Below are 230,686 nucleotides of genomic sequence, written 5' to 3' on the forward strand. Positions count from 1 at the left end.
GTCGGCGTCGTCGAGGAGACCACGGGCACAGTCTATGCAGTGGCGTTGGCCAGCTACCAGACCTGGTCGCGATTCTTCTACCGGATCAACGTCGTCTACGGGCCCGTGTTCGCCGCGGACGCTCCCGCCAGCGCCCGGCGCATGTTCTACACGGGCCTGAAAGCGCATGCGAAGCGCAACCCGCGCGTGATTTCCGTCCGCGTCACGCCCCCCGAATTCCGGCGCGTGTACGACGACGTCACCCCGGGTGACGAGCTCACTTCCGCCCGCGAGCTGGATGGGACGATCGCCGAACTGGGCGGGCACCGCGTCGTCGGCGACTTCGTCACCCGAGGCGACATTCCCATCACCTATTCCTACGTCAAGGACATCGGGGGGATGGACTTCCCGGCGATTCAGAAGTCGATGGGGCAGCAGGTACGCACCGCCTTCAACCGGTGGGGAACCAACGGCGTGGAGGTGCGCTTCGTGGGCCCCGACCAGATCGACATCCTCGGCCGAGTGCTCGAGCACACGGCCGAGCGGACGCAGATGTCGGAGGTCTCCCCCGGGCAGCTCGCATACTACAAGCGACTCGTCGAACAGTTTGGGCCACAGAACGCATTCTTGCCGGTGGCCTTGCTGCACTGCAGGAATTACCTCGCCCAGATCGGCGACGAGCGGGCGCAGATCGAGGCGAAGGTGGCGGACCTGGTCGCGCGCCGCGGCGCGCTCGAGGCCGAGGGAAAGGCACTGGGCAAGAAGCAGAGGAACCAGCTCAAGGAGCTCGAGGAGCGCCTCGCGGTTCTCGCACGCCGCGAGGAAGAGACCCGAACGGTGCAGGCTAGCCACGGCGACGAGGTCGTACTTGCCGCCAGCCTGTTCGTCCGCTCACCCAACGAGTTGCTTTACCTGGTCTCGGGCGCATACGCCGAGTTCACCTCGTACTACGGCATCTACCTCATTCACCGCGCCATGTTCGAGTGGGCGGCCGAACACAACGTGACGTACTACAACTTCTACGGCATCTCCGGCGACTTTTCCCAGAGCGCCACCGACGCCGGGGTGTTGCATTTCAAACGCCAGTTCATCGGCAACGTGGAGGAATTCGTCGGCACCTACGATCTGCCGATCCGGCCGCGCCTCGCAAAGGCTCTCAAGGCGCTGGATTGAGATCGAGCGGGGTCTGGCCCGCGCCACGGCGGGCCACGCCCCGGCCGCCTATCGCTCCCGGCTGGCCCCGATCGCGGCGCGTGCGGTGAACGCGGCGTACTTGTCCTGGTCGAGCACCACGTCGATGTTGCCGATCCAGTACACGATGTTGTCCTCGGTGAACTTCTTCTTGAAGTGGGTCAGGGTATCGCTGTCGTCGTCGGAGAGGATGCCTCCCATGTCGTAGGTTTCGCACCCGGCCTCGACGGCGTGACGCACTTCCTCAAAATCGAGCTGGTAGGACTGGCCCTTCTGGAATTCGTGGGTGTCCCCGCCGTACATGGCGAAGGCCCGCTTGCCCTGGATGACCATGAGCGACGTCGAAATTGCGCGCCCCTCGAACATGGAAAAGCTCAGCCGGGTGGTGTCGGGGAAGGCCTCGTACAGGCGCTGGAAGTAACTCATCGGGCGGCTCGAGATGCCGTGGTGGTCGTTGGAGATGCGCACGATCTTGTAGAACTCGGGAATATCCTCGATCGTGCCCACGCGCGTGCTCACCCCGTATTTCTCACCTTTGCGGATGTGCTTGCGGGTGTTCTTGGAGTAATCCATGAGGATCTGCTCGGCGCTGCGTCCGCGGATCTCGAGGACCACGTTCATCAGCGGCTGGCTGGACGAGTACGGGTCGCGCGTGAAGGTGATGCCCTTGGCCGCGTAGGCGGCTTCCACCGCGTCGTCGCGGGCGAGGGCCGGGTCGACGCGCAGGAGGAAACCCCCGGCGGCACGGGCGTGGTCAGCGGCTTCGTTGACCATGGCGACGACGAGGTCGACGTCGCGGGGGTCGCAGACCGGGCCGCGGCTGGCGTAGAAGAATCGCCCGCCGATCTGGGCGTCGTCGACGGCGAGGACCTGCATGGCGGCGTCGATCTTGCCGTCGGTGCGATGGATGAAGTGGTAGGCGTCCCAATTGTTTTTCACGTGGGCCCAGCCACGTGTCTGGAAGATAGTGGCGTGTGGGGAGGAGTCCACGAACTCGTCGTACTCGGCGAGGAGGGATTCGTCGTCATGAGGGATCAACATTCTTCCACCTTACGGGAGAACGCTGGCGGCGCGCAGTGTCCTGCGCCAGTGTCGCGCAGACTTGTCGGAGCGCCTGCTTTAGAATGGGTGCGTTTACGTCGTCCAGCGTTGAGGGGCCAATGTTCAACCGTTATAAGCCGCGTCACGGACGCCAGCTTTCCGACGTCGTCCCTGGGCCCGAGGGCGCCGTCTCCTCGCCCGACGACGTCGCCTCCGCGCCCGGCGAGGAAACCTTCGCGCAGTCGAAGCAACGATCGGCTCGGGCCTCGCTTGTGATGTCCCTGGGGACGCTGACCTCGCGCCTGCTGGGGATGGTGCGCTCTCCGATGCTGATTGGTGCCGTGCTGGGCCTGAACTCGCTGGCGGGCAACTCCTTCGACATCGCCAACAAGCTACCGACCCTGCTGTACATGATCATCGCGGGCGGGCTCGTCAACGCGGTGCTGGTCCCGGCGATCGTCAAGGCCACGCGCACATCGAAGGACGCCGGGGCGGCCTTCATCAACAAACTCCTGACGCTCTCCATGGTCACGCTCGGCGGCATCACGATCCTGCTGACGCTGGCGGCGCCCATCATCGTCAAGATTTACGCCGCCACGTTGGATGAGCAGTGGTACCGGCTCACGGTGCTCTTTGCGCTGTGGTGCCTGCCCCAGATCTTCTTCTACGGCATGTACACGATCTTCGGTCAGATCCTCAACGCCCGGGAGAACTTCGGCCCGTACATGTGGGCGCCGGCCCTGAACAACGTGATCGCGATCGGCGGCTTGGCGATGATGCTGTGGATCTGGGGCCCGGCCGACGTCACCACCGCATCCGACGCCGCGACCTGGTTCTCGGCGCGCGGCAACATGCTCGCCGGTATCCACACGCTCGGAATCGTCGCCCAGGCGGGCATCCTGCTCATTCCGCTGCGCAGGGAGGGGATCCGCTACCGCCCCGACTTCAGGTGGCGCGGCTCGGGGCTCGGCCAGGCGGGCAAGGCCTCGCTGTGGGTCATGGCGATGATGGGTGTGGGCATGCTGCCAACGATCGCACAGTCGAATGTGGCGGCGGGTGCCACGATGCGTGCCCAGCAGGCCGGCATGGACCTCGACGCCGTCGTCGGCAACCTCGGCTATTCCACGGCCTACACGATCTACTCGATCCCGACCTCGGTGATTACCGTTTCCATCGTGACCGCACTGTTCACCAAGCTGGCTCAGGCCGCGGTGAATCGGGATTTTGTGCGCGTTCGGGCCGAGGCATCCTACACGTTGCGGGTGACCTCGACGCTGATGTTCCTGGCGGCCTCGCTCCTCGTGGTGTTGGCGGTGCCGGTCACGCGCGTCCTCTCGCCGGGGTCGTCGCCTGAGGTCATTTCGTCGATCTCGAACGTCGTCGCCGTGCTCGCGATCGGTCTTCCGGGTGCGAGCGCGATCGCCGTCCTCGACCGCGTCTATTACGCGCTTGAGGATACCCGCGCGGCATTCCTCGTCGGCCTGCCCTGGCAGGTGGTCGGCATCGTCGGCTTTATGGCGTGCGGTTTCCTTCCTCCTTCGTGGGTGGTTTTCGGCGTCGGCGCGGTGATGGCGACGACGAACATCCTCTCCGGGGTCGTCACGTATTTGCTGGTACGACGCCGTCTGGGCGGCTTGGACATCAACCGCATGTGGCGTACGCACGCCAAGCTGGTGGTGGTCGCGAGTGTCAGCGCGGCGATCGGCTACGCGGTGGTGTGGGCGGTTGGCGCCGACGCCCTGGCCTCCTCACTGTGGAAGTCGGGCGCGGCTATTGCCGTGATTTCGCCGGTCGTCGGCTTGGTGTTCTTCCTCCTTATGCGGGCACTGGGCATGCCGGAGGCCGCGGGCGTGACGATGCTGGTGGGTAAGGTGGCCGGCCGGTTGCGCCGGTGAGCGTTGCCCCACATTTGCCGCCGGACTGACTCAAAGACCCGCAAGTCCCTTCCCTATTTAGGGCGCCCTTGGCAGACTTGAGGCATGAGCATTTCTACCTCGAAACTGTCAGTGATCGGCGCCGGTTCTGTCGGGACCGCCCTCGCATACGCGGCGATGATCCGCGGCTCGGCCAAAGTTGTCGCCCTCCAGGATCTGAATGAATCCAAGGTGGAGGCCGAGGTTCTCGACCTCGCCCACGGCACTCAGTTCATGCAGTCCTCCTCGATCATCGGCGGCGCGTCCCAAGACGTGACGGCCGATTCCGACGTCGTCGTCATCACCGCCGGCGCGAAGCAGAATCCCGGCCAGACGCGCCTGGATCTGGCGGCGAAGAACGTCGCCATCCTCGAATCAATGTTGCCGGGCCTCATCGAGCGCTCCCCGAACGCGGTGTTCATCCTGGTGACGAACCCGGTGGACGTGCTGACGTACGTTGCCACGAAGATCGCGGGCCTGCCGGAGGGCCGCGTGTTCGGCTCAGGCACGGTGTTGGACTCCTCGCGCCTGCGCTGGCTACTCGGCCAGCGGCTCGGCGTCTCGGCCCGCTCAGTCCACTCAATGATCATCGGCGAACACGGGGATTCGGAGTTCGCGATGTGGTCCACGGCCACCGTAGGCCAGATCCCGCTACACGACATCGTGACCCCGCAGGGCGAGGCATTCACCACCGCCCAGCTCGACGAGATCGAGCACGAGGTGCGTAGCGCGGCCTACAAGATCATCGAGGGTAAGGGCGCCACGAACTATGCGATCGGCGTGTCGGGCGCGCGGATCGTGGAGGCCGTGCTCGGCGACCAGAAGGCCGTGCTCCCCGTCAGTTCGCCCCTTCACGGCATCCCGGGTGCCTCGGATGTGTCGCTGTCCGTGCCGTCGATCGTGGGCAACACGGGCGTGGAGCGGGCGCTGCCGCTGTCGCTAAATGAGTCGGAGGAGGAGCGCTTGACGTCCTCCATCGAGGCCCTGCGCCAGACGATCAAGACCGTCGGCTACTAAGGTCGACCCCCTGTCCGCGGGCCCGCCTGACGGCGGGCCCGCCCTCCCAGGCGCGCCACCGCCAAGCGACAGCGGAACCTGGAGTCCGGCCTCGTTGAGCCGTATCACGAGCTAGCGACGTTGCAGATACGGATAGCGGTCGAAATAGGTGGTCGTTCCGTGCGAAAATGAGGGACAAAGCAAAGGAGTTCTCGTGACTGAAAAAGAACCACTGACGCCACAGGGTCCCGCCACGCTCTCGGGCAAAGGTCCGAAGGCCGCGAGTGGCCTATCGATCGGCGAGCTCGTCGCCAAGATCACCGCCCAGTTTTCGGCTCTGGTGCGCGACGAGATCCGCTACACCAAGCTAGAGGCCACCTCTAAGGTCAAGAAGCTCGGGATCGGGGGCGTGCTGCTCGCCGTCGCCGGCGTGCTCGCCCTTTACATGCTCGGCACGCTGCTGCTCGCCGCGGGCTACGGACTGGCCACGGTGATGCCGACGTGGGCGGCGTTCCTCGTCGTCTCCGGTGGCCTCCTCCTCATCATCCTCATCCTCGCGCTCATCGGCATCCAGCGCTTCAAGGCGGCCCAGAAGCATATCGTGGACCCCAAGGGCGGCCTGGAGAAGGACATCGACGCGGTTAAGAAGGGAATCAAATGACGAACGCGAGCCAGAAGAAAGCTGTTGATTACGAGGCGCCCAAGGGCATCGAGGACACCCGCACCGCGGAGCAGATCGACGCCGACATGAATCGCGTGCGCGAGGAGCTGACGGCCACCGTCAACGAACTCGCCGGCAGGCTCCACCCGGACAACCTGAAGGAAGAGGCACGCGCCTACGCCGAGGACAAGCTCAACCAGGGCAAGGAGCAGGCGATGGGACTAGTGGACGACGCCAAGGCGGGCGACACGAAGGCGCTGGCCATCATCGGAACCGCGATCGCCGTGGTCGCTATCTTCGTCATCCGTAAGATCATCAAGTAAACGTAGGTAGACGTGGCGGTGGGGCGGCTCAGCGCCGCCCCACCGCCACGTCTACCTGCACCACGGTTATTCTTCTTCGTGCTGCGGTAGCTGAATTTTCTCTAGGACTTCCTTACGAGGAAAGCGTCGGTGGCCTCCGAGCGTGCGAATCGAGGGCAACTTGCCGCTGTCCGCCCATCGCGCCACTGTCTTGGGATCAACCCGGAATAGCGCCGCGACCTCAGCTGGGGTCATCAAGTCTGTTTCTAAATCCATCTTATTCCTCGTGTGTGGGGGTGACCAGCGATTCTCAGGTTCTTTTCTCATCTCTCCCGCTCCGGTTTGACGAGCCCGCAAGTATCGAAAACCAATGTCCATCTTATGACCGTTGGCGTCCGTCTCACAAGCCTAAACATAATTTCTACACCCCAAAATTGCAGGTCAGCGCACTAGCTATTGCAGGTCAGCGCGCTCGCTGCGAAGCGACTTGCACCTTCGAGAGACGATATCGACCCGGCGCCGGCCACCGGAACGGTTTCCACTAAGGGCGTACACCGCCGCACACATGTCGCTTCACGTAGAGATTCCTACCCCTTTCGGGGTAAAGTATGTGCCACGAACCATTATTGAGATAAAGCGGAGCCGCACACAGTGCCTGCTCCAAGACGAGTTGAGGGGGGTCGAGCCAATATGGGGCGCGGCCGTCAAAGAGCCAAGCAGCGAAAAGTCGCACGGAACCTGAAGTACTTCAGCCCGGAGACCGATTATGAGGCCCTTGAAAGGGAACTCGCAGGTCGCTCCGAACCGAAGGACGAGCCGGACGACTACGATTCCTGGGACGAGTACGATCCCGAATCCTACGAGATTCCTCCGGCAACCGACGATTGAGGCGCCAGTCTTCGACATGAGGCGCTGAGCCTCTAGCTATCCTCGCGGGGAGCCAGCTTCACGGCTGGCTTTTCAGTGTGCCTGCATTCGGGCGACATGGGTTGGACCACGGCCGAAACCATCGGAGAGTGGGAGCTACCTGCACGTCGGCGGCGCGGTGGGATTCCTCCCGCAGACCTCCGCCCGCGGTTACCGCGCACCCACGTTGCCGTCGTCGGTGCTCGTGTAGATCGCAGACCTCCGCCCGCGGTTGCCGAGCACCCACGAGGCGGGCTAGACGATGACGAAGGTGGGCTTGAGCTCCTCCGACAGCCCGGTCAGCCGCACGCGCACTTGTTCCCCCACCGGCATGCGATCGCCGGTCGCCACGCCCTCCATGGCCGGCTCTGCGATGGATATCCGCCCCCGCTTGAGCTTTCCGTCAGCCTGCCTTTCTTCGACGACGACGGCCGTGAACTCCTCCCCCACACGCCCGCGCAGGGTCAGCCCTTCGAGCGCGTCGAGCGCGCGGCCCTGCAGGGCGTTGGCTCGTCGGGTGCCCGCACCCATGAGGGAGGGTAGCTCCGGCAGCGCCTCGGTCACCCAGGATGGCACCTCATCGCCCGCGAGCACGCATCGGCACAGCTCCAGGCCGAATCGGTCCACGAGCCGGCGCAGCGGCGCGGTGACGTGGGCGTAGGGCGCCGCGATGGCGTGGTGGCGCAGGTCGACGTCGTCGGGGCGCGTGACCGGGAGCGCGAGGTAGCCCGCGCCGCGAAAGAGCCTCGCTGCCTCGTACAGGAAGGCAAGCGCCGCCGGGCGGGATGGGTCGAGGCCGCGCACGAAGGATGTGTAGTCCTGGCTGAGCGGCCAGTCGTGCCCGAGGCTTCGGGCCACCCGGCGGAGCCGCTCCAGATCCTCCTCGCGCGCGGCGGGGAGCGTGCGCAGGATGCCGAGGTTCGCCCCGATCATGATCTTGGCCGCCTCCATGCCCGTCATGAGCGAGATCTGGGAGTTCCACTCCTCCGCGCCCGTCACCTCGCGCAGCTTGAGCAGGTATCCGCCCGCGTCGTGCTCCACCCGCTGCTCGGGCAGGTTCAGCGAGATGCCGCCGCGCTCCGCCTCCAAGCGTTGGCGCTGGCGCCCCACGCGCGCCAGATCCTCCGCCAGACCGGGCGGCACGTTGATCGGAAGCTGGCCCGCCCCGTCGTAGGCGGCCTGGACCTGTTGGTAGGTGAGCTGGGCGCGTGAACGCACCCGGGCCAGCTCGAGGTCGGTGCGAGCCACCTCTCCGGCGTCGAGCTCGAAGCGCCACACGTACGCAGGTCGAAGCTGACCGGCGAGGAGCGAGGCGGCGTCGTTTGATAGTGCTTCTGGATGGAGCGGGATCGAGCGATCCGGCAGGAAGATGGTGGTGGCCCGCTCGCGGGCCACGGCGTCGAGCGCCCCGTCCGGCCGGACGAACAGGCCCACCGCGGCGATCGCGTAGTAAAGGACGTCACCGTCGATGAAGATCGCCTGGTCGAGGTCGCGCGAGCCCTCCGGGTCAATCGTGACGAACGGCAGGTCGGTGCGGTCCGGCAGTTCTGGAAAGTCCCGCCTGGCCGACGCCGCCTCCGCCAACGCCTCGGGGGAGAACGCGGCCGGGGCCTCCGCCTCGACCAGCTTCGTAATCGTGGAAGAAATCTGCCGAGCTGGAACCACGTTCGGATTGATGAACCGTTGCCGCACAGCTCACCTCATCGTCGCACGCCCGGGCGCGTGCGCCTAGGCTCTGCCGGTCCGGGGCTTGCCTGCCCAGGCTCTACGTTCTCGGGCTCTGCCCGCCCGGGGCTTACCTGCTCGGGCTCTGCCGGTTCGGGCTCTGCCTTCCCGGGGCCCTCGTCCCGGTCGTCCTTCCGTCCCGGAGCGGCCAGCTGTGCCCGGCCGAACAGCGGGAAATAGCGGCCTAGGTCAGCCCGCGTGCCAGAATGGGAAATCTTGGACTCATCCACCGGCCGACCAAGGGTAGCATCCAGCCACGTGCCACCATCCAACTCCACAACGTTCGGCGGGGTACCCCTCGTGTGAACCGGTCCGGCTATCGCCTGCACGGCCCCCACCCACGGGACTCGAATCTCCACGCTACGACCGGGGTGACGCGTGGCGAATTCCTCCAGCGCGAAACGCACTGCCGTTGCCAGCTGCGCACGGCTCAGCTCCGCGCCCGAGGCATAGGCCCGCACCAGCTCCATGCCCTGCGACTCGTCAATCCGCCGTCTCATGAAATGATCCTACCCATCGGGGCGGGCCAGGGGAGCAGCGTTGCTGCTCCCCTGGCCCCCATCCCACTTAGCGAACGATTGTCATGGCGTGCCAGCCATGACCAATCTGGCTCGGCTTCGCGAACCAGCCGTTGCCGGTATTCTCGTAGAGGTACATGACTCCGTCACGCACGCCCACCAGATCGTGGGCGCCGTCGCCGGTCAGGTCACCCGGGACGAATACCTGCGTAAAGTCAGCCCAACCGTGACCCTTGGGGCCGACAGTGCGTAGCACTCCCGAGGCCATCGTCTCATAGGAGATGAGCTTGCCGTCAGCGGTGGTAGCCAAGATGTCCCAGTCCGCACTACCCGCAGTGTTGCCCACCGAGACGATATTCGTGATCGCAGCCCAACCGTGGCCGACCTTACCGGCGCTCGTCACGCCCGCCGAGGTGACCGTGTAGCGGTAGAGCTCCCCCGTCGCGCTCTGGCGCGCGACGATCGAATCCACCCCGCCAACCTTGCCGGCGTAGGAGACCAGATCCATTCCGTTCCAGCCGTGGCCAACCCGCGCACCCTCCTTGAGGTGGCCGTTGCCCGTCGAGGCGTAGACGAACATGGCTCCATCGGCGGTGGTCACGAGGAAGTCAGAACGCTTGTCACCGTTGAGGTCGTTGACCTTGACGATGTTCGTCGCTTCGAAGCCGGACGCGAGCAGGCCCATCGTCTTCAGCGTCTGGCCGCCCTGGTAGAAGTACAGTTCACCCGCGCCGTTCAAGCCCCAGATGTCCGCCAGCTTGTCGCCGGTGGCCTCGCCGTAGATGTTAGACGCGGGGGTCGGGACGGTCGAGCCGGCGGCCCTGACGGAGATCGGCAGGTCAACCGTGGAGCTGTCGTCGGTGGAGATCATCAGCACGCCGTCGCCAGCCACGGCATCTTCCGGCACCACGAAGGACACGGACGCCTTGCCGGTCTCGTCGAGCTGCGGGACAACGGTCGTATCGATCGTAGCGGTGGCAACCTCAGTGCCGTTGAGCGCGACCTCAACCTTGGTCGGCAACGGTTCCGTTGACGTCATCGCGAGCGAGGACAGTTCCGCCGTGACCGTCTCACCCGGGGCGAAGGTCCGCGGGCCAGTGTAACCGAAGGAACGCTGCGTGTAGTCGGGCTTGACCGCGCCGTCCGCGGCCCACACCTTAGCGACTTCGTTGAACGCGGCGTGGTCGATGATTCCCGTGTCCACCACCGGATTGCCGGCGTTGGCGAAGGCGGTGAAGTCGTCACCCGCGTCGAGCAGGAAGGACGAAGAGGCAACCGTCAGTTCCCTGTCGTCCTTAGCCAACAACTTGCCATCGAGGTAAACCGCGAGGATGTGCGAGCCGTAATCCGCGGCAGGATCGTAGACGTACTTGACGTTGTCCGACAGGCCCAGGCGCAGGATCGGGCGCGAACTACCGGGCTTCCACTGCTGCTCAAGCAGCTCGTAGAGGTCCGACGCGTGAATGACGCGCGTGCCGTAGGAGTTGCCAAATGGTTGGACGCTGAAGGACTCCTTGAACGTCACGACCCCGTCCCCATTCGGGTCGTAGTCGGCGCGGATGCCGCCCGAGTTCATGACGCCGAAGTCCGCCGGCTTGGCCAGGGTTCGGCTGTACTCGTAGAAGGCCTGGGCGATGAGGTTTCCTGCGGAGGACTCGGTGCCACGGTTGGCGCCCTCATCCCCACTGCGCTTGTCGGTACCCCGGTTGGCGACACCGTCGATCCGGAAGAGCTCCTCGGCGCCGAGCTTGTCGGACTCCGCGAGCTTCTTATCCACCAGCGCCTTGATCTCAGCATTGACGGGGACCTGCGGGGCACCCTCTTTGCTGCTTTGAACGGGGACAGCTTCGTTCGCACAGGAGCTAGACACGCCGTCGGGCGAAACGCTCAGAGTCGCGAAAGAGACGGTGCTCCCGGAGGCGCCTGGCTGGCACACGGCTGCACCCGAGGCGGTCTTCGCCTCCCCCGCCACATGCGTGTGGCCGCCGAAGGCCAGGTCCACATCCGGGCCCAGGGTCTCGACCTTGGAGATACCGTCGTGCATGAGCGCCACGACCGCGTCGGCCGTGCCATCAGCCTTGATCTTCTTCGCGATCTCGTTCGTCACCTGCACCGGATCCTTGAAGGTCAGGCCCTCGATCGCCGACGCCGAGGTCAGCGACGGGGTCTCAGCCGTGACCGTGCCGATAAAGGCAACCTTCACGCCGCCATACGTGCGCACCACGTAGCCCGGATCCGCGATCTCCTTCGCGCCCTCCACGTTCGCACCGAGGTAGGTGAACTTCGCCAGACCCAGGATACGATCGCGCAGATCGGAATAGCCCTGATCGAACTCATGGTTGCCCACCGACGACGTCGTCAGCCCCATCGCGTTGAGCACCTCAAGCGTGGGAACGTCCTTGGCGATGGCCGACTCGAACGTCGAACCACCGACCGAGTCGCCCACGGCGAGGAAGTCAAAGTTTTCGGCGTTGGCGCGGCGATCATCGAGCATCTTCGCCATTGCCGGCGCGGTCTTAATCGCCCCGTGGAAATCGGAGATGACACCGAAGTCGATGACCACGGCGCCGTCAGCAGCACCGGTGGCTTCCGCCGCCGCGGTGCCCTGGGCGCCGTCCGGCGCCGCGCCCGAGCCCTCGGTTCCCCCATCGGTATCCGCGGACTCGCTAGCAGCCGGTGCGGCTTCGGATCCGGCGGCCTCAGATTCGCCAGCCGTCGGGGTGGCTTCGGATCCGGCCGCCTCAGATTCGCCAGCCGCAGCGCTCCCCTCCGACCCCGCGGGGGCTTCGGACTCGGCAACGTCAACGACACTCGAGGAGGAGGTATCCTCCGGGACCGCCGCTGCCGGGACGGCGAGCGCCGCCGTCCCCAGCATGATCGCTGTCGCCAAGCTCACCGAGCGCAGCGACGATCTGTTCGTTTTCGACATGGAAAACATCCCTTCTTCTGTCCATCAACAAGATCCATTCTAGGCATCAGCCTCCGACAATTTTTCCCACTACCCTTATCCAGCACGTTAACGGATCGATAACGCGCGCCAGATCACGAGGTCAACCAACCGAAAGGGGCGGTGTGGGCCGCATCCTCGCATGTACGAAGATGCGGCCCACACCGCCCCTCATGGATAGCCAGACGAACCGGACTAGATCACGCCCTGCTCGAGCATCGCGTCGGCCACCTTCATGAAGCCCGCAGCGTTGGCCCCCACCATGTAGTTGCCGGGCTTACCCAGCTCCGCCGCCGTCTCCAGCGAGGTGTGGTGGATATCGTGCATGATCGCCGCAAGCCGCGCCATGACGTCGTCGAAAGACCACGACTGCAGCTCCGCGTTCTGCTGCATCTCCAGCGCCGAGGTAGCCACGCCACCAGCGTTGGCCGCCTTGCCCGGCGCATAAATGATGCCCGCCTCCTGCGCAACCTCGATCGCACCCGGAGTCAGCGGCATGTTCGCGCCCTCGGCGATGAGTCGGATTCCGCCCATCTCCATCGCCCGGACATCCTGGGCATCAACCTCGTTCTGCGTGGCACACGGCAGGGCGATGTCGGCGTCGATACCCCACACCTTGCCGCCCGCGTGGTAAATCGCATTCGGGCGGGCCTCCGCATACTCCGAGACGCGCCCGCGGCGCACCTCCTTGATCTCCTTCAGCAGCGGCACATCGATCCCATCCGGGTCAAACACCGCGCCGGAGGAATCCGAGATCGACACCGCCTTCGCGCCCACCGCCTGCAGCCTTTCGATCGCATAGATGGCCACGTTTCCAGATCCGGACACGATCGCCGTCTTGCCCTCCAGGTTCTCGCCGACCTCGCCCAGCATCTCGTCGACGAACATCACGAGGCCGTAGCCTGTGGCCTCCGTGCGGCCGCGCGAGCCGCCCCAGCCAATGCCCTTGCCTGTCAGCACGCCCGCCTCATTACGACGAGCGAGGCGCTTGTACTGGCCGAACATGTAGCCGATCTCGCGCGCACCCACACCGATATCGCCCGCCGGAACGTCGATATCCGCACCGATGTGCGAGGACAGTTCATTCATGAACGCCTGGCAAAAGCGCATGACCTCGTTGTCGGACTTGCCGTGCGGGTCAAAATCCGACCCGCCCTTACCGCCGCCGATCCCCTGGCCCGTCAGCGCATTCTTAAAAATCTGCTCGAAGCCGAGGAACTTAATAATCGACAGCGTCACCGACGGGTGGAAACGCAACCCACCCTTGTACGGGCCCAGCGTCGAGTTGAACTGGATGCGGTAACCGCGGTTGACGCGCACCTTGTTGTTATCGTCCTGCCAGGCCACGCGGAACATGATCTGACGCTCAGGCTCGATAATGCGCTCGAGGATCGCCGCCTCCTGGTAGTCCTTCCGCTCCAGCAGGAGAGGCTCGAGGCTCTCGATCACTTCACGAACTGCCTGCTGAAACTCAGGCTGAGTGGGATTACGCTTCAGTGCCTCTTCATAGACACGCTCTAGCTGTACATCCATTCCAACTCCTCACATTGATCAGCGGGATCCTTCAGACCCCGGACGTTTGCCAGAATAATTGACCTCAAAAGGATGGCATAGAGATTCTCATAAATTGGCCAGTGTTTTCGACCTCAGTTTTACCCTATGACAGCCAGCCAAGAGAAGCCGCCCTCCCCAGGGCTTACCTTGCTGCACCCGAGTCGGGCTGGCGGGTCTGCGCTCGTCAAGGCTTCCGGCTCTTCCCAGCTGAGAATGTATTGGGGAGGTGGGGCGCGGGCCGAGGGTGTGGGTGCCGCGGTGAGAGGGCCGGCGAGTGCCGCGGTACGGGCCGCCGGTCGGGCGCCGGAGGACTCCAACCCAAACGCCCAGACCGGGAAGAGGCGCTAACCCTCTTCCTCTTCCGTGGGATCCTCGCACAGGAGCATCTTCTCCACCAGGCGGTAACGCGAACCCATCTCCTCCACCACGTCGGCCGTCAAGATCGGCGCCGGCCCGTGGCCCTTGATCCACTCGGCAGCCCTCTTACGAACCGCGTTACGCACGTACTCCTTGCCGAAGGCCCGCGGCAAACCTTCCTTTGCCTCCAACTCCAGCCAGTACGTCGCCGAATCCGGCGTAAACGCCTGATCGCCCAACACGAACTCACTATCGCCCGAATCGTAGGATGCCCCAAACTCGAGCTTGCACTCCGCGATAATCAGGCCCCGCGCCTTCGCGATCTCAAAGGCCCGCTCGTACAACTGCAAAGAAATGTCGCGCAGCTGCTCTGCCTGCTCGTGACCCACCATGTCGCACGTTTCGGTGAAGCTGATCGTCTCGTCGTCGTGACCGGCCTCCCCCTTTCGGGAGGGTACGAACAGAGGTTCCGGGAGCCGATCGCCCACCTTCAGCCCTTTCGGCACATCCTGACCGCCGACAGTCCCCGCGCACGAATACTCCTCGAATGCGCCCACAGTCATGTAGCCCACCACCGTGCATTCAATCGGATACATCCGCAGCCGCTGCACCAGCATCGCGCGACCCGCCACCTCATCCGGCACGTCAGTGGAAAGGAAGTGGTTGGGCACCACGTCCTCCAGCTTGTCGAACCACCACGCGGCAATGGCCGTGAGCGTCTGCCCTTTGCCCGGGATCACACTCGGCAGCACCCGGTCGAGCACCGCAATGCGATCCGACGCAACAAGGATCACCGTATCCCCAGCCGTGTGGGCCAAGGTATGAACGGGCTGATAGACGTCATGAACCTTGCCCGTGTAGACACGGGTCCAATTCGGAATGATCGACGGTAGTTGCACGTGGCCTCCTTCCGGCCTCTGCGTCCTTCCAGTGTAGCCCAGTTACCACCCGAGCGATATCCCCATTCCACCTTCTAGCTCGAGAAATGCGGCCAGCGAACCCCCCGCCACCCGTCACCCCGCGCGGCACGCAGAACTCACGGCACAGAAAAGGGAGGGCCGAAGCCCTCCCTCCCCTAGGCGCCTAGCGCTTAGCGAGCCGCGGCGATACGCTCACGGAACTTGTCCAGCTGCTCAAGGATCGGAGCCGGAACCTTGTCGCCGAACTGAGCGAAGTACTCCGCAGTCGAATCGATCTCGGCCTCCCAGGCATCCGGGTCGGTAGCGAAGAGCTTGTCCCACACCTCGTCGGTGATCTCGTCGAGACCGTCCAGGTTGAAGTCCTTCTTGTACGGGTAGTTGCCGGTCATGCCATCGATGGCGTCAACCTCGCCCGCCACGCGGCGGATAACCCAGTCAAGAACGCGGGAGTTCTCGCCGAAGCCCGGCCACATGAAGTGACCCTCTTCGTCCTTACGGAACCAATTGACCTGGAAGACGCGCGGGAACTTGTCGCCCAGCTTGTCCTGCATCTCAAGCCAGTGACCCCAGTAGTCGGCCATGTTGTAGCCGCAGAACGGGAGCATCGCGAACGGGTCGTGACGCAGCGAGCCGGCCTTCACGTCCGTCGCAGCGGCCGTGACCTCGGACGCGACCGAGGCGCCGATGAACACGCCGTGAGCCGGATCCTTCTGCTCGGCAACCAGCGGGACGTTCGTGGCGCGGCGGCCACCGAACAGGATCGCGTCGATCGGAACACCAGCGGGGGCCTCCCAATCGGGGCAGATGATCGGGCACTGCGAGGCGGGCACCGTGAAGCGCGAGTTCGCGTGAGCGGCCGGCGTGCCGGACTCCGGGGTCCAGTCGTTGCCGTGCCAGTCGATGAGGTGATCCGGGGTCTCGCCGTCGATGCCCTCCCACCAGACGTCGCCGTCGTCAGTCAGCGCAACGTTGGTGAAGATGGAGTTCGCGCGGGCGGTCTCCATCGCCATCGGGTTCGTCTTGTAGGACGTACCCGGGGCGACGCCGAAGAAGCCGGCCTCGGGGTTAATCGCGTAGAGGCGGCCGTCCTCACCCGGGCGGAGCCAGGCGATGTCGTCGCCGATGGTCTCGACCTTCCAGCCCGGGATGGTGGGCTGGAGCATGGCGAGGTTGGTCTTGCCACACGCCGACGGGAACGCCGCCGTCACGTGGTACTGCTTGCCCGTCTCCTCGTTGGTGAAGCGCAGGATGAGCATGTGCTCGGCCATCCAGCCGTCGCGGCGAGCCATCGTCGAGGCGATGCGCAGCGCGTAGCACTTCTTGCCGAGCAGGGCATTTCCGCCGTAGCCGGAGCCGTAGGACCAGATCTCGTTCGTCTCCGGGAAGTGGGTGATGTACTTTTCGTCGTTGCACGGCCAGCTCGTGTCAGGGCGCTCGTTGCCCTCGGCGTCGATGAGCGGATAGCCCACCGAGTGAACCGCCGGAACCCATATGCGGCCCTCGCCGATCAGCTTCAGGGCCTCGGTGCCCATGCGCGTCATGATGCGCATGTTGACGACGACGTACGGAGAGTCGGTCAGCTCAATGCCGAGCTGCGAGATCGGGCCACCGAGCGGGCCCATCGAGAACGGGATGACGTACATAGTACGACCACGCATCGAGCCACGGAACACGCCGTTGGGGCCGATGAGGGTCTCCTTCATCTCCTTCGGATCGGCCCAGTGGTTGGTCGGGCCAGCATCCTCTTCCTTCTCGGAGCAGATGAAGGTACGGGACTCAACGCGCGCCACGTCGGACGGCAACGAACGAGCCAGGAAAGAATTGGGGCGCTTCTCCGGGTTCAGGCGGGTGAACACACCGGCCTCAACCATCTCGCTGGTGAGACGATCCCACTCTTCGTCGGTGCCGTCTGCCCAGTAGATGTCCTTCGGCAGAGTGATGTTGGCTACCTCAGCCACCCACTCCACAAGATCGTTAGGCGCAACTTCCGGCGCGCCTGCGCGGACGTCCTCAACAGTGAACGCAGTTTCAGTCATCGCATTTCCTCCTAGAGACCGGCGATGTTGGATTACTTCCACATCCCATTATTGTTAAGGAAAGGGTATTTCCCATGGGACTAACGGGCATTGAGCGGTTAGCGCAATTCCCTTGTCTCATCCTAATGTGGGCCACCAACGATCCGCCTGCGCTACGATGCAACGCGGTACAAACGGCGCAAATCCGCCGCGTAGTCGACGACGCCGAGACGCCGGCGGCCCCGCACCGCGGGGCCGCGCCAGGCAGGCCGACGCCCACCTCACGTCTGTGCACGCATTCCTAGCCGAGCAAGCGATGCCGCACGATCGTCTGCGCCCTCTCCGGGCCCACCCCGATCGACGAGATCCGGCACCCGGACAGCTCCTCCAGCCGCAAGATGTAGGCCTGCGCATTGGCCGGAAGATCCGCAAACTCCCGGCAGTGCGAGATGTCCTCCACCCAGCCCGGCAGGTATTCGTAGATCGGCTTGGCGTGGTGCATGTCCGACTGGTTCTCCGGCATGTCCTCCACGCGCGCCCCGTCGATCTCGTAGGCCACGCACACCGGAATCTGCTCGATCCCCGTCAACACGTCCAGCTTCGTTACCACGATGTCCGTCAGCGAATTGATTCGCGTTGCGTAGCGTGCCACGACGGCGTCGTACCACCCGCACCGCCGCGGGCGCCCCGTCGTCGTGCCATACTCCCCGCCGACCTCGCGCAGCCGCTCGCCGGCTTCGTCCAGCAACTCCGTGGGGAAGGGCCCCTCGCCCACACGCGTGATGTAGGCCTTCGCCACTCCGACCACCCGGTCGATCCGTCGCGGGCCCACGCCCGAGCCCGTGCAGGCGCCGGCCGCCGTCGTCGACGACGACGTCACGTACGGATACGTCCCGTGGTCGATATCCAGCATGACAGCCTGCCCGGCCTCGAACACCACCGTCTTGCCCTCGTCCAGCGCGCGGTTAAGCTCCGCCGAGGAATTGAAAAGCATCGGACGGACCCGATCCGCGTAGGCGAGCAGCTCCTCCGTCACGACGTCGACGTCGAACGTGGCCTCGCCCAGCGCTGCCAGCTGCGCGTTCTTCTGGTGCAGCGCGCCTTCCACCTTTTGCCGCAGGATCGAGGGGTCAAACAGGTCCTGGACGCGGATGCCGATCCGGTTCATCTTGTCCGCGTAGGTGGGGCCAATGCCCCGGCCCGTGGTGCCGATCTTGCGCTTACCCAGCAGGCGCTCGTTCGCCCCGTCAATCTTCTTGTTGTAGGAGGGGATGATGTGGGCGTTCGAGGAAATCCGCAACCCCGACGTGTCCACGCCGCGCGCTGCCAAATCCTCCAGCTCTTCAAACAGCACGTCCAGGTCGACCACCACACCATTGCCGATCACCGCCGTACATCCCGGCGTCAGGATGCCCGCCGGCAGCAGGTGCAGGGCAAACTTTTCCTCGCCCACGATCACCGTGTGGCCGGCGTTGTTGCCCCCGTTAAACTTGACGACGTAGTCGACCTCTGCGCCGAGCTGGTCCGACGCTTTGCCTTTACCCTCGTCTCCCCACTGGGCCCCGACGATCACGATTGCTGGCATGCTGTCCTCACTTGTCTCGGCTTGTCGGTCTCTTCCCATGGCAGGCCAACCTCTCAGCCTACCGACCTAGTCTAATGCGTACCACCATCCGGGAGGCGGTGGTCCACATTTTGAGGGAATATGTCCCGACGCTCGGACAACCGCCCCGCCACGCTCACGCCCGGGCGTGGCAACATCGCGAGCCCACACCGCGTAGCATCCGCCGGCACACAGGCGCCGACGCCGCACACGAAAATGGGGCGGCCGAAGCCGCCCCATTCCTTCGCCTGAATTACTTCATGCGCTTGCCAGCCGAGCCCAGACGCTCAGCAGCCTCGACCACGCGAGCGGCCATGCCGGCCTCAGCCAGCTTGCCCCACGAGCGCGGGTCATACATCTTCTTGTTGCCGACCTCCTGGTCGACCTTGAGCACGCCGTCGTAGTTGCGGAACATGTGATCCACCACCGGGCGAGTGAAAGCGTACTGCGTATCCGTGTCCACGTTCATCTTGATGACGCCGTTGCGGACAGCGGTGGCGATCTCCTCGGCGGAGGAGCCGGAACCACCGTGCATGACCAGGTCGAACGGGGACTCCTTGCCGACCTTCGCGCCGACCTCAGCCTGGATCTCGCCCAGCAGCTCCGGGCGGAGCTTGACGTGACCCGGCTTGTAAACGCCGTGGACGTTGCCGAAGGTCAGAGCGGTCAGGTAACGACCGTTCTCGCCCAGGCCCAGTGCCTCGACGGTCTTCAGCCCATCCTCAGCGGTGGTGTACAGCTTCTCGTTGATCTCACCAACGACGCCGTCTTCCTCGCCACCCACAACGCCGATCTCGATCTCGAGGATCGTGTTCGACTTCTGCGACAGGGCGAGCAGCTCCTTGGCGATCTCCAGATTCTCGGCGAGCGGCACCGCCGAGCCATCCCACATGTGCGACTGGAAGAACGGCTCACGACCAGCGGCGACCTCCTTCGCGGAGAGCTCCATGATCGGACGGATCCACGAGTCGATGTTCTGCTTGGCGCAGTGATCGGTGTGCAGGGCGATCGTCACGGGGTAGTTCTTGGCGACCTCACGAGCATACGCGGCCAGGCCAAGCGAGCCCGCCACGCGATCCTTGATCGTGGAGCCGGAAGCGTACTCTGCGCCGCCGACCGAAACCTGGATGATGCCGTCCGACTCCGCCTCCGCGAAACCCCGGAGGGCCGCCGTCAGGGTCTGCGAGGACGTCACGTTAATAGCCGGGTAGGCGAACTTGTTGGCCTTCGCCCGATCCAGCATCTCGTCATATACTTCACGCGTTGCGATACCCACGTGTGCTCCTTTGCGTTGGAAACCTAACGCCCTAATTATCTCACGGATTTGGTAAAGCGTGTAGCCAATTAGTCCCCGGCTGAAAAGTGTTGCACGACGACGGCGCCGCGCCTCTAGACAACGCGCGCCACCCTCCGCGCCCTGCGACCGGAGAGCGTAGGATCAAAAAAGAGAGGAGGATCATGGTTATTTCAGATCCAAACGAAGCAGCCGCCGCGCTCGCGCAGGTCATGCGCGGAAAACGTACGCTCGCCATCACCGGTGCGGGCGTGTCCACAGACTCCGGCCTGCCCGACTACCGCGGCCAAGGCACCACCGAAAAACCCTCCATCGACTACGACATGTTCACCGCCGACCCCGTCTGGCAGCGCTGGGTCTGGCAACGCAATCACGAAACGTGGCGCCAGTTCCAGGCCCTCCAGCCCTCCGGGGCGCACACCGCCCTCGCCCGGCTGGAGACCGCCGGCCTGATCGGAATCGCCACCCAAAACATCGACGGGCTCCACACCAAGGCCGGCTCGAAGCGTGTATGGGAACTGCACGGCTCCTTCGACCGCGTGCGCTGCCTCGACTGCGGCGCGCGCTTCCCGCGCGCCGATTACGCCGCCGACCTCGAAGCCCTCAACCCCAACTGGCCTCAATACGACCGTGACCCCGCCGTCCTCGCCACCGCCGACCGCCCCGAGGCCGAAGCCTCCACCTTCAAGGTCGCCCCCTGCCCGGTGTGCGGCGGACTCGTTAAGCCCGACGTCGTCTTCTTCGGCGAATCCCTGCCCGCCTCCATGGGCGACGCCATGGAGGCCGCCCGCGAGTGCGAGGTCGCGCTCGTGGCCGGCTCCTCGCTCGTCGTGAGCACAGGGATGTGGATCGTGCGGCAGGCCTACGCCGCCGGTGCCACGCTCGCCATCATCAACTACGGCCCCACCGCCGCCGACACCGTTGCCGACATCCGCATCGACTGCGGGGTCTCCCCCACGCTCACCGCGCTCGCCGATGCCCTCTGCTAAGCCGATGCCAGCACAAGGATGCCCGCATACACCATCGGGGACCAGCGTCTCAGCGCCATCCGAACGTCGTCGTCAAAACAACCATCCGGTAATCACTACGTAACCGTAGCTCTAAAAGTTTTGGCGCATAGCGAACCGCCAATTAGTCTTGAACAGTCATCTCCGTCGGTTGCACATGAAAGGCAAGATGATGGCCCACAGCAAGGATGCCCACGCGCACATTGACCTCCCAAGTCTCCCGCAAGGCGTCAGTCCCGTCCTCCAGCAAGAACGCAACCTCCCGTGGCACATCTTCTTCGGAGGGCTACTTGCGATCACCCTTGTCGTCTTCACCTTGTGGTCCGAGGACTACGTGGGCGCCGGCCACCGGGCGATCCTCATCACCACCATCATCTTCGCCTTCTTCATGGCGTTCAACATCGGCGGTAACGACGTCGCCAACTCCTTCGGCACCTCCGTCGGCGCGGGCACCCTCTCACTCAAGCAGGCACTCGTCATCGCGGCGATCTTCGAGGTCTCGGGCGCCGTCTTCGCCGGCGGGGAAGTGACCGACACCGTCCGCTCCGGCATCGTCGACCTAGGCGCCATTTCCGGCCTCGACCCCCTCGAGTTCGCCTACATCATGATGGCCTCCCTCCTCGGCGCCGCCATCTGGCTCCTCCTCGCCACCCGCATGGGCTGGCCCGTCTCCACCACCCACTCCATCGTCGGCGGCATCGTCGGCGCCGCGCTCACCGTTGGCTTCATCACCGGCAAGGGCGGCTGGTCCATGGTCCAGTGGGGGCAGGTCGGCCAGATCGCCATCTCGTGGGTGCTCTCGCCCGTGCTCGGCGGCGTCGTCTCCTACCTCCTCTTCCGCGGCATCAAAAGCTCCATCCTTAGCTACAACGAGGCTGCCGAAGTACAGCTCGAGGCCGTCCGTGCTCAGAAGAAGGAGCTCAAGGCCCGCCACCGCGAGCTCTTCGACTCCCTGAGCGAAAAGGAACAGAAGGAGTACACCAACGCCCTCACCCGCGACCTCGCCGCCATGCGCGAGGAAGACTGGGAGGTCGACGACCTCGAATCCGACTACTTCAAGGAACTCCACCAGATCCAGGTGGAAAAGGCGCTCATCGAACCGCGCCGCGCCATCGAGACATGGATCCCGCTACTGGCCGCCGGCGGGTCCCTCATCATCTCCGGCATGATGCTTTTCAAAGGCCTGAAGAATCTCCACCTTGGCGTAACCAACGTGGGCAACCTGCTCATCATGGGTATGATCGCCGCCGTCGTCTACATGTCGGTCTATATCTTCTCCCGCACGATGAAGAAGAAGAACCTCGAGCGCTCCACGTTCCTCCTGTTCTCCTGGATGCAGGTGTTCACCGCGTCGGCTTTCGCCTTCTCCCACGGTTCGAACGACATCGCTAACGCGCTCGGCCCCTTCGTCGCTGTGCTTGACGTTCTCAGGAGCGGATCGATCGTGGAGGAATCGACCGTGCCTATGGCCGTCATGGTTGCGATGGGCATCGGGCTCATCGTCGGCCTGTGGTTCATCGGTCGCTATGTGATCCGGACCGTCGGTTCCGGCCTCACCGAGATGCACCCCGCCTCCGGCTTCTCCGCCGAGCTTTCGGCCGCCGCCGTGGTCATGGGTGCCTCCTTGCTGGGCCTGCCCGTGTCCTCCACCCACATCCTCATCGGCGCGGTACTCGGCATCGGCATGGTCAACCACAACACCAACTGGGGCCTGATGAAGCCAATCGGCATGGCCTGGGTGATCACCCTGCCGGTATCGGCGACCATCGCCGCGGTTGCGGTGTCGATCATGCGGGTGGTTTTCTAAGCTGGCAAACGGCAACCCCGTCCCTCCGTGGGACGTTTTGGGCCGCATCTTCGTATATATGAAGATGCGGCCCAAAACGTCCCGCTAAAGTCTACCAACGAGCGGTACCGGCGGCTTGAGGTGCTTGCGCTCGCGGATGAGCGCCAATAAATAAGCCTGCGTTTCCTCCCAATGCTCAAAAATCTGGGAATAGCTCAGCGAGACCGTCTCATACCCCAGCATCCGGGCGCGCTGAATCCGCATATAATCCCTGTTGCGTTGCTCCCTGGTGGAGTGTGCGAAGTCGCCATTACACTCCACTATCAGTGAGCTACCAACCACCATGTCCACCCACCCCACCGTAGGGATTTGCACCTGGGGGCGCACGGGTATCCGGTTCGAAAGGAAGAACAACCGCACTCGGGTCTCCAGGCCTGATTGGGAGTGGTCGGTGGCCCATCCCAGCACACGTTGCTTCTTGTAGGGCAGATCGCGAATCAATGCCTCGACCTCCGCTACCTCGATCAGCCCCATGTTCAGCGCGGACTCTAGCACCATAAGCCCGGTCTCTGCGTCGTGAAAGCGTAACACTTGGTGAACAGCATCCCAGGGGGCGGGGATGAGGTCGGGGGCGTGGCGTCGGCTATGAACGGTGACATTTCGGGCTTTGACGATCGCTTGGTTCCGGCGGGTCAGAATGTGCAGATCCCGGTGAGGAACCCACATTCCGTACAGCTTGCACGCACTTTCGCACGCAATCGCCCCGCCGAGCCCGACCGCCCGAACCGCATCGGCATTCGCGTGAGGCAGGGCGTAGATACCGCGGCCGAGCCGGAGCAGGTGTCCAGCCTTTACCGCTTTGCCGCGAGCGCTTTTAGACTGCAGGCCTATGAGCGGGAGGTCTGCCGCAGTCGCCAGACCGAACTTCCGCCTGGCCAACTCGGGGGTCCAGATCTGTGAATGAGCAGGGGCGATGAATTCGCCCTGCCCGCCCGGACTACCGAAAAAGGGAGGCTCGTTGACTAGCCAGGGAGGCGGGCTTTCTTCCGCGTTGGCGAGCCAGGCCGCGCCGGCAACTTCAGTGTTGTGATGATTGAACATCCTTCAAGTGTGGCCGGTCGAAGTAGACCAGCTCCCCGGCGAACGGGCGAAATGTGAATAGGCGGCGCACCTGAGTGGGCCGTGGATAACTTTCCGCTAAATCAGCGGTATCGCAGCGGCACAATCGGCCCGCCCTGACGGGGCTGGCGGAGTTGTCCGCCCTTGGCGGGACGATTTGAGCCGCATCTTCGCATATATGAAGATGCGGCTCAAATCGTCCCACGAACGGACGTCAGCCGGCCGAGAGGCGGCGGCGCAGCTCCGCCAAGATCGGAAGGTCGGCCGGTGCCCACTGGACGTCCCCAAGTTCCTCGACCCCAAGCCAGCGCGCCTGCGCGTGCTCGGTGAACTGCGGCTTCGGTCCGACCAGGTCGCAGAAATATGCATCCAGGATGACCCGCCCGAACGGATAGTCATAGATCCCGCGGCCGACGAACTGCTCGACCTCCGTCTCCGTCAGCAGCTCCTCACGGATCTCGCGTGCCAGCGCCTCCTGCGGGCTTTCCCCGGGCTCGACCTTCCCGCCCGGAAACTCCCAGTAGCCGGCCATGTTCTTGCCCGGCCCCCGCTGCGCCGCCAAGATCTGAGTGCCCCGCTCGCCCGCATCCCGGCAGAATACGGCCCCGACCACGTGGATCGTCTTCGTCGGCGCGCTGTCGCCCGCGCCCGTATCAGCGCCACCGGCACCACCAACGCCACCGGCACCGCGAAGCGGCCGGTGCTGCCTGACCCACTCGTGCTGGGCGATGGCCGCGGCGGCGGCCACATTGAGCGAGCGCGTGGAGCCGTATTGCGGGATGTAAACCGCCTGCGGGCACACGGCCCGCAGCTCGTCGGAGATTCCCACGGATTCCTGTCCGAACACGAGCACGGCCTTCTGTGGTAGAGCGGCGGTCTCGATGGGTTCGGTGTCGCCCGTGTTGTCGACGGCCACGAGCGTATACCCCGCCTCCGCCGCCCACTGCGCGAGGGCTGCCGCGTCGGGCCTGTGGTAGATGTTGAGGTAGCGGTCGGTGACGAGTGCGCCGCGCCGGTTCCACTTCTTCCGCCCCACGATGTGGACGCCACCCACGTTGAATGCGTTCCCCGTGCGCACGATGGACCCGATGTTGAGGTCGTGCTCGAGGTTTTCGATGGCGATGTGTAGTGCCGACCTGCTCTTTTCAAGCTCCGCGTGGATCTCCTCCACGCTCCAGTAGCGGAAGCGATCGGTGACGTTGCGCCGATCGCCGGCCGCCAGGAGTTCGGGGTCGTAGCGGGGATCCTCGGGTAGCGGTTCGCCTGGGTGCTCCTCGACCCACGGCCCGACCCCGACGATTCCCCCGATCTTCTCCCCGTTTCCCCAGGTCAGGAAGCCGTGCGGGTCGTTGTCTGTCACTTTTCCTCCTCGAGGTCGGACGCCTCAAAGAGCGCCAGGTTCACGACGCCGTCTTCGCCCGGTTCGCCGGCCCTGCCAGTCTTAGCCGCCCTCACGACGACGGCGAGGCCTGCCACCTGCGGATCGCCCACCTGCGGGCCATTCTCCCCCAACGCATCCGGCCCGGCGGACGGCCCGCCCGGCACCTGGGCGGCGTCGAAGCCCACCACGACCACTGGCCCGCCGACCGCCGGCACGATGGCGCCAGCCTCGACCGTGAAGGCATCGAGGTACTGGCCGCGCGATGCCGCCGCGTGGAGGATGGCTGTGGAGATCGCGAGCGCGAGCGGCCCCTCGCCCCCGATGGCCTCGATGTTGCCGGGGCCGAGCCCGGCTTCTTCGAGGAGGTCGAGCATGGCGTGGCCGAGGAGGGGCGCGGCCTCGCGGTGTAGTGCGGCGGTGAGGGGGTCGAGTTCGCGCAGGTAGTGAGCGAGGCGCGCTTTGGGTGCGTCGTTAATGTCCATGCTCACAGCATACGACTACGGGGTACGGAGCACGGCAACGGGGTCGCGCCGGGAGGCCCACAGGGCGGGCGGGAAGGCGGAGGCCGCGGTGGCCGTGAGCGTCAGGATGACCACCGAGATGGTGACGGTTAGCGGTATCGGCGCATGTGTGTGGTGAAAGTAGGCGCCCACTGCGAGTGCCGCGATGGCCGCTCCGCCGACGGCCGGGATGAGGGTACGCAGGATCGTCAGCAGGGTGAGGTCTGCCCGGGAGATGCCGAGTGCGCGACGCCGCCCGATGTCGCTCCGGTTGAGTAGCACGTCGGCGAGGACCACGGCGCTGATAAGTACGATCCCGCCGCCGAGCGCGATGAGTAAGGTGGTGCGATTGTGCTGGCCGACTTCCCCGGCGAGGGATTGGGCGTGCAGGTCGAGGCCGTCGGGCATGTCGATGGTGACCGCTTCGGTGCTCGGATTGCCGAGGATGCCTAGGATTTCCTCGCGGGCGTTCTCAGCGTCGGCGATGGACCTGACGAGCACCTGGACCTCGGCGAACGTGCTCTGATCGGTCGCAACAAGCCCGCCGACGAAGCGCTCATAGCCGGGCTTGGGCTCGAACACGCCCACCACGGGGTATTGGCGCCCTTCGGCCGATTCGAGGTAGCCGCTCGGCGCGGCCAGCCGCTGGCGGTCCAGCGCTGCGGAGGTGACGATCGCTTCTCCAGGGTTCGGGTATCGGCCCGAGACGAGGTCCGCCGCCGTGGTGGCGTCGGAGATCTCCCAGATGGGGATCGGGTCGACGGCGAGCCGCCCGTTGCGCACGTCGCGCGGCAGTCCAACGCCGACGCCGCTCTCAACCGCGGACAGTCGCACGATTGCGCCCATGGTCTGCGTGTTGACGAAGCCCTGGCTCGCTTTGTCGCGCACGGTGAGCACGCGCGCGGGTGGGCTCTCCATCTCGTTTAGCAGACGTTGCTCGATCGCCGCGGACCGCCCCACCGTGGAGAGCACTCCCGCACACAGCATCCCGACCACGAACGCGATGAGCGCCGCTGCCACCGGCTGCGATCGCGATGCGAGTAGCGCCAGATGGAAGATTCGTTGCAGTTTCATAGCTCGAGCACCTCGTCGGAGGCGTCGGGGACGAGCGGGTCATGGGTGGCGATGAGGACCGTGCGGCCCTCTTGCGCGGCCTTCCTGATCGCTCCGAGCACATGCTCGGAGTTGTTTCGGTCCAGGTTCCCGGTCGGTTCGTCGGCAAGGATGAGGTCGGGGTTGGTCACGAACGCGCGACAAATGGCGACCCTTTGGGCTTGCCCGCCAGAAATCTGCCCCGGCTTGTGGTCCGCACGGTCGGCGAGGCCGAACGCTTCCAATAGTTCACGCGCTTGCTTTCGCAGTTCGACACGCGGTGTTCCGCGGTAGAGCCCTGGCTCCATGACTGATTCGATGATGGGCACCCGCGGGTTGAGCTCGGCGTTTTGGAAGATGAAGCCGACGCGCGAGGCGCGCATGGCGGAGGCCTGGGTGTCGCTGATGCGGGTGAGGTCAGTGCCGTCGACTAGCACGCTTCCCGCGCTCGGTTGTAGGAGCAGACCGAGGATGTAGAGCAGGGTGGACTTTCCGCGACCGGAGGCGCCGGTCAGTGCCGTGACCTTGCCGGGTGTGAACTCGTGGGTCAGGCCCTCGAATAGCTCCGGCCCTTGCGTGGTGTATGAGAAGCGAAGGTCACGGATTGCCCACACGCCCGGCCTAGTCACCCTCACTGGGGTCTCCGATTCGCACTCGTGTGCCCGAGGCGATGCCATCGACCAGCGCGAGCCCGTCCTGCGAACCAAGCACAGTGACGGGGGTATTCACGACGCCGCTCTCACCCTCCACAACGAGCGTCGCGGCGCCGTTCACATCCACAGTGATCGCGGAGACTGGCACGAGCACACCGGTTTGTGCGGGCACCACCTCGGCCAGTGCGCTCATCACCACTTTCTCCTCGGCGGGCAAAGCGTCGCATTCCGCGCCACACAGCAGGCCGTCATCTGCGAGCACATCGGCGTGGATGACACCCTGGTCGTCGGGGGCTGCGGAGCCGATCCTGCCCTGCCAGGTCCTGTCCGCATAGGTGACGGAGACTGGTGTTCCCTCGGGCACGAGCGAGACCTGTTGTGCGGTGAGGATCGTCCGGAAATGAGGCTCACCGACGACGGCGAATACGAGTCGTTCACCGCCGGTCAGGACGGCGCCCACCGCGCCGTCGTCGTGAAGGAAGAGCCGGGCGGGGAGGCTCGGGACCGCGATGAGCTCGCCGAGGGGGATCTCTCCCGTTGCCTCTCGGCCCTGGTCCTTGTGCCATTGGCGCACGCCGGCCGCGGTCTGATCGGTGAACGTGGCTTCGCCGCCGGCCGGGTAGCCGAGGGCGGTGAGTGCGGCGTTGAGTTGGCTGACGTCGTCGCCGATCAGCCCCTCATACAGGTCCCGGTAGAAGGGGACGCTGCCCTCGACCACTCGCACGGCCTGCCCGTCAACGAAGTAGACGGGATCGCCCACCGAGAATTCGGTTTCGTTCGAGCGTGCGGTGACCGTGCCCGGAAGGCGGTTGACTGCGACGGCGCGACGCTCCTGGATAGCCTCGACTGACAGGGCGATCGTTCGCCCGATACTTCCCTCGCTTGCCTCAGCCCAGATCGGCTCGACCGTTGGGGCTTTGCTCGAGCCGATCCCGTTGACGGTGTATCCTGCCCAGAACGCCGCGCCGATCATGGCGAGCACGCCGAGGGCTGTCAGGAGTCGTTTGGATAGCATGTCACTGGCCGTAGTAGTACTGGGCGGGCGGCAATGCCGGGCATGCCTCGTACAGGTTGCGCAGGGCTTCGCTGCCTTCTTTGAAGCGGGTTCGAGATTCAGGCGACCAGGCGTCGCCGACGACGTCGGGCATCCACGGTGACTCTTCGCTGTTCACGTCGTCTAAACTGGCGATCCAGGCCTCCTTGCTGGGCGCCTCCTGGACAAACTTCACGCCTTGGGCTTGCGCGCACGGGACGAAGAACGTGGTGTAGTACTCGTACTTCACGGCGCGCTGCTCCGGCGTTTCCTCAGGATAGCCAAAATCGGCGGGGGTGTATTGGGCCATGCACAGCCAGACCTGGATCCGTGCGCTATCGCTCAGGTCTTTCCCGTTAATGCCCCGACCGTCAGCGGACAGTTCAACAGGGTAGCCGGCCGCGATCATGCAGTCGGCCACCGGCTGCATGTCCTCACCGAGGTCGAGCCGGCGGACGAGGTCGGGAACTGGCAGAGCCGGATCGACCCCGAACGTGGCCCGGGAGGTCTCGAGCGCGTCGAGACGAGCGCGCTCGGACTCCTCCTCGCTCATCTTGGGAAGGGAGACCACAGTCTCCGGCTTCCACGCGGAATAGTCGAAGGTAGCTACCGTGCTCTCCTTTGCGGAGGCCTGGTTGCCCGGCCCGGCGTCACCGCAAGCGGCAAGACCAAGGCATACGGTCAGAAGGAGGGCGCACCGCGCTATCATTAAGCGGGCACAACGCATTTCAGGCATTTCTGACTTAACCTGTCAGCTCGCTACTAATCGTTCGGATTGCAGTACTGCTTGGTCTTGGACAGATTTAAGGAAGGTGCCCGAACATAGCAACGCGGCGATCGTCTGTCGCAGAGTCTTCATCGGCTCTTCCTCTCAAGGACCATAGATCGCCCCCGTTGGCGATCTGTGCCAAATGTAACATGATCGCGCCGGATTCGTCTCCGTTTTCCCAAAAACTGACCACTTATCGGCCAGACAGGCTCGGCCCCGCGATCCTCCGCACAAGCGCACGCGGCATCAGCTTCACGACGCCGGCGGCCGCCTTATAGAGAGGAGTGGGCGTGAGAAGCACCCGGCCGCGGCGGGCCGCCGCGAGCGCTGCCGCGACCACCTGGGAGGGCTCGGCGAAGACGGCGTCGGGCCACTGGCTGGAATCGACGTGGGAGCGTTCGTGGAACTCGGTGCGGATGAGGCCGGGGGTGACGGCCGTGGCGGTGACCCCGCTGCCTGCGAGCTCGGCGGCGAGCCCCTCGGTGAAAGTGCGCACCCAGGCCTTGTGCGCGGAGTAGGTGCCCTGGGCAGTCAGTGCGGTCAGGGATGAGACGTTGATGATGGCGCCGCGGCCGCGGGCCTTCATGGAGGCGGCCGCGGCGTGTGACAGGACGAGCACGGCCCGCACCATGACGTCCAACCCGGCCAGCTCCCGCTCGAGCGAGCCGCCCACGAAGTCCTGCCCGAGCCCGAATCCCGCGTTGTTGACCAGCACCGACACCGGCGAGGACGTAATCTTGGCCGCGACCCGGTCCACGGCGTCGTGATCGGCGAGGTCGGCCGGGAGGACTTCGACGCCGACCCCGAATTCCGCGCGCAGTTGCCCCGCTACTTCCTCGAGTCGGGATGCGTTGCGGGCGACGAGGATGAGGTCAAGGCCGGAGGCGGCGAGCTGGCGGGCAAATTCGCGGCCGAGGCCGGCGGAGGCGCCGGTGATGAGTGCGGTGGTCATGGGACGAGTCTAGCCGGAGAGAATATGTCGGAGGCCGGCGGTAGGCTGAAGGCATGAAGCTAGCGACGTGGAATATCAACTCGGTTCGTGCGCGCGCGGACCGCGCCGTGGAGGTGCTCACGCGGCACGACCTCGACGTGCTCGCCCTGCAGGAAATCAAGTGTAAGCCGGAGCAGTTCCCCCTCACGCCCTTCCGCGAGGCGGGTTACGACGTGGCCCTTCACGGGCTGAATCAGTGGAATGGCGTGGCGATCGTGTCGCGCGTGGGGATCGCGGGCGTGCGCACGGCCTTCGAGGGCCAGCCCGGCTTCGCCAAGGGAACGCCCAGCGAGGGGCTCTTCATCGCCGGCGACGTCGAAGCGCGGGCCATCGGCGCCACCTGCGCGGGTAGCGCGGCCGGCTCGGGCGTGGAGGTCTGGAGTCTGTACGTACCCAACGGGCGCGCGGTGGCGGACCCGCACTACCACTACAAGCTGGCGTGGCTTGCCGCGCTGAAGGACGCGATGTCCGCGCGCTTGGCGGCGGACCCGGAGGCGAAGATCGCCCTGGTCGGGGACTGGAACGTGATCCCCACGGATGCGGACGTGTGGGACACCGGCGCAACCGGCGGCCTGTACCTGAGTGAGCCGGAACGGCGGGCGTTTTTTGCGTTCGAGGAGGCCGGCTTTGTCGAGGTCACTCGGCCGCGAGTCACGAACTACACGTTCTGGGACTACCAACAGCTCCGATTCCCCAAGAACGAAGGGATGCGTATCGATTACGTCTACGCATCGCCGGCGTTGGCGGCCACCGTCACCTCGGCCGTCATTGATCGGGATGAACGCAAGGGAAAGGGGGCCTCGGATCACGTGCCCGTCGTCGTGGAGTTCGCGCTATAGGGCCGGCTACGACGCCGGTTCGCGGCTCGCCCGCGCCCACCGCGAACCGCACAGCTGCGGCCCCCGACCGCGCAACTACGGCTCCTGGACGCGCAACTACAGCTCCCGGCTGCACAGCTGCGGCCCCGACCGCGCTAGAGCTGGATCATCTCGTCGGTGAGAGCCGGCCAATACTGCACGTGTTCCTTGCCGAAGTCCTTGACCCCCAGGAACGCTCCCCCCTTGCCTTGGGACAGGTCCATGTAGAAGAAGGAGCCGGACATTCCGAAGTGACCGACCACGTGGTTGGAGAAGTGTGGGCCGGTCCAGTGTGGCTCGCGGGGGTTGCGGATCGAAAAGCCGAGCCCCCACGGGCGGTTCTGCGAACGCCCGTATCCCGGCGTGATGCCGCCGATGCCGGGGAACTGCACCTGGAACGCTTTCTCGGCAAGATCGCGAGGAATGAGGGTGGGGCGCAGGATCTCTCGCCCGAACTTCACCAGGCAGTTTGCCGCGCCCGTGCCGGAGTATGCGATCGAGCCGACGATCCGCACCGAGGACATCTCGAGTGGGTCAAGCACCTCGGACTGGATCCAGTCTTGGATCGACATGCCGATGTACTTCTCAGCCTCCTCGCCCATAACCTCGAAGCCGTAGTTGGAATAGATTCGGCGTCTGCCGGGCTTGGCGATCGGATCGCCGGGCTCGGCGGGCAGGCCCGAAGCGTGGGAGAGCAGATGCCGGAAGGTGGAGCCCTCCGGGCCGGCAGGGGTGTCAAGGTCGAACTTGCCCCGCGCGATCGCGACTAGAATCCCCCACGCCGCGATCGGCTTGGTCACCGACATGTAACGGTAGATCTTCGTCGGGTCGCCCACGGCCGCCAGGACGTCGTGAGCATCGAAGGCAACATAGACGTGCTCGAAGTCGAACTTATCTGCAGGAAGAGGATCGGTGATCATGCCTCCCACTCTGGCACAAAGCTCCCCGCGCCGCAGGGGCGAACCGGGTTTCGGCCTGCGCGGGGAAAATGGTTACTATGTACATATGGACGAGACATCGAGGTTGAGCTCCTTGGCGGATGGCGTTCATTTTGAACAGTCGCCAGATCCGCTTCTTTCCTTGCGCACGCCACCTGGCCCGGATCTCTACGCTCCGGGGAACCTCGGCGAGTTCGCGCGCGGCTTCACACCAGCCGAGGCGCGCCTTCGTCACGACGCCGTCTCTCGCACACACCCCTCCTTCGGGGCCGGCCTCGCCCCCGCTTCCTGCCTCCATGCCAGCCGCCGCACCGCGTTGCTCTCAGGCAAACGCTGGGTTGCCGTCGTCCTCGCGCTTATCTTCGGCACGCTGGGCGCCCACAACTTCTACCTGGGCCGCACCGACCGCGCGGTGGTCAACGTCCTTGTGTGGTTTGCTGGCACGCTGGGCATGACCGCCACGGGCTCGATCTTCATGATGCTGCCGATCATCGCCCTGGTGTTGGTCGAGTGCACCCAGATTATTCGCCGCACGGGCGCATACGCGGATCTGCGTTAGCGAAGTCGGGGACTTCCTCCGCCGCCGAGTAGCGCGCGTTCACAACCTCACGGAGGGGTACAGCTGGCACCCGAGCCAGCGCTATGTGGGCTTGAATCGGCCGCGTCTTTCAGCATGTTGACTCTCCTTGACAGGTGAATCCCCCTTGCAATAATTGGCGTCAATAATTGTAACCTGTATCACAACCGCGGAAATGGGGTACTCGTGATATGCGACCTCGCACGCACAATCACTGCGCATCGTTGTTGGGTGAGCACATGAGGCGAGGCCCCCTCGCCCTCGCAGGCGTGCTGCTCCTCGGGGTGTCGGCCTGCGGGGGCGAGACTTCCGCGCCCGGCGGCGCGGCGTCGTCGGTAACCCCCTCGCCAGTATCGTCAGCCTCGGAAAAAGCGGAGTACACCAACCTACCCGAGGTGGTCGTGGACGACAACGGGATGCGCTCGTTCCCCGATCAAACGCACCAGGAGTATCTCAACATCAAGTGGAGCAACCTGCTTCAGAGCCTCGCCCCTGACGAAGCGGCGGCCCTTACCCGCCCGGATGTCCAACTTGTTCAGACGTTTGACGATTTCGCCCAGTACGCACAGGCCTACGTGCCATGCATGCACGACGCCGGATGGAACGAGGTCACGTTCAACACCACCGATCAGACGATCGACGCCGAGGTGCCGCCCGAGCAGATGAGCGCATACCAGCTTTCTGATTACGTGTGCAGCGGCCAGTACTACTATCACGTGCCGCCCATGAACGAGGAACAGATCGGCATGCTGTGGGACTACAACAACGACGTCGTCCTGCCCTGCCTGGCCAAATATGGATACACCGACGTCCCCTTCGATTCTCGCGAGGCGTTCATCGACCGCTACTTCGCCCAGCGCACCTACACCCTGCCCATCACCGCACTCGGGCTGGACCAGGCCGGAGAACGGCACCCGTGTGACACGTTGCCCAGCTTCCTCGACAAGTAGCCATGAAGAAGCGTTCGATCCTCACGGCACTCGGGGCGCTCATCGCCGCCGTCATCATCTTCATCGTCGGCTGGTGGGCGGCTCGCGCCACACTGACCACCACCACTGAGCCGACGCCCACGGCCGAGGTCCTCACGGCGGAAGCGCGTGAGGGCAGGGTGGGGCGGACCTTCAACTTTTCCGTGACCATCCAAACCCCGTTCCTGCCGGTGGCGGTCAACCAACTGAGCGGTGTCGTCACCAAAGTCGGGCCGGCCGAGGCGGCGGACGGTTCGGTGCTCGTCGTCGTCGGCGACCAGGGCATCATCGCCGTCGAATCCGCCCTCCCGTTCTACCGCGACCTCGGCCCCGGCGTTCGCGGCGAGGACGTGCGGGCACTCCAGAGCACACTTATTCACACCGGGTACCTCGCCGGCGAGGCCGACGGCGTGTTCGGCAGCCTCACCGCCCGTGCCCTCAGCGCCTTCCAAAAAGATAACGGCCTCGCCCAGACCGGTGACGCCCCGCTCGGCACCCTATACGCTTTCCCGTCCCTGCCCGCCACGGTCACCTACGGCGAGGATTTACGTCCATCCGCCGTCGTTGCGGGAGGAGAAACCCTCATCAGCGCGCCGAGCGGAGAGCGCACATTCACCATCACCGTCAGCGAGTCCCAGCAGGAGTTCGTCCCCGCCGGCGCGACGGTCACATTCACGGTTGGTGACGAGGAGTTTGTGGCAACCATCGCCGAGGAGCGCACCATGACCGAGCAAGGCGATGTCACCGTCCATCTCCTCGGCCCCGACGGCGCGAGTGTCTGCGACACCCGGTGCGACCTCCTGCCCAACCGGCCGAAGACCACCGTGCTCGCCCAGGTTCAGCCAGAAGCGCCCGTCACCGGCGTGACCGTGCCGGTCGCCGCGGTCCGCACCACCCCCGACGGCCAGGCATTCGTCACCCTCGCCGACGCTACCACGCAGGAGGTCACGGTGCGCGGCTCCGGCCAGGGCCTCGCCGTCGTGGACGGAATTGACGTCGGAACAATCGTCCAGATCAGCCAGGCGGGTACGTCGACGCCCGCTGCCGGGGCGCCGGAGCCCTCGCCAGATACCGGGTCCGAGCCGGCTCCAGAACCCGCGCCCAGCGAGGGCTAACATGCTTGCGGTACACGACCTCCACTTTTCCTACCCGAAATCTGAGGAAGCCCTGTTCGGCGGCCTGAACTATTCGTTTAGCGAAGGTAGCCTCACCGTGGTCACCGGCCCGTCCGGGTGCGGCAAGTCCACCCTGCTCTACATCCTCGGGCTTATGCTCAAGCCCACTCGCGGCGCCGTCATGCTCGGCGGGAAGGACGTCTCACACGCCTCCAACGACGAACGCGCACGGGCGCGCGCCAAGAGCTACGGCTTCGTCTTCCAGGACTCCGCCCTCGACCCCACCCGCCCCATCATCGACTCCGTCATCGAACCCGCGCTCTACGCCGGGTGGAGCCGGCGTAGAGCGCGGGCCCGGGCGCGCGAGCTCCTCGAGCTGACGGGGGTCGCCCACCGCTGGAATCACCAGCCGGGGGAGATCTCGGGCGGCCAAGCCCAGCGCGTGGCCCTCGCCCGTGCGCTCGTCAACGACCCGCCCGTCATGCTCGCCGACGAACCCACCGGCAACCTCGACCGGGCCAACGCCGCCGCGGTCCTCGGCCTCATGCACGAACAGGCGCGGGCCGGCCGCACGGTCGTCGTCGTCACACACGACCCATACGTGGTCAGCCGCGCCGACGAACTCGTTGAGCTGTCATGAGAATCCGCGAGCTCATCCGAGAGATCCGCACGGGGGCGCTCTCCCAGCGCGTGCCCACCGTGCTCATCTTCCTGCTCGCGGCGCTGATCTGCCTGGCCGCCGTGCTCACGGTCGGCCGCTCCGTGGCGGCCCACCACCAGCTCGAACGGCGCCTCGAGGATGCCGGCACCCGCAGCTTCACCATCGTGGACGTCCACGGTTACGGCTTCCTCACCCCCGCAGTCATGAACGGCATTGATTCGCTGTCCTACGTCGAACGGGCCGTGGCCTTCACCATCGCCGCCGACGCCTACAACACCTACATCGGCCCGGGCGCCACCCCCGTTGCCTCGCGCTTCGTCAACGGCGACCTCACGGGTCTTATCACCCTCGACGCCGGGCGCATGCCCAAACCCGGCGAGGCGATCGTCACCACCGACGACGCGCGGGCACTCGGCTTTGACCAGCCCTTCGGCTCGATCACGGTTCGCGACGGCGGGCGGGAATTCCCGGTGGTGGGCGCATTCAGCTCCCCGGATTCGATCCCCGAACTCGACGCGATCCTCATCAACGCGCCCGATGTTCAGGCGACGGTGGCGCGCGTCGTCGTCACACGCTCCGACCTCGTCGACCAGGCGATGCTCGCCGCCAGTGGCGTCATCTCCGCGGACGACCCGCGAAACCTGCGCTTCGACTCGCCCGTGTCGATCGCGCAGCTACGCACCCAGATCGTTGGTGATCTGCAGGCATATTCAGCCTCCATGCTCTACGGAGTCCTCGCCGGCAGCGCCATCCTCAGCGCGCTCATCGTGTTCGCGGACGTGCTCGGCAAGCGCGCCGACCTCGGCCGCCGCATGGCGCTCGGCGCCACCCGCCGCATTATCGTGACGTTCACGGTCGGCAAAGCCGCGCTACCCGCGATCTTCGGCAGCCTCGTCGGCGCCGGCGTGGGACTCGTGGCCGCAAGCCGCATGGGTTCGAGTGTGCCGCCCAGCTTCGCCGTCGGCACCGGCGTTCTCGTGTGCCTCGTCATGATGGTCTCCGCCGCGCCGGGAGCGGTGTGGGCGGCCGCGCAGGATCCCGTGCGGGTGTTACGCACGCCGTGACGCCGGCGCCCGCAGGCCAGGCGGCGCCCTCGGAACACAGTTCCCGCGGGCGCCGCGGCGGGCAGGCGCCTCCCCCGCTGCGAGCGCTACGCTTGAGGCATGCATTATGACCTCTTGATCCTAGGCTCCGGTTCCGCCAACACCATCCCCGGCCCCGAATTCGAAGACCAGAGCATCGCGCTCGTGGAGGAGGGCGTCTTCGGCGGGACGTGCCTCAACGTGGGGTGTATCCCCACCAAGATGTTCGTCCACACCGCCAACGTGGCCCGGCAGGCGAGGGATGCGGGGCGCCTCGGCGTCGACCTGCGCCTTGAAAGCGTGGACTGGTCCGCCATCCGCGAGCGCATTTTCGGCCGGATCGACCCGATCTCGGCCGCCGGCAAAGACTACCGGGAGAGCAGCCCGGACAACCGCAACCTCACGCTCTACACCGGCCACGCCACCTTCGTCGCGCCCAAGACCGTGCAGGTCACCCTCGCCGACAGCGCGGCGGGCACGCGCGGGCAATCCGCCCGCGAGACCCCAGCCCGCACTGTCACCGTCAGCGCCGACCGCGTCGTCATCGCCACCGGTTCACGCCCCGCGATGCCGGACGTGCTCGGGCTGGAGGGCGTCGGCCCGCTCGACAACGCATCGGTCATGCGGATGGAGGAGCTACCGGCGTCGTTGCTCGTGCTCGGATCGGGCTACATCGCGGCCGAAATGGCGGACGTGTTCAGCGCGCTCGGCGTGGAGGTGACCGTGGTGGCGCGCAGTGAGCGGATGCTTCGTCACCTGGACGCAGACATCTCCCGCGCCTACACCGACGCCGTCAGCTACCGGCTCGTCACCGGGTTCCAGGCCTCCTCTGCCACGCGAGAGGACGGGACGGTCCGCCTGACGGGCACGCGGGCCGGCGCGGAGGCCACGCTCGAAGCCGAGCAGATCCTCGTCGCCACCGGGCGCATCCCCAACGCCGACACGCTCAACCCCGCCGCCGCGGGCATCGCCGTGGAGGGCGGGAGGATCCGCGCCGACCGCTACCAGCGCGTCCTCGGCACGGACGGCCACGCGCTCGACGGCGTCTTCACCCTCGGCGACGTCTCATCCCCCTACATGCTCAAGCACGTGGCCAACCACGAGGCCCGGGTGGTTCGGCACAACCTGCTCCACCCGGAGGCTATGGTCGAGGTCAATCACGACGCCGTCCCCGCCGCCGTCTTTAGCCACCCACAGATCGCCACCGTCGGGATGACCGAGGAGCAGGCGCGCAAGTCGGGCGCGGACTATGTGGTGGGGGTGCAGCGCTACGCCGACATCGCCTACGGGTGGGCGATGGAGGACACCACGAACTTCTGCAAGATTATCGCCGAGCGAGGCAGCACACGGATCCTCGGCTGCCACATCATCGGGCCGCAGGCGCCCACTCTCATCCAGGTGATCGTACAGGCGATGGCGAGCGGCCAGACCGCCGCCGACATCGCCCGCACCCAGTACTGGATCCACCCCGCCATGCCCGAGCTGGTGGAGAACGCGCTCCTGCAGGTCCTGTAGCCGGCTGTCACAGAATCGTTGCCTCATGAGACGGGTGTGGGCTTATCCGCGAAGTCAGCGCAGATAAGCCCACAGTCCGTCCGGGTGCCACAGTAAGGCCCGAGTCGGCTTCGGCCGAGCTCGGCCCGCTTGGTCGGGCTCGGCCCCGGCGGGTTAGGCCCGCTCGGTCGACTTAGACCCGCTCGGCCGACTTCGGCCTCACCACCAGCCGGTGCGTGGGCGCCCCGTCAAGCGCGGAGGTGTCAAGGTCGGCCGAATCGACCAGCACGACGTCGCCGTCCTGCGCCTCGCCGGACAGCAAGAGCCTGGCCAGCTGGTCGCCGATTTCGCGCTGGATGAGGCGGCGCAGCGGGCGGGCCCCGTAGGCCGGGTCATAACCCTCCATCGCGAGCACCGACTTTGCTCCCTCCGTTACCTCCAACGTGATCCTGCGCGAGGCCAGTCGCTTCATCATCTGCCCGATCTGCAGATCCACAATCTGCGAGATCTCGGTGAGGGTCAGCGGGTCGAAGACGATGATGTCGTCGAGCCGGTTGAGGAACTCGGGCTTGAAGTGCGCCCGCACCCCCGCCAGCACCGATTCCTTCTTCTCGTGTTCATCGAGCGTTTCGTCCATGAGGAACTGGGAGCCGATATTCGAGGTGAGGATGAGGATCGTGTTGCGGAAGTCGACCGTGCGGCCCTGGCCGTCCGTCAGCCGCCCGTCGTCGAGCACCTGAAGCAGGATGTCGAAGACTTCCGGGTGCGCCTTTTCCACCTCGTCCAGCAGCACGACGCCGTAGGGCCGGCGCCGCACCGCCTCCGTCAACTGGCCACCCTCCTCGTAACCGACGTATCCCGGAGGGGCTCCCACCAGGCGCGCCACCGAGTGCTTCTCCGAGTACTCCGACATGTCGATGCGAACCATCGCCCGCTCGTCGTCGAAGAGGAAGTCCGCGAGCGCCTTCGCCAGCTCCGTCTTACCCACGCCCGTGGGGCCGAGGAACATGAACGAGCCGGTGGGGCGGTTCGGGTCGGCAACCCCCGCCCGCGAGCGGCGAACGGCGTCCGCAATAGACACGACGGCCGCGCGCTGGCCGATGAGGCGCTCACCGATATGGTCCTCCATGGTCAACAGTTTCTCGGTCTCGCCCTGCATGAGCCGGCCCACCGGGATGCCCGTCCAGGCGGCCACCACCTCGGCAATACCGTCCGCGTCCACGCGCTCCGCGATCATCGGCTCGCCGCGGTCCTCGCTACGCTCCGCCGCCTCGCCGGACTCGATCTGCTCCATCACCTGCGGGATGTCGCCATTCTGAATGCGTCCAGCCTCCTCGTAGCGACCCTCACGGATCGCCTTCTCCAGCTCGGTGCGCAGCTCGTCGAGCCGCACGCGCAACTCGCCAACCTTGTTCCGCCCGGCCTTTTCCGCCTCCCAGCGGGCGTTGAGCGCGGCCAGCTCCTCGGTCTTGTCAGCCAACTCCGCCTTGATGCGTTCCAGGCGATCGGCCGCGCCGGCGTCGTCGTCGTCCTCCTCCGTATCCTCAAGGTAGGTTTTCTCCATCGTGAGCCTGTCCACCTGGCGCTGGAGCACGTCGATCTCCTCCGGGGAGGAGTCGAGCTCCATACGAAGCCGGGAGGCCGCCTCGTCGACCAGGTCGATCGCCTTGTCCGGCAGCTGGCGGCCCGAGATGTAGCGGTCCGAGAGCGTTGCCGCGGCCACGAGCGCGCCGTCGGAGATCGTCACCTTGTGGTGAGCCTCGTATTTCGGCGCGATTCCGCGCAGGATTGCCACGGTGTCCTCCACCGACGGCTCGCCCACGTAGATCTGCTGGAAGCGCCGCTCGAGCGCCGGATCCTTCTCGATGTGCTCACGGTACTCATCGAGGGTCGTGGCGCCCACCAGGCGCAACTCGCCGCGGGCTAGCATCGGCTTGAGCATGTTGCCCGCGTCCATCGAGGAATCCCCGCCGGCCCCTGCTCCAACCACCGTGTGCAGCTCGTCGATGAACGTCACGACCTCGCCGTCGGAGTCCTTGATCTCCGCCAGCACCGCCTTGAAGCGCTCCTCGAATTCGCCGCGATACTTCGCGCCCGCGAGCATACCCGCGATGTCGAGCGCGATGAGGCGCTTGCCGCGCAGGGATTCGGGCACGTCGCCGTCCACGATGCGCTGGGCCAAGCCCTCGACGACGGCCGTCTTGCCCACGCCCGGCTCGCCGATCAGCACCGGGTTGTTCTTCGTACGCCGGGATAGGACCTGCACGACGCGGCGGATCTCGGCGTCACGGCCGATCACCGGGTCGAGCTTGCCTTCGCGCGCCATCGCCGTCAGATCCGAGCCGTACTTTTCGAGCGCCTGGAATGTTCCCTCCGGGTCCGGGGAATCCACCTTGCGATTCCCGCGCACGGTAGGCAGGGCAGTCGTGAGCTGGTCATGCCCCGCGCCGGCGGCACGCAGAATCTCACCCGCCGAGCTCTGGGAGCTGGACAACGCCAGCAACAGGTGCTCGGTGGAGATGTACGAATCGCCCAGGGCTGTCGCCTCCTTGCCCGCATCCGCCAGCACCAGGGACGTGTTACGCGAGGCCTGCGGCTGGGAGTTCGATCCCGTCACCCCCGGTAGGGTGGCCAGCTGGGCGCGCGTTCGCTGCGCGATGTCGCCACGGTTGGCACCCACCGCCTCCAGCAGCACGTTCGCGATGCCGTCCTTCTGATCGAGCAGGGCAGCAAGAATATGGGTTGGTTCGAGTTGCGGGTTACCCGCCTGAGTGGCAGAAGTGAGCGCCTGCGCGATCGCCTCCTGCGATTTCGTCGTCAGTTTGTCCATTGAGACCTCCAAAAATGTCCGGGCGTTGCGGGCGGGGTTTCGGACACGTTCCCGGCGGCGCGCTTCGGGCGTTCGCGGGGCGTTTCCGTTCGCGTTGCCTTGGGCGGCCGGGTGAGGTGCGGCGTCCGAAGTAGTCGTCCACAACATCAACTAAGTTGAGTCTATCGCGCTCAAGTTAGTACGTCTAGAGGGAAGCTGGTTTTCCCTGCCGCGACCTCGCCCCTAGACTGGATTCATGCCAGAAGGACACTCCATCCACCGACTCGCCCTCGTGCTAGGCGAACTCTTCGCCGGGCAGATCGTGCGCGCCAGCTCGCCGCAGGGCCGATTCACCGCCGGCGCCGACATCCTCGACGGCTCTCTCATCCTCCCCGCCCAGGCCTGGGGCAAGCACCTTTTCGTGCCGTTCGTGGTGGGAGGTCAGAACGCCGGAGCCGGAAGCGGACGCGCCGGCGAGCACGCAACGCAGCTTCCCGATGCCGCACTGGACCCAGATCTCCTATGGCTCCACGTACACCTGGGCCTATACGGCCGTTGGGTTTTCAACGGCGACGCCGCCTTCCTCTCCTCTCGCCTCCTCGGGGCGCCCCACATCCTCATCGGCGAGGAGGCCACCGAGTTGCGGGCAGCGGCGCCCACCGCCATTCACGTGACCGGGCCGGCCACCACTCGCGCCTCCGGGCCCGGAAACCACGACGTCGAAGCTTGGCGCCCGCCGGCACCGCGCGGCGCGGTTCGCCTGCGTCTCCTCACCGAGCACGGCTCGGCCGACCTGTCCGGCCCGAACCAGTGTGCGATCAAGACGGGCGACGAGGTGGCCGCCGTCGTCGGCCGGCTCGGTCCCGATCCGCTACGCAACGCTCCCGGCGACCGCGAGCGCTTCATCGAGCTGGTCCGCGCACGGCGCTCGCCGGTGGGCGCGCTCGTCATGAACCAATCTGTAGCGGCCGGCCCGGGCAACATCTACCGCGCAGAGTCGCTCTTCCGCGCCGGAATCCACCCCTACCGGGTGGGCGCGCGGGTCGGCGTCGGCAGGCTCGCCGACCTCTGGGACGACCTCGTCTCCCTCATGGGCGACGGTCTCACCCGCGGAACCATCCGCACCATCTCCCCCGAGCTTGCGCCCGCCGAGCCTCTCCCCGGTGACCCCGAAGCCTCCCGCTTCGCCGTCTACCACAGGCAGGGCCGGACCTGCCTGCGCTGTGGAGCCACGGTACGCGAAGCGGAGATGCAGGGACGGCGCCTGTTCTGGTGCCCAGGCTGCCAGCATTAGTCCGCGGCGTCTGAGTCCGCCGGCCCCCGGCACGAATACCCCGGCACGAATACCTGGGCACGCAGCCCCACGGCCGCAGACTCCGCAACAAAGCCGCCCGCACGTGCGAGTGTGCAACTGGCACCAGCACCCCCTTCACTCACGGCGCAATCCTGCCCTTTTCCTCGTTCTCGGCACTCGCTAGGATGTTGGTAACCGGGTGAACCGGCGTCACCGAAGAGAAGGGCGGACCACATGGGTATTTTTGACAAGGCCAAGGAAATGCTCACCAGCGACCAGGCGGAGGAGTACTCGGACAAGGCCCTCGACCAGGCGGAGAAGTTCGTCAAGGACAAGGTGGGCGCCGAGCACGCCGACAAAATTGCACGAGCCCGCGATGAGATCGATGCCCGCGTGGGCAACGAGAGCTCAATCGCAGCTCAGTCCCCGGTTGCAGACGAGTCGTAGCATTCTTTAGCCGGGTGGGGCGCGGACCGTGGGTCCGCGCCCCACTTGTATGCCCATTCGAGAGCGCGCGCATGAAGCGGGCGATTCGGCTCAGAAATGGGCGGTCAGGGACAAGGCCGCCAACCGGCCGACCTTTCCACGCACCCCAGATGGGCGTCAGGGACAGGAGTGTGGCTCGCGCTCGAGCGCTGCGACATCTAAGAGCCAGGGTTCGCGCGGGATCGCCTCCGGCACGATGTCGTCCGCGCCGGCGTCCGCCGGCAAGCCAAGAGACTCGAGGAGCAGTGCGCGAACCGCCTCGGGCCGCCAGCCAAGATCGGCCAGGGTCACCGCTCCATCGCGCTTGGCCAGCCGCACTCCGTCAAGATTGAGCACTAGTGGTACGTGGATATACTCGGGACTCGTATAGCCGAGAAGGCGCTGGAGGTAGACCTGACGTGGAGTAGAGGGCAGGAGGTCGTCACCGCGGACGATCTGTGTGACGCCGTAGTCCCCATCGTCCACGACGGAGACGAAGTTGTAGGAATAGGTGCCGTCGCCGCGGCGGATCACGAAATCGTCGACAGCACCGACGTATCGGCCGGCCAGCCGGTCGGTCACCTCAAGCTCGACGACGTCAGTCCGCAGCCGGTAGGCGGGACCGCGGTTCATCCCCGCGAGCTTGGCACGGCCGGCTTCCCTTTCCGCCTCGCTCAACTCACGGCACGTGCCCGGGTAAGCTCCCGGCGGCCGGTGGGGTGCGGCGGCCACCTCGGACAGTTCGCGTCGGGTGCAGTAACACTCGTAGAGGAGGCCGCGGGCGGCGAGCCCTGCGAAGATCTGGTCGTAGCGGGCGGTGCGAGTGGATTGGTAGAGGACGTCGCCATCCCAGTCGACCCCGATCGCCGCAAGGTCGGCGAGCTGGCGTTCGTAGTACTGGGGCCGGGCCCGGTCGTCGAGATCCTCCATCCGCATGTGGAAGCCTAGGCCCGCGCGGCGGGCAAAGCCCCAGGCGAGCAAGGCGGTTCGAAGGTTTCCAAGATGAAGGTCGCCCGTGGGCGAGGGTGCATAGCGGCCGGTCACGGCGCCAGTCTACCGCGCCCTACCCCGTTTACGGCTGATTGACGCTAGCGCTACGCGGCCCGCTCCTCGTCGTGCCGCGAGGCGCGCCCTCATCGCCGGGCTCCTTGTCCGCCGGTCCGCCGGGGTCGTTCTCCGCCGGCCCGCCGGGCTCGTTGTCCGCCGGCCCGGTGCCGGGTGGTGAGTGTGGGTGTGGGCCCGGAAAACTCCGGGCCCACACGTACCTAGCATGGCGGGCAGGACCCATTCGTGGGCCCTGCCACCGGTCCGCTAACTGATCGCAACCATCGCCTGCCAGCCATGGCCAACCTGGCGGGCAACACCCCACCAGCCATTGGTCTGGTTCTTGTAGGCAAACATCTTCCCATCCTCGCGGATACCGATCAGATCAAGGCGCCCATCACCATCGACATCACCAGGAACACTGCTTTGAACAAAGTGATCCCAGCCATGACCAATCCGGCCCACACCATAGACCCCACCATCAGCACTACCCGCATAGGCATACATCGAACCATCAGCCGCAATCGCCACCAGGTCACTGTAAGAGCTGCCCACGAACTGGCCCGGGGCCAAAATCGTGGTCATCGCCGACCAGCCATGACCAATCTTCGTCCCCCCAAACAAGCCACCATCACCGACCTGGTAACGGTACAAGTCACCACTAGCCACCTCACGGGCCACCACATAATCCGCGCTCGAGGCACCAAGCTTGCCGGCATAGACAATATTGTCCATACCATTCCAGCCATGGCCCGCCTGAACGCCCTTAGTCAAGAACCCATCACCTCGCGAGTGGAAGTAGTACAGGTCCCCGTTGTCGTAGCGCACCAGGAGGTCGGCGCGCAGGTCGCCGTCAAGGTCCCGGATCGCGCTGATGTGTGTGATCGGCCGCTCGGCGCAGCCCACGATGCCCTTATGGTAGAACCCACCCGTGCCATCGTTGACGTAGAAATGGATAGCCCCAGACTCATCTACCGACCACAAGTCAGCAAAACGATCACCCGTAGCATCACCCAACACGCCACTCCCGCGCGCCGGCGACACCGGACGATCCATCACCTGACACTGCCCCGGCTCAGGCTCGGGCTCCGGCTCAGGTTCCGGAACCACTGCCTTCGCCTGGAACTCCCAGGACGTTGTCGCGCCCTCAGCTAGGACAAACCCAGCCTTAGCCTCAGCCGTGACCGTCACCGTTTGGCCAGGCTCGACCGCCACCGTGCCAGTAACGATCTCACCGCCAACGCGGTATGCCACTCCATCAACCGACGGAACCGTCACTACACCAGAATCCTCATTGAAACTCGGGGCGACAGGCGTCACCTGCATCGGCTTGCCGAGGATGTTGAGGTTGATCTTGATCGGGTCGTGGTCCGAGGAACGGAACGCCGTCGTGTCGTAGAGATCCTTGTACTTGATGTTGTAGTTGTAGCGCGAGTACTCGAAGGCGAGCGGCTCGTCCGCGTTGATGACCCAGACGCCGCCGCCGGCTACAAGCTCATAGGCCTTCTCGTTGGCGAACACGTGGTCGAGTGAACCGTGGTAGCCGGAGAACTGGTAGGTCTGCTGGTCCGGTGCGAGTTCGGCGGCGAGGTCGGTGTAGTGGGCGCTCTTGATCGTGAGGACCGGGTCCTCGGCCGAGTAGGCGTTGAAGTCGCCAAGCAGGAAGACCGGCTTGCCAGCGAACTGTTCGTCCACCCATACGAGGAGGGCCTGGGCCTGCTTCACGCGCAGCTTGTTGTTGTTACCCTGGTAAGCGTCGGTATCCGAGCTGTTGGCAAGGCTGCCCTTGGACTTGAAGTGATTCGCGACAGCGACAAACGACTTACCCGAGGCCTTGCCGCTACCGTCCAGAGCCTGGAACTCCTGTGCCAGCGGCTCGCGCGCGTAACCGGTGAAGTCCTTGTTGCCGATGAGGATCTTGGACTCGCCCACCGGCTCGACCTTCGCGGGCTGGTAGATGAACGCGAGGCGGATGGCGTCCTCACTCGCGGGAACCTGCGACGGGGACTTGACGGCGGCCCACTTCTCCGTGCCGGCCGACTTGTTGAGCTCGGCGACAAGCTTGTTAAGGGCGGCGTCGCGATCCTTGTTGAACCGCTTGGAATTCTCGATCTCCTCGAGGCCAACCACGCTCGCATCGAGCTGGTTGATCGCGGTGACGATCTTGTCCTGCTGACGCTTGAGGTTTTCGGCGTCGGCGGCGCCACGGGCGTCGCAGCCCTTCGCGGTAATCAGGTTTCCTTCACGATCGGCGTAGCCCTTGCAATTCAGCTGGTCACCCGTGGTGATGAAGTAATTCAATACGTTGAAGGTGGCTAGCGATAGGTCGCCGCTGTTTGCGGGAGCGGCAGGACGCTCGTTGTTGGAGAACGACACCCAGGTAGAGGAATTGTCGGTGAAGTTCTCCTCGGTGCCTTCCACGTTGATCGGTTCGGTGGGCTGGATCTTCCACGTGTTGTCACGGTAGTCGATAATCATCGGCTTCTTGAACGTCACATGGGCGCCTGCGCGCGCGGGGGTCTTGACGTCGAGGTAAGACACCGGGATTCGGTGGTTCTTGTAGCGGAAGTTGACCAGATCGTAGGAGATGCCGTCGTCGAGGTTGACGAGCTTGGCCTCGTTGTCGGCGTTAAGCTTGGCGATCTCGGTGGGGTTCTGGTTCGGGTTGTAGACGTCGGAGGGTTGGCGCAGGGGCTCCGTGCCGGGGGTAAGGCCGAGCTCGCCCCACCGCGCCGTGAAGATGGTCTTGTTCTTGCTGGTGTTGTTCTGCAGGTAGTTGTTCGTGATCGTCATCGGCGCCTGGATATCGACCAGCATGCCCTCGTACTTCTCACGGGCCTCGTTGCCCACCGGGAACGTGTCGAGAACCACTGGGGTGGGGACCACGACGTTCGTGTTGTCCAGTTTCTCCACAGCCGTGAGGTTCGCGATCTGGGTCAAGTTGTAATACTCGGTCGCCGTGCCGCTCACGCGCACGAAATCGCCCTTGGCTAGGTTCTTGGCGAACTTCAGGCCGCCGTCGTGGACGAAGATGCCGTGCGAGGCCTTGCCCTCATGGGTGGCGCCAGTGCCCGCCGTCTGTATGTAGAAGCCACTGAAACCGCCCGTGGTGTAGAGCGCCGTGATGACGCCCTCGGTCGTCACAACCTCCCCGTTCAGCGGGGTCGACTCGCCCTCACCTTGGATATCCGCGATGGCCGTGATCTTCGCGGGCTGCGGCTCCGGACTGGGATCCGTATCACCGCTCGGTTCTGGACTCGGATCGGGGTCGACCGCCCCCGAACCAGTCATCGTGTGCTTGCCAAGGTCGGAGATGTCGTCCTTGGGCATCGTGTTCCACTCGATCGTCGCGTCGAACGCGTCATTGGGGTTCGTGTCGCCCGCGGTCACGGCGGGCTTGCGGATGAGAGTCTTATCTTTGCCGTATTCAGTCGAATCGCCGATCTTGCCGAGGGAATCGACCACCTGGTCGCCCTTCTTCAGCACGAGCACGTCGTCGCCGTTGAAGTTGGCAACGGCGCTGGGCAGAACGGTCAGCGACGAATCGTGGATGTTGGCCTGGGAATGAGCAAGCACGAATGTCCTACCCGGCGCGAGCACCGACGACAGCGTCTGCTTGCTGCCCGTCGTGGTCGCGCCGTTTGAATAAAGCTCGACCGTGTACTGGCTGAGATCGATCTCGGAATTCGTGCCGTTGTACAGCTCGATGTACTTATTCTGGTGCGAGCCCTCAACATATTCGCTGATGATGAGGTCAGTGGCGCCCGCGGATTCCGCCTGCGCCGGCAGCGTGGCCAGCGGCACGGCAAGCACCGTTGCGGCAAGGGCCGCGATCAGTGAATGTCTACGTTTCAACAGAGTGTCCCTTCGTGTGGTGGGTCATGCGTGTTTGCACGCCTTAGTCACGACAATATTGACCGTCTCCGACAAATTCGTGTCCGTGCGGTTAACACCGTTGTTCCCTGAGGCATCTAACAAGCTTACACGCTGGCAAACGAACTATAAGATGAAATTGGGAAGGACTTATATGGACATATTTCGCCACGGCGTCGCCATCATTGGTGCCGGTCTCATGGGCCTGTCGCTTGCCGAACGCCTCATTTCCATCGGCACGACGCCGTACGTCGCCGCGCGTCGTCCCGCCGCCGAACTTGCCGCCACGCTGGGCACGCAAGCCCGCGCGATCGACGTCGCCGACATCGCGGATCTTCCCCCGAAGGCCCCGGTTTTCCTCGCCATCCCGCTCTCCGCACTCGAGACGATCCCCGCCGCCGCGCTCGACGGGCGGCTCGCGATCGACGTCGCGAACTATTGGCCGCGGCTCGACGCCGCCGGCCGTTTTGCCCAGGATCCGCGCGGGACGAGTCTGGTCACGCAGGAGCTGTTTCCCGCAACGCGCGTCGTCAAGACGCTCAACCACCTGGCATACTCGGATCTTTCTTTTGACGCGCGCCCTTCCTCCGCCGACTACCGCCGCGGGCAGTGCGTTGCCGCCGACGACGCCGAGGCCCGGTTTGCGGCCGCGCTAATCGTCGACGCGCTCGGGTTTGCACCGGTAGACGCCGGGGCGCTGGCGAATGGACGGCTATTTGGGCCGGGTACGCAGATCTTCAACGGCGGCTGGCGGACGGCGGAGCAGCTGACCCGCATTTTGCGCCGGCTCGGTGATCACCAAGCCGCGCCCTTTGACCTGGGCGAGCACGGAGATTGCCCTGGGCGCGAGCGGCAAAGTGGGAGTTCGGAAAAATATGTCGGTGGGGCGAATTAGGATGAGGGCATGACGATGTTCGATTCGATGGAAAGCTTCATTGCGCAGCCGCGCGTGACCTCGCTTGTGACGAAGCACGGGCGCACGGTCGCCACCGTGGCGCGCCTGTCCAAGAAGAAGGATAAGTATGTCTCCACGCTGGTGGATATCACTGGCGCCGCGCCACGCACGCTCACCCGTTCGGCGAAGGGTGAGGGTCTGATGGAGATCGGCGAGCGCGGGGAGATCTATTTCACGTCTGGGCGTGATGACGACGGCGGCGAGGGCGAGTCGAACGCACTCTGGATGCTCCCGCCTGCCGGGGAGGCGCGGGTGGTGCTACGCACGCCGGGCGAGATCGCCTCGGTGTCGGCCGAGGGTGGCAAGCTACTGCTCACGGTGGCGGTCTTCCCCGGCCGCTCACTGGAGGAGGACGCGCAGCTTGTGGCCAAGCGTAAGGAACGCGGCGTCAGTGCGATCCTGCATGAGGGCTTCCCCGTGCGTTTCTGGGATCACGACCTCGGGCCGGCCTACCCGCAGCTTTTCATCGCGGACGCTCCGCAGCTGGAGGACTTCTCACCCGAGGGGCCGGCGGCTTTCGGCGAGGCGGGCGCCGGTGACAGCGCAGGCCATGGCGATGGCTCGGGCGGCGCGGGCAATGATACAGCGGAGGGCGCGGCGAAACTGCCTGCCTCGGAGCTGACGCTTCGCCCCGTCGCAACGCCTCCGGGCCGACTCCAGGATGCGAGGCTCTCCCCGGACGGCGCACGGGCGCTGGTGACGATCGGAAAGACGGTCAAGGATTCCACCGAGGAGGTCTCCTCGGTGTGGGAGATCGAGTTGGCCCCGGGCGAGGCGCGCGAGGTGGCGATTGCCCCGCGTGAGCGGGAGGATGCACCCAACCATCTGTCCTATTCGGGAGGTTGCTATTCGCCGGACGGGACGAAGGCGATTGTCTTCGCGGAGTCGGGCAACGTTGACGGCCAACCGCTGCAGTTCTGGGCACAGGTCTGGGATCGAGCCAGCGGCGAGCACACGCGAGTGAATTTTGACGACTGGCCAAGCGATATCGCGTGGCTGAGTGAGTCCTCCTTCGTGCTCGGCGCCCCGCGGAGGGGCCGGCAATCCCTTTACGTGGTGGACCTGGCAGGCGACTCGGTCTCGCTTTTGACGGAGGACGACTTCGCATACACGAACATGGGCGTGCGCGACGGGGCGATCTACGCCCTACGCTCGGCGATTAATCGGCCGCCCAGCCCGGTGCACGTGGCGCTGGACGGCACGGTCACGGAGCTCGCGCAGCTCACCCCGGTCGTCGAGGCTCCGGGCCGGCTTGACGAGGTGACGGCCCGCGGCGAGGACGGCACGCAGGTGCGTGCCTGGCTCTGGTTGCCGGAGGGTGCCGGCGCGGCGGAACCCGCTCCCCTGCTCGTTTTCGTCCATGGTGGCCCGTGGGGCACGTGGAACGACTGGACGTGGCGATGGAACCCCGGTCCGTTCGTTGCCAAGGGCTACGCCGTACTCCTGCCGGACCCTGCGATCTCTACCGGGTATGGCCAGCACATGATCGACCGCGGCAATGACGCGATCGGGGATGCTCCCTACACCGATATCCTCGCGCTCGTCGGCGCGGCGGAGGCCCGCGCTGACGTTTCGGGGAAGCGCACCGCCCTGCTCGGCGGTTCCTACGGCGGATACATGGCTAACTGGATGGCAGGCCACACGGGCACCCGATTCTCCTGCATCGTCAGCCACGCCTCGCTATGGAACGTCGGTCAGATGGCAGGCACCACCGACAACGGCGGCTGGTACGAGTGGATGATGCCCTCCCAGGAGGCGATCTACTCCCCGCACCGCTTCGCAGACCAGATCGAGGTGCCGATGCTCATCATCCACGGGGATCGCGACTACCGCGTGCCGATCTCGCAGAGCCACGCACTGTGGCAGGCCCTTAACCGGGTGGCGAAGGTGCGCGGGCACAAGTTCCTCTACTTCCCTGATGAGAACCACTGGGTGCTCAAGCCCTCGAACTCGCTCGTGTGGTACCAAACCGTCATGGCCTTCGTGGATGAACACGTGCTCGGCAAGGATTGGCACACGCCCGAGTTGCTCGGCTAAGCCCGGCGCGGGTGCGCGTACCGGCCGGAGTGCTGGGGCGTGTACCGGCGGAGTGCAGGGGCTGGATAGGCCAAATAGGTAGGTGCCGCGCCGCGCGGGGTTCAGGTCGAAGCCGAACCCCGCGCGGCGGCACCTTCTACGCCGAACATCATTTCGTCGAATTGACCGCTTTATGCACCTTTTCTCATCGTGGCGACATCGGTAAAAGCGCGGCTCACTGCACGGTTATGCTGAGTCAGTCATTTTTCGTCGTTCCACAAAGGAGTGTGAACATGGAGCAGCGTATCTTTGCGCACCGAGGAGTCAGCGGGCTCAGGCCCGAAAACACGATGTCGTCCTTCCAGGAAGCCGCCGACCGCGGGTTGACCTGGATCGAAACGGACGTTGACATCCTCGGAGACGGCACACCCATCCTCATTCATGACACCACCCTCGATCGAACCACCAATCGCTCGGGCTCGTACTACGGACTCACCCGGGCCGACCTTGCCAACATCGACGCCGGGTCCTGGTTTGGCCCGACATACGCAGGTGAACGGATCCCCACACTGCACGAGCTGGTCGACTTCATGAATGAGACTGGCATGAACGCCAATATCGAGTTCAAGTCGAATGAGGCTGGCGCGCGTATGAGCCACCTCTTGGTGGACAACGTCCTGAAGGAGCTTGAGCGGCTCGACGGCCCCGAGCTCATCATCTCCTCCTTCAACCACCTGCTATTGCGGGAGATCAAGACGAAGGCCCCCGAGCTCTCCATCGGCGCCCTCTTCGTCAAGGACAACCTCTGGCCCGATTGGCGATCCATCCTTGAGCTTCTGGAAGCTGACTACATCCATCCGGATTCTGACGGCCTCACCCCGGAGATGGTTCACGCCTTCCGCGAGGCTGGCTACGGCGTCAACGTGTGGACGGTCAACAGCCCGGCCCGCGCCAACGAACTATTCAATTGGGGCGTCACGGGCGTCTTCTCCGACGTCCCGCACCTGCTCGCACATCTGGCGAAGTAAGCACTCACATTTTTATCTAGAGCGCTGCTCGCTCCTCGGGCCGCGCTCATCTAACCCATCCACGTAACTCACCACCCAAGGAGAATCATGTCCACACCCAGCGCACTTCAGCAACCCAAAAGACGTAGCCGCATTCCCGTCTTCCTGAGGAAAGGGCGAGCCGCGCCATTCTTGACAGTCGTGCTCGCTGGCCAGCTCACCTATTCCGCCTTTGAGGCGTTCAAAGGATCGCTACTATTGCCCCTAACCGACGTGCTCGGCATCTCCATCGGCCAGTTCGGCACCCTCATGGGATGGCTTGGCATTGCCATGTTCCTGTACATACCCGGCGGGTGGGTCAACAACCGATTCACGATCCGCCAGATCCTGGTCGCCTGGTCAGCCTGGCGCATGGGCACAGCTCTCGCGCTCTATCTGATCCCCGGCCTATCCTTCAACATCATGGTGGCAATCGCAATTTCCTGGGGCATTTGGGATGCTATCGGCTGGCCCGCCGTCGTCAACGGAATTGCCTTCCTTTCAAAGGACCAGGATAAGGAGGGTCGCGGTCTAGCCATGGGTCTGCTTGAGTCGATTCGCCGCGCGGTCGAATTCACGATGAATATCGCCGTCGTCAGCCTTCTCGCTATCTTCGCCGACCAGGCAACCACCGTAATGCGAATCGCTGCGATCACCTACACACTTATCCTCATCCCCCTCATCCTCGCCATCCTCAGGTTCGTGCCGAAGAACGCCACCGCGGAGCCTGAGAGTTCTAACGATACGGCGAACATGGCCGCCCTACGTGGCCTCATCCATGTTCTCGCCAAGCCACGCGTGTGGATGGCCGGAATCGCTGCCATGTGCGTGTACTGGTGCTACGTCAACCTCATCTACTCTTCGGCGCCGTACCTCTCACTCGTGTACGAGGCAAGTGCAGCTCAGGCCGGCGCCTTCGGCATCTTCAATACTGGTCTTGTGGGCATCTTTGCCGGACTGGTCGCCGGTCTCCTCGCCGACTATGTTTTCAAGTCCTCCACGCGCATGATGGCCGTTGCCTTGACGATTATCGCTATCGGGACCGGCATCCTCTTCCTCATACCGGGCACGAACGTCATCGTAGCAATGTTACTGCTGATCGTTATGGCTTTCGGCGTCTTTATGGGCAAGGCAGTCATTCTCGCCCCGATCGCCGAGTTGGACCTGCCAGATTCGATTAACGGCTCTGCCATGGCCGTCGGATCCTTCCTTGCCTACGCCTCCATCTTCTGGGGCAATCCACTCACCGCTGGCCTTGTGGAGCGCGCCGGCGACAATCCGACAGCCGGCTACCAGCAGGTCTTCATGATCACGATCGCGGTCGCCATCGTGGGCGCGGTCGCCGCCTGGACGCTGGACATTATCAACCGTCGTGCCGCTCGCGCGGATGCCAGTCGCGCATAACGGCGGGCTCGCTCTACGAGTAGAGAGTCGGGACAGTCCCAGGGCTGTCCCGACTCTTCGTCTACGCACACCGACGCCGGTCATAGGCATCGACGACAACCCCGCCAAAGATCGCAAGCCCATAGGCGATAAGCATCCGCGTTGCGCCGAGCGTGCCGGCCGCAGTTGCACTGTTGGTCAAGTCGAACGCCAGAAGTGTGATCGCAAAAGTGGAAATTGCCCCCGCGTAACGTTCAGAAAATGCCGAAACAAGCCATGAAGGATAGCCCCGGACTTGGAAGAGATTGGACGATGTAACCATAAACAAGAGCTACACCCCCACCGTCAACATGTCCAGCAATTTGGTCGTGATGAAAGGCTGAATCCGCCAGACCACGATCTGGCGATGGCGATGGCAGAGGGTGCGTTCTCCGATCGTCGGCAAACCGTGCGGAAGACTCGGCCGTCTAGTCCCAACCGCCGAACCTCTTCGGCACCCCAATCGGACGGTGTGCATCCCACGGCTCGGACCACCCTGCCACCTCCAGCAGGCCATCGAGCAACATCGCCGTGAATCCCCAGATCACCAGGTCACCCACCCGAAATGCTGCGCCGGCGTGCACGCTGCCCGCCACCTGCCGCTGCCAGCTCCCGCGGTTGGCAGGGTTGGCCAGATCGGCCACTTTCACCAGGTGAATTGCCTCCACCTCCGCGGGGCTGGGCACCGGCTCCAGCGCCAGCGCCGAATCCCACACACCTACCACGGGCGTGACCGAGAACGAGGTCACGGGCAAGGAGCTCGCCGGAAGCTGACCCCACACCTGCACGCCCGCGCTGGGGATCGCACACTCCTCCCACGCCTCGCGCAACGCGGCCTGCTCTTCGCTCTCCCCCGGGTCCATGCTGCCACCGGGAAAGCTCACCTGGCCGGCGTGTGTTCGAAGGTTCGCCGCCCGCTCGGTGAGCAAGACGGCAGGGTCCTCCACGGCATCGAGCAGGATCAGCACCGCCGCCCGGCGCATGCCGCCCTCAGGCACAGGGTGCCCCGCGTCCACGATAGCCTCCGGACTCGCCCGGAGCGCCGAGCGTAACCGGCCGCCAGTCAGCCGCCCGCAACCCGGCTTTGACTCCGGCTTACCAGGCACACCTGCAAGCCCGCCCGTGGGCATCCCGCCCATGGTTCTAGAACAGCCCCTGCGGCACGAGGTAGCGCGGACGCCACAGCACGACGTCGTTGCCGGCCTCCATCCGCTCGCGCTCCATCTGCTCGCGCAGCGCGGAGCGCAGGTCCTCGAAGCGCTCGGCCATGAGCACGTCGCCAGACGGGGCCGCGGCGAAGACCCTGTTCAGGCGGGCGTCGCGCCGGGTCAGCTCGTCACGTAGCAGCCCGAGCGCAGTGCGCAGCTGAGCGTTCTCACGCTCCAGACGCTCGCGCGCCCGCTCCGCCTTGTCCAACTTGGCCTGCAACGCAAAAATCTTCGCGATGCCGGCCAGGCTCACGCCCTCCTCCTGGGACAGGCGCTGGATCTCAACCAGCTTGTCGACGTCGGCCAAAGAATAGCGCCGACCCCCGCCGCGCGTACGGTGAGCGGTGACAAGCCCCATCCGGTCATACTGGCGCACCGTCTGGGCGTGCATTCCCGCCAGTTCGGCGGCCACCGTCACTGACAAAATGGGCGCCGACTTCGATACCTTCGCCATCACTCACCTCCTTGTGCTGGCCGGCTTAGCGGCGGGCCGCCTCGCGGCCCGCCGGCCTCCCGGCGGGCGCCTGCCTAAATCTTAGCCATTTGCGCGAAGTCGCGGCGCGGATCGGCATCGGCGGTCACGTCGCGGAACTGCTCGACGACGGCACGCGCCTCCTCCGACAGCCGCTTCGGCACCACGACCTTCAGGCGCACGTACATGTCGCCCTTTGGCCCGTGATGGCGCGCCAGCCCCTTTCCGCGAACGCGCATCACCTTGTCCGAGCTCGAGCCGGCCGGAACCTTGACCTTGACCGTGTTTCCCTCAAGGGTAGGCACCTCGATCGTCGCACCGAGCGCCGCCTCGTCGAACGAGACGGGCACGTTGACGTACACATCCCGCCCGTCCAACTCGTAGACCGGGTGCGGCTCCACGGCTACCTTGACCAGCACGTCCCCGCGCTCGCCGCCGTTTTGCCCCAGGCCGCCCTTGCCTTTGATACGGATCTTCTGGCCGTTCGCGATCCCAGCGGGAATCTTCGCCGTGACCTTCTCCCCGTTGCTCGTCACGGTGACGGTGGTGCCGTCCACCGCCTGCCGCAGCGGGATCGAGATCGAGGTCTCCACGTCGGCGCCACGCTGCGGGCGGCGTCGTGAACCGAAGAACCCGTAGCCTCCCTGCGAGTTCGCCTGCGGCGCGCCCTGACCGAACATCTGCGACAAGATGTCCTCGAAGCCCGGGTTGGCCCCGTTCGTCGTAAAGCGGACGTTGCCGCCGCCGAAGTTTGAGAAGATGTCCTCAAACCCGCCGGCACCCGGTGAGAATCGCGCGCCGCCACCGGCCATCGAACGAATCGCGTCGTACTGCTTGCGGTCCTCCGCATTCGACAGCACCTGGTAAGCCTCGGAGGCCGCCTTGAACTTTTCCTCCGCCTCCTTGTCACCAGGGTTGCGATCCGGGTGGTATTTACGGGCGTAGGTGTTGTAGGCCTTCTTAATCTCGGCCTCGGTCGCATCCTTCTTCAAACCCAGCGCCGCATAGAAGTCCTTCGACATCCAATCCTGACTAGCTGCCATTCTTCACCTCCTTGCCTTCGTCACTGTTCGTCTTCTATTCCGGGCTCACGACGCCGACGCGCGCCGGTCGCACAACCTTCTCACCCTGCTTGTAGCCGGGCTGGATGATGTGCGCCACTTGCTGAACCTCCACGTCCGCGGACGTCTGGTTCATCAGCGCTTCGTGATGCTCGGGGTTGAACTCGTCGCCCGGTTCGCCGTAGCGCACCAGCCCAAAGTTCGTCTGGAGCGTCTGCTCCAGCTTGTCCACAACCGCGCCGGCCGGACCCGTGAGGTCCCCATGCTGACGGGCAAGCGCGGCGTCGTCGAGCACCGAAAGCAACGTGTCGATCACCTTCGTGATGCCCGCCTCGTACTGTGCGCGCGCCTCCGCCTTCGACCGCTTGACGTAGCCGTTGTACTCCTGACCGAGGTTGTACAGGTCCGCCTTGCGGCGCGCCAGCTCCTCCTCCAGTTCGCTCACGCGCAGGAGGGCCTTGTCCAGCTCGGACAGCTCCTCCTCCACGACGTTTGGCTCCTTGTCTTCGCTCTCGCCCGCGGCGGCGACGGGCTGGGTTGCGGCGTCGTCAGCCCCTGCCCCCGTGTCAGGGGCGGGGTTAGCACCGGCCGCTACGCGCTCGTCGTCGGGCTGGCCCGTAAAATCCTCGTTCGTCATGCCCATTCCTTTCTCCGAAAGCCTGTACGGACAAGGGGGCGGCGAGCCCGCCGCCCCCTTGAACCCGCGTTACTTCTTCGAATCCTCGTCGTCAACGATCTCGGCGTCGACAACGTCATCCTGGGCATCGCGAGCGGCGTTCGCGGCGTCCGTCCAGCCCTCAGCGCCGGGGGCGGCACCCGCCTGCTGGGCCTGGGCGTAGAGCGCCTCACCGATCTTCTGGGCCTTCGTGTTCAGCTCCTCCTGGGCGGACTTGATCGCCTCGACGTCGTCACCCTTGAGCGCCTCCTTGACCGCCTCGGCGGCGGCGCGGACCTCGCTGGTGACGGAATCGTCGAGCTTATCCTTGTTCTCGTCCAAGAGCTTCTCGATCGAGTAGGCCTGCTGCTCCGCAGAGTTGCGGACCTCGGCCTCCTCCTTGCGCTTGGCGTCCTCGGCCGCGTTCTCCTCGGCCTCCTTCACCATGCGCTCGATGTCCTCCTTCGACAGCGCCGAGCCGCCCGTGATCGTGACCGACTGCTCCTTGCCGGTGCCGCGATCCTTCGCGGAGACGTGGACAATGCCGTTGGCGTCGATATCGAAGGTGACCTCGATCTGCGGGATACCGCGCGGGGCCGGCGCAATACCGGACAGCTCGAACGTGCCGAGCAGCTTGTTGTCACGCGCGAAGGTGCGCTCGCCCTGGTAGACCTGGATGAGAACCGAGGGCTGGTTGTCCTCAGCCGTGGAGAAGACCTCCGAGCGCTTGGTGGGGATAGCCGTGTTGCGCTCGATGAGCTTGGTCATCACGCCGCCCTTGGTTTCAATTCCTAGCGACAGCGGGGTGACGTCGATGAGCAGCACGTCCGTGCGGTCACCCGTGATGACGCCAGCCTGCAGGGCCGCGCCCACAGCCACGACCTCGTCCGGGTTGACGCCCTTGTTCGGCTCACGCCCGCCCGTCAGCTCCTTGACCACCTCGGTCACCGCCGGCATACGGGTAGAGCCGCCGACCATCACCACGTGATCGATCTCGGAGAGCTTGATGCCCGCATCCTCGATAACCTTCTTGAACGGGGCCTTCGTGCGCTCGAGCAGGTCGCGCGTCATGTCCTCGAACTTGGCACGGGTGAGGGTCTCATCCAGGTGGATCGGGCCGTTTTCCGACATCGACAGGTACTGTAGCGAGATGTTCGTGGACGTCGCGGACGATAGCTCCTTCTTCGCCTGCTCAGCCGCCTCCTTCAGGCGCTGCACGGCCACCTTGTCCTTCGACAGGTCGACGCCGTAGGCGTTCTTCGTCTGCGAAACCAGCCAGTCAACGATGCGCTGATCCCAGTCGTCACCACCGAGCTTGTTGTCTCCCGAAGTTGCGCGAACCTGGATGATCGAGAAATCGTCGTCGTCCTTGCCGACCTCCAGCAGCGAGACGTCGAACGTTCCACCGCCCAGGTCGAAGACGAGGATCATCTCATCTTCCTTACCCTTCTCCAGGCCATAGGCGAGCGCCGCCGCCGTCGGCTCGTTGACGATGCGCTGGACGTTGAGGCCCGCGATCTGACCCGCATCCTTCGTTGCCTGACGCTGCGCGTCGTTGAAGTAGGCCGGGACCGTGATGACGGCGTCCGTGACGGGCTCACCCAGGTAGGTCTCGGCGTCCTTCTTCAGCTTCTGCAGGATGTAGGCCGAGATCTGCTGAGGGGTGTAAGCCTTGTCGTCAATGTTGACCTTCCAGGACGAATCGCCCATGTGGCGCTTGACCGACAGGACCGTCCGATCCGGGTTCGCCACCGCCTGACGCTTTGCGATCTCACCAACCAGCACCTCGCCCGTCTTCGAGAAACCGACCACCGACGGCGTGGTGCGCATCCCCTCCGCGTTTGCGATGACCGTGGGCTCGCCGCCCTCGAGGACCGCAACCACGGAATTGGTGGTACCAAGATCAATACCAACTGCACGTGCCATTTTTGACTCCTTCTACTGGGTTCGAGCCCGCGTGGACCCTCGCCCTCTACGATTTGTTCCAAGTACAGGATACGGCACTCGAGAAAGTTTCGTCAAGAGGTGTGACTAATTCTTGAGCGCCTTAGACTCAACTTTTGGGAGTGGGCCCGGGCTGGCTGCCCGCGATGCTTCGGCAACGACGACGCGGGCGCGGTGTGGCGCCCGCAAAGCTGGCCCCTGCGAGACCCCGGCCGCGCGTCGTGGGGCGTGGCGTTCCGGCACCGCCCCACCCCACCGGAGACTAAGAACGGGCCGAGCGGACGAGCCTTGCCGGTAGACTGGTGGCACAGGCCGGACCACACCGAAAGGTGCACACATGTTCTTCTCACTCGACAATGCAGCGAAGGTGGCCAGCGCGGCCGTGACGGCGTCGGAGGCGTTCGGCTACCAGCGAATCGCGCGCCCGCTTCTGTTCCGCAAAGACCCCGAGGAGATCCACAACCTCACGATCCGGGCGCTCGCCTCCTGCAGCCCTCTGCTCGGCAACTTCGGCGCTCAGATCTCCTCCAACTTGCCGGTGCTACGCGTGCCGGACAACCCGGTGCGGGCGGGCGGAGTCGACTTCCGCCACCCCGTGATCCTCGCTGCCGGACTGGACAAGACGGGCGAGGCGGCCCGGATGTGGTCGGCGCTCGGATTCGCGGGCGCAGAGCTCGGAACCTTCACCCCTCGCCCACAGCCCGGCAACCCGGCGCCGCGCATGTTCCGCATGCCGCAAGACCAGGCGATCATCAACCGGATGGGCTTTAACAACCCCGGCGCCGCGGCCGGCGCCGGGCTCTTACGCGCGTGGGGCGTGGCGCGTGGGAATAATGCACTCGGGGCGCGCATCGGCATGAGCATCGGGAAGAACAAGACCACCCCGAACGAAGACTTCATCGCCGACTACGTCGACTGCCTACGCGAGGTTTCCGACGTCGCCGACTACGCGGCCATCAACGTCTCCAGCCCCAACACCCCAGGGTTACGCGACCTTCAGGACCCGGCCGCCCTGCGCGACCTCCTCCAGGCGCTCAACGAGGTGCGCGCCGGAGAATCGCCCCTGCCCCTGTGGCTCAAGATCGCCCCCGACATGGGGTGGCTCGACATCGACGCGATTCTCGGCGTCGCGGAGGAGATGGGGGTCGACGCGATCATCGCCACCAACACCACCAACGCCCGGCCGGCCTCCCTGCGCTCTGCCGCGGCAGCCGAGACCGGCGGGCTCTCCGGCGCGCCGCTCACTTTGCGTTCCCTCCAAGTCATCCGCTACGTCGCCGCGCACTCGCACGTCGACGTGGTGGGCTCGGGTGGGATCATGACGGCCGCGGACGCGGCGGCCGCCCTCGACGCCGGCGCCAAGGCCATCCAGCTCTATACCGGCTTCATCTATCGCGGGCCGGCCCTGATCCGCGAGATCGCAGCGCTTTAGCGGCTTTTGACGAACCGCCAAAACTTCTGAAGATGAGGAGCCAACACGATGCCCACCCCATGCACAACATCGCTTTCTAGCCGACGCCAAAAACCATGACATGCCGGTCGCGAGTCCGACGTATTACGCCCTGTGGCCTTCCGAGGACATTCATAGTGCCAACATCTGCGCGCTCGACAACCCCGACTGGGACTATCTCGACACCGACCCCGCCAGGTGGAACTCCCGCCTGACCCGCTAACCGGCGCATCCACCGATGCCACATGCGGTGGGCTCCCGGCATGGAGAATGTGGAGATGGTCTTCCAGTCGGATCCCGGGCATGTGCTGAGACCGCCGACGTGCGACGAAGGGATCATCAGTTTCACCACCGACGATTTCACCACCAGCCCGATCTCCACCCGCGTCCTGTACCTGGACGCTCGCGAGCTGGACGCCGCCACCTAGTGCTGCGCGAGCGGGTGGCGCCGCACGACGCGGGCAGCGAACTTCCCACCTAACATAACACCCAACTTCCCACTGTGGTATGTCGAGTGGGAAGTTAGGTGGGAGGTTCGGCGTGCTGCACGACGCGGGCCGACCTCACCGGAATCGTCCAGAATACTTCGATCGCCCGCGAAGGGACGTTTTCGACCGTATCTTCGTATATACGAAGATACGGCTCAAATCGTCCCGCGAAGGGACGCCCTCGGCAGGTACAACCCGGTACCGGCCGGCTACAGCCGGCGGCTGCCTGGCGAATCGAGCTCCTCGCCCGCCGCACACAGCCCACATTCCGCCGGTTCCCACGACTGCGTGGGCAGAGTGAGCAGGGGATAGAAGGGCGCGGTGAACTTCCGTTCGCTCTTGCGGTCGATGAGCGCGACCACGCCGACCACCTCGGCGCCCGCCGCCTCGACGAGCACCACTACCTCGGCCACGGACCCACCGGTGGTGACCACGTCCTCCACCACGAGCACGCGCGCCCCGCGCGGGATCTCGAAGGAGCGCCGCAGGCGCATGACCCCGTCAACCCGCTCGCTGAACACGAAGGGCTTGTGCAGGGCCAACGCCACGGCGAAACCGAACAGCATGCCGCCCACCGCGGGCGAGGCCACCACGTCGACCTTCATCTCTGCCCGCCGCACCGCCTCCTGGGCCAGTGCCACCGTCACGTCCGGCGACTCCAGCACCCGCGCGCACTGAATGTAGGTGTCGGAGTGACGCCCGCTTGTCAACACGAAATGGCCGCGGCGGATCGCGTCCGTCTCGCGTAGCTGGTCCAGAATCTGCTCGTCAGTTAGCATCGCTCCTCCTTATGTCCGCGGCGATCGCCTCGAATGCCGCCGCCGGGTCCGCGGCTTGCGTGATGGGTCTGCCGACGACGACGTGGCTCGCCCCGTTCTTGATTGCCGCGCCTGGCGTGGCTACGCGCGTTTGGTCGCCGGCATTGGCGCCGGCTGGCCGCACGCCAGGGGTCACGATGAGTGCCTCCGGCCCGAGGGCCGCCCGCAGGTCGCGGGCCTCGAGGGGAGAGCACACGACGCCGTCCGCACCCGCCGCATACGACCCGCGCGCGAGCTCGCGCACCTGGTCTGGCAGGGGCCGCCCCACACCGATCTGCGCCAGAGCTGCGGCGTCCATCGAGGTCAGAACGGTGACGGCCAGGATCTTCGTGGCCGCCCCAGCCCGGTCGAGGCCCTCGCGGGCTGCGGCGACCATGTCCGCCCCGCCCGAGCCATGCACGGTGAGCAGATCCGCGCCAAGCTCGCCGAGCACGGCGCTTGCCTCGCGGACCTGGTGGGGGATGTCGTGTAGTTTCAGATCGAGGAAGACGCGAAAGCCGCGCGCCTTTAGCTCCGCGACGATGCGCGGCCCGGCCGCGTAGAACGCGGTCATGCCCACCTTCAGCCACGTCCCGCGCGGGAGCGCGTCCGCGAGCGCCAGCGCCTCGCGCTCGGGTAGGTCCAGCGCGACGATGATGCGCTCGGCGCCAGCCGCGCGGCCGTTGGTTTCGCTCACTTCGCTACCTCCCCCTCGCGGTAGGTGAACTCGCCGCGAAGCAGGGTCCCCCACACGTTGCCGTGAAGCACGCGGCCCCAGAACCCTGAGTTGGCGGACTTGGAGGCGAGGTGTTCGCGGTCCACGGGCGTGGTGCCGGCGGGGTCGAAGACGCACAGGTTAGCCTCTGCCCCGGCTTCGACTTTTTGGGGCGCGAGGCGCAAGATCTGACGCGGGCGGGCCGCCATCAGCTCGACCACGCGGTCCCACCCGATGCGTCCCGGCTCGACCAGCCCGGTGAACACCGCCGGCAGCGAGGTTTCCAGGCCGATCATCCCGAACGGCGCGTTCTCGAATTCGAAGTCTTTTTCGTGTGCGGCGTGCGGGGCATGATCGGTGGAGATGACGTCGATCGTCCCGTCCACTACCGCGTCGGCGAGCGCCTCTGCGTCGCCGTGGGCGCGAAGCGGCGGGTTGACCTTGAGGTAGGTCTCGTATTCGGTGGTGATGTCGTCCTCCGTGAGGAACAGGTGGTGCGGCGTCGCCTCGGCGGTCACGTCGAGCCCCGCGCCTTTCGCCTCCCGCACGGCCGCCACGCCGGCCGCCGTCGAGATGTGGGCCACGTGCATGCGCCCGCCGGTGAGCTTGACCAGCTCCACGTCGCGCAGGATCTGCACCACTTCGCCTTGGGCGGGCCACCCGGCAAGTCCCAGTCGCGTTGAGACCGCCCCCTCGTTGACGACGCCGGAGCCTACCAGCGCGTCGTCCTGCGAGTGGGTGATGATAGGCCGGTCCCACACCTTGGCGTAGTCGAGCGCGAGCCGCATCAGGCCGCCGTTCTGGATACCGTGCCCGTCGTCGGAGAAGGCGACCGCACCGGCCTCGGCCATCTGCCCCATCTCGGCGAGCTCTTCGCCCGCCAGCCCCTTGGTCACGGCGCCGATCGGGTAAATGTCGACGAGCCCGACCTCCGCGCCGCGCTCGATCTGCCGCTCGATGAGCTTGGCGTTGTCGATCACCGGGTTCGTGTTGGCCATCGTCGCCACCCCGGTGAACCCGCCGCGCGCCGCGGCACGCGAACCGGTGAGGATGTCCTCCTTGTGCTCCTGTCCGGGCTCGCGGAAGTGAACGTGCATGTCGAACAGGCCCGGTAGCACCACTTTCCCGTGCAGGTCCACCCGTTCGGCGTCGGACCAGTCGCCCACGACGCCGTCGTTCCCGGCCGCGCCAGAAGCGCGGGCCGCGCCGTCCACGGGAAGCACCGCGACGATTCGGGCGTCGCGGACATAGATGTCGGCGACGGCGTCCAGACCCACCTGGGGGTCGACGATCCGCGCGCCTTCCAAGATCTTAAGCATTGACCAGCTCCTTGTCGGCAATAGGGGTCAGATCCTCGGCGCAGTTGGCGAGGAGAAGTTCCATGACGGCCATCCGCACGGCCACGCCCGAGTTGACCTGGTTGAGCACGCGGGCGGGGATGGAGTCGGCGACTTCCTGCGTGATCTCCACCCCTCGGTTCATCGGGCCGGGGTGCATGATGACGGTGTGCGGGGCGAGGGCCGCCAGCCGCCGCGAGTTCATGCCCCAGAAGCGGGCGTACTCGCGCAGCGAGGGCAGTAGGTGAAGATTACCGAGCCGCTCGAGCTGGATGCGCAGGAGATAGACGACGTCGGCGCCGTCGATGGCCTCCTCCACGCTGGAGGCGACCTCCACGCCGAGCACGTCGGGTCGGGTGGGCAGGAAGGCGGGCAGCCCGGCCACCACCACGCTCGCCCCGAGCCGGCTCAGCACCGGGCCGAGCGACCCGACCACGCGCGAGTGCGCGACGTCGCCGACGATCGCCACGCGCAGGCCGGCGATGCGGCCGAAGTTGGCGCGCATGGTGTGCAGGTCGAGCAGGGCCTGGGTGGGGTGCTCGTGCTTGCCGTCGCCGGCGTTGATGACGGATCCGCGGATGTTGCGCCGCACGATCTGCGGGCTGCCGGCGGCGCGTGCCCGGATGATCACCATGTCGGTATCCATCGCGTCGAGGGTCTGGGCGGTGTCGACGAGCGACTCGCCCTTGGCGATCGAGGAGGCCGATCCGGAGATGTTGATGACATCCGCGCCCAGGCGCTTGCCCGCGATCTCGAAGGAGGTGCGGGTGCGGGTGGAGGGTTCGAGGAAGAGGTTGACCACCGTCTGCCCACGCAGGCTGCCGTGCTTCTTGGCGTCCGGGCCGGCGGCGTTCGCGGCGGCGTGAAGGTCGGCGCGATCGAGGATCGTTTCAATGTCGTCGATGGACAGGTCGTCCATCGTCATGAGGTGGCGGGTGGATAGGATACTCATCGGGAAACCTCCACAACCTCAACCGAGGTCTTGTTGTCAGTGGGTTCGATGTTGACCACGACCTTGTCGGCCGCGTGCGTGGGCACGTTCTTGCCCACGAAGTCTGCGCGGATGGGAAGCTCGCGGTGACCGCGGTCCACGAGCACGGCCAGCCAGATCCGCGAGGGGCGCCCGCTGGAGAGCAGGGCGTCCATCGCCGCGCGTGCGGTGCGGCCGGTGTAGAGCACGTCGTCCACGAGCACGGCTTTCTTCCCCGTCAGGTCCGGGATCACGACGTCGCCCCCGCGGTGTGCGCCGGCTTCTCCGCTCGCGTCGTCGGTGGCCGGGCGCGCGTCGTCGCGAAAAGCGGTGATGTCGAGGTGGATGACCGGGACCGACACGCCCTCGATCGTCTTGATCATGGCGGCGAGATGGCGGGCGAGGGTGTCGCCGCGGTTGATGATGCCGACCAGCACGAGGTCGTCGGTACCGCGGGTAGATTCGAGGATTTCGTGGGCGATGCGGGTCAGTGAACGGCCGATCGCCGGAGCGTCGAGCATGGTCGTCATGGATTCTCCTTCCCTGGGTAGCGGAAAGAGACGCGCCGTGCCGCGCTTCGCGGGCGATGCCGCGTCAGCCCGTGCCGTGCTCCTGGCAGTAAAAAAGCCCCGCCAGAAGGCAGGGCAGAAGCGAGGCGTCTTGCCGGTTCTCTGACCGCCTTAAAGACCACCCACAGCCTAGTCGGCAGCCCACCCCGTGTCGAGTCCGCGCCCCGTGACGCAGCCGACATCTGGAGCGCGCCTGTCGGCGCGGGCCGGACGGCGTTGGCGGCGCGGGCGGAGGCTACAGCCTGCGCTCGCGAGCGCCCGCCACGATGTCAGAGATGGCGCGCAGGCGGCGTAGCGAGACGGTGCCGTCGGCCTGGAAGCGCGCGAGCTGCCAGGGCGGGGCGAGGGAGAGGTAGGTGTTGACCACCACGTCGGGGCTCTCCTTCATGTCCGTGCCCAGCCACGCCACGAGCACCGCGATGAGGTTGTAGACCTGCTGGGTGGTGGCCATGGCTGTCCACAGGTCCGAGACGGTTTCCTCCTTGAGGTGCGACTTGAACTCGTCCACGTAGGAGTCGAAGGTGAGGGTGAGACGGCGGGTGATGTGGCCGACCACCACCGGCTGAGTCGGCGTGAACAGCGCGCTGAGGAATCCGCGGTGCTCGCGCAGCTCGGTGAGCATGCGAACGTAGGTTTCCCGCCAACGCAGGAGGTAGTTCTCGTTGGGGCTGGCCACCGCGTCGATAAGATCGTCGAGGTAGGGCTGCAGGACGTCGACCACCATGTCGGCGATGAACTGCGCGGGGCAGTCCCCGTGCTGGTAGAAGGTGGTGCGCGAGACCCCGGCCTCGCGGGTCAGCTCGGCGACCGTGATCGCGTCGGCTGGCTTGGCAGGCACAAGCCGACGCGCGGCCTCGCGCAGTTGCCCGCGCACGCGCACGTAGCGCGGGTCGTTGTTCATCTCCATCGCGCCTCCCTGTGGGGATTATACCGACGTCGCCTCACCCGCCCGGCCGTTCCACGCCGCCCGTGACGCTGTTGCGACACTCGCGGGCGGCGCGCCCCCGCGTGATCGGGAGGACGGCGCGTACCTATCAGCCGAACAGCTTCGACAGGAGGGAGCCGCCCTCCTTCGCGTGGCCCTGGCAGCGTTCCGATTCGGGAACGCCGGCGAGTGCCTGTTCAATGTGGTTGCCACAGCCGGCCCAGGTGGGCTTGCCGCACTTGGGGCAGGTAACGCGCTGGCACATGGTTCTTCCTTTCTTCCCGGGCCTTCACCCCGGGATTGCCTAGGCTCTTCCCACTTGAGAGTGTAGTGAGGTGCGGTGGGGGGCGCGGGCGGCGCGCCCCGACACTTCACTTGAACATACCGGCTACCGGTCGCTATATGGGCCTGGTGGGCCTCAGATTCATGATTTGTGTCAGCCTTCGTCAGCCACCCCCACACGACCGGGGACGTACCGCTTGGCATTACGAAACTTAACTCTCACGTAACGCGAAGGCGCCTTTGACAAGGCGCGTCGCTTTTTCACCCGCCTCGGGACCTTCGTCTAACGAACACCCGTCGTTTAAGCCAAATACTGGCAGTAACGGCCGGAGATTCCGGCTATCTATGTTCATTAGGGGCGACGATGACTCAGACTCTCTCACCCGGCACGGCCGCGCAGCCGCACGGCCCCTCACGCCGCACGTTCCTCAAGTGGTCCGGCGTCGCCGCGGGAGTGGCCGGCCTCGCGGCCACCACCAGCCTCGGCACTCCCAAGCCCGCCACCGCATCCACCGAAGGCATCGCCGACGCCGACCGCACCGTCTGGTCGGCATGCACCGTCAACTGCGGCTCGCGCTGCCCGCTGCGCCTGCAGGTCAAAGACGGCACCGTGGTCCGCGTCCTGCCGGACAACACCGGAAGCAACGAGCTCGGCAACCAGCAGGTGCGCGCGTGCGTGCGCGGGCGCTCTATCCGCCAGCGCATCTACAACCCCGACCGCCTCAAGAGGCCGATGAAGCGCAAGGAGGGCACCAAGCGCGGCGAGGAACAGTGGGAGGAAATCTCCTGGGATCAGGCTCTCACCGAGATCGCGGAGAAAATGAAGGACATCAAGGCCCGCTACGGCAACGAGGCCTTCTACATCCAGTACGGCACCGGCACTCTCGGCGCCGTCATGTCCTGCTCCTGGCCGCCGAACAACACGCCGATGGCCCGCCTGCTTAACGCGTTTGGCGGCTATCTCGACCACTACTCGGACTACTCGACCACCGCAATCACGCAGGCTTACCCGTATTTCTACGGCACGTGGGTCGACTCCAATTCCTTCGACGATGTGGCCAACTCCAAGCTGCAGGTCATGTTCGGCAACAACCCGATCGAGACCCGCATGTCGGGCGGCGGGCACACGTTCGTCACCCAAAACATCAAGCGCGAGCACGGCGTGCGCACGATCGTCATCGACCCGCGCTTCTCGGAGACCTCCGTGGCACTCGGGGACGAGTGGGTGCCCATCCGACCCGGCACCGACGCCGCGCTGATCGCCGGCATGATCTACGTGATGGTTGAGGAAAATCTGCATGACCAGGCCTTCCTCGACAAGTATTGCCTCGGCTTCGACGAGGACCACATGCCCGAGGGAACCCCGAAGAATGCCTCCTACCGCGCCTACCTTGAGGGCAAGGGCGCCGACGGCGTCGCGAAGACCCCCGAGTGGGCCGCGGATATCTGCGGCGTTCCGGCGCCCGACATCCGGCGTCTTGCCCGCGAGATCGCAAACGCCAAGCCGTGCGCCATCACCCAGGGTTGGGGCCCGCAGCGCCACGCAAACGGCGAGAACGCCGCGCGCGCAATCTTCCTCCTCGCCTGCGTGACCGGCAACCCCGGCATCCCGGGCGGCGGCACGGGGGCGCGTGAGGGCGCGCGGGGCCTCGCGGTCGGCTCGTCGTTCTACTCAGAGTTCGTCAACCCCTCCAACAAGATCATCTCCTGCTTCTCCTGGCTCGACGCGATCGACCACGGCCCGCAGATGAACACGTTCAACGCGGGCGTGGGCGTCAAGCCAGCGCCGGGGGTGCGCGATCTGAAGATCCCGGTCGATGAGAACATGCAACCGGAGAACACCTCGCTCGAGGTGCCGATCAAGGCGGTCTTCCAGTACGCGAGCAACTCCCTCGTCAACCAGACGGGAGACAACAACGAATCGGTGCGCATCCTCGAGGACGACTCGAAGTGCGAGCTGATCGTCACCACTGACATCATGTACACCGTCTCGGCCCGCTACTCGGACTACGTGCTTCCCGGCACGTCGACCTCGGAGGAGTTCGACTACCACGCCGGCGCCAACGGCGGACCCATGGCCTACGGAATCGTCTCCCAGCAGGCGATCGAGCCGATGTACGAGACGAAGTCGATCTTCGACATCTGCACCGCGCTCGCCGCCAAGCTTGGCCTCGAGCAGGAGTTCACGGGCGGCAAGAGCCGCGAGGAGTGGTTGCGCCAGGCCATCGACGAATCCCGCCAGGCCGATCCGAATCTGCCCACGTGGGACGAGTGGAAGGAGATGGGAATCTATCGGCGCAACGACGGCCCCGTCGTCACCATGGCGGACTTCCGCGAGGATCCGCAGGCCAACCCGGTGCCGACGCCGTCGGGCAAGATCGAGATCTACTCGCAGCGATTGGCCAATCTCGCCAAGGCGTGGGAGTTCGGCGTCTTCCGCCCAGCCCTGACCGGCGACGTCATCACCCCGCTTCCCGAGTTCGTCGCCACCTGGGAGGATGCGCTCGAGGCGCGCGAGAACGCCGACTACCCGTTGCAGGTGATCGGTCACCACTTCAAGGGCCGCACGCATTCCAGTTACGGCAACCTCAACCTCCTCAAGGAGGCACACACCCAGACCGCGTGGCTCAACCCCGCCGACGCCGAGGCGCGCGGGATCGCCAACGACGACGCCGTCTACGTCTTTAACGACCGCGGCACGGTTCAGCTCCGTGCTCGCGTGACGCCGAGGATTATCCCCGGCACGGTGTCGATCCCGCAGGGCGCGTGGTACAAGCCGTTGCCCTCGGCTGACTTCTCGCTGCCCAAGGGTGCGAACGGGGAGCGGCCGGTCGACGTCGGCGGGTCGGTCAACACCCTCACCTCCCTTCACCCCACCCCGATCGCGAAGGGGCTGCCCAGCCACACCGTGCTGGCGCAGGTCGCCAAGGCGGAGAAGGGCGCGTTGGAGAAGATCGAGGCGGCCTACTACAAGCCCTATAGCGCGGATGCCGCGGGCGTTAGCAAGGAGGACTAGTCATGAGCGAAAACCTCACCCAGGCGGGAGCCAACTACGGATTCTTCTTTGATCAGGAGCTGTGCACGGGCTGTAAGGCCTGCCAGATCGCCTGCAAGGACAAGCACGATCTGCCGATCGGCGTGAACTGGCGCCGGGTGGTGGAGTACGCGGGTGGAACGTGGACGGCGCAGGGCAACACCCTGACGCAGAACGTGTTCACCTACTACACCTCGATCGCGTGCAACCATTGCGAGGACGCGATCTGCATGCAGGTGTGCCCCACCACCGCGATGAGCAGGCGCGAGGACGGCACCGTCTACGTCGATTCTTCTAAGTGCGTGGGTTGCCGCTACTGCGAGTGGGCCTGCGCGTACGGCGCTCCCCAGTTCAACGCGGAAGAGGGGCACATGTCCAAGTGCGACCTGTGCTACGACTACCGCACCACCGGGCAGGATCCGGCGTGCGTGGCGGCTTGCCCGTCGCGTGCGCTCGGGTGGGGACCCGTCGACGAGCTGCGCGCACAGTTCGGCACGAACGACGCCGTCGCCCCGCTCCCCGATCCTTCCATCACCAAGCCGCGCCTGGTCATCCACCCGCATAAGGATGCCCAGCCGTGGAACTCCGCCAACGGCGAGATCCTCAATCCCAAGGAGATCTGATGAACCTCCACGAACTACCCATGATTATCTTCACCGTGGTGGCCCAGCTGTGCGTGGGGATGTTCCTCATGCTCGGTGTGATCCAACTGTGGCTGGCTACCCGCGCCGATAACCGTACGGCTGACCGGCTCACCACCCCGATCCTTTACGTCATCGGCCCGGTGCTGGTTTTCGGCCTCGTCGCCTCCATGTTCCACATGAATGACGTCACCCACACCCTCAACGTCTTTCGCCATGTCGGATCGTCGTGGCTGAGCCGGGAGATCGTGTTCGGCGTCGGCTTTGCGGGGCTGGGCTTCGTGTTCGCCGCGATGCAGTGGTTCAAGATCGCCGCGTTCCGCGTGCGTCAGGCGGTGGCGGCGCTGGCCGCGCTGTTCGGTATCGCGCTCATTGTGTCCATGTCGATGATCTACGCGAGCCTGCCGACCGTGCCCGCGTGGAACACGTGGGTGGTCCCGTTCCAGTTTTTCATGACGGCGATCGTGCTGGGGAGCGCCGGGGTGACGATGTCGCTTGTGCTCATGACGCTCGTGCGCCAGCGGCCCGCCAAGGTCGCCCCCGTTAAGGTGCCGGTGCGCAATTCCGCCGACCCCAACGCCGGCAAGACCTGGAAGGATGCCCTCGGTTTGACCGCCAACAAGCGCGAGATCAACGCCCCGGCCACCGCCGACGAGTGGCGTTGGACCGTGTCGATCATTCGGCTGTGCGCCGCGCTGGCGGCGCTGGCCGCCGTCGGCGTTCTCATTTCCTACATCGCTCACCTGCAAAACCTTGCGATGAACCTCGAGCCGGCCGCGGCTGTCTCCGCCGCCGTGTTCACGGGCGCGTTCTTCTGGGTCAGGCTCATCCTGGTGGGGGTGGGCGCCGTCGCGGTCGGTTTCGTCGCTTACAAGATGGCCGACGACGACGCTCTGGCCCGTCCCGTCCCGCTCGCGGCTTGGGTGACTGCCGGGTTCGTGGTGCTGCTGGTCGCGGAGCTCATGGGGCGTTCGCTCCACTATGATTCCCAGCAGCTGATCGGAATTGGCTGAGGCTGAACGAATGGTGCCCCCGGCGAAAGCCGGGGGCACCGCGCGCTCGAAAAGTGTCGGAGGGCGCCCGTAGGATGGAAGCATGAAGAAGCCACAGGCTACGGCCACAGATTTTTCGGATCCTTACCTGCACTTGGAGGACATCGACGCCTCGCTGGAGTGGGTGGGTGACCAGTCCGAGCGCACACTTGCCGCGTTCGGCGGCGGGATGTTTAGCGAATACCGCGATGAGGTCGCGGCCATCCTGTCGGCCACGGATAAGCTGGACACCGGCACCAAGCGCGGGGAGTGGATTTACAACTTCTATACGGATGGCGACCACCCGCGTGGCCTGTGGCGCCGCGCGCGGTTCGCGCAGTACGTGGCCAGGGCGCAGGCTGACGTCGAGTGGGAGGTGCTACTTGACGTCGGTAAGCTCGGCGAGCAGGAGGGCGAATCGTGGGTGTTCCGCGGCGCCTCCCTCCTCTACCCCAGCTACGACCTGGCGCTTGTCACGCTGTCGAAGGGCGGGTCGGACGCGAATGTCGTGCGGGAGTTCGACGTGGAAGGGCGGCGCTTCGTCGCGGACGGGTTCGTCAAGTCGGAGTCGAAGGGCTCGATGAGCTGGGTGGACCGCGATACGGTGGTGATCGGCGCGGACTTCGGGCCGGGCACGCTCACCGACTCGGGTTACCCTGCCAGCGCCCGGCTGTGGCGGCGCGGGGAGGATCTTGCCAGCGCTCCCGTTATCATCGCGGGCGATCGGGCGGACGTGCTCTCTGGCGCGTACTTCGACCACACTCCGGGCCACGAGCGCCTGGTGGCCTACCGGGCCACAGATTTTCGCACGACGATCAACTACGTCGTTGACCGCGACGCCGTCGTAGCAGGTCGCGGCGGTAGCACGGCTGGTGCGGAGGACGGCGGGGAGTTGCCGGCGGCGCTGAGGGAGGTCCGCCTCCCGCGCTCGGCGGAGGTTGGGCTGGTGCGGGACTGGGCGATCCTGACCCTGCGTCATGATTGGGCGCTCGGCGAGCGTGTAATCCCGGCGGGTGCGCTGGTGGCGGTACCGGCCGCGGCGGCGATCGCGGGCCCAGATGCGGCCGATGTTCAGGTGCTCTACTCCCCCACGGGCTCCACCTCCTTCCTTGCGGTGACCGCCACGGCCTCCGGGCTCGTGATGACAGTGTTGGATAACGTCAAGACCCGCATTTTCTTTTGCGCCGATCCAGCAGGCGGGCAGCGTTGGGAGATCGCCGAGGTCACCCCGGAGGCTGCCGAGTTCGCCACGGTGGATATCGCGGCGGTGGATGCGTTGGAGTCCGACGACGTGTGGATGACGATCTCGGATTTCCTTACCCCCACCACGCTATATATGGGACACGTCGGGCCGGGCGAGCTGGCGGCGCGCAAGCTGCGCTCGGCGCCCGCGCGCTTCGACGCCGCGGGGCTTCAGATCCGCCAGCTGTGGGCCGAGTCGAAGGACGGCACTGCGATCCCCTACTTCGTGATCGGGGCGGAGGGCGCGCTGTCGGGCGATCAGCCCACCCGCACGTTGCTTGACGGCTATGGCGGGTTCGAGGTCGCGCGCCTGCCCGCCTACCTCGGCGCCTATGGCAAGTTGTGGTTGGAGCGGGGCGGCGTTTACGTCGTCGCCAATATCCGCGGCGGGGGCGAATTCGGGCCGGCGTGGCACCAGGCGGCCCTCAAGGAACATCGTAACAAGGCCTACGAGGACTTCGCCGCGGTGGCGGCGGACCTGGTGACACGCGGGATCACCACCGTTGCGCAGCTTGCGGCGATCGGCGGCTCGAACGGCGGGCTGCTCATGGGCAACATGTACACCACGTATCCGCAGCTCTTCGGGGCCATCGTGTGCCGCGTGCCGCTGCTGGACATGAAGCGCTATTCGCACCTGCTCGCGGGGGCGTCGTGGGTGGGCGAGTACGGCGATCCGGACACGGCGGACTGGTCCTACATGGAGCGCTACTCGGCCTACCACAACGTCGGCAACGGCCCCCACCCGCCGATCCTGCTCACCACCTCCACGCGCGACGACCGCGTCCACCCCGGCCACGCCCGCAAGTTCCACGCGTTGCTGACGGACATGGGCCTCGAATCGTGGCTGTACGAAAACACCGAGGGCGGCCACGCCGGCGCGGCTGACATCGAGCAGGTCGCGCTCATGACGGCCCTGATCTTCTCTTTCCTCGACCACAAGCTGGCCAAGTAGAGCGGAGGAGCCATGCTTAACGAAGATCGTATCGACGCCCTCGCGGCCGCTTTCCTCACCCTCGGGCGCCTGCACCTCGACGCCCCGGATGAGGACACGCTCGCCCAGTTGCGCCAGTTGTACACCCAGTGGCCGCTTGCCAGTTCGGACTCGGCCCACACCTCGGCCGGCCTGCGCGAGTGGGCCGACTCTTTCGGCGCGGGCGAGAGCACCGATCTGCTTCGCGCGGATATCAACGCCCTCTATGGCCGTACCGCCACCGCGCTCGTCCCGCCCTTCGAGTCGGTTCACCGCGGCAAGGACGGGCTGGTCTTCGACGAGGAGACCCTGCAGGTGCGTGCCGCCTACCGCCAGCTCGACTTGCAGGCCCCCTACCTCCACAAGGAGCCAGATGACCACGTGGGGCTCGAGTTCGACTTCGTCGCGCAGGGGCTCGCTCGCACGCTCAGTGCGCTCGACGTCGGCGCGTTGACGGACGCCCGCCGCTACCTCTACGTCGTCGAAAGGTTCTATCGCGAGCATCTGGCGCTGTGGGCGCCGCAGATGCTGTCCGCCGCACGCGAGCACGCCGCCACGGCCTTCTACCGCGGGGTGGCCGCGCTCTCGCTCGGGGCGCTGGATGAGCTCGGCGCGCTGTTTGAGCAGGAGAAGCAACTGTGAACGACGCGACCCGACTTCTTGTCATGACCGGCCTCGGCGTTGCCGTGATGGTCGCGGTCACTCTTGGACTGCAACGCTGGGCGGGTCTGCGGGTGGGGATCCAGCCGCTGACTGCGGCCCTGCGCGCGATAGTCCAGCTGGCGGCACTCGCGCTCATTTTACAAGGCATATTCCAGTACCCCTGGACAGCCGGACTCATGCTGGCCGTGATGATGACGGTCGCCTCGCTCACTGCGGGCAAACGGCTCAAAGAACTGTCCTATGGGCGGCGTGCCGCAGTCGCGGGCATCGTCACGGCGGCCCTGACGGTCGTCACGGCGATCTTCGCGATGCGGATGATGGAGCTGACGGTATCGAATTTCATCGCCATCGGCGGCATCATCACCGGCAATTCGATGTCAGCGGCGACGCTATCCGGGCGGCGATTCCTTGCCAGCTCCCAGGCGCAGCGTGGCGAGGTGGAGGGCTGGTTCGCACTTGGGGCACGCCCGCCCCAGGCTTTTGCCCAGGTCCGTAAGACGGCGATCGAGGAGATGCTTCTTCCCACGATCGACAAGACGAAGTCCACCGGCCTTGTCACGATGCCGGGTGCGTTCGTCGGCGCGTTGATCGGCGGGGCCTCCCCGGTGGAGGCCGCCCGGTTCCAGCTTGTCGTGCTGGTGGGCATCATGCTTGCGGAGACGATCTGCGGCATCATCGTCACCCGCGTGCTCTCGGGCGCCACGGTGATCGTCTTGGACGAGCAGCCTCCGGCCAGGCCCGACTCCGGCGATGATCCTTCCGGCTCCGATGAAGCCTCCTCCGGCTCCGATGAAGCGTCTTCCGCCTCTGACGTTGATTCTTCGGACCCGGCTGGCGCGTATTCCGGCTCTTCCGCTAGCTCTGACTCTTTGGGCCACGGTGGCGCCGCGTCAAGCTCCACGCAGCGGCAACAACACTCCGCCGGTGCGGCTGAGGGGCAAGAAGAAGGTTGTGTCCGTTAGGTTTACTCTCCAGGGAGGTTGTGAACATAGAAAACAGGTGAATACCCATGTATATGCCCAGGATCCTGGAGGGGCGTCGCCGTCTTCCTACGCTCGTCGTTGGTGAAGCCTGGTCGCTGGGTTACGTCCATCAAGGCTCAGATCATCATGTTGATGGGGATCATGGGCATGTGGTGGCATTAATGCGATGGCCGAGTCGTTTTGGGCCACCCTCGAAAGTCGAGCATTTCTACCGTTACGCTTTCGTTACCCGTAAACAGGTATACGAATCGGTCGCGGAATGGATCAAAGTGTTCTACAACCGCACCCGGATCCACACCTCAATCAACGGCTATTCGCCGGTCGAATACGAACTGAAAACAACGGCTCCACTATTGGAAGTCGCCTAAAAAACTGTCAACAACTTGCGGTTAAGCCCACCTTTGCAGGTTGCCACATTCGATGAAGAAATCGAGCGCTGAAGTCATTTGTGCTAGTGATAGTCTAGCCTTCTCACTCGGGCCTGATTCCATAAGGCAGTGAGCGCATCTCGCCTGACACTCGTCCGTAGTGACTATTGCTAGTCGTCGAGTATTCCGGATACTTTCTGCTAGATCGAATCTGTGAGGCTTCTTAAAAGAGATGCACTTTTCGGCTTTCATCCCGACTCACCTTCATGATCTTCGTCTTGGTCATGGCGAACAGATCGCTTTAGTCGAAAATAGGGAACCCAAAACCACACCGCGGCCATAGAAAGGATAGCCAGGACCGCCAGCAATAGATTGTCAGATACTTGGTAATCTGAACAAAAGAATTCTACAGTAGCACCTATGGCAACGATAACGCCGGCAGGAATGGCGATGTAACCAAGAAGCATCGTAGGCACGGCAGTGCCTCTCTGAACACGATACCAATTCTCCTCCGATTCAAGAGAATATAGCGTCCTTGTCCCGAAGATAACGTTAGGGGGCAGTTGATCATTTTTCATCCGTCGCCCTAGAAATATAGCCAAAATGCCAGTCGCCACCAGAACTCCCCCCAATAGCAGAAGCACCGCGAGTTCAAGTCCACTCATAACTCAGAACACCTCCGCCTCTGGTACCATCAGCGCTGAACTGTTGTCTGAAAACTCTACGAGAATTCTTATCTTCTTGTCGCGATAAGGCGATTCGCATCGTAACCTGCTTCCTTCAAGAACAGGCTCCTCCGCTTGACTAAGCAGCCTAGGTACCGCCATTTTCTCACGAGATGGACCATACCCTCGCTTCTGAAGGAACTTGTGCCACGTGCCGTTCAGATAACGCTTGCTAAATACTATCGAGTGGCGAACGGTATTGAGATCGTCGTCCAAATCTGGGAAGCTACCTGAGCCTTTGAACTTAGCAACTTTACTGATAGCTGCAGCGGCACCGACCCATAGAACAGCTCCAACCTGGTGATAAACCGCAAGATTCTGTAGCACTGCGAGATTGAAAACTGCCGCCAGGTTGACAACCGCCAAAACACCCTTCGGTTCAATCTCTGGGTCATCGTCCGAAGCTCTCATATTCTCGACGCTAGAAAGAATATAATCCAGAATAACAAGCCTGATTCCCGCGGGTGTTTGATCAAGAACTTCGGCGATCTTCCGATTTCCAAATAAAGTCCCTGTAAGGGGAATATCGCCTAAAGACCCGATTACCGCGCGCGGACGCACTTCAAATTCATCCTGAAGCTTGAAATCGCCGACGATCGTTGCCCGCAATCTACTTAGGGCTCCCCACTGCGAACCTGTGAAACGAGCCTGCTGTTGTTTGTCGGCTCCCATGTTTATCTCCCTCTTCATTTATCGGCGACTCTGCCTTGCTACTAAGGTATCCTGATTGGGTCTCCGAATCTGCGGTTTACCGCGTATTCGCGGCGGTTTGGGGTTACCCTGTGTTTGTTGACACTTGATTAAGCTAGTTTGTCTGGCTTGGAAAGGTGTTGGGAGACACATGAGTGAGAAGAAGACGAGGCGGTCTTTTACCCCGGAGTATCGGCGTGATGAAAGCAAGCAGATGATTGAACTGCCTGACTTATGTGGAAGATCGTGAGAAAATACGGCCATGAGTAAAATCATTGGCGTTGATGTAGGCGGAACGAAGATTGCCGCGGGGCTCGTTGATGAGCAGGGCACGATCTTGAGAATGACCCGAAAGCCCACCGACACGGCCACCCCGGACTCGGTGGTAGAGACGATCTTGGAGGCTATCGCAGAATTGCGCGACGGCGGCGCTTCAGCCGTGGGTATCGGCGCCGCGGGCTTTATCAATTCTGACCGTTCGACTGTCAACTTCGCCCCGAACCTCAACTGGCGAAATCTTCCCCTCGGCCAGCGTGTGGCTGAGGCGACTGGCCTACACACCGTCGTCGAGAACGATGCGAACGCGGCCGCCTGGGGCGAATTCCGGTTCGGCGCGGCGCGCGAATACGGTTCGGCCGCCGTCATTACGGTAGGTACAGGCATCGGCGGTGGAATCATCCTCGGCGGGAAACTCCTGCGCGGCTTCAGCGGTTTCGCCGGCGAGATCGGGCACATCAACATGGTTGAAGGCGGCATCCCGTGCGGGTGCGGGCTACGCGGCTGCTGGGAGGTCTACTCTTCCGGAGGGGCCCTACTTCGGGCGGCCCGCAAGATCGCCCGCCAGGATCGCGAGCATTCGGCTGGCATGCTGGAACTGGCCGGGGGTGACCCGGAGGCGATCACCGGGACGATGATCACCCAGGCAGCCCAGAATGGGTGCAAGGGCGCCAACGACGCGTTCGCCGAGATCGGCAAGTGGCTCGGCCAAGGCATGGCCGATCTGGCGGCCATCCTCGACCCGGAGGCCTTCGTGCTGGCCGGCGGCGTTTCCGAAGCCGGCGACGTCCTGCTCCGCCCCGCCCGCAAGGCATTCCTCGAGCGGCTCACCGCTCGCGACTACCGCCCCGAGCCTCCGGTACTTCTTGCCTCCCTAGGCAACCACGCCGGCCTGATCGGAGCCGCTGACCTCGCCCGCGAATAGGTTTACCCGTAGGAAGGTCTGAAACCCTTGCCGGCCCTACATTGACACCGCTCGCCCAGCGCGCCTGTCACGCCCCGTAGGAACGCGAGCCGCGCCTTTGCTTATTCTTCGCCACCGGCTCCCAGCCGCGCGGAGTTTGGGCACCGCGCACGCCGTCCTCGCGCGAGCGATACACCACGTAGGGCCGAGTGGGGTACGCTACTGGCGCGGAGACAACATGGACCAGCCTCGTAAACGGCCAGATGGCGAAGAGGAGAAAGCCCGCGACCACGTGGAGCTTGAAGGAGGCGGGCACGCCGGCCATCAAAGCGGCATCAGGTTGGAAGGAGAGCACCGAACGCAACCACGGGCTGATCGTCTCGCGGTAGTCATACCCACCCGCCAGCACCTGGTTTTGTAGCGTAGCTATGAAACCGAGCGCGATGGGCAGGCAGAGCAGGGCGTACATGACGACGTCGTTGCGAGACGTCGCCAGTCGCACGGACTTGGTGACCAAACGGCGGTAGAGCAGGCCGAGGAGGCCGAGCACGGTCATCACGCCGGCCGTCATGCCACCCACCGTCGCCAACAGGTGGTAGGCATGCTGGGAGACTCCCGCCGCTTCCGTCCACGACTTAGGCACCAGCAAGCCCATCACGTGCCCCACGCCCACGAACAAAATACCCACGTGGAACAGCGGCGAAGACAGGCGCAACAGTTTCGATTCGAAGATCTGCGAGGAACGCGAGGTCCAACCAAACTTATCGTAGCGGTAGCGCCATACTAGACCCACCACCAACAACGCGAGCGCGAGGTAGGGAAAACCCGACCAGAGGAATGTTTCAAAAAGGTTCATCGAGCCGACTCCTTCGTCACCGGAAATGGCAGATCCTGAATACCGACAAGTTCGGAAGGTGGTCCCTCCATAACAAGCTTGCGAAAAGCGGCGGCGGCCCGGTCGTCGATCGGACCAAGCGTGGCCAGTACAGCGCGCATGACACTGGCCCACGGACTGTCCAAAGACTCGAGAGCCGCCCGTAGCACTTCAAGCCCCTCACGATTGACACCCAGCAGGTGCTGGGCGAGTTCGTCTCCGGTACGGGCAGACAGCTCAAGGACAGCCGGTAGATAATCCGGCAACTCCCCCTGCGCAACCCGCCATCCCGCGGCCTCAAATGCCTGCTGGAAAGTCACCAGCGCCATCCCGCGTTGGCGGGTGTCGCCCGTCGTGTAATAAGACAAGTACAGTGAACACTTGCGTCTGCGGTCGAAGGTGTCAACGTATGCCGCTTCGATCTGATCTAGGCTGAGCTGCTCGGCCCAGTCGAGGAATGCCTGAAACTCGTCGGCCACCTGCTCGTCCAAGGCCTCCAGTTCTCCCCGAATCACCGGGATCTGCTGCGCAAACGCGGCATCCGGGTAGTCCAGGAGCACGGCGGCGATCATGTGGGCTGTGCGGGCGGGGCCGGCCTGGTCGGCATTGAGGGCCTCCACGACGGCGTCGGTACTCATCTACGCACCTCCAACGGGATGAAGGTCTTCGTACCGGTGTTGCCACCCACTCCACCCATCCCGGGCCCGCCGAGGGAATCGAGCAAGCAGCCAAGCTCAAGCAAACCGCGTGGAGTCTCGGCCGAGGTCGTGGGGATGACATAGCGGTCGTCATACTTGGCAATAGCAAGCAGACGGTACATCTCCTCAAGGTGGGAGTTGCTCATGCCGACGGCGTCACTCGCAATATCAGTGCGCTCAAGGCCCAGGTTGACATCGCGCATATGCGAACGCATCGCGGCGAGCCGACGCAAGTAACGCTCCACGGGCCGAGTGTCGCCCGCGGTAAACAGACCGGCAAGGTAATCGAGCGGGATACGCATCGTGGCGATGGAGGTCAACAGGATTTTCGCGTCCTCACCGTCGGCGCCGGATTGAGTGACAGCATCGACAACCGGGGACAACGGCGGGATGTACCACACCATCGGCATCGTCCGATACTCGGGGTGAAGGGGCAGGGCCACCTCGTATTCCTCGATGAGCTTGTAGACCGGGGATTCTGCTGCAGCCTTGATCCAGTTTTGTGGCACGCCATTAGCCTCTGCCGCTTGGCGGACATGCGGATCCGTCGGGTCGAGGATGAGCGAACGCTGAGCCATGTACAGGTCACGCGGATCCTCAGTGGCGGCCGCCTCTCCTACACGGTCGGCGTCGTAGAGGAGAACACCAAGATAGCGCAGACGACCCACGCATGTCTCCGAACACACCGTGGGTTCACCCGCCTCAAGACGCGGATAGCACAGCGTGCATTTCTCGGCTTTTCCGGTGTAATGGTTGAAATAGACTTTCTTATAAGGGCAGGCGGAGATGCATTGACGCCAGCCGCGACACCCGTCTTGATCCACGAGCACGACGCCGTCCTCGGCGCGCTTATACATCGCACCCGACGGACACGCCGAGACGCACGTAGGGTTGAGGCAGTGTTCGCAAATGCGTGGCAGGTAGAACATGAAGGAGTCTTCGATCGAACGCTTGACCGCGTGTGTCATCTGCTCCAAGATCGGATCCTGGTGCATCGTCTCCATCGAGCCACCCAGGGAGTCATCCCAGTTCGGCCCCCATACCGGAGCGTCCATCGGATCGCCGGTCAGCTGCGACTTGGGCGGTGCAGTCGGTAGATTCTTCTGGCCACGTGGCGCCTGAAGGAGTTTGTCGTAGTCGTAGGTCCACGGCTCGTAGTAGTCCTCGATGCCGGGCAGGTCAGGGTTGGCGAAGATAGTGGCGAGCTTCCTCAGCCGCCCGCCCCCGCGCGGTCTAAGCTTGCCAGAAGCCGTGCGCTCCCAGCCGCCCTTGTACCTGTCCTGGTTTTCCCATTCTTTCGGATAGCCAACGCCGGGCTTGGTCTCGACGTTGTTGAACCACACGTACTCGGTTCCTTCACGGTTTGTCCAGGCCTGTTTACACGTGACCGAACAAGTGTGGCAGCCGATGCACTTGTCCAGATTCATCACCATTGCGATCTGTGCCATGACTTTCATCAGAACGTCACCTCCTGGGTGCGCTTGCGCAGAAGAGTTACTTCGTCACGCTGGTTTCCGGTGGGGCCGATGTAGTTAAAGCCGTAGGTCAGTTGGGCATGCCCGCCGGCCATATGGGTGGGTTTGAGCAGGATGCGGGTAAGCGAGTTGTGGATACCTCCGCGCTTGCCGGACACCTCCGAAATCGGGGTGCCGGTCACGCGCTCTTGGGCGTGGTGCATGTAGACCGTCCCTTCGGGCATCCTGTGGGAAACGACCGCGCGGGCAACGACAGCGCCATTACGATTGTAAGCCTCAACCCAGTCATTATCCTTGACGTCAATCTTGTCTGCGTCCTGTGGACTGAGCCAGATAGTCTGGCCACCACGACCGAGGGTTAGCATGTTGAGGTTGTCAAAGTACTGGGAGTGAATGGACCACTTGTTATGCGGGGTCAGGTAGCGTACGGCCACCTGAGCCACCCCATCCTCGTTCGATAGCTCGCCCACGACGGCGTCGCCATAAATACGCGCCAGGTCAAGTGGCGGTCGATAGACGGGAAGGGACTCGCCCATGGCGATCATCCAGTCGTGGTCGAGGTAGTAGTGCTGGCGGCCGGTGAACGTGTGGAAGGGCTTGAGGCGCTCGATATTGATGACGAATGCGCTGTAACGCCGACCGCCATGCTCCGATCCGGACCACTCGGGAGAGGTGATAACCGAACGAGGCTGGATCGTCGCCTCCCGGAAGGTGATGAGCTTTTCCTCTGCGCCTTCGGCAAGGTCGGCAAGGCGTTGACCAGTCTGTTCCTCGTACTGCTTGAATCCTTGCACGGCCAGGCGGCCGTTCGTGGCGCCTGCCAGGTGCATGACGGTGTCCGCAGCCTTGACCGCGGTGTCAATAAGTGGCCGCCCCGCGCCGGCTCCTTTGGTAGAGATGCCGTTGAGCGCACCCAGCTTACCGATCTCTTCGTCCGGGTGTAGAGCGATTCCCTTGATCGGTAGTCCCAGCTTCTCAGCCAAGGGCCCGAGCGCAACAAACTTGTTGTAAATCTCGGTGTAGTCCCGCTCCACGGGAACAAACTTGGGCAAGGTCTTGCCCGGAATGAGTTCGCGTTCGGCAAGCGGAGCGACGACGCCGTGCGGGAGGGCTAATTCGTCGGGGGTATCATGGCTGATGGGTGCCATGATAACGTCCCGACGAGTTCCCAGATGCTTGACCGCCATCTGTGAGACGAGGGCAGCAAGGGTTTTGAAAATCTCGAAGTCTGTACGCGCCTCCCACGGTGGGGTGACGGCTTCATTAAATGTGTGGACAAAGGGGTGCATGTCCGTCGAGGATATGTCCTCCTTCTCATACCATGTCGCCGCCGGTAGAACGACGTCGGAATAGAGCGTGGTGGAGGTGTTGCGGAAGTCAGCGGTGAACATCAGGTCAAGCTTGCCGACGCCGGGATTGTCCCGCCACGTGATGAGCTTGGGACGATCTTCCGGCGCAAGTTCGTTGGCTCGCACCGCATTATCGGCACCGATCATGTGCCGCTGGAAGAACTCGGCGCCCTTGGCTGAGGAACCCATGAGATTCGTTCGCCAGTTAGCCAAGATACGGGTGAAGTTGACCGGGTTATCCGGGTCAGTGCAGGCAAAATGGAGTCGATCCGCCTTTAGTTCGGCCACCACATACTCCCCCGGGGTCAGCCCGACCTCTTGAGCAGACTCCCCGATTTCCAGCGGGGAGCGGTCAAACTGCGGGAATGAGGGCATCCACCCCCGCTGGCTTGCTTCGATCAGCGTGTCGGCGTTTGTTAGCCCTTTCCAATCGGCCAGCGGGGAGCCAATCGCGTCCGCTTTCGCGCCGTCATAGCGCCACTGATCAGTCAGCAGGTACCAAAACCCGGTCGAAATCATCTGCCGGGCTGGCCGTTGCCAGTCCAGAGCCATTGCATACTGTTGCCAGCCGGCAATGGGGCGAACCTTTTCTTGGCCGACGTAATGAGCCCAGCCCCCGCCGTTCTTCCCCTGTGTGGCGCACATCGTGGTCAGCGCGAGGAAGGTGCGATAGATCGTATCGGAGTGGAAGAAGTGGTTTGTTCCGGCGCCCATGACGATCATCGACCGTCCGTCCGAATCGATCGCATTCTGGGCGAACTCGCGCCCGATGCGAATGGCTGCGTTCATCGGCACACCCGTGTGCTCCTCTTGCCAAGCGGGCGTGCCGGGCACGGTGGCATCTTCGTAACCCGCAGGCCACGTGCCCGGAAGGCCCTCTCTGCCCACACCATACTCGGCAAGGAGGAGATCGTAGACGGTGGTGACGTAGGTGTCTGCCACTTTGATCGCGGGCACGCCACGGGTAATGACGCCGCCGCCCACCGATTCGGTTGCGGAGTCCGGCAGGTCAAAACGCGGAAGAAGGATCTCTACGCCGGTCGCATCGGAACGGGAAGCTGCGGTGATGGCGGGATCGACGCCGTCGAGGGCAAGATTCCACCCTCCCTTGACAGAACTGTAACGGTCGGCGATCGTACCGCCCGGATCCACGATCTCCCCTGCCGTGTTGAGGACAAGCCCGCGGTGTTCGGGGTAGTCCTTCTCCCCCAACTCTCCCGGTTCGGGCAGATCAGTCACGGTGAGGAACTTTCCTGGGACGAAGGCGCCCTCGTGCTTGTCAAGCTTGACGAGGAAAGGAGCATCTGTAAATCGCTTCATGTAGTCGAGGAAGTACGGTTCCTGGCGCTTAACGTGGAACTCGTTGAGAATGACGTGACCCATCGCCTGCGCAAGTGCACCGTCGGTACCGGGGTTAACGCGCAACCATTCGTCACCAAACTTCGTGTTGTCCGCGAAGTCGGGCGAAATGGCTACGACCTTCTGCCCGTGGTAACGGGCCTCGGTCATGAAGTGCGCATCGGGTGTGCGGGTCACCGGGATGTTCGAACCCCACATAATGAGGTACTGGGCGTTGAACCAGTCGCCAGATTCCGGCACGTCCGTCTGATCGCCGAATACCTGCGGAGAAGCCGGCGGCAGATCCGCATACCAGTCATAGAAGGACAGCATCGTGCCGCCAAGCAACTCATAAAAGCGCGAGCCCGCCCCGTAGGAGATCATCGACATCGCGGGAATCACAGAAAAGCCGGCCATGCGGTCCGGCCCGTAGGTCTTGATTGTGTAGACGTGGGCGGCAGCGATCAGCTCATTGGCCTCATCCCATCCGACCCGCACCATCCCGCCCCGGCCACGCTGGGACTTGTATGCGCGCGCCTTGTCTGGATCTTCGACGATCGCACCCCAAGCCTCGACCGGGTCTTTCCCATCTGCCAGCTCGGCGCGATAGAGCTTGAGCAGCTCCCCGCGGATGTAGGGGTAGCGGATACGGGTGGGCGAGTACTCGTACCAGGCGTAGGACGCACCGCGCGGGCAACCGCGCGGTTCATATTCGGGCATCTGCGCACCAGTGGAGGGGTAGTCCGTCTCCTGGGACTCCCACGTGATGATACCGTCCTTGACGTAGACCTTCCAGGAACACGAACCGGTGCAGTTCACGCCGTGCGTTGAGCGCACCACCTTGTCATAGGCCCAACGGTCACGATAGAACCTATCCGCCTCCCGGCCGCCATCGAAAAAGATTTGCCGGGCGTCGGGTGAGATGTTGCCGCGCCGTAATTTCGAGCCGAGGGCAAAGACGCCAGCGGCGCTTTCCTTGTAGGTCATGTCGGGTCTGCCTTTCTATCCGCGCAAGGGTGCATTCGGCCGGGCGTAACGTACCCAGCAAACGATCGAACAGATGACGCAGAAAACCGCTGCGCCGAAGTAGAAGGTAGAGGCGGGCATGAGGGTCAGCGCCACGCCAACGAGGAACGGCCCGGAGGCGGCGATCGCGCCGGTAAAGCCAATCGCCCCGCCCGACTCAGATTTGGGCATGATCATCGGCATCTGCTTGAACGTTCCAGCGTTACCGATTCCAGCGAAGAAGAACATGGCCAGGCTGGACCATAGGTAGACATGAAAGTCACTCATCGTTTGCGGATCCATGAGCGCCCAGGCCGACAGGGCGAGAGTTAGCGCCATCCCCACACCAGATACCCAGGTCCACAGCCCACCCGTAAAACGGTCACACAGAGGACCCCACACGACGCGCACCAACGACCCGATGAGCGGGCCAAGAAAGGCGTAGGTGGCTCCTGCGACCGCGAGCTTGATGGCCGACGTCGGACCATAGTTGTTATTAATCAGCAAGCCGAATTGAGCCGACAGACCCGAAAAAAGGCCGAAGGTCATGACGTACAGGAGCGTCATATACCAGGTGTCGGGATTCTTGAGGAACACAAGCTGCTCGCGAATGTTCGCGTGTGCGGGAACGTCCTTGAGGCAGCAAAAGGCCAGTACGGCGGCCACGAGCGCCCACGGAACAAAGAAGATCGCCGGGTTGTAAACCCATATCGGTTCTCCCGCTCTGTCCATCTGCGGGGCGATCCACGTGATGCCAAACAGTGATGTGCCCATGAGAATTGGGCCGACGATCTGGATGATCGACATACCAAGGTTTCCAACACCGGCCTGCAAGTTGAGGGCCGTGCCAGCGATCCGCTTAGGGAAGAACATCCCCGTCGAAGGCATGTATCCGGAAAACGCTCCGCCACCGATCCCACACATGAAGGACAGTGTGAGCATCCACCAGTAGGGCGTATTCGGATTCTGAACCGCGAAGAACTAGCCGATCATGGGGACGGTGAAGAGGATGGAGGAGAGCCCTACCAGCTTGCGAGTTCCGATAATCTGCGGCATGAAAGTGTAGAGAATACGGAAAAGACAGGCTGCGAGGCCGGGCATGGAGGCAAGCTAGTAGAGCTGAGCCTTGGTCAGGTCGAAGCCGATCTCGTTCAGTTTCGGCGCTAGAGCCGAAACGAGGAACCACACACAAAAGCCAAGAATCATCGAGAATGTGGTGATGATGAGGGTGGACCAAGCTATCTTTGCGTCCCAGTTTTCTGGTCGCTCAGGAGCCCAGTTCTTCAGGGTCTTCCCCGAGGTATCGAGATGCCCGACTTCGCTCATGCCGATTCCAAACTGTCAGTAAACCATGCCCACATGGCACAAACCTCCACCATCATTGTCGCGCGTCATTTCTGCCCCTCATGACGCAACCACGCTAATATTATGCCACAATTACACCACGATTTATTGAGCTATTGTTCGGAATTACGCCAGTATCGCATGCTGTAATTGTAGATATGGAGCGCAAGCGAGGCAGAGACGCCAAGCCAGATACAATAAATCCGCACCCTCACGCAAGGACCTCACAGTGAATAAAATGCATAAGTCAGAAGCCGACAAGATCCGCGCAGCCATCATCACGGTCGATTCCCGCGTACTCGACGGCGTCAAATCCGATGCCGGAGCGCAAAAGGCTCGCCAGATCCTCGACAAGTCGGGCTACGACGTCGTTCGCCAAGCGATCATCGGCGACCTCGCCTCGCCCCTGCGCGGCGAGTTTGACCGGGCTCTCGAAGCCGGCGCTCGCCTCATCATCACAATCGGCTCAACCGGCGTCTCCGCACGTAACATTGCGCCAGAAACAACCGAGCGCCTCTGCGACGTTCAGCTACCAGGGGTGGCCGAACAGATCCGAAGCGAAGGCTTGAAAAACACCCCGCTGGCCGGCCTCAGCCGCGGAATCGTAGGAATCACCAGTCGCACGACGCGCGGCGCTGTCATCGTCAACTGCCCCTCCTCCACCGGCGGGGTGAAAGATGCGCTCACGGTTCTCCTGCCCCTCCTGCCCTACATCTACGAGCAGATGGATCAGACCGAAGCCTAGAGCCTAGCCGCAAAGCCTAGAGCCTAGCCTCGAGCGCCGCGAGGTCTTGTGGCGTGTCAACGTCTATGCACCAGTTCAGCGGGTCGGCGTTCGTCACCACGTCGAGGCCGGCGAACGCTGACCGAATCGACTTATCCCGCTCAAACGGTAGCGCGCGCAGCGCCCCGATCCTGTAGATGCCGTGCAGGTACTGTAGCCAGCCCTGGTCGGCCGCGGGCACGACGCCGCAGGGCGGGACGCTCCCCCCAGCCGGCCCCGCGCCCACGAGCTCGAGCCGCGCCAGTAGCTGGGGATAGAGCCGCGGCGCTAGCGGGGCGTCGCATGTTCCAAGCCCGACCACGGCGTCGTCGGAGAAACCGCACAACCGCTCCAAGCCGGCCGCTATACCCGCGAGCGGTCCGCCGTGGGGCGGGTCTTCCAGCGTACGGATGGCGCCCGCCGGCACCGCGACCCCTTCGGGGGCCACCACCACCGCCCGCCCGGAAAAACCGACACTCGCGAGCTCGGCAAAGAAGATGTCAAGCAGGCGCCGCCCACCCACCACGACGTCCGGCTTCGAGGCGCCACCCAGGCGCGCCCCCGTTCCCCCAGCTTGGACAATGACCGCGGCGAGTTCCATGCCATCAGATTACCGGCTCTTCTCACCCGGAGGCGTGGTTTGGGCTGGAATCCGCCGGTCGCGTGGCCGTACGGGGGTGCAGGTGCCCGACGTAACTCAGGAATCTGGAGCCTACCAGGCCCATATAGCGATCGGCAGCCTAAATCCTCAAGTGAAGTGTCGGGGACACGCCCGTAGGCAAGTCCCCTGGCGGCCATACGGCCGCCAGGGGTGGTAGCTGTCAAGAACCCGCACCCGTTGCCACACACGAATTGGGAAGGGCCAGATTCTGCAGGCACGAGCGGGGCAAGAAGAAGGCGGGGAATCCGGAAATTCCCCGCCTCATCAGCACCTGATTACCCGTGGGCCGATCGGTCGATTAATCCTCGTTCGGATCGGCCTCCGCGTCGGCCTGGGTCTGGTGAACCGTGCCCGGCTCGTGGTCCGGCACCGCGTAGATGGTGTAGAGCTTGAGCGGCTCATCACCAATGTTGGTCACGTTGTGCCACGCGCCGTCCGGGACGAAAATCGCGTCGTCGTCCTCCACGATGCGCTCGAAGTCCAGGTTGTCCTCCGCCGGACCCATCTGGCACTTGCCCTTGCCCTGCTCGATGCGCAGGAACTGGTCGATGCCGTGGTGGACCTCGAGGCCGATGTCTCCGCCAACCGGGATCGACATGACAGTCATCTGGAGGTGCTTGCCGGTCCACATCGTGGTACGGAAGGTGTCATTCTTGAGGGTCTCGCTCTCCATGTCGAGAACCCATGGCTTCTTGCCCTGGTCGTCATATACGCCTGCGTACTGCATTGTGCTGTGTCCTCCTCTAAAGACTTGCTTGATTCCATTATCCCGTGCGTACCCGTCCCCTGGCACACACTTCGCTAACGAAATAATTAGGCAAGCCTAAGCCCCGCCCCGCCCGGACTCACGCACACCCACCACCCAAATCAACGCCGCAACCAGTAGGATCGCCCCAGAAAAAACGTAGGCCAGCAGGTATCCGGAGTGGTCGATCATGAGCCCCGCGGCGATCGGACCGAGGATCTGGCCCAGGTCGGAGGACTGTTGGAAGAAGGATACGACGTTCGACCCCGGCCTATCCCCAATAATGTCGGCCACCGCGCCCTGCTGCGATGGCTGGATCGCGCCCGAGCCGAAACCGCCCATGAACGACGCCACCAGGATCAACAACGTCGAATCCCACACGCCCATGAGCACCGTGAAGACGCCCGAGATGACCAGGCCTGCCACCACCAGATACTTGCGCCCGTACAGGTCGGACAGGTAACCCGATCTCGTCAGGGCCAGTCCGTTGCCCGCCGCAAACGCCATGAGTGCCGCGCCCGCCAGCCACGTTGGCGCCCCCGGAATGGCCGACGCCAATAGCGGCACCACCGCCACGCGCACCCCGAAGTTCGTCCATCCCTGCGCGAACGCCGTCAACAACACGATCTTGAAGCGCCGCAGTTGAAAAGCCTCGCGGACCGTCATCGGCTTGGGCTCATGTATCGCCTCGCCGACGCCGGCCTCATTCCCAGCGCCAGTGCCGAGTCTCGCCCCGCCCTGAGCGACGGACGCCGGGATGGCCACGAACACGATCACGGCGGCGACCAGCAACATCGCCGCGTAAATGACGAACGGCCAGCGGAAACCGAGCGGGGCGAGCACGCCGCCCACAGCCGGTCCGAGGATCGAGCCGAGGAGGAATCCAGACCCGTAGGCCGCCGAGGCGCGCCCGCGCGCGTGCACGGGCGAGAGCTTGATGATCAGCGACATTGCCGCCACGGTAAACATCACCGAGCCCACTCCGCCCAGCGCCCGCACCACGAGCAGCTGCCAATAGCTCTGCGCAGCGGCGCTCGCCGCAGAGGACGCCGCGACGATCACAATCCCGGCCATGTACATACTCCGTTCGCCGAAGCGTGCGGATAGCGCGCCAGATGCCGGCGCAAAGGCGAGGCGCATGAAGGCGAAGGCTGAGACGACAACCGTGGCGAGCGTCGTCGTGACACCAAAGCTCTTAGCAAACTGAGGTAGGACGGGGGCGACGATGCCGTAACCGAGCGAGACCGCCAGCGCGGCGGCGACGAGCACCCAAATCTCGCGGGGAAGTTCTAACCGTGACACACGGTCATTCCTACCACTCGCCGGCAAGCAAGCCAACCGCGCGGGCGGCCCTGATCCTAGGGCGAGTGCGGGGTGTCCGGCTTTGCCAAGTTCGCGAAAAGATTCGGCAGGGCCGCGATCCGAGGTGCGGCTTCGTCGCCCTCATTTTTAAAAAACTCAGGCAGGAAGGTTTCCGCCTTGGCCGCGTCGGCGAGTACGAGTCGGAGGTGCTCCTGCATTCGCGAGGTCGCAAGATCGACGTCGCCGGCGAGGACGGAGTCGAAGATCGCCCTGTGTTGCTCGTAATAAAAGCTAATTGGGGAGACTTCTTTAAAGCCGATGATGCGCGCGCGATCGAGGTGCACCTTCGTTTCGCTGATGATCTCCCAGGCGGCTCCGTGACCGGCAATCCGCATGAGGGTCGCATGGAACTGTTCGTCGAGGAGGAAGAAGGTATCCGTCTCGCCGTCGGCAACCGCGCGCTCCTGGGCGGCCAGGTTCTCCTCGACCTGCGCCACCTGCTCCGCAGAAAGCGGCAGGCTGAGCTGGCGCAGCGAGGCGCATTCGATCGCCTCGCGCGCAAACTGCGAGGCGCGCACGCGCGTCATGTCCACACGTGAGACGTAGGTGCCCACGCGCGGGACGACGTCCACGAGGTGCTCCTCAGCCAGCCGGAGGATCGCTTCCCGGACCGGCGTACGCGAGACCCCTAGCTGCGCGGCGAGGTCGTTTTCCGAGATCGGCATACCAGGCAGGTAGACAAGGTTGATGATGCGCGAACGAACGACGTCGAGCACCCGTTGCCGAACACTCTGTGTGGATGCCATGCCACCTCCTCCCAATCACTCGTGCCGCCCGATGGCGCCTTTGACGCGACGGGACACGGCATATTGTGCGGCGGGCACGCCGCTATGTTACTGTGTGGCGGGCGCGCCTCCGCGTTTCGATCCTACGGCATGAGCCCGGCCTCAATTCTTCAATCCTGACACTACGCGGGCCAACTGGAAGCCACAAAAGGGACTATTTCGCCTACCAGATTCGACCCGATAGTGACTTTGCCGACACAGCTTCTCATTTCTTGTATACAAGACTAGTATTTCACGCGTAACGGCACATAGGGCTTAGTACACGACGACGTCGTCAGCCCGAAGTTATTGCAAAGGAGCAATCGTGAGCGCACCCGAACGCGCCGAGATGGCAGAGTCCACCACTCTTTCCACCTACGCAGACCCCTACAAACTCCACGAAGAAAACATCCTTGAGCCGCCCACGTCATGGCGCGGTGCATTAAAGTTCCTAGGCCCCGGCATGATCACTTCGGCGGCCGTCGTTGGCTCCGGAGAGCTGATCACCGCCACCACGCTTGGCGCAAAGGTCGGCTTTATCCTCTTCTGGCTCGTCTTCGTCTCCACCTTCGTCAAGGTGTTCGTGCAGATCGAGCTGGCGCGCTTCTCGATTTCCACCGGCAAACCCGCGATCACCGGCTTTGACGAAACCAGCCCCAAGATCGCTGGCCACGGCTGGATGGCATGGCTCGTCCTTTCCATGTTCATCCAGTTCGTTATCGGTCAGGCAGGCGTGCTCTCAGCCGCCGCGTTCGCCTTCTCCTCGCTCATCCCGATTGTGGGCGATCCGCTATCGTTCGCATCGGTGGGCGTGTGGGTGTTCATCCTCGCCGCTATCGCGATCGGCGTCCACTGGTTTAACCGCTACTCGATGCTCGAGAAGATCTCCACCGTGCTCGTCCTCATCGTCACCTTCTTCGCCGTCCTCGCGGTGTTCCTGCTGATCGGAACGGAGTTCTCGTGGACGGTGTCCGACATCGCCGCCGGCATGCGCTTCCAGATCGGTGCTGGCGCCGCCGGCATCGCCCTGGCCATGTTCGGCATGACCGGCGTGGGCGCCGGCGAGGTCACCACGTATACCTACTGGGTTGTGGAAAAAGGCTACGCCGCATGGTCCGGCCCGAACGACGGCTCCGAGGCGTGGATTAACCGCGCCCGCGGCTGGATCAAGGTCATGAAGCTTGACGCTTGGGTGTCCTGGTTCGTCTACACCATCTCGACCGTTGCCTTCTACGTACTCGGCGCGGCGGTGCTACACCCGCAGGCCCTCGAGCCGTCCGGCAACGAGGTTATGACCACGATCTCCTCGATCTTCGACAACATCTTCGGCCAGCTCGGCGGAACTCTCTTCCTCCTCGGCGCCGGCGTGGCACTGTTCAAGACGATCCTCGCGAACGTCCCCGGCTTTGCCCGACTCGTCACCAACACGCTGTCGGTCTTCGGCGCCTTCGACTGGAAGGACTCCTCCAAGCGCGACGCCTGGATGCGCGCCACCATGGTGATCCTCCCCCTTGCCTGGGCGATCCTGGGAACCGTCGCGAAGTCCCCGCTCGCGCTCGTCGTGCTCGCCGGAATTCTCAACGCGATCTTCCTTATCGGCGTCGCGATCTGCACGCTCCAGCTCCAGAAAAACCAGACCGACCCGAACGTCAAAGACGGTTCGGTGTTCCAGGTCTTCCTGATCATCTCTGCGATCGCGATCTTCGCAGTCGGCGTCTACTCGCTGTGGGGCCAGATCCAGGGCCTCATTGGCTAGAAGCATCCAGGACCTCATCGGCTAGATAATGGAAGGGAATACCATGAAAGCAGTTGTTGTACACGGCAAGGATGACCTTCGGGTCGACGACGTTGCGGAGCCCATCTGCGGGCCCGACGACGTGCTGGTTGCCATCGAATGGGGCGGCATTTGCGGCTCCGACATCTCCTACTGGAAGAACGGCGCCTCGGGAACGGCTGTGCTCTCTGAGCCGCTCGTGCTTGGGCACGAGGTGGCGGGCCACGTGGCTAAAGTGGGCAAGAATGTGACCGGCGTTAAGGAAGGCGCCCGCGTGACGATCCATCCGGCCACCTACGTCGGTGATCACGAGATGCCCGCCGACATCGCCGAGCGCACCAACCTGTGGCCGGAGGTGCGTTACTTCGGCTCGGCAGCGTTCAAGCCGCACGAGCAGGGCGGGTTCTCGGCGTACCGCGTTGTTCGCCCGGATCAGCTACGGTATCTGCCCGACGCGGTGTCGACGAAGGACGGCGCCCTCGCCGAGCCCTTCGGCGTGGCGATCCACGCGGTCAAGCGTGCCGGGGAGGTTTCGGGGCGCACGGTGCTCGTCAATGGCGCGGGTCCGATCGGCGTACTGGTCGTGGCCGCAGCGAAGGCGGCCGGGGCAAAGAAGATCTACGCTTCCGACCTCTCTGCCGCCTCGCTCGAGATCGCCGCAAAAATGGGTGCTGACGAGACGATCAACGTGGCCGAAGGCGAGACGCTCCCCTCCGACGTCGACGTCGCCCTGGAAGCTTCCGGCGCCCCCGCCGCCCTTGGCAACGTGGTTGCAGCGACGCGCCGCGGCGGCACGGTCGTTCAGGTGGGCAACCTCCCGGGCGGTGAGGTCAAGGCCGTGCTCGGCAACATCGTGACCCGCGAAATCGACTACCGCGGTTCATACCGATTCATCGACGAAATCACCGACGCCGTGGAGCTCATGGCCAACGGCGTTGACGTGAGCCCGCTGCAAACCCACGAATTCGGGATCGACGACGCCACACAGGCCTTCGCCACCGCCGCTGATCGGTCCACCGGGTCGTCAAAGGTGATGCTCAAGCTCAGCTAGGTCACGAGGCGCTGGCGCGGCCGGCGCGCCGTGGGCATAGTTCGTCCATGCACGCAGGCGCCGGCAACCGCTGGTGATGCGCCGGCACGGGCACGAAGCAAGCCTTGGCAATGGGGAGGGCGCCCCTCGCGGGTGCCCTCCCCATTGCCAAGCCCCTGGGTGGCGCGTCTCTTTCCTGCCCTGGCTGGCGCGGGCCGCGCCGATCCCCGTGCGGCCCGCCGGCCAGCATATCCCGCGCCCTCTCGCCTTGTGCTCGCGGCTGAAAGATATTGCTCAACGCAATAACTCCAAGGTTGCCGGGACTCGCCTTGAGAAATTCTCCTAGCATTGAACATGTATCAGATTGGCCGTTGCGGGCGTCGAGTAGCGCGGTTTGGTCTTTCAGACGCAGACCGGCGCGCCCTCCAGTCCGCGAACACCCCACCGCAAGGAGAAACTATGACCGACTACCGCGTATTAGTGGAAGTAACGCAATACCCTCAGGCTGTGCGCATCGTCGACGGGCTTTCGGACGCCGGCTTCCCCGTAGAGCACACCCGCATCGTTGGTACCGACATCGAGACCGTCGAGGACGTTCACGGCCGAAAAACTGTGTGGACCTCCGCGCTCATGGGTGCACTATCCGGCCTCTGGTTCGGCATCTTCGTCGGCCTGATGTTCTGGATCCTCGCCCCGGGCCTTGGCCTGCTCGCGAACTTCGGCTGGCCTGTGCTGTTCGGAGTCCTTTTCGGTGGCTTCTGGGGGCTCATCGCACACGCACTGACGGGCGGACGGCGCGACTTCACCTCGACGCACGGGCTTCGTGCTCACCGCTACGAGGTTCAGGTTCGCGCCGAGTACCTCGCTCGAGCCTACGAGCTACTCTCGGAGAAGGGTATTCGTCCCACCGAGACTGAGACCTCTTACTAAAGCAACTACGAACCTCGCTGCCACCCGCCCGCACGCTGATAGAATAGAGCGGACGCCGAAAGGATATGTGCATGCAGCCGTACGAGACCTTCGCTGAACCGCTCACCATCATGGCCGATGGGACGATCAAGCAGCTCAACCCATTTTCGGGAACGGAGGTGTGGACTGTACCGGGGCGCGCGAACCGTCCGCTGGGTATCAAGAACCCGGATCCGCAGCCGCTCGACCCGGCGCACGACGGTCGCCACTGCGCCTTCTGTACTCAGCGCGTGCTGGAGACCCCACCGGAAAAGTCTCGGCTGATCCGCAAGGGCGAGGATGCCGAGATCATCCAGACCGACTCGGTGGACATGCTCTCCAAGCAGTGGGAGTTCCGGCGCGTGCCAAACCTGTTCGAAATCCTGTCTTTTGACTATTGGGCCGCGAACTACGACTACAAGCTCCCCTCGGCCGCCCAGCGCCGGATGGATCACTACGTTGCAGACCCGGCGGGCCGCACCCACGTCATGGCCGTGTTGCGCAACAAGTTCGCTTCGAAGATGAGCCCACAGGAATTCGACGATCTGCCGGAAGACGAGAAGCTCAAGGGCGCCTACTCCTTCTTTGGCGGAGGCCATGACCTGATCCTCAGCCGGCGCCACTTCGTGGATGGAGCGACGGACGATACGCAGCTGGCGGCGTCGGGAACGCTGACCCCGCAGGAGCATGAGTGGTACATGCGCATGACGATCGAGGCTATGCGCGACCTGTATGAGACGAACCGGTACGTGCGTTACGTGCAAGTCTTCCAGAATTGGCTTAAGCCGGCCGGCGCCTCGTTCGACCACCTGCACAAACAGCTGGTGGCCATCGATCAGCGCACTGTTAACGGGCGGATGGAAGTGGTCAAGGTGCGTAACAACCCGAACCTCTACAACGAGGCGGGCGTCAATTACGCCAGCTACCACAACCTGGTGATCGCGGAGAACAAGCACGCGGTGGCGATCGCGGGATTCGGTCACCGCTACCCCACGTTGGAGATCTGGTCGAAGTCACCGCATATCCAGCCGTGGGAGCACACCCGCGATGAGCAGCGCGCCATGTCCGACCTCGTCCACGCGATGCACGCCGCCACCGGCGCCAACGTGCCCACGAACGAGGAGTGGTACACGAAGCCGATCGATTCCGACGTCAACATGCCGTGGCGGATCCTGCTCAAGTGGCGCGTGTCCACCCTCGCCGGCTTCGAGGGCGGGTCGAAGATTTACGTCAACACGATTGACCCGTGGACTCTTCGCGACCGCGTGGTGCCAAAGCTGCTCGAGCTACGTGCGGAGGGCAAACTCGCCGCCGGCATCTCGGTGGCCACCGAGTGCTCGTGCGAGGTCAACTGCCTCAAGTACAACCCGGCGCTCTAGGGTTGACGCCGCCCGGGCGCAAGCGGCTAGCCCCGCGTGCCCGTCCCCGACAGTTCACTTGAGGATTTAGCCCAGCACGCGACACTTCAATTGAATATACCGGCTACCGATCGCGATATGGGCCTACTTGGCCCCATATTCATGACTTGTGTCGAGCGCCTGCCGGCTAAGAGATGAGGCGGCGGACCGTGTCCGAGGCCGGGTATGCGCGCAACTCCTCGGCGGTGCCGACCTGGACGAGTCGCCCGGCGTCCATGACGCCGATGCGGTCGGCCACGTTGAGGGCCTCCTCGCGGTCGTGGGTCACGTAGATCGCGGTGGCACCCACGCCGGCGAGGACCTGGCGCAGCTGGGAGGACAGGCGCGTGCGCAGGATGCGGTCGAGCGCGGAAAGCGGTTCGTCAAGCAGGATGAGGTCCGGGCGCGGGGCCAGCGAGCGGGCGAGCGCCACGCGCTGAGCCTGACCGCCCGAGAGCGTGGAAATCGGGCGGCTACCATAGCCGGCCAAGCCCACCAGCTCCAACAGCTCAGCGACGCGCTTCTTGCGCTCGGCCTTGGCAACCTTCGCCGCCTCCAGCCCGTAGCCGATGTTGCCCTCCACTGAGCGGTGCGGGAAAAGCTGGCCGTCCTGGAAAACCATCCCGATGTTACGTAGATGAACCGGAACCCCGGTGAGGTCACGCTCGCCCAAGATCACCCGGCCCGTCGCAGGCTCCAAACCCGCCACCGCCCGCAGCAGCGAGGACTTCCCCGAGCCCGACTCACCTAGGAGAGCCAGAATCTGGCCCGTCTGCACAGTGAATGACACCCCCTTAACCGCGTGAACCGGCGGCTGATCGTAGGACAGGTCGACGTTCTCTACATTCAGCATTGTTCCCCCATTTTAGAAAGCTCCCCTTGCCCTGCCCGGACGCACGAGATCCGTCACGAACATGATCGCCCCCGTCAGCCCCGCCAGGACCACCGAGCCCGCGAGCGCCATGCCGTAGTTGTCCACCCCCGGCCGGCCAAGCAGCTTCGAGATGAGCACGGGTAGCGTCTGGTAGTCGGGGCTGGCCAGGAATGACGTCGCCCCGAACTCCCCGAGCGAGATCGCGAACGCGAACCCGAAGGCGATCCCCAGGCCGCGCGCCATGATGGGCAGGTCGATGGTTGCCGCCACGCGCACCGGGCTCGCCCCGAGCGTGGCGGCCGCCTCGCGCATTCGCGGATCGATCGCGCGCAACATGGGCACCAACGAGCGCACCACCAGCGGCAACGCCACCACCGCCTGAGCCAGCGGCACAATCAGCCCGGTCGGCACGCCCTGCACGCGCCCCCACGTCACAAGGAAGCCGAATCCGACAGTCACCGCGGAGATGCCCAGCGGCAACAGCACGACCCCGTCGGCCACCCGCTGGGCCGTGCGCGCGAGGCGAGCGCGCGGATGCCGCGACAACGCGAAAGCAAGAATGGCGCCCACGACGAGCGAAAGCGTCGCCGCGTCGAGCGCAATCCGCACCGAGTGGTCAAGCGCGTCAAGGACCGAGGTTCCACCCGCGAAGCCAGCGCCGGGGGTGGCCAGCACCCGGTAATTGCGTAGCGACCACTGCCCGTCGGAGCGCAGCGAGCCTGCCAGCAGGCCGAGGAGCGGCGCCGCGAGGAAGACCAGCACGGCCGCCGTCGTGACAATTGCGGGGATCGCCGCGCGCGTGGGGCGCGTGGGCGGGCGTGGCGTCACATCTAGGGCTCGCTCAGTGCGCGAGGACGTCGCGGTCGAGACGACGAGCGCCGCCACCACGATGACCAGCTGGAGCACCGACAATACGGCGGCGTGTCCGAGGTCAAGGTAGGCGGTGGACTGGACATAGATCTCCGACTCCAGCGTGCCGTAGCCGGGCCGACCGAGGGTCTGGACAATCCCGAAGCTCGTGGAACAAAACAGGAAGACGAGCCCACCACCGGCCGCTATCGCCGGGCCGAGCTGCGGTAGCGTCACCGTAAAGAAGGCACGCGTGGGGCTCGCGCCGAGGGTGCGCGCCGCGTCGGTGAGGTCGGCGATCCCCGCCCACATCGACCCCACCGTCCGCACCACCACGGCGTAGTTGAAGAACACCATCGCGAGCACCACGGCCGTCGTCGTCTGGCCAAGTTTCAGGAAGCCGAGCGGACCGGCGTCGTCGAGCAGGGCGCGAAAGGCGACACCCACCACCACGGTCGGCAGCGCGAACGGCGCGGTCGCGAACGCGCGCGCCACCCGCGCCCCCGGAAGTCTCAGCCGGTAGAGCACGTAGGCGCCCGGAACCCCCAACACCACCGAAATGGCGGTGGCCGCGACCGCCATGCCGAGCGTCTGCCCGACGATTCGCCAGGTGCGCCCCTGCCCCAGAACCTCGCCGAACTGCGCCGGATCCCCCAGGCCCATGCCAAGCATGCGGCCCACCGGCCACAGGAAAAACAACACAAGGAAGAGCGCCGGCACCGCCAGCGCCACCACCCATCCGACATGGGCGACTCTCCCTTTCATGCGTTAGCGGCCTTCGCGCAGCTCAGACCATTCCTTCCGCCAAGCTTCGCGGTTGCCCACCACCTTGGGGTCGGGCGTGAGCGAGTCGGCGGGCCGCTGAGCATAGGTCTGCCACTCGCTCGGCAACGCAACGTCGGCCACCGGGTACATGTACATCGTCTCCGGGATCTCGGACTGGACCCGATCGGAGAGCATGAAGTCGATGAACTTCTGCGCCCCTTCTCGGTTCTTCGCGCCCTTGACCACGCCGGCGTACTCCGTCTGCGCCACGCACGTGCCGGGAACCGTGACGAAGGCGCCCTCGCCGTAGGCAGGCGAGGAGGCGTAGGACAGGACGAGCGGGTATGCCCCCTTGCCGTCCGAGGCGGAAAAGTCGGTGTAAAAGGCGTCAGACCAGGAGTCGGCCACCTTCGTGCCGTTGTCAAGCAGGTCTGTCCAGTACTGCTGCCAGTTATCGCCAGCCTCCTCGATCGTGCCCACGAGGAAGGCCAGGCCGGGGCTGGAGGTGACCGGGTTCGTCACCACCAGCAGATCCTTATACTCGGGCTTGGTCAGGTCCGCAAACGAGGCGGGCAGCTCGAGGTCGTGATCCTCGAAGTAGGTAACGTCCGCGTTGAGGCACACGTCGCCGTAGTCGATCGCGGTCAGGTCGCCAATGCGGCGATCCGCGCCCGGATCCGGTTGGGGCACGTAGGCGTCGATGACGCCGGCGTCCAGCGCGGTCTGGGCGGAGAAGTTGTCGATGCCGAAGACGGCGTCCACGGTCGGATTGTCTTTATTGAGGATGAGCTGGTTGAGGACCATGCCGGCGTCGCCGGGGGCGGTGGTCTTCAGCGTCATGCCCGTCTCTTCCTCGAAAGCCGCCTTGGCTTCGTCGGAGATGGTGAACGAGTCGTGGGTGAGGACGGTGACCGTCTCGCCCGTCGTCTTGACTTGGTCAACGGCAGAACATGCCGCCATCGTCGCGGTAAGTGTGGCCGAAAGCGCCACGACGAAAAGGCTCTTCGCCTTCATTTTTCCTCCCAATAGTTCGGGAGGGCCCGGGCGTGCCCGGGGAGAGCTCGACTTCCTTCGCCGGTGCTAACCGGAGCAGGTTCGAGGGTCTGCGTTGCCGCACTCTCAGCGCTGATGCGCTCCCCTGTCGTATGCTCCACGCTACCAAATCGGCGCCGACGACGTCGACCGGGTCACGATACGCACACGTCGGCGCCTCGCGGGGCGCCTCGGTCAGTTCGGGAGCGTTTCAGGAGCGCTTCGCCGTCGCCGCGCTGAGCGCGCCGGGCGCGGGCTCTCAACGCGTGACGCGCACAAGGGCGAGAGCTAAGCCCCGTACCACTGCGCCGCCTTGCGCTTGAGCGCCGCGGACACAACTGCCGAGACGACGGCTGTCACCGCAGTGAAAACGACGACGTCTCGCATCGGCATCTGCATCATCTCCGCCTCGTCGGCGGGGCGGTGCTTGCCCAGCCCCTTCTCCCACACCTGGTTGACCACCAGGTTCGAGGCGGCGCCCGCCGCTCCAGCGATTCCGAGCGTGATCAGTCTCCATCCGATGTTCATCATTCCTCCATAAGTCTGGTTGGTCTCATACTAGTATCTGGCCGATCTATCCGCCGAGGCGAGGGCCGCCCCGGTTCCGCAGGGCGTCCGGCGCGCTCACCCGCGGTCGTCGCCGGTGGTCATGTCCTCGCCGAGCTCGTCGATAACGAGCGCGCTCTTGTCGATCCGGCCCGTGCGATACCCTGCCCGCGACATCATGTGCGCCGAAATTGGCGCCGTGATCAGCTGGAATCCAATCACCAGCATCATCGTCCACGTCATCGTCGAGCTGCGCACGATGAGCGAGACCCCCACCATGAGCATGATGAGCGAGAACGTCTGCGGCTTGGTGGCCACATGCTGAATCGAGAGCAGGTCGCGGAAGCGGAACACCCCGATCGCGGCGATGAGCGTAAACAGTGAGCCGATGACGATGAGCGTGATACCCACCCAGTCTGCGATGAGTTCCCAGTTCACGGCCGCCTCCCCTCGTCGACGACGCCCGTGCGGCCGGTCTCGCCGCGCGCGGGGATACCCGGGCCGGCGCCCCCTTGCCGGGCGCCCTCCCGGTCGGGCAGACGTTTGCCGCCCACGGAGGGGGCGAGGAAGCGGGCGAGCGTGGTCGAGCCGACGAAACCGACCAGGGACAGCGCCACAAACAGCGCGAGCAGATCCGCGCGTCGGGTGAGCGCGGCGAGCAGGGCGACCGCGCCGATGACCACCGAGGTCATGACGTCGAGCGCGACCATGCGCTCCAGCGCCGTCGGTCCGCGAAAGATGCGCATCAGTACCAGTAGCGCCGCGACGAACAGCAGCGCCATGCACGCGCCGAGCAGGTAGGTCATGGGTTCACCTCCAGGGAGCCGCCGGGCGCGCCGGCGTCGTCGCGCGGCTCACCCGTGGCCGGCGCGTAGGGGACGGGCAGGCGCCCGTAGCGGCGCGTGGGCCCAGGGACGTAACCGGCGTCGACGAGCTCGTCGTGCGAGGCAAATGCCCGCAGGATCCGCTCCTCCAGCTCGAGCACGGTACGGTGGACGCCCTCCACGCCACCGGCGAGCTCAGTGTCGAAGACGTGGACGTACAAGGTGCCCGTCACCCGGTGCGCCTCGACGACGACCGAGCCCGGCACCAGCGCCGTCATGCCGGCGATCGTGGCGAGGTAGACGTCCGAGTGGGAGCGCAGGTGGACGCGGATGATCGCGGCACGGGGATGCTTGCCGCGCAGAATAAAACTGGCGATCTGCGCGGAGGAGATGACGATGTCGAGGAGGAAACGCAACGCCAGCACGACCACGGCCCTCGGGCGGGAGCGCCCGTCGAACGGCGTGTAGGGGAAGGGCGCCACGGTGGTGATCGCGAGCGCCACGATGAGGCCGGCCAGCACGTTGCCGGCCGAGAACTCGCCCCACAGCAACACCCACACCGCCGTCAGCCAGGCGAGCATGCCGACCGAGGCGTGCGGGAAGCGGCCCGGGCGGCGGGTGGCGCGGTAGATGGCGCGCGCGGAACGGGTCCGGTGGGAACGAGTGGGTGTGCTAGCCACGGCCGCCTCCTTCCGCCGGCGCGCTCCGGCCGGGCGTGGGCACGGAAACGCCGGGGCTGGGCACGCTTTCGCCCGGCCTCGCCTCGCCCGGCACTTTCGACTCCCCGCTGCCGCGCCCGTCCTCGGGCAGGACGGCAACGATGTAGGGCGAGCGGGACCGAAGCTCGAGGGCCGCACCCTCCGTGAACTGGTAGATAGGCCCCGCGAAGAACGAGATGACCAGGGAGAACGCCACGAGCGCGCCGGAAGCCGCCGTCATCCCCCAGGGGATCGGCTTGGCCGAGAGCGGCTCGGGCGCCGTCTGCCAGAAGGCCATGTTCCACGCGCGCGAGACGGCGTACAGCGTCAGCAAGGAGCAGATGATGCCGGTGGCGATCAGTGCCCAGTCGATGAGCGAGCCGCGGTCCACCGAAGCCTGGATCAGCCCGACCTTGCCGAAGAAGCCCGACCCCGGCGGGATGCCTGCCAAGTTCAGGGCCGGCACGATGTAGAGCGCCGCGATGAGGGGCGAGACCTTGGCCAGGGAGCCAAGCCGAATGAGCGAGGTGGTACCGCCGCGTCGTTCGACAAGTCCCACCACGAGGAAGAGCGCGGTCTGGACGGTGATGTGGTGGACGGCGTAGTAGATGGTGGCGCCCAGCCCGTGCACCGAATACAGCGAAATACCCCAGATCATGAAGCCGATGTGGGATACGAGGGTGAAGGACAGCAGACGCTTGATGTCCTGCTGGGCCACCGCGCCGAGGATCCCCATGAGCATCGTCATGATCGCAACGACGCCGATCACCACCGTCAGCCGGTTGTAGGGGAAGAGTAGCGTCTGGGTGCGGATAATCGCATAAACACCCACCTTTGTCAGCAGGCCGGCGAACACGGCGGTGACGGGCGCGGGGGCGGTCGGGTAGGAGTCGGGCAACCAGGCCGACAGCGGGAAGACGGCGGCCTTGATGCCGAAGCCGACCAGTAGCATCACCTGGATCGCGATCCGAACGCCAGGGTCGATCTCGGGCAGTCGCAGCGCCAACTGGGCGAGGTTGACCGTGCCCGCCGCCGCGTACGTCATCGCGATCGCGATGAGGAAGACCACCGACGAAATCAGCGAAACCACCACGTAGACCGTGCCCGAGCGAATGCGGTCGCGGGTGCCGCCGAGGGTGATGAGCACAAACGACGCGGTCAGCAACAGCTCGAATCCCACGTAAATGTTGAACAGATCCCCGCTGAGGAAGGCGTTGGACACGCCGGCCGACAGCAGGAGGAAGGCGGGGTGGTAGACGGCGATCGGGGCGGCGTCGTCGCCGTCGGCGGCGCCCTGCGCCAGCGAGTAGAGCAGAACCGTGAGCGTGACGGTGACCGAGGTGAAAAGCATGATGGCGCTCAGCCGGTCAGCGACGAGCGAGATGCCGACCGGGGCTGCCCAGTTCGCGACGTCGAGCACGATCGGGCCCGAGGCCGACATGACGAGCAGCGTGCCCGCCACCAGCCACACCACCGCTAGGATGCCGGCGGAGAGGAAGCCCTGCAGGCGGCGCACCGAGGCGAAGGCCAGCGACAGGCCCGCGCCGAACAACGGTAGCGCCACGGGCAGAGCGACAAGGAAATCCCAGCTCATGCGTCCCTCCCCTCCGGATTGGCGGCGTGCGGCTCAGCACGCATCGGGTCACCGGCGGATCCCGCGTCGAGGGCGGCCGCGGGCGCGGCGTCGTCGGGCGAGTCCGGTTCATCGTCGGTCTCGTCGCGGATGTCGGGGGCGTCGTCCTCGAGGTCGGCCGGCTTATCGGTGCGGGCCTCGAACTTGGCCTCCTCGGTGCGGTTAGCGATACGTCGATCCTCGAGATCATCCTGAACCTCGTCCGAGGCGTTGAGCTGCCAGGAGCGGTAGGCGAGCGCGAGGAGGAAACCGGTCAGAGCCAGCGAGATGACGATTGCGGTGAGCATCATCGCCTGGACGAGCGGGTCGGCCATGTCCTCTTGGGCGGCCTCCCCCACCATCGGCGGCGCGCCGGAGGGGCCGCCTGCGATGAGCATGAGGATGTTGACACCGTTAGTCAGCACCGCCAACCCGAGCACGATCCGCGAAAGGGAGCGTTCGAGCACCAGGTAGACGCCGACGGCGACGAGCACGCCGGAGACGATCGCTAGCGCAAGCGAGAAACTCATGGTCTCTCCTCCCGTCCGGTCAGGGCCGTGGAGGTGGTGGCCGGGTCGGAGGCAATCGTGGTCAGGCCCGTGGTGTCGATGTCGAACTCACTCTCAGGTGTGTGGTGTGCGGGCGACGCCGGGGCGCCAGACCCAGCTCCAGCCGCCCCGCCTTCGCTGGCCGCCGCGGGCACAACCGGCGCAACTGGCGCCCCCGCGGGGATCGCTTCGGGCGCCACGTGGGGGACGCCGTCGTAGGAACGGGCCTGCTCGGCGTCGGAGGTGTCACGGCGCGCATCGGTGGAGGGGCGAATCTCGTAGTGCGGCTCGTCGGCCGCCTCGACCTCGCCGTGCCGGTCGATCTCGGCGCCAAGCGAACGCAAGACGTCGAGCACGAGGCCGATAACCACCAGATAGACACCAATGTCGAAGAAGATGGCGGTGGCGATCTTGACGTCCCCGAAGCCCCACAAGACCAACTCGATCTTCGCGGACTGCAGGATCTTGCCGCCGAGCGCCACCGGAACCAGCGCCGCCACGCCCGCGGTGGCCAGACCGGCGCCCATGAGGTGGCCAGGGTGGAGCGGGATCGCGGCGCCCAGTTCGTAGCGCCCACCCGCCACGTAGCGCACCACCAGCGCGATTCCCGCGAGCAACCCGCCCGCGAAACCGCCGCCGGGAGCGTTATGACCGGCGAAAAGGAAGAAGACGGACACGGCAAGGATCGTGTGGAACACCAGACGGGTGCCCACCTCGAGGATCACCGAGCGGTGCCCGAACGGCACCTGATCCGTGCCCACGAGCCAGCGCCGGTTGCGCCCAGGGGCCACCACCGACGACTCGATGGTGCGCGCCCGGGTGCGACGCCAGGTCGGCCCGGCGGCGTCGTGCGCGGGGGCGATAAGCTGGCCGGCCACGTTCACCCGGGGCGCCTGCAGGTTGCGGAAGCGGTCGATGCGTCCGCCACGGTCGCGGATAAAGAGCAGGGAGGAGATGCCGATCGCGCAGGCCACCACCACGGCGATCTCACCGAAGGTGTCCCACGCGCGAATATCCACCAGCGTCACGTTGACGATGTTCTTGCCGTACCCATACGTGTAGGCCTCGTCGTGGAAGTTCACCGAGATCGGGGTGTGAATGCGGGCGCCTGCGGCGATCACGCCGAGCACCACCGTCATCACGCCGAACAGGCAGGCCACCGTGATCCGCCAAACGCGCGAGAAGCGCAACGGCCGGCGCGAGAAGTAGGGGGGAAGGCGGCGCAGGACAAGGATGAAGACGACGAGCGACATCGTCTCCACCAACACCTGCGTCAACGCCAGGTCCGGCGCGCCGTAAAGCTCGTACAGCAGCGCGACGCCGTATCCCGAGGCACCCAGGAGGAGCACAGCCTTCATGCGGTGGCGCGCCGTGGCGCCGAGGAGCGCCGCCGCGACCGTCACGACGCCGACCACGGCCTGGGCCACCGAATCGTAGGGGCGCATGCCCACGCTCCCCTGCCAGTTGCCGAATGTGAAAGCCGCCAGCACCGCGACAGCGGTGAAGGTGAAGATCGTGGACAGGTACGCCGGCAGTGAGCCACGCTGGGTGAGGGCAGTGACGGTGCCCGAAAGATCCTCAAGCCCCGAGATGATCCTATGGTAGGTTCGGCCAGCGGAGACGGGGAACTCGTGGGCGCGAAGGACGGGCTCGAGCGTGGCGCGGGCCACGAAGAGAACGACGCCCGCAGCGAGAATCACGACCGTGACCAGGAACGGCGCCCCGATCCCCGGCCAGGACGCGAGATGCCCAGACTCGCCCGGAAGGGCACGGACGTAGGGCTGGAAAACGGCGTCGAGAAGATGACCGGCAAGCCCGAAGACGAGGCTCCCGAGCGAGAGCACCACCACCGGGGCGGTCAGCAGAGCCGAGCGACGCTTGACGGGCGTGTGAACACCTGGCTTGTCGAGAAACGCGCCCCACCAGAAGCGCAACGTGTAGGCGACCGTGAAGATCGAGCCGGCACCGATAGCGAGCCAGGTGAGGGTGTCGAGCGCGTCGCCGCCGATGAGCGCGTGAAGAGCGGCCTCCTTCGCCACGAAGCCGGCAAAGCCGGGTACGCCCGCCATCGACAGGCCGGCAAGCGCGGCGGCCCCCGCCGTCACCGGCATCTGACGCCCGACGCCGGAAAGCTCGCGCAGGTCACGAGTACCAGTGGCCCAATCCACCTGACCGACCGCGAGGAAGAGCGTGGACTTGAACATCGCGTGGGCCACCAGCATACCCAGGCCCGCCAGCAGCATCGCCGGAGTGCCGTAACCAACCATGAGAAGGATCAGGCCCAGCTGGGAGACAGTGCCGAAAGCGAGAACGAGCTTGAGGTCGTACTGCTTAAGCGCGCGATAGCCACCCAAGAGCAGGGTGCCAATCCCGCCGACGAGGATCATGTAGCGCCAAGCGGCGATGTCCGCAAAGCCGGGGGCGAGGCGAGCCACGAGGTAGACGCCGGCCTTCACCATCGCGGCGGCGTGCAGGTAGGCCGAGGTCGGAGTGGGGGCCGCCATCGCCGCCGGGAGCCAGAAATGGAAGGGAATGATCGCCGACTTCGCCATCGCGCCCACCAGCACCAACGCCACCGCCGTGGCAATCACAACGTGCGGGGTGGACTCCGCACCAATCGGGGCGACGCCGAGAGTGCCGCTACTCGCCGAGGCCACCAGCTCCGAGATCACATAGGACCCGCCCGGGATGTTGCCCAACGTAATGAGGCCCGCGAGCATGGCCAAGCCGCCCGCCGTCGTGACCATGAAAGCCTGCATCGCCGCGCGGCGGGATGCCTGCTTATCGTAGTTAAAGCCAATGAGGAGGAAGGAAAAGACCGAGGTCAGCTCCCAAAAAAGGTACAGCGCGAGCGTGTTGTCTGTCGTGACGAGGCCGAGCATCGCGCCAGCGAAGGCCACGAAAACCCCCGCGAAGCGCCCCATGCCGTGCGCGGAGGCGGAGAAGTAGCGCGCACAGTAGAACAGGACCGCCGTCCCCACGCCCGTCACGATCAGCGACATCACCCACGACAGGTAGTCAAGCCGGAAGGTCAGCTCCAGGCTGACCTGCGGCACCCAAGCGTAGCTCTCCCACGGAAAGTCGCCGCGCATCACCGCCGGGCCCTGCGCAACGAGGTAGATGAAGGACAGCGCGGGGATCACCGACAGGAACACGTAGCCGTGCCGGCCCACCCGCATGATCGCGGGCGCCGCAAGGGCACCTGTCGCGAAAGCGGCCAACAAAATCAGCATGCGTCTCCCTGTGCCCTGGCAACGAACAGACCTATTACTCCCCTAATTATTCTAGTGAAAATATCAGGGGTTGTCGCGGTACACCGCCGATACCATAGCAGGCTGCCCAAGGCGCCGGCCGGCTAGCCCGGTGACCTGCCAACGGCTAGGCGTTAGAAATGGTGGTCCGATACGTCAATCCTGTGGAAATTCAGCTCCGAGCGCGACGCCGTCGGGCCGCGCTGACCCTGGTAGCGCGAACCGTTCGCCCCCTGACCGTAGGGGGCCTGCGCCGCCGAGGACAGTTGGAAGAAGCAGAACTGCCCCACCTTCATCCCCGGCAGCAACATGATCGGCATCGTGGCAGTGTTCGACAGCTCGAGCGTCACGTGGCCGGAGAAACCCGGGTCAATGAACCCCGCCGTCGAATGCGTCAGCAAACCGAGCCGACCCAAACTGGACTTACCCTCGAGCCGGGCGGCGACGTCGTCGGCGAGCGTGATCTGCTCATACGTCGAGCCGAGCACGAACTCCCCCGGATGGAGGACGAGGCTGCCGTCCGCCGGGACTTCGACCAGGCGCGTGAGCTCCGGTTGCGCCTGGGAGGGGTCAATCATGGGGTACTTGTGGTTGTCGAAGAGGCGGAAGAAGCGGTCAAGGTGAATATCCACCGACGACGGCTGCACCATCTCGGGATCCCACGGATCAATGGCGATTCGTCCGTCCGCTACATACGCCCGGATGTCACGATCAGAAAGAAGCATGGCCCCATTCTTTCACGACGCGCGGGGGCGGGCGTCCTATTCCAGCAACTGGCTCGGGCCGGGCGGGTTCCGTTGGCTCCGGCCGGGCCGATCGCGCGACGCGGCGGCCTGTCGGCGCGCCGCTCCCGCCAGCTCGGGCCGGACCGATTGGCGTCTGCGGCGCCGGGTCGATAAGATGGTGACACCCATGCGGGCGTAGTTCATCGGTAGAATGGCAGCTTCCCAAGCTGCAGAGGCGGGTTCGATTCCCGTCGCCCGCTCCACTAGGACGCTCATTTCGATACAAAATGAGCGTCCTTTTGTTTTGGGTTAATAGACAAAAAATGTGTCTTATCCGGGCGTGTCGTTAGTGTCCTGCCCAGCCTTGGTGGATGGTCAGGCCGTCGTCCCAGGGGGCTTGGGTGTTGATGGCGTTGTCGATGTAGGCTGGCCCGTCGGGCTCAGGTTCGGGTTTGGGCTTGGTGGTGGCGGGGGTGTTGTTGATGAACGTGGCCAGGGGTTGGGGGTCGATGGAGCGGGTGTAGAGGAAGTAGTCCAGGGCGGTCTTCATGTGCTCTTCGGATAGGCCGCGGTGGGCTCGTAGGTAGGTCTTCAGCACGGCGTTCGTCCCGCCTTCTAAGGAGTTCGTGGTTGAGGCCAGGGGGCTTGTCGCGCCTGTGGTGGGGTCGAGGTAGGTAAAGAGCACCCCGGCCTTGACGTAGCCGTCTAAGGCTCTGACCAGGCGCCTGGTGGCGTGGTGGGTATACCACCAGGACTTGTTGTTCTGGGCAAAGCGCGGGATCTGTGAGGGGGCGACAGTGGCCTTGTAGGTGCGTTCGGCCAGCTAGGTGTCGTAGAGGGTGTGGAAGGCTGCGAGGCCTTTTTGCCAGGCGATGGCTTGGTCGGCGGTGGTGATCTTGGTCAGGTCCAAGGCCAGTTTGTATAGGGCCTTGTGCTGGTCGGTCTTGGGGCGGGTGGTGGTCAGGGTGCGGATGTTGCGCTGGATGTGGACTAGGCACCGTTGCAGGCGGCTGGTAGGCCAGCAGGCCTTGATCGCGGCCAGGGCCCCGCGGTCCCCGTCGGTGGTGACCACGGCCGGAGCAGGGATACGCGACAGTAAGGCCGTGTAGGCGGCTTTGGATTCTTTGGCGCATAGCTGGTAGGCGATAACACCGTCAGTGGTAGCCGCCACCAAGACGCACCAGCCGTGAGCGATGTAGGTCCCGTCGATGAAGATCTGGTCATGAACCTCTCCGGTGATGTCCCAGATCGGGCGGGTATCCCAACACCAAGCGTGATCGCGATCCCACGTCCGAGTAGAGCCGGTTAGGCGACGTTTGGGTTCAGTGTCGGTAATGAATTCAACGAATTCGCGGAACTGTTTTTCGCGTTGCTGGCGCCGATGAGTGCTGGTGAAGCTGTGGCCACAAGCCGGGCATCTCCAGCGCTGCCGGCCAGCACTCGTTGAGCCGTTCTTCTTCGTGGCGGTCTGACAAATCGGGCAGCGGCGGGCGTGCGGGTTTGGTCTTCTCACCCCATGCACGTAACCGTGCAGATGTCAACGAAGCAACCACTTTCAGCGTCTCAACCTTAAGAACCCTGACTTTCCCTTATTACACCAACGAAAAACTCGATCATAAAACACATTTTTTGTCTATTGACCCTTTGTTTTGCCCCCGGATGGGTGGCGTTGTTGCTTGTCAGGGGCGGTTTTCTGGGGAGCAGCCGCCTGCTGGGTGGGCGCAGGGGACGGCAGCTCCGGGTGCTCCCGGTCGCGAATCCGGAGTGAGGAGGCGGATCGAGGTACCTCGACCCCGAGGGCGTCAAATGAAGCGTACTGAGTTTTGTTCCTACCTGTTTTTGGGAGGATTAGGAACATGGCCAAGAGGTATTCACTAGAGTTTAAGGATCGCGCGGTGCGGATGGTTGCGGATCGTCTAGGCGATGACCCGAGCATGAGGCAGTGGCAGGTGATTTAAAAGATCGCCCCGAAGCTTAGGGTATCGAATGAGTCATTGCGGCGCTGGTATGACCAGCACCTGATTGATTCGGGTAAGAAAGGCGGAATAACACGTGAAGAACACGAACAGATCAAACGGTTAAAACGCGAGAACGCGGAATTACGGCGGGCGAACGAGATTTTGAAACTCGTGTCAGCTTTTTTCGCACGAGAACTCGACCACCCCGGGAGCACATGATCGCGTTCATTGACGAATATCGTGATCGTTTCTTAGTCGAGTTCATCTGCCGGATACGGGGCGAGCATACGATTGGCGGGTTTATCACCTCCCGTGGCTACCGGCTAGCTAAAAGCCGGCCTGCCAGCGCTAGGAGCATACGAGACCGGATCCTAATCGAGGAGCTAAAGAAGATCCATGCTCGCAATTATGGCGTGTATGGGGTACGGAAAATGTGGCACGCAGCCCGCCGTGCCGGGCGGGATATTGGCCGTGACCAGGTCGCCCGGCTCATGAAAATCGCCGGAATCTGCGGTGTTCGCCGCGGCCGAGTGCCGGTGACCACCCGGCCAGCACCAGTGCCAGATTCTCGTCCGGATCTAGTTGGCCGGCAGTTCAAGGCCAGCAGACCCAACGAGTTATGGGTCGCTGACATCACCTACGTACGCACCTTGTCAGGATTCGTCTACACAGCCTTCGTCACCGACGTCTTTAGCCGCAAGATCGTGGGCTGGGCGACCCGCTCATCCATGACCACCGAAGCTCTTCCACTAGAGGCGCTCGAGCAGGCCATCATGGGTGCGAAAGAGGGTCTTGATGGCCTGGTTCATCACGCCGATCACGGCTCGCAATACACATCGATTGCTTACAGCGATAAGCTCGCCAACTACGGGATTAAGTCATCAACCGGTTCGGTCGGCGATTCTTACGATAACGCCCTAGCTGAAACAGTCAACGGCCTATACAAGAGCGAGTTGATCTACTCCCAGTCCTGGGCATCCCTGACCGAGGTCGAATGGGCTACCTTGAACTGGGTCCACTGGTGGAATACTGAACGGCTCCACGAATCACTCGACTACACCACCCCACAGGAGGTCATCACAAGATACAATCAAACCCGGTCAGCCAAACTGACCCCCGTATAAGAAGCGGAACAAAACTCAGTACGCTTCAAAACCAAATCCGGGAAGCATTCACCCAAGCCCTCACCACTCTGGCCCCACCACCCAGTCAAGAAGCACTTGACGCGATCATCACCCACACCTGCGACACCACCGAGCTAGAAGAACAACTCGCTCAAGTGGCGCTCGCCCGGGACGCAGTATTAGCCAGGCTCAACCAGCTCATCACCACCAACGCCACCCTCACCCAAGACCAAGACACCTACCAACACGCCTTCGACCAGCTACACGCCGACCACGAGCACCACACCCAGCGCTACAACGATCTCGAGAGGCGGATCCGCCAGACCCACGAAAAACGCCACCGCATCGAACAAACCCACACCTACCGAACCAACCACCCCGAGCTCGCCTACAGCGACGACGCATGGAACGCCCTGATCGACCACGCCACTATCGATACCGATGGTTTCCTCCAACTCACGTTCAAAGACGGGAAGATTCTCACCGTGTGGTCGAGTTGAGCCACCTTGGTTTGAGGGGGCGCGCAACGAAGCCACATGTACCAGACATGAGAGAAAAATAGATTGGAGCTAAAAACAAACTCTGCAGGGAGTCCCTGTCGCGTCTGTATGATAAACGGAAAATCCTATAAAGAATCAAATCACTGGGGGCAATGCTGCCAGTGTGATCGCTATGTTCTTTGTCGACGATCTTCGGAATCTGTTGACATGGGGTCGGCGTTCTGCTAACCTGCCGACGACTACCTTAATTACGAAGGAGCCAAAATGACGACAGATTCAGTGTTCAACGCACTTTCGGGTCTGCCTGAGCGCGTCCGCGCAACGGAAGTCCAAATGGCGGCAGTAGCATACCTGGAGACGAGAACTATCTTTGTTTCGGGTGTATTGGAAACATCCGACCGGGCTGTTATGGTGACCTATGATCTGCCCACCGTTGGCGAGTGGAACTTTGTAAAAACCGAAACAAATTTGTCTGATCAGGTCTGGAGCTCCTGGATCATGAGTGTTGATGAGGGTGGGCGCTTTATTGACGATCCTGAAAGGCCAAATCGTTCGATGCAGTTCGCCAAGTCTGCGATTAGTAGTGACGGAAAGCGGCTCGGATTCTATGACGGTGAGGTGCGTCCTGGCGAGTCGATCCTAAAACAATTCACAATCGACAGTCCTTCGCGACGTTTCTACATGTCGCACGGAAAAAGGGGTAGGCCCACCTTCCTGCCTTCAGAGGTTGAGCTTCTGGATGAGATTGAAAATGGGTATGAGTTAGATCCGGCATATGAACTCTTCGTACCTGTCGAAATTCGATTCTGAGTGTGGGAATTCATTCCGCTACCATTTCACGCCTCCGGCTGAACTCCTTGATAGTCCTCTAGGGCGGTTTTCAGAATCTTCTCAGTGCTGTCAAGCATTCTCGGAAGTGCAGAACAAATTTTCTTCTTATACTGAATGCACCATAGTCGGTGGAGGTTTATCTGCGGTAACTCTAGCTTGCTATTTGTCGCATTCAGGGATTGACTTCCGAATAATTGATCCGTATAGGGACCTGGCTTCGGAGTTCAGGCAACGAGTGTTTGTGACAGGTCAGCGAGTTATGCGTTCACCATACGAGCACTATGTTGGTTGCCGTAGAGTCTATGACTATTCGTTACTTGACTTCGCGAAGCTAAAGTACTCTTCTCTGACCGAGCGTGAGCGAGAGCAAGTCTTACTCGCTACCGCTGGTCACAGAAGTGTCGTTCCGGTTGATGTCTTTTTAGCTCACCTCGCGCACCAGATTAGAATCCATGAGTTAGATCAGCATCATATTGTCGACACTGCAGCCTCGATAAGTCGAAGCTCTGACGACCTTATTGTCAGACTCAAATCGGGAAGGGAACTGAGAACTGCCTTCATCGTTTATGCGACAGGGGAACAAGCCCGTACGATTGATAGTCGTGATTCCCGAATAGTTGCGTGTTATTCGACAAAGCTTACTGATATTGAGAGTTCAAAAGTATTAGTCGTGGGAGCAGGGCAGACGGCTGCGAATGTCGTTGAATCTCTTATGGAAAAGGGTTGTAGAATTGATCTGGCTTTTCCTGAGTCGAAAATTCACTACCGGTGCGTTGATTCAACTCCGCACTTTTTCCGGCCAGCGGGCCGCATAGAGGCTTTGCGGAACTTGGATGCTGTACGCTTTCCGCCTTCTATTATGATTGAATATGAAGAGCGTTTTCTGAAGTATATTGATAGAGGGGATCTTCGGCTCCTTGCTGGATCAACCCTTAAAGTGTGCGGAGATAGTAAAGAACCCGTACTCGTGCGATCAGGCGAACTAGTTGATCTTGCGCACTATCAGTATATTGTTCCGTGCATCGGTTTGGAGCAGAACACTAATTTTATCAATGATCGAGTTGCAGATTTCGACTGTGCCATTGGGGAGAGAGAATTCGTTATTGGTGCGGCTGCGCGGAGTAGTGTTGGGCCGATTGCTCGTAATATTGATGGCCACAGGGTTGCTGCCGAACGAATCACTACAGCGATTACTGAGAGAATGCGGAGCATACAGTAGTGAGTGACGATGTGCGTTATGAAAATATTCTCAGCGAGCTCGACAATCAATCTCCGGTCTCGTTTGAAGAAAAGATACTCCTTAGTACCCCTAAATATAGATTGGCGCTAGCGGTACTTCATGGTTGGGGATGTTCCCAAGTTGAGCTATCTCATCTTCATACTCATCTTCTTACGGCCGAGATGATGGAACATAAAATGCAAGAGTCGGAGCTCTTCGACGCAAGGAGTGAGGCTATCGCCCGCATTTCCGGGCTACACCTAGAGCCATCGGTGGCAGTATTCAATGGGAGATACCACTACGACGTTTATCGTTCATTGGTGTCTAAATTGTCGACACACGATGTACATACTTGTTCATCTAGGCTCATTGCTACAGCTTTGATGTATCTTGTGAGGTGACGTCTCGTGACGCAAGAATCATTTGGAGTTTACCGCAAGCTTTATTCGACGACGCTGATCAATCTGATCGCTGATGCGGTTGTGCAGGTGGCGCTTCCGTTAGCATTTTTGTCTGCCACTGGTTCGGTTTCTCTGGCTGCGCTACTTGCAGGAGCTACCCTGCTAACCCAGTTAATTCTTACGCTACCGCTAGCGGCTGTTGCCGATATGCTTCCCCGGCGGCCGATTGTGATCGCGGGCTACGTAGCGGAAGCTAGCTGTCTTGCGTTTTTAGGGGTAATGCTGTGGTTCGGGGTTTCCAACATTATTGTCTTCATAGGGGTTGGATGTCTCAGGGGTGCTGCTTCACAGTTCGGGGTTGCTGCCAGTTCGGGTTATATTCCACAGCTACTGGGTAGGGAATCGCTGCTTCGCTATAACTCTCGGGTGGAGACCATTGAAGGTGTCGCAGCTATTGGTGGGCCGACTCTCGCTGGTGGGATCGTGAGTTTGCTTGGCGGTCCGATTGCTTTAGCCGTACCCGCCTTGATGTCTGCAGTCAATGCCGTGGTTTACCGGGCGCTACCGGATCGTCCTGCGCCCTCGCCAACAAAGATGAGCCTAACTGGTGCGATAGCCCCGCGACGCATCGTCACGCAAATTACTGATGGATTTACCTATGTGCTTCGCTCTCGGTTGCTCGTATCTGCGCAGCTTGTACAGTTTGCTTTGGGGGCTACCACTGCGGGATATATCTACGGGGTTGTGGTATATCTGAAGTCCTCACTGGATGTGCCTTCGTGGCAAGTTGGCTTCCTCCTCGCAGCTTCAGGTGTCGGTGGTATTGCCGCCTCGTTAATGTTAGAACGCTTTATCCCCATTGATCGCTACCGGATCGTCATCATCATCGCTCTGCTGGGCGTATTAACGATCCTCATTGGATTCACGTTCGTAGAAAACCTCTTCATCTTAGCGACTGGCTTATTCTTGCTTGACTGCTGCTGGGTGGCGGTATTCATCTATGTGGGCACACTCAGCCAATACGTAACCGACGATGCGCATCTGGCTCGCGTGGACTCGGTTGAAACGCTAGTGTTCTTGGGCGCATCCAGCCTATCGACACTACTAGCAGGTACGATAATCCCCACTCACGGAGTCACCTGGTATCTAACCGCAATCTCACTGGCGACCCTGCCCGCGGTAGCAAGCTTGATGCTACTACCTAAGACTACGCCCGCTAAGGGTGATGATCCATATGGCGATGTCTCGCATACGTAGATCCAACCCGAATTATGGTGAAGCGTTCTTAAGGCACTTGGAGTACAAACCTTTCGGTCTAGGTTTCCAATTACCGCATTGCTGAGAGTGCTCTTTGACGGCGGAACCTTGTAAGCCCACTATCAGGCAACTGCACCCACCCTCGCGAGTTTTGCACCCACCACTCCGTCAACTGCACCCACCCAGCTCCTTGTATCCAAATGGGTCACTAAACATCCAATAGAACGTCACTTTGGATACAGAGGATTTCCGGCCCCGCCGGGAAGTGTCCGGAGTGGCGTTTTCGCTGTTCGGTGGCGATTTTTGGGGTGCTAGGGTTGGAGGTGTGGAGCTGTGGAGCGGCTCCCAGTGCGGGTTGATCGGAGTCTCGGAGGGGCGTCTCAGGGGCTCGCTCGGTCCGTCGAGGCTGGGTTAAGGGTTAATGGACAAAAAGGCATACGCCGCCTGTGTTGGACACGGGTTCTCATACGCCCTGTGGCTCGTCCGGCTCTGCCTTGTTCAGTACAAGGGCGGCGATACCGCAGGCAAGGCCGCCGATGACCCAGGCTAGCCAGAAGTTCGCCACGATGACACGGGCGATCACGTGCTCAGAGGCCCACGGCGCTGCGAGGAACATGGCGGTGAGCGCGATGATGGTGGCGATCAGCATGATGACCCCACACACCCGCTCCACCCTGGCGCTCGCAGCCCGACGGGCCGGATCGGTTTCCTGGCGCTGCTCCTTGTTGTATCCGCTGACGTCGAGGCGCCAGTATCGGATCCCGCCCCGGATTAACAGGCCCGTCCCGAGGGCAGTGCCGAACAGCACAGCAGCCGTCCACCAGCCGTCCTCCCGTCCATGAACGGCATCGCCTAAAAGCATCAGCCCGATCCCGCCGAGGATCACGGCAATCCCGCTGACGATGCTCGCGGTTAGCTCTCGGATGGCGCGGGCACGGTCGGCGCTCGTGTAGAAGTCCTCGACATACGGGTGCTCCCTACGAAAGGCGGCATGGCTCAACCCGGCGGGAACCAGCAGCGCCAGTCCGCACACGGTCCCCAGAGCAATGAGCACGAACTCTGCAGTGTCCTTGAGCGAGCCCAGCGCCAGACCATCCACCAGGACAGCCAAGGCCGCACCGGCGATGATCGTACTGACGCCTGCCGCAATCTTCCAGGCAAATCCACGCATGTGTGCGTCGTACCCGGTGTAGTCCTGCACCGGCCCCACGGCCTGCGGTACCACAGGCTCCTCCTGCCTGCCACTGTCGGCAGAACGGAGGTCCCCGGTGACCAGCTCATCAAGGGTACAGCCGAAGAGATCGCAGATGGTGAGCAGCTTGTCCATCTCCGGATAGGCACGGTCCGACTCCCACTTGGAGATCGCCTGACGCGATACCCCGAGCAGGACAGCCAAACGCTCCTGGGTGAGACCACGAGTGGACCTCAGGTACTGAAGGTTCTCACGAAATGACACAGCAACTCCTTTCACTATGGCCGCGGACGACACAACTGCCATCGCATTCCCCTGCGGCGGTTCACCCTCCACTTTGCCAGTGAGAACGCGGCACATCCACCACCCGACGGTTGCAATCCATCAAGCAACCAAATTTCTCCCGCAACCGCTGGTTGCATCCACTCGTACGGTCCTTCAGGTGATCTGCTCCGATCCCAAGGCACGTGTTCCAGCACAAACTTTCGTGTTGTGAAGGGTATCCGGGATAAAAATGGCACCTGGCAGCCCGGAAAAAACGACTCCCGAGGGACACCTCGCAAGGAGATTCCATAGTTCTTGACGGTTACTACCTCAAAATCAGGGTCCTTTGGAGTCGGCAAGCCGAATTCTTAATTGCTCATGACACCTCACCAATTTCACATCCGGTTCGTTGCACCTCTGAATCACAGTCACTCGTGTGGCATCAGGAATTTGACCCATGTTCCACGGTGAAGATATGTGTGAAAATGACGGGTACCGCCAGCGGTTGCTCAGCATCGTGACACCGAGTGACCCCAGTAGCGACAGGCACATGGAGGTGGATATGGAGGCTCTTAACACTCCGAGGCTCATGCTGAGGCCGATGTAGCTCACCGACCTTGAGGAGTTGTACGACATGAGCTAGATGTCCAAGGTCAATCGCTTAGACCCTGCTGACCCCGACCTGGACGACGCCCCGGACACCGGCGATGTCAACCTCTTCCTGTTCCTGTGACGCCAAGAAGCACGCGCCAATAACTCACTCTCTGGTGACGCCCGCTCTACTGGTGCTCCCAACGACAACACCTCAGACAAGGCATAACCCTGGCGATGCAACCGAAGCTCGTGATCGTTCGGGGGCTTCATCGTTTTCACGCAACGACATGCACCCACCCGCACCCAGAGATGCACCCACGAGGCTGAACCATGCACCCACCTGGCTTGGTTCTGCACCCACCCCAGCCTTTGTATCCATCGTGACCACGTTTGGTCTCCGTTTCCATGTGGGGCGCCTAGGTTCACCCCGCCACCCCCGCTATACCGCACGTAGTTGCGCATCGTTCGCTGGCACCCACTCTGGCTACCTTTACTCCCCGCGCACCCATGTTTCACGCATCCATCTTCCGCGCACCCATCTTCCGCACACCCACGCCCACTCGCGGCGCTCTTCTGACATCCGCGCGCACAATTTGCCGTCGCGCGCGTCAGACCAGCGTCCCGGATGCAGAACTCCACCCGGAGAGTCTTCGCCGGAGGCACTCCCGCGAGGGAGGATGGAGCTCGCCGAGACGGCGGCGGAGCTAAACCCGGCCGAACCACACACTTGCCCGTTCACACTAGTCACAATTGCCACACCCGCATCATCTGTCACGGACTCTCGTCGGTCGTCGCAACTAACTCGTGAGTTTCAGCCCCAAAATCGCCGTTTTCACGACGAAACCCTCCTAAACTCACCAGTTGACAACACGCCCCCGACCATCACCACCGTGCAACTCCCGGGCCGCTGTAACTAACTCGTGAGTTTCAGCCCCAAAATCGCCATTTTCGCGACGAAACCCTCCTAAACTCACCAGTTGGCAACACGCCGCCACTCACCGCCCCGGCACAGCCCCCGAGCAACTTCAAGAGTGGGAAACTTTAAACCCTGAAAAGCCCACTTTTACACTCTGAGACTTGCACTGTTGCACTCTGGATTCTCACTGTAGAAACGGAGTTACACTCTGCCATCCAACACGGAAGGATGCCCCGGCAGCTCAGTGACAGTATGGTCTTGAGAAACGATGCGGTACGTCGTATCGCGGTGGCCCCAACCTCCGTCCCGGTCCACCCTACCGGCCTCCCTGAGCCTATTGAGCGCGTAGCGCAAACGCCCGCCATTCAGCCCGGTGCGGGCGCGGAGCTCCTGGAAGGAAAGCGACCCATCGGCGGCAAGAGCCTCAAGCACGACCTCCCCGTTCTTCGTCACGAAGTCGGTCACCGCAGGACTGACGACCGGTCGCTTCGAATAGATTCTCTCCGCTTCCTTGTCCGCCGACGTCGACACGGGCGTCGTCGCCGAAATCTCGGCGCGAGTGACGGGAGTGCCGTAGAGAATGGCAGTGAAACGCACGCCGTTGTCAGCGAAAGTGGGATCCGGAAGGCCAGCCAAACTGAGCTGACGGTACACCTCAGCCACTCCGCCGCCCTCCCCTTCGATCACACTCGAACCGGAATCAGTTCGCAGGCGCTTTGCCATGTCGTACAGGCGGGGGTTCACGGCGTTTTTCGCGAGTGCCGGGCTTGCGAGCTGGTCTTTCGAGATGCCACGCAGCCCGCCGGGATTGACGACAATCAGGCGATCGGCCGCGATGCGCACTTCCACCCACTGACCTTCCGAGTTTGGGGAGAGATCACGGTGGACAAGGGCGTTCGCGATGATCTCGCGAACCGCGACGGGCGGGAAGAGCGGCTCTTCCACCATGTTGCCATCATCAAGGTAACGGTTGTGGCGCGGCGCGTTCTCCTCTACCCATCGCATGGCAGAATCGAGAAGGTCGGGAAGCGGGCCGTCGAAATCCTGCAGGTTGCGCGTGCGCACGCTCCCTGAGCGGCTCCGTGGTAGCTGCACTGCTGCCGTCACTCGAAGCTGCGGAGCCTTCGCCTGCGGGTAACGCCCGAGCGAATACAAGCCGGCAAGCGTGACTTCACCGCTGGGTGCGAGCACGTTTGTCAGCTCCAGAAGTTCGGCGTCGTCTACCACCTGGGCGAGTCGTCTACTTGCCTGGCGCGCTTTTGCACAGAAGTCTGCCGTCGCGCGCGGATCGAGATCGTCGATCGACGTGCTGGAAACGGCGGCGGAATCGAAGCGATAGAGCTCAGACTGTCCCAGCTTTTGTATCTCGACGAGTGCGCGATCGGCGTCGTTCATCACGTAGTCGCCATCCGATTGCCGCAGGTAGGCGCGGCCGCGATGCACTGCCGGTCGCTGCGACAGAGGCAAGGGGGTCACCTCGACGACGAGGATCTCCTTCCCCTCGTAGGTCAAGACCGTGGGCGAAAGCTGCGGGGCCGGGGCCACAGATGAGCGGGTTTGATCTACGACTCGCGCCGCCAGCTCGTGTGCATTTTTCACCCCGACGACGGCGAAGTCATTGCGTTCGTCGATTCCAAGGATGACCGTGCCGCCGCTCGGCATGTTCGCAAATGCACACATAGTCTCTGGAAGGTTTTCCGGCAGGCGGGAGGCACGCTTGACCTCAATGTCAGTCGCATCACGCTTGATCTGACGAAACTCTTCAAGAATGCGAAGGAGCCGTTCTACCGTCCATTTCATACTCTACAGTATGAGTAGTTTCACTCTAGAGTGCAACTCTTGTGTGGGCAAGTTTCGCTCTATCGGTCCGAAGTCGCACTCTGGAAGGAGAATTGCACTCTCCCACCGGACACGGACGTGGTCTTCCATTCAGCAGTACGCGCGGACCTATTCTGGGGAGCAAACCCGCCGCCTCAAATCAAATAAACGAGTCCATGACGCACCTCCGACACGTATGATCGAGTTGTTGGCGAGAATTGACAGAAGGAAGTGCACATGAACGGCAACTCCTGTATTGGATTTGACGACGAACCGACTACCGAAGATCTCATTAATGCTAAACCCTACATTCAGGGCTTTGTCAGCTTCATTACCCAGTGCCCAACTCCGATGACAACTGCCATTCAGGGTGATTGGGGCAGTGGCAAGACGTCGTCGCTCATTGCAATCAAGAACGAGGATAAGCTCAAGGATGCGTGGGTACTTGAGTTCAACACGTGGCAGTACTCGCAGTTTAACCTCGGCGAACAGCTGGTGTTTTCTCTCATTGGCGAAATCCTCACGCAGCTAAGGACGAAGATCGAGCAGTCATCGAACGAGGGTCTTCAGTCTGAAAAGGAGCCCCTTAAGGAAAAGCTCACGCGGGTAGCTCGTACTCTGTCCCCATTGGCCAAGTTCGGGGCAACAGTACTGGGATTCGGAGGCGCCTACGAAGCCCTCGAGCAAACACACTCCAAACACGTAGCAGAGTCGCACTCGGAGGATAACCTCGGCCCAAATCAACTCATTCAATCCATTTCCACCCTTCGCTCGGATCTCCAAGATCTCGTAGATGCGATTACGAAGAGTGGTCCGGATAGAATCTATATCTTTATTGATGACCTTGATCGTCTCGAGCCAGAACGGGCTGTCGAGGTCATGGAAGCTCTCAAGGTTTTCCTCAATCTCCGCGGTTGCGTTTTCGTGCTCGCAATTGATTTCTCCGTCGTTCTTCGGGGTGTGCGCTCTAAGTACGGTGCAGATTTCAGTGAGGATAAAGCGCGATCCTTCTTCGACAAGATCATCCAGATCCCGTTTAATCTGCCAGTTAGCGCATACGAAATTGAAGGAATCCTCGAAAGCGGCCTGAATAGCCTGGGGGTGGAGTTTACAAAAGATAGCCTCCCGCAGTACGTCGATCTCGTGAACCATTCAATCGGAACAAATCCGCGGTCAATCAAGCGTATCCTCAATACGTTCGCACTGATTCTCGAAATATCTAAGGTAAGAACCGAAGACACTCCCGAAGAACTCAGTCGGTCACAGTTGGATGTTTTTGCGGTGCTCTGCCTGCAAACGGGATACCAGAAACTGTTTAGAGAGCTTTTGCGCTATATGGGAAGCGGAAACTCTGCGGCGGACTTCCTCGAACAATCGTTGGATATGACCCGCTCTGACGATGACGAGACCGATCGTTTTAGCGAAGCCCTGGAGAGGTGGGGGCTAGAGCCAGTCCAAGGGCCCGTCCTAGCAAGGTTCTTGGGTATCCTGGAGGAACTCTTCTCTGACGGCAAGCGGAATAACCTCAATGATCAACGGATCATGGACGCCTTAGCTAACGCGGCAATTACCGCTGTGGGCCTCGGACATGAATCAGACACTGTCATATCGGATGGCCGCATTAGCAAGCTAGAAGACATCGATTCCCGTCTTGCAGCTCTGCCAAACGAGAAGGTGAGTATTGCGACGAAGAACAATTTGCGAGCTTTCGAAGATGAACTGACGCGTGGGCTTGGCGCCGTAGTCGCTGGTGACACGGGTAAGTATTGGGGCTACGCCATCGGGGAAGGCGGAGAGACAAATGCGCGCATTGGGGGGAACCGATTCGCCGAACTTCACTACGGCGTCAAATCTTTCCGCGTAGAATTTGGGAACTTCCTTTCGAAGGAAAAACAGCACGACCTCTGGGAGGAAGCCAAGCGGGCCGGTTTGGAGACCAGAGCGCCTTCAACATCAAAGCCACCAATGAGTATGAAATCGATTGCTTCCGAGGAAGCAGCACGCAAAGCGGCAAGGATAGTGGCCAAGGCGTACCGACTCGGTGGACAGTAGCGGTTATTCCGACGCGCCTTCTCCTACCCACTCAGTCGGGTGCGGGTACTGATCGTCGGGCAGGATCCCTACCCCACGCCCGGGCACCCGATCGGGCTCAGCTTCGCCGTTGACCGGGACGTCAGGCCAATCCCACGGTCGCTGGCCAATATTTACCGCGAACTACACGACGACCTCGGCATCGCCCCCGCCCCCCACGGCGACCTCACCCCGTGGTGCGAGCACGGCGTCATGCTGCTTAACAGGGTGCTCAGCGTCCGGCCCGGCAAACCCGCCTCGCACCGAGGAAAGGGATGGGAGAAGATCACCGACCACGCCATCCGCGTGCTCGCCCAACGCGAGCAACCGCTCGTCGCAATCCTGTGGGGGCAGCAGGCCCAGGAGCTCGCGCCCCTTCTTCGCACGACGCCGAAAGTGACCTCCGCCCATCCCTCACCGCTGTCGGCCACGCGAGGATTCTTCGGCTCCAGGCCCTTCTCGCGCGCGAACGCCCTGCTCGAGGAGCAAGGCGCGGAGCCGATCGACTGGCGCCTGGAATAGGCCGGGTATGGGCCGCCGGCGATTGGCTGACTAAACCGGAGGCGGAAAGCTACATGGAGTCACTCCGAACAAAACCTTTACAGGCCCACGACCGCAGGTTAGAATCATCACAATTCGCGACGAAAGGAGTGGTCCCATGACCATCGCAACATTGACAACGATGGTAGCCATCGCCATGGCCGCACCATTTGCAGGAATAAACCAGGACACGAGTGCCGACCAGAGCCAAGATCTTCAACAGTCAACAGTTCTTCAAGATGCCTCCGCCTACTCGCCGAAACTCAACGAAGAGAGTCTCCGGCCAGAATGGCCAGAACTTGTCACTACTCCTCTATCGTCGATGAAGCCGACGACGGAAGGTGGCGGAATCATAATCAAGAACTACCCACGCGTGACGGCAAAGCAGGGTTGTTGGCAGGCTCGACTGGGAAATCTCATCTGGAGCATCGGCTGGGAGGGACTGGTGTGCATCCCATTTAGCGTTGCAACCGGCCCCGTCGGTAGCCTCGCCTGCGGTGCGGTCGGTAGCGTCGCATCAATATACATCCCATTCAATAGCGTGTGTCGATAGGGAGAAGAACACATGCCAGTCATATTGAAGCGGATAGCCTATTTTCTTACGCTCGCCACGGTCTCGCTATTGATCGTGGCCTCCAAGTCACTGGTCACCGGAGAGAGCCCAATAGCCACCCTCCACGACAACACCTGGGCGATCATTTGTGTCCTGTTGGGAGCTGGCCTCCTTTCAGCGGCATACGATCCACAAAGAGACGTCCCAGACACCACCAAGAGACGGCAGCTACTCATCTTCTCAGGCATCAGCGCCGTCGCCCTCATTGCTGTTGCACTGGTCTTCGTGTTTCTTTAAGCACCCTCAGTCCCAGGAAATCTTCTCAGCCCCAGGCGGTCTTCTCATTTCTGTCAGTCTCGTTGCTTTTTGCGCTTGGAGTCCTCGGACTTATTTGACTTGGGGCCCGACAGTTCACTTGAAGATCTGACCCACCTGGCGACACTTCACTTGAATATATCGGCTACCGGTCGCTACGCGGGCCTGGTAGGCCTCAGATTCATAACCCGTATCGGGCGGCCGCTTTCTAGTCGGGTTCCGTGCTGAGGCTCATCAACATATCGACGTCGCGTAAAACAACCGCATTTCCTCGCCGCTCGATAATGCCGCTCGATTCTAACCGGGCGAACTGACGCGAGAGGGTTTCCGGCGTCGTGTCGAGCAAAGACGCGATGTCCTTTTTCGTCAGCGGCAGCACGACGGCGGTTGCATTCCCACGCCGCATGGTCGGCAATCCCAGGAGATAGTCCGCCAGGCGCTGGCCGACCTCGGCTGAGACGATTGCGGACAGCCGCGCCTCCGTTTCGGCCAGCCGCTCCGAGACCTGAACGAGCATGTGCAAACCAACCGAGGGATACTCGGCGAAGATTGTGATGAGCTCGGAGTGGTCGAATACGCATGCCTGCGTGTCTTCCAAAGCGACCGCCGTGTGCTTGGCGCGCATCCGTTTCAAAAATGCCCACTCCCCAAGGAAATCGCCGGGCCCGATGACCCGCACCAGCTGTTCGTGCCCGTCGGCGTTCGTTCGGGTGAGCTTCACCCGGCCCTTATGGATCACAAAGAGCTGGGAAAGATCGGCGCCTTGGGAGAAAAGCGTGGTGCCGGCCTCCAGCTGCGTCGGCTGGGCAACCCGGGCAACCTTGAGCTGATCCTCATAACGCAAGCCTTTGAAGATCGGCACGATCGCAACGCAGGTGTCGCCGACGCTTTCGTGGTCTAGTTTCTGGCTATGCACAAGCTCCTCCGTCCTTTCACGCAACACTAACTCAATTGTGCCGGGCGGGACTTGACCTTGGTCAAGGCGCGATCCGCAAATCCATTGTTGTATGAGAGCGCAAGTCCATCAAGAACGACAACGACGAAAGGTATCTCATGACTCGTGCAGATTTCTCTACCAGCCCGTTCACCTGCCCCAGTTGCGTGAAGAAGATCGAGACCAACGTTGGGAAGATGGCCGGCGTCAACGACGTGCGCGTCCTGTTCAACTCCAACAAGGTCAAGGTCAACTTTGACGAGGCCGGCGTCACCGCCGACGACATCTCGGACGTCATCACGAAGCTCGGCTACCAAGTCGAATCGGTGAAGCTTTCTTAATCACGACGGCGGAGGCGGGGGCTACCTGCCCCCGCCGTCCCCTTGAAAGGACCTGATGTGTTCACCCAATGGCTCACTTCACTCCAGGCGAAGAAGTACATCTCGCTGGGATCAGCCACCCTGCTGGTGGTCGTCTTCCTCCTATCGCGGGCAAACACCGCTGCGCAACTGCAAGAGGGCATTCTCATCGCGGTGTCCGTCGCGGCGGGAATCCCGATCCTCATTTCCGCCGTGCGAGCACTGACGGTTAAGGCATTCTCCATCGATCTGCTCGTGACGATCGCGGTGGCAGGGGCCCTGATCATCGGCGAATACGTCGAATCGGCGGTCGTGGCGTTCCTTTTCATCTTCGGCACCTACCTCGAGGTTCGCACCCTGGCAAAGACCCGCGAATCTCTAAAGAACCTCATCGACATGGCCCCCAAGGAGGCCGAAGTCATCCGCCACGGCGAAAGCGTCGTCGTCAACATCGACGACGTCGAAGTTGGCGACCGCGTGGTTGTGCGCGTCGGCGGGCAGATCCCGATCGACGGCACTGTCGTCAAGGGTGAAGGCGCCATCAACGAAGCCGCCGTGACCGGCGAACCCGTCGCGGTCGTCAAGTCGCGGGGCGATTCCGTATGGTCGGGAACGGTCGCAGAAACCGGCTACCTGGAAGTGCGCGCCGACCGGGTGGGCGAAGATACGACGTTCTCCCAGATCATCGAACTCGTGGAAGAAGCCCAGGATTCTAAGGCGCCCACCCAGAAGTTCCTCGACAAGTTCGCCAACATCTACACCCCGGCAATCATCGTAGCCGCCATCGTGGCGTGGGCAGTGACCAAGGACGTGCGCTTCGCGCTGACCCTGCTCGTCATCGCTTGCCCCGGCGCGCTCGTCATCTCCACACCGGTCTCCCTCGTAGCCGGCTTGGGCAACGCCTCCAAGCATGGTGCTCTGATCAAGGGCGGAGACGCCCTCGAACGATTCGCCAAAATCGACACCCTCGTCATGGACAAGACGGGCACCGTGACCGAGGGGCGCCCCGAGGTCAACGCCGTCGTCACCTTCAACGGCTTCACCGAGGCCGAGGTGCTCGCCGCCGCCGGCTCTCTCGAACAGGCCTCCGAGCACCCCCTCGGCCGCATGATCGTCGCCTCGGCCCGCGAGGCCGGCCTCGACCTGAGCGCGACGCCGAGCGAGGTCACCGTGATCCGCGGCAAAGGAATCGAAGGCCGCCTGGCCGACCGCGCCGGCACGCCGCTACACGTCGTCGTTGGCTCGGCTCGCATGTTTGCCGATCTGCCCTCCGATGCGCGCCAGCAGGCAGCGGCCCAGGAGCAACTCGGCAACACCGTCTCTTTCGTCGCGCTCGATGGCCGCCTCGCCGGATTCATCGCCATCTCGGATCGCCTTCGCCCCGAAGTGGCCGACTCAATCGCCGCCCTGCGCGATACCGGCATCCGCGCGTTCGTCATGCTCACCGGCGACAACCGCCACACGGCCAACGCCGTCGCGCAAGCCGTTGGCATCGACGAGGTCTACGCCGAGCTGATGCCCGCCGACAAGGTCAGCGCCGTTGAGAATCTCAAGGCCGGCGGCCACACCGTGGCGATGATTGGCGACGGCGTCAACGACGCCCCGGCCATCGCCACCGCCGACCTCGGTATCGCGATGGGCGGGGGAACGGACGTGTCGATGGAATCGGCCGACGTCGTCCTCGTCGGCAACCGCTTCGACCAGCTGCTGCAAGCCCGCGCCACGGCGCGAGCCACGGCCGCGAACATGCGGCAAAACACCGCCATCGCGCTGATCACCGTGTTCTTCTTGATCGCCGGTGTCCTCTTCGACATGGTGCACATGGGATCGGGAATGTTCATCCACCAGGCGTCGGTGATCATCGTGGTGCTCAACGCGATGCGTCTGATTACGTTCCGCAACGCGAGCGCGCAGCGCATCGCATCGCGCCCTCGCACCCCGGAGCCAAACGCGCAACGGCACGTTACCCCTGCGGCTAGCCCGGTTATCGGGAGCCAGGTCCAGACAACAGTCAAATGACCGGAGCGGCAGTTTCGATCCTCGGGGCACGACGTGGGGCACGACGTGGAGCAGGAGGAAAGGGGTTTCGAGCGGAGGGGATCAAAATTGGGCATTAGCGCAGGCACGGGCGGTAGGCCACGACGAGGACCGCTCGAAAACCAGATGTAGAGCGCGCAATCAGCCGGTTGGGCTCGCGAGGAGCACTCCTGCGCGAGCCCAACCGCATTGCGGGTGGCCAACGCCTATCCGCCGTCGCACTTGTCGCAACTGCAGCGTCCAACGCGGCGGCGGACACATTACCATTTGCCTCGTTCTCACGTTTACCATGTGCAGTATTCTTCTTCCATGAAGAATGATGAAACATTTTTGGACCTTGATCTTTTGGTTATAGGTTTTGGTAAAGCAGGTAAGACCCTGGCGATGACGCGCGCGGCGGCAGGCGATCGCGTGGCTATTGTCGAAAAGTCTCCAGCCATGTACGGCGGCACGTGCATCAACGTGGCGTGCGTTCCAACGAAAACACTACTGACCAGCGCAGAACGCGTACATGACGCCATGAAGCAAGGCGTTCTTTCGGTGAGTCTGGACGAGGCTTTTGCCTCCGCGCAGGAACATCGCGACGCTTTCATCGCCAAACTCAACAGCGTCAATAAGGCGATGGCGGAGGGCAAGAACGTAGCCATTATTGATGGTTTCGCACGTTTTGTAGCGCCGAAGACGGTCGAGGTAACCCAGGCAGAGGGCGCTCCGCTTCAGATTATGGCGGACACGATCGTTATCAACACGGGCGCTGAGCCGCGCAAGCTCAACGTTCCTGGAGCAGACGGGGAGCGCGTTTACGATTCGACCTCTATCCAGTTCGTGGACAAGCGCCCCGGCGAGCTCGCCGTCATCGGCGCGGGGCCAATCGGCCTCGAATTTGCCACCATGTTTGCCCACATGGGCACGAAAGTCACGGTTGTGGATGCAGGGTCGAAATTCCTGCCGATGTTTGATCGAGATGTTGCCGATCTGCTGCGCGCCGATCTGGAAGATCTCGGCGTGCATTTTGTGCAAGGTGGCGTTCAATCGCTCACGCATGAGGGCGATCGCGTGAGTGTTGAGCTCGACCAGGGCAGCGTTTCTGCCGACGCTGTTCTCGTTGCAATCGGGCGCGTGCCGGCCACGGCCGACCTCGGACTCGAAAACGCAGGCATCGAAACCGAACGTGGATTCGTTACGGTTGATGAATACAGGCGTACAAACGTTGATGGCATTTACGCGGTAGGTGATGTCAATGGCGGGCCGCAATTCACCTACATCTCCTACGACGATTACCGCATCGTGCTCGATCACAAGTGGGGAGAAGGCAAGAAGAGCGCGAACGGGCGCATCTTCCCAACATCGACGTTCATCAACCCGCCGCTGTCGCAAATCGGCATGAATGAGGAACAGGCTCGCGCCTGGGCGGAAGAAAACGGCAAGGAGCTAGACATTCGCGTCTCAAAGATCGCCGATCTGGCGATCGTGCCGCGTCCAAAGATTCTCGGCAACCCGCGCGGCATGGCGAAGTTCATCATAGACAAGGCGAACGGCCTGATTGTAGGAGCCGTCATCTACTCGGTGGATTCTCAGGAACTCATCAATACCGTCGCACTTGCGATGCGTGAACAGATTCCGGCCGCTCGAATCGGCGCCGGCATTTACACCCACCCCTCCACTTCTGAGCTGTTTAACGCAATGCTCGCCTAGAATCTCGGCTTGACCCGCACGGGTTGGCCGGTTTTACGAAAAAACGCCGCGTGCGTACTACTGTCAGCGATCCGCATAGGCGGGTCTTTGATGATCTTCTCGGGCGTGATTTCACCGCGGCCAGGCCTAACGAGAAGCTTGTCGGGGACATTACGTATCTTCCCCTTGCCGGGCAGAAAAACATGTATCTAGCTACTGTGATTGACTGCTTCTGCCGGAAACTGGTCAGTTTTGCGATTGCAGATCACATGCGTGTTGAACTCGCCCGAGGAGGCATTACTGATGGCCGCAGGCCAGCGAGGATCCTTGCGTGGTGTGCTCGGTATAACACGAAACGATTGCACACCTGGTGCAATTACCAGGCCCCCGACACCTTCGAACACCACGCGTCAGCTACACTCGACCTTGCAGCATAAACACCACACCCATGTCCACTTCCTGGGAGCCGGGCCCGTAATCAGCATCAACAAATAGTGTTCCAAGTGGACTAAAACAGCACTACACCGGCTTTTGTGCGATGTCTCGGAAAATCATGAACTCTGGAACGTCATGTTTGAGACCGTTAATCTGGATGTCTTTGATGATCTTCCCAGTAGTTTTGTCAAAAACCACGATCCGGGGCTGCGCCAACGGGTCTTGGGTATCCTCAACTAGCACGGTGGCAGTGTTCTCATCGGAAGAGAAGTGATACAACCATTCGGGTGCATCAGGTTGTAAATCTCTCTCGAGCTCATCGCTCAGTATCGAGGTTTGCCCCGTCGCAACATCGGTACGATAAAGCACTCCGTTACCACCGAACCACACGAAGTTGCCCTTATCATCCAAGGAATGCGCATCGTATACGGAATAATCATCCTCGTCTGACCCCAGATCCAGGCTTGCACCATTTTCCGTCGTTAGCGGCAGCCAGTTCAACTCGCCAGTGGTCGAATCCACTGATACCAGTGCAAGAGCTTCATTGTTTCCCCACGTGTTGCTTTGCATATGGGGAGCGAGGAGCTCGTCGACAACCCGCTGCTCGCCGTCGTAGTTAATAAAATTGCCTAAGAAATAAATGCGATCTTCAACGCAGGGAGCATCATTGGCAAAGTAACCAAACTCAGAAAAGGGCACACTGTACGTCCCCACGCTCACGTGCTTTAGGGCTCCGTCTTCGACGATCTGATCGAAAATGAAACGCGCGTCGCCGTCTTCTGGCGTCATCGAATAGGCGGCGTAAACGTCGTCCTTACAAACTGAAATCATCGGATAGAAACCAACCGTATTCAATGCGTGCCGCTCACTTGAATCAGGCCGGGAAATCACAACCTCTTCTCGATAACCGTCTTCTTGGAAACCTCCGTTATATACCCCCACCCGGGTCACGCCATCGCTGAGAGTAACAAGCCCATCCATCAGTCCAACTCGGTCTTGTTCGACGGCGGCGCCGCCATCCGCAGTCATCCAATGATCGCCCTTAACATCAGCAAAGTTGATCCCATGCTCCGTCCACGAGATCTGACCTTGATCCATCCCCTCGTGCTCAATCAGATCATAGCTACCGTCGGCGCGCACCAAGGCCACATATCCAATGAGACTTCTGGGCAATAATCCGGTGTTTCGGTACTCGCTCATGAAGATGGCCCACTCATAATCGCCTAAATCGACCTCGTGGTCGTCGCTATTATTTGAGCAACCACTCAATAATGTGGTTGCGGCGACGAGTATTGCCATTGCCCCCGCTACCACACGTGTCCTCATATGACGTCTCATCGCGTTCTTAGAACCTTTGATAGCTCACGGTATACTTAGAGTCCCGGATATCCGACGGATACACACCATGGCCACCATCGGAATCGAGATCAATCCCGGTAGCCGTCTTGTACGCCGCCCACACCACTTGCGAACAGTTCATCGACCCATTCGCGGTTTTGTTAAACGCGAAATTATAGTTGTAACTACGTCCCCTATATGTGCGCGCTCGGTCAGCGGCTTTGTCGCGGTTTGCTTGACTAGTGGAAACATACTGTTTGTGAGCTCCCGATGCCACCTTAACGGATGTATACCAACGCTCTACAACACCGGTACTGGTATCTGCCTCAACGATCTTTGTTGTATAGGAATATATTCCCGAATGACCATGGTTAACGCCAGCGGTCGACGACGGGGTGTAGAACACGTCACCTCGATTGCGGGCGGTACCGATTCTCTGATTCGCTTTTGGCTTAGACCCTGATCGAGGCTGGATTTGCACAAATCCAGGAGGATCACCAGCCTCACTTAACGCCTCACGCGCAACTTCTGTTGCAGATGCACCGGTTGCCAGTGCCGCATCCTTAACCGCTTGCTCCATTTCTACAAAAGATGTGCCAGGGTTCCTTTCGACCAACTCAACGATCAGCGCACTAACATCACTGTCATCCGCTGCGGCACTGGAAACACCCTCCGGCTCAGCGTAAGCAACACCGGGTAGCGGCAGAGCCAACACTAAGCTGATAGCGACTGTGCCTATCATCCTTGAGATCTTCATAGGTCTTCCTTTCGTCATGCCATCACCTTTGATGGCGAGTGTCACAGCGAGGGAATCTGGGCTGTGGACGCTTCTTAGAGACAGGACAATGATAAAGTTAGGCGACCCTTAGTGTCAATAGTTTTTATAACGATCTCAAAGCACCAGTAGCCCACGCTCGTCGTACGCCGACCACCCGTTGGCCTTGCCCAAAGGGGAAGGCAATGGCGCGACCCGATGTTTCTCGTCCGACCCGTAGGGCGGGCACTGACGCGAGTGGCGCGCCACGACGTCGATACGATCCGGGACCGGACCCACCCCAACCGTCACGCAGGGCACGAATCATCCATAGGTCCGATTTCCTTCGTCTATGAGGTACGTAGAATTTGCTGCAGGATAGGAGGCAGACATGCGATTGAGCTCGTACCCTGATCTGGCATCGCGCGCGTTGACGCTTGCGCTACTCATTGGTGGTGGGTTCGCCACCGGCCTTGGAGTGGAGGCGATCAGCGGACACTCGGGCTTGTCGCTTTGGTTTCTTGCTGTGGCGTGCGTGATCTACGTGGCCGCTTACCTGGGTGTGCGTCCCCTTGCCACAACGGTGACGGGTGCGTGTGGCTTTGCACTTGATGCCGTGATGAGCGTTCCTCTGGGGTTGTTGTTCGCGGCAAAAGAGCTTGTTTTCCCCATCACCGAATGGGGATGGTCGATGTTCTTCAACGGTGTCTTCATCGGCTTCTTCATCATCTTTCTCTCGGACTACTTCTATCGCCGTCACCCGGGAAGGAACGACGACGACGCCGACGACGCCGATCGAGAGTCCGCCCTTTAACGCTAGTTAGGCTGACGCGTCGATAGATGAGAATGAATGGGCAGTATTCCCCGCTATGGTGAGGAGAACGCGCAACGGCTCGGCGCATGCGCCGGCTCAGCCTTCTATCGTTGCGTTGGACTCTTGCTGGTTGTTGCCGCTGGCAGCACGCCCGTGAGCGTCGACCCGCGCCTCTATCGTATTCTCGCCGTCGTGTTCCAATAAGATATGGCCAGAGCTAAAACGAAAACGGAACTGTTGAATGCCGCCGTCTCTCGATGGGAGGCACTGCAGGCGTTGATTGACTCCATGCGGCCGGAGATAGAAAGTGCCGAGCTCTTCTTCGGCACTGGCGTTGAGCGCCCTGAAAGCCCACTGGAGAAGGGACAAGAGTCTGCGCGATGTCCTCGCCCACCTGCATGCGTGGCAGACAATGCTGCTCGACTTCGTTGCAGCTAACCAAAACGGGACGAGCAAGCCATTCTTGCCCGCGCCTCACACCTGGCGGACCACGCCAGCCCTGAACATGGAGATTTGGGGGCGGTACCAGGACACGCCGCTGGCAGAGGTGCAGAGACAAAGGGCTGTCCAGCCCCGCGCGAAGGGTTGTCCAGCCCCGCCCTAGGCAAGACCGAGGTGCTGAGCAACCACCGCAAGATGCATCCGTACGCCAGTAAGGAGGGCGGCGTCGTTCGCGTAAAACCGCGGGGAATGATTCGGCGCGAAACCGCGACCCCCGGCAGTTGCCCGCGGCAGACCATTGGGCACGGACTCCACGTCCTGCACTCCGAGCAGCGCATACATGCCGCCGAAAGCATTGATGAATTCGGAGACGTCGTCGTAGCCAAGTGAGGCGGGGGCGGCAAAGACTCGATCTTCACCACCAGCGGCGGCGATAAGGGCCGGTTGAAGGGCGGCGACCGTCTCGGGAGCATTCACAACGGCCGGAACCTGCTGATGGAATTCCACCTCGCCCCTACAGTTATACGCGGCGGCGATATGGCGGCAGGTACGCGTGATCGCCGCGTTGATATCGTCCATGAGGTTAGCGTTGAGGCAACGTACCGTGCCAAAGAGGGTAACCTGTTCGCCGACGATGTTGAATCGGCCCTGGTCCTCAACGTGCCCGATGCTGATCGAGAACGCGTCCTTCGCGTCGAACTGCCGGTAGAGCTGCCCCATCGCGGAAATGATGTCGGCTGCCGGGGGTAGCGGGTCGCGCCCGGCCCACGGAGACGAGCCGTGCACCTGTTCCCCAACGACTGTAATCTTCACCATTTCTGAAGCAGCGTGCTGCACATTGGTGGTCCAGCCGACCATACCGGTGGGAGCGGGGGTAACGTGCATCCCAAACGCTAGGCTCGGGCGCGGACTCAGCTCTTGAAACTCGGGGCTGGAGAGCATGAATGCGGCGCCGCCTTCTTCGCCTTCGGGGGCCCCTTCCTCGGCGGGCTGGAAAGCGAAGTACACGGTTCCAGGGATCTGCGCCCGATGTGAGGCGAGTACCTGTGCGGCACCGAGCAGCATCGAGGTATGGCAGTCGTGCCCGCATGCGTGCGCCACGGGGAAAGGCCCACCCGGGTAGTCCTGGACTTGGGTTGACTTATAGGGCAGGTCGGATTCTTCCTTCACCGGCAGTGCATCGATGTCGGCGCGCAACAATACTGCCTTATCGGAATGGCCGGAGCGCGTTCCGGTGAGGCGCGCCAGCACTCCCGTGCCGCCTACCCCTTCGTGGATGTCCTCCTCGCGGAAACCAAAATCTCGTAGCCTCTGCGCGATGTATTCAGCGGTTTTCACCTCTCGGTTTGAAAGCTCTGGGTATTGGTGCAGATGGTGGCGCCAGGAAATAACATCCGGCTCGATTGCTTGCGCCGCGTCGAATAGTTCATCACAACTGAACGTCGTCTCACCCATATCTGCATCCTTCACTAGCGGCATCGGCGCTGGAGGCTCAGCGCTACGGTGTCGGCATCCTCTTTCTTCTGTCGCCACCATACACCCAAGCAAGGCACATGCCGGCGAAACCACGCTGGCATCCGAACCGCTAGCGCCCCTCTGGTAAGCTCATAGTCGTCGGAGATACGCCAGAGGCGTTGCGCTAGCTACAAGGAGGCTCCCCGTGCCGGTTCAAGTGCCCCAAACGTCTGCGATTCGCGCCTTGTTCCAGGAGCATCCCGAAGTTGGCACGGCTGGGAGTGTCGCCGCGCTCAGCACCCTCTACTACGCCTTGCCCGATTTTCTCCGCCGCCGACCGCTCAGAATCGCGGCACGCGTGGGATGCATAGCTGCCATCACCGCCATCGCCACCCACGAGACGACGACGCGTCTCAACGACGACGACACCCTCACCCCCGACGCGCCCGCGCCCGAAAACCCGGAAAGCCCGGAAGACCCGAGCAGACCGGAAGACCCGAGCGGCCAGGAAAGCCCGGAAGACCCGGGCTTTCCGCAGAAGCCGATAGCGCTGGCCGGCATGATCGCCGCCGGCATCGCCGCGTTGGCGGGCTCAATTGCGCTCGATGCCGCTTTGGAGCGGAAAATCTTTGCTCGCGGCGAGCGCCGCCGCGCCGCTGGCGTCCGCCTGGCCCACACCCGGCAAGCCCTCTGGATCGGCCCACTGTCGGGCGTTGCCACGTATTTGTCATTGCGTGACGCCGATCGCGCGCTAGCTCGCTCCGCAGAAAACGACTGAGCGCCCGATCCGAATACGGCGACAGGAAATAGGCGCCTACCTCTGATCGTTCTCCGGGACGTCGCCGTCGATCTTCGTCGCTACTGAGCCGGAACCGCTCGCCGTCACCTCGCCAAGCGAGAGCTCCCCGATCGATCCACCTTCGAGGACCTCGAAGGTCACAAGATCGGCGCCCCCGGTCGCCACCGTCCCACCGACCTTGAGGGAGGCCACCTCCGCGCCGGGCTTGATGGAGACCGCCGTCGCCTTCAGCTTCATTTGCACGCCCTTGACGAGGCTCATGCCCTCGCCGCCCGTCGTGCGCACGTCACCACGCACCACGATGGGGCCCGTCGGCTTCGAGACCTGGATGCCAATAGCGCCGTCGCCATGGGTGGTGATGGAATCGAAGGTCGCCGATTCTACCGAGCCATCGTAGACGTTGAACCCGCGGGCGCCCAGGCCCGTCGTCGCAATTGGGGCGTTAATCTCGAGGCGGCCCATCTGACCAAAGTTGACGAAACCGATACCGGAGGCACCCGTGGTTGTGACCGGGGCGTTCGCCACCCACTCCAGGGTCTTGCCCCACAGGTCAAGCGCCATGTCATTCGCGCCGTGAGTGACCGTCGCGCCATTGTTCTCGACGCGATCGACGACGGCTCCGCCGAGGACGAACACGGCTCCAGTGATCTTGTCACCCGTGCCCTGCACGATACCTCCGTCGGTGATGACCGTGCCGGTTTCGAGCACGTCCGCGCGCAGAGCACCGCCAGTCAGCTTGCCCTCGCGATCCGTGTAGCCGTCGAGGAAGACGCCCGATCCGCGGACCGGCGTCAGCGGCGTGCCGATGTTGATGCCCTTGAGGGTGGCAGTGAACTCCGTGTCAGCATCCGGCTGCAGATTCCACAGCGTCAAGCCGCCCTGGAGCACGTCGACTCCAAAGCCGTGCGGCTGACGGGAACGCCCGCGTACGTCGGCCGCCTTGACGTGCACCTGATCTGCCTCCACGCGGATCCTGCGCAGGTTGTCGTCAGCCACAAGGTAGATCTGGCCAACCGTCGTCACATTGTGCAGGACGAGAGTTCCGGCGTCGTCGATACTTGTGTCGTTATAGACGGCGACCTCGTAGTCGACCGTCGTGATTGTGATGTCCTTGAGCGCATTGTTCCTTGTCAGCCGAACACCTTTCCCGGTGAACTCGAGCGTTCCTCCTGACAGGGTGGCGCCCTCGGGGAGGGTGATGGAGGGGGAGCCGGCAATGGTGCCCTCGACACGAATGTCCATGAAACCGTCTGCGATGGCGTTGGCGAGTTCGTCTGCGGTTGACACTGTTATTGCACTCATGATTACTTCCTTCAGTTGAGCTGGATTCCCAGAAATATTGAACGGTAGGAGGTGCTCCTACCGACGAAATGGGAAGTGGCGTCACTTTATTCCCAGCAGTGGCAGTCCTCCGCCACCCGCAAATATGAACCGGCTCACTTACCGTGCGCTAGCGCAGGTGATACGTTCAAGACGCCCCGCCCAGGTTAGCTCCATCGCGGGCGTGTAAGCTCCGTCCGGCAAAGGTTCCCCATGACACTGACATTGACACGCGGTATTCACGCCGCGCTCACGATCACGTCGGGCTCCACAACACTCGTCGTCGACCCCGGCGCCTTCGGCTTTCCCGCCTCTGTTGCAAGCGCTGACGCGGTGCTCGTGACGCACGACCATTTCGATCACGTCGACGTCCCGGCCCTCGCTGGCGCCCTCGACGACAATCCCGACCTCCGCGTCTACACTCCGACCCAGCTCAACCTTGATACTCACGCCGATCGGCAGACCCTCGTCAGCGAGGGGGACGAGTTCATGGTGGGTGACATAAGCGTTCGCGTCATCGGGCGCGAACAAGCCACAGCCAGCGTCGACGACGACGTCATCGTCAACGTCGGATACCTCGTCGCGGGCCTTGTCCTCCACCCGGGCGACGCTCGCCCGGAGATCAAGGGCCTTGACACCCTTATCGTTGCCCTCGCGGCACCGTGGCAGAACACCCCGCAACTCGAGGAATACCTGCGCGCGGTGACGCCCGCGCGCGTCATCGGGCTCCACGACGGCACACTCAATGATCTCGGCCGCGATTTCGGCCAGAAGACCCTCGCCCGCATCGCCCGCAGCTACGGGGGCGAGGCGATCAGCCTTGATCCCGGAGAGTCGGTCACGCTGCCGCGCTAAGCACCGCCGGCGATCAACCGAGACCGTGAGCACACCGGGAACAAGCGCCGAACGCACGGCGTTCACCCAGCATGACTCACATTTCTGATACCACAAACGGTTCGATCACCGTCCGCCCCATGGCCGAGGCCGACATCGACGCAGTCGCCAAGATCTACGCAGCCAATGCCCGCGATGCTCTGAGCCCTGATGAGCGCGCCAAGCAGGGCTTCGTTCAGGGACGCATGAGCCCCGAGCGTCTCCGCTCCTTCACCACTGGCGGATCCGGATTCGTCGCAACCGACGGCGAGGAGGTTTTTGCCGCGACCGTCATCCACGCCCCCGACGCCTTCACCGGCAAACCTAGCGCACAGCGTCCGGGCGAGAGCCCGGCAGCGCGCACGGTGGAGCTGGCTCAGGCCGCCCGCCTCGACTCCCCCGTGCTCTACGGCCCGAGCGTCGTCGCCGAAAACTATCGCGGCCGCGGCGTCCTGCGGCAACTCGTCGAGGCGGTTGCCGACGAGGCGCAAACGAAGGGCTACTCGCACCTCCTGGCGTTCATGGAGGACGAGAACGCACCGTCATTCGCCGCTCACGAACGCCTCGGTTTCCTCCCCCTCGGCGGCTTTCGGGTTGAGGATCGCGACTACCAGGCTGTCATGCTCCCCCTCGCCTGAGCTCCGCGCGTCGTCGACCCCGCGACGTTGCGCCCGCGGGGATCCTCGCCCGGCCTCTGGCCTGCGGCGCCGCCGATACCCCACGCTGAACGTCTAGTCCTGGAAGGTATCGAGCGGGACGCAGCCCTCAGCGGGTTCCATCGCCGCCACGAGCTGCTCCTCGGTCGGGGCGGCAACGAGGTCCGAGTACCCCTCGCCCAGCACCACGTCCACGACCTCAGTGGTGATATTGGGGTCGATGTGCACCTGGGCCTCGGGGAAGAAGGCCCGCAGGGTGTAGGCGTTGGTCACGCCGTTGAGGCTCGAGTAAAGGCGCACCGGCTCGGTGACCTCCTCCCCGCCCCAGTTCGCCGTCTCCGACACGGAAACCCCTGCCGCCGACAGCGACGACGCCACGCTGCTTGCCAGCCCGGTGCGGGTGGTGGCGTTGTAGACGTTCGCGGTGATCGTGGCGGGATCGACGTGCTCCGCGCCGTCGATCGGGCACACGACGGCGTCCGTGTCCGGCGGCCTTGAAAACTCTCGCTCGAACGGGAAGGGCAGCAGCCCCGACCACGTCAGCGTCCCCAACACAAGGAGCACCGCCATGACGGCGATGATTGAGCCGAAGATGACAGTCTGGCGTTGCTGCGTGTGCTTGCGGTACTCCGCGCGGGCGTTAGAACTCACCCGTCCAATCTAGCGGATATCACCGGCCTCGCGCACGAATCTTAGGGGTACTGAGGGATGACGACGACGCCCGAGCCCGCGCGCCCCGCCTGGCGGTGGGTGCGGGCGACCAGACGCCCCCCACCGCCAGGGAACGCGTTAGAGCTTCGGCTCCCGGTTGAGAGCGCCGGGCTCCAGCTCGGCGCCGGCCGGCGCGGAGGCGGGAGTGGCGGGCTCGATCGTCGTGCCGCGCCAACGCGAGAGAGCGCGCATCGCGTGGTAGATGACGATCGCGGCAAACGAACCAAGCGCGATGCCCTCGAACGTCATGGAACCCCAGTGCCAGGTGTAGTTCGCGATCGCGATCACCATCGCCACGGCGGCCGTGTTGAGGTTGACCGGGTCGGAGAAATCGACGCGGTTTTGGACCCAGATGCGGACGCCCAGCATACCGATCATGCCGTACAGGACGGTGGCGGCGCCGCCGAGCACCCCCGGCGGGATGGTGGCGATGAGCTGACCGAACTTGGGTAGCATCGACAGCCCGAGCGCGATGAACGCCGCGATGACATAGGCAACCGTCGAGTACACGCGGGTCGCGGCCATCACTCCGATGTTCTCCGCGTAGGTGGTGGTGCCGGAGCCGCCGCCCGAGCCAGCGAGCATGGTTGAGACGCCGTCGGCGAAGAGCGCCCGACCGGTGATGTCGTCGAGGTCCTGGCCCGTCATCGCAGAAACGGACTTCACGTGGCCGACGTTCTCCGCGATGAGCACGAGCACCACGGGCACGAACAGGCCCAAGAGGGTGACGTCAAAGTCGGGGGCGCGGAAGTGCGGCGCGCCCACCCAGCCGGCGGACGAGATCGCGTCGAAGCTCACCTCGCCGCGCAGCACCGCCGTAATGTAGCCGACCACCACGCCGATAAGGATCGACAGGCGCCCGATGATTCCCTTGAATAGCACCGTGACCAGCAGGATCGTCACGATCGTCACGACGGCTGTGACCGGCGCCTGCTGCACGTTCCCCCACGCGGCCGGCGCGAGGTTGAATCCGATGAGCGACACGATCGCGCCCGTCACGATCGGCGGCATGAGCTTGTCAATCCATCGCGCTCCCGCGAAGTGCACGACGACGCCGACCAGCGCCAGCGCCGCACCCGCCGCGATCACGCCACCCTGGGCGAGGGAGGCCTTCGCGGCGTCGACCGGCGCTCCCCCGCCGGCCACATACCCGGTGACCGCCCCGATCGGCGCGATGAGCGCAAACGAGGAGCCGAGGTAGGAGGGCAGGCGGCCCGCCGTGATAAGCAGGAAGAGGACCGTGCCTACGCCGGTGAAGAAGAGGGTGGTCGACGGATCGAACCCGGTGAGCAAGGGTACTAAAAAGGTGGCCCCAAACATGGCCACCACGTGTTGTGCGCCGATGCCGAACGTAATCGGCCACGACAGTCTTTCGTTTGGAAGAACAACCTCCCCCGGCGCGATCGAATGTCCATCGCCGTGGAGCTTCCATGTAAATCTAGCCATACGAGCCTCCATTGAGTAAACGTCGAGGACCCGCGAATCCTGTTCACGACCCCGATCGATAGTACTCAGCCCCGGCGCATATCCGAAATCGTCTCACCATCCAATGAGACGCCCGCCCACGCCTCGGACTCGCGCGTTCAGCCGGCGTAGAGCACAGTGAAGAACTCGATCACCACGCCGCCAGCCGGGTCGAAGGCGTAGCCCAGTTCGGCGCCCTCGGACTGGAAGAACTGCTCGTGTTCGGCGCGCCAAGAGGGCAGATCCGCGGCACCCTCCGCGCGGGCGACATCCTGGCCCACCTCGTTAAACGGGACGACCTTGACCTCGGTGTTGCGTAGCAGCGCCCGTGGGCGCCCCTCCCCGTCGCAGAGGATCCACATGTCGTCCACACCCGGGAACGATTCGCCTTCCGTGCCGTAAGCGGCACTGTAGCTGCTGGTGGCCGTCTTCCGGCCCGCGATCACGAGCTCCGCCAGCTCGTTCGCAGCGCTCCGCGTCTCCCCGAATGCAAAGGCACCCGGGCGCAGGGAGACCAGATCGGTCTGCCCACCGACCGCGTCGATCGGGTTGAGCCGGCCCGCGATGATCGCGTGCGTCCAGAACGCCTCAAGATCCGCCTCGGCAGGCGCCAGCGGCGCGTCCATGCCGCCCGGCGCGGGCTGTTCGCCGAAGGCGTCGCCCACGCCCGACCCTCCTGGCTCCAATTCAGCCATGGTTCTCCTGCCAGTTATGCATCCGCTTCCACGTGTCGATCTCGTTCTGCTTCTGCCGCACAAGTTCCGCGGCATACGCGGTAGTCAAAATGCGCGTCAAACCGGAGACGACGACGCCCCCGCCGACCAGCGCCCGCATCCTCCACGACATTCCACGCCCGGACCTACCGAATGCCGAGGCCAGCATCGCCCCGCCAACCGCTGCCTGCGCGGCGGAAGTGAATGCCACGGCCCACGGGCGCTCCAGGTACACCTTGCGGTATACCCCGGCCACGTTCGGTTCGACGAAGCCCTCGCCCGCCAGCTCGAAAGCGAGCCGATCCTCGAAGGCCGCGCCCGCGCTGCTCGGCTCAAAGAGCCGCGAGTTCGGGATCTGCGCCAGTTCGCCGGTGCCCTCCAGCACGTCGGCCACCTCGCCGGGCAAGCCAAAGGCGTCAACGAGCGCCCGCGGCCCCTCCTCGCTACACAAGGCCGCGCGGATGTCACCGAAACGGGCCGCGATCACGTCGGCCACCATCTTGCGGGCAACCGCGCCGGCGCCCGTCTCATCCACCACGAACTCATAGGCCTCCGAGTCAGGATCGATCCACGGGAAGACAGGTAGCTCCCCGCTCCAATCCCACGTCAGATACGAGTTATCCCGGCGCACGTACAGGGTCGGATTCTCCTCCACCTTCCCCGCAGACACCATGATCTGAAACGACGGGCGCGGGAAAATCTGGCGCACCGAATCGAGGCTCGACTTAGCCACCATCACCAGCGCCTCGCCCAGCTTGGACACGGCCATCGGCTCGTCCTCCGCCTTGACGATACCCGGCACCTCCGACAGCGGCAGGTCGATGATCACGAGCATCGCGCCCTCACGGTCGAAAGCGGCGTCGTGGATCTCGGCGTCGCTGGTAGGACCCTCATCGTCAACGTCCTCCGCCAGCGCCTCATCCGAGATGTCAACCGAGCCAAGATCAATCGGGCCATGGGCGACCGTGCCATCCAGGTCAACCTCCACCTTGCGCAACCGCTCCGAGAGCTGCTCCACCAGGTCATTGACCGAGCGCCCCCGGAAGACCATGCCCGCCTCGTCCAACGTGGCTATGCGACGACGCCGGCCCCCGACGGCCACCTCAAACGTGTAGCCACCCTCGCCGTCCGGCTTTCCGCGGCCAAGAATACGTTCCTCAGCGAAAAACGCCTCAATGTCCGCGTCCGTCACAAGCGTCTGGTCGAGCCTGTGGATATGCCCGTGAACTGTTCGCCACGATGCCATGTCGCCTCCTTCGCCGGTCTACTTTCGTTTCTCAGCCTATCGCAGGCCTCCGACAGAATTTTAGACCTGCACGTCTTTTCGATCGGAATCAATCTGGTAGAGCGCAATCCCGGTGGCCACCGCCGCGTTCAACGACTCCGTGGCCGAATCGATCGGGATGGAGACGATGAGGTCGCACGTCTCACGCACGAGCCGCGACAACCCGGCCCCCTCCGACCCCGTCACCAGCACCACCGGCACGTCCGCCATACCCGCGTGGGCGACGTCGACGTCGCCGTCCCCCGCGAGACCCAACACGAAATATCCCTGCTCCTTGAGCCAGCTCAGCGAACGAACCAGGTTCGTCTCCCGCGCGACCGGCAGTCGTGCCGCCGCCCCCGCCGAGACCTTCCACACCGTCGCATTCACCGACGCCGACCGCCGCTCCGGGATGAGCACGCCATCGGCGCTAAAGGCCGCCGCCGAGCGCATGACCGCACCCAGGTTGTGCGGGTCCGTCACCGAATCCAGCGCAACAATGAGGCCGGGCCTCCCCGCGCGCTGCCCGATCGCCACCAGCCGCTCCACGTCCACATACTCATACGGGGGCACCTCGATCGCGATACCCTGGTGAACCGCGCCGCCCGTCATCATGTCAAGCTCCGTGCGCGTGACCTCCACGATCGCCGTACCGGCGTCCATCGCGGCGCGGGCGACCTCGGCCACCCGCTCGTCGTGAGACATCGCCCCCACAAGGAACACCCGCTCATACGGAATCCCAGACTGGACGGCCTCGTAGACCGGGTTGCGGCCCGCGACCAACTCGTATCCCTCCGGCTGGTGCAGGTGACCGCGCAGCTTCGGCCCTTCGGCGCGCTTCGCCGCCGCCTCACGCTCGATCTTCTTCTTGTAGGCAGGGTGGTAGGTGCGGTCCTCCGCCTTCGGGGTCGGGCCCCTGCCCTCCAGCCGCTTGCGGGAGTGCCCGCCCGTTCCCTTGCCGCTGCCCTTGCGGGTGTTCTTGCGCACGGCCCCCGGCCGCCCGCGATGAGTTTTAGCCAAGGTCGCCCACCTTCCAACGCGCGCCCTCCGCCGAATCCTCGACCGTGATGCCGGCCGCCGTCAGCGAGTCGCGTAGCGCGTCCGCACGCGCCCAATCCTTGTTCGCCCGAGCCTGCGCGCGCTCCTCAAGCACCCGGTTGACGAGCGAGTCCAGCGCGTCGTGCATCGTCGACGTCGCTACCCCGCGCCGCCACGGCTCCGCCATCGGATCCAGCCCCAGCACATCCAGCATCGCGCGCACAAGCACCTGCTGCGCACGGGCCTCCACGTGATCGTTATCCGCGAGCGCATTGTTGCCCACCGTCACGTGCTCGTGAATCTGGGCCAGGGCGGCCGACACGTTGAGGTCATCATCCATGGCTTCCGCGAACTCCTCCGGGAAGTCGTCGTGGCCGAGCGCCGCGATCTCCTCAAGCGGGACCTCGCCCACCGTATCCACCGAGCGCTGCACGAATCCGGCCAGGCGCTCCCAAATCGCGCCGGCCTCCGTCAACGTCGAATCCGAGTATGCCACCATCGAGCGATAGTGGACCGTACCCAGCGCCAGGCGCACGATCACCGCCGGGTGCTCCCGAAGGATGTTCTCCACCGTGAGCGAGTTCCCCAGCGACTTGCTCATCTTCTCGCCCTCGATAGTCACCCAGGCGTTGTGCATCCAGTACCGGGCAAATTCCCGGCCCGCCCCGTGCGACTGCGCCTGCTCGTTCTCATGGTGCGGGAAACGCAGGTCGATGCCGCCGGCGTGAATATCGAAAGCATCGCCCAGGTAGCGCCCCGCCATCGCCGAGCACTCCAGGTGCCAACCCGGACGCCCGCGACCCCACGGCGTCTCCCACGACGCCGTCTCCGGCTCGTTCGCCTTCGCCGCCTTCCATAGCGCGAAATCGTGCGGGCCGCGCTTGTCGGAGGCCGCCTCCTCGTCGTCGTGAAGATCCTCCACCGACTGGTTCGTCAGCGATCCGTAATCCGGCAGGGAAGTCACATCGAAGTAGACGTTACCCGGCTCGCCCACGTATGCGTGCCCCCGCTCGATCAGGGTAGAAATCAGCTCAATCATCTCGGGCACGTGGCCCGTGGCGCGCGGCTCATAGGTGGGGTCGAGCACCCCGAGGTCGCGGTAGGCCTTGGCAAACTCCCTCTCGAAGCGGTACGCCCACGCCCACCACGGCCGGCCCGCCTCCGCCGACTTGGCCAAGATCTTGTCATCAATGTCGGTCACGTTGCGCACCATCGTCACGTCATACCCGCAACGGCGCAACCACCGCACCAGCACATCAAATGCCAGCGCGGAGCGTATGTGGCCGATGTGAGGCGCGCTCTGGACCGTCGCGCCGCACAGGTAGATGCCCACCTTGCCCGGTTCGATCGGGATGAATTCGCGCAGTGACTTGGTCTTCGAATCAAAAATCTTCACCCCTCCAGCCTACCGGTTCACGCCGACACTCGCCCATTTCATCCCCAGCGGTTGCGCGCCCATTTTCTTCGCCAACAACGGGCCTCCGGCGTCGTCGACCGGCGCGGCGCACACAAGGCGCAGGGCGCACACGAGCCGTAGGGCGGGCACGAGCCGTAGGGCGGACGCAAGCCGCAGGACGCACGCGAGCCGCAGGACGGCGTCGTCGGATTTACCAAACAGTCACAAAAAGGACGTATGTTAAGACTATGAACCACGCAACCGCGGTCGAGACCGCCCCAACATCCGGCAAGATTCTGACGAAAACCGTATGGGCCTGGGGGCTCTGGGACTGGGGCTCCGCAGCGTTCAACGCCGTAGTCACCACCTTCGTCTTCGCCGTCTACCTCGCCAACGCCAACCTCTTCGGACCCGACGCCAACCGGCTCCTCGGCTACGCCCTCACGGTCGCCGGCATTCTCGTGGCAGTCGTCGCTCCCGCCCTCGGTCAGGCCGTGGACCGCAGCGGCAAGCGCGCCACCGTCCTGCGCATCACCACCACCGCCACCGCAATCATCATCGCCTGCCTCTACTTCGTCATCCCCGGCCAGTCCGGGCTGTGGCTCGGCCTCTTCCTCATCGCCGCCGGCAACATCGTCTTCGAGACCGGCTCCGTCATCTACAACGCCATCATCTCCGACCTTGCCGAACCACACAACGTCGGGCGCGTCTCCGGGTTCGGGTGGGGACTAGGCTACCTCGGCGGGATCGTGCTTCTGCTGATCCTCTTCGTCGGATTTATCAGCCCCGAGGTCGGCTGGTTCGGCGTGACCAGCAAGGACGGGCTCAACATCCGAGTCGCCATGCTGCTCGCCTCCGCCTGGCTCCTCCTCTTCTCCCTGCCGCTGTTCTTCACACTGTCGAACAAGCCCGCGCGCACGGATACCCCTCGACTCGGCATCATCGAGTCCTATCGCCAGCTGCTTAAGTCCATCGCCACGCTGTGGCGCTCCGACCGCCAGGTCGTGTGGTTCCTCCTGTCCTCCGCCGTCTACCGCGACGGCCTCGCCGGCGTCTTCTCCTTCGGCGCCGTCCTCGCCGGCACCGCCTACGGTTTCAGCCCGGACGAGGTCATCGTGTTCGGCGTGGCCACCAACGTGGTGGCCGGCATCGCCACCATCGGCTTTGGCTGGCTCGACGACAAGCTCGGCGCCCGCGCCGTCATCATCATCTCCCTGACCTCGATGGTCGCCATGGGCCTGTGCGTGTTCTTCTTCCACGCCGGGGTCGGGCCGCTGTCGCCGAAGCAGGTCTACTGGGTCTTCGGCCTCATCCTGTGCATCTTCGTCGGGCCCATCCAGTCCGCCTCCCGCACCTACCTGGCCCGCATCGCCCCGCCGGGGGAGGAGGCCGAGATCTTCGGCCTGTACGCCACCACCGGCCGCGCCGTCTCCGCGCTGGCGCCGTTCATGTACTCCACCGCGATCACCGTGGGCGCCGCGCTACTCGGCATCGGCGTGGACGAGGCCGCCTACTTCGGCATTCTCGGCATCACGCTCGTGCTGGTCCTAGGCCTGCTCGCGTTCCTGCCGGTCAAGGCGCAGCCGAAGGTTGAGATGCAGCCAGAGGCCAAGGCGTAGCCGCGGGCTTGCTACCCGGCTCAGCCCCGAGGCCGGCCGCCGGCCTCCCGGGGTCTTACCCGCGCAACCTGTAGCTAACTGGTGAATCTGAGAGCTTTCATCACCAAAACCGGCCCTTTCCAACCCAAAACTCACCAGTTACCTACAGCAACGCCGCCGGCGACCCGAGATTCAGGCCCGGTACCCGGGCTGGGGCGGGCGTGCAGGATGTGCAACGGCAAACTGGTTGCCGCGCTGGTCTACGAAAACAGTCGCTTCATGAGCACGGGCATCATCGTGCCCGGACAGGGCGGATAATCCGTGTCCTTTTCCGGCACTCGCCCGTTGGAAAGGATGCACCATCCCACGGCATCTTTCCAGTTGTCGAACGGGAAATCCACCGGCAAGCGTTTGTCCTTTGGGTCACCGCCATGTACCTGCGCGTACTGGTTCTGAGCCTGACTTTGAGTAGCTACGTTGCCGATGCGCTGGTAATGCGCGCATAGCCAGACCTCAAAACACGGATCAGAGACCACCGCACGGATCTTCTGGCCCTTTGCCCCGCTCCTAAGACACTGGTCAACGAAGCCCCTCCTGTCCTTGCCATCGGCGTCGACGACGATCCACACCTCGTCGTAACTCGAGGTATCACCGGCCGGGGCGGTCAGCTTTTGCAGCACCCGTTCTGGTTCCCCATCGACCGCCTGCACTTTGACGGAGAGTTTCTTCGCTGGATCCTCGTGAACCCTCTTCTGAACCAACGTTAGGTACTCTCGTTCGGTGATCTTCCCATTCGTGGCCAGCAAGATTGTCGTCTTCTCTGTACGCCGACGCCGGCCCGGCTGCCTCCTACCCATCGCTCGGCGCTCAATTCTCCAGCCAGCGTACGAGCGACCGGTCGTCGATACTCGGAATTGCGCCGTACGCGCCGGCCAGGTAGCGCTTTTCGAAGTTGCTATTCGGATGAATGGGGTAATCGGCCAGGCTGAAAAGCTCCGAACGCCCCTCATCGTTTTTCTCGGTGAACCACACACTCGCCGGTTCAAGTAGGCGAACTGGCGAGTTACCCAGGAGCCCAGAATCCTGGGTCGTGAAGATGATCTGCGCATGCTTCCGGTTGTATTCCGGATTGAGAAAAAGCTCGACAAGGAACCGCACGAGGCTCGGATGAAGGCTCTCGTCCAACTCGTCGACGAGGAGGATGCCACCGTTCTTCATCAAAGTCAGCGCCCGCCAAGACATGACGAGCCATACCTGGGTGCCAGCACTTTGGGCGTCAAGCGCTAACTCAAACGTCTTACCTCCCGCGCCGCGATGAACAAAAACCACCTTCGATCGCATCTCCGGGACGTTGGGAGCCATCTCATCCTCGACAGCAGGGTCGCCCATCGAGCGCCGCATCCGTTCAAGTAACGCTGGCGGTATGCGTTCTTGTTTGACCTTCACACTTTCGATGCCGACATCGGCGACACGCAAGAGGGCTTCGGCCAAGTCCTCCGCATCACTGCCACCCGCAAGCATCTCTTGGATTATCCGTTCTGTTATGGCGAAACGCGAGCGCGAGTTGGCGGGGAAGGATTGAATGCCGCGGCCCGCTGCGAGCGCCTCAGCAATAGATTCCAGCCCCGCGTGCCCGTAATCAAGCGCTACAGCTAGATAGAGCGCTGAGGCCTTCGTCAGTTTCCGTACCTCATCCGAAGGTCCACGGAGCGCTGCACCTTTCGAGAACTTCATCGGCATATCCAGGCTCTCTTGAGAACGAGAGAAAATCTTGCGCGGCCATCGATTCTCGTAGGAACGCAACTCTTCGAACGCTACACCCCAGTCGGCGGCGCGAACCGTGTACCGATAGCGGATACCATTGACAACAAAATCAGCTTCGTAGTTCGTGGTCGGAGATGGCTCAGCGCAGGCTAGTGAAGGCTGATAAAGGAACCGACCCGCGCGTTGCTGCCACACGGCACGACCGAGGACCTCAATAGCCATAATCAGCGTCGACTTGCCGGAGGCATTCGCCCCGAAGATCGCCGTCACCGGGGACAGCACATCCGTCCACGACTTGCCTTCGCGTGGAAGAACCGTGTCAAATCCAGGGCACGCAAAATCGAGCTCCGCGCGATCCGCAAAAGCACGGAAATTCTCGACAGCGAAGCTAATAAACATATCATCAGGATATCAAACTAGCCGCGATTCGTGACATTTTTTCTCAATACTGCCCCAGTTTTTGATTCAGAGAGCGAAACACTATCGACTAGGCCTCTCCATTAAGACGACGTGGCCCCCAACGACGCATGTCGCTCCACCCGCGAACCCCGGCTGGCGGCCACCGGCTAGCGCATGAGAGCTACCCGCACGTTGAGCTCGCACTCGCCGCCCACCGGAACCATCATGCGCGCTTTCTCCTCGGGCCGGTTGAGCATGTTGGCCATGGTCGAGCACGGTTCAATCGCGATCGACTTCATCGGGTCGCGCTTGAGCGGCGCCCCCGTGAAAACGTGGAAATTGGCGCGGCAGGGCGCGGGCTTGGCGGCCCGGTCGGCCTGAGCCGACCCGGACGGCGAGCCCGCGCACCCGGCAGGCAGGCTTCGGGATCGGCCCATCGCGATCGACAGTCCGTAGCCGAGGCCGGTGTCCACGTAGGCGGTGGCCGCACCTCCATCAAAGTGAAGGCCGGTGAAGGCGGAGTCGAGAGCATCGTGGAGGTTGATCTCACGGAGGAAGTCGGCTGCCGGAACCCACGCGGGTGCGGGCCGCACGGGCACGCCCGCACCCGCCACGGGGGCCGCACGCGTCCCAGTCCCCTCGTCGATCGGGACGAAGGCCGCCTCCCCCTCGAGCGGCAACAGCCTGCCATCCACCACAATCCGTTCCGTTGCCGGCAACCACAACCGCGCCTCCGCCAGCGAGGCCACCGTGAAGTAGGGGTGCCAGCCCAACCCGATCGGCACCGGGCGGCCGGCACCATTTCGAGCGAAGACCGTCACGCCCAGTTCGCCAGGAATCGAGATGTCGTAGCGAATCCGCACCTCGATCGGGCCGCGGAAAGCCGACGAGTCGGGAATCGTGGCGACCAGTTCGACATGGTCGGCCTGAGCCGCATCCCCGTCACCCAGCTCCAGCCCGACCGGCGTGAATTCCAGACCCCACACCAGCCCGTGCAGACCCTCCTCGTTCGTGACCCCGAGGGTGGAGCGGGCCACGCCGTCGTCGTCCCAGAGAGCGTTGGCGGTCCGGTTCGGCCAGGGCACGAGCACGGCGTTGCGGAACCCGTCGAGTTCCTCCTGCTCGGCGGCGCTCCGGTACCCGTCCAGAACCGACGAGCCAAGACCGGGATCCCAGCCCAGGATCATCGCTCCGCGGGTCGACAGCCGAAGCCGCTGGTCACCGTGCGAGATCTCGATGAACATTCCTAGCTCCTCACTCTTCGAATCCGGGCGCCGTTCTCGGTTACGCCCTACTCACCAACGCGGTCGCAATCGCCGCCAGCCCCTCGCCCCGCCCGGTGAAGCCCATCCGATCCGAGGTGGTGGCCGACACTGTCGCCGGCGCCCCCAGCGCAGCGCTCATTGCGGCCTCCGCCTCAACCTTGCGCGGCGCGAAACGCGGCCTCTGCCCAATGATCTGCACCGACACGTTCTCTATCCGCCAGCCAGCCTCGCGCACCAGCCGCACCGATTCCGCCAGCAACGCCTCCCCCGAAGCGCCCGCCCACTCCGGGCGGTCCGTGCCGAACACCGTGCCCAGCTCGCCCACGCCACTGGCCATGAGGATCGCATCGCACGCCGCGTGAGCGGCCACGTCTCCGTCCGAGTGTCCCTCCAGCCCTCGCTCACCGTCCCAGCGCAGGCACGCAAGGTAGAGCGGGGTGTCGTCATCAGCGAACCGGTGGGCATCAAAAGCCGTGGCCACACGCATCAACGCCCTCTTTTCTCCAACAGCATCTGCGCCACCGCCAAATCCCAGGCGGTGGTCACCTTCATCGCCTCCGGCGATCCCTCCACGAGCACGACCTCGCTGCCCATCGCCTCCACCAGCGCTGCATCATCTGGCGCCGCGCTCAGCTCATCCGCCCCGCGCTCGCGCCCGACCCGATGCGCCTCACGTACCAGCTGCGTGCGAAACCCCTGCGGCGTCTGCATCGCCCGCAACCGGCCCCGCTCGAGGGTCGCAACCACGGGCTCCACATCCACTTTTCCGACGACGTCGGACGCCCCAGCCGCGCTCACAGCCGCCCGCCGCTCGCCGACCTCCTTGATCGTGTCCGTCACCGGCAGCGCCGGCACCACGGCGTCGTAACCCGCCTCCAGAGCGGCCCGCACGCGATCAATGACGGCCACCGGCGTCAGCGCCCGAGCGGCGTCGTGAATGAGAACGAGATCGCTGGTGACGGCCTCCAGGCCGTTGGCCACGGAGCCCTGCCGCGTCTTCCCACCCACGACGAGTCGCGCGCTCACACCGCCGTCCGCGAGCGCCCTCTCAAAATCTTCCCGCGTCCGCTGCCCGGCGGGAATGGTCACGACGACGTCGTCCACCCCCGCGGCGTTCATCCCTCGGATCGCGTGGACCAGCAGGGGGACGCCGGCGAGCGGTACGAGCGCCTTGGGCATGTTGGCGCCAAGCCGGGTACCCGAGCCGGCGCCGGCGATGACGGCGGCGATTGACATTAGTCTGCGGATTCGGCCGACTCCGGGGTGGCGGCCGTTGCCGCCGACTCCGCGTCAATCCCCATCACTTCATCGAGCAGGACATCGGCCTCTTCGTCCGTGATGTCGCGGGCCAGCGCCACCTCAGAACCCAGGATCGCGCGGGCCTGGCCAAGCATGCGCTTCTCACCAGCCGACAGGCCACGGTCAACGTTGCGGCGAGAGAGGTCACGGACCACCTCAGCCACCTTGTTCACGTCGCCCGACGTCAGCTTCTCACCGTTGGCCTTGTAACGGCGCGACCAGTTCGCCGGCTCTTCCACGTCCGTCTCGCGTAGCACGTCGAACACACGCTCGAGCTGCTCCTCATTCGAGACGTCGCGAACACCCACTTGTTCAAGCGCCTCCTGTGGCACCTGAATAATGAGATCGCCCTGCAGGATTCGGAGCGTCAGGTACGTGCGGGTCTCTCCACGCATCGTCTTCTCTGAGATTTCCTCAATGTAGGCCGCACCGTGGTGCGGGTATACGACGGTCTCGCCAACTTTGAAGCTCACTGGGGGATCACTCTTTTCTGAATCGATTTCCCACCCATTCTACCATTGAGCTTTGCCCGCTCTCGTTCCAAAAGTTTCGCCGAAAAGAAAACCTAGCCTTCCGGATTCGACACGAGCTTGTAGCCCAATCCGCGCACCGTCACCAACGCCCGTGGATTCGCCGGCTCCACCTCGATCTTCGAACGGATCCGCTTGACGTGAACGTCCAGCGTCTTCGAATCACCAATGTAGGCCATGCCCCAGATGCGGTCGAGGATCTGCCCGCGCGTGAGCACCCGGTCCGGGTTCTCCATGAACAGCTCCAGCAGCTCGAACTCGCGCAACGGCATCCGGATCGGCTCACCCGCGACGCGGACCACGTGTGCATCCAGGTCCATCTCGATTCGTCCCACGCGCAGCAGCTCCGCGGACTCCTCGCGCAGCGGGGCATCGGCCACCCGGCGCAGGATGGCCCGGATGCGGGCCACCAGCTCACGGTAGGAATACGGCTTAGTCACGTAGTCGTCCGCGCCGATCTCCAGTCCCACCACCTTGTCGATCTCCGCGTCCTTCGCGGTGAGCATGATAATCGGAACCTGGGACTGGGCGCGGATCCGCCGGCACACCTCGTTGCCCGAGATCCCCGGCAGCATGAGGTCGAGCAGCACCACATCGATGCCCTCCCCGAACTTCTCCACCGCCGCCAGGCCATCTGACGCCGTTTCCACCTCGAAGCCGTCCCGCGACAGGTTAAACTCAAGCATGTCTCGATAGGTGGGTTCGTCCTCCACCACAAGTATCCGCGTCATCGTGCGCCCTCCATATCCACAACCTCCTGGCTCTTGACGCCCTCCGGCGTGTGTGCCCCGGCGCTCTCCGGCACGTATGCCTCGGGCAGGATCATGGTGAACGTCGAACCCTGCCCCCTCTTGCTCCACACCTTGACCCGACCACCGTGCTCGGCCGCCACGTGCTTGACTATCGACAACCCTAGCCCCGTTCCCCCAGTTTCACGCGAGCGGGCCCGGTCACCGCGGTAGAAGCGCTCAAAGATCCGCTCGCGGCTCTCCTTCGGGATGCCTTCGCCCTGATCAATCACAGAAATATGGACCTCCCCCGACTCCGCAGCCACAGCCACCGACACCTGCCCAAAATGGCGAGAGTAGCGCACCGCGTTGTCGAGAAGGTTACGCACCGCCGTCGTGAGCAGGGCCCGATCGCCGTACACCTGCAACCCAGACGCGCCACCCGAAACTAGGCGCACGTCGCGCGCCTCAGCCTCCACTCGCACCCGGTCCAGAGCCTCTGTCACGACGTCGTCCACCTCCACAAACTCCGAATCGGCCAGCGCATTCGAATCCTGCAGCCGGGAGAGCTGGATGATCTCCTGCACCAGCTGGGAAAGCCGCTCCGCCTCCGTCGTCAGCCGCGCCGAAAACCGCCGCACGTTCTCCGGCTCATCGGCCACCTGCGCCAGCGTCTCCGACAACAACCCGATCGCGCCCACCGGCGTCTTCAGCTCGTGCGACACATTCGCCACGAAATCCCGCCGCGTTTCCTCCAAGCGGCGCTTTTCCGTGTTGTCCTCGAAAAGGATCAGCACCTTATCCCCCGAGATCGGGGTGGCCCGTACCGACAGGCGCAGCTCCGGCACGTCCGCATCCAAGCGCGGAAGTCGCAGGTCCAGCACCGAGACTGCACCCGCTGAACGTGCCTCCGCCGCCAAGTCCCGAAGTTCCTGGCGCAGCTCACCATGCGGCACCAGCCCGTAGGCCGAGGTGATCGACGACGCCCGCAACACGGCGTCGTCGCCACCCAACACGATGTGCGACTGCGGCAAGGCAGCAAGCAGCGCGATCACGTCCGAATCATCCACCGCCGGCGCCGGCGCATCCGCCCTGCCCAGAAGCCGCTGCGAAATCTCGTAGGCCGCAATCGCCACCACAACCACAAGAATGCCGAGGAGGAAACCCACCCCGAAGCTGAAACCGTCTGCCATAATTCAAGCGTAAACCATCCCACCGACACTCCCGGGTCAACTCCCACACGTCTGCCAAACCGTCAATTGCCGTTAACCTACCCGGTGAATTGTGTTCACCTGAACGTGATGAAATCTCACGAGGGAGCGAAGCCGCGCCCCTCTTAGCCCGCCAACCGGGTCACTCACATCCATCCGCGGCACACGAACAAGGAGTACCGTTGCGCGAACAATTCCGTCAGCAGATGCAAGAGCTGTCTGACACCCTCGTCTTGCAAGCCAAGGCCGCCGCGAAAGCGATGACCGGCGCCGCCGCCTCTCTCAAGGACGCGAACCTCGCACTCGCCGAACGGGTCATCGACGCCGACCACTCCATCGACATGCTCGAGCGAAACATTGACGACATGGGCATCTCCCTCCTCGCCCGCCAGGCACCAGTCGCCGGCGACCTTCGCACCGTTGTTTCCGCACTGCGCCTGTCCGCCACCCTCGAACGCATGGGCGACCTCGCCCGCCACGTCGCCTACGTCGCCCGCGGACGCTTCCCCCACGCCGTCGTCCAGGGCGAAGTCAAGGATCTGTTCGAGGAGATGGCCACCAAGGCCGCCGAGGTCGGCGTGCTCGTGGCGCGCCTCGTCGAGACCCAAGACCTGTCCATCGCCGACCGTATCATCGCCGACGACGACGTCCTCGACGACCTCCACACCCGCACCTTCGACTACGTCCTCGATGAGTCTCTGGAGCTGACCCGCCAGGAGATCGTCGACATCATCCTGCTCGGCCGCTACCTTGAGCGCTTTGGCGATCACGGCGTCTCGGTGGCTCACCGCATGCGCTTTCTCGTGACCGGCATGGCGCTGGACGCGGAGGAGATGGGCCAGATCGAGGAGTTCTAAGGCTCCGGCCGGGCTGGCGCTCGCCGGCTGGGCTGGCGCTCGCCGGCTGGGCTGGCGCTCGCCGGCTGGGCTAGGCGCTCGCCGGCTGGGCCGGGCTAGGCGGATTGGGCACTCGCACGGCAAGGCGGGCGGCTCCGAACCGGCATTCGCCACGTTCGGAGCCGCCCGCCCCTGTGCAGGCAGTCTCCTGCTACTTGCCCTGGTTGGCCACGGCCTCGATGGCGGCCTTTGCCGCCTCGGGGTCGAGGTAGGTGCCACCCTTCTTGACCGGCTTGAGGGTCTCCTCGTCAAGCTCGTAGTAGAGCGGGATGCCGGTGGGGATATTGAGGCCGGAGATGTCCTCGTCCGAGATCTCGTCCAGCATCTTGACGATGGCACGCAGCGAGTTGCCGTGGGCCGCGATCATCACGGTCTTACCCGTCTTCAGATCCGGGACGATGGCCTCCTCCCAGTACGGGAGCAGGCGGGCGATGACGTCCTTGAGGCACTCCGACAGCGGAATTGGCTCTCCGGCGTAGCGCGGGTCAGAATCCTGTGAGTACTCGGAGCCGACCTCGATCTCCGGCGGGGCGACGTCGAAGGAACGACGCCACTGCATGAACTTCTCCTCGCCGTACTCGTCGCGGATCTCCTTCTTGTTCTTGCCCTGCAGGGCGCCGTAGTGACGCTCGTTGAGGCGCCAGTTCCGGTGAACCGGGATCCAGTGGCGGTCGGCGGCGTCGAGCGCAAGATTCGCAGTCATGATCGCGCGGCGTAGCAGCGACGTGTGGAGAATGTCGGGCAGCACACCCGCATCGGTGAGGAGCTTGCCGGCGTGGCTCGCTTCCTTCACGCCCTTCTCCGACAGCGGCACATCCACCCATCCGGTGAAGAGGTTCTTTGCGTTCCATTCGCTCTCGCCGTGGCGAACGAGCACCAACTTGTACACCATATTGTTCCTTCTCTTTCGAAGAGGTTGCGCGTTTTCGCGCATCAACTTCATTCTATCGTTTAATGGTCCCTCATTTGTGGGACTCCTCGCGCGGCAGCTGTTCCCACCTGACCCCCAGGTCGGTGCCCGCGATGAGGTTCGCATATGCGTCCTCCGCCGCAGCCTCGATCCCGTCCGCCACGTCCTCGCCAGCTGAAATCAGCTCCACCACGAATGCCCCCGAGTGCGGACATTCACGAGCTTCCCGGACAGCCCAACCTCCACTGCCACGCATCCGCCCGTCAGAGGGCAGGCCGGCCAACCATGCGTCCGCGGCGACCCGCGCGCGCGTCCTGATCCCGTCAGTCAACACGAGGCGCAACACAGCTGGCGTGCCGTCATTGGATGGGGGATCAACCCACAGCCAGTTGTAGTCGACGACGTAGCGGCGCGGATCTTCCTTCTGACCCCACGCAATCGGCAGTCGGCGGGCGTCCTCCACGCGCCCCTCGCGCTCCTTAGCCCAGGGAATAGCGATCTCCTCCATGAGGTCTGCCACCGGGCATGCCGACGCGTCCCGCTCGCGCAGGTGCTGCGCCGTCTGGGCGATAGCATCTGCCGACAAATTCTGGCTCAACTTCGCCTTTCCGATCACCTCTGCCACCTCCAGCTCCACGCCCACCATCGCAGCGAAAGCCGCATGCACGAGCTCATAAGACGTGTGCCGCCCCACCCGCCATTCGCGCTCGAAATGCTCCACCAGGCTGGTCAAATGGGCCTGCTTCCATTCCGCGTCGTCGTGAATCGAGAGGGTGCCCTTGAGGTGAACCGTCACGTAGTTGAGGGTGGGGACGGTGGGCAGCTTGGCACCCGGGCGTTCGGGCGGGAAGTCAAGGGCGGAGACGTGCGCGCTGGGACCCTGAACGATGACCATCGCCTCCCCCGCGTCCTTCCACTGCGGGTTGACGCGGTTGAGGTGGAACTGTGCCACTACCCGGCCTTCGCGCTCGATAATATTGAAGGGCAGGAACGTGGCGTTCAGGCCGCCTTCCCCAACGGACACAAGTTGCCCGACGCCGATGCTTCGAGCTACCTCGAGAGCTGCGGCGCGATCCATGGCATGTTGCTGTGCGACGTACATGCTCCCACTCTACAAGCCGCCTCCGACATTTTTTCACGACGCCGTCGCGCACAAGCCCACCTCGCCGCGATTGACATAGTCAAAACCGTCGAGGGCGACCTCAGCGACAGAATGTGTTGGGGCCCCGCGGCGGACGCCGGTTACATTTGGTGAGGAGTGAAAGGAAGCCTGATGGAGTTCACATACAATGATTATGGTGACACGGTGCTCTATGACGTCTTCTATGAAGCTGGCACCTATTACGGGGGCGTGCTTGTCGCGTTGAGCGATCAGGCCGAAGCCCGAGGCGACCACAATCGCGTCCGCGCGCTACTTGACCAGCAGATTGCTTTGCAAAACGAACGGGCAAGTGTTGACCCTGATGACCGTGACGCCCAAATCGCGTGCATCGAAAAGTGGCATGCCCAGGCCCGCCAAGCTCGCGAAAGTCTGTTCACATAGAACGCCTCGTAATGGATGAGGCTGAACTACGTCGCCGCTGGATATCCCAGATCGCTCCGGATGTTTTCGCTGACGCGATCCACGTTCGCGAACCTGTCACGATCTTTCTTGGCGGACAACCCGGCGCAGGTATGACAGCCAGCCAAGGACGTGTTGCCGCCGGTAACCGCACTTAGCGGTCACACCGAACATGGCGGCAGTGGGCCAGGAACTGCCCTTGCGACTCTTAGCCCTGACGGTACTGGCTTTTCAGGTCAAGCCTTGAAAGCACCAGGTGATTACGCTTTCCGAGGTAGGACGAGATTTGATCTCGGACGTCGTGGCGCCCCTCACGCCACGCCAGAACTCGCCTGCTGGGAAAACTTCAGCCAAGCCAACCCGTATTCTTTTCTCATAAACCGGTCAACATTGGGCCAATTGTCCGTACCGCGGAGCAGCCACACGCGCGGAAAAATCTCAACGTTATACGCATCGTTGCCGATGTAGTCTTTGCGCATACCCTGGGCTACCGATAGGCGGCCGTGCTCGATCATATCCAGCACGGCACGCACATGGTTAGCAATATTGAAGCGCCTACCCTCATGCTCGGGAACCCGCACCGAAGAATCTCGGGTAATCCCCCAATCCCCGAACACCGAATCATCAGAGTTAGCCATCCGCAACTGTGACCACTGCAAAGCACTAGCATGCCAATCCCCAGTCGTGTCAGTATCCGAAGGCAGGTTCAATGCGTGAATATCCGTCACATACTCCACCAGTGGTCATCTCCCTTCCATCGGTCTAATCCCTTTTAGCTGGTGTCAACAAAACATGGGTAACGCCAGACCACTATGCGGCGAGGAGATCGATAACAGCTGCGATTGAACCCACCGCCGATACCGCGGACACAAACAGGAATACCTTGCCATTCTTACTTAGCCCTGACAAGCGCTCACCGATAGGCCGAGTCTTGCCCGTCTTCTTGATGATTCTTGGAGGCATTTCCATATAAACCACGAAAAGCGACCCAAAAGTAATGACAAGAGAAATCAAGGCAAAAAGGAGGGGGTCGTCTAGATAATCTGGCATAACAACTCCATTTCAAGAATCAAGAAAACCCCAATGTGAGTATTGTAGCGAGCACGAAGGCCGACAAGGTCGATGACCGTCGAACCGGCGTTGAGCATCTTGTAGACTTTGCAGATACTGTTGCGACTCTCGCGGGGCCGAACGCAACCAAAGTGGCAGTTCTTGCAAGGCAGGAAGCAGCTTGCTTTACCCGCCACACGATATTTGGGTCGGCTACGACAGGATCCTGAGTCTCTTCATTTGTTGCAACGACCTGAGTAAGATGTGTGTGTCATTCATCTGCCCCCTCCCCTCGAGAGTAAACTCTGGCGTTCCAACCAGTGATCCCGACGTACTTGAACACGCTCGACTGCATCGTCAGATAAGGGAAATGGCCTCAGAATCTTCCGATTCCAAGGCCATTGGTTGGAGCCGCCTGAGAGAATCGAACTCTCGACCTTCTCATTACGAGTGAGACGCTCTGCCGACTGAGCTAAGGCGGCCTGCAGTTCAATTTATCGAACCGCTACCCCGTTTACCAAATAGGCGGACGTGATCTATACCGCCTATTGGGCGGAGGTCACCCACTGCTGAGCGAGGATCGCCTACTGAGCGGGGCAAGTCAGCCCGTCCTCGGGGGCCTCGCCCGTGAGCAGGTAGTGGTCGAGGGGATCGGAGATGCACTCGCCTGCACGCCCGTAGGCCGTGTGCCCCTCACCTTCCCAGGTGACAAACCGCGAGTTCTCCAGGTTATCGGCGAAGGCCTTGCCCCACTCGTAGGGCGTGGCGGGATCGCCCGTGGTGCCCACGACGACGATCGGATCCGATCCTGCCGCAACGAACGGCCCGAGCGGGCCATCTTCCCCGCCGGGCATGATCTGGCAGGCGTACTCCGAGTAGCCCATCGCGTCACCGAAAATCGGGGAGATCTCCTTCAGGGCATCCGCCTTCTTCTCCCAGTCGGCCTCCGTGCCTTCCACATGGGTGTCTGCACAGCTAATAACCAAGTTGGCCTCGAACATGTTGTTGACGAACTTCTCGCCCTCACGCCCCATGTACTGGTCGAAGAGCAGGGCGAAGACCGAACCGTCGTTGTCGTTGATCAGGCGGTCGAAGCCGGCGTCGAGAGCGAACCACAGTGAGTCGTCGTAGAGCGGTGTGATGATCCCGTAGAAGAAGCCCGTCTCACCCAGAACGCGGTCCGGACCGGCCGGAACCGGCGAGTTCTTAACTTGCTCGGCCAGTTCGGCCAGTTTGGCCCACCCCTCGTCCACGGTGGAGCCGAGCGCGCACTTGCCGCCGTCGACGCATTTGCGCAGGTATGCCTCAAAGGCATCGGTAAAGCCGACCACCTGTGCCTTGGTCTGCTCGAAGCTGGAGATTGAATCGTCCACCGCGCCGTCGAGGATCATGCGCCCCACGTTCTGTGGGAACAGCTCGGCGTACATGCCACCCAAGGTAGTTCCGTAGGAGAAGCCGACGTAGTAGAGCTTCGGGTCGCCCGCCACCTGGCGCAACACGTCCATGTCCTTCGCCGCGGAACGCGTACCGACGTACTTCACCAAGTCCCCCGACTTGTCCACGCACCCGGCCACGAGCGTGTTCGTGGCGGCTTTCAACTGTGCGTCGCCCTCCGGGGTGTCGGGGTAAGACGTGTCGAGGTAGGCGGCGAGGTCGGCGTCGTCGAGGCAGTCGATGGGGGTGGACTTGCCAACACCGCGCGGATCGGCCCCCACGACGTCGAAGTTTTCAAGGATGGCGTCGGAGAAGTAGTAGTTGGCCTGGTCGATCATGTCCTGCGCCGAGCCGCCCGGGCCACCCGGATTGACGAAGAGCGTACCGATCGGCTCCCCGGTGGCCTTCGCCTTCTTCATCGACAGTGTGATGGTCTGCCCGCCCGGGTTGTCGTAGTCGAGCGGGACGATCGCCTCGGCGCACTCGAAGCCGGTGCCGCACTCGCTCCAGGCCACCTGCTGGTCGTAGAACTTCTCCAGGCCTGCCGGCGCCGCAGGCAACTCGCCCCGGATCGGCAGTGCGCCCGCGGCGTTGGTCGCCTTCGGCGCCGGGGACGTTGACGGGCCGCCATTCGACGTACCAGACGAGCACGCAGCGAGCAGGCTCATCGCGGCACACAGGGAAATAATCTGAAGCTTTTTCACACTGCCAATCTATCGCACGGGCCACCCGGCAGTCTCCACCGACGGGCATATCCGACGCTCTTGCGACGCATACCGATCCTGTGGAAAAGTTTTCGACGACGCGCGGCCCCGCTACCCGCCGCCTCGCCAAAAACGTCAGCACGCGCCAATCCGCCGACGCCGCGCCCCACCCTACTGCCGCATCGCCGACAGCGCCGCCTCCATGAGCAGTTGCGGAGCCACGTTGGAGCGCAGGCGCTCGCGGGCCTCGCCGAGGGTGTCGATGCGGGACAGCGCCTCAGTCGGGCCGATCTTCGCCGCAATGCTTTGGATCGCCTCCGCATAGTCGGCGTTGATGAGGGCCACCTGGGCGTCCAGCTGGACGACCACCACGTCACGATAGAACGAGATCATGTAGGTCAGCTCGCGATCGATCATGTCGTGGAGCGTTCGTGTGGCGCGGCGCTTGGAGTCGACGCTCGCTGCCCGCACCTGGCTCCTGACTGCCGCGGGCACGCGCGCTCCGGCCTCGAGGCCCAGTGCTGCGAGCCGATCGGCCTCCTCGCGCTCCTCTGCCGCCTTGTCGCGGTTAGTGCTGACTCCCATCAACTCCGGGTCCACCAGCATCCACGCGGCGACGGCCGCGTCCCCCACCCCATGAATCGACGCCAGCGCGTCGAGGGTCTTCTTCCGCAGGCCGGCGGCCTCCGGGTTCGTAGCCAGCGCCTTCGCGACGCCGATGTGAGACTGGGCCGCCTGCGCCGCGACGTACGCCGTCTCCCGCTCCACGCCCTCTCGCTCGACGAGCAGGCGCGCCACCTCCTCCACCGACGGGGTGACCAGGTTGACGTTGCGGCAGCGGGATCGGATGGTGGGCAGGACGTCGGCCACCGCCGCGGTACACAGCAACCAGACTGTGCGGGGGCCGGGTTCCTCGATGGCCTTGAGCAGGACGTTCGTGGTGCGCTCGACCATGCGGTCGGCGTCCTCGATGATGAAGACCTTCCACGATCCGCTGCCCGGCGCCTGGTAGGAGCTCGCCACGTAGGCGCGCACCTCTTCTGCCTTGATCGTCACCAGGTCGGTCGACAGGGAGCTCACGTCCGGGTGTTGCCCCGCCATCACGGCCTTGCACTGGGAGCACTCCCCGCACCCCGGCCTAGTGCCCGTGCACTGGAGCGCGGCGGCGAAAGCCCGCGCGGCGAGCGAGCGGCCCGAGCCCGGCGGGCCGGTAATCAGCCATGCGTGGCTCATCGCCGAGCTACCCCGCGCACTCTCAAAGCCAGCGCCCGCGATCTTGCGAGCCGCCTGCGCGGCGCGCGTCAGGTCCGCCACCGCCTCCTCCTGGCCGACGAGGCCGTCAAAGACGCTCACGCGCACTCGCCTCCTGGTGCGCCCGGCGCATCCGCCTCACCCGGCGTGCCGGACACATCCGCCTCACCCGGCGTGCCCTTGCCGCTCGCAAAGCCGCCTGGCGCTCGGCGCTCCTCGAGCATCCCCACCACAACCTCACGGATCTCCTCGGCCAGATCCTCCACCGACCGGCGCGCGTCGAGCACATAGAAGCGCTGCGGCTCGCGCGCGGCGAGGATGCGGTACTGGGCGCGGACGGCGTCGTGAAACTCCCTGCCCGCGCGTTCGAGCCTGTCAAGCGCCTCGGAACGGATGGCTGCGCGGCCGGCGGCGTCAGCGGTGGGCAGATCGAGCAGGAAGGTGATGTCGGGCAGCAGTCCGTCCACCGCCCACAGCGACAGTTCGCGGACCTCCTCCGTGCCGAGCTCGCGGGCCGCACCCTGGTAGGCCACCGATGAATCCAGGTAGCGATCCGTCACCACCACCGCCCCACGCTCGAGGGCTGGGCGCACCTTCGACTGCACGTGGTGGGAGCGGTCGGCCGCATACAGCAACGCCTCGGCGCGCGGGCCCATGTCCTCCCCGTGCAGCAGCAGATCGCGGATGGCACCGCCCATCGGCGTGCCGCCCGGCTCGCGCGTGACGACGACGTCGTGTCCGGTCTCCTCGAGCCAGCCGGCGAGCGCGCGGGCCTGCGTGGACTTACCGCTACCGTCCCCGCCCTCGAAAGAAATGAACAGGCCCATGGTTTCCTACTTCCCGCCGCGATCCGCTTTCCCGCCGCCGACTACTTCTTCGTTGCTTTCTTGGCCGCCGACTTACGCACGGTCTTGCGCGTCTTGTTGCGGGCCTTCGGCCCGCCCTGTTCGGCGATCTTCAACCGGCGCTGGACGAGCAACTCCTGGGCGCGCTCCGGGGTGATCTGGTTGATGTCCTCCGAGCGTGGGAGGGAGGCGTTCGTCTCCCCGTCGGTGACGTACGGGCCGAAACGCCCATCCTTGAGCAGGATCTGCCCACCCGAGACCGGGTCCGTGCCCAGCTCCGCGAGCGGCGGGCGCGCCTGGCGCTGCCCGCGCACCTTCGGCTTGGAGAAGATCTCCTCCGCCTGTTCCAGGGTGATGGAGAAGATCTGATCCTCGCTCTCCAGAGACCGCGAGTCCGAGCCTCGCTTCATGTACGGCCCGTAGCGCCCGTTCGTGGCCAGGATCATCTCGCCGTTTGACTCACCGACCTCTCGCGGCAACGACAGCAGACGTAGCGCTTCCTCCAGCGTCACCGTGTCGGGACTCATCGAGGCGAATAGCGAGGCTGTCTTCGGCTTGGGCTTGACCTTCGACACCCTTCCCGTGGCGGTGTAGGCCACCGCGTCCTCCGGCAGCACCTCCGACACGTAGGGGCCAAACCGGCCGTCCTTGACCACGATCGCGTATCCGGTTTCCGGATCCTTGCCCAGCTCCCGGTCCTCCTGCATCGCGGAGTCCAGTAGTTCCTTAGCCTTTTCGATCGTCAGCTCGTCCGGTGTGACCTCCGGCGGGATGTTGGCTCGGCGGGTGACCGCGCCGTCGACCGTCTCTTCCAGATAGGGCCCGTAGCGCCCCACGCGCACCGCCACCTGATCCGACAGATCAATCGTGTTGACCGCCCGGGCGTCGATGTCGCCCAGCCCGTCCACCAGCCCGTGCAGGCCACCGCCATCGCCGTCACCAAAGTAGAAGCCGCCCAGGTAGTCCACGCGGCTCTTCTGGCCCGCTGCGATGTCGTCCAGGTCGGACTCCATCTCCGCCGTGAAGTCGTAGTCGACAAGCTCGGGCAGGTTGTCCTCCAGCAGGCGCACCACCGAAAACGCAGTCCACGTGGGAACCAGCGCGCTGCCCTTCTTGTCCACATACCCGCGGTCGATCACCGTGGAGATCGTGGACGCGTACGTGGACGGGCGCCCGATCCCGCGCTCCTCCAGCGTGCGAACCAGCGATGCCTCCGTGTAACGCGGCGGCGGCGTCGTTTCGTGCCCCTCGGCCGTGGCCTGCAGGTTCTCCACCTCTTCACCTTCGGGCAGGTCCGGCAGCCGCGCCTCCGAGTCCTTGTCCTCGTAGCGCTTCTTGTCCCGGCCCTCCTCGTAGGCGGCGAGGAAGCCGCGGAAGGTGATGATCGTTCCCGACGCCGCCAGCGTAGCTTCCTGAACGCCCCCGGCATGCACGCCCACTGCCAGCCGCACCGACGCTGTCGAGCCCGTCGCATCGGCCATCTGGGAGGCCACCGTGCGCTTCCAGATCAGCTCGTAAAGTTGGAATTCGCGCCCGCGCAGCTGGCTGGCCACCTCCTGCGGCGTGCGGAAGGAATCCCCCGCGGGGCGGATCGCCTCATGCGCCTCCTGCGCACCCTTCGCCTTCGAGGTGTAGAGCCGGGGTTTGTCCGGCAGGTAGTCCGCGCCGTACAGCTCCTGAACCTGGCGCCGCGCCGCCGAGATCGCCTCGGTAGACAGGTTCGTCGAATCCGTTCGCATGTAGGTGATAAAGCCGTTTTCGTACAGCGACTGCGCCACCCGCATCGTGTCGCGCGCCGAGAGGTGGAGCTTGCGCGAGGCCTCCTGCTGCAGCGTGGAGGTGGTGAACGGCGCCGCCGGACGACGCCGATACGGCTTCGTTTCCACCGACACCACCCGCGAGGTCGCCGCCTCGATCGCCTTGGCAACCTGCTCGGCCTGCTCGGCGCTCAGCGTGGCCACGCCCGCCTTGTCCGCCTTGGCCGTCAGCCGCCCGTCGTCCCCGAAATCCTTGCCCGACGCGATCCGCACGCCGTCCACCGCATACAGTTTCGATTCGAAGGGTTGCCCGCCCCGCGCGTGACTGACCGTGACGTCCCAGTAGGAGGCGGGGACGAACTTCATGCGCTCGCGCTCGCGCTCCACGACGAGGCGGGTGGTCACCGACTGCACGCGCCCCGCGGACAGCCCCGGCGCCACCTTGCGCCACAGCAGCGGGGAGACCTCATAGCCCACGAGCCGATCGAGGACGCGGCGCGTTTCCTGGGCGTCGACCAGCTGGGTGTCGATATCCCGCGTGTTGTTCAGCGCGCGGGTGATCGCCTCCTTCGTGATCTCGTGGAAGACCATGCGCTTGACCGGGATTTTCGGCTTGAGCACCTCCAGCAGGTGCCACGCGATCGCCTCGCCCTCGCGGTCCTCATCGGTTGCGAGGTAGAGCGTGTCGGCATCCTTGAGCGCCTTCTTCAGCTCGGCAACCTTTTTCTTCTTGTCCGCGTTGACCACGTAGTAGGGGGCAAAATCGTGATCCACGTCCACGGCGAACTTGCCGAAGTTGCCCTTCTTCATCTCGGCCGGGAGCTCCGATGGGCGCGGGAGGTCGCGAATGTGACCAATGGACGCCTCCACCACGAAGTCCGGGCCCACATAGTTCCCGATGGTGCGCGCCTTGGCAGGAGACTCGACGATGACAAGCTTCGTCATGATTCCTCTTTCTATTCGCCCCGCGGCGAGGTTGGACGTGGAAGGACCGGCGGCTATCTTCCCACCGGTTCGACGAAAGTCAGCATACCCAACTGTTTGAGCTGAGCAACTTTCGGTATCACCTTCTCCATGAGCTTATCGGGTGCCTCCGACAAAATTTCCGCGAGCGCACAGACGATCTGCGCCGTGGTCAGCTCCCCGTCCGCCACGGACATCAAGCCGGCCAGCGCCGTATCCGCAAGGACTTCCTCCCCGAAGCCGGCGGTCTGGGTGAACTTGATGATCCACGGCTCCTCTTCACCCGGCCGGTAGAACCTGTGCTCGACGACGTCGGTGGCCACCGGCGCCAGCCTCGCCAGATCCTCCTGGCGCAGCCCGGCCCAGATTCGCTCCATGTACTCGTGCAGGTTTGGCGGGGCAATACCGCGCAGCTCTTGGGCCAGCACGCGCCCCGCGCCCCGGCCGGCGGCCAGATATCCCATGCCAACATGGGTCACGTTCCGGGCGTCGAAATCCTCCAGCCACGCCCGATACGAGCGCGCATAGTCAGGGTGGGCGGGGGTGAGACCGCCGTCGCGCAGCCACATCTCGATGTAGGACGTGACCGGCAGCAGCTCGCGCATGACGAGGTGGACGTCTAGGTTGCCCGCCCACCCGCGGACCGGCGCGTACGGGTCGGCCGCGTCCGTGACCTCCCAATTCGTCAGCATCCACGCCCGCCCGTCCGCGTTCAGGTGGTCGGCAAGAGCGCCGATGACGCGCGCGCTGAGCTGGTCGCCCTCCCAGCCGGCGTCGCGGTAATCGAGCTTACCCACGCCTTCTCGCGCCGCGGCGGGCGTGATAACGAAGGGCGGGTTCGTCACGACGACGTCGAAGCGCTCCGGCGCCGGCTCGAACAGCGAGCCCCGGCGGAAGTCGATCGAGTCGGCCACCCCGTTGAGCTCGGCGTTGAAGCGGGCCATGTCGAGGGCCGGGGTGGAGATGTCCGTGGCGACGACCCGCGCCCCACACCGCGCGGCCAGGATCGCGAGGATCCCCGAGCCCGTGCCGAGGTCAAGCACAAACTGGCCGGGGGTGAAGGCCGCGAGCGCGGCGAGCGTGCGGGTGGCCCCTCCCACGCCCATGACGAAATCCTTCCCGTGGCGCGCGCCGTGAAGCGAACCGCGGGAGGAGGCGATCCACACGGTCGCCGACGGGTCGGCGTCTGAAGGGGCGCCGGGTGAGGCGGGGCGCAGGTGGGCCGGGACGTCGACGGGCACGATCTGCCAACGCGAGCGCCACAGCCCGCCGTCGTGAACGAGCAAGTCCGCGTCCGCCGCAAGCCGTGCCCCGGCGTCGGGAAGCGCCACCTTGAGCTCCTGGCGGCTCAGCCCCTCGCCGAGCCAGAACAGGCGCGTGAGCTGGTGGATCCGGCCTCCGCCTGCGCAGGCGAGCGAGGCTGGGACGGCGATGTCGCGGTCGAGGGCGCAAAGGGCGCGCTCGCCGATGGCTGCGGCGATGGTGGCGCGTGTCCAGGTGGCGAGGTCGTGGCGGAGGGAATCGATCATGGCTCCATTGTGGCACGGAGGCAAACCCAGACCGGCGGGCGGGGGCTGTTTTGTGGACACCCACCTACACTGTGGACAAAACGCGGTGGTTGGATCCCAGGGCGGAAGTCGCGCGAGGGGAGGCTACGCGGCGGTCGGCGTCGTGACGCGGGTCCGACCGCGGGTTGACGCGCGGCCCTTGCCTAACAACCGCGCGCGGGTTTATCGTTAATCAATAATATCGATAAACGATAAGGAGTTGTCATGACCCGTTGGGAGAAGATACCCCTCTGGTGCGCCCTCGCCATCATCTGGCTCGGCACGTGCCTGCTCGCGGCCGGCCTGCTCGACACGATCATCGCCCTGACCGCCGGCTCGCACATCGGCGGCACACCCGCCAACGCGTGCGACCTGCCCAATTTCTGCATGAACGGAGAATCGAGCGTACCTATGGCGTGGGTTTCGTCGGCCACGATCGCCTGGACGGTCGCCGACGACGCCGTCACCCTCCTCACGCTCCTCGGCGCGCTCATCCTCGGCACGGACGTCATTCGCCGCATCAGCCGAGCCCAGGCCTTCGCCGGCGCCACCCTCGCCCGCATGGGCACGGTCGCCGGGTTGCTCCTGGCCGGGGGCGTCCTCACCTACGTCCTCAACAAGGCCTCCCACGCTCACATCGCGCAGGACACCGACGATTTCCAGGGCGCCACGTACACAGACGGCGTGACGATTGCGGCCGGCCCCGGCCTCCTTCCCCTCGCACTCGTCTTCGCAGGTATCCTCTCACTGGCCTTCTGGGCAGCGTTCCGCCAGGGCGCCCGCATGAGGGAGGAGCTCGACTATGTCGTCTGAGAAGGATCACCGGATCGTGTGCACGCTCGACGCCGTCCTCGCCTCCCGCGCCATGACCCTCACCGAGCTCTCCGAGCGCACCGGCGTGACCATGGCCAACCTCTCCATCCTCAAGACGGGTAAGGCGCGCGCGGTCCGCTTCACCACCCTCACCGCGATCTGCGAGGCGCTCGACTGCCAGCCCGGCGACCTCTTTACGCTCGGCTGACGGCGCGTCGCCAAGGGACGCCGAGCGGGGCGGCAAGGCTGGGGCTTGGGCGTGGGAACAGCCGTAGCCTCGCGACCGGGGGCGCAAGGTGGCACACTGGCATCATGCTTCTCGATGTCGCCCGCAGCTACGGCGCCGACCAGCTCACCGGCCACGTCGTCATCCCGCCGCGTGAGGTCCGCGTCGGCGAATGGGGGCCGTGGGTGGCGCCCGAGGTGCTCCGCGCGCTTTCCGAGATCGGCGTGGAGCGTCCCTGGATCCACCAGGCGCAGGCCGCGAACGCCGCCCGCGCCGGCCGCAACGTCGTCGTGGCCACGGGCACCGGCTCGGGCAAGTCCCTCGCCGCGTGGGTTCCCGTGCTCTCCACGATAGTGGAGGGTCGGGCCACGACGTCGCTGGCCTCGGCCCGCTCCCGCCCCACCGCGCTCTACCTCGCACCCACGAAAGCACTCGGCGCAGACCAGGAGCTTTCGCTCTCCCGCCTCGCCGCCCTGGTCGACCCGCGTATCGCCGTGGCCAGCGTCGACGGCGACGCCGACGGCCCCACCCGCAGCTGGGCGCGCACCAGCGCCGACATCGTCCTGACCAACCCCGACTTCGCCCACTTCGGGCTACTCGGCCGGCAGGAGATGTGGCAGCGGCTCTGGCGCGGCCTGGCCTACGTGATAGTCGACGAGTTTCACTCCTACCGCGGCTCCTTCGCCTCCAACGTGGCGCTTGTAGTGCGCAGGCTACTGCGCATGGCCCGCCACTACGGCGCCGCCCCCACGGTCATCTTCCTCTCCGCCACCGCCTACGAGCCGGCCGCCTCCGCCCAACGCTTCCTCGGGCAGGCCTTCGGGTCGGTCACCGCCGTCGTCGACGACGGCTCGCCCGCCGGCCAACGTGACATCCTCACCCTTGCCTGCCGCCAGGTCGAAGGCGACAAGCCCGCCGCGATCGACGACGAGGGCAACATCGACGTCCGCCGACGCTCAGCCAACACCGAGGCCGGCGAGCTGACCGCAACCCTCGTGGCCGCCGACGCACGCGTCCTGACCTTCGTCCGCTCTCGCCCTGCCGCCGAGCGGGTGGCCGAAGTGTCGCGGGAGATCCTCCACGAGCGCGCCTCCCACCTGGAAGGAAGCGTGGCGGCCTACCGCGGCGGCTACCTGCCCGAGGAACGCCGCGAGCTGGAACGCCAGCTTCGCACGGGCGACCTGCGCGCCCTCGCCACCACCTCCGCGCTCGAGCTCGGCATCGACATCTCGGGTCTGGACGCCGTCGTCGTGACGGGTTGGCCTGGCACGCAGGCGTCCTTCCGCCAGCAGATCGGGCGAGCGGGGAGGGCCGGCGCGGGTGGGCTGGCGATCCTCATCGGGCGGGACAACCCGCTCGACCAGTACATCCTCAGCCACCCGTCCATCCTCGAGGCGAGTCCCGAGATGAGCGTCTTCGACCCCACCAACCCGTGGATCCTGCCCGGCCACCTGTGCGCGGCCGCCACCGAAGCGCCGCTGACGGAGGCAGACTTGGAGATCTTCTCCCTGCCCTCCACCGCGATCTTCGAGGAGCTGGAGGAGGCCGATCTTTTGCGGCGCCGCCCACGCGGCTGGTTTTGGAACCCTGCGCTGCACGTCAACCCGCACGACATGGTTGACATCCGCGGCGGGGGCACAACCGTGTCGATCATCGACTCCGAATCGGGTGCGCTGCTCGGCACCGTCGACCAGGCGCGCGCTGACATCACGGTTCACCCCGGCGCGATCTACCTCCATCAGGGGGTTGCCCACATGGTAGAGAGCCTCGCCGACGACGTCGCCCTCGTCCACCGCCACCGCGAGGAGGACATCCGCACCTTCGCCCGCGAGGAGAGCTCCGTGGAGATCCTCTCCACCGATGCTGAGGTCCCCCTGCCCCACGGCACGTGGTGCCGCGGCCGGGTGGTCGTGCAGTCGCGGGTGGTCGGCTACGACGTACGACGGGTGGCCGACGGCCTGTACCTGGGCACACATCCGCTGAGCATGCCGATGCGTAGCTTGGAGACAACCGGGGTGTGGTTGACGATCGACGCCGAAGCGTTGCGTGCCTGCGGCATCCGCACGGCGGACATCCCCGGCACCTTGCACGCGGCCGAGCACACGATGATCGCGCTCCTCCCACTCTTCGCCACGTGCAGCCGATGGGACATCGGCGGTCTGTCCACCGCCGCCCACCCGCAGACCGGGAAGGCCACCATCATCGTCCACGACGCGATGGCCGGCGGGGCCGGCTGCTCCGACCGCGGTTTCCACGCCGCGGGGGACTGGCTGCGCGCCACGCTCGACACCCTCGAGTCCTGCGACTGCACCCACGGCTGCCCGCGTTGCGTGCAGTCCCCCAAGTGTGGGAACAACAATGAGCCCCTCGACAAGCACGGGGCAACCGCCCTGCTGCGCCACCTGCTCGCCTCCTGGCCGGCCGCTACGGGCCCCGAGCCGGGCCAGCCACCGCGCTAGCCTCGTGCCTGGCGACGATCCAGGCGAAGCGCGACTCGCTGCGGACCGTGACGCGCATGTTCCTCCCCTCTGCCTCACATGCCACGGCGTAGCCTGGCGCCAGCTCTGCCGCCCGCGCGCACGCCCGAGCCTGCGAACCCGTATCCCGGTAGACCATCGCGGCGGACACGGCCGTCAGGTCGGCAACGTTCTGCGCCTCCATCCGCTCCCCCGCCGCTGCGATCAGCTGGAACATGAGGATGGCGAGCGCCGTCAGCGCGGCGATCATCGCCGCGGCGGTGACTGTCGCGGAGCCCTGCTCCGCCCGCGCCCTAGCCATGGCTCCCCGGCTCGATCATGGCCCGGTGCGTGCCGGTGAAGTCGACCTCCAGCCAGGCGTACAGGCCGCGGCCGTGGCGGGTGACCGTCACCGTGACAACCTGCCCCTCCACTCCGACCTTCACGTCCGCCCCCGAGGCCGTGGCCTGCTCGGCCAAGCTCGTTCCGCCCTGGATGGAGTACTCCCGGGCGATCTCCTTTGCCTCGTTAGCCACCTCGACCTGCTTCCAGCCCATCGCGAGCATGGAGATCAGAGCAAGGGCCACGAGGATGACGGCGGGCAAGGTTATAGCGAATTCCGCCGTGACCATGCCCGGCTCGGCCGCCCGCGAGGAGACCCGCGGGGAGACCCCCGAGGTGACCCGCGAGGCCGCCGGCGCGTCCTTCACCCACCTATGTGCGTGCACATCGCTCCTTTCTTCCACAGCTGCCCGCTTCGGCGGGTGGGCGTCGCCCACCCGCCGAAGGATCACATGTACGTGAAAATGCGTTTGAAGATCTCCGCGATGCCCTGCCGGAACCAGTCCTGCTGGACCAGCCAGATCAGGATCCCGGCGATGGACGTAGTCGCCACCGTGCCGACCGCGTACTCCGCCGACACCATGCCCGACTCGACCTGCGGTGTCAGGAACTTCTTCTTCATTGTTTCTTCCTCTCTCCTTCATGGACGCCCCTCGGGGCCTTGTTCGTAGCCCGTCTTGGGCTTGTCACCCTGTGTGACACCACCAGTCTCTTCAATCGCAAAAACCGAAAACGCCGATAATCCAGAAAAGCGAGTTGCCCTCCCGCAAGCCCTCCTGTGGAAAAACTGCGCCACGCCCGAGCCGCACAGCTGACACAGCCCCCGACCAGCGAAGATGCCTACATTCCCAACAGCCGGCCGGCCGCCCCCGCCACCACGGGCACGATCCCCAGCAAGATAAACGCAGGCAGGAAGCACAGCCCAAGCGGCAGCACGAGCCGGGCGCCAAGCCGGGCCGCCGCCTCCTTCGCGTTGCGCTGGCGCTGCAGGCGCAGGCTCTGGGCACTGCGCTGGATGAGCGGCACGGGCGCGGCCCCGTCCGTCCAGGCCGCGCGCAGGGCCTCGCGCAGGCGATCGCGGGGGAGCTCCTCCCACGCCTCCTCCCAGGTAGCGCCCATGAGCAGCAGGTTCGCCGTCTGCGTGCGGGCGGCCCCACCAATCGCCACGTCGAGCGCCTTGAGCGTGCCCGGGATCGACAGCCCCGAGGACAGCGCGGCCGCTGCCAGGTCAAGCACGACGGCGGTATCCACGGCCCCGCGCCCCACTACGCCGCCACCGCCGACCAGCCCGGCCAACCGGTCGCGCACCCACCCCACCGGCCCGGGCCTCACAGCGCCAAGCCCCACCGGCCCGGGCGAAACCCGCCCAGGCACTCTCCCTGAAACCCGCCCAGGCACCCGCCATGGCACCCACACGGCCGCGAGCACCGCCGCGACCACCACCAAAACCAACACCTACGCCTCCTCCACTCGCGCCCGCGCGACCATCCGGCCCGTCCACACCAGCCCCGCCACCTCGAAACCCAGCCCGGCCATCAGCGCAAGCTGCCCGAGCGGCGTCGTGAATAAGAAGCCCAGCGGGTTTGCGCCCATGGCGTAGCCGAGCAGGATTCCGATCGCGGGCAGCCCGGCGAGCATGCGGGCGGACGTGCGCGGGCCGGCCAGCGCCACCTCGCGGGCGTTCTTCGCCTCCCCCGACTCGGTGATCCCAGCAGCGCACGCCTCCAGCACATCGGCCATCGGCGCACCCGTGCGGAAGCTCATCGCGCACACCGCGTATGTGGCGGGCAGGGTGTGGAGCACGACCTCGCTCACCCCGACCCTCTTCCGCTCCCGCCAGCCCATCTTCTCCATCTCACGCAGGGCGACGGGCACGCCGTCGTCGCCGAGGATGGGATCGGACACGGCCAGGCCCGCGTGCTGTAGCGTCTGCGACCAGGCGCGTTCGGGGGTCGAGCCGGAGCGCAGCCGGGTGGCCACCTCGGTCACGATCGCGCCCATGTCGAGCACCTGCCGTTCGCTCTTTTTCCGACGACGCCGCCTGCGCGGCCTGCGCTCCACGTTGCGCCGCGGAACAGTGAGGAACGCGACGAACAGGAGCACCCCGAACCAGATCACCGCCCCACCCCCGGCCCGCGCCCGCCACCAGCCGCCAAACCCGGCCCGCGCCCGCCTCCAGCCGCCAAACCCGGCCCGCGCCCGCCATCAGCCGCCGGATCCAGGTCGAGCCGACCAGCGAGCGCCGGCCACCCGGCGTCGTGCTCCACGGCCCCGCCGGGCCGCGCCACCCGCATCGCGACGGGCGCCAACAGCTCCCCGCCCCGGCGGGCGAACACGGCGATCTCGGAGACGAAGCGCTGCCCACCGAGGCGACGCACGTGGATCGCGGCGTCGAGCGCGGCGGCTGCCTGGGCGGCGACCGTGGCCTCGTTCATGCCGGCCAGCGCGCCGAGGGCCACGAGTCGGGCCGGGATGTCGGCGGTGGAGTTGGCGTGGATGGTGGCCCAGCCGCCCTCGTGACCGGTGTTGAGCGCGCCGAGCACGTCGCGCACCTCCGCCCCGCGGCACTCGCCGAGCACGATTCGGTCGGGGCGCATGCGCATCGCGGCACGCACGAGGTCACTCATCGTCACCTCCCCGGCGCCCTGCACGTTCGCCTTGCGCACCTGCAGGTGGACGACGTGCGGGTGATCGGGACGCAGTTCCGCCGACTCCTCAATCACGAGGATTCGCTGCTCCGCCCCGATCAGCGACAGCATCGCGTTAAGGAAGGTCGTCTTGCCGGCGCCGGTGGCCCCCGAGATCAGCACGTTCGCCCGGCGCTCCACCAAGGCGCGCACCACCCGCGCCACCTCGCCCTCCACCGACCCTCCCGCCTCCAGCTCAGCCAGCGTCAGCACGCGGGCGCGGTGCGTGCGCAGGGAGATGAGGGTGCCCTCGGCCGACAGCGGCGGGATCACCGCGTGCAGGCGCACCCCGGAGGGGAACGTGCCGTCCACGATCGGGCTCGCGTCGTCCAGGCGCTGCCCGCACGACGCCGCCAGCCGCACCGCCAGCGCCCGCGTCGCCTCCTCGTTCTCCAGCTCCGCCGCCACCTTCTCCATACCCTGCCCGCGGTCGGCCCACACCTGCACCCCGTTCACGACGACGTCCGTCACCGCCGCATCCTCCAGGAGCGGAGCGATGATCGGCCCGGCCCCTATGAGTTCGCGGCGCACCTGCGTATCCAGGGCGGCGACGTCCGCGGTGAAGATCGCCCCCGGCACTGCCGCGAGCGCCCCGCGCAGGTTTTCTCCCGCGGCGAGGCGGCGCCGGATGCCGGCGAGCTGGGCGGCGTTCAGGTTCATGCCGTCACCTCCTTGAGGTGCTCCCACAGGGCGCGCAGGTCCTTGTCGGCCCCCGAACGCTTGCGGTCCCCCGGGGTCACGCCGTGGTCGAGGTCGGCGCGTGTGCCGCGCATGTTGCGTACGCAAAAAAGCGTGGGCACGCCGATGACGCCGGCAAGGTGGGCGGCCTCCATCTTCGTGCCCACCATGCTTCCCACCGTCACCAGCTTGCCCCCGATCTGGTCCCGGCGGGCTCGTGCGTGGGCGAGGGCGACGGCGTCGGGGCGTGTTACCATCACGACGGCGTCGCACCAGTCGAGTAGCCCGTGCCAGGTGGTGCCGGCGATCCCGGCGGTGACCGGCAGGTCAAGCACCGTCCAGGCGTGGGTTTGGGCGAGCGCGCTGATGACGCGGGCCGCGGCGGCGGCGTCGGGAACCCCGCCGCGGTCGTCGGCGGAGACCACGTGGACCTCCTGCCAGCGTGGTAGCACCCGGTTGAGGCGACCGGCCAGGATCGCCCCGTCACCCGCGAGGTCCGCCCAGCGCTTGCCGGGTTCGGCGTCGATGGCGAGCAGGTGGTCGATGCCCGCCGACGCCGGGTTCGCGTCCACGAGCGCGCAGTCCTCTTCGACGGCGATGAGCCGCGCCAACCATGCCGCGATCGTCGATGTGCCGGCTCCGCCGTGTGCTCCGACGACGCCGAGCACCCGCCCCCGCATCGTCAGCCCGACGGCGGCCATGAGCTCCAGCACGTCGGCGGATTCGCGCGGGTCGAGCTGGACCCGCCCGCGCGGGAAATAGGGCGCGAACATCTCGTGAAAGTGGGCTTGGACGTGGCCGGGGACGTCGGCGTCGTCGAACATGAGGATTGCCGGGGCGCGCACGTGCGCGAAGTCGATGCCGACGAGGTCGGCGAGCCGTGCCAGTTCTTCGCCGACGTTCCTGTCGTTGCCGGTGTAGACAACCGAATGCATATTCTCCATGCCGGAAGTCTCGCGAATCGGTCCTGGGCTGGGCACCCCGCGGGAGAAACTGTGGATAGATTTGGGTTGTCCACACCGGCACGCCGGCAAGTTCCGGCTTATCGGCGCGCTTTGTCGTTACGCTGGTGCGAGAAACAGAAGGAGAATACCGTGTCCACGCCTACCGACCCATACAACTCCAACTCCCGCCGGCCCTTCGACGACGAGGATTCCGTCCTCGAACCACTCGAGGACGAGGCCGCCGACACGCCCGAAGCTGACCCCGCCACGAGCGACGGCGCGCAGGTCACCGGCGAGGTCGGGCAGCCGGAACCCTACGACGTCGACGAGGCCTCGACCGGCCTGCCGCGTCGCTACACCGGGTCGATCGATCCCGTGTTCCCCGAGCCGGCCACCCCACGCGAGCACGAGCCCCTCGCCCCACGCGAGCACGAGCCGGCCGACGCCGAGGAAGCCCACGTCAGCGCGGACACCCCGCGCGGCCCGACCCGCACGTCCGTCATGGGCGCCGCCACCTTCGCCGATTCCTTCCCGGCCGCCGAGCCCTACGCCGGCAATCCCCCGGCTGGCGCCCCCGCCGAACAGACTGCGGCCACCCCGGAATCCCCCGCCGAACCCGCCTTCATGACCGCCGCCAGCCCGGCCGACGCCGCAGATCGCCGCGAGCGCTGGTCCGCCGACCCCGGCGACGCCGTCCTCACCGATGACATCCCCGCACAACCCAAGGGTCGCGGCCTCACGCACACGCTTACCCTCCTCGCGACCCTCCTCCTCGTGCCCGTGGCCTGGTATCTCATCGCCGACGCCGGAGCCCGCCTCGCCAACGTCCCCAACAACCCCTGGCTGACCGGCTCCCCGCAGCTCATGCCGCTGCTGGAGCTGGCGGGCGGCGTCGTCGTCGCTGGCATCATCTGGTGGTTCGCCCGCGCGTCCTCGCTCGGCGCGCACGTGATCGGCACGCTCGTCTTCGTGGCCGGCGCCGGCGCGCTCGCCGCACCCACATTCGCCCAAGACCTCATCGAACGGCTCTCAAACGCGATCGGCGACTACAACGCGTTCACCGGCAACGTCGTCTATCACCTCGGCAATGACCTCGCCACCGGCCGCATCGCCGTCTTCGGCGCGCTGCTCATCCTCACCGGCGTCGTCTCGCACGGCGCACGACGCCGCGGCCAGACCTTCGCCACAGCCGTCACCCGCCGCCACTTCCTCCTGCGCGAGTCCTAATGCCCGCCGACACCACCTGCATCACACTGCCCGGACCCTGGCGTCACGAATACATCCGGGCCAACGGCGCCCAATTCCACGCCGCGATAGCCGGCGCCCACACCCCGGACAAGCCGCTCGTCCTGCTCGTCCACGGCTTCCCCCAGTATTGGTGGGCGTGGCGCAACCAGATCGAGCCGCTGAACGCCGCCGGCTACCACGTCGTGGCCATCGACCAGCGCGGGATCGGCGGGTCCGACAAAACCCCAGGTTCCGAGGACGGGCTCACCCTCGCCTCCGACCTGGTGGCGATCGTTCGGGCGCTCGGGGCGCGCAAGGCCGTCGTCGTCGGGCATGGGCGCGGCGGGGCGTTGGCCTGGAGCGCGGTGTCGATGGAGCAGGATCTTTTCGCCGGGCTCGTCACCGTCTCCTCCCCCCATCCGCGCACGCTTCACCGACTCGGCATGCACGTGACACTGCGGACGTGGCGCCACGTGCTGACCTCCGCGCTCACCCCGATCTCCGGGCGCAACCTCGCCCGCGAAACCGTGGTGCGGACGCTGCTGACCGAGTGGTCGGCTCCCGGCAACGACGGGGCCTCCAGCCAGGCTGAAATTTACACCCAGGCGTTGCAGCTGCCCGGCGCCGCGAAGATCGCCATCAACCAGCTGCGCTGGACGTGGAGCTCGCAGCGCACACCCACCGGGCGCACCTACCTGCGGACCTCCGCCAACTCCGTTCACATCCCGGTGCTCGCGATCCGCGGCGAGGCCGACCCGCTCCTACCCGACCGCGCCTGGGACAAGGACCTCGAGTTCTCCACCGGGCCCTACCACAAGGCGCGGGTGCGCGGTGCGGGGCATTTCGTGGCTGAGGAACAACCCGAGGCCACCACGCGCCTGCTGCTCGACTTCCTCGGGAGCCTCAGCTAAGCCCGGGTGCCCACACGGTTCGGCGTGCTTGTCGGGCACCGTCATGGTTTTTGACGTCATAGCTTTTGCCGTCATGGCTCTCGAGACGGGCACACGTCGACCAAAGCGCACTGCACACACGCGGGGCGGCGCGCGTGGCACACCCGCCGCCCGTGGAAGATGATCCGGTGGCAGTCCATCGTCCAGTGCTCGCGCGGCATGATCTCCATGAGCTCCCGTTCAGCCTTGACCGGGTCGGTTTGTTCCGTCCATCCCCAGCGCCAGGTCAGCCGGCCCACATGGGTGTCCACCGTGATCCCCGGCACACCGAAGGCGTTGCCGAGCACGACGTTCGCCGTCTTCCGCCCCACGCCCGGTAACTTGACCAGCTCCTCCAGGGTTGCGGGCACGACGCCGTCGTGATCCTCAAGCAGCGCCCTACCGAGGCGCGAGAGCGACCTTGCCTTCGCGCGGAAGAAGCCCAGCGGGCGCACAATCTCCTCAAGCTCGGCCGGGGTGGCGCCGGCGAGGGCCCGCGCGTCGGGGTAGCGAGCGAAAAGAGCGGGGGTGACCTGGTTGACCCGCACGTCGGTGGTCTGGGCGGACAGGATCGTCGCGACAAGAAGTTCGAATGGGCTGGTGAAGTTCAGTTCGCAGGCGGCGTCGGGGTAGAGGGCGGCGAGGCGCCGCAGAATCTCCTCCACCTGCTCGGGCGAGCCAGGTTCCATCATCAACCTCCGCTTCGGTGTCGTGATCCCACATTATCGCGACAAACCCCCACATACACCGTGCGAATGGCGCTCAGTCATGGCAAGATGTAGGGTGTATGACCTCGGACACAAGCCCGAACCGCTGCGCGGCCACCGCCGCACATCGGTGCGGTCAATAAGATCCCAGTAGACTTAAGTAGAAAGGTAAGCGGATGGAATCGAACATCCTTGCCAGCGTTGAACTCTTCAAGGAGCTTGGCGACGACGAACGCGACTCCCTCATGGCCCTCATGTCGGAGACGAGCCTCAAGCGCGGAGAGTCGCTCTTCCACGAGGGTGACGCGGGCGATCGGCTCTACGTCATCGTCGAAGGCAAGGTCAAGCTGTCCCACACCTCCGACGACGGGCGCGAGAACCTCATTGCCATCCTCGGCCCGGGCGAGATCATCGGGGAGCTGTCCCTCTTCGATCTCGGCGCCCGGTCCTCCACGGTCACGGTGATTGCTCCGTCGAAGTTCCTCTACCTGTCCCACAAGGACATGATGAACTACATCGACGAGCACCCCAAGATGGCCAAGGCGATGCTCCGCGAGCTCGCCACCCGCCTGCGCAACACCAACGACCAGATGGCTGACCTCGTCTTCTCCGACGTGCCCGGCCGCGTGGCCAAGGCCCTGCTCGACCTTGCAGAGCGCTTCGGCGAGCGCACCCCCGAGGGCATCTACGTGGCCCACGACCTCACCCAGGAAGAGCTCGCCCACCTCGTGGGCGCCTCGCGCGAGACTGTCAACAAGTCGCTGGCGGACTTCACCGCCCGCGGGTGGATCCGCCTCGAAGGCCGTGCCGTGCTACTCATCCAGGTAGGTCGTCTCCAGCGCCGCGCTCACTAGCCTCCAGGCGCGGGCGGCACGGATCCGGCATCAAGCTCGTCTGATCCGCGCCGCGTTCAACCGCAGGATGCAACGTCTTCTCCTTTCGGCGTTGCATCCTGCGGTTTATTTGTGGGCCGCCCAGGCCGGCCTCGGTGCGGTGGCTGTGCAGTGGTCACGCCCGCCGCTGCGTTTGGGCGGTGCCGGGGCCGGGCGGGGCGGTGCCGGCTCGGGGCAGGGCTGGGCTGGGTCGGAGCCGGGCGGGGCCTGGTCAGGGCGGGTCGGAGGCGGGGGCGGGGGCGGACAGCCTTGCCGGGGCTCGCGCTCCTCATTACGCTTGAGTTATGACTACTTGGGAATACGTCACTGTGCCTCTCCTAGCGCACAACACGAAGCAGATCCTCGACACCTGGGGCAAGGACGGCTACGAGCTTGTCACTGTCATCCCCGGGCCGAACGGCACGAACCCCGTGGCCTACATGAAGAGGCCGGTCGAATGACCATCTCACAGGCATTGGCCGAGCTCGGACTAGAGCTTCCCGACGTCGCCGCTCCGGTCGCGGCCTACATCCCGGCACAGCGCATTGGCGACGAGGTGCGCACCTCCGGCCAGTTGCCCTTCGTGGACGGGAAGCTGGTCACGGGAAAGGTCGGCCAGGCGATCTCGCCCGAGCAGGCCTATGATCTGGCGGCGCGATGCGCCCTCAACGCCCTCGCAGCGGCGGCATCCGTGGTGGGCGGGGTGGATAACCTCGCGGCGGTGTCGCACGTGACCGGATTCGTGGCCTCCGACCCGGAGTTCTTCGGCCAGCCGGGCGTCGTCAACGGCGCCTCCGAGCTACTCGGCAAGGTCTTCGGCGACGACGGCGCACACACCCGTTCTGCGGTTGGGGTGGCGGTGCTGCCGCTCGACGCACCCGTCGAAGTGGAAGTCACCTTCATCGCGAAGTAGAGCGGTTCGTCGCCGGGCACCCGACACAACTCAGGAATCTGGGGCCACCGGGCCCGTATAGCGACCGGCAGCCGGCATACTCAAGTGAAGTGTCGGCAGGCAGGCCAAATCCTCACGTGAAGTGTCGAGGCACGCCCGGCCCGGCCTATACCTTCCGTGCAAACACCGCCACAGCGGCCGTGCTCGCTCACGAGTGCGGCGAGGGAATCATGTACAAGCCCGACCGCACGGGCATCATCACCGCTCAGCCAGACCGGCATCAGCGGTAAGACACCCGCATCACGCGTTCACAGCCGCACCGGGAAGTTGCAGCTAGCGCGCTGCCGGGCGGCGTGAGAGGCGCGGAATGCGACCGGCGCGTAGCTCGACCGCGACGGCGTCGTTGGATTCGGTCAGGTAGTCCCACCAGTCGGTGATGTGGGGGAAGCGCCGGACGAGGGCGCGACGCTCCCGCTCGGTCATCCCGCCCCAAACACCGAAGGACATCTGCGAGTCGAGTGCGTCCGCAAGGCACTCGATACGAACTGGGCAGGAGAAGCACATCTGGCGGGCATCGGCCTGCGCAGAACCTCTCACAAAGAGCGAATCTGGATCAGTGTTAGCACAGATAGCGCGCACCGCCCACGTCTGATCCTCATATACCTGCGTCATTTACCTATCCCTTCACCGAAAGCGCCCTTGCTCCCGAACTTGGCGTGACTGCAGTCACTTACCAACATGCTACCCAACCGCACCGACAAAATCACATCCAGGTTTTCCACAGGCAGCGGCCACCGGGTTCACGATCACACCATTGCAACAATCACGCACTATCCACCCCGAGCATGGCCGATGTCACGCACTTTTGTCGGTGCCAACCACTATTGTTGAAACATGCGTAGTTCTGGCCGAAAGATGACCATCCGACAGATCATCGTCGCCCTGCTCAGCTTCTTCTTGCTGACTGGAGTTGGCGGTGGGATCCTTGCCGCCGCGGCGTTGCCCATGGCGGCCAGCGCCGGCACGGTTGCCAACGCGGGCACCCGGGTCTTTGATGATCTGCCCACAGATATTGACTTCACCAAGCCCTCCCAGCAGTCCGTCATCCTCGCGGCAGACGGCTCACATCTGGCCACGTTCTACGCGGAAAACCGGATCGTCGTCGCCTCGGATCAGATTTCGCCGCTCATCAAGCAGGCCGCCGTCGCGATCGAGGACGAGCGTTTCTACACCCACAACGGCATCGACGCCCAGGGCCTGATCGGCGCGGCGTTCAACAATTTCACCGGCGGGCGCCTCGCCGGCGGCTCCACGATCACGCAGCAGTACGTGAAGAACGCCGTCATCGAGCAGGGCCGCATCCTGGGGGACTCCGCGCTCATCGCGTCGGCTACAGAACGCACCATCTCCCGCAAGCTCTCCGAAGCGCGCTACGCCATCGCGGTCGAAAACAAGCTATCGAAGGACGAGATCCTCACCGGCTACCTCAACCTCGCCCAGTTCGGCCCGTCCCAGTGGGGCGTGGAGGCGGCCTCGCGCTACTTCTTCGGTGTCTCCGCCAAGGACGTGACGCTGCCGCAGGCCGCCATGATCGCGGGCATCACACAGGCGCCGGGCAAGTGGAACCCGATCACTAACCCGGAGGAGGCGAAGAAGCGCCGCGACGTCGTGCTCGGGCAGATGTACAAGCTGGATATGATCACGCGTGACGAGTTCGAGCAGGCGGTGGCCGTGCCGATTGAGGACATGCTCCACGTGACCTCCGCCCCGAACGGCTGCGCGGAGGCCGGGATTTCGGCCTACTTCTGCGAGTACGTGGTCAAGGACGCGCTCAACGATCCCGCGCTTGGCGACACGCGCGAGGAGCGCATCGCGGCCCTCTACCGCGGCGGCATCGTCATCCATACCACGATCGAACCGGCCGAGCAGCAGGCGGCTTACGACGCCGTCGTAGCCTCCGTTCCGGTCGACGACGAATCCTCCATCAACATGGCCCTGTCGTCCGTGGAGCCCGGCACCGGGCACATCCGCGCCATGGTGCAGAACACGAACTACGGCAACCCCACCTCCGAGGCGCCGACAGACATGACCCTCAACCTCAACGCGGGCATGAACATGGGCGGAGGCTCCGGATTCCAGGCCGGATCAACGTTCAAGATCTTCACCCTCATGGAGTGGCTGAAGGAGGGGCACGGCACGCTCGAGCAGGTCAACGGCACGCCGGTGAAGTTCTCCCCCGACTCGTGGAAGATCAGCTGCGCACCGGGAGCGCGGCCCGGCGAAGCGTGGGGGCCCGGCACGCTCGAAGGCATCGGTACCGGCATGATGACGGTGCTGGCGGCCACCAAGCAGTCCGTCAACCCGGCCTACGGCCAGATGGCCAACCGGCTCGACCTGTGCAACATCATGGACATGGCAACCAACCTCGGCGTGGAACGCGGCCGCGTGGCGATGGACGGCGACGCCGAGACAGCCCAGATCGCAAACCTTGGCCTGACTTACAAGATGGGCGAGCCACTCCCGCTCATGCCGAACCCCGCGGCGATCATCGGTACGAACCCGGTCACGCCACTCTCGATGGCCGTGGCGATGTCCACCCTCGCCGCGGACGGCAACCGTTGCGAGCCGCAGTCCTACACGAAGATCGAGGACTCGGACGGCAACGTGCTCTCCGAACGGAAGCCCGAATGCCGGCAGGTGATCGACGCCGAGCTCGCACACCGAACCACGGCAACGCTGGCGGAGGTCGTCAAGACCGGCGCCACGGGTGAGCGCGCCCAGCTTGCGGGCGGGCGGCCCGCCGCCGGCAAGACCGGTACCGCGAACGACGACAACCACGCCTGGTTCGTCGGCTACACCCCGCAGTTGGCCACCGCCGTGTGGCAGGGCCACCATGAGGGCTACGTGTCGATGTTCAACTCGGTCATCAAAGGGGTCTACCACCGTGAAGTGTTCGGTGGCCTCTACCCGGCGATGACGTTCAAGACCTTCATGGACAGCGCACTGGCGGACGAACCGGTCAAGCAGTTCACGCGCTCGAGCACCGATCCGACCACGATCCGCGCACCCCGTGCCCACGCCAAGGAGCCGGGGGACGCGGAGGAGACGCCGGCTTCTCACGACGACGCCCAGGGCGCGCCCGCACCGTCGCTCGTTGGGATGTCGCAGGAGGACGCGCAGTCGGCGGCGCTGGCGGCTGGCTACGGGTACGTCACACGAACCGAGTCCTCCAGCCAGCCCGCAGGAACCGTGCTTCGCCAGATTCCCGGCCCCGGGCAAGATGCGGCGCCGGGCACCAGGATAGAGATCTGGATTTCGACAGGTAACTGACGTATTCCCGTGGGATCTGGCCCCGGCGGGCGGCCCTCCGGACAGATGATGGCGGGCCGCCCGCCGAGCCCACCCGATCAGGAGGCATCATGCGAACTTCTCATGCCGTGCTGGCGGCTGGTGGCGGGTTTCTCGCGGCCGGTCTAGCGGCCGGCGCCTATGGCCTTGTGCATTCGCACAGCTACGTGCTTCGGCGCCGTTCGTTGCTGATCCCGGGCGGGGCAAGCCCGCTCCGGATCCTTCACATCTCTGACGCTCACACCCTTGCCCGGCACACGAAGCGCCTGCGCTTCATCCGCGACCTCGCCGACACGGCGCCGGACCTGGTGGTGCTCACGGGCGACATGATCGCCGAGCCCGACGCGGTTGCCCCGGTCCTCGACGCTCTCGACCCTCTGCTGGACGTGCCCGGCGTGTTCGTTTTCGGCTCCAACGACTACGTTGCCCCCGTCTTCAAGAATCCGTTCGGCTACCTGCGCGGGCCCTCGAACCGTGGGGGCAAGGCGCGCCGGCCGGATCACCGGCCGCTGCCGTGGCGAGCATTGCGTGCGGAATTCACGACGCGCGGGTGGGTGAACCTGACCAACACGCGGGCCGAGCTGTCCGTCGCCGGTTGGGACCTGGAGTTCGTTGGCGTCGATGACCCCCACATGCACCTCGATCGATTCCCGGCACCGGCTGAGGCGTCGGCTGAGGTCGCGGTTTCAGGGTCGGCTAAGGCCGGCAGCGCCAGCGAGAGCACCCGGGCTAGCCGACCTGACGGGCCGGCCGGAAAGCCGGGCGGCGTCGGGAAGTCTGTCGACGGCGTCGTTGGCAAGGGAAAGCCGAGGATGCGGATCGGCGTGGCGCACGCCCCCTACCAGCGGGTGCTCAACCGGATGGTCGCCGACGGTTGCTCCCTCATTTTCGCCGGGCATACGCACGGTGGTCAGGTGTGCCTGCCGCCGCATCGGGCGCTTGTGTCGAACTGCGACCTTGATCCGTCGTTGGCGTCGGGCTTGTTCGACTGGCCTCGCTTCGCGGATTCCGAGCCTCCGATCAAGGGGGACGGTGCCGCGATCGCGAAGGAGGAGAGCGGAACCGCGTGGGTGCAGGTGTCGGCGGGGATTGGCTCGGCCACCTACATGCCGTTGCGCACGTTTTGCCCGCCGGAGGCGATCCTGTTGGACGTCGTTCCGGTGTCGGGGATTGGTGCGGCCTAGTCGAGGGGCATCGGCCTGCGTGCCAGGATCCTATCCCGCGCGATCACGAACGGCCTCCAGCTGCTCGCTCCCGCCTGCGGCCCTGTGTGAATTCGCGCGCAATGCCCGGCGCAATTTCGGATTCGGGTTTGTACCAGCTACTATTTATTGAGTCGCAAGACACCGGGGTGTGGCGCAGCTTGGTAGCGCGCTTCGTTCGGGACGAAGAGGCCGTGGGTTCAAATCCCGCCACCCCGACCATGTGATGTCTCGCGACATAGTTCCGGCTATGTCGCGAGACACTGTCGTTTCCGGCGCGGGCCTCCCGGCGGATCAGGCCTATAACCCGCGGATTAGGGCTAATGGCCAAGAATGTGTGTCGCATCCGAAGCACCCTGATATCCTCGCACTTTGTGGCGTCAGTGCGACGCAGTGTTATGCGCTCAGCTTCCCGGATTTAATGGAGACGGTGAGCATCTCTTTGTGAGGGGTTAAGGTAACGCTGAGCGTGTCTGCCAGCTTTCCGACTGCGCGCCAGGTCTCCACGCCGTTGCAGGTCAGAAGGCTCCCTTGTGGAAAGGTAATCTTCCAGATCATCCATTCGTCCTCGCAATGGCGATCAATGCTGCACTCGATGTCGTTCTCGAGTCTCCCGTTTGTTGCATCAAACGCGAAGCTCACATCGATAATCTTGCCATTAATATCGACGTCAACCGTGAGTAAAGGGCACTCATCGAAATATCCAGTCTGTGGGAACATGGCTTCTCCTGGGGACTTCCACCCAAACCCGCTACCGTCCGCCCAGCAGTAGACTGTCAGCGCTCTAGTGTCCGGCCGAGCCATCACCACATCACCACAGTCATAATAGTGCCGTTGCGAAGGCTCAAACGAGCCTCCCAAATCCCGTAGCGCACGTATGCCGTGCCATTATTAGTTTTCTTCAACGTTCCGTACTTTGCTATCTTTTCGACGTCGATTCTCCGCGCGACGGCTCTTCTCGCCGCTTCTTTAGTGACTGAAAAGCTTCGATTACTTAGTGCAGCAAAGGCTAATCGCTGCCCAACGCCCAGGCCACCGTCGCCGAAGCACATTTTGCTTATACAGTTTTGCGGCAGGATCGGGCGATCTTCACCGACGACCCTAGGGAAGCCGTGAGGCTCGCCATCCTGGGGCGCCGCCGTCCATGAGCTAACGGGCGTCCGACCTTGAACGGGCTGTTCTGGATAGCCCCTGTCTCCGGCGAGGGGAACGTAAGCCGATCCCGCCAGCAGTATGGTGGCGAATATGGCTGTTACCGCTTTCAACGTCAACACCTTCTCTCGAACAGTTCTAGGGATGTGCTACATGCGCTACGTATCGTTTGCAAAAGCGTACATTTACCCCAAATACGTGTCAACCCTCACACCATGCGTAAATGTGGGCGTTGTCGGCTCCCTACAATCGCTCCGAACCCGGACCCGAAGGAAATCATGGCGGACCAGATACGAGCGTTTTCCGACTGCATGGCTCTCACTGCCGCGACGGAGTGTCAGCCCCCTCAAACACCAGCAATAACGCCAGTTTCATGGGGTTACCCTTGTTGCTCCATATGTCTGGGACTCTTTCGGGGAACAGGTGACAACCAGATAAGCATGTCTAAATCCAAATCTTGTCTAGGATCCGTGACCGACAATGTCGAAGCTCGTCGTCGCAGTTTCATCAAAATTGCCGAGATCGACAAGGACTGTACACTGCTTTGCCGGACGTAGTGCAGTGGCCACGGTTCGCGATGAAGACACAGCAACTGCGCCAGCGCAATTGTCAATGAGACGTAGCTGCTCAGTCGATCCTGCAATGGCAGTGAAGACGGAACTCGGCACACCTGCTGAGGGTATGATGTAGATCGGGTTCAGGTCGTCTACCCCCGAAGGCCATTTGGCATAAATTGTGATTGTGACAGGTTCGCCCGAAGGAATCCGCGACGGTGTCTGCGCAACGATTCCCGTAATCCGTTGAACAGGGTATGAGCAGGATATGAGATCGGGATCAGTCAACGTAGCGAGAGTTCCCCAGTCGCCCGACCCCGAATAGCTGTTGGTAGAATCTCAGAAAAACAGACCGTTTGGCTCGCCGCAACGACAGTCAGATGGCCTGCTCTTGACTGTTGGGCGCACACGACAGCCACGTGAATAGCTAAGTGCGCGAACACGGAGGAGCATGATGAGTCCGTCAGCTATTGGGTGGATCACCGTGGCCGCTCTCGCCCCCATCGGCGCCATCCTCATCATGACGTTCCGTAAGCCCACCACATCCGGCCAGGAACAGCGCTACCCACGCGTAGCCCGGTACCTGTACATTGTTGGTGGCGTCCTCCTGTGGATCATCGGCTTGGTCGCCATCAACCGAGGCGGCTCCGAACTGTGGGCCGGCATCTTCTTCCTCCTCAGCGGCCTCGCCCTCTTCGTCGGAGCCTACTTCACAGCCCGCTACCGCCTAACCGCGGCCACCGACTCCATCACCATCCACCACCCCTTCCGTGGAGACTTCGTCATCACCCGAGCCAACTCCACCATGACCCCCTGCGGCGTCGTCCGCGGCCAAGAGATCACAAAGTTCACCCTCGACGACGGGCGCACAATCAAGATCTACTCGCCCCTCTTCGACATCCGCCCCTACACCCGCGCCACGCCCCACTCGCAGGGTAGGCTCGGGGGTAGCTAATGAAGGAGGAACCGTGCTGGAACACGCGATCTGGTGGCAGGTCTACCCGCTGGGCGCGCTCGGCGCGCCGATCAGGGAGGATTGGGGCGACACGGGCGAGGAGCACCGGCTGCGCAAGCTCGGCCCCTGGCTGGATTACGTCGCGGAGCTGGGATGCAACGGGATCCTGTTCGGTCCGCTGTTTGAGTCCACCACGCACGGATACGACACCACGAACCACCTGCGCATTGACCCACGCCTCGGCACGAATGAGGACTTCGACAGGCTGGTGGCCGAGTGCCGCTCCCGCGGGTTGCACATCATCCTCGACGGCGTGTTCAACCACGTCGGCGTCCGCCATCCGCTCACCCTTGCGGCGCTGGATGGCCAACCCTCACCGGTGATGATCGCCGCAGACGGTTACCCCCAGCACTGGGAGGGCAACCTCGACCTCGCCGAGCTCGACCACACCGACCCCGCCACCGAGGACCTCGTGGTGGAGGCGATGGAATTCTGGCTCGAGCGCGGCATTGCGGGCTGGCGCCTGGACGTGGCCTACTCTGTGCCCACCGACTTCTGGGCCCGCGTCACGGATCGGGTCCGCGAGCGCTTCCCCCACGCCGTCTTCGTTGGCGAGATCATCCACGGCGACTACCTGCATCTTATCGACGCCGGCCACCTCGACTCTGCCACGCAGTACGAGCTGTGGAAGGGCATCTGGTCGTCAATTAAGGATCGTAACCTGTGGGAACTGGCCCACGCGCTTGAGCGCCACAACGAATTCTCGGCCAGTCACCGCCTCCAGATTTTCGTGGGCAATCACGACGTCGACCGTATCGCCTCCACCCTCGGCGACGACGGCGCCGCCATCGCCGCCGCGATCCTCTTCTCCCTGCCGGGGATCCCGTCGATCTACCAGGGCGACGAGCAGGCCTTTCGCGGCGTCAAGGGCGAGGGCGCCTCCTCCGATGACCAGATCCGCCCGCCGCTGCCGCCCACACCGGATGCGCTGGGCGAGTTCGGCTGGTGGATGTACCACCACTATCAGACGCTCGTGGCCGTGCGTCGTCGGCATCCGTGGCTGGTGGATGGGCGCATTGAGATCCTCGACAAGGCCAACGAGCACCTCACCTACCGGGTCACCTCCCGCCCTTCCGGCCAGCCGGGAGATCCGAACCTCGGCGAGGGCGCGCTCACAGTCACGATCGACCTCACCGCGCCGTCGATCCGTTTGGCTTTCGACGACGGCGAGACGGCCTCCTACCCGCCTGCCGGCTAGGCCGAGGCGGCCTCCTCCCTATCCCCTGCTCGCGATCCGACACAGGCCGGGTTCGTGCACGGCCAGCACTCGCACGCGTCGGCACACCCGCATGCGCACTCCATGACACGTTCGATGAGGCCCGAGTAGATGGTGCGGATGAGCGGGTCCAGGTGGGCGTCACACGTGTCGAACGGGAGGGTGCGCAGGTCGGTGAGGTGCGTTCCGGCGTCGTCGGTGGCGGCAGATATGCCAAGCGAGGTGTACAGGACACGCATTTGGGAGGTGCGCACGTCCATGTCGGCGTTGGGGTCGACGCAGCAGTCGCGATGGATCTGGGAGATGAGCCGATCACCCCAGGCACGCCCGACGTCGTAGGCGTGGGCGCCGGGGTCGTCAAAGGTCTCGCGCAGGGTTGCGCAGAAGATGTTGGCCAGCTCCATCATCTGCGTGAAGGCGAAGGATGCGCGGTCGGGTGCGAGGGGGAAGTAGCCCCAGGAAGGTCGGCCGCGGCCGTGCCGCCGGATGGCCTGACGGTCGATGAGGCGCAGTGCGATGAGGGAGTCAAGGGTGGTGCGCACGGAGTTTGGGTGCAGGGTGAGCGCCGCGGAAAGCTGCATGACGGTGACGGGTTCGGCGTGCTTGGAGATCTCGGTGAGCATCGCCTGTTGGGCCGGCGAGAGCGCTGCGATGGTGGCGTAGATTGCGTCGGCCGTCATTGGCGTCAGGTCGTCGTTCATGCTTTCTCCTCGTTCGACGCCGCAGCGTAACCTGATTGTGGACTGACGGCGAATGTCGGGCATCGGGGCTTTGACCACTGTACACAGCCGTCACCAGGTCAAAGACGCCGCCGCCTCCACTCGAAGTCGGACATGACCTACTACCCGGCGCATCCCCCGCTCCTACCCCGCGCCCTCCACGCCCCCGCGCACCTTTGCGCGCCGCCTTCCGCCCGTGGCACGGCAGTGTTGAACAAAGCCAGCCCACGCCGTAACGTGGGTCTTTCAGGAGGTATCCCGAGGTGAGGTTCTATGAGTCAGGCAGTCACTGAAGCGACGCCCCTGCGCGACCAGTGGGGCCGCGTGGCGCGTGACCTACGCATTTCCCTCACTGACCGGTGCAACCTCCGGTGTTCCTACTGCATGCCACCCGAGGGCCTTGACTGGTTGCCCACCGAAGAAACGCTCACCGACGCCGAGGTCATGCGGCTCATGCGCATCGCGGTGGAGATGCTCGGCGTTGACGAAATTCGCTTCACGGGCGGCGAACCGCTCCTGCGCAAATCCCTGGAGGACCTCGTGGCCTACGGCGCGAGTCTGAAAACGGCGTCGGGAGGCCGTCCGAGCCTGTCACTGACCACAAATGGGCTGGGCCTGGACAAGCGAGCCGGTGGCCTCGCTGAGGCGGGACTGGAGCGGGTGAACGTGTCGATGGATTCGGTGGATCCGGCCATCTACCGGCACATCGCCCACCGCGACCGCCTAGCCTCCGTGTTCGCCGGGATCGAGGCCGCGTTCGCCGCGGGCCTCACGCCCGTGAAGATCAACGCCGTGGCGATGCGGGACGTCAACGAAGCCGGCCTGCGCGACTTGCTACGATACGCGCTGCGGGCCGGAGCCCAGTTGCGCATTATCGAGCACATGCCACTCGGGCCACGCGGGACGTGGTCGCGGGAGAACATGGTCCCCCAGGACGAGATCCTCGACTACTTGGGCGAGGAGTTCGAGCTGACACCCGCACCGACCACCGACCCTTCGGCCCCCGCGAAGTTGTGGAACGTGGCTCCGGGGCCGGATCACCCCGGCGGGTCGGTGGGCGTGATTGCCTCCGTTACCAAGCCGTTCTGCGCGCAGTGCGACCGCACGCGCCTGACCGCCGACGGACAGATGCGCACCTGCCTCTTCGCCCGGACCGAGACGGACCTGCGCGGCCCGATGCGCGCCGGCGCCGGGGATGCCGAACTCGCCCGAATCTGGGCCGATGCTATGTGGCAGAAGAAGCCCGGGCACGGGATTGACGACCCCGGCTTTGTCCAGCCCGGACGCTACATGTCCGAGATTGGCGGCTAGGGCCGGGTTGGCGCTGCCGGGTTGGCGGCTGGGGCCGGGTTGGCGGCTGCCGGGTTGGCGGCTGGGGCCGGGTTGGCGGCTGCCGGGCGCGTGAACTTTGGCCCGTCCGTCGCTAAGTGGTGAATCTGGTGAGTTTCATCGGCAAAACAGGGCTTTAGGCACAAAAACTCACCAGTTACCTACACCGGAGATCTGGGCGAGGCGTTCACCTCGGCGGGCTTTGTCGCTAAGTGGTGAATCTGGTGAGTTTCATCGACAAAACAAGGCTTTAGGCACAAAAACTCACCAGTTACCTACGCGGGACAGAAACCGGCCCAGGGCACGGGATCGACGACCCCGCCTTTGTCCAGCCCGGCGGCACATGCCCAAGATCGGCGGCCAGAGCCGGTCTGCCCGCGGCCGGGAATGCTAGGCGGAGCCCACCCATTCGTCGGTGCCGTCGGTAAAGAGCTGGCGCTTCCACACGGGCAGCTTGGCCTTGATCGTGTCCACAACGTCGGCGATCGCGGCGAATGAGGCGCCGCGGTGCGGGCTGGCCACGGCGGCGACCATGGCGAGATCCCCGATCGCGAGCTTGCCCACCCGGTGTACGACGGCAACTCGGCACTCGGGGTGGCGGTCGGCGACCTCGGCGGCGACCCCGGCGACCACCTCGGCCGCGCTCGGGTGGCAGGAGTATTCGATGCCGGTCACGCCTCGCCCGGCGTCGTGATTGCGCACGATCCCCTCGAAGACGACGAGCGCCCCGGCGGCGACGTTGCGGATGGAGTCCGCGACGGCGGCGGAGTCGATTGGGGTGTCCTGCACGCCGGTCAGGCCGATGCGGTCCATGGGTCCTCCCTGGTTGTCGTGATGCATAAACAGTAGTCCTGCTTTCCCGTGAGGCTGTGAACGCGTGATGGGGTGTTTGGCCTCCGATGCCGGTATAGGGTCTGTAGCGATTATACCCGTGAAACCAAACTTGCTAGGCCTGGGCGTATTCTTCTTTACTGGAATAGGCTTGTGCGTAGGCCAACTCCTACGCCTGGTGCGGCTAAAGCGCTCGACCTTGCCGTTGGTTTGGGGGCGGCAGCAAATGCAAAACAGTGGAATCTCGGCATAGAGTTCGTAGCCAACTGACCTAACTACGTAACCCGCCATCAAAGGTGATCGCATGACGAAAGGAAGCCTTGCGAGAATCCGCTGAGTCACACAAGCCTCTAGGTGCAGAGAACACACCATTTTTGCCCCTACAATCTCAGGAGATCAGTTGTTGATTGCTCTTACTTGAGCTTTTGATGTAGGGAGTGTTTATACTGCCTGCTTCGAGTGATAACAAAAACCGACTGGTCACAATAGGAAGAAGACTGTTCTTTCTGATTGGACTCGCCGGCTTAGTGCTGTTGCTTCTGAGCTTGTGGTTCGAGACTGGAAGACTTGGCGGTGTTTTATGTGCTGGTGCACTTATCGGACACCTCGCAACTTGGCACAGAGTTCTCACCACAGACAATGATCTCGGCGAGAATACTCGTTAGTTCCGACAAGGGTGACTGTCAAGCGTCCGCGGTTCTGTTCGTGTGAGTAGATGGGAGAATCTGATAACCAAGGCACATACTGAGAAAGCAAACCCGGGACGCTTCGGGTTGCCGACTCATTCGATTTCAGCCGCCGAATTGGCGCCCTGATCCCGGCGAAGGCCCAGGGGTCTCGGCGTCGTGCGGCGATGAGTGACTACTGCCGCGAGACCGGCGACCCGGCCTACATCGCAAACCTCGTGCCGCGCCTGGTCACGATCTCGCTACGCACGCAAGACCTCATCGAGGCGCTCCCTGAGCTCGTTATCGAGGAGGAGCATTAAGATCACTAACAGGGAACACTCCCTCTGCCCGCTCGGAAAGGACGTTCATGAAGCTCACCCACCTCAACTCCGCCGGAGAGGCCCGCATGGTCGACGTGACGGGCAAGCAGCCGACCGTGCGCGCGGCGAGCGCACAGGCCAAGGTCACGTGCTCGGGCGAGGTCATGGCGGCGCTCCGGGACGGCACCGTGCCCAAAGGCGACGTGCTGGCCGTGGCCCGCGTGGCCGGAATTGCGGCCGCCAAGCGGGTGCCCGACCTCCTCCCCCTCGCCCACACGATCGGCGTTCACGGCGCGCAGGTTGACCTCACCCTCGAGGCCGACCACGTCCTCATCCGCACCACCGTCCGCACCGCGGATCGCACCGGCGTGGAGATGGAGGCGCTGACGGCGGCGTCGGTGGCTGCGCTCGCCGTGGTGGACATGGTCAAGGGCGTGGACCGCTCTGCCGCCATCACGGACCTGCTCATCACCGCCAAGTCCGGCGGGCGCTCGGGCACGTGGGAGCGGCCCGGCTTCGAGTCCGACCGTTCGGCGGAGGCGTGATGTCTGCGATGACGACGCCCGAGGCGTATCTCGCGTCCATCCTCGAGGCTTTTTGCCCGCGCCGGCTCGCGTCCGAGACCGTTCCGTTGGCCGGGGCCCTCGGCCGAACCCTCGCCAACGACGCCGCCGCCCTGCTCTCCGTCCCGCCCTTCGACAACTCCGCCATGGACGGCTTCGCGGTGCGGGTGGGGGACTTTGTGGGCCGGGGGCCGTGGCGCTTCGCGGTGGTCTCGGACATCGCCGCGGGCTCGGTCGGCCAGGAACTCGCCGGCGTCGCCCTCGGCCGTGCTCTCGCCGGCGACGCCGCCCTCCCGCCCGCGGCCCGAATCATGACTGGCGCGTCGGTGCCGGACTGGGCTGACGCCGTCGTGAAGGTGGAAGACACCGACGCCCCCGCCGGTGCCTCGGACCTGCCCGCGACCGTGCAGGTCACTGCCGCGCCGCGCCTGGGCCACAACATCCGCCGCGCCGGCGAGGACCTCGCGGCGGGCTCGCTCGCCCTGCCCGCGGGAAGCGTGCTCGGCGCCCGCTCGCTCTCCGCGCTCGCAGCGATTGGCTACGGGCGGGTCGCGGTGGTGCGCAGGCCGCGCGTCGGCGTCGTCGCCACAGGATCGGAGCTAGCCCGCCCGGGCGACCCGCTCTCACCCGGCATGATCCCCGACTCCAATTCCACCCTCCTGTCGATGCTGGTCCGCGAGGCGGGCGGGGAGCCGACCGAGGTGGTGACGGTGGCCGACACCGCCGAGGCCTTCGCCGCGGCGCTCCCCACCGACGTGGACCTCATTGTCACCTCCGGCGGGGTCTCTATGGGCGCCTTCGACCCCGTCAAAGAATACGGGCTCGCCCACGGGTGGGCCTTTACGAAGGTGGCCATGCAGCCGGGCAAACCCCAAGGTCACGGGGTCAGCCCCGCCGGAGTGCCGGTTATTTGCCTGCCTGGTAACCCCGTCTCCGTGGCGGTGTCCTTCCGGCTGTTCGTGCGCCCCTATCTCGCCCGCCTCCTCGGCCAGGCAGAGCGCCCCGCCCGGACGCTGCCGGCCGGCGCGGCGTGGAACACCCCGGCCGGCCGGCGCCAATACCTGCCTGCTCGCGTGACGGGCGAGCCCGCCGTCGTCGTGCCCGTCCACGAACGCGGCTCCGGCTCACACCTCGTGGCCGCGCTGCGCGACGCCGAGGTGCTCGCCGTGGTGCCGGCAGACAAAGAGGAGGTCCGCCCAGGGGACCTCCTCCAGGTCATCGGATTATAAGGACGTTGCTAACCGGCAATCCTCGCCGGCCGCCGTTCGCGGGACGATTTGAGCCGCATCTTCGTATATATGAAGATGCGGCTCAAATCGTCCCGCGAAGGGATCTCCTCAGAGTTATTGACCTATAGGGGATCAGTGGTCTGCGCCGCGCATCTGCTCTACCGCGTGCGCGAGGATCGGGATGAGCACTTCCATCCCGTCCTCGACCCCGCCCACCGAGCCCGGCAGGTTCACCACGAGGGTGCGGTTGCGCCCGAGCACCATGACGCCCGCGCGGGAACGCGACAGGATCGCCGTGGGGCTACCCTTGATAATGCCGTGATAGCGGATCGCCTCCGGGATGCCCGGAATGTCGAAGCGCAGTAGCGGATCCATGGCGCGGGCCGTGTAGTCTTGCGGAGAGATGCCGGTGCCACCCGTCGTGATGACGACGTCGACCTCGTCGTACGCCGCGGTCTGGACGGCTTCGGCGATGGCTCGGACGTCGTCGTGGACCACGGCGGTGTCGATCACCCTGACGCCCGCCTCCTCGAGGAACCGGACGGCCGTGGGGCCAGAGATGTCTTCGCGCTTGCCGGCGGCGCTTCGATCTGAGATCGTGATAACAGCAGCTGAAATACTCATGGGATCATTATAGAACGAGTAAGGGTTTAGTCAAGGCCCGCTACCTGTCTCAGACACCACCCCTGCCTCGGAAGGACAACCATGCTGAAGAGAATCACCGCGGTGGCCGTCGCCACCCTCCTGCTCGCCGCCTGCTCCCAGGGCGCCAACACCTCAGACGCCGACTCAGACGCCCGCTCACAACTCATCGTCTTCGCCGCCGCCTCCCTCAACACCGCATTCCCACGCATCACAGAGGACGTCTTCGAACCGGACAACCCGGGCGTCGACGTCACCTTCTCCTTCGAGGGCTCCTCCGCGCTCGCGGAGAAGATCCTCGCCGGCGCCCCGGCCGACGTCTTCGCCTCCGCCAACGTGGGCAGCATGGATAAGGTGGGCGAGGCGGCCGTCTCACCCACCGAGTTCACCAAGAACACGCTGCGCCTCATCGTGCCCAGCGGCAACCCGGCCGGCGTCACCGACCTCATCTCAGCCAACGCCGCCAAACTGGTCGTGTGCGCGCCGCAGGTGCCGTGCGGCGCCGCCACCACACAGCTCGCCGAGCACGTCGGCCTCACCCTCACACCCGTCTCAGAAGAGCAGTCCGTGACGGACGTTCGCACCAAGGTGGAGACCGGCGAGGCGGATGCCGGCCTCGTCTACGTCACCGACGCGATGCTGGTGAAAGACAAGGTGGAGATCGTCGACGTACCCGGCATCACCGACGTCGGCACCTCCTACATGATCACCACCCTCGCCGACGCCCCCAACCCCGACGCCGCCAAAGCCTTCCTCGACGCCGTCATGTCCGAGAAGGGCCAGGCGATCCTCACCCAGTACGGGTTCGGCACCGGCGAGGGCGAAAGCAAGTAATGCGTGCCATCCCGCGGGGCTTTTGGCTCCCCGCCACGCTCGCGCTCGCCATGCTCATCCTTCCCCTGGTGGGCATGGCTTCGCGGGTGCCGTGGGCAGATCTGGGGCCAATCCTGAGCTCCGCCGCCTCCACGGACGCGCTGTGGCTTTCCCTGCGCACATGCCTGACATCCATGGCGATCTGCCTGCTCGTGGGCACGCCCCTCGCGCTCATCTTCGCGCGCGCCGCCGAGCTACCCCGCCGCCCCGCCTGGCTGACCCCGCTGCGCACCTTCGTCCTCGTGCCGCTGGTCATGCCGCCCGTGGTAGCCGGTCTCGCCCTGCTCACCACCTTCGGCCGGCGCGGGCTACTCGGCTCGGCGCTGGAGGTCGCCGGCATCCAGATCCCGTTCACCACCGCGGCCGTCATCCTTGCCCAGGTTTTCGTGTCGCTGCCCTTTCTGGTCACCACCGTGGACAGCGCCGCGCGCGCCGCCGGCTCCGACCTCGAACACGCCGCCGCCGGGCTCGGCGCCAGCCGGTGGGTGCAGTTTCGCCGCATCACCCTCCCCGTGCTTGGCCCCTCCATCGTCTCCGGCGCCGCCCTCGCCTTCGCCCGCTCCCTCGGGGAATTCGGCGCCACCATCACCTTCGCCGGCTCCCTGCAGGGCACCACCCGCACACTCCCCCTCGAGGTCTATCTTCAGCGCGAACAAGACCCCGACTCCGCCCTCGCCCTCGCCCTCCTCCTCATCCTCATTGCCCTCCTCGTCACCGCGCTCTCCACCGCCATCGAAGCCCACAGCTCGCGCCGATTCGCCCGCACCCACGACGCCGAAAAGCCCGGCGGCGCCGATATGCGCGGCGACGGCGGAGGGCCGGCTGGCGTCGTCGGGGGTCGGGCTGGCGGCGGCGGGGCTGGCGGCGGCGTCGGGGCCGATTCCGAAGCCGAACCGGAGACGCGCGCGCCCGTCGGGTTCGTGCTCGAGGCGGACGTGCCCGAGCGGGGAGTTCGCTACCGACTCGAGGCGAAACCCGGCGAAACCATCGCGCTCATCGGACCGAATGGGTCGGGCAAGTCGACCGGGATTCGGTTGCTCGCCGGGGACATCACAAGCCCAACATCGCGGGTAGAACGGCCGGAAGCCGTCGGGTTCCTCGACCAGGCGCCGGCGTTGTTCCCGCACATGAGCGTGCTCGACAACGTGGCCTTCGGGCCGCGGTGTGCCGGGGTGGCCAAGGCCAAGGCGCGCGAGCGGGCGCGGGCGGAGCTCGCCGCCGTCGGGATGGCGGGCCTCGAGCAGCGTAACCCGCGCCAGCTGTCCGGCGGGCAGGCTCAGCGCGTGGCGCTGGCTCGGCTTCTCGCCGTCAACCCGCAGCTCCTCCTGCTCGACGAACCCTTCGCCGCCCTCGACCCCACCGCCACCGCCCAGCTACGCGCGATCATTGCCCGGCGGGTGGCGGGCATTACGACGCTGATCGTCACGCATGACATCGTCGACGCGCTGACCCTCGCCGACCGCGTGGCCGCGCTCGAGGGCGGAAAACTCGTCGCGCTTGCCCCCGTGCCGGAAGCGCTCAGCCGTCCGGCCACCGCCTTCGTGGCCAGCTTCGCCGGGGTGAACATGCAGTTCGGAGTGATGGGCGCCGAGGGCTTGGTCTCCGGTGGCGTGACCTTCCAGGGGATCGCCGACGGGCTCGCCGAAGGCGAGCCGGGCGCCGCCGTTTTTGAACCCACCGCCGTCGCCCTTCGCGTCGAGCGAACGCCCGGTTCGCCACGCAACGTCTTCGAGGCGCGGGTACGCTCCGTGAGCACCGCCGCCGTGGGGGTGAACCTGGAGCTGGATATCGGCTCTGCCGCGCCAATCCACGCGGTTATCACCGCGGGCGCCGCCGCCGAGCTCGGGGTGGAAGAAGGCGCGTCGGTATTCGCCGAGGTCAAGGCCGTACAGGTGCGCCTCATCACAACTTCTCACGTCGCCGACTAGGTGGCGGCGCGGCTCGCCGCGCGCGGAGCGCGCGCCATGACGTAGGGTGGACACCACGCCTCCCAGACCCGGGACGTGAAAACTAGAAAGGATTCCAATCCATGGGCAACATTATCGGAACAATTGTTTTCGGGGCCGTGATCGGCTTCCTCGCTCGCTTCATCCGAAAGGATGCCCCAATTTCCGTGCCGGCAACCGTCGGACTCGGTGTGGCCGGCGTGGTGGTTGGCAACCTCATCCTCCAGCTGTTCAACTACCCCACCAACACACCCGGCATCGATTGGCTCCGCTGGATCGTAGCCACGGTGCTCGCGATCATCTTCATCGGCATTTACCTAGGGCGTGCGGGCAAGAAGAACTAGCCGCCGCGTAGGGGCCGGCCGCCGCGTAGGGGCTGGCCGAGCCCGACACTTCACTTGAGTATTCGGGCTACCTGTCGACACTTCACTTGAATATACCGGCTGCAGATCGCTATACGGGCCCGGCTGGCCCCAGATTCCTGAGTTATGTCGGCCGCGGTAGGGAGCATCGCCGGGCAGCCAGCTGGTGCGGGCCTGCCCCGACACTTCACTTGAGGATTTGTGCTACCTGTCGACACTTCTCTTGAATATACCGGCTATCGATCGCTATACGGGCCCGGCCGGCCCCAGATTCCCGAGTTGCGTCGGGGCGCAGGCGGCGCACCGCCGGGCAACCGGCGGGCCGATGCATGCCCCCGAAAACCAGCCAGCCCCAACGGGCCCCACAAGGGCTCAACACATAAATGAGGCGGGCCGCCATCCACGCTAGGCGGCCCGCCTCGGGCAGACACTCTGGCCGTAACGGAGAAGACTGCACAAATTTCTTCTCCAGCCAGTGTGTCAGGCTTCAGCATCACACACACGAAAGGAATACCTTGAAGGGGGATGTCCTTGCGATGTCTCTAGTATGGCAATCGATACTTGGATATCCATTGGTGATGTCTGGGAGTTGTCTGGGAATTATTCCCACTGGTATTCCCGCTGGTCACGCCGGCTTCCGAAGGACCATGAGCCGACCGCATCCGCCGCAATGACGCCTGGACGGGCCCGCCAACCGAGCCGAACGCGTGCCCTATTCGAGCCATTGGGCCCAAAAGTGTGGCATAGAAAACACTAGGATGTTTTTTATGAATGACGCCACACGCGCCACCTCCAATGACGGACACGCTTCACCCCAACGCGCACTTCGCCCAGCCCGCCGCACCCGCAAGGCGCCCATCGCCCAGCGCCGCACGCCGCTCGGCACGAAGGAAAAGATCGGCCTGATCCTAGGCGCGATCGCCTTCGCCTTCCCACTCCTCGTCGACATCCCCAACCTCGAGCCGCTCGGCGAACGCATGCTGGCCATCTTCCTGCTGGCCATCATCTTCTGGATCACGGAGCCGATCCCGCTCACGGCTACGGCGGTGCTCGTCATCATGCTGGAGGTCCTGTTCGTGGCAAAGGGCGGGGTGTTCGCCCCGGCCCTCCCAGACCCGGCCCTCCCAGACCCGGCCGCCGCCGACGACGGCGCGCTCGCCGATCAGCTCCTGCCCGCCTCCGCCTACTTCGCAGCATTAGCCAACCCGGTCATCATCCTATTCCTCGGCGGCTTCATGATCGCTCACGGAGCGGAAAAGTACGGCCTGGACCGCAACCTCGCCTCCGTCATGCTCAAGCCCTTCTCGGACAGCGCCCGGGCCACCACCGCCGGCCTCATGCTCATCACGGCGATCCTGTCGATGTTCATGTCGAACACGGCAACCACCGCCACGATGTTCGCCGTCGTCGTCCCTATCCTCAAGGCCCTGCCCAAGGGCAAGGCTCGTGCCGGCGTCGCTCTATCCATCCCGCTAGCGGCGAACGTGGGCGGCATCGGAACGCCCGTCGGCACCCCGCCAAACGCCATTGCGATCGGCGCGCTCGCAGAGCGCGGCATCACAATCTCCTTCGTCGACTGGATGATCATGGCGGTGCCATTCATGCTGATCATCCTCCTGTTCTCCTGGCTGTTCCTCTCCCTCGTGTTCCTGCCGAAGGACGCCCGCATCCACGTCGAGATGACCTCGAACTGGGACCGCACAACCAACGCACGCATCTTCTACGTCATCGCCGGCATCACGATCCTGGCCTGGATGACGGAGCCGCTGCACGGAATCTCCTCCAACACCGTCGGCTTCTTCCCGGTTGTGGCTCTGCTGTGCCTGAAGGTGATGGGCGGGGCCGACATCAAGGCGCTCGACTGGCCCGTGCTCTGGCTGGTCTCGGGCGGCATCGCGCTCGGCACGGGCGTGGGAGCCACCGGCCTGGACGCCTGGCTGGTCGGCTCGGTGCCGTGGGAGAGCCTGGGCGGCGTGTGGATCGTGGCAATCCTGGGCCTGATTGGCTTCGGAATGGCGAACGTCATCTCCCACTCGGCGGCGGCAAACCTCCTGGTCCCGCTGGCGGTATCGCTTGCTGTTTCCCTCGACGGGGTGGACACGCTCACGGTCAGCGTCGTCGTCGCGATCGCGTGCTCGTTGGGCATGTCGATGCCGATCTCCACCCCGCCGAACGCGATCGCCTACTCGACGGGCGAGATCAAGATCTCCCAGATGGCGCTACTGGGCATGGTGGTAGGAACGGCGGCCACCGCCGTCCTTATCTTCGCCTTGCCCTCCCTGTGGTCGGCGATCGGGCTGGCGTAACGATGGGTTTCCCGACGACGTCCGATTCGGCCGCGTTCAACCGCGCGCCGTTCCACTCCCCCGCGCTCGACTCGGCCACATTCGGCGTCCAGCCGTCGATCCCGATCGTGGACGCGCGCCCGCTCGACGTCGTCATGCTCAGCACGGACCCGCTCACCGCCTCGGTCCCACACTGGCTCGCGGAGGGGCTGCGCGGGGAGTGCATCGTCCACCACATGGCAGGCATCGAGGAGTTGCGCGAGCGGGAGGGGGAGCTGGATGAGCTGGCGGTCATCACGCTCACCGTAGACAAGCACGGCCTTGCCGCGCACCACCCCGTCTACGAGTTCATCACCGAACCTGGCCACGAGGACATCCGCGTGGTACTGCTGACCACGGAGCGGGAGGTCAGCGGCCTGTCCACGCTCGCCGACTCCAACCGGCTCGACCTGCTCGCCTACCTCCCCGATGTCCCGCGCCTGCCCTTCACCCGCGACATCCGCACCCAGCTGCGCCGCTACCGCAAGAACACGCGTGTCAAGGCGGGCGGGCGCCGCGAGCGCGCCACTGTCGACGAACGATTCGCCCTCAACCTCGACGCCTCCGACCTGGAGATCGTCCACCGGATCGTTGAGCTCGCCGACGAGCTGCTCGGCTATCAGCCGCGCGTCCACCACCCGCCCAACACGCGCCTGACCACCGAGGGCGAGCGGGTCGAGGAGATCACGCTGGCGCTGTCGGGGCAGGTCGCCCTCGAGATGCGTTCCGACGTCGGCGCGGTCACCATGCATCGCTCCACAACGGGGCGGCTCATCGGCATGCTCGCCCTGACCTCGGGCCGCAACGCGTTCTTCACCTCCCGCACGACAACAAACGTGGTCGCCGTCCAGCTCACCTTCGAGCAGATGAACTACATCTGGAGCCACAGTTCCGAGATCCCCTCGCTGGTGGCGGCCCTGTTTGTGCGCTCCTTCGACCGTCGCCTGCGCCGCTCTGAGGACATCCAGATCGAGCAGGTGGAGCTCACCGCCGAGCTTGAGCGCGAACGCGCCAACCTCGCCCAGGCGCTCAGCAACCTCGAGGCGGCCCGCGCCGAGCTGATGAGCCAGGCCCGCTTCGCCTCGCTCGGTGAGCTCGCGGCCGGCGTCGCCCACGAACTCAACAACCCCATGGCCGCCATCGAGCGCATCGGGGATCATCTGTACGACGACGTCCACGCCCTAGCTCGCACCGCGAAGGACCAGAAGTGGGCGCGGCGGGTGCTGGCGGCAATGGACGGCGCCCACGGAGCTGCCTCGCTCACCACCCGCGAGGAGCGCCAGGTCCGCCGCGAGCTGGAGAAAGCGCTGGGGGATCGGGCGGCTGCCCAACGGCTGGTGCTGGCCGGCATCCACGACCCCGCCTTCGCCACGGAGATTAAGCGCTCGCGCGGCATCGACGTGGAGACCGTGGAGCTGGCGGCGTCAATCGGCACGGGCCTGCGCAACATCTCAACGGCGACCCACCGCGTGACGGAGCTCGTCGCCTCGCTGCGCTCCTATGCGCGCCCGGACGGCGATCCGATCACGGATGTTGACGTTCACGTCGGGCTCGACGACACCCTCCGGCTCGTCTCTCACCGCCTGCTCAACGTCAAGGTCGAACGCGATTTCCACACCATCCCCCACATCACCGGCAACCCCGGCCAGCTCTCGCAGGTGTGGACGAACCTCATCACCAACGCCGCCGAGGCGATGGCCGACCAGCCCGATGCCCGCATCCGCATCACGACGGGTGTGGACGGGCCGAACGTCATCGTCGCGATCGCGGACAACGGCCCCGGCATCGCGCCCGAGATCCAGAAAAACATGTTCGAGCCGCGCTTCACCACGAAGGGTGGCCAGGTGCGTTTCGGGATGGGGATCGGGCTGTCGGTAGTGCGCAACATGGTCTCGCGCCACGGCGGCACCGTCCGCGTCGACACCGGCCCGGGCAGCACCACCTTCACCGTCTCGCTTCCGATCGCCGGCCCTCCGGCGGCTTCCCCCGGCCCGGCGGCTTCCCCCGGCGTGGCGGCGGACGACCCCACCGCCATCCACCGACCCGACCACATCCCCCTCAGACCAACCCACACCACCGAGCAGGAGGAATCATGAAACTTGCGATTCTCATCGTCGAGGACGAGCCGGAGGTGCGTGCCTCCATCGAGCGCGACCTCATTGACTTCGCCGACGTCGCCCGCATCGAACCCGCCGAGGACGTCGAGGACGCCTGGGAGGTGGTCGACGAGATCGACGGCGCCGGCGATGCGCTCGCGCTCGCACTGTGCGACCACCGCATGCCCGGCACCACCGGCGTGGACTTCCTCGTGCAGATGATGGACGACGAACGCACCGTTGACACCCGCAAGGTGCTCGTGACCGGGCAGGCCGACCTGTCCGACACGATCCGTGCCGTCAACGATGCCGATCTTGAGCACTACATCGCCAAGCCCTGGCAACCCGAGGAGCTGCGCAGGATCGTCAGGCAGATGCTGACCGACTACGTGGAAATCACCGGGATCAACCCGTTGCCGCACCTGGCCGTGCTCGATCCGGAGCGCGCGATGGAGCTAGCCCGGGACTTCTCGATCGCCGACTAACCCGGAGGTGGTTCCTTCGTGGGACGATTTGAGCCGTATCTTCGTATATATAAAGATACGGCTCAAATCGTCCCACGTAGGGCGCTCACCAGCCCGCTCATCGGCAAAGCGGGCCGGGAGCGTCACCGCGGGGCGAAGGGGATCTCCTGCGTGCGAGCAGCCAAAACGTCGAGGAAGAGCACGCGCCCGACGAGCGGGCGGCCCGTGCCGGTGATGAGCTTGATCGCCTCGGCAGCCATGACCGCACCCGCCTGGCCGGGGACGGCACCCATCAGCCCCACCTCGGCGGTGGTGGGCAAGGATCCGGCGGGCGGTTCGACCGGGAAAAGATCGCGCAAACACAGCCCGTTCGGGCCGGGGAAGCCGGCGGCCACCGCCCGCGGCCCGGTCCAGAACACCGACACCTGCGCCTGCCAGCCGAGCAGTGCGCCCCACACCACGGGGATGCCGGCCCGCGCAGCGGCGTCGGAGATCAGGAAACGGGTTTGCAGGTTGTCGGTGCCGTCGAGGACGAGGTCCCAGCCGGCGAACACCCCATCGACGTTGTCCTGCGTCAGCCGCACCGGGAAAGTCTGGACGGCCAGGTCCGGGTTGAGCTCCTTGAGCCGGCGCGCCGCCGAATCAACCTTCAGCTCCCCGATCGCGGCCGTCGAGTGGATGACCTGGCGCTGAAGATTGGTTATATCCACGCGGTCGGCGTCGACGACGCCGACCGCGCCAACTCCCGCCGCCGCCAGATACAGCAGTGCGGGCGAGCCTAGGCCGCCGGCCCCCACCATAAGCACGCGCGCGCCCAGCAGCCTCCGCTGCCCAAGCTCGCCGATCTCCTCCCGCGCAATGTGCCGCGCGTAGCGTTCCCGCTGGTCGGGGGTCAGCTCGGGGCCCGGCTCGACGAGCGCCGCAATCGTAACGCCGCGCCGCGCCGGCTCGCCCGCGGGCCCCTCGCCAGCCCCGGCTCCATGACGCACACTCACGCCCCTCAGCCGCCCGCAAACGGGGGCAGGACGTCCACCCTCGGATCGTCGGGCAGGATCGCCGTCCTCTCGGCGTGCTTGCCATTGACCAGGAACGAACACAGCCCGAGCACGCGCTCGAGGCGTTCAGGATCGGCCGGGGCGACGGCGCCGTGAACGCTGGCCACCAGCTCCTCCACCGTGGCGCCGCGCGCAACCTCCACGGACACGGCCTCGGCTCCGGCGGCGTCAGCGGCCGCCGCAAACAGGCGAAGGTGAGCGATCATGCGGCCTCCTCGAAGAACGGCTCCGGTTTCCACAGGGGCATGGGCTGCGCCGAACGCGCCCGGATGATCCACCACAGTGCTTCGACCACGAGCGCGCCGCCCACCCCGATGAGGGTGGCCGTCCACATCATTGCCGCGTTCGACGAGTCGAGCATGAAGATCTGCTGGGTGACGTCCCACGTGAAGATGACGCCGTACCCGGCCAGCGGCAACACCACCAGGGCCAGCTTCCACGGGGACAGCGGACGGGCAATGCAGAACAGCACCCAGGAGGAGGGGATGATGAGCGCCACGAGCGCCGCCGTCGACTCCTGCACGTGCACGGCCGGCACGTCCCAGCCGGAGGCAACCATGTAGGCCAGGAACGACGACGCCCCGACGACGACGCCGGCCGGCACCGCGAATCGCAATACCCGGCGCACAAAGTTCGGCCGCGCCCGGTTGTGATTCGGGGGCAGGGCGAGGATGAAGGCGGGGATGCCGATGGTGAACCAGCCGGTGATCGTCACGTGGATCGGCATGAAGGGGAAGGGCACGGCGGCTAGGATCACGAGGATCGCGAGGAAGGCCGAGTAGATCGTCTTCGTGAGGAACAGGTTGGCCACCCGCTCGATGTTGCCGATCACGCGCCGGCCCTCAGCCACCACGTGCGGGAGGGTGGCGAAACGGTTGTCGAGGAGCACGATCTTCGCCACCGCACGGGTGGCCGCCGAGCCCGAGCCCATTGCCACGCCGATGTCGGCGTCCTTCAGGGCCAGCACGTCGTTGACGCCGTCGCCGGTCATGGCCACCGTGTGCCCGTTGGCTTGGAGGGCTTTGACCATCTCCTGCTTCTGGTCGGGGCGCACCCGCCCAAACACGCGGTTGTCCTCGATCGTGCGGGCGAAGTCGGCGGGCTCGATACGCCGGGCATCGACGGGCGTGCCCTGCTCGACGCCGAGGCGCTCGGTCACCGCCCCCACGGACGCCGCGTTGTCACCCGAGATGACCTTGACCTCCACGTCCTGCTCGGCGAAGAACTCGAGGGTGTCGCGGGCGTCGGGCCGGATCTTCTGCTCGAAGATGATGAGGGCCAGCGGCGTCACGACGCCGGGGGCGCCCTCCTCGCCAACCTCTCGTTGTGCCCGGCCCAGCATGAGGACGCGGCGGCCCGTGGCCCCAACCTCCTCGGCGCGCGCGGCAGCCGGGTGGTCGCCGCCGAGCACGTCGGGGGCGCCCATCACGTAGGTGACCCGGCCCGTTTGCCCGGCCTCGGGCCGGGCAAACGTCGCGCCCGACCACTTCGTGGCCGAGCTGAACGGCGCCCGCTCGACCACCTCCCACTTCTCGCCTTCGGCCGGGAACTGCTCGGCGATGGCCTGCGCGGTGGCGTTGGGGTCGGGGTCGGTGGCGACCAGCTGCGCCAGGACCTGCGCGCACCGGGCCCCCTCGTCAGATCCGCCGGCCGCGCCCTCGTGAGCGACCCGCCCGTCGCCGATCACCTCGAGCTCGGAGAAGACGAGCGTGTTCTCCGTCAACGTCCCGGTCTTGTCCGCGCACACCACATCCACGCGCGCGAGCCCCTCAATCGCGGGCAGCTCCTGGACCAGGCATTGGCGCTTGCCCAGGCGGATCACTCCGAGCGCGAACGCCGTGGACGTGATCAGCACCAAGCCCTCCGGCACCATCGGCACCAGCGCGCCCGTGATCTCGAGGACGACCGAGCGGTAATCGTGGACCCCACCGCGCGTCTGCGAGTAGATCGTCAGCAGACCCACCGGGATGAGCACCCACGTGATGTAGGTGAGGATCTTGTTGATACCCGCTTGCAACTCCGAGTGGGCGAGCGAAAATCGCGAAGCCTCCGCGGCGAGCTTCGCCGCATACGACTCCGCGCCCACCTTCGTCACCTCGTAGTCCCCCGAGCCGGAGACCACGAACGAACCCGACATGATCGGATCGCCCGGCGCCTTACGCACCGCGTCCGACTCACCGGTCAGATTCGACTCGTCCACGGACAGGTAATCCGACGCCACGACCACGCCGTCAACCACGATCTGGTTTCCGGCACCGACCCGGACGACGTCGTCAAGCACCAGGTCCTCTTGCGCCACCTCGGCAAGCTCCCCGTCGCGCCACACGCGCGGCCGCTCCGCGCCCACGATCACCAACGACTCCAGCGTGCGTTTCGCGCGCAACTCTTGGACGATACCGATCCCCGAGTTCACCACGATGAGCAGGCCAAACGCCCCATTGACGAGCGAACCCGTGGTCATCACCATGACGAACAACACGAACAAGATCGCGTTGATCCGCGTGAACACATTCTGGCGCACGATCTGCCCCACCGTCTTCCCCGTGCGCGGGGGAAGTTCGTTGGCGCGACCGTCACGACGTCGTTCGTCGACCTCCGCCGACGATAGGCCGAGCGTTGTGGCGGACATGTTACCTCTTCCTGTAAAGCGTCTTGCGCTGGTAGTGCGGCTCGGACGTGACGAGGATCCCCAGGTTGCGGAAAATTCCCTCATCCACCGTGCCCAGGATCGTTGTGGTGTGGACGTCGCAGCCCTCGAGGTTGCGCAGCTGCTCAAGCGCGCGCCGAGCCTCCGGCGACGTCGACGCCGACACCGACAGCGCGATCAGCACCTCATCCGTGTGCAGGCGCGGGTTACGCGAACCCAGGTGCTCCGTCTTCAACGTCTGGATCGGCTCGATCGCATCACGCGACAGCAGGTGCACCTCCGGGTCGATTCCCGCCAGGTACTTGAGCGCGTTAAGCAGCATCGCCGCCGAGCACCCCAGCAGCGGGGAGGTCTTGCCCGTGATGATCGTTCCGTCGCGCAACTCGATCGCGCAGCCCGGCTCGCCCGTGGCCCTCTCGACCGCGAGCGCCGGCTCCACCACTCGGCGCTCCTCCACCGTGATGCCGGCCTCCGCCATGATCAGCGCGATCCGGTCCGACTGGACCGGATCCATGTCGTTGGCCGCCTCTTCCACCAGCGCCTTGTAGTACCGGCGCACGATCTCCTGGCGGGAGGCCCGCCGCACCACGGCGTCGTCACTGATGCACATCCCCGCCATGTTCACGCCCATGTCGGTGGGGGACTGGTAGGGCGACTCGCCCATCATCATCTCCAGCAACGAGCGCAGCAGCGGGAAGACGTCGACGTCCCGGTTGTAGGAGGTCACCTGCTTGCCGTAGGCCGCCAGGTGGTAGGGGTCGATAACGTTGTTGTCCTCCAGGTCGGCTGTCGCCGCCTCGTAGGCCAAATTCACCGGGTGCTCCAGTGCCACGTTCCAGATCGGGAACGTCTCAAACTTCGCGTAGCCCGCGCGAATACCGCGCTTAAACTCGTGGTAAATCTGCGACAGGCAGGTGGCGAGCTTGCCCGAACCCGGGCCCGGCGCCGTGACCACGATAAGGTCGCGGCTGGTTTGCACGTAGTCGTTACGGCCAAGGCCCTCCTCCGACACGATCAGTTTCGTGTTCGACGGGTAGCCCGGGATCGTGTAGTGGTGGGCCACCTTCAGGCCCAGCCTCTCCAGCCGATCCGAGAACTGGTGTGCCTGGCGGTTGCCAGCCTCCAGCTGCGTCATCACCACGTTCTCCACCAGGAAGCCACGCTCGCGGAACACATCGACGAGGCGCAGCACGTCCTCCTCGTAGGGGATCTGCAGGTCCGCGCGCTTCTTCTGGCGCTGAATATCCTTCGCGTTAAGGCACACTAGGATCTCGATCTGATCCTTGATCTGCTCGAGCATCACGATCTTGTTGTCCGGGGTAAACCCCGGCAGCACGCGCGAAGCGTGGTTATCATCAAAAAGCTTGCCGCCCATCTCCAGGTAGAGCTTGCCGCCGATCTGTTCGCGGCGCTCGCGGATGTGAGCCGACTGCATGTCGATGTACTTTTGCCGATTAAATCCGATCGACGACGGGGTGGGGCCGGGTAAAACTTGCGACACATTTACTCCTTCGCGCCTCGCGCAACAGCGCGCCGGGCTCTCGCCCGCCGCGCATCCTCCTTGGGCACACCGCCCGGGCGGGTGGGGTGCCGGGTTCACGCCTTGGGTCGCGTGGCCCGGAACCGTGCCGGAGCAAAAGTTCGCGGACTTCCACGACCTTCAACCTTCCTAGTGTAAACACGCGCGCCCGCGGGCGCGAAGCAGACCACGGTATGACAGGCCCGCAAGTGGCGTTTCTGCGCCGACGCCGTCGCTCGCTTTTCGCCCACCGTCGGGCGTGTCACAGGCTCGCCCCGGTCTCAGCGATCTTCGTCACCACGGCTTTTCTGGGCGCGGCTAGGTGTACTTCCGCGCGAGGTTGCTGGCGTGATGCGGGTGTTTGGCCGTCGATCCGCGGTAGGGCAGGTCCGCCCCACCGGCCGACACTTCACTTGAACATTCCGGCTGCCGATCGCTATACGGGCCCGATGGGCGCCAGATTCATGACTTGTGTCGGGGCTCTGGCCGGTGCAGGTTCCGGCTACGAGCGGCGCGGCTGACGGCGTCGTACGTCGATCAGCAAGCCCACAACGATCGCCGCCAGCGCCGGCGTCGTCCACCCCATCTGCAACTCGGAGGCGGGCAGCGCGTCGACCACGGGCTCAATCGCCTGGAAGCGCTCCGGGGCGGCGATCAGGCCCGCCTCGCAAAACGCCACGATCGCGGCGACGAGCGCGCCGAGCTTGTACGTCCAGTCGAGGGCGATCGGCATCGCCAGCTCAATCAACCCCAAACCCACAATCACGATCGCGATCGGGTAAATGAACTGGTTCAGCGGCGCCACGACCTCCAGAATCGTCTCCAAGCCCAGGTTCGCCAGCGCGATCGACACAGCGATCTGCACCGCGATCACCACCGAGCGCGGCACCCTCCGCAGGAGCCGGTGGAAGTACGTCGTCGACGCCGTCAGCAGGCCGATCGCCGTCGTCAGGCAGGCCAGCAGGGTGATGATGCCGAAGATGACCTGACCCATCGAACCAAACATTTGGCCGGCGACGGACGCGAGCAGCTCGGCTCCGTTCGTGAAACCCATGCCAGCCTGGCGCGAGCCGATCAGCGTGAGGCCGATGTAAACCGCCGCCAGGCACGTTCCCGAGACCAAGCCCGCCTTGGTCATGCCGGTGATCCGGGCCCGTCGGTTGGCGGCACCACGCTTCTTCAGCTCCGTCACGATCACGACGCCGAAGACGAACGTGGCCAGCACGTCCATCGTGTAGTAGCCCTTGATCATTCCGCCGGTCAGCGACGACGGCTCTGTCGAGACCGGGTTGTCAATCTGCGGCAGACGAATGAGGGCCGCCACGATCAGCAGGGCCAGGAAGGCCAACAGCAGCGGGGTGAGGATGCCGCCCACGCGGTCGACCACCTTGCGCGGATTGACCAAATACAGCGTCACCACCGCGAAAAACACCAGCGTGAAGATGAAAAGTGGCGCACCGCCGGCGTCGGCAGAATCGGAGACGAAGGGGCGGGTGGACATCTCGTAGGCGACGGTGGCCACGCGCGGCACGGCGTAGAGCATGCCCGTGGACAGGAAGACCGCGAGCGTGAAGAGGAAGCCGGCCGGGCGACCGATCCGCATCGCGATGCCGCCGATCCGCAGCTCGGAGGCAGTTTCCGTGGAGATGACGATCATCGCCAACACCGGTAGCGCCACTCCCGTGAGGAGGAAGCCGACCAGGACCGCCGGGAGCTGCGCGGCGGAGTTGGCCCCGATCATCACCGGGAAGATCAGGTTGCCCGCCCCGAAGAACATCGCGAAGAGCGCGAACCCTACGATGACGGAGGTTGGCATCCCTCGTTTTGCTGCCGGTGCGCTCACTGTGTTCCCCTCATGTTTGGCTATGTGTCGGTGGCGCGGCGTGGCGCGCCATGCGCGACGAAAGTGCGCGGGCATAAACCCCCGCTAGGGCAGGCTACCCGCCGCCGCGGCCGCGAACATAGATCACCGGTCTCATTGTGGCCATGACTTTCGCCATGTTTGCGAACGTGCGAAAGCCGGCGCGCCCGACCGGGCGTGCGGCGCGGGCCGCGCCGGGCCGGCCGGGCGGGCATGAAAAATCCTCCGGCACAGGCGAACCCATACCGGAGGAATTTGGCGGTGGAGGCGGGATTTGAACCCGCGGTAGCTATTAACTACACAGCATTTCGAGTGCTGCACCTTCGGCCGCTCGGACACTCCACCTCGGCACGTCATCTTAACCGAATTGCGCGCACGGGAGCAATTCCGCCGGGGTGAGACCGAACACCGTTCCTCACCCGCGCCGGGCGGCAAACCACTCCCGCAGCTGACGCGCGGCCCGCTCCTCGGCGACCCCGCCACGCACTTCCACTTCGTGATTGAGCCGGGAATCACGCAGGACGTCGCGCACGGACCCCGCCGCGCCAGCCTTCTCGTCCCAGGCGGCAAACACCACGCGGGAGATGCGCGCGTTCACGATCGCCCCGGCGCACATCGTGCACGGCTCGAGCGTGACGTACATGGTGGCGCCGGACAGGTTCCACGATCCGCGCGCCCGCCCCGCCTGTCGCAGGGCGTTGATCTCGGCATGGCCGGCCGGATCGTGGTCAATCTCACGCGTATTGATCCCGCGCCCGATCTCCCGCCCAGCCTCGTCCACCACCACCGCGGCGACGGGGACGTCCCCGGCGTCCCCGGCGCCGCGGGCCAGCTCCAACACCAGATCGATCCACGATTCTTCCATGCCACCATCGTATCGATCTGGAAACGCACGGGCCGCGAACACGGTAGATTAGAGGTATGAAAGTCCAGGTTATTGATCACCCGCTCGTGTCCCACAAACTCACCGTCCTGCGCGACAAGAAGACGCCCAGCACAGTGTTTCGCCAGCTCGTCGAAGAGCTGATCATGCTGCTCTCCTACGAGTCCACGCGCGACGTGCAGATGGTAGACAAGCAGATCGTCACGCCGGTGGCCCCGATGACCGGCCGCGCGATGGCCACCCCGGCGCCCATCGTGGTGCCGATCCTGCGCGCCGGCCTGGGGATGCTGGAGGGCATGATGAAGCTCATGCCGACGGCGGAGGTCGGCTTCCTCGGCCTGAAGCGCAACGAGGAAACCCTGGAAGCGGTCACCTACGCGAACCGCCTGCCCGATAACCTGACCGGCCGCCAGTGCTTCGTCCTCGACCCCATGCTCGCCACCGGCCACACCCTCATCGCCTCGATCGACTACCTCTTCGAGCGCGGCGCCCGCGATGTCACTGCGATCAGCATCCTCGCCGCCCCCGAAGGCCTACAGGCCCTCGAGGATCACCTCGGCGACCGCGCCAACGTGCGCGTGGTGGTGGCCGCGGTTGACGACCACCTCAACGAGCGCGGCTACATCGTCCCCGGCCTGGGCGACGCCGGCGACCGCCTCTACGGCGTCGTCGACTAGTGCCCACCCCAACGCCGGGCTGGCTCGGCTCCCCCGCCCCGGACTACCTCGGCCCCACGTGGCGCAGCCGGCGCATCTACCTTCGCGACGACGACGGCGGCGCCCCGCGCGGCCGCACCGAGTTCGCGGTACTGGTCCACGAGGTCGACGCCGAACAGCTCGTGGCCGCATCCGGCATGGCCGCTCTGTGGATCCCCGGTTTCGTGGACACGTTCTTCCACGTCGAACATGCGGCGGCGTGGCGGGAAGCGAACGTGGCCCTGGTGGGTCTCGACATGCGCCGGGCCGGCCGCGCGCTCATCGGCCGCCACCGTGACGACGTTCGCGACATGTCGGTGCGCAACGAGGAGATCGGCCGCGCTATCGAGGTGCTGCGCGCCTGGGGCGCGAAGAAGGTGATCCTCATCGGGCATTCGACGGGCGGCCTGCAGGTCCCGCTCTTCGCGGCGGCGAATCCCGGTGCGGCGGACGCCCTCATCTTGAACTCCCCGTGGTTCGACCACAACGGTTCCGACCTGCAGAAGAAGCAGCTCACCACCCTTGTGGACCGCCTGGGCGCCCGGCTGCCGCTGTTGCGGATCGGCAAGCTCGATCCCACCTACGCCCGCCGCCTCCACGTCGACTTCGGCGGCGAATTCCGCTTCGATCCGGCTCACAAGCCTCTCGACTCCGAACCCGTCCTCGCCGGCTTTTTTAGGGGCGTGCGCCGAGCCCAAGCCCGACTGGCGGCGGGGCTGCACATCACGGCCCCGATCCTCGTTGCCCACTCGAGCGCGTCGGGCAACCCGAAGAAGCCAAGCGACGCGGAACTGGACAGCACGGACGTCGTGCTCAACGTGGAGGACATGGTGCGCCTCGCCCCGCGGCTCGGGCCCAACGTGGACTTGTTGGCGGTGCCGGGCGGGCGGCACGACCTCTCGCTCTCGCCGGGCCCGGCGCGCGCCTTCTACACCGAGCGCACGATTTCCTGGGCGCTCGACAACGCGAGCACCGCCACGCGCTACTGATCCGCGTCACACATCGTGAGCCTGCGGTTCGCCGTCGTCGGGACTCAGCCCCGCTGATTTCCCTCAAAATAGGCCACCAGCGCCGGATCCAGCTCGGGGACGACGCGCGGCGTGGACCCATCCCGCAGCGACTCCGTCGCCAAGATCCCGGCGGCCACCGCCGCCCACGCCCCCAACGGGTTCGTCGCGGTCTCACTGCCGGCGGAAACGAAGCGGAGGAATTCGTCCACGATCTTGGTGTCCGCCTCGTCGTGGCCGTGGGCGTCGCCGACGATCTCGAAGGTCTCATCCCCGTCGGCGTCGTAGTAGTGACGCCGGTTCCACAGCTTGATGTGCCCGCCCTCGCCGTCGCCGAAGTTCTCGATGCGGCCCTCGGTGCCGATCACGGTGTAGTTGCGCCAGTAGTCGGGGGTGAAGTGGCACTGCTCGTAGGAGGCGAGCACGCCGGACTTCATGCGCATCAGCATCATCGAGATGTCCTCCACGTCGATCACCTCATTGAGCCCGCGCTGAGACAGCGGTGGCCAGTTATCGTTGGAGAACCAATCGGGCATGAGCTCTGCCGAGTGGTCGGCGCGGTCGGCCACCTGCCCGTAGACCATCAGGTCGCCCATCGCCACCACGTCACGCGTGGTGGAGCCGGCCAACCAGTGTATGACGTCGATGTCATGAGCCGCCTTCTGCAACAGCAACCCTGTGCCATGCTCGCGAGTGGCGTGCCAGTCCTTGAAGTAGAAGTCGCCGCCCGTGCCCACGAAGTGCCGGCACCAGATCGCCTTGACCTCGCCGATGCGTCCCTCGCCGATGAGGTCGCGCATCTGGGTGACCACGTGCATGTGACGCATGTTGTGGCCCACGTATAGCTTGGTCTTCGTCTGGTAGGCGGTTTCCAGGATCGCGGTGGCGGAGTCTAACGTGATCGCCATCGGCTTCTCGAGGTAGACGGGGATGCCCGCGCGCAACAGTGTCATCGCCACCTCAGCGTGCGTGTCGTCCGGGGAGAGCACGAACGCGACGTCGACGCCCGCTCCGATCAGCCCCTCCAGATCCCGCTTCACCACAAGCGCCGCCGGATCCTTCTTCAGCCGGCTGCGCACCCGGTCGGCCACGAGCTCGTGCGGATCACACACCGCAACGATCTGCGCATCCACGCTCGCGCGCTCCGCCTCCAACGCCAACGCACTGCGCGCACCGACACCAACCACACCAACGCGAATCGTCATGGCCCCACTCTACCCCCGCGCTCGCGGCGGACTAGCGGTTGTTCCACCAGCGCCGCACGAGCACGCCGACGCCGAAGGCCACGGCGAAGATGCCAACGTACTGGATGATTTTGACCGCCGTCGGGTCGGCCGAGGTTGCCATGAAGATTGCGAGATTCACAGCCCCATTCTACCCGCAGGCGCTGGGCGCCCGAAGGTCGGCGGCGCATTTGCTAATCTTGGTCTGAACGCGCACCTGCACGGCGCAACCGCAGCTACAGAACAGGAACTTTGATGGGTAAGTCTAGCCGCCGCAAGAAGGACGCCAAGCCGAAGCGGCCTCGCATCCAGTTTGTCGACCGCCCCTTTGAGGGCCTGCCGTTCGAGGCGGAGCTGGTGGCGATGCGGGAGATCATCCCGGCGGCCACCCTCACGGTCAGCACGACGCCCGAGTACGGCTCTCGCGAGATCACGCTCGTGACGATCCTGCCGGGCATGGGCGCGGCGTTGCGGCGCAAGAACGGCGAGTTGCTGGTGGCGGTGCAGACGGTGACGTCGTCGGGAGATGCCTCGCGCGACATCGCGGACCGCCTGCTTGCAGCCCTTGAGCTGGAGCCGGGTGAGTCGATCTCGCACGCCGAGCTACCCGTGCTGGGCCCGCGTCTGCAGGACGTGCTCGATCCGGCTAGCGCCGGCACGCTCGAGATCCGCGACTCCTACGAATACTGGCTGGACGAGGAGGATGCGAAGGATCCGAACGTTCAGATGGCGATCCAGCAGACCTCGGACCAGATGGTTCCCACCGCACAGGTGGCGGGCGTGGAGGGCGCCTACTGGTGCCGCATGCAGCGCGAGTTCCTGCGCTGGGTGCGCCCGGAGCCGGAGGAGAAGGTGCTGGACGGCCTGGCTCGCCTGCACTTCAAGCGCGAACTCACCTTTGACGACGCCCGGTTCGTCGGCGCCTTCCGCGCGCTCGGCCTGCTCATCCCGGTCTTCGAACTGGCGGCGGGCACCGAGGCGGACGAGCTTGAGGGCCCGCTTGCCGCGTTTGACGAGGTGCTGACGGCCGCGACCGCCTCAGACGAACCCCTCTCCCCCGAGGAGCGCCGCACGCGCTCGGGAATTATTTCCCGTCAGGTCACTCTGCGATAGATCACTGCACGTTCGCGCATTCCTTTGCACATTCTTTACCTGGAACGGTTAGAATTTACGTGTGAAAGGCGAACGTGTAGCTGTCGTTATTCCTGCAAAAGACGAGGCGGAGCGCATCGGTGCGACGATCCGCGCCGCGCGCGCCATCCCGAAAGTCGATCTCATCGTGGTGGTGGACGACGGCTCCGACGACGACACGCGTGCCGTGGCCCGCGCCGCCGGCGCCACGGTGGTGCGCCACTCGGTCAACCGTGGCAAGGCTTCCGCCCTGGAGACGGGCGCGTCGGTGGTCGCGATGCGCGACGCCGAGGACGCCGTCCCCCGCACCCTCCTTTTCCTCGACGCCGACCTCGGTGATTCCGCGATCGAGTGTGCCCCGCTGGTCACTCCGGTGCTCGCCGGCGACGTGGACATGGCCATCGCCTACCTGCCCCCGCAGACCGGCGCGGGCGGGCATGGGGTGGTGACCAGGTTCGCGCGGCGCTGGATCAAGAAGCTCACGGGCTGGGAGGCGCAGCAGCCGCTGTCCGGCCAGCGTTGTCTCACCCGCGAAGCCGTGGAGGCCGCACACCCGCTTGCCCCCGGCTGGGGCGTGGAAGTGGGCATGACGATCGACCTGCTCACCCAGGGCTTCGTCGTCCAGGAGATCCCCTGCAAGCTCTACCACCGCCCCTCGCGCAACGACCTCGCGGGTCAGCTACACCGGGCCAGCCAGTACGCCGACGTGGTGCGGGCCGTCAACGCCCGCCGGCTACGCGGCACGAAGGTCAAGGCGCGTCAGCGCTCCGGGCAGGTTCCTGAGCCTGGCGTTCCGTTCCGCGCCGTGAAATAGGGCGCAACGTAGGGCGCGCGGTAGGGCGGGCGGGGCCTTCCACCACTCATGAAGCGGGAGCCGCCGAGCCCGCCCCCCCCAACGGTTTGCTACCGGCTCACGCAGGATGGTTTTACGCTTCGAAGACGTTGCGCCCGTAGCGCTCATTCTCGGTGCCGTCCAGCCCGGCGATCACCCACAGGCCACACATGTAGATCCCGCCGATGAGCGGGATGACCAGCCCGGAGTCGTTGATGAGCATGGCGAGCAGCAGGGTGGTGGTCGCGGCGATGGCGCCGGCGCGCAGCTCGGGGAAGTCGGCGCGGTCGCGTAGCAGGTGCAGGCCCGACCGGCGCAGGCACACCGCGCCCGCGCTCACCACGACGGCGGCGACGATCCAGCCCGGCCACGGCACCTGGGTGAAGAGCTGGTGGGCCTTGCGTGCCACCACGTCCCAGGCCTGCCCGTCCAGGAGGGATTGGAAGAAACCGCCGAGGTGGGTGGGCTCGGGGCGGAGCCAGTCGAGCCAGGAGATCCCGATCGCGAGCGCGGCGGCAGCCAGCCCCAGCGCAAGCCCCCGCAGCGGTGTGACCCGCACACCCCTGACCATCAGCACCAGGATGATGAAGCCGACTAGCAGCGGCGGCGGGCCGCCGAAGTCGGCGCCGATGTGCGGGGCGCCGTTGACAAAGATCGCAACGCCCCCGAGCGCGACGACGACGCCAACCGCGATCCGCCGCCCGGCCAGCACGCGCGCCGCCACGACAGCGAGGAAGATCATCGACACGGCCCAGATGGAGAACGGCGCATTCGAGATGCCGTAGAAGCGGCCGCCGGACTGGGGTTGGTCGCCGAGCACGGAGCTGGCGTGCAGGTGGGAGCCGAGCATCGCGTCCAGGCCGATGACGAGGGCGGTGAGGGCAGCGATGACGACGGGGGCTAGGGCGATGGCCGGCAAGCCGCCGGCGTCGGGGGCGGTAAGGACTCCGCCCGCCTGCCCGGTTCCTGCCCGCTCTTGGGCCAGCCTGCGCTTCGTCGCCCGCTGGACCAGCAGCATGGCGATCTCCGCGACGAGCACGGCGATGAGGATGACGCCGATGGTGAAGGAAATCGTGGAGAAGCGCCCAGCCCGCCACCACGGCAGGAAGTTGATGAGGAAGGAGGCCACGGGCATGGCGGCCAGCACCGCGAGCGCGAAGACGTGGTGGATGCCGAAGCGCCCGCCGCGGATCGTGATCACCATGGAGGCAAAGATGAGGGCGGCGCCAAAGACGTACAGGAGGTAGAAGAGCACGACGACGGCGCGGGTCATGATGGCGCGGTCGTTGGCGTCGGCGAGGGTGGCCGGCCCGGCGTCGGAGGCGACGGAGGTGACGGCGGCGCCGGCGGAGGTGGCCGGGATCTCCACGCCGAGGGCGGCGAGGATGGCGGCGTGGACGTCCACGTTTTGGATGAGCCCGCCCTGGCGGGTGGAGGCCGAGGTGGCGAGCCCGTGGTCGGGTTCGCCGATGACTGTCTGGAGGTAGATCTGCAGGCGGGAGGTGCGTCGGTCCGAGTCGCCGACGGAGGACACGATCAGCGTAGTGCCTGGCTCGAGGGCGGTGACGAGGGCGCCCAGCTCGGCGTCCATCGTCTCGGCGAGGGCGCGGGTGTGGGCCGAGACCCGGCCCGGCGGGACGAGAGCGGCCTCGAGGGCCGAGGAGGGGGCGGTGTCGCGGTGGGCGCTGCCAAGGTCGACGACGACGAGGTCTGCGCCTTTGACCTGCGCATATGCGTCGGCCACGTCGTTGACCGTGCCGGAGGCAGAGACGGGGAGGGCCGGACCGAGGGGACGCCCCTCGGCGTCGGCGATCGCCACCGCGCCCCCGCCACCGACGGCCGCGACGGTCAGCCCGGCGTCGGTCACCGCGGTGCCAAGCGCCCCAAATCTGGGGTGGAGCGGGTTGGATTCGTTGTGCTCGAGGAGGGTGTACCACAGGTGCAGGCGCCCGCTGGAATCGGTGGCGCGCCCGACAAAGGTGTCGGCGTATTCCTGGCAGGGCTGGTGGGAACCGGCGATGCCGCGCGTGCGCACACCCGTGTTCAGGGTGGCCCATCCGGCGAGTGAGCAGGTGGTCAGGTCGAAGGTGCGCACGGAGACGTTGGCGATGGCGGCGTCGTCGGCGAGGGCCATCAGCGTGGGGGTGCGCGAGCTGACGGCCTCCCACGGGATGCCCGTCATGCCCACGAATACCACCTTCTGGCCGCGCGCGAGCGGGGTGGGGTCGGGGCGCAGGAGCGGGACGAGGACCGCAGCGATCAGCGCGAGAGCGGTGCCCGCCACGATCGCGATGCCGGCGCGCCCGAGTCTCATGCTTTCTGCCATGGAATTTAGCCTAGCGTGCCACGGGTAGACTAGCGGCCATGAGCAAGCTTCGTTTTTCATTTCTCGGCCCGCGCGGCACCTTCACCCAGCAGGCGCTGAACGAAATCGCCACCGAGGACGAGGCGATCCACATCCCCGCGATCGACTCGCCGCGCGCGATCAAGATGGTGCGCTCCGGCGAGGCCGACTACGCCGTCGTGCCGATCGAGAACTCGGTGGAGGGCGGGATCAACGCCACCCTCGACACCCTCGCAGCCGGCTCCGACCTGCTCATTTACGCCGAGGTGCTGGTGGACATCGCGTTCACGCTCGCGGTGCGACCCGGCACGACGATGTCCGACATCACCCACATCTCCACCCACAACGCCGCCTGGACGCAGTGCCGCAACTGGCTGGGGGAGCATCTTCCCGACGTCGTGCACCTGCCCGCGTCCTCAACCGCGGCCGGTGCGGAGAAGCTGGCCACCGAGGAAAACCCGGGATTCCAGGCCACGCTAGTCTCGAAGCTGGCGGCCCAGCAGTATGGGTTGGAGTCGCTGAGTGACGCCGTGGCCGACAACCCCGACGCCGTCACCCGCTTCGTCCTCATCGGCAAGGCGGGCCGGCTGCCTGAGCGAACCGGCTCGGACAAGACGACGCTCATGGTTCAGCTCGCCACCGACGAGGCCGGCGCCCTGCTCAACATGCTCGAACAGTTCAAGGCGCGCGGGGTGAACCTGTCGCGAATCGAGTCGCGGCCGGTGGGCGATTCGCTGGGCCGATATGCCTTCTCCATCGACGCCGAGGGTCACCTCATGGACGAGCGGATCCAGGCGGTCTTGCTCGGGCTTCACCGGGTGTGCCCGAAGGTGACATTCCTCGGCTCCTATCCCTCGGCCTCGCGCAAGAGCATCCGGTTGCGCCCCGGCACCTCCGACGACGATTTCATCGGCGCCCGCGCCTGGGTAGACGCCCTGGTGGAGCGCTCACTGTAGGGGCGAACCTGCCGCCAGTGCACTGGCGGGCGCCGACCACCCGCGCCACCGGCCCGCGAAACCTCGCGCCGCCCCCACCGGGAAGAGCCGCTACCGTTCGCCGAAGAGGGTCCGCCCGGAGAGGATGGTCTCAACCTCGCCGCCCTCCAGGCCCGCCCCGCGCACGTATTCCACCGCGCGAGTGTAGAGCTCGTCCTGGAAGTAGGGGTGATCCGAGCCGAGTAGCAGGCGCTCGGCGCCGACGGTGTCGCGGGCGAGACGTAGCGAGGGCGCGTGGAAGTTCGCCGAGTCGAACCACATCCGCAGCAGGGATTCGCGCGGGGAGTGCGCGAAGGCGCCCCAGTGCTGGTAGTTGTCCTCAATTCGCTGGACGAGGAAGAGCAGGTCCCCCGCGAGGTGGGCGATGTGGAAACGGATGTTCGCAAAGCGCGCCGGCACGTCGGCTTTGAGCAAGTGCAGCACGCCGATCGCGTCCTCCACTGGGGCACCGTTCACCCAGGTCAGGCCGTGGTCCGCGATCAGCGGCGAATGGGCGCCCGTGCCAGCCGCGTGGATGTAGACCCGCGCCGAGCGCTGGTCCAGCGCCTCCCACAGCGGCTCGAGCGACGGATCATCCAGCGTGACGTCCCCGATCGACGTCGGCAGGCAGATGCCCACGAACCCGTCGAACTGGAAGATCCGCTCCAGCTCCCGTAGCGACTCTTTCACGTGCGGCACCGGCAGCGCGCCATAGGCGAGGAAGCGGCCCGGGTACTCGGCCAGGATCTCGCTGTAACGGTCATTGACCATGACCGCCGCCCCGAGCGCGGCCTCCGCGTCGGGCACGATCGGCAGCTGCGGCACGGCGGAGAGCACCTGGACATCCACGCCGGCGTCGTCCATCTGGCGTAGCCGTGCGGCGATGTCCTCTGGCTCCGAGGACGCACGCAGGTCGCGCGCCACCTGCGTGGTGGCCGGGTCGACGCCGATGCGTTCGAGCAGGTCGAGGTAGTCGGCGGGATAGACGTGGGCGTGAGAATCGATGATCATCATTGCTCCTTTCCTACGTGATCTTTCCGAGCTGAGAATGTGGCCGCGCGGCTAGGCGACTCGCACGCGCAAAGCTCCCTTGTCGATGTAGCCGGAGATCGTGGCGGACGAGCCCAGCACGTCGCCATCCACCTGGACGAGTTGGGGGGAGTCGGCAACCACGGTGGCCGAGCTAACGCGGTGGATGCGCAGGTCTCCCGACGGCTGAACCCCCGGCACGTCCACCGGCTTCAAGCCCAGCCCGTTGAGGCCGACCTTACGCGCCATGTCCACCCAGCCGATGAGCCCGCGCCGGATGTCGAGCACCCCGAGCTCGAGCCAACCGTCATCGGGGCGCGTGTGCGGATCGAGGACGAGCCCGCCAACCAGCTGACCACAGTTGAGTAGCATGACCGAAAGCGCCTTCACCCTCACCGGATCGCCCTCCTGACCAGCGGTGATCGTTGCCGACATCCTCTCCGAGCGCAGGTAGGGCACGGCCGCCTTGACGTAGGCCAACCAGCCGATCTTCGCCTTGAGGTCGGATTCCTCATCCGCCGCAGCCATGATGTCCGCGTCGAAGCCCAAGCCTGCCACCACCAAGAAGGCGTACCTGCCGGGCTTGGCCGGGGCCGTTGTGGCGGGGTCAAGATCACGACGCTCGGGCCCGCCCGTTTCCTTCGACTCCTGCGTGCCGGTTCCGGCACCGGCCGGAATCTCCACCCAGCCGACGTCGATCGCGGCCTCCTGACCGGTGAGCGCGATAACCGCCATGCGGCCGGCGGAGGTGAAGGGCAGGTCCAGGTTCCTGGCGAGCAGATTGCCGGTGCCGACCGGGAGCAGGCCCAGTGGCGTGCCCGTGCCGGCCAGCACCTCGGCGACGTTACGGACCGTGCCGTCCCCACCTGCGGCGATGACCACCGACGCGCCCATCTCGAGAGCCTGACGGGCCTGGCCGCCGCCCGGATCGTCCTCGGTGGTGGGCAGCCAAACGGGTTCAGGCAGGTCAGCATCGACGGCAACCCGAGCCAGCAAAGCCTTGAGATAGTCGAAGTCAGCGTTCTTCGTAGGGTTGTAGACGACGACCGGCCCCGCCTTCTCCTCCTCGCCCCGCGCCGGATCGGCACTCACGCCCGGATCGACAAGCCTGCGCAGGGCCTCGATCTGCGCCTCGTTTTCGTCGATTCTGCGGCGCAGTGCATCAGCCGACGCGTTCACCCGGCCGGCTGACCACAGCGCAAATAGCCCGACCAGCAGGCCAAGCGCTCCGATGGCAATTCCCCAATACATGTCATTCATCCTAAACCCTCCCTCCGACATTTCTGTGGCGAATCTGCGCCATGACCACATATCGACAACGACGCGCAGAACCGAGCGCCCGGCGGGCACGGCAAGAGCAGCGCCGGCGCGGGCCGCCGTCGTCGAGAGCAAGCAGCCGTGAGCAAGCCGGCCGCCGCCGTCGTTGGCAAGCCGCCGCGAGCGGTTCGGGCCGCAATTGCTCCCCTCGCAAGGCAAGGCATATCCTTATGGCATGATCGATATCCGCACCATCCGCGACAACCCCGACCTCGTGAAGGCCTCCCAGCGTGCCCGAGGGGCCGCCGAATCCGACGTCGACGACGTGCTCGCCGCCGACGAGGCCCGCCGAGCATCGCTCCAAGAGTTCGAGGATCTACGTGCGGAACAAAAGGCCCTGTCCCGCACCGTCGGCAAGGCCAGCCCCGAGGATCGACCCGCGATCCTGGCCAAGGCGAAGGACATGGCCGAGCAGGTCAAGGCACTCGAGGCGAAGTCGGACGCGGCCGCGGCCACCTTCCAAGAGGCCATGCTCAAGCTACAGAATCTCATCATCGACGGCGTTCCCGCCGGCGGCGAAGACGACTACGTGGTGCTCCGTGAGATCGGGACGATCCGCAACTTCGCGGACGAGGGCGTGCAGATCAAGGACCACCTCGACGTCGCCGAGGGGATCGACGCGCTCGACATGGACCGCGGCGCGAAAGTCTCCGGCGCCCGCTTCTACTACCTCACCGGCATCGGCGCGCGCCTCGAACTGGCACTACTGACCATGGCCGCCGACCAAGCCGCGGACAACGGCTTCAAGCTGATGAACACCCCCACCCTGGTCAAGCCCGAGATCATGGGCGGCACCGGCTTCCTCGGCGCGCACTCCGACGAGATCTACTACCTGCCCGCCGACGACCTCTACCTGACCGGCACCTCCGAGGTCGCCCTCGCCGGCTACCACGAGAACGAGATCCTCGACCTGTCCGCCGGCCCCAAGCGCTACGCCGGCTGGTCCACCTGCTACCGCCGCGAAGCCGGCTCGCACGGCAAGGACACCCGCGGCATCATCCGCGTCCACCAGTTCAACAAGGTGGAGATGTTCTCCTTCTGCGACGCCGACGACGCCGAAGCTGAGCACGCCCGATTCCTCGGCTGGGAAGAGGAGATGCTCGCCAAGGTCGAGTTGCCCTACCGCGTCATCGACACCGCCGCCGGCGACCTCGGCGCCTCCGCCGCCCGCAAGTTCGACTGCGAGGCCTGGTTGCCTTCCCAGAACCGCTACATGGAGGTCACCTCCACCTCCAACTGCACCACCTTCCAGGCGCGCCGGCTCAAGATCCGCCAGCGCGGGGAAGACGGCATGGAGGCCGTGGCCACCATCAACGGCACGCTTGCCACCACCCGCTGGCTCGTGGCGATGTTCGAAAATCACCAGCAGGCCGACGGCTCGCTCTACGTCCCACAGGCGCTCCGCCCGTACCTGGGCGGGCGCGAGGTCATCGAGCCTGTCGCCGCGCGGGGTGCCCGGGCGTAGCGATGCGTGAGCTGAGCGATGCCCTCGCCGGACTGTCGGCAGGTCCCGACCTCCTCATCGGGCTCGACGTCGACGGCACGATCCTCCATCACGACACGTCGCTCTCGCCCCGCGTACGCGACGCGATCCTCGCCCACGTAGCCGCGGGCACGCACGTCGTGATCGCCACCGGGCGCGGGATCGCCGGCACCCAGCTCGCACTCGACGCCATCGGGCTGACCGGCGTCTACACCGTGTGCTCCAACGGCGCGATCGTCGCCGCCTTCGGGGAGGACCCCGGCCTCGTCCCCACCACGCCCGTTTCGCCCGACATCACCGACCGGGACGTGCATATCGTCGGTGTCCACACTTTCGATCCCAGCACCGAGATCGCGAAGGTGCTGGAGGGGCTGCCCGACGTCGCCATCGCCGTCGAGTCCATGAGCTCGGCTACCCGCATCTCCGCGCCGTTCCCCACCGGGGAACTCTCCGGCAGGCTCGTGCTCTCGCCCCCGGATCAGCTGGTCGGGCCCGACACGACGCGAGTCACCATCCGCGCCCCGCACATGACCGCGATGGAATTGCTTGAGGCCATCGAGTCCCTCGGGCTTCGCGGCATCGAGTACGCCGTGGGGTGGTCGGCGTGGATGGATCTCGCGCCCGCTGGAGTTTCCAAGGCCGTGGGCCTGGCCGACGTGCAGGCCATCGTCGGCGCCGCGCGCACCATCGCCGTGGGCGACTCCGGCAACGACTGCGAGATGCTCGCCTGGGCCGACGTCGGAATCGCCATGGCCAACTCCCGGCCCTACATCCACAAGTTCGCCGACGCCATCGCACCCCACGTCAACGACGACGGGCTGGCCCTCGTCCTCGAAACCCTGCTCTAGCGGCTATAGCGCGCCGGTAGGTTCGGGCCTGCGCCGTCGAGCCGGCCGGGCCTGGCCTTCACCTAGCCGGCACAGGCCAGCCCCGACACTTCACTTGAGAATTTGACCCACCACCCGACACTTCTCTTGAATATACCGACTACCGATCGCTATACGCGCCTGGTAGGCCCCAGACTCCTGAGTTGTGTCGGAACGCGGCCGGGGGGCACCGCCGGGCAGCCGGCCAGCCGGGCCTTCACCTAGCCGGCACAGGCCAGCCCCGACACTTCACTTGAGAATTTGACCCACCACCCGACACTTCTCTTGAATATACCGACTACCGATCGCTATACGCGCCTGGTAGGCCCCAGACTCCTGAGTTGTGTCGGAACGCGGCCGGGGGGGCACCGCCGGGCAGCCGGCCAGCCGGGCCTTCACCTAGCCGGCACCGGCCAGCCCCGACACTTCACTTGAGAATTTGACCCACCGCCCGACACTTCTCTTGAATATACCGACTACCGATCGCTATACGCGCCTGGTAGGCCCCAGATTCCTGAGTTGTGTCGGGCACCGACACTTCACTTGAGGATTTGGGCTACCTGCCGACACTTCACTTGAATATACCGACTACCGATCGCTATACGGGCCTGGTCGGCCTCAGATTCCTGAGTTGTGTCGGAACGCGGCCGGGGGGGCACCGCCGGGCAGCCGGCCAGCCGGGCCTTCACCTAGCCGGCACCGGCGCGGACCTTTTCTCAACCGTTCGCCGCCTCCCCGGGCAGTGCACCTAGGGAACAACCAACGAAACACTACCTTCGGAATCATCTATGAGGCATCGCCCTCAGTTTTCACGATCTCAAACATGCGTCACCTACGCACCACCCGCACGTCCTCGCCCACGCACGACTCGTGGCCGGTGGATTCCGACCCAGATTACATCTCCACTGGGCGGGGTCGGTTTTGGCAGGGGATCGATCTACGTGCCAGAATGGCACGTAGACCGCGCGACATAGGGCGCGGGTGCAGGAGGGTTGTCAGAGCGGCCGAATGAGGCGGTCTTGAAAACCGTTATACGGCGATCCCGTATCGGGGGTTCGAATCCCCCACCCTCCGCAATGTGATGTCTCGCAACATAGTTCCGGCTATGTCGCGGGACATCCTTTTTGGCGTGAAGTTGCGCTCCCCATCACTCTCATCCGGCTCCACCAGCCTCAGCCAGCTTCACCAGCCGTCCCGGTCGACCATGCCACCCATACCTGAAACAACGCACGCCACCCATTAATGCAATTCTTCTTGCGCAATTATTCTTGCACTATTAGGGTGAGGGCATGGATAACACAAGAGTCCCAGCAGACACGCCACCCACCGGCGCACCCGCCGGCGCACCCACCGCAGCCCCACAGCCTCCCTCCCTCTGGCGCAGCCACGACTACCGAGCCTGGTTCGTCGGTGACACATCCTCCAAGTTTTCTGGCGCGCTGCGCTCATTCGCGCTCCCGCTCGCGGTAGTCGCACTGACCGGCTCGGCCACACAGGCGGGTGTCATCGCAACGGCTTCCCAGGCCATCGGCATCCTGTGCATGGTCCCGGGCGGCGTGATTTCAGACCGCATGGACCGCCGCAAGATCCTCTACACTTTCGCCGCGCTCGGCATGGCAATCTGGTCGGCGATCGCCATCCTCTTCGCCTCCGGCGCCCTCACCTTCCCCCTCCTCATCACCCTGACCTCGCTCGGCGCCGTCAACGCCGGACTATTTGGCCAGGTCACGGATGCCATCCTTCGCACGCTCGTTCACGGGGAGGATCTCGTCAAAGCCAGCGCCGCCAACCAGGGCCGCGACGCCTCCATCGAACTTGGCGCCCCGCCCGTCGGCGCCGCCCTCTACGCGCTCGGCGCATGGGTTCCCTTCGCCGTATCCGTTGCCGGCTACCTCCTCCTCGGCCTGTGCGGCTCACTCATCCGCCGCGACCTGCGCCCGCGCCGCGCCACCGAACCCACACCCACCGAACCCACACCCACCGCCACATGCGCCGACGACGTAACCGGCCCGAACGTCGTCGTGAGATCGTGGACCATCTTCGCCGACGACGTCCGCGACGGCCTCGCCTACCTCCGCGCTCGCCCCACAATCCTGCAGTTGCTGGCGCCGCTGGCGGTGGCGAACATCGGATTCATGGGGGCTCAGCACGCGATCACATACGCGCTGGTGCTAGACGGCCGGACGCCGGGGGAGATCGCGGCCTACAACACGGCGATCGCAGTGTTTGCACTGGTCGGGTCGGTGCTTGCGGGCAAGTACGCGAACCGCCTCCGCACTGGCTGGGTGTTCACGGTGGCAATACCGGCCTCGACATTAGTGCTGGTGCCGGCGGTGTTTAGCCGGGAGCTCGCGGTCGTCGTGCCGTGCATGGGCCTGTACCTGCTTGCCGCGATCACGACGGCGGGACACCACTCGATCATCTTCTCCACCACGCCCGACGAGATGCAGGGAAGGCTGTGGGCCGTCTTCGGACTGATCACGTCGCTGCCGATGGCGGCGGGGCCGACGCTCGCGGGCGTGCTGCTCGACCGGGGCGAGTACCGCCTAGCGATGGCTCTGTTCATCGCGGTGATGATCGTGCCGGCGCTGGCGTGGTCGGCGATGCCGCGGGTGCGCGCGCTTCCGCGGCCCGGCGACTGGGCTAATGTGGAGCTATGACGAACAAAGCCACCCCGGAGGTTGTTGCCGCGCTGGCCAATCCCGTGCGACTGAAGCTGCTGTACGAGATCACCGCGTCCGGTCGGGCGCGCACGTCCGACCTCGCGCAGGCCGCCAAGCTCGCGCCCAACAAAGTCTCCTACCACCTGAAGAAGCTTGAGGCCGCCGGCGTGGTGACGAAGCAGTCAGGCGACGACGCCCGCGAGACCTGGTGGTCCGCCGTCCCCGGGGGCTGGGAGGTCAATGAACCTGAGCTCGCCCCTGGCCTGTCCGCCGCCCTCGCGCTCCTGGATCAGCACGTGCGCGACCGCTCCGACGCCTTCGCCGCCGAACAACGCGAGGCCGGGGTCAGGATGCCTTTCGCCAACGCCGACACTGTCCTCACTCTTACGGTTGACGACGCTCGGGTTCTCGCCGACGAGCTCTCCTCGCTGTTCGAGCGGTACGCGGGTTCGACGACGCTCGACGCCGCCGGCGAGGCCTTCCGGTACGACTTCCGCTTTTCCCTTCTTCCCATCGGGCGGGCGACCTCCGCGCCGGCGGGCGCCTGACGGCCACGATCGGTTCACGTCAACGCCATGACCAGGGACGAAGGGCTTTCACGACGACGGCGATGCGCCAGTCTGCACCGAGGTGGCGCTAAATTGGCGCTGCGCAGGCGAAATCCGCTATTCTGGTGAAGCTTGGAGACGTGGCTGAGTGGTCGAAAGCGCTCCCCTGCTAAGGGAGTAGCCGTGGAAACGTGGCTCGCGGGTTCAAATCCCGCCGTCTCCGCCCGGTGCCCCGCCAGGTTGTTGACCTGGCGGGGTTTTCGTTGCGGTGCCTGCGGAAGCGGGGTGGGCTGTGACCTATTGGCGTGGTGGGGTTATCTCCACCTCTACGGAGATAACCCCACAACCGTCTCAGTTACTGTATTTGGTCCCTGGCCTTACGGGCCGGGCCCGGCTAGTTGAGCTCCACCTTCTTGTTCCACGAGCGCTGCGACAGCCACAGGTAGGCCACCAGCATGATGGCCAGGCCCGCGAACACGCCGAGCGGGATGATGTCGCTGTTCGAGCCGGAGGCGATGAGCCGCGCGATATTGACGTGGATGAATTCGGGCGCGTTGCCCGCTTCGACCGGGGTCATGTCGATGCCGAATGGCACCACCACCAAGGCCAGGAAGATGATCACCTGCGATGCCAGCCACGCGACGATCGCGGCAATCACCGGGCCGCCGCCGCCCATGCGGCCGAGGCTCCCTGCGCTACCCACCGACGCGGCGAAGGTGAAGAACACCGGCCACTGGAAGAAGGATGCGAGGAGGGCCAGCGGGATGATCACGCCGTACAGCACTGGGACCGGGAAGATGTCGCCCGCAGCTCCCAGCACGTTTCCGACAAGGGCGAAGAGGTTCGGCTCGGCTCCGAAGAATCCGAAATCGAACGTCGTACCGAAGACAAACCACACGAGCGCGAGCAGCAGGAATCCGACGACGATCGCCACGGCGGTCACGATCATCTGCCACAACAGCTTCGTCCAGTAGATCGTGGCCCCCTTGACCGGGATCGCGTGAGTCAGGTAGCCCTGCGAGCGGAAGCTTGACCGCCAGAAGTCCACCGCCATGAGGATCTGCACGGCTGGGACCAGCACAATCACCGGCAGCAGACTGAGGATGGCGCCAAACTCCTCGAGGATCGGGATGCGAAGTGCCACGAATAGGCATCCCAATGCGATGCAGGCGAGGGCGGCGCCGAACACGACGCCGAGCAAGGCGCGGGTACGAACGAATTCATGTTTAAGCAGTTTGGCGATCATCGGTACACCTTTCGGAAGAGCTGGTCGATACTGAGTCCGTGTTCAGAGCGGAGGTCGTCGGCGTCGCCGGTGAGGGTAATCTGGCCGTGACGCATGAAGACGACCGTGTCGAGGGCCGCTTCGAGGTCGTGGACGAGGTGGGTTGACATGATGAGTAGCGAGTCTGGTTCGAGGCTGTCGAGGACAGCTTGGAGGATGCCTTCGCGGGCGGCGGGGTCGATGCCGCTGATGGGCTCGTCGAGCAGGTAGAGCTTGGCGCGGCGCGACATGGTGAGCGAAACCTGAACCTTTTCGCGCATGCCCTTGGACATCGCGGAGAGCTTTGTCGATTCCGTGAGCCCGAAGTACGCGATCATGTCGCGAGCGCGAGCGCGGTCGAAGTCGGCGAAGAGGTCTTGGTAGAGGTCCAGGCAGTAGGCGACGGTGAGCTTGCGGGGCAGGAATTCGGAGTCGGGGAGGAAGGCGGTGACTGCCTTGGTCTGTGGGCCCGGCTCATTGCCGAGGATGCGAACCTCGCCGCTGTAGCCTGCGTTCATGCCCGCGATGATCTTCAGTAGCGTGGTTTTGCCGCAGCCATTTTCGCCAAGCAGGCCGACGATGCGGCCCGGTTCGAGCTCGAGGTTGACGCCGGCGAGTGCTTTGACGCTGCCGTAGCTCTTGTGTAGGTCGCGAATCTGGAGCAGGGGTTCGTGCGTGGGATTCATGGATTAGCTCCCTTCGGGATGGTCGGATTCGTGGCGGCTCCAGCTCTCGGAAATGAGCTGTTGCGCTTGGGTTCGATTGAGGCCGAGGCCTCGGGCGGCGCGAACGTAGTCCTCCGCGGAGGATTGAGCGAGTTCAATGCGGAGGGCGTCGACGCGTTCGGCGCTGTCGGTGATGAAGCGACCCGCGGTGCGTTCGGTCCGGCTCAGTTCGCGGCGCTCGAGTTCGGCGAGCGCGCGTTGCGCGGTGTTGGGGTTGACCCCGAGCTCGGCCGCGAGTTCGCGTACGGAAGGGACACGAGCGCCCGGAGCCCACTCGCCGCTGACGATTCGACGAGTGAATTCGTCGACTAACTGCATCCAGATGGGAATGCCGGCTTCGAAGTTCACGTGCCCTCCCTTGTGTTACTGTATTACGTTCATAATACATCGACACAGTTTCAGGGTGCAAGCCTCTCACGGCGACGAACAGCACGCTTCACGACGACGGTGCGCGAGTTAGTCGGCTCGGGTGCGATCCTCCCACGCCGTCTCAATAAGCTCACGCAGCACAGACTCGTCGAGGTCATCGAAGGCAGGCAGCACGATGGCGTTGCGGCCAAAGGGCACCGAGCCCAGACGGTCGAGGATAGGCGCGTAGTACTCGCTATACCGGCGAAGCACCAGCACCAACTTGGTGTCCCGCCGAGAGAAGCCGATCTCGAAGCCGTCGGGCGAGGAATCGTCCACGCACACCGGCACCTTCTCGCCAAAGCCAATGACGGACGGCCCCCACATCACCGCCTCGTGCCCGGTCACCGACCTGAGCAAGCGATACAGCGCGCGGGCGTCGGACTGGAGCTGGCCGGGAAAGCGCTCGATAACCTCGCAGGGGTCGAGCCGGGTTTGCGCATCCATGCCGATCCCTCCTTCGCTAGGCCCTCCTGGCGGCATTCTATCGGCCAGGGTCGCCGAAGTGTCGGGTGTCAGCGTCGACGACGCCCGGCGGCGCTTCGTCGTCGTTGGCGAGCCTCCTCAGCGAAACGCCGCACGAGTACGCAAGCCCGCGAGCGACGGTTGATAACAATTCAATAACATCTTGACATCAAGGTATCTTGCGGGCGTGAAGGTCGTAGGATGGCACCAAGCACTTGCCGACACAACGCCGTGTCACACGCGCCTATGCGCCACAATAACCACCGCGGCAACCGATCAAACCGCGGCGCCACACACGAGAAGGACTCATTACACAGAGAGGTCGTCATGAGTACACCGGATCTCATCAAAGACTCCCCGATTTCGCAAGGTTCCCAAGACCACCACGACGAAACCATCATGCCCCAGGGCCGCCCCTGGCTGCGCCACCTCGGAGGCCTGGCGCTCGGCGTCGTCGCCGGATTGATCATCTACTTCATCTTCCCCAAAGAGCTTTCTTCCACGCTCACGGAGCAGTTCGCCGCGAAGGAGATGGACACGGACGCCACCAAGATCGCGATCACGGCGGGAGTCGCCGTCATGATGGGCGTGTGGTGGATGACGGAGGCGATCCCGCTCGCAGCCACCGCACTTGTGCCGGTCACGCTCTTCCCGATCTTCGGGATCATGAGCTTCAAGGACGCCGGCGCCGCCTACGCCTCCTCCACGATCTTCCTGTTCATGGGCGGATTCTTCCTCGCACTGGCGATGCAACGCTGGAACTTCCACCGCCGGCTCGCGCTCACCATCGTGCGGGCACTCGGCACGAAACCCACCCGCCTCGTGCTCGGCTTCATGGTGGCCACGGGCTTCCTGTCCATGTGGGTGTCGAACACGGCGACTGCGGTCATGATGCTGCCGATCGGCATCTCCGTACTCACCACGATCGGGCACGCCGACGACGAGGGCACCTCGCGCCTGTCCAACTTCGGCACGGCGCTCATGCTGGGCATCGCGTACTCGGCGTCGATCGCGTCGCTATCTACCCTGATTGGCACGCCGCCAAACGCACTGCTGCGCGGCTACCTGCAAGACACGCACGGCATCTCGCTGTCCTTCGGCAAGTGGATGCTCTTCGCCACGCCGATGGCCTGGCTCTTCGTCCTTATCGCCTGGCAACTGCTGGTGCGGATCTACAAGCCCGAGGTCACGGAGATTCCGGGCGGCAAGGATCTGATCGCGCGCGAGCTACGCGACATGGGCCCGATGTCGGCCCAAGAGAAGATCGTCGGGCTGATCTTTGTTGCCGCCGCTGCCGCCTGGATCATCATTCCCACCCTCTGGCCTGATGGCCCCATCTCCGACTCCACGATCGCGATGATCCTGGCAATGGTGCTGTTCATTACGCCCGCCAAGCCCGCCCAGGGCGTGGCCATCCTCGACTGGGAGACCGCCAAGCACATCCCGTGGGACGTGCTGCTGCTGTTCGGCGGCGGCCTGTCGCTATCGGCCGCGTTCGGCAAGTCCGGGCTGTCGGCGTGGATCGGCGAGGTGGCCGGGTCGCTTGCGGGCCTGCCCACGATCCTCATCATCGCCGGTGTCACCGCAATCGTCATCTTCCTCACCGAGATGACGTCGAACACCGCAACCGCCGCCGCCTTCCTGCCGATCATCGGCGCCGTGGCGATCGGCATGGGCGCGGACGTCCAGCTGTTGGTCATCCCGGTGGCACTCGCCGCGACCTGCGCCTTCATGCTCCCGGTCGCCACGCCGCCGAACGCCATCGCCTACGGCTCCGGCTACATTACGATCGCCCAGATGGTCAAAGCCGGCCTGTGGCTGAACATCATCGGCATCGTGCTGATCACCGGATGGACGCTGGTGTTCGGACCGATGCTGCTGGGCTTCAGCCTGTAGCCGGGCGGGTGTCACCCGCTTTCGGTTTTACGTCACGCAAAGTGTTTTCTCGTCACCTAAATCCTTGATTTGAGTGACGAGAAAACACTTTGCGTGTGCCGAAACGGTGAGGGCCGAGCCGGCGACTGGGGCGAGTTGGCGGTTGGGCCCGGCGACTGGGGCGCGCCGACGTCGTCGACGACGTCGGCCCACTCGACCCACTCGACCCACGCGGCCCACTCAACCCAATCCCCACACCGCCCGCACACGGCCCCACGCCAAAAAGTTCTCCACAGCAACCGCTTCCGGCACACCAACCCCTTTTTCAGCCTGCTTCAAATACGTGCTCCTCGCCAGTTCGTTACGCTCGAACTGGCGAAAGGAGTACGGCCAGTGGTCATGAAAGGAAGTCCGAAACACTTTGTCGAATCAGACAGGGCACGTGCCGCTTGGCTAAGCGCCCAACAAGCTAGCTTTCAGTCAGTCCGCGCTCGCGGCATCACCAATCTTGACGCCCACACCACCGATAGCACCGCCTTCTGGGCATTCGCCGAATCCCAATCGCTCGTAAAGGCCTTTCACGGGTACGCGAGTAGCCAAGTCAATCCAGACCTTCCCATGTGGAAGCAACAAACAACACGCGTGCTCCAAACCGTCGACTACCTCAACAGACGACGAAACTGTCGCCCTTCTACATCGGAGCCGATGCCCTATGCCGGCCTCACGGCAGCGGTGTTGCTTGACCTTCCCATCTTGCGCCCACATCCTAAACAAGCCATTCGAGTCACTTCCCAGGTACGTCGTGCCCGACGCACGAAGCACACCTTGACCCACACCGTCACCTTCACGCCACACACAATCCCTTTCGCAGATTTCCGCGTCACGTCACTTGAACAAACCATCATCGACCTCGCCCGCCTCTACGGCCCCGAGCACGGACTTGTTGCCGCGGACTTTGCCCTGGCCAACTACCTCACGACGAGCGAGCGCCTCGTCCGTCTCTTCAACTCGCTTCGCAGCTGCCACGGGCGGCGGAACGCGCGCGTCATGCTTGATCTCATGGATGGGCGCCGCGAATCCGTCGGCGAGTCACTCATGTTCTTCCGGTTCTCCGAGGCCGGTCTGCCCCTGCCCGAACCGCAGTTGACCTTCTGGATCCAGGGCCAACAGATGCGCCCGGACGCTGTCGACACCGATCGCCGCTACGTCTTCGCCTTCGATGGCAACGCCAAACTCACCGCCCCGTCGATGACGAACGGGCGCGACTATCGCGACCTCGTCCAGGACGCAACATGGAAGGAGCGCCTGCTCGCCGACGCCGGCTACAAGACTTTCCACCTTCGCTGGGAGGACGTGCGCACAACCGACGGGTTCCGAAGGTGGTTGAACTCGCGCCGCTCGTTCGGGCTGGCGTACTGACCTGCCGCTCGTTACCCAGCGGTTTCACGTCACGCAAAGTGTTTTCTCGTCACCTAAATCCTTGATTTGAGTGACGAGAAAACACTTTGCGTGTGTCGAACCGGTGAGGGGCCCGGCAGGCGGCACGTAATCAAGACCACGCCCGGCCAAGTGGCGCCTCACCAGTTTGCCGCGTAAAGTAAACGCTGTTCGCAAGGACAATGCGCCCGTAGCTCAACGGATAGAGCGTCTGACTACGGATCAGAAGGTTGGGGGTTCGAGTCCCTTCGGGCGCGCACATCGGCTCAGTGGTTGATCTTGAATCCCGCTGAGCCGTTTGTTATGCCGATAAGCCTAAACCTCGATGCGGGTCGCGGCCTATAGGACAGTCCGTGCTGACTAGGGTCGGCGGACCGGTCCCACCGCCTGCACTCCAGCTAGCGCCGCCCGCGCTCCAGCTAACGCTCGCCAGGATCGGGCTCGTCCGCGGCTAACTGCCACCGCCGCCCAAAATAGCTGTTGAGGCCAATGACCAGCACCACGATGAATCCCAACGTGGCAAGCGCGCCCGACAGGCCTCGGGTCGCTA

Annotated in this window: 207 protein-coding genes, 7 tRNA genes, 4 pseudogenes and 1 riboswitch (2 of these 219 cut by a window edge); of the genes and pseudogenes, 97 read left to right on the forward strand and 121 right to left on the reverse strand. The window is 64.6% G+C overall.

Annotated elements, in window-relative coordinates; all coding sequences use genetic code 11:
• A protein-coding gene (locus J2S45_RS09800) for a peptidoglycan bridge formation glycyltransferase FemA/FemB family protein (protein WP_296930859.1) crosses the window boundary here: on the forward strand, positions 1-1,152 show its 3' portion. It extends 126 nt beyond the left edge of the window; the window shows 1,152 of its 1,278 coding nt (coding positions 127-1,278); its start codon lies beyond the left edge, outside the window; it ends in the stop codon at positions 1,150-1,152.
• A 48-nt stretch (positions 1,153-1,200) separates the two neighbouring features.
• Here the strand turns inward: J2S45_RS09800 and J2S45_RS09805 are convergent, their stop codons facing one another.
• On the reverse strand, positions 1,201-2,211 hold the full coding sequence (locus J2S45_RS09805) for a lipid II:glycine glycyltransferase FemX (RefSeq protein WP_307635275.1): 1,011 nt from the start codon (positions 2,209-2,211) through the stop codon (positions 1,201-1,203).
• Positions 2,212-2,330: 119 nt separating this feature from the next.
• On the opposite strand from J2S45_RS09805, the gene murJ reads away from it, so the two are divergent.
• The 4 genes from murJ to J2S45_RS09825 all read left to right on the forward strand — a co-directional run bounded on the left by murJ (position 2,331) and on the right by J2S45_RS09825 (position 6,104).
• A complete protein-coding gene (murJ, locus tag J2S45_RS09810) occupies positions 2,331-4,106 on the forward strand; it encodes a murein biosynthesis integral membrane protein MurJ (protein ID WP_296930855.1) in 1,776 nt (591 codons plus the stop codon).
• An 84-nt stretch (positions 4,107-4,190) separates the two neighbouring features.
• Positions 4,191-5,141 (forward strand): L-lactate dehydrogenase, encoded by a 951-nt coding sequence (locus J2S45_RS09815; protein ID WP_296930853.1) that lies wholly within the window; start codon positions 4,191-4,193, stop codon positions 5,139-5,141.
• Positions 5,142-5,334: 193 nt separating this feature from the next.
• Entirely contained in the window at positions 5,335-5,781 is a 447-nt protein-coding gene (locus J2S45_RS09820; protein ID WP_270976166.1) for a phage holin family protein, read from the forward strand.
• A complete protein-coding gene (locus J2S45_RS09825; RefSeq protein WP_296930845.1) occupies positions 5,778-6,104 on the forward strand; it encodes a DUF3618 domain-containing protein in 327 nt (108 codons plus the stop codon). Before J2S45_RS09820 ends, J2S45_RS09825 begins: the two co-directional genes overlap by 4 nt.
• Positions 6,105-6,170: 66 nt before the next feature.
• Here J2S45_RS09825 and J2S45_RS11175 read toward each other — a convergent pair whose 3' ends face one another.
• Entirely contained in the window at positions 6,171-6,461 is a 291-nt protein-coding gene (locus tag J2S45_RS11175) for a BldC family transcriptional regulator (protein WP_456126141.1), read from the reverse strand.
• Positions 6,462-6,773: 312 nt separating this feature from the next.
• Here J2S45_RS11175 and J2S45_RS09835 point away from each other — a divergent pair, with 312 nt between their 5' ends.
• On the forward strand, positions 6,774-6,971 hold the full coding sequence (locus tag J2S45_RS09835) for a DUF3073 domain-containing protein (RefSeq protein WP_270976162.1): 198 nt from the start codon (positions 6,774-6,776) through the stop codon (positions 6,969-6,971).
• A gap of 273 nt (positions 6,972-7,244) precedes the next feature.
• Here the strand turns inward: J2S45_RS09835 and J2S45_RS09840 are convergent, their stop codons facing one another.
• The 8 genes from J2S45_RS09840 to fbaA form a co-directional block, all read right to left on the reverse strand.
• Positions 7,245-8,681 (reverse strand): RNB domain-containing ribonuclease, encoded by a 1,437-nt coding sequence (locus tag J2S45_RS09840; RefSeq protein ID WP_307635276.1) that lies wholly within the window; start codon positions 8,679-8,681, stop codon positions 7,245-7,247.
• An 8-nt stretch (positions 8,682-8,689) separates the two neighbouring features.
• The gene (locus tag J2S45_RS09845; RefSeq protein WP_307635277.1) at positions 8,690-9,214 is read right to left on the reverse strand and encodes a sterol carrier family protein; all 525 of its coding nucleotides are present in this window, start codon (positions 9,212-9,214) and stop codon (positions 8,690-8,692) included.
• A 67-nt stretch (positions 9,215-9,281) separates the two neighbouring features.
• Positions 9,282-12,161: a 5'-nucleotidase C-terminal domain-containing protein gene (locus J2S45_RS09850; RefSeq protein ID WP_307635278.1), complete on the reverse strand. Its 2,880-nt coding sequence runs from the start codon at positions 12,159-12,161 to the stop codon at positions 9,282-9,284.
• A gap of 213 nt (positions 12,162-12,374) precedes the next feature.
• A complete protein-coding gene (gdhA, locus tag J2S45_RS09855; RefSeq protein ID WP_307635279.1) occupies positions 12,375-13,712 on the reverse strand; it encodes an NADP-specific glutamate dehydrogenase in 1,338 nt (445 codons plus the stop codon).
• Between the two features lie 365 nt (positions 13,713-14,077).
• On the reverse strand, positions 14,078-14,989 hold the full coding sequence (locus J2S45_RS09860; protein WP_307635280.1) for a phosphoribosylaminoimidazolesuccinocarboxamide synthase: 912 nt from the start codon (positions 14,987-14,989) through the stop codon (positions 14,078-14,080).
• Positions 14,990-15,180: 191 nt separating this feature from the next.
• A complete protein-coding gene (locus J2S45_RS09865; RefSeq protein ID WP_307635281.1) occupies positions 15,181-17,046 on the reverse strand; it encodes a phosphoenolpyruvate carboxykinase (GTP) in 1,866 nt (621 codons plus the stop codon).
• A 280-nt stretch (positions 17,047-17,326) separates the two neighbouring features.
• Positions 17,327-18,610, reverse strand: a complete 1,284-nt coding sequence (locus tag J2S45_RS09870) for an adenylosuccinate synthase (RefSeq protein ID WP_296932021.1) — start codon at positions 18,608-18,610, stop codon at positions 17,327-17,329.
• A 271-nt stretch (positions 18,611-18,881) separates the two neighbouring features.
• Positions 18,882-19,904, reverse strand: coding sequence for a class II fructose-bisphosphate aldolase (gene fbaA, locus J2S45_RS09875; RefSeq protein ID WP_296932024.1), 1,023 nt, complete (start codon positions 19,902-19,904; stop codon positions 18,882-18,884).
• Between the two features lie 182 nt (positions 19,905-20,086).
• Between fbaA and J2S45_RS09880 the strand changes: the two genes are divergently transcribed.
• Together J2S45_RS09880 and J2S45_RS09885 are read left to right on the forward strand one after the other, a co-directional pair.
• On the forward strand, positions 20,087-20,911 hold the full coding sequence (locus J2S45_RS09880; RefSeq protein ID WP_307635282.1) for a Sir2 family NAD-dependent protein deacetylase: 825 nt from the start codon (positions 20,087-20,089) through the stop codon (positions 20,909-20,911).
• Between the two features lie 187 nt (positions 20,912-21,098).
• A complete protein-coding gene (locus tag J2S45_RS09885) occupies positions 21,099-22,736 on the forward strand; it encodes an inorganic phosphate transporter (protein ID WP_307635283.1) in 1,638 nt (545 codons plus the stop codon).
• 84 nt (positions 22,737-22,820) lie between these two features.
• Here the strand turns inward: J2S45_RS09885 and J2S45_RS09890 are convergent, their stop codons facing one another.
• The 8 genes from J2S45_RS09890 to J2S45_RS09925 all read right to left on the reverse strand — a co-directional run bounded on the left by J2S45_RS09890 (position 22,821) and on the right by J2S45_RS09925 (position 30,214).
• Positions 22,821-23,816, reverse strand: coding sequence for a type IV toxin-antitoxin system AbiEi family antitoxin domain-containing protein (locus tag J2S45_RS09890; protein ID WP_307635284.1), 996 nt, complete (start codon positions 23,814-23,816; stop codon positions 22,821-22,823).
• 232 nt (positions 23,817-24,048) lie between these two features.
• Positions 24,049-25,194, reverse strand: coding sequence for a TrmH family RNA methyltransferase (locus J2S45_RS09895; RefSeq protein ID WP_307635285.1), 1,146 nt, complete (start codon positions 25,192-25,194; stop codon positions 24,049-24,051).
• On the reverse strand, positions 25,191-25,697 hold the full coding sequence (locus tag J2S45_RS09900) for an orotate phosphoribosyltransferase (RefSeq protein ID WP_307635286.1): 507 nt from the start codon (positions 25,695-25,697) through the stop codon (positions 25,191-25,193). Before J2S45_RS09900 ends, J2S45_RS09895 begins: the two co-directional genes overlap by 4 nt.
• Positions 25,698-25,712: 15 nt before the next feature.
• A complete protein-coding gene (locus J2S45_RS09905) occupies positions 25,713-26,789 on the reverse strand; it encodes an ABC transporter permease family protein (protein ID WP_307635287.1) in 1,077 nt (358 codons plus the stop codon).
• Entirely contained in the window at positions 26,786-27,442 is a 657-nt protein-coding gene (locus tag J2S45_RS09910) for an ABC transporter ATP-binding protein (protein ID WP_307635288.1), read from the reverse strand. The genes J2S45_RS09905 and J2S45_RS09910 overlap by 4 nt, the downstream gene beginning before the upstream one ends.
• Positions 27,429-28,475 (reverse strand): peptidoglycan-binding domain-containing protein, encoded by a 1,047-nt coding sequence (locus J2S45_RS09915; protein WP_307635289.1) that lies wholly within the window; start codon positions 28,473-28,475, stop codon positions 27,429-27,431. The genes J2S45_RS09910 and J2S45_RS09915 overlap by 14 nt, the downstream gene beginning before the upstream one ends.
• Position 28,476: 1 nt before the next feature.
• On the reverse strand, positions 28,477-29,064 hold the full coding sequence (locus J2S45_RS09920) for a hypothetical protein (protein WP_307635290.1): 588 nt from the start codon (positions 29,062-29,064) through the stop codon (positions 28,477-28,479).
• Between the two features lie 391 nt (positions 29,065-29,455).
• Positions 29,456-30,214, reverse strand: a complete 759-nt coding sequence (locus tag J2S45_RS09925; RefSeq protein WP_307635291.1) for an SDR family NAD(P)-dependent oxidoreductase — start codon at positions 30,212-30,214, stop codon at positions 29,456-29,458.
• A 53-nt stretch (positions 30,215-30,267) separates the two neighbouring features.
• Here J2S45_RS09925 and J2S45_RS09930 point away from each other — a divergent pair, with 53 nt between their 5' ends.
• The gene (locus tag J2S45_RS09930; RefSeq protein ID WP_296931104.1) at positions 30,268-31,092 is read left to right on the forward strand and encodes an exodeoxyribonuclease III; all 825 of its coding nucleotides are present in this window, start codon (positions 30,268-30,270) and stop codon (positions 31,090-31,092) included.
• 134 nt (positions 31,093-31,226) lie between these two features.
• Here J2S45_RS09930 and J2S45_RS09935 read toward each other — a convergent pair whose 3' ends face one another.
• Positions 31,227-32,030, reverse strand: a complete 804-nt coding sequence (locus tag J2S45_RS09935; protein ID WP_296931106.1) for a serine hydrolase domain-containing protein — start codon at positions 32,028-32,030, stop codon at positions 31,227-31,229.
• An 85-nt stretch (positions 32,031-32,115) separates the two neighbouring features.
• Here J2S45_RS09935 and J2S45_RS09940 point away from each other — a divergent pair, with 85 nt between their 5' ends.
• The 6 genes from J2S45_RS09940 (at position 32,116) to J2S45_RS09965 (ending at position 37,966) form a co-directional block, all read left to right on the forward strand.
• Entirely contained in the window at positions 32,116-32,607 is a 492-nt protein-coding gene (locus J2S45_RS09940; RefSeq protein WP_307635292.1) for a TM2 domain-containing protein, read from the forward strand.
• 257 nt (positions 32,608-32,864) lie between these two features.
• Positions 32,865-33,575, forward strand: coding sequence for a hypothetical protein (locus J2S45_RS09945; RefSeq protein ID WP_307635293.1), 711 nt, complete (start codon positions 32,865-32,867; stop codon positions 33,573-33,575).
• A gap of 2 nt (positions 33,576-33,577) precedes the next feature.
• Positions 33,578-34,708: a peptidoglycan-binding domain-containing protein gene (locus J2S45_RS09950; protein ID WP_307635294.1), complete on the forward strand. Its 1,131-nt coding sequence runs from the start codon at positions 33,578-33,580 to the stop codon at positions 34,706-34,708.
• Between the two features lies 1 nt (position 34,709).
• Entirely contained in the window at positions 34,710-35,348 is a 639-nt protein-coding gene (locus tag J2S45_RS09955; RefSeq protein WP_296931116.1) for an ABC transporter ATP-binding protein, read from the forward strand.
• Complete coding sequence (locus tag J2S45_RS09960) at positions 35,345-36,433, forward strand: ABC transporter permease family protein (protein ID WP_307635295.1); 1,089 nt, start codon at positions 35,345-35,347, stop codon at positions 36,431-36,433. The genes J2S45_RS09955 and J2S45_RS09960 overlap by 4 nt, the downstream gene beginning before the upstream one ends.
• A 99-nt stretch (positions 36,434-36,532) precedes the next feature.
• Entirely contained in the window at positions 36,533-37,966 is a 1,434-nt protein-coding gene (locus J2S45_RS09965; protein WP_307635296.1) for a mycothione reductase, read from the forward strand.
• A gap of 172 nt (positions 37,967-38,138) precedes the next feature.
• On the opposite strand, the gene clpB is transcribed toward J2S45_RS09965, so the two are convergent.
• On the reverse strand, positions 38,139-40,775 hold the full coding sequence (gene clpB, locus J2S45_RS09970) for an ATP-dependent chaperone ClpB (RefSeq protein ID WP_307635297.1): 2,637 nt from the start codon (positions 40,773-40,775) through the stop codon (positions 38,139-38,141).
• 235 nt (positions 40,776-41,010) lie between these two features.
• Between clpB and J2S45_RS09975 the strand changes: the two genes are divergently transcribed.
• Positions 41,011-42,048 (forward strand): Fpg/Nei family DNA glycosylase, encoded by a 1,038-nt coding sequence (locus J2S45_RS09975; RefSeq protein ID WP_307635298.1) that lies wholly within the window; start codon positions 41,011-41,013, stop codon positions 42,046-42,048.
• Between the two features lie 234 nt (positions 42,049-42,282).
• Entirely contained in the window at positions 42,283-42,495 is a 213-nt protein-coding gene (locus J2S45_RS09980; RefSeq protein ID WP_270976116.1) for an Rv0909 family putative TA system antitoxin, read from the forward strand.
• A gap of 156 nt (positions 42,496-42,651) precedes the next feature.
• Here J2S45_RS09980 and gluQRS read toward each other — a convergent pair whose 3' ends face one another.
• Both gluQRS and J2S45_RS09990 read right to left on the reverse strand, forming a co-directional pair.
• Entirely contained in the window at positions 42,652-43,557 is a 906-nt protein-coding gene (gene gluQRS, locus J2S45_RS09985) for a tRNA glutamyl-Q(34) synthetase GluQRS (protein ID WP_307635299.1), read from the reverse strand.
• A gap of 267 nt (positions 43,558-43,824) precedes the next feature.
• Positions 43,825-47,412, reverse strand: a complete 3,588-nt coding sequence (locus tag J2S45_RS09990; protein WP_307635300.1) for an ExeM/NucH family extracellular endonuclease — start codon at positions 47,410-47,412, stop codon at positions 43,825-43,827.
• A gap of 172 nt (positions 47,413-47,584) precedes the next feature.
• Here J2S45_RS09990 and J2S45_RS09995 point away from each other — a divergent pair, with 172 nt between their 5' ends.
• From J2S45_RS09995 to J2S45_RS10010, 4 genes are all read left to right on the forward strand, one after another.
• Positions 47,585-48,325, forward strand: coding sequence for an NADPH-dependent F420 reductase (locus tag J2S45_RS09995; protein WP_307635301.1), 741 nt, complete (start codon positions 47,585-47,587; stop codon positions 48,323-48,325).
• Positions 48,326-48,334: 9 nt separating this feature from the next.
• On the forward strand, positions 48,335-50,422 hold the full coding sequence (locus J2S45_RS10000) for an alpha/beta hydrolase family protein (RefSeq protein ID WP_307635302.1): 2,088 nt from the start codon (positions 48,335-48,337) through the stop codon (positions 50,420-50,422).
• 272 nt (positions 50,423-50,694) lie between these two features.
• Positions 50,695-51,429: a glycerophosphoryl diester phosphodiesterase gene (locus J2S45_RS10005; protein ID WP_270976049.1), complete on the forward strand. Its 735-nt coding sequence runs from the start codon at positions 50,695-50,697 to the stop codon at positions 51,427-51,429.
• 87 nt (positions 51,430-51,516) lie between these two features.
• Complete coding sequence (locus J2S45_RS10010; RefSeq protein WP_307635303.1) at positions 51,517-52,851, forward strand: MFS transporter; 1,335 nt, start codon at positions 51,517-51,519, stop codon at positions 52,849-52,851.
• Between the two features lie 61 nt (positions 52,852-52,912).
• On the opposite strand, the gene J2S45_RS10015 is transcribed toward J2S45_RS10010, so the two are convergent.
• The 6 genes from J2S45_RS10015 to dnaK form a co-directional block, all read right to left on the reverse strand.
• Positions 52,913-53,158: a hypothetical protein gene (locus tag J2S45_RS10015; RefSeq protein ID WP_307635304.1), complete on the reverse strand. Its 246-nt coding sequence runs from the start codon at positions 53,156-53,158 to the stop codon at positions 52,913-52,915.
• Between the two features lie 139 nt (positions 53,159-53,297).
• Positions 53,298-54,008 (reverse strand): NUDIX hydrolase, encoded by a 711-nt coding sequence (locus J2S45_RS10020; protein ID WP_307635305.1) that lies wholly within the window; start codon positions 54,006-54,008, stop codon positions 53,298-53,300.
• 4 nt (positions 54,009-54,012) lie between these two features.
• Entirely contained in the window at positions 54,013-54,531 is a 519-nt protein-coding gene (locus J2S45_RS10025) for a heat shock protein transcriptional repressor HspR (RefSeq protein ID WP_307635306.1), read from the reverse strand.
• A gap of 74 nt (positions 54,532-54,605) precedes the next feature.
• Positions 54,606-55,592, reverse strand: a complete 987-nt coding sequence (locus tag J2S45_RS10030; RefSeq protein WP_307635307.1) for a J domain-containing protein — start codon at positions 55,590-55,592, stop codon at positions 54,606-54,608.
• A gap of 34 nt (positions 55,593-55,626) precedes the next feature.
• The gene (locus tag J2S45_RS10035; RefSeq protein ID WP_307635308.1) at positions 55,627-56,247 is read right to left on the reverse strand and encodes a nucleotide exchange factor GrpE; all 621 of its coding nucleotides are present in this window, start codon (positions 56,245-56,247) and stop codon (positions 55,627-55,629) included.
• Between the two features lie 69 nt (positions 56,248-56,316).
• Positions 56,317-58,191 carry a molecular chaperone DnaK gene (dnaK, locus tag J2S45_RS10040; RefSeq protein ID WP_307635309.1) on the reverse strand — a complete coding sequence of 625 codons (1,875 nt, stop codon included), beginning with the start codon at positions 58,189-58,191 and terminating at the stop codon, positions 56,317-56,319.
• A gap of 355 nt (positions 58,192-58,546) precedes the next feature.
• Between dnaK and J2S45_RS10045 the strand changes: the two genes are divergently transcribed.
• The 3 genes from J2S45_RS10045 (at position 58,547) to J2S45_RS10055 (ending at position 60,087) form a co-directional block, all read left to right on the forward strand.
• Positions 58,547-59,641, forward strand: a complete 1,095-nt coding sequence (locus J2S45_RS10045; protein ID WP_307635310.1) for a quinone-dependent dihydroorotate dehydrogenase — start codon at positions 58,547-58,549, stop codon at positions 59,639-59,641.
• A gap of 100 nt (positions 59,642-59,741) precedes the next feature.
• Positions 59,742-59,882, forward strand: coding sequence for a hypothetical protein (locus J2S45_RS10050; RefSeq protein WP_307635311.1), 141 nt, complete (start codon positions 59,742-59,744; stop codon positions 59,880-59,882).
• A 40-nt stretch (positions 59,883-59,922) separates the two neighbouring features.
• A complete protein-coding gene (locus J2S45_RS10055) occupies positions 59,923-60,087 on the forward strand; it encodes a hypothetical protein (RefSeq protein WP_307635312.1) in 165 nt (54 codons plus the stop codon).
• 269 nt (positions 60,088-60,356) lie between these two features.
• On the opposite strand, the gene pyrE is transcribed toward J2S45_RS10055, so the two are convergent.
• From pyrE to J2S45_RS10090, 7 genes are all read right to left on the reverse strand, one after another.
• Complete coding sequence (gene pyrE / locus J2S45_RS10060; protein ID WP_307635313.1) at positions 60,357-60,926, reverse strand: orotate phosphoribosyltransferase; 570 nt, start codon at positions 60,924-60,926, stop codon at positions 60,357-60,359.
• Positions 60,916-61,641 (reverse strand): orotidine-5'-phosphate decarboxylase, encoded by a 726-nt coding sequence (gene pyrF / locus J2S45_RS10065; protein ID WP_307635314.1) that lies wholly within the window; start codon positions 61,639-61,641, stop codon positions 60,916-60,918. The genes pyrE and pyrF overlap by 11 nt, the downstream gene beginning before the upstream one ends.
• On the reverse strand, positions 61,638-62,978 hold the full coding sequence (locus J2S45_RS10070; RefSeq protein WP_307635315.1) for a dihydroorotase: 1,341 nt from the start codon (positions 62,976-62,978) through the stop codon (positions 61,638-61,640). The genes pyrF and J2S45_RS10070 overlap by 4 nt, the downstream gene beginning before the upstream one ends.
• Positions 62,971-63,948 (reverse strand): aspartate carbamoyltransferase catalytic subunit, encoded by a 978-nt coding sequence (locus J2S45_RS10075; RefSeq protein ID WP_307635316.1) that lies wholly within the window; start codon positions 63,946-63,948, stop codon positions 62,971-62,973. Before J2S45_RS10075 ends, J2S45_RS10070 begins: the two co-directional genes overlap by 8 nt.
• Positions 63,945-64,496, reverse strand: a complete 552-nt coding sequence (gene pyrR, locus J2S45_RS10080; RefSeq protein WP_307635317.1) for a bifunctional pyr operon transcriptional regulator/uracil phosphoribosyltransferase PyrR — start codon at positions 64,494-64,496, stop codon at positions 63,945-63,947. The genes J2S45_RS10075 and pyrR overlap by 4 nt, the downstream gene beginning before the upstream one ends.
• Positions 64,497-64,770: 274 nt before the next feature.
• Positions 64,771-65,442 (reverse strand): TetR/AcrR family transcriptional regulator, encoded by a 672-nt coding sequence (locus tag J2S45_RS10085; protein WP_307635318.1) that lies wholly within the window; start codon positions 65,440-65,442, stop codon positions 64,771-64,773.
• 127 nt (positions 65,443-65,569) lie between these two features.
• Positions 65,570-65,725 carry a hypothetical protein gene (locus tag J2S45_RS10090; RefSeq protein ID WP_296932653.1) on the reverse strand — a complete coding sequence of 52 codons (156 nt, stop codon included), beginning with the start codon at positions 65,723-65,725 and terminating at the stop codon, positions 65,570-65,572.
• Positions 65,726-66,106: 381 nt separating this feature from the next.
• On the opposite strand from J2S45_RS10090, the gene J2S45_RS10095 reads away from it, so the two are divergent.
• The 7 genes from J2S45_RS10095 to J2S45_RS10125 all read left to right on the forward strand — a co-directional run bounded on the left by J2S45_RS10095 (position 66,107) and on the right by J2S45_RS10125 (position 74,674).
• Positions 66,107-68,758, forward strand: coding sequence for a DMSO/selenate family reductase complex A subunit (locus J2S45_RS10095; protein ID WP_307635319.1), 2,652 nt, complete (start codon positions 66,107-66,109; stop codon positions 68,756-68,758).
• A gap of 2 nt (positions 68,759-68,760) precedes the next feature.
• Positions 68,761-69,399 carry a DMSO/selenate family reductase complex B subunit gene (locus J2S45_RS10100; RefSeq protein WP_270976078.1) on the forward strand — a complete coding sequence of 213 codons (639 nt, stop codon included), beginning with the start codon at positions 68,761-68,763 and terminating at the stop codon, positions 69,397-69,399.
• A complete protein-coding gene (locus tag J2S45_RS10105) occupies positions 69,399-70,430 on the forward strand; it encodes a dimethyl sulfoxide reductase anchor subunit family protein (protein WP_307635320.1) in 1,032 nt (343 codons plus the stop codon). The genes J2S45_RS10100 and J2S45_RS10105 overlap by 1 nt, the downstream gene beginning before the upstream one ends.
• A gap of 82 nt (positions 70,431-70,512) precedes the next feature.
• On the forward strand, positions 70,513-72,642 hold the full coding sequence (locus J2S45_RS10110; protein ID WP_307635321.1) for a prolyl oligopeptidase family serine peptidase: 2,130 nt from the start codon (positions 70,513-70,515) through the stop codon (positions 72,640-72,642).
• A gap of 12 nt (positions 72,643-72,654) precedes the next feature.
• Positions 72,655-73,302, forward strand: coding sequence for a TorD/DmsD family molecular chaperone (locus J2S45_RS10115; protein WP_307635322.1), 648 nt, complete (start codon positions 72,655-72,657; stop codon positions 73,300-73,302).
• Positions 73,299-74,285 (forward strand): ABC transporter permease, encoded by a 987-nt coding sequence (locus J2S45_RS10120; protein WP_307635323.1) that lies wholly within the window; start codon positions 73,299-73,301, stop codon positions 74,283-74,285. The genes J2S45_RS10115 and J2S45_RS10120 overlap by 4 nt, the downstream gene beginning before the upstream one ends.
• A gap of 53 nt (positions 74,286-74,338) precedes the next feature.
• Positions 74,339-74,674 carry an IS3 family transposase gene (locus J2S45_RS10125; RefSeq protein ID WP_307635324.1) on the forward strand — a complete coding sequence of 112 codons (336 nt, stop codon included), beginning with the start codon at positions 74,339-74,341 and terminating at the stop codon, positions 74,672-74,674.
• 248 nt (positions 74,675-74,922) lie between these two features.
• Here J2S45_RS10125 and J2S45_RS10130 read toward each other — a convergent pair whose 3' ends face one another.
• Together J2S45_RS10130 and J2S45_RS10135 are read right to left on the reverse strand one after the other, a co-directional pair.
• Positions 74,923-75,339 carry an SdpI family protein gene (locus J2S45_RS10130; RefSeq protein WP_307635325.1) on the reverse strand — a complete coding sequence of 139 codons (417 nt, stop codon included), beginning with the start codon at positions 75,337-75,339 and terminating at the stop codon, positions 74,923-74,925.
• 3 nt (positions 75,340-75,342) lie between these two features.
• On the reverse strand, positions 75,343-76,071 hold the full coding sequence (locus tag J2S45_RS10135) for a hypothetical protein (protein ID WP_307635326.1): 729 nt from the start codon (positions 76,069-76,071) through the stop codon (positions 75,343-75,345).
• 280 nt (positions 76,072-76,351) lie between these two features.
• Between J2S45_RS10135 and J2S45_RS10140 the strand changes: the two genes are divergently transcribed.
• Entirely contained in the window at positions 76,352-77,290 is a 939-nt protein-coding gene (locus tag J2S45_RS10140) for an ROK family glucokinase (RefSeq protein ID WP_270976088.1), read from the forward strand.
• A 67-nt stretch (positions 77,291-77,357) separates the two neighbouring features.
• Here J2S45_RS10140 and narI read toward each other — a convergent pair whose 3' ends face one another.
• The 5 genes and pseudogenes from narI to J2S45_RS10165 form a co-directional block, all read right to left on the reverse strand.
• Positions 77,358-78,125 carry a respiratory nitrate reductase subunit gamma gene (gene narI, locus J2S45_RS10145; protein WP_270976090.1) on the reverse strand — a complete coding sequence of 256 codons (768 nt, stop codon included), beginning with the start codon at positions 78,123-78,125 and terminating at the stop codon, positions 77,358-77,360.
• Positions 78,122-78,781, reverse strand: coding sequence for a nitrate reductase molybdenum cofactor assembly chaperone (gene narJ / locus J2S45_RS10150; protein WP_270976091.1), 660 nt, complete (start codon positions 78,779-78,781; stop codon positions 78,122-78,124). Before narJ ends, narI begins: the two co-directional genes overlap by 4 nt.
• The gene (gene narH / locus J2S45_RS10155) at positions 78,778-80,298 is read right to left on the reverse strand and encodes a nitrate reductase subunit beta (RefSeq protein WP_307635327.1); all 1,521 of its coding nucleotides are present in this window, start codon (positions 80,296-80,298) and stop codon (positions 78,778-78,780) included. Before narH ends, narJ begins: the two co-directional genes overlap by 4 nt.
• The gene (locus J2S45_RS10160) at positions 80,298-83,990 is read right to left on the reverse strand and encodes a nitrate reductase subunit alpha (protein WP_307635328.1); all 3,693 of its coding nucleotides are present in this window, start codon (positions 83,988-83,990) and stop codon (positions 80,298-80,300) included. The genes narH and J2S45_RS10160 overlap by 1 nt, the downstream gene beginning before the upstream one ends.
• A 15-nt stretch (positions 83,991-84,005) precedes the next feature.
• Positions 84,006-85,334 (reverse strand): annotated as a pseudogene (locus J2S45_RS10165) (nitrate/nitrite transporter).
• Positions 85,335-85,590: 256 nt separating this feature from the next.
• Between J2S45_RS10165 and J2S45_RS10170 the strand changes: the two are divergent.
• Positions 85,591-86,097 carry a MogA/MoaB family molybdenum cofactor biosynthesis protein gene (locus J2S45_RS10170; RefSeq protein WP_307635329.1) on the forward strand — a complete coding sequence of 169 codons (507 nt, stop codon included), beginning with the start codon at positions 85,591-85,593 and terminating at the stop codon, positions 86,095-86,097.
• A gap of 16 nt (positions 86,098-86,113) precedes the next feature.
• On the opposite strand, the gene mobA is transcribed toward J2S45_RS10170, so the two are convergent.
• The 4 genes from mobA to J2S45_RS10190 all read right to left on the reverse strand — a co-directional run bounded on the left by mobA (position 86,114) and on the right by J2S45_RS10190 (position 89,629).
• A complete protein-coding gene (gene mobA, locus J2S45_RS10175) occupies positions 86,114-86,716 on the reverse strand; it encodes a molybdenum cofactor guanylyltransferase (RefSeq protein WP_307635330.1) in 603 nt (200 codons plus the stop codon).
• 358 nt (positions 86,717-87,074) lie between these two features.
• Positions 87,075-87,503, reverse strand: a complete 429-nt coding sequence (locus J2S45_RS10180; protein ID WP_270976103.1) for a cupin domain-containing protein — start codon at positions 87,501-87,503, stop codon at positions 87,075-87,077.
• Between the two features lie 96 nt (positions 87,504-87,599).
• The gene (locus J2S45_RS10185; protein WP_307635331.1) at positions 87,600-88,823 is read right to left on the reverse strand and encodes an MFS transporter; all 1,224 of its coding nucleotides are present in this window, start codon (positions 88,821-88,823) and stop codon (positions 87,600-87,602) included.
• A gap of 56 nt (positions 88,824-88,879) precedes the next feature.
• Positions 88,880-89,629: a GntR family transcriptional regulator gene (locus J2S45_RS10190; protein WP_307635332.1), complete on the reverse strand. Its 750-nt coding sequence runs from the start codon at positions 89,627-89,629 to the stop codon at positions 88,880-88,882.
• A 343-nt stretch (positions 89,630-89,972) separates the two neighbouring features.
• Between J2S45_RS10190 and J2S45_RS10195 the strand changes: the two genes are divergently transcribed.
• From J2S45_RS10195 to J2S45_RS10210, 4 genes are all read left to right on the forward strand, one after another.
• A complete protein-coding gene (locus J2S45_RS10195; RefSeq protein WP_307635333.1) occupies positions 89,973-91,403 on the forward strand; it encodes an Nramp family divalent metal transporter in 1,431 nt (476 codons plus the stop codon).
• A 43-nt stretch (positions 91,404-91,446) separates the two neighbouring features.
• Positions 91,447-92,472 (forward strand): L-idonate 5-dehydrogenase, encoded by a 1,026-nt coding sequence (locus J2S45_RS10200; protein WP_307635334.1) that lies wholly within the window; start codon positions 91,447-91,449, stop codon positions 92,470-92,472.
• Between the two features lie 438 nt (positions 92,473-92,910).
• On the forward strand, positions 92,911-93,381 hold the full coding sequence (locus J2S45_RS10205) for a general stress protein (protein ID WP_307635335.1): 471 nt from the start codon (positions 92,911-92,913) through the stop codon (positions 93,379-93,381).
• Between the two features lie 71 nt (positions 93,382-93,452).
• Positions 93,453-94,778 (forward strand): DUF4921 family protein, encoded by a 1,326-nt coding sequence (locus J2S45_RS10210; RefSeq protein WP_307635336.1) that lies wholly within the window; start codon positions 93,453-93,455, stop codon positions 94,776-94,778.
• Between the two features lie 166 nt (positions 94,779-94,944).
• Here J2S45_RS10210 and J2S45_RS10215 read toward each other — a convergent pair whose 3' ends face one another.
• The 11 genes from J2S45_RS10215 to dcd form a co-directional block, all read right to left on the reverse strand.
• A complete protein-coding gene (locus J2S45_RS10215; protein WP_307635337.1) occupies positions 94,945-95,649 on the reverse strand; it encodes an ABC transporter ATP-binding protein in 705 nt (234 codons plus the stop codon).
• A gap of 12 nt (positions 95,650-95,661) precedes the next feature.
• Positions 95,662-97,284 (reverse strand): ABC transporter permease, encoded by a 1,623-nt coding sequence (locus tag J2S45_RS10220; protein ID WP_307635338.1) that lies wholly within the window; start codon positions 97,282-97,284, stop codon positions 95,662-95,664.
• Between the two features lie 3 nt (positions 97,285-97,287).
• Positions 97,288-98,298 (reverse strand): thiamine ABC transporter substrate-binding protein, encoded by a 1,011-nt coding sequence (locus J2S45_RS10225; protein ID WP_307635339.1) that lies wholly within the window; start codon positions 98,296-98,298, stop codon positions 97,288-97,290.
• 35 nt (positions 98,299-98,333) lie between these two features.
• Positions 98,334-98,434, reverse strand: a riboswitch (TPP riboswitch).
• 170 nt (positions 98,435-98,604) lie between these two features.
• Positions 98,605-98,847 carry a DUF4235 domain-containing protein gene (locus J2S45_RS10230; RefSeq protein WP_307635340.1) on the reverse strand — a complete coding sequence of 81 codons (243 nt, stop codon included), beginning with the start codon at positions 98,845-98,847 and terminating at the stop codon, positions 98,605-98,607.
• Between the two features lie 93 nt (positions 98,848-98,940).
• Positions 98,941-99,300: a monovalent cation/H(+) antiporter subunit G gene (gene mnhG / locus J2S45_RS10235; protein WP_270976025.1), complete on the reverse strand. Its 360-nt coding sequence runs from the start codon at positions 99,298-99,300 to the stop codon at positions 98,941-98,943.
• On the reverse strand, positions 99,297-99,668 hold the full coding sequence (locus J2S45_RS10240; RefSeq protein WP_296932821.1) for a monovalent cation/H+ antiporter complex subunit F: 372 nt from the start codon (positions 99,666-99,668) through the stop codon (positions 99,297-99,299). The genes mnhG and J2S45_RS10240 overlap by 4 nt, the downstream gene beginning before the upstream one ends.
• Positions 99,665-100,366 carry a Na+/H+ antiporter subunit E gene (locus tag J2S45_RS10245; protein ID WP_270976027.1) on the reverse strand — a complete coding sequence of 234 codons (702 nt, stop codon included), beginning with the start codon at positions 100,364-100,366 and terminating at the stop codon, positions 99,665-99,667. Before J2S45_RS10245 ends, J2S45_RS10240 begins: the two co-directional genes overlap by 4 nt.
• Positions 100,359-101,978: a Na+/H+ antiporter subunit D gene (locus tag J2S45_RS10250; protein WP_307635341.1), complete on the reverse strand. Its 1,620-nt coding sequence runs from the start codon at positions 101,976-101,978 to the stop codon at positions 100,359-100,361. Before J2S45_RS10250 ends, J2S45_RS10245 begins: the two co-directional genes overlap by 8 nt.
• Positions 101,975-102,526 (reverse strand): Na(+)/H(+) antiporter subunit C, encoded by a 552-nt coding sequence (locus J2S45_RS10255; RefSeq protein WP_270976029.1) that lies wholly within the window; start codon positions 102,524-102,526, stop codon positions 101,975-101,977. Before J2S45_RS10255 ends, J2S45_RS10250 begins: the two co-directional genes overlap by 4 nt.
• Positions 102,523-105,777, reverse strand: coding sequence for a Na+/H+ antiporter subunit A (locus J2S45_RS10260; protein WP_307635342.1), 3,255 nt, complete (start codon positions 105,775-105,777; stop codon positions 102,523-102,525). The genes J2S45_RS10255 and J2S45_RS10260 overlap by 4 nt, the downstream gene beginning before the upstream one ends.
• Before the next feature lie 152 nt (positions 105,778-105,929).
• Positions 105,930-106,520 carry a dCTP deaminase gene (gene dcd / locus J2S45_RS10265; RefSeq protein ID WP_300048625.1) on the reverse strand — a complete coding sequence of 197 codons (591 nt, stop codon included), beginning with the start codon at positions 106,518-106,520 and terminating at the stop codon, positions 105,930-105,932.
• Between the two features lie 189 nt (positions 106,521-106,709).
• Between dcd and J2S45_RS10270 the strand changes: the two genes are divergently transcribed.
• Positions 106,710-106,783: transfer RNA gene (locus tag J2S45_RS10270), tRNA-Gly, on the forward strand.
• Positions 106,784-106,866: 83 nt separating this feature from the next.
• Here the strand turns inward: J2S45_RS10270 and J2S45_RS10275 are convergent.
• A complete protein-coding gene (locus J2S45_RS10275) occupies positions 106,867-107,205 on the reverse strand; it encodes a hypothetical protein (RefSeq protein WP_307634303.1) in 339 nt (112 codons plus the stop codon).
• 138 nt (positions 107,206-107,343) lie between these two features.
• A complete protein-coding gene (locus J2S45_RS10280) occupies positions 107,344-108,033 on the reverse strand; it encodes an IS1/IS1595 family N-terminal zinc-binding domain-containing protein (RefSeq protein ID WP_307634304.1) in 690 nt (229 codons plus the stop codon).
• Between the two features lie 343 nt (positions 108,034-108,376).
• Between J2S45_RS10280 and J2S45_RS10285 the strand changes: the two are divergent.
• The 5 genes and pseudogenes from J2S45_RS10285 (at position 108,377) to J2S45_RS10305 (ending at position 113,810) form a co-directional block, all read left to right on the forward strand.
• Positions 108,377-109,602 (forward strand): annotated as a pseudogene (locus J2S45_RS10285) (IS3 family transposase).
• 155 nt (positions 109,603-109,757) lie between these two features.
• Complete coding sequence (locus tag J2S45_RS10290; RefSeq protein WP_307635343.1) at positions 109,758-110,102, forward strand: hypothetical protein; 345 nt, start codon at positions 109,758-109,760, stop codon at positions 110,100-110,102.
• 264 nt (positions 110,103-110,366) lie between these two features.
• Positions 110,367-110,912 (forward strand): DUF6423 family protein, encoded by a 546-nt coding sequence (locus J2S45_RS10295; RefSeq protein ID WP_307635344.1) that lies wholly within the window; start codon positions 110,367-110,369, stop codon positions 110,910-110,912.
• Between the two features lie 106 nt (positions 110,913-111,018).
• Complete coding sequence (locus tag J2S45_RS10300) at positions 111,019-112,152, forward strand: hypothetical protein (RefSeq protein WP_307635345.1); 1,134 nt, start codon at positions 111,019-111,021, stop codon at positions 112,150-112,152.
• 407 nt (positions 112,153-112,559) lie between these two features.
• The gene (locus tag J2S45_RS10305) at positions 112,560-113,810 is read left to right on the forward strand and encodes an MFS transporter (RefSeq protein ID WP_307635346.1); all 1,251 of its coding nucleotides are present in this window, start codon (positions 112,560-112,562) and stop codon (positions 113,808-113,810) included.
• 463 nt (positions 113,811-114,273) lie between these two features.
• Here the strand turns inward: J2S45_RS10305 and J2S45_RS10310 are convergent, their stop codons facing one another.
• A complete protein-coding gene (locus J2S45_RS10310; RefSeq protein WP_307635347.1) occupies positions 114,274-115,266 on the reverse strand; it encodes a helix-turn-helix transcriptional regulator in 993 nt (330 codons plus the stop codon).
• 1,711 nt (positions 115,267-116,977) lie between these two features.
• Positions 116,978-118,576, reverse strand: coding sequence for an RNA-binding domain-containing protein (locus J2S45_RS10315; protein WP_307635348.1), 1,599 nt, complete (start codon positions 118,574-118,576; stop codon positions 116,978-116,980).
• A 255-nt stretch (positions 118,577-118,831) separates the two neighbouring features.
• On the opposite strand from J2S45_RS10315, the gene J2S45_RS10320 reads away from it, so the two are divergent.
• From J2S45_RS10320 to J2S45_RS10335, 4 genes and pseudogenes are all read left to right on the forward strand, one after another.
• Entirely contained in the window at positions 118,832-120,646 is a 1,815-nt protein-coding gene (locus J2S45_RS10320; protein ID WP_307635349.1) for a KAP family P-loop NTPase fold protein, read from the forward strand.
• Between the two features lie 12 nt (positions 120,647-120,658).
• A pseudogene (locus J2S45_RS10325) lies at positions 120,659-121,186 on the forward strand (uracil-DNA glycosylase); the annotation flags it as partial.
• 136 nt (positions 121,187-121,322) lie between these two features.
• Entirely contained in the window at positions 121,323-121,757 is a 435-nt protein-coding gene (locus J2S45_RS10330; protein ID WP_307635350.1) for a hypothetical protein, read from the forward strand.
• Between the two features lie 12 nt (positions 121,758-121,769).
• A complete protein-coding gene (locus tag J2S45_RS10335) occupies positions 121,770-122,054 on the forward strand; it encodes a hypothetical protein (protein WP_307635351.1) in 285 nt (94 codons plus the stop codon).
• Between the two features lie 226 nt (positions 122,055-122,280).
• On the opposite strand, the gene J2S45_RS10340 is transcribed toward J2S45_RS10335, so the two are convergent.
• Positions 122,281-122,988, reverse strand: a complete 708-nt coding sequence (locus J2S45_RS10340; RefSeq protein WP_296931752.1) for a Crp/Fnr family transcriptional regulator — start codon at positions 122,986-122,988, stop codon at positions 122,281-122,283.
• Positions 122,989-123,125: 137 nt separating this feature from the next.
• Between J2S45_RS10340 and J2S45_RS10345 the strand changes: the two genes are divergently transcribed.
• The 4 genes and pseudogenes from J2S45_RS10345 to J2S45_RS11160 all read left to right on the forward strand — a co-directional run.
• On the forward strand, positions 123,126-123,347 hold the full coding sequence (locus J2S45_RS10345; RefSeq protein WP_307635352.1) for a heavy-metal-associated domain-containing protein: 222 nt from the start codon (positions 123,126-123,128) through the stop codon (positions 123,345-123,347).
• A 57-nt stretch (positions 123,348-123,404) separates the two neighbouring features.
• A complete protein-coding gene (locus J2S45_RS10350; RefSeq protein ID WP_307635353.1) occupies positions 123,405-125,384 on the forward strand; it encodes a heavy metal translocating P-type ATPase in 1,980 nt (659 codons plus the stop codon).
• 327 nt (positions 125,385-125,711) lie between these two features.
• Positions 125,712-127,097, forward strand: a complete 1,386-nt coding sequence (locus J2S45_RS10355; RefSeq protein ID WP_300047936.1) for a dihydrolipoyl dehydrogenase family protein — start codon at positions 125,712-125,714, stop codon at positions 127,095-127,097.
• Positions 127,098-127,132: 35 nt separating this feature from the next.
• Positions 127,133-127,357, forward strand: a pseudogene (locus tag J2S45_RS11160) (DDE-type integrase/transposase/recombinase); the annotation flags it as partial.
• Between the two features lie 238 nt (positions 127,358-127,595).
• On the opposite strand, the gene J2S45_RS10365 reads toward J2S45_RS11160, so the two are convergent.
• On the reverse strand, positions 127,596-128,810 hold the full coding sequence (locus J2S45_RS10365; protein ID WP_307635354.1) for a hypothetical protein: 1,215 nt from the start codon (positions 128,808-128,810) through the stop codon (positions 127,596-127,598).
• 46 nt (positions 128,811-128,856) lie between these two features.
• On the reverse strand, positions 128,857-129,606 hold the full coding sequence (locus J2S45_RS10370; RefSeq protein ID WP_307635355.1) for a hypothetical protein: 750 nt from the start codon (positions 129,604-129,606) through the stop codon (positions 128,857-128,859).
• 388 nt (positions 129,607-129,994) lie between these two features.
• Here J2S45_RS10370 and J2S45_RS10375 point away from each other — a divergent pair, with 388 nt between their 5' ends.
• From J2S45_RS10375 to J2S45_RS10385, 3 genes are all read left to right on the forward strand, one after another.
• A complete protein-coding gene (locus J2S45_RS10375) occupies positions 129,995-130,417 on the forward strand; it encodes a hypothetical protein (protein ID WP_296930071.1) in 423 nt (140 codons plus the stop codon).
• A 36-nt stretch (positions 130,418-130,453) separates the two neighbouring features.
• Positions 130,454-130,621: a hypothetical protein gene (locus tag J2S45_RS10380; RefSeq protein ID WP_296930073.1), complete on the forward strand. Its 168-nt coding sequence runs from the start codon at positions 130,454-130,456 to the stop codon at positions 130,619-130,621.
• Positions 130,622-130,724: 103 nt separating this feature from the next.
• Complete coding sequence (locus tag J2S45_RS10385; RefSeq protein ID WP_307635356.1) at positions 130,725-131,021, forward strand: ClbS/DfsB family four-helix bundle protein; 297 nt, start codon at positions 130,725-130,727, stop codon at positions 131,019-131,021.
• On the opposite strand, the gene J2S45_RS10390 is transcribed toward J2S45_RS10385, so the two are convergent.
• A complete protein-coding gene (locus J2S45_RS10390) occupies positions 131,018-132,313 on the reverse strand; it encodes a M20 metallopeptidase family protein (RefSeq protein ID WP_270974034.1) in 1,296 nt (431 codons plus the stop codon). The genes J2S45_RS10385 and J2S45_RS10390 overlap by 4 nt on opposite strands.
• Positions 132,314-132,671: 358 nt before the next feature.
• On the opposite strand from J2S45_RS10390, the gene J2S45_RS10395 reads away from it, so the two are divergent.
• Positions 132,672-133,091, forward strand: coding sequence for a hypothetical protein (locus J2S45_RS10395; RefSeq protein ID WP_307635357.1), 420 nt, complete (start codon positions 132,672-132,674; stop codon positions 133,089-133,091).
• Positions 133,092-133,127: 36 nt separating this feature from the next.
• Here the strand turns inward: J2S45_RS10395 and J2S45_RS10400 are convergent, their stop codons facing one another.
• Positions 133,128-134,414, reverse strand: coding sequence for a hypothetical protein (locus J2S45_RS10400; RefSeq protein ID WP_296930083.1), 1,287 nt, complete (start codon positions 134,412-134,414; stop codon positions 133,128-133,130).
• Between the two features lie 231 nt (positions 134,415-134,645).
• Between J2S45_RS10400 and J2S45_RS10405 the strand changes: the two genes are divergently transcribed.
• Both J2S45_RS10405 and J2S45_RS10410 read left to right on the forward strand, forming a co-directional pair.
• The gene (locus tag J2S45_RS10405) at positions 134,646-135,287 is read left to right on the forward strand and encodes an MBL fold metallo-hydrolase (protein ID WP_307635358.1); all 642 of its coding nucleotides are present in this window, start codon (positions 134,646-134,648) and stop codon (positions 135,285-135,287) included.
• A gap of 71 nt (positions 135,288-135,358) precedes the next feature.
• Positions 135,359-135,943: a GNAT family N-acetyltransferase gene (locus tag J2S45_RS10410; protein ID WP_307635359.1), complete on the forward strand. Its 585-nt coding sequence runs from the start codon at positions 135,359-135,361 to the stop codon at positions 135,941-135,943.
• Between the two features lie 93 nt (positions 135,944-136,036).
• Here J2S45_RS10410 and J2S45_RS10415 read toward each other — a convergent pair whose 3' ends face one another.
• The 6 genes from J2S45_RS10415 to cysS all read right to left on the reverse strand — a co-directional run bounded on the left by J2S45_RS10415 (position 136,037) and on the right by cysS (position 142,547).
• The gene (locus J2S45_RS10415) at positions 136,037-136,612 is read right to left on the reverse strand and encodes a LytR C-terminal domain-containing protein (RefSeq protein ID WP_270974026.1); all 576 of its coding nucleotides are present in this window, start codon (positions 136,610-136,612) and stop codon (positions 136,037-136,039) included.
• A gap of 138 nt (positions 136,613-136,750) precedes the next feature.
• Positions 136,751-138,118: a uracil-xanthine permease family protein gene (locus tag J2S45_RS10420; RefSeq protein WP_307635360.1), complete on the reverse strand. Its 1,368-nt coding sequence runs from the start codon at positions 138,116-138,118 to the stop codon at positions 136,751-136,753.
• A gap of 137 nt (positions 138,119-138,255) precedes the next feature.
• The gene (locus tag J2S45_RS10425) at positions 138,256-138,831 is read right to left on the reverse strand and encodes an ASCH domain-containing protein (protein WP_307635361.1); all 576 of its coding nucleotides are present in this window, start codon (positions 138,829-138,831) and stop codon (positions 138,256-138,258) included.
• Positions 138,824-140,095, reverse strand: coding sequence for a hypothetical protein (locus J2S45_RS10430; RefSeq protein ID WP_296930096.1), 1,272 nt, complete (start codon positions 140,093-140,095; stop codon positions 138,824-138,826). The genes J2S45_RS10425 and J2S45_RS10430 overlap by 8 nt, the downstream gene beginning before the upstream one ends.
• Positions 140,096-140,155: 60 nt before the next feature.
• Positions 140,156-141,133, reverse strand: coding sequence for a 23S rRNA (guanosine(2251)-2'-O)-methyltransferase RlmB (gene rlmB / locus J2S45_RS10435; protein ID WP_307635362.1), 978 nt, complete (start codon positions 141,131-141,133; stop codon positions 140,156-140,158).
• Positions 141,126-142,547 carry a cysteine--tRNA ligase gene (gene cysS / locus J2S45_RS10440; protein ID WP_307635363.1) on the reverse strand — a complete coding sequence of 474 codons (1,422 nt, stop codon included), beginning with the start codon at positions 142,545-142,547 and terminating at the stop codon, positions 141,126-141,128. Before cysS ends, rlmB begins: the two co-directional genes overlap by 8 nt.
• Positions 142,548-142,795: 248 nt before the next feature.
• Between cysS and J2S45_RS10445 the strand changes: the two genes are divergently transcribed.
• A complete protein-coding gene (locus tag J2S45_RS10445; protein WP_307635364.1) occupies positions 142,796-144,166 on the forward strand; it encodes an MFS transporter in 1,371 nt (456 codons plus the stop codon).
• Between the two features lie 239 nt (positions 144,167-144,405).
• On the opposite strand, the gene J2S45_RS10450 is transcribed toward J2S45_RS10445, so the two are convergent.
• The 8 genes from J2S45_RS10450 to J2S45_RS10485 form a co-directional block, all read right to left on the reverse strand.
• Positions 144,406-144,951: an RloB family protein gene (locus tag J2S45_RS10450; protein WP_307635365.1), complete on the reverse strand. Its 546-nt coding sequence runs from the start codon at positions 144,949-144,951 to the stop codon at positions 144,406-144,408.
• Between the two features lie 61 nt (positions 144,952-145,012).
• Entirely contained in the window at positions 145,013-146,308 is a 1,296-nt protein-coding gene (locus J2S45_RS10455) for an AAA family ATPase (protein WP_296930108.1), read from the reverse strand.
• Positions 146,309-146,475: 167 nt separating this feature from the next.
• Complete coding sequence (locus tag J2S45_RS10460; RefSeq protein WP_307635366.1) at positions 146,476-147,552, reverse strand: aldose 1-epimerase; 1,077 nt, start codon at positions 147,550-147,552, stop codon at positions 146,476-146,478.
• A 40-nt stretch (positions 147,553-147,592) separates the two neighbouring features.
• Complete coding sequence (gene ispF / locus J2S45_RS10465; RefSeq protein ID WP_307635367.1) at positions 147,593-148,060, reverse strand: 2-C-methyl-D-erythritol 2,4-cyclodiphosphate synthase; 468 nt, start codon at positions 148,058-148,060, stop codon at positions 147,593-147,595.
• Positions 148,060-148,809 carry a 2-C-methyl-D-erythritol 4-phosphate cytidylyltransferase gene (gene ispD, locus J2S45_RS10470; protein WP_300047889.1) on the reverse strand — a complete coding sequence of 250 codons (750 nt, stop codon included), beginning with the start codon at positions 148,807-148,809 and terminating at the stop codon, positions 148,060-148,062. Before ispD ends, ispF begins: the two co-directional genes overlap by 1 nt.
• A complete protein-coding gene (locus J2S45_RS10475) occupies positions 148,809-149,345 on the reverse strand; it encodes a CarD family transcriptional regulator (protein WP_270973992.1) in 537 nt (178 codons plus the stop codon). Before J2S45_RS10475 ends, ispD begins: the two co-directional genes overlap by 1 nt.
• A 92-nt stretch (positions 149,346-149,437) precedes the next feature.
• Entirely contained in the window at positions 149,438-150,133 is a 696-nt protein-coding gene (locus J2S45_RS10480) for a response regulator transcription factor (protein WP_296930137.1), read from the reverse strand.
• The gene (locus J2S45_RS10485) at positions 150,130-151,323 is read right to left on the reverse strand and encodes a sensor histidine kinase (RefSeq protein ID WP_307635368.1); all 1,194 of its coding nucleotides are present in this window, start codon (positions 151,321-151,323) and stop codon (positions 150,130-150,132) included. Before J2S45_RS10485 ends, J2S45_RS10480 begins: the two co-directional genes overlap by 4 nt.
• A 200-nt stretch (positions 151,324-151,523) precedes the next feature.
• On the opposite strand from J2S45_RS10485, the gene phoU reads away from it, so the two are divergent.
• Positions 151,524-152,198, forward strand: coding sequence for a phosphate signaling complex protein PhoU (phoU, locus tag J2S45_RS10490; RefSeq protein ID WP_270973986.1), 675 nt, complete (start codon positions 151,524-151,526; stop codon positions 152,196-152,198).
• Between the two features lie 190 nt (positions 152,199-152,388).
• Here the strand turns inward: phoU and J2S45_RS10495 are convergent, their stop codons facing one another.
• Both J2S45_RS10495 and J2S45_RS10500 read right to left on the reverse strand, forming a co-directional pair.
• Positions 152,389-153,129: a phosphoglyceromutase gene (locus J2S45_RS10495; protein WP_270973985.1), complete on the reverse strand. Its 741-nt coding sequence runs from the start codon at positions 153,127-153,129 to the stop codon at positions 152,389-152,391.
• A gap of 70 nt (positions 153,130-153,199) precedes the next feature.
• Positions 153,200-154,249: an FMN-binding negative transcriptional regulator gene (locus J2S45_RS10500; protein WP_307635369.1), complete on the reverse strand. Its 1,050-nt coding sequence runs from the start codon at positions 154,247-154,249 to the stop codon at positions 153,200-153,202.
• A 171-nt stretch (positions 154,250-154,420) separates the two neighbouring features.
• On the opposite strand from J2S45_RS10500, the gene J2S45_RS10505 reads away from it, so the two are divergent.
• Positions 154,421-154,690, forward strand: coding sequence for a hypothetical protein (locus J2S45_RS10505; RefSeq protein ID WP_307635370.1), 270 nt, complete (start codon positions 154,421-154,423; stop codon positions 154,688-154,690).
• A 329-nt stretch (positions 154,691-155,019) separates the two neighbouring features.
• On the opposite strand, the gene J2S45_RS10510 is transcribed toward J2S45_RS10505, so the two are convergent.
• The 8 genes from J2S45_RS10510 to J2S45_RS10545 all read right to left on the reverse strand — a co-directional run bounded on the left by J2S45_RS10510 (position 155,020) and on the right by J2S45_RS10545 (position 164,241).
• The gene (locus tag J2S45_RS10510; protein WP_307635371.1) at positions 155,020-155,445 is read right to left on the reverse strand and encodes a hypothetical protein; all 426 of its coding nucleotides are present in this window, start codon (positions 155,443-155,445) and stop codon (positions 155,020-155,022) included.
• 73 nt (positions 155,446-155,518) lie between these two features.
• Complete coding sequence (locus J2S45_RS10515) at positions 155,519-155,758, reverse strand: hypothetical protein (RefSeq protein ID WP_296931147.1); 240 nt, start codon at positions 155,756-155,758, stop codon at positions 155,519-155,521.
• Positions 155,759-156,164: 406 nt separating this feature from the next.
• A tRNA-Thr gene (locus J2S45_RS10520) sits at positions 156,165-156,240 on the reverse strand.
• Between the two features lie 102 nt (positions 156,241-156,342).
• Positions 156,343-157,896, reverse strand: coding sequence for an alpha/beta hydrolase (locus J2S45_RS10525; RefSeq protein WP_307635372.1), 1,554 nt, complete (start codon positions 157,894-157,896; stop codon positions 156,343-156,345).
• 171 nt (positions 157,897-158,067) lie between these two features.
• Entirely contained in the window at positions 158,068-159,249 is a 1,182-nt protein-coding gene (locus J2S45_RS10530) for a DNA polymerase III subunit delta' (protein WP_307635373.1), read from the reverse strand.
• Complete coding sequence (tmk, locus tag J2S45_RS10535) at positions 159,246-159,974, reverse strand: dTMP kinase (RefSeq protein WP_307635374.1); 729 nt, start codon at positions 159,972-159,974, stop codon at positions 159,246-159,248. The genes J2S45_RS10530 and tmk overlap by 4 nt, the downstream gene beginning before the upstream one ends.
• Positions 159,975-160,015: 41 nt before the next feature.
• Positions 160,016-162,694 carry a type I DNA topoisomerase gene (gene topA, locus J2S45_RS10540; RefSeq protein ID WP_307635375.1) on the reverse strand — a complete coding sequence of 893 codons (2,679 nt, stop codon included), beginning with the start codon at positions 162,692-162,694 and terminating at the stop codon, positions 160,016-160,018.
• 53 nt (positions 162,695-162,747) lie between these two features.
• Entirely contained in the window at positions 162,748-164,241 is a 1,494-nt protein-coding gene (locus J2S45_RS10545) for a class I SAM-dependent methyltransferase (protein WP_296931155.1), read from the reverse strand.
• Between the two features lie 243 nt (positions 164,242-164,484).
• Between J2S45_RS10545 and J2S45_RS10550 the strand changes: the two genes are divergently transcribed.
• The 3 genes from J2S45_RS10550 (at position 164,485) to J2S45_RS10560 (ending at position 167,757) form a co-directional block, all read left to right on the forward strand.
• Positions 164,485-165,072 (forward strand): DUF2975 domain-containing protein, encoded by a 588-nt coding sequence (locus J2S45_RS10550; protein WP_307635376.1) that lies wholly within the window; start codon positions 164,485-164,487, stop codon positions 165,070-165,072.
• Positions 165,062-165,280 carry a helix-turn-helix domain-containing protein gene (locus tag J2S45_RS10555; protein WP_270973881.1) on the forward strand — a complete coding sequence of 73 codons (219 nt, stop codon included), beginning with the start codon at positions 165,062-165,064 and terminating at the stop codon, positions 165,278-165,280. The genes J2S45_RS10550 and J2S45_RS10555 overlap by 11 nt, the downstream gene beginning before the upstream one ends.
• 104 nt (positions 165,281-165,384) lie before the next feature.
• A complete protein-coding gene (locus tag J2S45_RS10560) occupies positions 165,385-167,757 on the forward strand; it encodes a DEAD/DEAH box helicase (RefSeq protein ID WP_307635377.1) in 2,373 nt (790 codons plus the stop codon).
• On the opposite strand, the gene J2S45_RS10565 is transcribed toward J2S45_RS10560, so the two are convergent.
• The 7 genes from J2S45_RS10565 to J2S45_RS10595 form a co-directional block, all read right to left on the reverse strand.
• Positions 167,723-168,076, reverse strand: coding sequence for an Rv3654c family TadE-like protein (locus tag J2S45_RS10565; protein ID WP_307635378.1), 354 nt, complete (start codon positions 168,074-168,076; stop codon positions 167,723-167,725). The two genes, J2S45_RS10560 and J2S45_RS10565, sit on opposite strands and share 35 nt — an antisense overlap.
• A complete protein-coding gene (locus J2S45_RS10570; RefSeq protein ID WP_307635379.1) occupies positions 168,069-168,482 on the reverse strand; it encodes a hypothetical protein in 414 nt (137 codons plus the stop codon). The genes J2S45_RS10565 and J2S45_RS10570 overlap by 8 nt, the downstream gene beginning before the upstream one ends.
• Positions 168,483-168,544: 62 nt before the next feature.
• On the reverse strand, positions 168,545-168,718 hold the full coding sequence (locus tag J2S45_RS10575) for a DUF4244 domain-containing protein (RefSeq protein WP_270973874.1): 174 nt from the start codon (positions 168,716-168,718) through the stop codon (positions 168,545-168,547).
• A 218-nt stretch (positions 168,719-168,936) separates the two neighbouring features.
• Positions 168,937-169,470, reverse strand: coding sequence for a type II secretion system F family protein (locus J2S45_RS10580; protein ID WP_307635380.1), 534 nt, complete (start codon positions 169,468-169,470; stop codon positions 168,937-168,939).
• Between the two features lie 81 nt (positions 169,471-169,551).
• Entirely contained in the window at positions 169,552-170,214 is a 663-nt protein-coding gene (locus J2S45_RS10585; protein WP_296930618.1) for a type II secretion system F family protein, read from the reverse strand.
• A complete protein-coding gene (locus J2S45_RS10590) occupies positions 170,211-171,443 on the reverse strand; it encodes a TadA family conjugal transfer-associated ATPase (RefSeq protein WP_307635381.1) in 1,233 nt (410 codons plus the stop codon). Before J2S45_RS10590 ends, J2S45_RS10585 begins: the two co-directional genes overlap by 4 nt.
• Entirely contained in the window at positions 171,440-172,405 is a 966-nt protein-coding gene (locus J2S45_RS10595) for a cellulose synthase operon protein YhjQ/BcsQ (RefSeq protein ID WP_307635382.1), read from the reverse strand. Before J2S45_RS10595 ends, J2S45_RS10590 begins: the two co-directional genes overlap by 4 nt.
• Before the next feature lie 150 nt (positions 172,406-172,555).
• On the opposite strand from J2S45_RS10595, the gene J2S45_RS10600 reads away from it, so the two are divergent.
• Both J2S45_RS10600 and J2S45_RS10605 read left to right on the forward strand, forming a co-directional pair.
• Positions 172,556-173,632: a hypothetical protein gene (locus tag J2S45_RS10600; protein ID WP_307635383.1), complete on the forward strand. Its 1,077-nt coding sequence runs from the start codon at positions 172,556-172,558 to the stop codon at positions 173,630-173,632.
• Positions 173,632-174,543: an alpha/beta fold hydrolase gene (locus tag J2S45_RS10605; protein ID WP_307635384.1), complete on the forward strand. Its 912-nt coding sequence runs from the start codon at positions 173,632-173,634 to the stop codon at positions 174,541-174,543. Before J2S45_RS10600 ends, J2S45_RS10605 begins: the two co-directional genes overlap by 1 nt.
• Before the next feature lie 71 nt (positions 174,544-174,614).
• Here the strand turns inward: J2S45_RS10605 and nth are convergent, their stop codons facing one another.
• The gene (gene nth, locus J2S45_RS10610; RefSeq protein WP_307635385.1) at positions 174,615-175,253 is read right to left on the reverse strand and encodes an endonuclease III; all 639 of its coding nucleotides are present in this window, start codon (positions 175,251-175,253) and stop codon (positions 174,615-174,617) included.
• 191 nt (positions 175,254-175,444) lie between these two features.
• Between nth and J2S45_RS10615 the strand changes: the two genes are divergently transcribed.
• The 3 genes from J2S45_RS10615 to J2S45_RS10625 all read left to right on the forward strand — a co-directional run bounded on the left by J2S45_RS10615 (position 175,445) and on the right by J2S45_RS10625 (position 177,053).
• The gene (locus J2S45_RS10615; RefSeq protein ID WP_296930601.1) at positions 175,445-176,122 is read left to right on the forward strand and encodes a Crp/Fnr family transcriptional regulator; all 678 of its coding nucleotides are present in this window, start codon (positions 175,445-175,447) and stop codon (positions 176,120-176,122) included.
• A gap of 323 nt (positions 176,123-176,445) precedes the next feature.
• On the forward strand, positions 176,446-176,601 hold the full coding sequence (locus J2S45_RS10620; protein WP_270973857.1) for a hypothetical protein: 156 nt from the start codon (positions 176,446-176,448) through the stop codon (positions 176,599-176,601).
• A complete protein-coding gene (locus J2S45_RS10625; protein ID WP_307635386.1) occupies positions 176,598-177,053 on the forward strand; it encodes a RidA family protein in 456 nt (151 codons plus the stop codon). Before J2S45_RS10620 ends, J2S45_RS10625 begins: the two co-directional genes overlap by 4 nt.
• A gap of 312 nt (positions 177,054-177,365) precedes the next feature.
• Here the strand turns inward: J2S45_RS10625 and J2S45_RS10630 are convergent, their stop codons facing one another.
• On the reverse strand, positions 177,366-177,704 hold the full coding sequence (locus J2S45_RS10630) for a WhiB family transcriptional regulator (protein WP_270973854.1): 339 nt from the start codon (positions 177,702-177,704) through the stop codon (positions 177,366-177,368).
• A gap of 222 nt (positions 177,705-177,926) precedes the next feature.
• Here J2S45_RS10630 and J2S45_RS10635 point away from each other — a divergent pair, with 222 nt between their 5' ends.
• The 3 genes from J2S45_RS10635 to J2S45_RS10645 all read left to right on the forward strand — a co-directional run bounded on the left by J2S45_RS10635 (position 177,927) and on the right by J2S45_RS10645 (position 181,804).
• Complete coding sequence (locus J2S45_RS10635) at positions 177,927-180,362, forward strand: penicillin-binding protein (protein WP_296930594.1); 2,436 nt, start codon at positions 177,927-177,929, stop codon at positions 180,360-180,362.
• Between the two features lie 89 nt (positions 180,363-180,451).
• On the forward strand, positions 180,452-181,564 hold the full coding sequence (locus J2S45_RS10640; protein WP_307635387.1) for a metallophosphoesterase: 1,113 nt from the start codon (positions 180,452-180,454) through the stop codon (positions 181,562-181,564).
• A 163-nt stretch (positions 181,565-181,727) separates the two neighbouring features.
• A tRNA-Pro gene (locus J2S45_RS10645) sits at positions 181,728-181,804 on the forward strand.
• 174 nt (positions 181,805-181,978) lie between these two features.
• Here J2S45_RS10645 and J2S45_RS10650 read toward each other — a convergent pair.
• Together J2S45_RS10650 and J2S45_RS10655 are read right to left on the reverse strand one after the other, a co-directional pair.
• Complete coding sequence (locus J2S45_RS10650) at positions 181,979-182,302, reverse strand: hypothetical protein (RefSeq protein ID WP_300047843.1); 324 nt, start codon at positions 182,300-182,302, stop codon at positions 181,979-181,981.
• 83 nt (positions 182,303-182,385) lie between these two features.
• On the reverse strand, positions 182,386-182,847 hold the full coding sequence (locus J2S45_RS10655; protein ID WP_307635388.1) for a hypothetical protein: 462 nt from the start codon (positions 182,845-182,847) through the stop codon (positions 182,386-182,388).
• An 892-nt stretch (positions 182,848-183,739) separates the two neighbouring features.
• On the opposite strand from J2S45_RS10655, the gene J2S45_RS10660 reads away from it, so the two are divergent.
• Entirely contained in the window at positions 183,740-184,243 is a 504-nt protein-coding gene (locus J2S45_RS10660) for a hypothetical protein (RefSeq protein ID WP_307635389.1), read from the forward strand.
• Between the two features lie 13 nt (positions 184,244-184,256).
• The gene (locus J2S45_RS10665) at positions 184,257-185,501 is read left to right on the forward strand and encodes an alpha-amylase family glycosyl hydrolase (RefSeq protein WP_307635390.1); all 1,245 of its coding nucleotides are present in this window, start codon (positions 184,257-184,259) and stop codon (positions 185,499-185,501) included.
• On the opposite strand, the gene J2S45_RS10670 is transcribed toward J2S45_RS10665, so the two are convergent.
• Positions 185,498-186,220 (reverse strand): helix-turn-helix domain-containing protein, encoded by a 723-nt coding sequence (locus J2S45_RS10670; protein WP_307635391.1) that lies wholly within the window; start codon positions 186,218-186,220, stop codon positions 185,498-185,500. The two genes, J2S45_RS10665 and J2S45_RS10670, sit on opposite strands and share 4 nt — an antisense overlap.
• A 291-nt stretch (positions 186,221-186,511) precedes the next feature.
• Here J2S45_RS10670 and moaA point away from each other — a divergent pair, with 291 nt between their 5' ends.
• Positions 186,512-187,549, forward strand: a complete 1,038-nt coding sequence (moaA, locus tag J2S45_RS10675) for a GTP 3',8-cyclase MoaA (protein ID WP_307635392.1) — start codon at positions 186,512-186,514, stop codon at positions 187,547-187,549.
• A 408-nt stretch (positions 187,550-187,957) separates the two neighbouring features.
• Here moaA and J2S45_RS10680 read toward each other — a convergent pair whose 3' ends face one another.
• Entirely contained in the window at positions 187,958-188,380 is a 423-nt protein-coding gene (locus J2S45_RS10680) for a molybdenum cofactor biosynthesis protein MoaE (protein WP_296932682.1), read from the reverse strand.
• Between the two features lie 871 nt (positions 188,381-189,251).
• On the opposite strand from J2S45_RS10680, the gene J2S45_RS10685 reads away from it, so the two are divergent.
• From J2S45_RS10685 to J2S45_RS10695, 3 genes are read left to right on the forward strand one after another with little or no spacing between them, the layout of a single operon-like run.
• Positions 189,252-189,386, forward strand: coding sequence for a hypothetical protein (locus J2S45_RS10685; RefSeq protein ID WP_296932679.1), 135 nt, complete (start codon positions 189,252-189,254; stop codon positions 189,384-189,386).
• A gap of 47 nt (positions 189,387-189,433) precedes the next feature.
• A complete protein-coding gene (gene moaC, locus J2S45_RS10690) occupies positions 189,434-189,931 on the forward strand; it encodes a cyclic pyranopterin monophosphate synthase MoaC (protein ID WP_307635393.1) in 498 nt (165 codons plus the stop codon).
• Complete coding sequence (locus J2S45_RS10695; RefSeq protein WP_307635394.1) at positions 189,931-191,178, forward strand: molybdopterin molybdotransferase MoeA; 1,248 nt, start codon at positions 189,931-189,933, stop codon at positions 191,176-191,178. The genes moaC and J2S45_RS10695 overlap by 1 nt, the downstream gene beginning before the upstream one ends.
• Before the next feature lie 132 nt (positions 191,179-191,310).
• Here J2S45_RS10695 and J2S45_RS10700 read toward each other — a convergent pair whose 3' ends face one another.
• Positions 191,311-191,802 carry a MogA/MoaB family molybdenum cofactor biosynthesis protein gene (locus J2S45_RS10700; protein WP_270973823.1) on the reverse strand — a complete coding sequence of 164 codons (492 nt, stop codon included), beginning with the start codon at positions 191,800-191,802 and terminating at the stop codon, positions 191,311-191,313.
• 81 nt (positions 191,803-191,883) lie between these two features.
• Here J2S45_RS10700 and modA point away from each other — a divergent pair, with 81 nt between their 5' ends.
• From modA to J2S45_RS10730, 6 genes are all read left to right on the forward strand, one after another.
• On the forward strand, positions 191,884-192,654 hold the full coding sequence (modA, locus tag J2S45_RS10705) for a molybdate ABC transporter substrate-binding protein (protein WP_307635395.1): 771 nt from the start codon (positions 191,884-191,886) through the stop codon (positions 192,652-192,654).
• Positions 192,654-194,621, forward strand: coding sequence for an ABC transporter permease (locus J2S45_RS10710; protein ID WP_307635396.1), 1,968 nt, complete (start codon positions 192,654-192,656; stop codon positions 194,619-194,621). The genes modA and J2S45_RS10710 overlap by 1 nt, the downstream gene beginning before the upstream one ends.
• A gap of 101 nt (positions 194,622-194,722) precedes the next feature.
• A complete protein-coding gene (locus J2S45_RS10715) occupies positions 194,723-194,983 on the forward strand; it encodes a GlsB/YeaQ/YmgE family stress response membrane protein (RefSeq protein ID WP_270973816.1) in 261 nt (86 codons plus the stop codon).
• A 785-nt stretch (positions 194,984-195,768) separates the two neighbouring features.
• Positions 195,769-197,307 carry an SLC13 family permease gene (locus tag J2S45_RS10720; RefSeq protein WP_307635397.1) on the forward strand — a complete coding sequence of 513 codons (1,539 nt, stop codon included), beginning with the start codon at positions 195,769-195,771 and terminating at the stop codon, positions 197,305-197,307.
• A 2-nt stretch (positions 197,308-197,309) separates the two neighbouring features.
• Positions 197,310-199,421 carry an ATP-binding protein gene (locus J2S45_RS10725; RefSeq protein ID WP_307635398.1) on the forward strand — a complete coding sequence of 704 codons (2,112 nt, stop codon included), beginning with the start codon at positions 197,310-197,312 and terminating at the stop codon, positions 199,419-199,421.
• On the forward strand, positions 199,418-199,906 hold the full coding sequence (locus J2S45_RS10730) for a response regulator (RefSeq protein WP_270973811.1): 489 nt from the start codon (positions 199,418-199,420) through the stop codon (positions 199,904-199,906). Before J2S45_RS10725 ends, J2S45_RS10730 begins: the two co-directional genes overlap by 4 nt.
• A gap of 122 nt (positions 199,907-200,028) precedes the next feature.
• Here J2S45_RS10730 and J2S45_RS10735 read toward each other — a convergent pair whose 3' ends face one another.
• From J2S45_RS10735 to tadA, 7 genes are all read right to left on the reverse strand, one after another.
• Positions 200,029-200,880: a HesA/MoeB/ThiF family protein gene (locus J2S45_RS10735; protein WP_307635399.1), complete on the reverse strand. Its 852-nt coding sequence runs from the start codon at positions 200,878-200,880 to the stop codon at positions 200,029-200,031.
• 5 nt (positions 200,881-200,885) lie between these two features.
• The gene (locus J2S45_RS10740; protein ID WP_307635400.1) at positions 200,886-201,146 is read right to left on the reverse strand and encodes a MoaD/ThiS family protein; all 261 of its coding nucleotides are present in this window, start codon (positions 201,144-201,146) and stop codon (positions 200,886-200,888) included.
• Complete coding sequence (locus tag J2S45_RS10745) at positions 201,143-203,569, reverse strand: HAD-IC family P-type ATPase (protein WP_307635401.1); 2,427 nt, start codon at positions 203,567-203,569, stop codon at positions 201,143-201,145. The genes J2S45_RS10740 and J2S45_RS10745 overlap by 4 nt, the downstream gene beginning before the upstream one ends.
• A gap of 1 nt (position 203,570) precedes the next feature.
• Positions 203,571-205,088 carry a DUF1846 domain-containing protein gene (locus J2S45_RS10750; protein ID WP_296929710.1) on the reverse strand — a complete coding sequence of 506 codons (1,518 nt, stop codon included), beginning with the start codon at positions 205,086-205,088 and terminating at the stop codon, positions 203,571-203,573.
• A 520-nt stretch (positions 205,089-205,608) separates the two neighbouring features.
• Positions 205,609-206,922: a branched-chain amino acid transport system II carrier protein gene (gene brnQ, locus J2S45_RS10755; protein WP_296929712.1), complete on the reverse strand. Its 1,314-nt coding sequence runs from the start codon at positions 206,920-206,922 to the stop codon at positions 205,609-205,611.
• Between the two features lie 301 nt (positions 206,923-207,223).
• Positions 207,224-207,312, reverse strand: a tRNA-Ser gene (locus J2S45_RS10760).
• A 70-nt stretch (positions 207,313-207,382) separates the two neighbouring features.
• A complete protein-coding gene (gene tadA, locus J2S45_RS10765) occupies positions 207,383-207,832 on the reverse strand; it encodes a tRNA adenosine(34) deaminase TadA (RefSeq protein WP_270973797.1) in 450 nt (149 codons plus the stop codon).
• 56 nt (positions 207,833-207,888) lie between these two features.
• Here tadA and upp point away from each other — a divergent pair, with 56 nt between their 5' ends.
• Positions 207,889-208,527, forward strand: a complete 639-nt coding sequence (upp, locus tag J2S45_RS10770) for a uracil phosphoribosyltransferase (RefSeq protein ID WP_270973795.1) — start codon at positions 207,889-207,891, stop codon at positions 208,525-208,527.
• Positions 208,527-209,534 carry an alpha/beta hydrolase gene (locus tag J2S45_RS10775; protein ID WP_307635402.1) on the forward strand — a complete coding sequence of 336 codons (1,008 nt, stop codon included), beginning with the start codon at positions 208,527-208,529 and terminating at the stop codon, positions 209,532-209,534. Before upp ends, J2S45_RS10775 begins: the two co-directional genes overlap by 1 nt.
• A gap of 44 nt (positions 209,535-209,578) precedes the next feature.
• On the opposite strand, the gene J2S45_RS10780 is transcribed toward J2S45_RS10775, so the two are convergent.
• Together J2S45_RS10780 and J2S45_RS10785 are read right to left on the reverse strand one after the other, a co-directional pair.
• The gene (locus tag J2S45_RS10780) at positions 209,579-210,757 is read right to left on the reverse strand and encodes a Gfo/Idh/MocA family protein (RefSeq protein ID WP_307635403.1); all 1,179 of its coding nucleotides are present in this window, start codon (positions 210,755-210,757) and stop codon (positions 209,579-209,581) included.
• A 31-nt stretch (positions 210,758-210,788) separates the two neighbouring features.
• Entirely contained in the window at positions 210,789-210,917 is a 129-nt protein-coding gene (locus J2S45_RS10785) for a hypothetical protein (protein WP_270973790.1), read from the reverse strand.
• Between the two features lie 113 nt (positions 210,918-211,030).
• On the opposite strand from J2S45_RS10785, the gene J2S45_RS10790 reads away from it, so the two are divergent.
• Together J2S45_RS10790 and J2S45_RS10795 are read left to right on the forward strand one after the other, a co-directional pair.
• Positions 211,031-211,888, forward strand: coding sequence for a DUF5926 family protein (locus J2S45_RS10790; RefSeq protein ID WP_307635404.1), 858 nt, complete (start codon positions 211,031-211,033; stop codon positions 211,886-211,888).
• A 61-nt stretch (positions 211,889-211,949) separates the two neighbouring features.
• On the forward strand, positions 211,950-212,720 hold the full coding sequence (locus J2S45_RS10795) for a glycosyltransferase (protein WP_270973788.1): 771 nt from the start codon (positions 211,950-211,952) through the stop codon (positions 212,718-212,720).
• A gap of 112 nt (positions 212,721-212,832) precedes the next feature.
• On the opposite strand, the gene J2S45_RS10800 is transcribed toward J2S45_RS10795, so the two are convergent.
• Complete coding sequence (locus J2S45_RS10800; RefSeq protein ID WP_307635405.1) at positions 212,833-215,064, reverse strand: hypothetical protein; 2,232 nt, start codon at positions 215,062-215,064, stop codon at positions 212,833-212,835.
• A 38-nt stretch (positions 215,065-215,102) separates the two neighbouring features.
• On the opposite strand from J2S45_RS10800, the gene pheA reads away from it, so the two are divergent.
• On the forward strand, positions 215,103-216,038 hold the full coding sequence (gene pheA / locus J2S45_RS10805) for a prephenate dehydratase (protein ID WP_270973785.1): 936 nt from the start codon (positions 215,103-215,105) through the stop codon (positions 216,036-216,038).
• Between the two features lie 90 nt (positions 216,039-216,128).
• Here pheA and J2S45_RS10810 read toward each other — a convergent pair whose 3' ends face one another.
• Both J2S45_RS10810 and J2S45_RS10815 read right to left on the reverse strand, forming a co-directional pair.
• Positions 216,129-217,070, reverse strand: coding sequence for an amidohydrolase family protein (locus J2S45_RS10810; RefSeq protein ID WP_307635406.1), 942 nt, complete (start codon positions 217,068-217,070; stop codon positions 216,129-216,131).
• 48 nt (positions 217,071-217,118) lie between these two features.
• A complete protein-coding gene (locus J2S45_RS10815) occupies positions 217,119-218,336 on the reverse strand; it encodes a diacylglycerol/lipid kinase family protein (RefSeq protein WP_307635407.1) in 1,218 nt (405 codons plus the stop codon).
• 241 nt (positions 218,337-218,577) lie between these two features.
• Here J2S45_RS10815 and serS point away from each other — a divergent pair, with 241 nt between their 5' ends.
• The 6 genes from serS (at position 218,578) to J2S45_RS10845 (ending at position 224,185) form a co-directional block, all read left to right on the forward strand.
• Entirely contained in the window at positions 218,578-219,867 is a 1,290-nt protein-coding gene (gene serS, locus J2S45_RS10820) for a serine--tRNA ligase (RefSeq protein WP_307635408.1), read from the forward strand.
• Between the two features lie 2 nt (positions 219,868-219,869).
• Positions 219,870-220,733: an HAD family hydrolase gene (locus tag J2S45_RS10825; RefSeq protein ID WP_270973778.1), complete on the forward strand. Its 864-nt coding sequence runs from the start codon at positions 219,870-219,872 to the stop codon at positions 220,731-220,733.
• 1,004 nt (positions 220,734-221,737) lie between these two features.
• Positions 221,738-221,825 (forward strand) — tRNA-Ser (locus tag J2S45_RS10830).
• Between the two features lie 215 nt (positions 221,826-222,040).
• A complete protein-coding gene (locus tag J2S45_RS10835) occupies positions 222,041-223,411 on the forward strand; it encodes an MFS transporter (RefSeq protein WP_307635409.1) in 1,371 nt (456 codons plus the stop codon).
• Positions 223,408-223,962 carry an ArsR/SmtB family transcription factor gene (locus J2S45_RS10840; protein ID WP_307635410.1) on the forward strand — a complete coding sequence of 185 codons (555 nt, stop codon included), beginning with the start codon at positions 223,408-223,410 and terminating at the stop codon, positions 223,960-223,962. The genes J2S45_RS10835 and J2S45_RS10840 overlap by 4 nt, the downstream gene beginning before the upstream one ends.
• A gap of 134 nt (positions 223,963-224,096) precedes the next feature.
• Positions 224,097-224,185: transfer RNA gene (locus J2S45_RS10845), tRNA-Ser, on the forward strand.
• Positions 224,186-224,356: 171 nt separating this feature from the next.
• Here the strand turns inward: J2S45_RS10845 and J2S45_RS10850 are convergent.
• From J2S45_RS10850 to J2S45_RS10865, 4 genes are all read right to left on the reverse strand, one after another.
• On the reverse strand, positions 224,357-225,208 hold the full coding sequence (locus J2S45_RS10850; protein ID WP_307635411.1) for a hypothetical protein: 852 nt from the start codon (positions 225,206-225,208) through the stop codon (positions 224,357-224,359).
• Positions 225,205-225,912 (reverse strand): ABC transporter ATP-binding protein, encoded by a 708-nt coding sequence (locus tag J2S45_RS10855; protein ID WP_307635412.1) that lies wholly within the window; start codon positions 225,910-225,912, stop codon positions 225,205-225,207. Before J2S45_RS10855 ends, J2S45_RS10850 begins: the two co-directional genes overlap by 4 nt.
• Before the next feature lie 3 nt (positions 225,913-225,915).
• Complete coding sequence (locus tag J2S45_RS10860; RefSeq protein ID WP_270973769.1) at positions 225,916-226,299, reverse strand: GntR family transcriptional regulator; 384 nt, start codon at positions 226,297-226,299, stop codon at positions 225,916-225,918.
• 108 nt (positions 226,300-226,407) lie between these two features.
• Positions 226,408-226,806, reverse strand: coding sequence for a hypothetical protein (locus J2S45_RS10865; protein ID WP_270973767.1), 399 nt, complete (start codon positions 226,804-226,806; stop codon positions 226,408-226,410).
• Positions 226,807-227,151: 345 nt separating this feature from the next.
• Between J2S45_RS10865 and J2S45_RS10870 the strand changes: the two genes are divergently transcribed.
• From J2S45_RS10870 to J2S45_RS10880, 3 genes are all read left to right on the forward strand, one after another.
• Complete coding sequence (locus tag J2S45_RS10870) at positions 227,152-228,720, forward strand: SLC13 family permease (protein ID WP_296931228.1); 1,569 nt, start codon at positions 227,152-227,154, stop codon at positions 228,718-228,720.
• Between the two features lie 804 nt (positions 228,721-229,524).
• Positions 229,525-230,118 (forward strand): hypothetical protein, encoded by a 594-nt coding sequence (locus J2S45_RS10875; RefSeq protein ID WP_307635413.1) that lies wholly within the window; start codon positions 229,525-229,527, stop codon positions 230,116-230,118.
• A 202-nt stretch (positions 230,119-230,320) separates the two neighbouring features.
• A tRNA-Arg gene (locus J2S45_RS10880) sits at positions 230,321-230,393 on the forward strand.
• A gap of 162 nt (positions 230,394-230,555) precedes the next feature.
• Here J2S45_RS10880 and J2S45_RS10885 read toward each other — a convergent pair.
• Positions 230,556-230,686, reverse strand: partial view of a hypothetical protein gene (locus J2S45_RS10885; protein WP_296931232.1) — the final stretch only. The gene runs 262 nt beyond the window's last position; the window shows 131 of its 393 coding nt (coding positions 263-393); its start codon lies off the right edge, out of view; it ends in the stop codon at positions 230,556-230,558.

Origin of the sequence: Trueperella abortisuis (genome assembly GCF_030811095.1) — a bacterium.
Classification (GTDB): domain Bacteria; phylum Actinomycetota; class Actinomycetes; order Actinomycetales; family Actinomycetaceae; genus Trueperella; species Trueperella abortisuis.

Bases quoted from the DNA above. Each gene is read 5' to 3' on its own strand.
- J2S45_RS09805 (WP_307635275.1), bottom strand. From the start codon at position 2,211: ATGTTGATCCCTCATGACGACGAATCCCTCCTCGCCGAGTACGACGAG.
- murJ (WP_296930855.1), top strand. From the start codon at position 2,331: ATGTTCAACCGTTATAAGCCGCGTCACGGACGCCAGCTTTCCGACGTC.
- J2S45_RS09815 (WP_296930853.1), top strand. From the start codon at position 4,191: ATGAGCATTTCTACCTCGAAACTGTCAGTGATCGGCGCCGGTTCTGTC.
- J2S45_RS09825 (WP_296930845.1), top strand. From the start codon at position 5,778: ATGACGAACGCGAGCCAGAAGAAAGCTGTTGATTACGAGGCGCCCAAG.
- J2S45_RS11175 (WP_456126141.1), bottom strand. From the start codon at position 6,461: ATGGACATTGGTTTTCGATACTTGCGGGCTCGTCAAACCGGAGCGGGA.
- J2S45_RS09835 (WP_270976162.1), top strand. From the start codon at position 6,774: ATGGGGCGCGGCCGTCAAAGAGCCAAGCAGCGAAAAGTCGCACGGAAC.
- J2S45_RS09845 (WP_307635277.1), bottom strand. From the start codon at position 9,214: ATGAGACGGCGGATTGACGAGTCGCAGGGCATGGAGCTGGTGCGGGCC.
- J2S45_RS09850 (WP_307635278.1), bottom strand. From the start codon at position 12,161: ATGTCGAAAACGAACAGATCGTCGCTGCGCTCGGTGAGCTTGGCGACA.
- gdhA (WP_307635279.1), bottom strand. From the start codon at position 13,712: ATGGATGTACAGCTAGAGCGTGTCTATGAAGAGGCACTGAAGCGTAAT.
- J2S45_RS09865 (WP_307635281.1), bottom strand. From the start codon at position 17,046: ATGACTGAAACTGCGTTCACTGTTGAGGACGTCCGCGCAGGCGCGCCG.
- J2S45_RS09870 (WP_296932021.1), bottom strand. From the start codon at position 18,610: ATGCCAGCAATCGTGATCGTCGGGGCCCAGTGGGGAGACGAGGGTAAA.
- J2S45_RS09880 (WP_307635282.1), top strand. From the start codon at position 20,087: ATGGTTATTTCAGATCCAAACGAAGCAGCCGCCGCGCTCGCGCAGGTC.
- J2S45_RS09885 (WP_307635283.1), top strand. From the start codon at position 21,099: ATGATGGCCCACAGCAAGGATGCCCACGCGCACATTGACCTCCCAAGT.
- J2S45_RS09890 (WP_307635284.1), bottom strand. From the start codon at position 23,816: ATGTTCAATCATCACAACACTGAAGTTGCCGGCGCGGCCTGGCTCGCC.
- J2S45_RS09900 (WP_307635286.1), bottom strand. From the start codon at position 25,697: ATGGACATTAACGACGCACCCAAAGCGCGCCTCGCTCACTACCTGCGC.
- J2S45_RS09905 (WP_307635287.1), bottom strand. From the start codon at position 26,789: ATGAAACTGCAACGAATCTTCCATCTGGCGCTACTCGCATCGCGATCG.
- J2S45_RS09915 (WP_307635289.1), bottom strand. From the start codon at position 28,475: ATGCTATCCAAACGACTCCTGACAGCCCTCGGCGTGCTCGCCATGATC.
- J2S45_RS09925 (WP_307635291.1), bottom strand. From the start codon at position 30,214: ATGACCACCGCACTCATCACCGGCGCCTCCGCCGGCCTCGGCCGCGAA.
- J2S45_RS09930 (WP_296931104.1), top strand. From the start codon at position 30,268: ATGAAGCTAGCGACGTGGAATATCAACTCGGTTCGTGCGCGCGCGGAC.
- J2S45_RS09935 (WP_296931106.1), bottom strand. From the start codon at position 32,030: ATGATCACCGATCCTCTTCCTGCAGATAAGTTCGACTTCGAGCACGTC.
- J2S45_RS09940 (WP_307635292.1), top strand. From the start codon at position 32,116: ATGGACGAGACATCGAGGTTGAGCTCCTTGGCGGATGGCGTTCATTTT.
- J2S45_RS09945 (WP_307635293.1), top strand. From the start codon at position 32,865: ATGAGGCGAGGCCCCCTCGCCCTCGCAGGCGTGCTGCTCCTCGGGGTG.
- J2S45_RS09950 (WP_307635294.1), top strand. From the start codon at position 33,578: ATGAAGAAGCGTTCGATCCTCACGGCACTCGGGGCGCTCATCGCCGCC.
- J2S45_RS09955 (WP_296931116.1), top strand. From the start codon at position 34,710: ATGCTTGCGGTACACGACCTCCACTTTTCCTACCCGAAATCTGAGGAA.
- J2S45_RS09960 (WP_307635295.1), top strand. From the start codon at position 35,345: ATGAGAATCCGCGAGCTCATCCGAGAGATCCGCACGGGGGCGCTCTCC.
- J2S45_RS09965 (WP_307635296.1), top strand. From the start codon at position 36,533: ATGCATTATGACCTCTTGATCCTAGGCTCCGGTTCCGCCAACACCATC.
- clpB (WP_307635297.1), bottom strand. From the start codon at position 40,775: ATGGACAAACTGACGACGAAATCGCAGGAGGCGATCGCGCAGGCGCTC.
- J2S45_RS09975 (WP_307635298.1), top strand. From the start codon at position 41,011: ATGCCAGAAGGACACTCCATCCACCGACTCGCCCTCGTGCTAGGCGAA.
- J2S45_RS09980 (WP_270976116.1), top strand. From the start codon at position 42,283: ATGGGTATTTTTGACAAGGCCAAGGAAATGCTCACCAGCGACCAGGCG.
- J2S45_RS09995 (WP_307635301.1), top strand. From the start codon at position 47,585: ATGGACATATTTCGCCACGGCGTCGCCATCATTGGTGCCGGTCTCATG.
- J2S45_RS10000 (WP_307635302.1), top strand. From the start codon at position 48,335: ATGACGATGTTCGATTCGATGGAAAGCTTCATTGCGCAGCCGCGCGTG.
- J2S45_RS10005 (WP_270976049.1), top strand. From the start codon at position 50,695: ATGGAGCAGCGTATCTTTGCGCACCGAGGAGTCAGCGGGCTCAGGCCC.
- J2S45_RS10010 (WP_307635303.1), top strand. From the start codon at position 51,517: ATGTCCACACCCAGCGCACTTCAGCAACCCAAAAGACGTAGCCGCATT.
- J2S45_RS10020 (WP_307635305.1), bottom strand. From the start codon at position 54,008: ATGGGCGGGATGCCCACGGGCGGGCTTGCAGGTGTGCCTGGTAAGCCG.
- J2S45_RS10025 (WP_307635306.1), bottom strand. From the start codon at position 54,531: ATGGCGAAGGTATCGAAGTCGGCGCCCATTTTGTCAGTGACGGTGGCC.
- J2S45_RS10030 (WP_307635307.1), bottom strand. From the start codon at position 55,592: ATGGCAGCTAGTCAGGATTGGATGTCGAAGGACTTCTATGCGGCGCTG.
- J2S45_RS10035 (WP_307635308.1), bottom strand. From the start codon at position 56,247: ATGACGAACGAGGATTTTACGGGCCAGCCCGACGACGAGCGCGTAGCG.
- dnaK (WP_307635309.1), bottom strand. From the start codon at position 58,191: ATGGCACGTGCAGTTGGTATTGATCTTGGTACCACCAATTCCGTGGTT.
- J2S45_RS10045 (WP_307635310.1), top strand. From the start codon at position 58,547: ATGTTCTTCTCACTCGACAATGCAGCGAAGGTGGCCAGCGCGGCCGTG.
- J2S45_RS10050 (WP_307635311.1), top strand. From the start codon at position 59,742: ATGCCGGTCGCGAGTCCGACGTATTACGCCCTGTGGCCTTCCGAGGAC.
- J2S45_RS10055 (WP_307635312.1), top strand. From the start codon at position 59,923: ATGGAGAATGTGGAGATGGTCTTCCAGTCGGATCCCGGGCATGTGCTG.
- pyrE (WP_307635313.1), bottom strand. From the start codon at position 60,926: ATGCTAACTGACGAGCAGATTCTGGACCAGCTACGCGAGACGGACGCG.
- J2S45_RS10070 (WP_307635315.1), bottom strand. From the start codon at position 62,978: ATGCTTAAGATCTTGGAAGGCGCGCGGATCGTCGACCCCCAGGTGGGT.
- J2S45_RS10075 (WP_307635316.1), bottom strand. From the start codon at position 63,948: ATGAGTATCCTATCCACCCGCCACCTCATGACGATGGACGACCTGTCC.
- pyrR (WP_307635317.1), bottom strand. From the start codon at position 64,496: ATGACGACCATGCTCGACGCTCCGGCGATCGGCCGTTCACTGACCCGC.
- J2S45_RS10085 (WP_307635318.1), bottom strand. From the start codon at position 65,442: ATGGAGATGAACAACGACCCGCGCTACGTGCGCGTGCGCGGGCAACTG.
- J2S45_RS10090 (WP_296932653.1), bottom strand. From the start codon at position 65,725: ATGTGCCAGCGCGTTACCTGCCCCAAGTGCGGCAAGCCCACCTGGGCC.
- J2S45_RS10095 (WP_307635319.1), top strand. From the start codon at position 66,107: ATGACTCAGACTCTCTCACCCGGCACGGCCGCGCAGCCGCACGGCCCC.
- J2S45_RS10100 (WP_270976078.1), top strand. From the start codon at position 68,761: ATGAGCGAAAACCTCACCCAGGCGGGAGCCAACTACGGATTCTTCTTT.
- J2S45_RS10105 (WP_307635320.1), top strand. From the start codon at position 69,399: ATGAACCTCCACGAACTACCCATGATTATCTTCACCGTGGTGGCCCAG.
- J2S45_RS10110 (WP_307635321.1), top strand. From the start codon at position 70,513: ATGAAGAAGCCACAGGCTACGGCCACAGATTTTTCGGATCCTTACCTG.
- J2S45_RS10115 (WP_307635322.1), top strand. From the start codon at position 72,655: ATGCTTAACGAAGATCGTATCGACGCCCTCGCGGCCGCTTTCCTCACC.
- J2S45_RS10125 (WP_307635324.1), top strand. From the start codon at position 74,339: ATGCCCAGGATCCTGGAGGGGCGTCGCCGTCTTCCTACGCTCGTCGTT.
- J2S45_RS10130 (WP_307635325.1), bottom strand. From the start codon at position 75,339: ATGAGTGGACTTGAACTCGCGGTGCTTCTGCTATTGGGGGGAGTTCTG.
- J2S45_RS10135 (WP_307635326.1), bottom strand. From the start codon at position 76,071: ATGGGAGCCGACAAACAACAGCAGGCTCGTTTCACAGGTTCGCAGTGG.
- J2S45_RS10140 (WP_270976088.1), top strand. From the start codon at position 76,352: ATGAGTAAAATCATTGGCGTTGATGTAGGCGGAACGAAGATTGCCGCG.
- narI (WP_270976090.1), bottom strand. From the start codon at position 78,125: ATGAACCTTTTTGAAACATTCCTCTGGTCGGGTTTTCCCTACCTCGCG.
- narJ (WP_270976091.1), bottom strand. From the start codon at position 78,781: ATGAGTACCGACGCCGTCGTGGAGGCCCTCAATGCCGACCAGGCCGGC.
- narH (WP_307635327.1), bottom strand. From the start codon at position 80,298: ATGAAAGTCATGGCACAGATCGCAATGGTGATGAATCTGGACAAGTGC.
- J2S45_RS10160 (WP_307635328.1), bottom strand. From the start codon at position 83,990: ATGACCTACAAGGAAAGCGCCGCTGGCGTCTTTGCCCTCGGCTCGAAA.
- J2S45_RS10170 (WP_307635329.1), top strand. From the start codon at position 85,591: ATGCATAAGTCAGAAGCCGACAAGATCCGCGCAGCCATCATCACGGTC.
- mobA (WP_307635330.1), bottom strand. From the start codon at position 86,716: ATGGAACTCGCCGCGGTCATTGTCCAAGCTGGGGGAACGGGGGCGCGC.
- J2S45_RS10180 (WP_270976103.1), bottom strand. From the start codon at position 87,503: ATGCAGTACGCAGGCGTATATGACGACCAGGGCAAGAAGCCATGGGTT.
- J2S45_RS10190 (WP_307635332.1), bottom strand. From the start codon at position 89,629: ATGGCATCCACACAGAGTGTTCGGCAACGGGTGCTCGACGTCGTTCGT.
- J2S45_RS10200 (WP_307635334.1), top strand. From the start codon at position 91,447: ATGAAAGCAGTTGTTGTACACGGCAAGGATGACCTTCGGGTCGACGAC.
- J2S45_RS10205 (WP_307635335.1), top strand. From the start codon at position 92,911: ATGACCGACTACCGCGTATTAGTGGAAGTAACGCAATACCCTCAGGCT.
- J2S45_RS10210 (WP_307635336.1), top strand. From the start codon at position 93,453: ATGCAGCCGTACGAGACCTTCGCTGAACCGCTCACCATCATGGCCGAT.
- J2S45_RS10215 (WP_307635337.1), bottom strand. From the start codon at position 95,649: ATGCTGAATGTAGAGAACGTCGACCTGTCCTACGATCAGCCGCCGGTT.
- J2S45_RS10220 (WP_307635338.1), bottom strand. From the start codon at position 97,284: ATGAAAGGGAGAGTCGCCCATGTCGGATGGGTGGTGGCGCTGGCGGTG.
- J2S45_RS10225 (WP_307635339.1), bottom strand. From the start codon at position 98,298: ATGAAGGCGAAGAGCCTTTTCGTCGTGGCGCTTTCGGCCACACTTACC.
- J2S45_RS10230 (WP_307635340.1), bottom strand. From the start codon at position 98,847: ATGATGAACATCGGATGGAGACTGATCACGCTCGGAATCGCTGGAGCG.
- J2S45_RS10240 (WP_296932821.1), bottom strand. From the start codon at position 99,668: ATGACCTACCTGCTCGGCGCGTGCATGGCGCTGCTGTTCGTCGCGGCG.
- J2S45_RS10250 (WP_307635341.1), bottom strand. From the start codon at position 101,978: ATGAGCTGGGATTTCCTTGTCGCTCTGCCCGTGGCGCTACCGTTGTTC.
- J2S45_RS10255 (WP_270976029.1), bottom strand. From the start codon at position 102,526: ATGAGTTTCTCGCTTGCGCTAGCGATCGTCTCCGGCGTGCTCGTCGCC.
- J2S45_RS10260 (WP_307635342.1), bottom strand. From the start codon at position 105,777: ATGCTGATTTTGTTGGCCGCTTTCGCGACAGGTGCCCTTGCGGCGCCC.
- dcd (WP_300048625.1), bottom strand. From the start codon at position 106,520: ATGCTTCTTTCTGATCGTGACATCCGGGCGTATGTAGCGGACGGACGA.
- J2S45_RS10295 (WP_307635344.1), top strand. From the start codon at position 110,367: ATGACGACAGATTCAGTGTTCAACGCACTTTCGGGTCTGCCTGAGCGC.
- J2S45_RS10315 (WP_307635348.1), bottom strand. From the start codon at position 118,576: ATGAAATGGACGGTAGAACGGCTCCTTCGCATTCTTGAAGAGTTTCGT.
- J2S45_RS10320 (WP_307635349.1), top strand. From the start codon at position 118,832: ATGAACGGCAACTCCTGTATTGGATTTGACGACGAACCGACTACCGAA.
- J2S45_RS10330 (WP_307635350.1), top strand. From the start codon at position 121,323: ATGACCATCGCAACATTGACAACGATGGTAGCCATCGCCATGGCCGCA.
- J2S45_RS10335 (WP_307635351.1), top strand. From the start codon at position 121,770: ATGCCAGTCATATTGAAGCGGATAGCCTATTTTCTTACGCTCGCCACG.
- J2S45_RS10345 (WP_307635352.1), top strand. From the start codon at position 123,126: ATGACTCGTGCAGATTTCTCTACCAGCCCGTTCACCTGCCCCAGTTGC.
- J2S45_RS10355 (WP_300047936.1), top strand. From the start codon at position 125,712: ATGAAGAATGATGAAACATTTTTGGACCTTGATCTTTTGGTTATAGGT.
- J2S45_RS10365 (WP_307635354.1), bottom strand. From the start codon at position 128,810: ATGGCAATACTCGTCGCCGCAACCACATTATTGAGTGGTTGCTCAAAT.
- J2S45_RS10370 (WP_307635355.1), bottom strand. From the start codon at position 129,606: ATGAAGATCTCAAGGATGATAGGCACAGTCGCTATCAGCTTAGTGTTG.
- J2S45_RS10375 (WP_296930071.1), top strand. From the start codon at position 129,995: ATGCGATTGAGCTCGTACCCTGATCTGGCATCGCGCGCGTTGACGCTT.
- J2S45_RS10380 (WP_296930073.1), top strand. From the start codon at position 130,454: ATGGGCAGTATTCCCCGCTATGGTGAGGAGAACGCGCAACGGCTCGGC.
- J2S45_RS10390 (WP_270974034.1), bottom strand. From the start codon at position 132,313: ATGGGTGAGACGACGTTCAGTTGTGATGAACTATTCGACGCGGCGCAA.
- J2S45_RS10400 (WP_296930083.1), bottom strand. From the start codon at position 134,414: ATGAGTGCAATAACAGTGTCAACCGCAGACGAACTCGCCAACGCCATC.
- J2S45_RS10405 (WP_307635358.1), top strand. From the start codon at position 134,646: ATGACACTGACATTGACACGCGGTATTCACGCCGCGCTCACGATCACG.
- J2S45_RS10410 (WP_307635359.1), top strand. From the start codon at position 135,359: ATGACTCACATTTCTGATACCACAAACGGTTCGATCACCGTCCGCCCC.
- J2S45_RS10420 (WP_307635360.1), bottom strand. From the start codon at position 138,118: ATGGCTAGATTTACATGGAAGCTCCACGGCGATGGACATTCGATCGCG.
- J2S45_RS10425 (WP_307635361.1), bottom strand. From the start codon at position 138,831: ATGGCTGAATTGGAGCCAGGAGGGTCGGGCGTGGGCGACGCCTTCGGC.
- J2S45_RS10430 (WP_296930096.1), bottom strand. From the start codon at position 140,095: ATGGCATCGTGGCGAACAGTTCACGGGCATATCCACAGGCTCGACCAG.
- J2S45_RS10445 (WP_307635364.1), top strand. From the start codon at position 142,796: ATGAACCACGCAACCGCGGTCGAGACCGCCCCAACATCCGGCAAGATT.
- J2S45_RS10455 (WP_296930108.1), bottom strand. From the start codon at position 146,308: ATGTTTATTAGCTTCGCTGTCGAGAATTTCCGTGCTTTTGCGGATCGC.
- J2S45_RS10460 (WP_307635366.1), bottom strand. From the start codon at position 147,552: ATGTTCATCGAGATCTCGCACGGTGACCAGCGGCTTCGGCTGTCGACC.
- ispF (WP_307635367.1), bottom strand. From the start codon at position 148,060: ATGCGTGTGGCCACGGCTTTTGATGCCCACCGGTTCGCTGATGACGAC.
- ispD (WP_300047889.1), bottom strand. From the start codon at position 148,809: ATGTCAATCGCCGCCGTCATCGCCGGCGCCGGCTCGGGTACCCGGCTT.
- J2S45_RS10480 (WP_296930137.1), bottom strand. From the start codon at position 150,133: ATGACGCGGATACTTGTGGTGGAGGACGAACCCACCTATCGAGACATG.
- J2S45_RS10485 (WP_307635368.1), bottom strand. From the start codon at position 151,323: ATGGCAGACGGTTTCAGCTTCGGGGTGGGTTTCCTCCTCGGCATTCTT.
- J2S45_RS10495 (WP_270973985.1), bottom strand. From the start codon at position 153,129: ATGGTGTACAAGTTGGTGCTCGTTCGCCACGGCGAGAGCGAATGGAAC.
- J2S45_RS10500 (WP_307635369.1), bottom strand. From the start codon at position 154,249: ATGTACGTCGCACAGCAACATGCCATGGATCGCGCCGCAGCTCTCGAG.
- J2S45_RS10505 (WP_307635370.1), top strand. From the start codon at position 154,421: ATGGAGTTCACATACAATGATTATGGTGACACGGTGCTCTATGACGTC.
- J2S45_RS10515 (WP_296931147.1), bottom strand. From the start codon at position 155,758: ATGCCAGATTATCTAGACGACCCCCTCCTTTTTGCCTTGATTTCTCTT.
- tmk (WP_307635374.1), bottom strand. From the start codon at position 159,974: ATGGGCCTGTTCATTTCTTTCGAGGGCGGGGACGGTAGCGGTAAGTCC.
- topA (WP_307635375.1), bottom strand. From the start codon at position 162,694: ATGACGAAGCTTGTCATCGTCGAGTCTCCTGCCAAGGCGCGCACCATC.
- J2S45_RS10545 (WP_296931155.1), bottom strand. From the start codon at position 164,241: ATGATCGATTCCCTCCGCCACGACCTCGCCACCTGGACACGCGCCACC.
- J2S45_RS10550 (WP_307635376.1), top strand. From the start codon at position 164,485: ATGACCCGTTGGGAGAAGATACCCCTCTGGTGCGCCCTCGCCATCATC.
- J2S45_RS10555 (WP_270973881.1), top strand. From the start codon at position 165,062: ATGTCGTCTGAGAAGGATCACCGGATCGTGTGCACGCTCGACGCCGTC.
- J2S45_RS10560 (WP_307635377.1), top strand. From the start codon at position 165,385: ATGCTTCTCGATGTCGCCCGCAGCTACGGCGCCGACCAGCTCACCGGC.
- J2S45_RS10565 (WP_307635378.1), bottom strand. From the start codon at position 168,076: ATGGCTAGGGCGCGGGCGGAGCAGGGCTCCGCGACAGTCACCGCCGCG.
- J2S45_RS10575 (WP_270973874.1), bottom strand. From the start codon at position 168,718: ATGAAGAAGAAGTTCCTGACACCGCAGGTCGAGTCGGGCATGGTGTCG.
- J2S45_RS10590 (WP_307635381.1), bottom strand. From the start codon at position 171,443: ATGAACCTGAACGCCGCCCAGCTCGCCGGCATCCGGCGCCGCCTCGCC.
- J2S45_RS10595 (WP_307635382.1), bottom strand. From the start codon at position 172,405: ATGGAGAATATGCATTCGGTTGTCTACACCGGCAACGACAGGAACGTC.
- J2S45_RS10605 (WP_307635384.1), top strand. From the start codon at position 173,632: ATGCCCGCCGACACCACCTGCATCACACTGCCCGGACCCTGGCGTCAC.
- nth (WP_307635385.1), bottom strand. From the start codon at position 175,253: ATGATGGAACCTGGCTCGCCCGAGCAGGTGGAGGAGATTCTGCGGCGC.
- J2S45_RS10615 (WP_296930601.1), top strand. From the start codon at position 175,445: ATGGAATCGAACATCCTTGCCAGCGTTGAACTCTTCAAGGAGCTTGGC.
- J2S45_RS10620 (WP_270973857.1), top strand. From the start codon at position 176,446: ATGACTACTTGGGAATACGTCACTGTGCCTCTCCTAGCGCACAACACG.
- J2S45_RS10625 (WP_307635386.1), top strand. From the start codon at position 176,598: ATGACCATCTCACAGGCATTGGCCGAGCTCGGACTAGAGCTTCCCGAC.
- J2S45_RS10630 (WP_270973854.1), bottom strand. From the start codon at position 177,704: ATGACGCAGGTATATGAGGATCAGACGTGGGCGGTGCGCGCTATCTGT.
- J2S45_RS10635 (WP_296930594.1), top strand. From the start codon at position 177,927: ATGCGTAGTTCTGGCCGAAAGATGACCATCCGACAGATCATCGTCGCC.
- J2S45_RS10640 (WP_307635387.1), top strand. From the start codon at position 180,452: ATGCGAACTTCTCATGCCGTGCTGGCGGCTGGTGGCGGGTTTCTCGCG.
- J2S45_RS10650 (WP_300047843.1), bottom strand. From the start codon at position 182,302: ATGTTCCCACAGACTGGATATTTCGATGAGTGCCCTTTACTCACGGTT.
- J2S45_RS10660 (WP_307635389.1), top strand. From the start codon at position 183,740: ATGATGAGTCCGTCAGCTATTGGGTGGATCACCGTGGCCGCTCTCGCC.
- J2S45_RS10670 (WP_307635391.1), bottom strand. From the start codon at position 186,220: ATGAACGACGACCTGACGCCAATGACGGCCGACGCAATCTACGCCACC.
- moaA (WP_307635392.1), top strand. From the start codon at position 186,512: ATGAGTCAGGCAGTCACTGAAGCGACGCCCCTGCGCGACCAGTGGGGC.
- J2S45_RS10680 (WP_296932682.1), bottom strand. From the start codon at position 188,380: ATGGACCGCATCGGCCTGACCGGCGTGCAGGACACCCCAATCGACTCC.
- J2S45_RS10685 (WP_296932679.1), top strand. From the start codon at position 189,252: ATGAGTGACTACTGCCGCGAGACCGGCGACCCGGCCTACATCGCAAAC.
- moaC (WP_307635393.1), top strand. From the start codon at position 189,434: ATGAAGCTCACCCACCTCAACTCCGCCGGAGAGGCCCGCATGGTCGAC.
- J2S45_RS10695 (WP_307635394.1), top strand. From the start codon at position 189,931: ATGTCTGCGATGACGACGCCCGAGGCGTATCTCGCGTCCATCCTCGAG.
- J2S45_RS10700 (WP_270973823.1), bottom strand. From the start codon at position 191,802: ATGAGTATTTCAGCTGCTGTTATCACGATCTCAGATCGAAGCGCCGCC.
- modA (WP_307635395.1), top strand. From the start codon at position 191,884: ATGCTGAAGAGAATCACCGCGGTGGCCGTCGCCACCCTCCTGCTCGCC.
- J2S45_RS10710 (WP_307635396.1), top strand. From the start codon at position 192,654: ATGCGTGCCATCCCGCGGGGCTTTTGGCTCCCCGCCACGCTCGCGCTC.
- J2S45_RS10715 (WP_270973816.1), top strand. From the start codon at position 194,723: ATGGGCAACATTATCGGAACAATTGTTTTCGGGGCCGTGATCGGCTTC.
- J2S45_RS10720 (WP_307635397.1), top strand. From the start codon at position 195,769: ATGAATGACGCCACACGCGCCACCTCCAATGACGGACACGCTTCACCC.
- J2S45_RS10725 (WP_307635398.1), top strand. From the start codon at position 197,310: ATGGGTTTCCCGACGACGTCCGATTCGGCCGCGTTCAACCGCGCGCCG.
- J2S45_RS10730 (WP_270973811.1), top strand. From the start codon at position 199,418: ATGAAACTTGCGATTCTCATCGTCGAGGACGAGCCGGAGGTGCGTGCC.
- J2S45_RS10740 (WP_307635400.1), bottom strand. From the start codon at position 201,146: ATGATCGCTCACCTTCGCCTGTTTGCGGCGGCCGCTGACGCCGCCGGA.
- J2S45_RS10745 (WP_307635401.1), bottom strand. From the start codon at position 203,569: ATGTCCGCCACAACGCTCGGCCTATCGTCGGCGGAGGTCGACGAACGA.
- brnQ (WP_296929712.1), bottom strand. From the start codon at position 206,922: ATGCCAACCTCCGTCATCGTAGGGTTCGCGCTCTTCGCGATGTTCTTC.
- tadA (WP_270973797.1), bottom strand. From the start codon at position 207,832: ATGGAAGAATCGTGGATCGATCTGGTGTTGGAGCTGGCCCGCGGCGCC.
- upp (WP_270973795.1), top strand. From the start codon at position 207,889: ATGAAAGTCCAGGTTATTGATCACCCGCTCGTGTCCCACAAACTCACC.
- J2S45_RS10780 (WP_307635403.1), bottom strand. From the start codon at position 210,757: ATGACGATTCGCGTTGGTGTGGTTGGTGTCGGTGCGCGCAGTGCGTTG.
- J2S45_RS10790 (WP_307635404.1), top strand. From the start codon at position 211,031: ATGGGTAAGTCTAGCCGCCGCAAGAAGGACGCCAAGCCGAAGCGGCCT.
- J2S45_RS10800 (WP_307635405.1), bottom strand. From the start codon at position 215,064: ATGGCAGAAAGCATGAGACTCGGGCGCGCCGGCATCGCGATCGTGGCG.
- pheA (WP_270973785.1), top strand. From the start codon at position 215,103: ATGAGCAAGCTTCGTTTTTCATTTCTCGGCCCGCGCGGCACCTTCACC.
- J2S45_RS10810 (WP_307635406.1), bottom strand. From the start codon at position 217,070: ATGATGATCATCGATTCTCACGCCCACGTCTATCCCGCCGACTACCTC.
- J2S45_RS10815 (WP_307635407.1), bottom strand. From the start codon at position 218,336: ATGTATTGGGGAATTGCCATCGGAGCGCTTGGCCTGCTGGTCGGGCTA.
- serS (WP_307635408.1), top strand. From the start codon at position 218,578: ATGATCGATATCCGCACCATCCGCGACAACCCCGACCTCGTGAAGGCC.
- J2S45_RS10825 (WP_270973778.1), top strand. From the start codon at position 219,870: ATGCGTGAGCTGAGCGATGCCCTCGCCGGACTGTCGGCAGGTCCCGAC.
- J2S45_RS10835 (WP_307635409.1), top strand. From the start codon at position 222,041: ATGGATAACACAAGAGTCCCAGCAGACACGCCACCCACCGGCGCACCC.
- J2S45_RS10840 (WP_307635410.1), top strand. From the start codon at position 223,408: ATGACGAACAAAGCCACCCCGGAGGTTGTTGCCGCGCTGGCCAATCCC.
- J2S45_RS10850 (WP_307635411.1), bottom strand. From the start codon at position 225,208: ATGATCGCCAAACTGCTTAAACATGAATTCGTTCGTACCCGCGCCTTG.
- J2S45_RS10855 (WP_307635412.1), bottom strand. From the start codon at position 225,912: ATGAATCCCACGCACGAACCCCTGCTCCAGATTCGCGACCTACACAAG.
- J2S45_RS10865 (WP_270973767.1), bottom strand. From the start codon at position 226,806: ATGGATGCGCAAACCCGGCTCGACCCCTGCGAGGTTATCGAGCGCTTT.
- J2S45_RS10870 (WP_296931228.1), top strand. From the start codon at position 227,152: ATGAGTACACCGGATCTCATCAAAGACTCCCCGATTTCGCAAGGTTCC.